Here is a 230,686-nt window from a genome sequence, read left to right as displayed (position 1 = left end):
GAAGTCGGCATGGTGAATTATCTCTGGCCGAGCCTGACCATTGTGTTTGCCATTTTGTTTAACGGGCAGAAATCGTCCCTTTGGGTGATCCCAGGTTTAGCCCTCTCTTTACTCGGTGTGTGCTGGGTATTGGGCGGCGAACAGGGGTTGCAGGTGAATGAGATTATCCGCAACGTTGTCTCCAGCCCCCTCAGCTATGCCCTTGCATTTGCCGGCGCGTTTATCTGGGCGGCGTACTGCACGGTAACCAGTAAATATGCCAAAGGACAAAACGGGATCACGCTCTTTGTGTTGCTTACCGCGCTGAGTTTGTGGGTTAAATATGCCCTGAGCGATCAACCGGACATGGTCTTCAGCGTGCCGGTAGTGGTGAAATTACTCATGTGCGGCGTCGCGCTAGGATTTGGCTATGCGTCGTGGAATATCGGTATTCTTCACGGTAACGTCACGGTGCTGGCGGCCGCGTCCTATTTTACGCCGGTATTATCTGCTGCGCTGGCGGCAGTGTTGCTAAACTCCCCGCTGTCGTTCTCTTTCTGGCAAGGCGCAATCATGGTCTCTGTCGGGTCCCTGCTGTGCTGGTATGCCACCCGGAAATAACGCTTTTCTGATGCCGGGGAAATTACAGTCCGGCAACAAAATTAACATAAATTTAAAATGCGATACCCATCAGACTCTTTAGCAAAATAATAGAAAGTGGTTTAGATTCTGTTTATAGTCTCTGTTATTCGTAAAGAGCGAATGTTGATAATTGACATAAACTGACACCCCGACGTAATTAGTAATGGCCAAACAATCACACAGGGGATTGCAAAAAATCAAATAATCCCTTTCCAAACATTTAATCAAAAGCCTCATATTAACCGAGCATTCCTCATGGCAAGCTATTGATATAAATATAAAATCACTGCAAACCACTCCAGTAAAGCTCGGAGATAGCGACTATTACCCTTCTGAAATAAAGCCGCTAATAATTATATCTCCCACAACCAATATGGCGTAAAAATACGCACCAATTGAATGAATTCCAGTCAATTCATTCATTCGGACTGAAATTTACCCGATCGCGATCACACTAATTGAAATTATCTTTAATATTTTGAAACTTATTATTGAAAGCAGGCTACAAGATTTTTAAAAATAGTCTGCCATTGACGAACAGCCTCGTTTAGAAATCGTTCGAAATGGTTCAGGAAATATCCAAGAAAATTATAAGGAATATTTAAGATGAAACTTAAATTAGTTGCAGTGGCGGTCACTTCCATGTTGGCAGCAGGCGTTGTAAACGCGGCTGAAGTTTTTAACAAAGACGGTAACAAGCTGGATCTGTACGGTAAAGTCACAGGTCTGCACTATTTCTCTGATGATACTGACAACGACGGTGATAAAACCTACGTTCGTCTGGGCTTCAAAGGCGAAACTCAGATCAACGACCAGATGACCGGTTACGGCCAGTGGGAATATGAGTTCAAGGGCAACCGCTCTGAATCCCAGGGTGCTGACGGTAACAAAACGCGTCTGGCGTTCGCAGGTCTGAAATTCAACGAATTCGGTTCCTTCGACTACGGCCGTAACTACGGCGTGGCGTACGACATCGGCGCATGGACTGACGTTCTGCCTGAGTTCGGTGGCGATACCTGGACCCAGACTGATGGCTTTATGACTGGCCGTACAACTGGCGTAGCGACTTACCGTAACACCGATTTCTTCGGTCTGGTTGACGGTCTGAACGTTGCCGCTCAGTACCAGGGTAAAAACGACCGTAACGACATCACCGAATCTAACGGTGACGGTTGGGGTCTCTCTTCTACCTATGAATTCGACGGCTTTGCTGCAGGTGCGACCTACGCGAAATCTGACCGTACTGACCGTCAGGTTCGTGCAGCAAGCAACCTGAACGCAGGTGGCGAGAACGCAGAAGTGTGGGCAGCTGGTCTGAAGTACGATGCGAACAACATCTACCTGGCAACCACCTACTCTGAAACCCGCAACATGACGGCTTTCGGTGACGGCCACGTTGCGAACAAAGCACAGAACTTCGAAGTTGTGGCTCAGTACCAGTTCGACTTCGGCCTGCGTCCATCCATCGCTTACCTGAAATCCAAAGGTAAAGACATCGGTTCTTACGGCGACCAGGATCTGGTGGAATACGTTGACGTTGGCGCGAGCTACTACTTCAACAAAAACATGTCCACCTATGTTGATTACAAAATCAACCTGCTGGACGACAATGCGTTCACCAAAGACGCTAAAATCGCTACCGACAATATCGTTGCTGTAGGTCTGACCTACCAGTTCTAAGATTTGTCACGCCAGAAAGCCAGCCCCTGCGGCTGGCTTTTTTTTGCCCCTCTGCCCGCTATCCTGATCGTTATCCCCTGGTTCCGGTATACTGCTTCTGTCGTCACTGTCCTAACGTCACAGCCTGAACAGGAAGCCCTCGATGATTACCACCCACGTTTTTATCGCCGTCAGTCTTGATGGCTACATTGCCCGCCAGGATGGCGATATCGGTTGGTTACTCCAGCGCGATGATCCAACGGAAGATCATGGTTATGAAGCGTTCATTGCCGACAAAGACTGGATTGTGATGGGCCGGGGAAGCTATGAGAAAGTACTGACCTTTGACCAATGGCCCTATAACCGCCCCGTGCTGGTGCTCTCCAGTCAGCTGGCTGACACCGAGGTGCCCGAGGCGCTGAAAGGTAAAGTGCAGTTCTCCCGCTGTCCCCCAAAGGAAGCGCTTGCTGAGCTGGCAGCGCAGAACGCACACCGCGTCTATATTGATGGCGGACAGGTGATCCAGTCGTTTCTGCGCGAAGGACTGGTGGCCGATATGGTGATCACTACCGTTCCTGTCCTGATCGGCTCAGGCAAGCCGCTGTTCGGCTCGCTGCCCCGGGATATCGATTTAACGCTTTTATCCACCCGCAGCTTCCCGTCGGGTCTGGTGCAGTCGCACTATCGGCTGACGCGATAACGATACCGCGCCACTGAAGCAGGAGTGAAAAGCCCGGAGGTGCAGCGCCTTCGGGCTTGCATTTACTGTTGCGGCGCGTTCGCCAGGCTAAACCAAATCCCCACCGCCAGCAGCAATAACATCCCACCGGCGCTGCCTAACGCTAAGCTGTGCGACGTGATAAACGCCGTTTTTGCCGCCTCAATGACGGTTTCACCGAGCGCCGGGCTGAGATCCTGCGCGACCTTCATCGCTTCGCCAATGGATGACGAGGCTTTTTCCGCCAGCGTTGAAGGTAAGCCCTGCGGCAGTTCAATCGACGCCGAGAAGCTGCGGGTCAGCAACAGACCAAATATCGCGATCCCCAGCCCCGCGCCCAGTTCGTAGGACATGGTTTCAATCGCCCCGGCAGCGGCGGCTTTCTCTTTCGGCGCCGCCGCCATGATTGCCGAGGTGGAGGCCAGCAGCGCACTCGCGGCACTGAAGCCAAGCAGCACCATCAGACACCACGCCTGCCACTGCTGCGTGCTGAAGTCGAGCATCGACAGGCCAATAAAGCTGACGGCGCTCAGCCCCATTCCGCCTGCCGCTACCATGCGCAGCCCCAGACGACCAACCAGTATCCCGGCAATCGGGCCGCTGAACCCGCTGGCGACCATCAGCGGCAGCATGAACATGCCCGCTTCAAACGGGGTAAAGCCATGCACAAACTGCAGCTCCTGGGCCATCAGCAATTCATACCCCACCAGGGCGATCATGGCGGTCATCGCCATCACCACCCCGCTTAAAATGATGCGATGGCAAAACAGGCGCATGTCGATCATCGGCACGCGGGCGCGAAGCTGAATACGCACGAAGATAAACAGCAATACCGCGCCGGTGAGCAGCGTACAGGCCACAAGCCACGGTGAAAGTACCCCTTTCAGCGCCGTTTTCGCGCTATAGACCAGCAGTAAAATGGCCACAATCAGCATGACGGCATGGCTGATATTGAGCGGCTGCTCAGGTCGCCCTTGCTGACGCGGAACATAGACCGCAACAAGTGACACCACCACCAGCACGATCGGCACGTTGATTAAAAAGACCGATCCCCAGTAAAAATGCTCCAGCAGCATGCCGCCGATCAGCGGACCAAACGCCGCCCCACCGGAGCCGACCGCGGCCCAGACGCCTAGTGCGATGTTGCGATCCCGCACGTTAACAAACAAGGTACGTATACCCGCAAGGGTTGCCGGTATGATCATTGCCGCGCCAATTGCCAGCGAGGCGCGTGCGGCGATCAGCCAGCCTGCAGAAGGGGCAAAGGCCGCCGCCAGCGATGACAGGCCAAACAGCGTGCTGCCGATCATCAGCAGCCGTTTAAAACCGATGCGGTCGCCCAGTGCCCCCATTGGCAGCACCATACCCGCCATCACCAGGGAGTAGATATCGATGATCCACAATAATTCGTTACCGCTGGCGCCCAGCGTCATGCTCAATGTCGGCGCCGCCACGTGCAGCACCGTCGCGTCAATCGCCACCGGGATATACACCAGCACGATAATCACTAACGCTAACCACTGACGAAACATAAATTTCCTTTTTATATAAAAATGGACACATGTCCAGGATGCGATCCTACGGAATGTTGAACACTTGTCCAGCTCTTTGTTACACTCGTTTCATTGCTATTTAAGAGTGAGAGAAAATGGGTTATCTGACCAGGGATGAAAGACGGGAAGAGATCTTACAGGCCGCCATGCGCGTGGCGCTGGCCGAAGGATTTACCGCCATGACGGTGCGCCGCATCGCGGCCGAAGCCGGTGTCGCAACCGGGCAAGTTCATCACCATTTCACCTCCGGCGGTGAGTTAAAATCGCTGGCCTTCGTCCGGCTGATCCGCGAACTGCTGGATGCGGATGGGCCCGGTGAACACGCCAGCTGGCGGGCGCGTTTGCATGCCATGCTCGGTAGCGATGATGGCAGGTTTGAACCCTACATTCGCCTCTGGCGTGAAGCGCAGATCCTGGCCACCCGCGACGTGGAAATCAAAGGCGCGTATGTGCTGACAATGGAGATGTGGCATCAGGAGACCGTTGCCCTCATTGAGGCTGGCAGGAATGCAGGCGTATTCCGTTCCGGAGACCCGGCAGAAAGTATTGCCTGGCGTTTAATTGGCCTGGTGTGTGGCCTTGACGGTCTGTATATATTAAACATGCCCGAAATGGATGACGCTGCGTTTAATAACCATCTTGATAAATTAATTTCTCTGGAGCTTTTTTAATACTCCGTTGTGAGTAATTCCATCACACCGTTACAATTAGTAACACATTAAGCGTTCCCCTGTTTCTATTCCAGACTCTGGGGTTCGCTTTTTTATCTATCCTTTCAGATGTATCTCAATACTTCCAATAAACTCCATAACAAATCTTCACATATCTGGCTGTTTTTACTTATTTTTATATCTTCATTTAGGTAAGCAAGAGGGCGATATGTCACAACAAAGTGAGAAGAATCATCACCATCTTTTAAGTAACTGGAAACCGGAAAATCCGCAATTCTGGGAGAATAAAGGCAAACATATCGCGCGAAGAAACCTATGGATCTCTGTGGCTTGCCTGCTATTAGCCTTTTGCGTGTGGATGTTATTTAGTGCCATTGCGGTTAATCTGAATAAGGTCGGATTTAATTTCACCACCGATCAGCTTTTTATGTTAACGGCATTACCTTCCCTCTCCGGCGCGATATTGCGGGTCCCCTACTCTTTTATGGTGCCAATATTTGGCGGACGTTACTGGACAGTATTGAGTACCGTCATCCTGATTATTCCCTGCGTCTGGCTGGGAATCGCCATTCAGAACACCGCGACGCCTTACTGGATTTTTATCGTGATTGCCCTGCTCTGCGGCTTTGCTGGCGCCAACTTTGCCTCCAGCATGGGCAACATCAGCTTCTTCTTCCCAAAATCCAGACAGGGCAGCGCCCTTGGGATCAATGGCGGACTGGGTAATCTGGGCGTCAGCGTGATGCAGTTGGTCGCGCCACTGGTCATTTTTCTGCCCATGTTCACCTTTCTGGGGGTGAACGATGTGCCCCAGGAGGACGGATCTTCCATGTGGCTGGCGAACGCAGCCTGGGTCTGGGCCCCGCTTCTCCTGCTGGCAACCATTGCGGCGTTTTTTGGCATGAACGACATCGCCAGTTCAAAAGCCTCTATCGCCAGCCAGCTTCCGGTGCTTAAGCGATTTCACCTCTGGCTGCTGAGCCTGCTCTATCTGGCAACCTTTGGCTCATTTATCGGGTTTTCGGCTGGTTTTGCCATGCTGTCAAAAACCCAGTTCCCGGACGTGAATATCCTTCATCTTGCCTTCTTTGGCCCCCTGATTGGTGCGCTGGCGCGTTCAGCGGGCGGGATGATCTCCGACAGGCTGGGCGGCGTGCGCGTCACGCTTATCAACTTTGTCTTTATGGCCATCTTTAGCGCCCTGATCTTTCTGACCCTGCCCGGCTCGGGCTCCGGCAGCTTTGTCGCGTTTTATCTGGTCTTTATGGGGCTGTTCCTCACCGCCGGACTGGGCAGCGGATCGACCTTCCAGATGATCGCCATTATTTTCCGCCAAATCACACTCGACCGGGTGAAAAAGCAAGGCGGCACCGACGAGCAGGCGCAGCATGAAGCCGTGACGGAGACCGCCGCCGCGCTGGGCTTTATCTCCGCCATCGGTGCCGTCGGCGGGTTCTTCATTCCCAAGGCCTTTGGCACCTCGCTGGCGATGACCGGGTCGCCGGTCGGCGCCATGAAAGTCTTCCTCGTCTTTTACATCGTCTGTGTGCTCGTCACCTGGCTGGTATACGGCCGTAAATCCTCACAAAAATAATAACTACCTCTTCGCCGGAGCGTGATGCAGCGCTTTCCGGCCATGCTATCGAAGCAGGAGAAATGTCATGAGCAAACTGTTGGATCGCTTTCGTTATTTCAAAACAAAAGGCGACAGCTTCGCCGATGGGCACGGGCAGGTCTATCACACCAACCGGGACTGGGAAGACAGCTACCGCCAGCGCTGGCAGTTCGACAAGATTGTGCGGTCTACCCACGGCGTGAACTGTACCGGCTCCTGCAGCTGGAAGATTTATGTCAAAAACGGCCTGGTGACATGGGAAACCCAGCAGACCGATTACCCCCGCACCCGCCCGGACCTGCCTAACCATGAGCCGCGCGGCTGCCCGCGTGGCGCGAGCTACTCCTGGTATCTGTACAGCGCCAACCGCCTCAAATATCCGCTGGTACGCCGCAGGCTGATTGAACTCTGGCGCGAGGCACTGGCGCAGCACAGCGACCCGGTACTCGCCTGGGATGCCATTCAAAATGATCCACAAAAAGCGCAGAGCTACAGACAGGCGCGCGGACGCGGCGGTTTTATCCGCTCGAACTGGAAAGAACTGAACCAGTTGATTGCCGCCGCCAACGTCTGGACCATCAAGCACTATGGTCCGGACCGCGTGGCCGGTTTCTCACCTATTCCGGCGATGTCGATGGTCTCTTACGCCGCCGGTACCCGCTATCTCTCTCTGCTCGGCGGTACCTGCCTGAGTTTCTATGACTGGTATTGCGACCTGCCTCCCGCCTCGCCCATGACCTGGGGCGAGCAGACCGACGTGCCGGAGTCCGCCGACTGGTACAACTCCAGCTATATCATCGCCTGGGGCTCTAACGTTCCCCAGACGCGCACCCCGGACGCCCACTTCTTTACCGAGGTACGTTATAAGGGGACCAAAACTGTCGCCATTACCCCGGACTTCTCTGAAGTTGCCAAACTGAGCGACCAGTGGCTCGCCCCCAAACAGGGGACTGACAGTGCACTGGCGATGGCCATGGGTCACGTGATCCTCAAAGAGTTCCATCTCGATAATCCCAGCGACTATTTCCTTAACTACTGCCGCCGCTATACCGATATGCCAATGCTGGTTCTGCTGGATGAACAGGCCGATGGCCGTCTGGTGCCGGGACGCATGCTGCGGGCGTCCGACCTTGTCGACGGGCTGGGCGAAACCAATAATCCGGAGTGGAAAACCGTCGCCTTTGATATTGCCGGTAATCTGGTGGTTCCTAACGGTTCCATTGGCTTCCGCTGGGGCGAAAAAGGCAAATGGAACCTGGAATCGCTGGCGGCGGGTCAGGAAACGGAGTTGACTCTTTCTCTGCTGATCACCCACGACAGCGTGGCGGATGTCGCCTTCCCCTACTTTGGCGGCAATGAGAATCCGCATTTTCGCAGCGTGAAGCAGGAGCCGGTGCTGACCCGCCGCGTGCCGAGCAGAACCCTGACGCTTGCCGATGGCAGCCAGAAACATGTGGTCAGCGTTTACGATCTTGTACTGGCGAACTATGGTCTCGACCGCGGCCTCGAAGACAGTAACGCGGCTGAAAGTTATGGTCAGATTAAAGCGTATACACCGGCCTGGGGCGAGCAGATCACCGGCGTACCGGCTCACCTGATCGAAAAGATTGCCCGTGAATTTGCTGACACGGCGCACAAGACGCACGGGCGTTCGATGATCATTCTCGGGGCCGGGGTAAACCACTGGTACCACATGGACATGAACTACCGTGGGATGATCAACATGCTGGTCTTCTGCGGCTGCGTAGGCCAAAGCGGTGGCGGCTGGTCGCACTACGTGGGCCAGGAGAAGCTGCGTCCGCAAACCGGATGGCTGCCACTGGCCTTCGCGCTGGACTGGAACCGCCCACCGCGGCAGATGAACAGTACCTCATTCTTTTACAACCACGCCAGCCAGTGGCGCTATGAGAAGCTGACGGCGCAGGAGTTGCTCTCCCCGCTGGCGGATGCATCCCGATTCACCGGACACCTGATCGACTTCAACGTCCGCGCCGAGCGTATGGGCTGGCTGCCGTCGGCGCCGCAGCTCAACCTCAACCCGCTGCACATCAAAGCCCGCGCAGAGGCAGCAGGCCTGTCTCCGCAGGAGTATACCGCTCAGGCGTTAAAATCGGGTGATATCCGCTTCGCCTGTGAGCAGCCTGACAGCGGAAAAAACCACCCGCGCAACCTGTTTGTCTGGCGCTCGAACCTGCTTGGATCCTCCGGTAAAGGCCACGAGTACATGCTCAAGTATTTGCTCGGTACCGAAAGCGGGATCCAGGGGGAAGATTTAGGCTCGACCGATGACGTCAAGCCTGAAGAGGTCGACTGGCAAACCAACGCCATTGAGGGCAAACTTGACCTGCTGGTGACGCTCGATTTCCGCATGTCCAGCACCTGCCTGTTCTCTGACATCGTCCTGCCGACCGCCACCTGGTATGAAAAGGACGACATGAATACCTCGGACATGCATCCGTTTATTCATCCGCTCTCTGCCGCCGTCGACCCGGCGTGGGAATCGCGTAGCGACTGGGAGATTTACAAAGGCATCGCCAAAGTCTTCTCTGACGTGTGCGTCGGCCATCTCGGTACGGAAACGGACCTCGTGTTGCAGCCTCTGCAGCATGACTCCCCGGCGGAACTGTCACAGCCGTTTGATATTCAGGACTGGCGCAAAGGCGAATGCGATCTGATCCCCGGCAAAACCGCACCGAACATCGCGGTCGTCGAGCGTAACTACCCCGAGACATGGGAACGCTTTACCTCCCTTGGCCCGCTGATGGATAAGCTCGGCAACGGCGGGAAAGGCATTTCGTGGAACACGCAAAGCGAGGTCGAGTTCCTCGGCAAGCTGAACTACGTCAAATCCGACGGTCCGGCGAAAGGCCGACCGCGTATTGAAACCGCCATTGACGCCTCTGAGGTGATCCTCGCTCTGGCACCGGAAACCAACGGTCAGGTGGCGGTGAAAGCCTGGGAAGCGCTCGGCGAACTGACCGGGCGCGATCACACCCATCTGGCGCTGAATAAAGAAGACGAGAAGATCCGCTTCCGCGATATTCAGGCGCAGCCGCGCAAAATCATCTCCAGCCCGACCTGGTCCGGTCTGGAAAGCGAGCACGTCTCCTATAACGCAGGTTATACCAACGTTCACGAGCTGATCCCGTGGCGCACCCTCTCCGGCCGTCAGCAGCTGTATCAGGATCACCCGTGGATGCGCGCCTTCGGCGAAAGTCTGGTGGCCTACCGTCCGCCGATTGATACCCGTAGCGTCAGCCATATGCGCGAGATCCCGCCGAACGGCTTCCCGGAAAAAGCGCTCAATTTCCTGACGCCACACCAGAAATGGGGCATCCACTCCACCTACAGTGAAAACCTGCTGATGCAGACCCTGTCGCGCGGCGGGCCGATTGTCTGGATCAGTGAAACCGATGCCAGAGAATTAGGTATCGAAGATAACGACTGGATTGAAGCCTTCAACGCCAATGGCGCCCTCACCGCCCGCGCGGTGGTGAGCCAGCGCGTGCCGCCGGGTATGACCATGATGTACCACGCCCAGGAGCGCATTCTTAACATTCCCGGTTCAGAGGTGACGGGACGCCGGGGCGGTATTCATAACTCAGTGACCCGCGTCTGCCCGAAACCGACGCACATGATTGGCGGTTACGCCCAGTTGGCATACAGCTTCAACTATTACGGCACCGTTGGCTCCAACCGCGACGAATTCATCATGATCCGCAAAATGAAAAACATTAACTGGCTGGATGGCGAAGGTCGGGATCAGGTACAGGAGACGAAAAAATGAAAATACGTTCACAGGTTGGCATGGTACTGAATCTCGATAAATGCATTGGCTGCCACACCTGCTCGGTCACCTGCAAAAACGTCTGGACCGGGCGTGAAGGGATGGAATATGCGTGGTTCAACAACGTCGAGACCAAACCGGGGATCGGCTACCCGAAAAACTGGGAAGACCAGGAGGAGTGGCAAGGTGGCTGGATCCGCGGTATTCACGGCAAACTCACGCCGCGTCTCGGCGGCAAAATGGGCGTACTATCGAAAATTTTCGCTAACCCTGTCCTGCCGCAGATTGACGATTACTATGAACCCTTTACCTTCGATTATCAGGATCTGCACCGCGCCCCGGAAGGCGATCACCTCCCTACTGCCCGCCCGCGCTCCCTGATTGACGGCAAGCGGATGGACAAAATCGTCTGGGGCCCCAACTGGGAGGAGTTGCTGGGCGGCGAGTTCGAAAAACGCGCCCGCGACCGCAACTTCCAGAAGATCCAGAAAGAGATGTACGGCCAGTTTGAAAACACCTTCATGATGTACCTGCCGCGTCTGTGCGAGCACTGTCTGAACCCAAGCTGCGTTGCCACCTGCCCGAGCGGGGCGATTTACAAACGCGAAGAGGACGGCATTGTGCTGATTGACCAGGACAAATGCCGCGGCTGGCGTTTGTGCATCAGTGGCTGCCCGTACAAAAAAATCTACTTTAACTGGAAGAGCGGCAAGTCAGAAAAATGCATATTCTGCTATCCGCGCATTGAATCCGGCCAGCCGACCGTCTGCTCGGAAACCTGCGTCGGGCGCATCCGCTATCTCGGCGTACTGTTGTATGACGCGGACCGCATTGAAGAGGCGGCCAGTACCGAACATGAAACCGATCTGTACGAGCGCCAGTGCGACGTGTTCCTGAATCCGCACGATCCGGCGGTCATTGAGGAAGCGCTGAAACAGGGTATTCCACAGAACGTAATCGATGCGGCCCAGCGCTCCCCGGTCTACAAAATGGCGATGGACTGGAAGCTGGCCCTGCCGCTGCACCCGGAATACCGCACTCTGCCGATGGTCTGGTACGTGCCGCCGCTGTCACCGATTCAGTCTTACGCTGACGCGGGCGGCCTGCCGATGAGCGATGGCGTCCTGCCTGCCGTAGAGAGCCTGCGCATTCCCGTGCAGTATCTGGCGAACATGCTTAGCGCGGGCGATACCGGCCCGGTGCTGCGCGCCCTGAAGCGCATGATGGCGATGCGACACTATAAACGCTCCCAGACCGTCGAAGGCGTGACCGATACCCGCGCCATCGAAGAGGTCGGCCTGACCGAAGCGCAGGTTGAAGAGATGTACCGCTATCTGGCCATCGCCAACTACGAGGATCGCTTCGTGATCCCCACCAGCCACCGTGAAATGGCGCGCGATGCCTTCCCGGAACGTAACGGATGTGGTTTCACCTTTGGCGACGGCTGCCACGGCTCTGACACTAAATTTAACCTCTTCAACAGCAGCCGGATTGATGCCATCAACATCACCGAGGTGCGCGAACATGGGGAGGGAGAGTAATGCAGATCCTCAAAATCATCGCGTTGCTGATTGAGTATCCCGATGAGACCCTGTGGGAAAATCGCGAAGAAGCGCTTTCGCTCATTGAGCAGGACGCACCCATGCTGCTGTCGTTTGCCCGCCAGCACCTGAGCGCCCTGCTGCTGGATAAACAGGCCGAGTGGTGTGAGGTGTTTGAGCGTGGCCGCGCGACCTCGCTGCTGCTGTTCGAGCACGTTCACGCTGAATCCCGCGATCGCGGTCAGGCGATGGTCGACCTCATGGGGCAGTATGAGAAAGCCGGGCTACAACTGGACTGCCGCGAGCTGCCGGACTACCTGCCGCTCTATCTGGAGTACCTCAGTATCGTTACGGACGGCGAGGCGCGCGAAGGATTGCAGAACGTCGCGCCGATCCTGGCGCTGATTGGCGGACGGTTGAAGCAGCGCGGCGTGGCCCATTATCAGCTGTTCGATGCCCTGCTGGTACTGGCGGGAACGCGGCTTTCCAGCGACAGCGTGGCGAAACAGGTGTCCGGTGAAAAACGGGATGATACCCGCCAGGCGCTGGATGCCGTCTGGGAAGAGGAACAGGTCAAGTTTATCGAAGACAACGCCACATCGTGCGACAGCTCGCCGATGCAGCACTATCAACGACGCTTTAGCCAGGACGTCGCCCCGCAGTACGTGGACGTCAGCGCCGGAGGCCCAAAATGACACATTACCTGAACGTCTTTTTCTATGACATTTATCCCTACATCTGCGCTACCGTTTTTTTCCTTGGCAGCTGGTTGCGCTACGACTACGGGCAATACACCTGGCGCGCCTCATCGAGCCAGATGCTCAGCAAACGCGGTATGAACTGGGCCTCTAACCTGTTTCATATCGGGATCCTGGGTATTTTCTTCGGGCACCTGTTCGGCATGCTCACCCCGCACTGGATGTATGCCTGGTTTTTACCCGTCGCGGTTAAGCAGCAGTTAGCCATGTTTGCAGGGGGGATTTGCGGCGTGCTGACGCTGATTGGCGGGTCCATGCTGCTATACCGTCGCCTGTTCAATCAGCGCGTGCGCGCCACGTCCACCACGCCGGATATCATTATCATGAGTATTTTGCTGATCCAGTGCATTCTGGGGCTGACCACTATCCCTTTTTCCGCCCAGTATCCTGACGGAAGCGAGATGATGAAGCTGGTCGGCTGGGCACAGGGAATTGTGACGTTTAAGGGCGGCTCATCGGAAATGCTGAGCGGCGTGGCCCCCATCTTCCGCGTTCATCTGGTGCTGGGGATGACGATCTTCCTCATCTTCCCGTTCACCCGTCTGGTACACGTATGGAGCGCGCCGTTTGAGTACTTTACCCGTCGGTACCAGGTGGTGAGATCGCGCCGTTGATTTTGTCGGGTGGCGGCTACGCCTTACCCGACCTACGTTATGCCCGGTATGGTGTAGCCGCCACCGGGCTTTAATGTCAAGTTACTGACCCTCCGGTTACCAGAGAGAGAATAAATAACAGCAACAGCACCGCGACGATCAATCCGAATGCAAGTAGCACAGCATGAAACGTTAGCGTTAGCCCTGAGAAAAGAAGCGCCCCGCAGATCCCCCAACGGCTCTCCTTGCACATCCCTCCGATGAACGAAAGTCCCAGTGCCACAACAGCGAGAATAATCCCGGCGATAAGAAGAATGCGGTCGATATCAACCGTCGTTTTTTCGGTTCGGGCGGCAGGACGCTCCCCCTTTAGCCCCGCAATTATCCCTTGTTTTACAGCCGAAACCTTCTCAGCAACCATAACTTCAAGCGCTGGCGGCTTTGGCGAAAACGGTCCGAATGAAAACTGGACAATTGAGAGAATGAGTGCAATTCCTCCCAGCAACATACCCAATGAACTGAATTTATTTCGTAATACGATTTCCATATCAACATACCTTCGAGTAATGCCGCCGCGTGGGCTGTAGGCCCGGTAAGGCGTAGCCGCCACCGGGCGATTAAGACTGAAGCATGCCGTTTTGCAGAAGAAAATTCCACCCCGGAATATCGTCTCATAATGGCCCAAAAGTATCGTTATTGGTTCGCCAGGTGACTCATACTGTGAGCAACTGTGCGGAATAATGGCTCCCGAACACAACACAGAAGGAGTTCGCGTGATGAAACCATTTTTTCGTACTGCATTGCTGATCGGCATGATGAGCACTTTTCCCACTTATGCTACCGCGCAGGAAACGACCAGCACGAATAGCAAAACCATTCGTGCAATGACAGGCGCAACGGCGACTTCGTCTTTATCCGCCTCACAAACGGCGTTAATCGTGGTGGATATCCAAAACGAATATTACGCAGGTAAAGATTTTCGTGGTCAGATGGTGATCCCTGATGGCGATAAGGTACTGAAGAACAGTCAAAAGCTGGTTAACTATGCCCATCAGAAAGGAATGCAGGTGTACTTCGTGCGTCATATAGCGCCAAAGGATAGCCCGCTGTTCGCCGAAGGGTCTGTCTATGCGCAATTCCATAAAGATCTGCAACCTTCTGCGCAAGACACTATTATCACCAAAGCGACCCCCAGTTCTTTTGTTGGCACCGATCTGGATGCGCAATTAAAGAAAAAAGGGATTAAAACCGTGATTGTGATTGGTCTGATGACGCACATGTGCATTTCGTCTACTGCACGTGACGCCGTACCGCTGGGTTACAGCGTGATTATTCCAGAAGATGCAACAGCAACACGCGATCTGGATGACGGTCAGGGTGGCGTGCTGGATCACAAAACACTGCAACGTGCGGCATTAGCCGGTGTTGCCGATGTATTCGCTGAGATAATGACCACTGAAGACGTTATAGCACTGCCAGTCACAAAATCAGACCGGACTTGAACCCTGTCGCCAGCCAGACTTCTATACTGGCTGGCACATGGAGACTGATATGACGTTGAAAATTGGTATCGTGGTATTTGATGGCATCATCCCTTTCCATCTTTCGGTGCCCTATGCTGTATTTGAAAAAGCGCTGACGCCGGAGGGCGAGCCCCTTTGCCAGCTTGTGGTATGCGCCACCACGCCCGGCGCGCTTAAAACCAATGCCGGATTTTCTATCGTTGTCGAGCGCGGGCTTGATGAGTTGGCCGGAATGGATATGGTGATCGTCCCAAGCTGGGACAGTCCCGAGCATGCCCCGGCCCCCGATCTCCTGCAGGCCCTGCAAAAAGCACATGCCGCGGGTTCGCGTGTTGTGGGTTTGTGTATGGGCGCGTTTGTCGTTGCCGCTGCCGGGCTACTTGAAAACCGCCCTGCGACGACGCACTGGCGCTGGGCATCTGACTTTCAGCGTCTCTATCCCTCTGTGCAGATGGATAAAGACGTGCTTTATATCGACAATGGTGACGTTGTCACTTCTGCGGGGACAGCGGCCAGTATCGACTGCTGTCTGCATCTGGTGCGTCAGGCCTGGGGCGCTGAAGTGGCAAACAGCGTGGCGCGGTTGCTGGTAGTACCGCCCCATCGCCAGGGTGGACAACGTCAATACGTAGAACTGCCGGTTCAGAACACGCGTCGTGGAGACAACTTCACCGACGCGCTGGCCTGGGCAACGGAAAACCTCCAGCTTGCGCTCACGCTGGACTGCGTGGCGGAAAAAGCCTGCATGAGCCGTCGCAGCTTTACCCGACGTTTTCAGCAAACCACCGGTGAGAGCTTTTCGCGCTGGCTGCTAAACCAGCGCATTATCGTCGCACAACGTTATCTCGAAAAAACCGACCAGCCTGTGGATGACATTGCCGAGCGTGTCGGGTTTCCCTCAACAACCTCCTTGCGCCGTCACTTTCACAAACTGCTTAACACCTCGCCTTCTCGCTATCGGCGCGAGTTTCGCGGCCGATAACGAGGCGGCTATTTTCCGTGAGTTTCAAAACCCGCCATCACCGCCGTCAACTCTGCCAGGGAAAAACCGTGCTTCGGATCGTCAACACCCAGCCCGAAGCGTTCCTGCATCAGCTGATACAGCGCCGCAGCATCGGGAAGATGGATCTGCTCCTCCACATGGCCCTTTTGCCAGTGGGTAAAGTTGAAGTTGGTCAGCGTCAGTTTGCCGCCATCAGGCAGATGGCGACACATCAGCAGATGATGGCGGAAATGGGACTGCGGCCAGTGCGCTGACCAGAAATTGCCCATGACGTAATCACTGAAATATTGTGTCGTCAGGTCAAAGTGATACATCGACTGCCAGTGTTCGTGGTGACGGAATTGTAGTACCCAGTCGTTCCCCTCGCTCAGCAGACGATACAGACCGTGCGGCGTCTCCTGCTCTTCGTTGGCAAGCAGACGAATCGGTGCCGTCAGCGTCTGGCCGCCAAACCCAACGTCGGCAATCCAGCGTTCGCCGTTAAGTTCGACGAGCAACAGGCGATGCGTGCGCGGCGGCATTTGCGGTGGATTCGCTAATACCACACGTCCCAGCACGCTGCGCACCGTAAACCCGACTTCGCGCAACACGCGCTCAAACAAGCCATTTTGTTCAAAGCAATACCCCCCGCGACGCGCCTTAACCAGTTTGTCGACAAGGCTTTGATCGTCGAGCTGTATTTCGCGCGGCAGAACGACATCAATATTTTCAAACGGGATCGCACAGTTGTGATGTAAATGCAGCGCGCGCAAGGTGTCGATATCAACAATAGCCGGTTGTTTCCAGCCGATGCGGGCGAAATAAGCAGTCAGAAATGGGGACATGCATCAGTTTCCTTTAACAGTGATGTTCTGTTTATAAACTAATTTTACGCGTCCACTTTGATTTCCGTGCTTTTTCGCCATACTCATCGTTATTGATGAGGAGACCTTATGAGCCACTTTCGTGCTGTTGAATTACGTCATGCCAGCCGTCTTTTAAACCATGGCCCCACCGTGCTTATCACCAGTCGGGATGAACCCCTGGACAGGCGTAATGTTATGGCTGCCGCGTGGTCGATGCCCGTTGAGTTTGAACCACCGCGTATCGCCATTGTGGTGGATAAAAGCACCTGGTCGCGTGAACTGATTGAACGCAGCGGGCAATTTGGCATTGTCATTCCCGGCGTGTCCGCCGCCAACTGGACCTACGCGGTGGGTAGCGTTAGCGGGCGCGACGAAGACAAATTCAACTGCTACGGCATCCCGGTGGTGAACGGTCCGGCACTCGGCCTGCCCGTCATTGAAGAGAAATGTCTGGCGTGGATGGAGTGCCGGTTATTACCCGTTACATCCGCGGCAGAAAAGTACGATACGCTGTTCGGGGAAGTGGTTTCAGCCGCCGCCGATGAACGCGCGTTTGTCGCCGGACGCTGGCAGTTTGACGGGGATAAGCTGAATACCCTGCACCATCTGGGAGCCGGGACGTTTGTGGCGAGTGGGAAAATGGTGAAGGCGCTGGATTGATAAACCCTCCCCCCATCGGGGAGAGGGTGAACGTATTACTTCGCACGCCGGGCAATAATCTCATCCGCCACATTGCGCGGTGCTTCCGCAAAATGGTGGAACTCCATCGTATAGGTCGCGCGGCCTTGCGACATCGAGCGCAGCGTGGTGGCGTATCCAAACATCTCTGCCAGCGGCACGTCAGCGCGGATAATCTGGCTGCCGTACTGCTCTTCCATGCCCTGCACCATGCCACGACGGGATGAGAGATCGCCCATGATATTACCGGCGTACTCTTCCGGCGTTTCCACCTCGACATGCATCACCGGCTCAAGGATCACCGGATCCGCTCTGCGAGCGCCCTCTTTAAACCCGAGGATCGCCGCCATGCGGAACGCCATTTCCGAGGAGTCGACGTCGTGATACGACCCAAAGGTCAGGGTCGCTTTTACATCGACAACCGGATACCCCGCCAGCACGCCGCTGTTCATGGCTTCGCGCAGCCCTTTTTCCACAGAGGGAATATACTCACGCGGCACCACGCCACCCTTCGTGGCATCTTCAAACTTGAAGCCACTGCCAGGCTCTAACGGCTCAAGGCTCAGCACCACATGCCCGTATTGCCCTTTACCGCCGGACTGCCGGACAAATTTGCCTTCGATATCTTTCACCGCTTTGCGCAGCGTCTCGCGGTAGGTCACCTGCGGACGGCCGATGTTCGCCTCGACGCCAAACTCACGCTTCATGCGATCGACTATAATCTCAAGATGTAACTCACCCATACCGGAGATAATCGTCTGGCCGGACTCTTCATCGGTATGCAGACGGAAAGACGGATCTTCCGCCGCCAGGCGTTGCAGGGCAATGCCCATTTTCTCCTGATCGCCCTTGGTTTTTGGCTCGATGGCAAGGGAGATCACCGGGTCCGGGAACTCCATTCGCTCAAGCGTGATGACCGCATTCGGATCGGTGAGCGTGTCCCCGGTGGTCACATCCTTCAGACCGACACAGGCCGCAATATCACCGGCGCGCAGCTCGTCCACCTCGTGACGATCGTTGGCATGCATCAGCACGATGCGTCCGATACGCTCTTTCTTGCCCTTCACCGGGTTATACACCGCGTCGCCTTTTCTCAACACGCCAGAGTAAACGCGAATAAAGGTCAACTGCCCGACGTACGGATCGCTCATCAGTTTGAACGCCAGCGCAGAAAACGGCTCTTCATCACTTGGATGACGCTCCGCATGCTGCCCTTTTTCGTCCACACCGTCGATGGCCGGTACATCCAGCGGGGATGGCATCAGCTCAATCACCGCATCGAGCATGCGCTGTACCCCTTTGTTTTTAAAGGCGCTGCCGCACAGCATCGGCTGGATTTCACCGGAGATGGTCCGAATACGCAGCCCTTTGATGATCTCAGCCTCGTCAAGGTCGCCCGTCTCCAGATATTTATCCATCAGCGCGTCGCTGGCTTCTGCTGCCGCAGAGACCATTTTTTCCCGCCACTCCTGCGCGGTGCTCAGCAATTCGTCCGGCACCGGCGCATAGTTAAACACCATGCCCTGCGTGGCATCATCCCACACAATGGTACGCATCTTGATGAGATCCACCACGCCGGTGAAATGCTCTTCCGCCCCCACAGGGATCACAATGGGCACCGGATTCGCCTTCAGGCGTTCCTGCATCATCCGCACGACGCGGAAGAAATCGGCACCCGGACGGTCCATTTTGTTGACGAACGCCAGGCGCGGCACATGATACTTATTCGCCTGACGCCAGACGGTCTCTGACTGCGGCTGCACGCCACCCACGGAGTCGTACACCATGACGGCACCGTCCAGCACGCGCATGGAGCGTTCCACCTCAATGGTGAAATCCACGTGCCCCGGGGTGTCGATGATATTGATCCGGTGCGGTTCAAACCCTCTGTCCATACCCGGCCAGAAGCAGCTGACGGCCGCGGAAGTAATGGTGATCCCGCGCTCTTGCTCCTGCGCCATCCAGTCGGTTGTTGCCGCGCCATCGTGTACTTCACCCAGCTTGTGGCTCATCCCGGTGTAAAACAGGATGCGTTCGGTGGTTGTCGTTTTACCGGCATCGATATGCGCGGAAATACCGATGTTGCGATAACGTTCGAGAGGGATGGGTCGGGGCATAATATTTCCTTAAGTCTGTAAGACTGAGTTGTGACGACCAGGATGGTCGCCTGTGTGTTCGTTTGCTATAATAGTCCTATTGTACGAGTATTATCGAACTATTTTTTCACGGTTGACCTATTGTTGATATAGCTCAATCTGAACGTTGACGCAGGAAAACGATGATCCCAAACCACCCTGAACCTGAACAAATACTGCTGGAAAATGTGCTGTTTGCCCTCGGCAACCCGCTCCGGCTGTCGATTATCCGCAGACTGGCCGATGGCAGCGAACTCAGCTGTAACGCGCTGCGCCCGGACGATGTGGTGAAATCGACAATGACCCACCACTGGCGCGTGCTGCGCGACAGCGGCGTTATCTGGCAACGCCCGCAGGGGCGGGAGAATATGATTTCATTGCGAAGAGACGATCTGGATGCCCGTTTTCCAGGGCTGATGGCAATTTTGCTGCGGGCTGAGTAGCCCTGCGGTTACATTAATATCCGTGGCAACGCTACGCTTTTTCCAGGCGATAGACCGGGATCTGCCGGCTGGTCTTCGTCAGGGTATCAAAGACCTCGGTCTCGGAGGTGACAATACTCATCCCTGTTTTGCGTAACCTTTGCACATCGGCCGCAATGCGCTGAATGCCAAACCAGAACAGCCCGTCAAGTGCCGTTACTGGCAGCCCGTTCTCCAGCGCTAACTTAAGGCGTTCGCGGGGGGCTTTGACCTGCTGGGCTATTTGCCGGTAAGGCACTTCGCTCCCACCCTCGCTATCAGTTCGCTGGATACGCGTCTTCAGGTGATAACTAAATTCGTCAGGGATCCCGTCCAGATTCATTTTAAGGCTATACACGCAGCCGAACCGCTTGCCATTGAACAGCACATTTTTCTGACTGAGTTGAAGTTCATTCCTGATGCCGTCAATCAACTGCGGGGCACGGGTGAGGAGTAGCCTGAAGGGCAGCTCGAAGCTGGTGACGTAATCCACATTAAGCAACGCCAGACGCAGCCGCTCCTCTGCACCAGACTGTTGCTCACGACACTCTTCCATCACCTCTGCCCACTGACGCGTCAAACGCTCCGGCTCGGCAGCCTCGGTAAAGAGATATTTTTCAATCTGATAATCAACTCTTCCGGTCATCGTGTGGTATCCCGTCGCTGTGGATGCGGTAATTCTATCCAGCACGGTGATATTTATAAAGGACTGAACCGCAACGGCGTGATGAAAATGTCGTTGCGATTCAGTCTCCTGACATTTCCGATCAGTGCGCCATCAACCAGCCCATCAGAATCGTGGCGAAAATCACTGTCGATGCGCCGCCAATACGGGTCGCAATCTGGGCAAACGGCATCAGCGACATGCGGTTCGACGCAGACAGAATCGCCACGTCCCCTGTCCCGCCCAGCCCGCTATGACAGCAGGTGACAATGGCCGCTTCCACCGGATACATATTCAGGCGCGACGCAATAAAATAGCCGCTCAGCGCCATTGCCATCACGATCGAACCACACACCACCACGTATCCCACGGAGAAGACCGCCACGACGCTCTCCAGCGGCACGTACAGCATGCCAAGGCCAATCATCAACGGCCAGACCAGCGCAGCGGAGACAAATTTATAGCAGCTGTGCGCCCCCTGCTCCATGGAGGCCGGGATCACCCTGAAGTATTTACACAGCACGGCGATGAGGATCATCAGCACCGGGCCGGGAATATGCACCAGCTTCTCAAACAGTCCGCCAACGATGAAAAACGCACACACCATCAGCAGCCCGCCACCCATCAGCTGGAAATCGGTTTGCTGTACGCTCTGGGCGCTGGCAAACAGGCTATTGTCATCTTTGCTGCGGGTTAACATGCCATTTCCCGACAGCGCAGGACGTTTTGTTCCGAGGCGTGCCAGCGTACCCGCACAGATAATCGCGAAGATATTCCCCACTACGGCGGCGGGTGCAAGCTGCGCCACATAGACGTCAGGTGTCTGGCCCAGTATGGCCGAATAGGCCAGCGACAGCGGTAAAATACCTTCTCCAATCCCGCCGCCGATAATCGGCACGATGATGAAAAAGAAGGTGTGGTACGGCGTATAGCCAAACAGCGAGCCGACAATTAACCCGCTCAGCACAGCCATCAGGGTGCCTACCACCAGTGGAACGAACATGCGGATCATCCCCTGGATCAGCAGCACGCGGTTCATCCCCAAAATGCTCCCCACTACCAGACAGGCGATGACGAAATAGAGCAAATTGGCCTCTTTCATCAACAGGTGAACCGTATCCAGGGTGTGTTTCTCGAATACGCCAAAGTAGACCAGCACCGAAGGCAGCATCAGGCACAATATTGCCGGGCCACCAATATCTTTCAGCACCGGGATCTGTCGGCCAATTTTGGCAAAGGCAAAACCGAGCGTCATGATCACCGCGAGTCCACCGATCATGTTTTTCGGCAGCAGCCCCGCCCACGCGGAGGTGGCCACAATGACCGCGATCCCGACAAACAGCATCAACGGGACCGCGCCGACTTCCGCATTGCTCAACCCAAAAGCAACACGTGAAGCGACTGGAGATGTGGTTACAGAATTATCTTTCATATAATCACCGGATTAGTAGGTTCGGATATAAATAAACATGAAAAAAATCGTAATTAGCCTGTATTTAATAAAGCTCTAATATTTAATAATATTCAAACAGCCATTTATAAAAATGGTTCATCGAGAAATTAGCATGGCGATTTCGCCGGAAATGTGAACAGCACGAGAATTTCTTTTTAAATAACTTAATTCATCTTTTCGTAACTAAAGTTTTTAATCGCCACATCGGTGTTTTGAAATTAATTAAACCAGAAAGACTGTGACCGTTATCACTACGCCTATGATTCTTAACCGCTAGATTAGCGCGAAACGACAGACATAAATAAACCTGCGCCTGCAACTGAACCTTATCCGATTATTGAAATTCAGGAGTCATTCATGCCTCGCAAAGAAGTACTGTATACCCCTTATAGCGGCGCTGTGTTACTGGAAAACCCGTTATTAAATAAAGGACTCGCATTTATTAAAGAAGAACGCGATAACTTTAATCTGCACGGTTTGTTGCCACACAACGTTGAAAGTATCGAGGAGCAAACCGAACGCGCCTGGGTACAATTCTGTCATTTTAAAAGCGATATTTCCCGCCACGTTTATCTGCGAAATATACAGGATACTAATGAGACTCTGTTTTACAACCTGCTGCGTTCGCACCTGAAAGAGACGTTACCCATTATCTATACTCCAACGGTAGGTGAAGCCTGCGAACACTTCTCGACAATTTATCGCCGCGCGCGGGGGCTCTTTATTTCATGGCCCAATCGTCATCGTATTGATGAGATGCTGCAGAGTTTCTCACGCAATGATATTCGCGTCATCGTTGTGACCGACGGGGAGCGCATTCTGGGACTCGGCGATCAGGGGATCGGCGGGATGGGAATACCCATTGGAAAACTCTCGTTATATACCGCCTGCGGTGGGATCCACCCGGCGTCTACCCTGCCGATTATGCTGGATGTCGGTACCAATAATCAGCAGCATCTGGACGATCCGATGTATATGGGCTGGCGTCATCCACGCATTAGCGATGATCAGTATGCGGAATTTATGGACATGTTTATCAGTACCGTGAAGCAGCGCTGGCCCAATGTATTGCTGCAGTTTGAGGATTTCGCGCAGAAAAACGCGACCAGACTTCTGCAGCGCTACCGCGACCAGCTGTGCTGTTTCAACGACGATATCCAGGGTACCGCCGCCGTGACCGCGGGCACGCTGATTGCTGCCGCCCATGCTGCCGGGACCCGTGTTCGCGATCAGCGCGTGGTCTTCCTGGGGAGCGGATCCGCCGGTTGCGGCATCGCCGAAAAAATCGTGGCGCTGATGGTGGATGACGGTCTGACCGAAGCCGAAGCCCGCAGTCGGGTCTTTATGGTCGATCGCTTTGGCCTGCTGACTGACGATATGACCAACCTCCTCGACTTCCAGAAAAACCTGCTCACGGCGCGCGAGGCGATCCGCGACTGGCAGGTTGAGTCGAACAATATTTCGCTGCTGGACGTGGTTAAAAACGCGCATCCGACGGTCATGATTGGGGTCTCAGGCCAGCCGGGCCTCTTCAGCGAAGAGATTGTAAAAGAGATGCATCGCCACTGCCCGCGTCCGGTGATTATGCCGCTTTCTAACCCCACATCACGTGCGGAGGCGCAACCGCAGGATCTCATTGCCTGGACACAGGGCGCCGCACTCGTCGCCACCGGCAGCCCGTTTGCTCCGGTGTTCTGGCAGGACGAACAGTACGATATTGCCCAGTGTAATAATGCCTATGTATTCCCCGGGCTGGGGCTGGGTATTCTGGCCTGCCATGCACGCCGGGTCACCGAGGAGATGCTGATGGCGGCAAGCCGCAGCCTGGCCGCACAGTCGCCGCTGGTGATGACTGAAAAAGGTGGGTTATTGCCGCCGGTGGATCATATAGAAACGGTGTCACGCCATATCGCGTTTGCCGTCGCCAGAGCGGCCATTGAGCAAGGTGTTGCGCCAGCCATGGAGGATGAGATGTTGCTGGCGCGGATTGAAGAGACCTGGTGGCAAGCGGATTATGCGCCGTACCGCCGGGCCGCGCTGTAGCCGTCAGCCTGCCCTCACGTTACGGTGAGGGCAGACTTTAGTGCTGAATGCCTGACTGTTCAGGCATGTCGCCTGTAGATACGGTTCTGTTGGAAATGACCACGCTTTTTTTGCGCGCATATCTGTCCGGCTGGCCTTCAGGACGGGTTTTGAAGCGTCGGTGCAACCACATATACTGCTCCGGCGCCATCAGCACCGCGCGCTCAATCGCCCTGTTCATCTGTGTGGCTACCGACGCTTTATCACCGCCCTGCAGCGTTTCGCCGATATCGCCAAGAATAATCAGTTCATAACCGCTGCCGTCTGCCTTTCTGCGTGGAACGAACGGGATCACCGCCGGTCTGGCGCTCTTCACCAGCATGTAACTTCCGGCAGTTGTCGCGGCGTCAGGAACCGCAAAGAACGGCACAAACACGCTGTTGGTTTTGCCGTAGTCGTGATCCGGGGCGTACCACAGAATATCATTCTGCTTCAGGGCGCGGATCATCCCCTTCAGGTCATAGCGATCCAGCATGGTTTTATTTGAGCGCAGACGGCCGCGCGTCTGCAGCCAGTCCAGCAGCGCATTATTGTTAGGGCGATAAACCCCGACACCCGGGTTGAGCATGCCAAATATTCTGGCACCCAGTTCCAGGGTAAGAAAATGCATACCGATAAGCACTACGCCATTTCCACGCGCCCGCGCCTCTTCCATATGCTCATACCCACTGACGCTAAAGCATTTGCGTACCCGCCAGTCTGGCCAGAACCAGGCCATCCCGGTTTCGATAACGCCCATACCAACCGATTCAAAATTACGCTGCAGTAAATGTTCGCGTTCAGCCTTTTTCATATCGGGAAAACAGAGCTCAAGGTTGCGGCGAGCGATGTCTACACGACGCGGTAGCAAACGCATGGCCAGACGCCCAAGGCCGTGTCCGATTCTCAATAAAAGGGGATACGGGAGCTGCACAATGCACCAGAGCGCTGCAATGCCTGTCCAGCTGAGCCAGTAACGAGGATGAAAAAAGGCGAGTGAAAACTGAGGTAATTTTGTCATCAGAAAATTATCCTGTACTTAATTTAACGCAACTGCTGTGCTTACCAGATGATTTCGTGAAAGTTTTAGGGAAGCAAAGTGTAACGGAAGTGTCACAGGATCGTATTGTCGATTTTTGCGAAAGGTCGCGAGAGGCGTAAATGCCGGGTAAGCAAAGCGGCTTCCCGGCTAAAATCTTACATTGAATAACCCGGCTTTTTAATCAGCGTATCCATCTGCGGGCCAATTTCGGTATCCCAGACCTGCGCTTTCCAGTCCTCAGGATTAACCTGGCTCAACGCGATCGATACTGAACTGTCTTTGCTGTTGAAATGACGAATTATCACCTCAGCAATATCCGCCGCCAGTGCGTTTTTTTGTTCGTCGTTCATATCCCGGGGAAAACTTTTGATATCTACATGTGGCATGTGCAGGCTTCCTGTTATGAATAAGGGTTCCACGTTATCAGATAATCGTATTTGCCTTTAACACCTTGTGCAGTTCAGGCAGCCCGCACACGATATCTGCAATGGCCGTCAATTTTGGCGTATTGGTTGCGAACCATTCGTGCCGTGGACCCCAGCTACGCGCCACCGCAATATAGACGTCAAGCAGCGTAAGTCGCTCACCCAGCGCAAACGGGGCAGCTTTGAGTTGGCTTTCGAACCATAAATAGAGGGATTTGCGGTATTCGATGCAGTTTTTCTGCAGCTGTTCCGGCGCATCCGGTACCCAGCGTTCGGGATAGTCTGCGTAAGTAAACGTCGGATAGACGTTCGCCACGAACCAGATCAGCAGACGCTGAAACTGCTGACGTTCTGCCTGCCCGACGGGCGGCGCCAGATCGGGACACCTGTCGAGCACCATCAGGCCGATGGCGGCCGTTTCGGTCATGATCGCGCCATTTTCCAGCGCCAGTGTAGGCACCTGACACAGCGGGTTAAGCTTTTGCAACAGTTCACGCTGAGGACCGGGCTGGTCAAACCCGTCCACGTTAATAAACTGGTAAGGAATGTCTGCCAGGGTCAGCATCACTTCACTGATTGCCGAGCCCCAGCCGGGTACGCCATAGAGTTTGATCATGTTGCCCTCTCAGGAGTGAAAATCCTAAGTGTAGAGCACAATTAATACGTGATCCCAGGCGGGTTAACCTCCGATTGTGCCACCGCTTCGCCCTGCTCCCCCCAGCGTGCCAGCACCTTCTGATACTCCCCGCGCGCGATCGCACCATCCAGTGCGGCCTGCAGGGCGTAGACCAGTTGATTGCCTTTTTTGGTGGTGGTGGCGACATACGCTTTTTTCGGGCCCAGCCCGACAACGCGCGTTTTGCCGGTCAGCGCGGCTTTATACGCCGCGACCGACTGCGGCCCGAAGAACACATCCGCCCGGCCGGACTGAATATAGAGATTGCCCGAGGCATCGTCCGTCAGGTACACCGGCAGCGCGGGTTCACGTCCGGCCTTTTTGTTCTCCTCGTTCCAGCCCAACAGGATGCGCTCCTGATTGGTGCCAGAGCCAACAATGACCTTTTTACCCGCAAGATCTTCAGGGCCCTTAATCGACTGCACCTGACTGGTGGATTTCACCGTAAACGCCAGCGAATCGACGCGATAGGTCGCAAAATCAAACTTCTCTTTGCGCTGTTCGGTCACCGCAATGTTTACCAGCGCTACGTCATAGCGCCCGGAGGTGATCCCCAGCGGCCAGTCTTCCCAGGCCGTAGGAACGAGCTTCAGTTTTAGCCCCAGGCTGCCCGCCAGCAGCCGGGCGATATCCGGGTCGCTGCCGATACGCGTCCGATTATCGCTGGCCAGCAGCGCCAGCGGCGGTGAATTAAGCGCGGAAATGGCCACCGTGAGCGTTCCCGGCTCAACAAATTTGTAATGAGCGGGGATCCTCGCCACCGCCTGCGGATCCACCGTCACCGGCAGCGGCTGCTCGTTGGCCTTTAAATCAATGCTGGCATGACTGGCGGCGGTAAAAGCCAGCCCCGCTAAAAGTCCATATTTCATCGGAACTCCTTACAGGACTCGGGAAAGGAACTGACGCGTTCGCGGGTGCGATGGCCGGTTCAGCACCTCGTCGCTGCTGCCTTGCTCCACAATTTTACCGTCGACCATAAACACCACCTGATCCGCCACTTCTCTGGCGAAGCCGATCTCATGGGTGACCACCACCAGCGTGGTGCCGGAACGGGCGAGTTTCTTGATGACATCCAGCACCTCGCCCACCAGCTCCGGGTCAAGCGCCGAGGTGGGTTCATCAAACAGCATGACCCGCGGACGCAGCGCCAGCGCGCGGGCAATGGCGATACGCTGCTGCTGCCCGCCGGAGAGATGGCGCGACCAGGCATCTGCTTTATCACGCAGCCCCACCACATCCAGCAGGCTGTATGCCCGCTCAACGGCCTCTTTTTTGCTCAGTTTTTTATGGGCGATGGGCGCTTCAATCAGGTTTTCCAGCACCGTGAGATGCGGGAAGAGGTTAAAGTTCTGGAACACATAACCGACATTGACGCGCTGTTTAAGGATCTCTTTCTCTTTTAACTCGTAGAGTTTGTCACCCCGACGGCGGTAGCCGATGTAATCCCCGTCAATCTGAATAAACCCTTCGTCAACGCGCTCCAGGTGGTTGATTGTGCGCAACAGGGTCGATTTACCAGAGCCGGACGGTCCGAGGATCACCGTGACGGAACCCGGTGGGATCTCAAGCGACACGTTATCGAGCGCTTTATGGCGACCAAAGAATTTACTGACGCCGGTAATGGAAATATGTCCTTCATGAGAGGCTTGCATGGACGGGCTCCTGTGCGGGCGTGGTGGTGACGGAACGGGAACGGGTACGGCTGAGGGTACGGTTCTGATTCACCGCCGAGCGACGTTCGCTGCGGGCCAGTCCCCGCTCAACACCATACTGGATAGCGGACAATACGGTGGTAATCACCAGGTACCAGGCGGCCCCCACCATCAGCAGCGGGATCACCTCCTGCGTGCGGTTGTAAATCATCTGGATGGTGTAGAACAGTTCCGGCATTGCCAGCACGTAGACCATCGCCGTGCCCTTCGCGAGACTGATGATTTCGTTAAACCCGGACGGCAGAATGGTGCGCAGCGCCTGCGGCAGAATGATCCGCACCGTACGACGCCAGGCCGGTAGCCCCAGCGCAGCGGCCGCTTCATACTGACCATGATCCACGCCGAGGAAGCCCCCGCGGATAATCTCCGCGGTATAGGCGCTCTGTACCAGCGTCAGCCCGACAACGGCAGTGGAAAATTGCCCCAGCACGTTGATGGTTTCAAAGCTGCCCCAGGTTATGCCGGTGAACGGCACCCCAAGGGAGAGCGTGTCGTAGAGATAGGAAAAGTTATAGAGGATGATCAGCACCACAATCAGCGGCAGCGAACGAAACAGCCAGATATAGCCCCAGGCCAGGCTGCTCAGCAGCCAGGATGAGGAGAGTCTCGCCAGCGCCAGCATACCGCCGAAAACCACGCTCAGCGCGGTGCCGATCAGTGTCAGCAGTAATGTCTGGCCAACGCCTTCAAGGATCACCGGGTCGAAGAACCAGCGGGCAAACACAGACCACTCCCAGCGCGGGTTAAAGGCGACGGACTGGATAACGACCGCCAGGACAAACAGCGCCACCACGGCACCGACGGCCCGCAGCGGATAACGCGCAGGGACCACTTTAATGGTTTCAACGTTGCTCATCATCGTTCCTCATGCGGTTTTACTTAACGCTTCGCGAACCAGCGTTTTGGTGAAACGCAGCCGGCCATCAAACGGGGGCTGGCTGTACTCTTCCGGATCGCGATGCAGATCGAACTGCGGCTGGTACCCCTGGCTGAGATAAAGTCGTACCGCTTCCGGCTGACGGAAACCGGTAGTGAGGTAGATCTGGCTGTAGCCGGCCAGCACCGCCCTGCGCTCCAGCTCCCGCACCACGCGCCCCGCAAGCCCCTGCTGACGCAGGGTTTTGTCCGTCCAGATGCGTTTGATTTCCGCGGTGCGTTCGTCGAAGGGTTTGTACGCACCGGTGGCGATAATTTTCCCGTCGCGCTCAAGGACGATAAACAGCCCCTGTGGCGCCAGATACCACTCGGTGAGCTCCACCTCAGCATCTTTCGAAAAATAGTCACCGTAGCGGGCAGCGTATTCACCGAACAGCCCATTGATGATGGGCTGAAGATCGGCATCTTCCGGCGAAACGTCACGAAATTGTTCGCTCATAGCGCCTCCTTAGTCACCCAGACCGGCAGGGTTCACTTCCGACAGCGGGATGCGTTCCACCCCTTCCCCCCAGCGGTTCAGCACTTTGTCGTAATCGCCGTTTTTGATCACGCCGTTCAGTGCGATCTGCACCGGTTCCACCAGCCCGCTGCCTTTTTTCAGCGTTACCGCGATATGCGCCGCCTTCGGCCAGCCGCCGTCTACGCTACCGACCAGTCTGGTTTTACCCGTCAGCGCGGCTTTCCACGCGCCAATCACGTTCGGACCAAAATACGCATCCGCACGCCCGGACTGGAGCGCCAGCGTTTGTGCCGCGTCATCTTTGGTGTAGATCGGGGTAAACGGTTTTAATCCCTTCTTCAGGTTTTCGGCGTTCCATGCCAGCAGGATGGCCTCCTGGTTAGTGCCAGAGCCCACGATAATCCGCAGCCCGGCAATGTCCTCCGCCTTCTGCAGCGATGTGATTGGGCTGGTTGATTTCACATAGAAACCGAGCGAATCCTTACGGTAGGTGGCGAAATCAAACTTCTCTTTGCGCGCTTTGGTCACGGTGATGTTGCTGATCGCCGCATCGTATTTCCCGGACGCCACCCCCAGCGGCCAGTCCTCCCAGGAGGTTGGCACCACGTTCAGCTCCAGTCCGAGGCTGTCGGCTACCAGACGGGCGACGTCAACTTCGCTTCCCAGTAGCGTTTTGTTGTCATCCGAGAAAACCGTCAGTGGCGGTTGATTGAGACCTGCCACCGCAACGGTAAATTTCCCCGGCACGGCAAAGCGATAATCTTTCGGCAACTGCGCGATAGCCTCGCTGTTTTTGGCGGTGTTGATCGGCGTTTTGTTGGCCTCAATGCTCACGCCGGTGCCGTTAATGTTCACATTCTCTGCCCAGGCGGCAGGGGTAAAGGCCAGCGCGAGCGCCAGAATAAGCGATGTTTTCTGCATAGCGGTGTTCTCTTTATTGTTGTGTGAACTGATTTTTGGGTTCGTCCAGGCCCAGGCTGTCGCGCAGTGTGGTTCCGGGGTAGTCAGTGCGAAACAGGCCGCGGGCCTGTAGCACCGGCACCACCTGGTCAACAAAGCGCGGGAAGGTATCTGGCGTCCCGCCCTGAATGATGAAGCCGTCGGCTGCATCGCCGTCGAACCATGCCTGCAGGCCGTCCGCCACCTGCTCCGGCGTGCCGGAAAAACGGGGGCGTGGCGAGGCCGCTTCCAGCGCAACCTGACGCAGCGTCAGCCGACGTTCACGGGCATTGCGCTTTATCTCATCCGTGGTACTGCGGAAGCTGTTTTTCCCCAGATCGCCGAGGTCCGGGAACGGCTCGTCGAGCGGATACTGGCTGAAATCGTGATGTTCGAAATAACGTCCGAGATAATTGAGCGCATCCTTAACCGACACCAGCGCCGCGGTGGTCTGGTACTGGTTTTCCACATCTTCGGCATCTTTTCCGACAATCACGCTCACGCCCTGGAAGATGTGCAAATCAGAAGCACGACGACCGTTATTTTTCAGCTGGAGCTTCACGTCGCGGTAGAACGCTTGTGCTTCTTCAAAGGTTTCATGGTGGGTGAAGATCGCATCGGCATGCTTCGCAGCCAGCTTTTTACCGTCGTCCGATGCGCCCGCCTGGAACACAATCGGACGCCCCTGCGGCGTGCGACCAATATTGAGCGGCCCGGCGACCTGGAAGAAATCACCGTGATGATCCAGGGTATGCAGTTTGGCGGGGTCAAAGAACTGACCACTCTCTTTGTTGCGCACAAAGGCATCGCCTTCCCACGAGTCCCACAGCCCTTTCACCACGTCGAGATACTCATCCGCAATGCGGTAGCGCAGCGCGTGCTCCGGGTGTTTTTCACGCGAGAAGTTCCTGGCCGACCCTTCCAGCGGAGAGGTCACGACGTTCCAGCCCGCACGGCCGTTGCTCAGGTGATCCAGGCTGGCAAACTGGCGCGCCACGGTAAAGGGTTCGCTGTAGGAGGTGGATAACGTGCCCACCAGACCCAGCCGCGAGGTAATGCTCGCCAGTGCAGAGAGCACCGTTAACGGCTCAAAACGGTTTAAAAAATGCGGGATCGATTTCTCATTAATGTAGAGGCCGTCGGCGACGAATAAAAAGTCGAGCTTGCCCTCCTCGGCTTTTAACGCCGTCGCTTTGACGAAATCAAAATTAATACTGGCATCGGCGACCGCCGCAGGATGGCGCCAGGCGGACATATTCCCGGATGCACCATGCAAAATGGTCCCCAGCCGCAATTGTCGGGTTGCAGACATATTCACCTCTTCTGAATTAAACGTGTTGCAGGGCTTTTTCCGCAAGCTGTGCAAAATAACGGGCAGCCGGCTCAATTAATGCTTCGTCCGGATTAAAGGCCGGGTGATGTAAACCATACGGGCTATTGCTGCCAATGCTGACAAACGCGCCGGGGATCTGCTGGAGATAGACCGCAAAATCCTCTCCGCCCATATGCAATTCAGCATGCTGGGTTTCATACCCCGCTTCCCGGGCGACCGAGGTGGCAAATTCCGCCCAGCGCTCGTCATTGACCAGCGCAGTCGGCCCGGCATACCAGGTGATATCAATCTGGGCACTGAAGGCGCTGGCGAATCCGGCAGCGATTTCACCGACGCGCGCTTTGACGTTCTGCTGAACTTCCACGCGATGTGTGCGCAGCGTCCCTTCCAGCTCAACGCTTTCCGGCAGGACGTTCCAGGTATTACCGCCCGCAATGCGCGTTACGCTCAGCACGACGGAGTCCAGCGTATTCACGTTGCGACTGGCGACGCTCTGCAGCGCGGTAATGAGCTGGCTTGCCAGCACAATCGCGTCGTTGCCTTCATGTGGCCGTGCGGCATGGGCCCCTTTGCCAGTAATGCGGATCACAAACCGATCGACGTTGGCATAGAACGGCCCGCCGCGGGTGGCAAACTCACCCACCGGCAACCCCGGCTCGTTGTGCATGCCGAAGATGGCGCTGACGTCACGTAACGCCCCGGCCCGCACCATGCTCTTCGCACCGCCAAAGTTCTCTTCGGCAGGCTGGAACAGGATCCGCACGCGACCGTTAAGCGACGCTTCACGCTCTTTCAGTTTTAATGCCGCCCCGAGGATCACGCTGGTGTGGATGTCATGACCGCAGGCGTGCATCACCCCCGCACGCTGTGAGCTAAACGCCACCCCGCTGCGCTCTTCGATCGGCAAGGCATCGATGTCCGCCCGCAGGGCAATCAGTTTGGTGCCGGTGCCAATTTCCGCGACCAGTCCGGTCGGCAGATCATAAGGCAGTGGTCTGATGCCGGCATTCGTCAGCCACTGGTGCAGACGGGCGGTTGTTTCCACTTCCTGGCCCGACAGCTCCGGGTTCTGGTGCAACTCACGGCGCCAGGCAATCAGTTGTTCGCCAAAACGCATACGGTGACCTCCTTGTTAAGTCGCGCCTGCGCCAGCAGACGCAGGGACTGCACGCGCGTGGCCCCCTCCGCAACCGGTGTGTCGATAATGAATTCGTCAATACCCCACTGGTGATGCAGAGCGTCCAGTTGTGCCAGTACCGACTCTGCGGTCCCGGCCACCAGCGACTGCGCGCGACGCGCAATACGTAGCGGCTCGCTGCCTGCCTGACGCGCTAACGCATAGGCTTGCTCTTCACTGGCCACCGTAACGCGCTGGCCGTTTGCCAGCTCCACGCCCCAGACTTCAACCTTTTGTGCCAGCGATTCCGCCTGAGCCTGAGAGTCCGCCACAATCACCTGCACCGCCACAATCACCTCCCGGACGCTGTGTTCACGCCAGGTGGTGATGACCTCACGCAGCAGGTCCGGATCGCCATTCAGGTGAGCGGCAAAGACAAAATGCCAGTTGAGTTTTGCGGCCAGCAGAGCACTTTCGACGCTGGCTCCCAGCAGGAATCCCTGTGCCGGGACCGGCGGCAGCGGCGTCGCGCGCACCGCCTCATCGACCGACTGATTTTCAGGGCGGATCCAGCTATCAAGCTGCGCCAGCTGTTCGGCAAAACTGCCCTTTTCCTGCTGATTCAGACCGAGTTGCAATGCGCGGGTGGAGAGCGGCAGACCGCCGGGTGCTTTTCCGACGCCCAGATCGACGCGCCCCGGAGCCAGGGCAGCCAGGAGATTGAAGTTTTCCGCGACTTTATAGGGGCTGTAGTGTTGCAGCATGACGCCGCCCGATCCCACGCGGATACGCGTTGTCTGCCCGAGGATCCAGGCAATCAACAACTCCGGCGAGGGGCTGGCCAGCTGCGGGGTGTTGTGGTGTTCGGCAATCCAGAAGCGGTGATAACCGAGATTTTCCGCCTGTTGCGCCAGCGCCAGGGTTCGCGCCAGCGCATCGGCGGCTGTTTCGTTTTCAGCGACGGGGCTTTTATCCAGAATGCTGATTCGCCAGGACATGTTGCGTTCTCGTTTGACTTAACATGTCGTCATTATTAAAGGCGTATTTCACCACTGAGAAACAATTAATTTACATTTGGTTTGCCAGAAATCAGATATATAAAACCACACTAAGAATAAGACTTTAGCGTAGAAATCAGCGTTTCCGCCTGACTGCGGCGGATAATACGGATAAAGCGTATATGCGCGTAGTCCGGATTTTGCAGATCGGCTTCGTAACGCCTGCGGTTGTTGCGCCAGGTTTTAATCGTCCAGATGATAATGGACTCTCTGCTGAAGAACGCGCGCCGGAAACTCTCTTTATTGCCCGTTCCAGGCCAGAGTTCGTGTTGATGCCAGGCCCGTTTGATTGCTCTGGTGACGGCCTGCCAGAGGGTGCGGGCAAACCCGCAATCTACCCACACCACAATGTCAACATTGCGCCATTTAACAGGTCGCGTGCGGTTATAGTTACCATCCAGCACCCAGTTCTGAGAAACGCTTAATGCATGCTCCAGTTTTTCCAGAAACGCATCATCTTCTGTGCCCTGCCAGTTCGGGCGCCAGTAAAGCCTGTCCATTTCAATATAAGGAATAGCCAGTTCATCAGCGATCCGTCTTGCCAGCGTGGTTTTTCCACTTCCGCTGGTGCCGATTACATTAATTCTCACCCTTAGCCTCGTTTTAGCTGCATAAAAACCAAACCGATCATAGCGTTTACCCTCCGCTTGTTCCACTGAGCAACTATTAAGCATATCTGATGATTAAAACAGCATGTCACTGACGGTTTTGTCTAAAAACTCACCACGATTCAGCGCGTTGTGATCCTCGTCTGCTCTGACCACACGATTTCCTTCGACGTGCATCACTTTCGGCACGGTTATATTTTGCGTCGCTTATCAATTGCAGGTAGGATGCCTCGCCATGTTTCGCCTTATCCATACGCAGAATGACTGGGAAGGCGACATGTGTTTGCGCAGAAGCAATCGTTTGTATTGCTCTCTGCCAGGCAGGACTATCACGATAATGGTTCAGACAGGCAAACAGGTAACTCAATGAAAACAAGCAATAAAAGCGCAGCCGATCATCATGCTGCTAAACGTCGCTGGTTAAACTCCCATGAAGAGGGCTACCACAAAGCGATGGGCAACCGTCAGGTCCAAATGATCGCCATCGGCGGCGCTATCGGTACAGGTCTGTTTTTAGGTGCTGGCGCACGTCTGCAAATGGCAGGCCCGGCTCTCGCCCTGGTCTATCTGGTGTGCGGGATCTTCTCCTTCTTCATTCTTCGTGCGCTGGGCGAGCTGGTGCTGCATCGCCCTTCCAGCGGCAGCTTTGTCTCTTACGCTCGCGAATTTCTTGGTGAAAAAGCCGCCTACGTTGCCGGCTGGATGTACTTCGTCAACTGGGCGATGACCGGTATCGTTGATATCACCGCCGTTGCGCTGTATATGCACTACTGGGGCGCGTTTGGCGATGTCCCGCAGTGGGTCTTTGCGCTGGGTGCCCTGGCGATTGTCGGTACCATGAATATGATCGGCGTGAAGTGGTTCGCCGAGATGGAGTTCTGGTTTGCGCTGGTAAAAGTGCTGGCGATTGTGATTTTCCTGGTGGTCGGTACCGTGTTCCTCGGCAGCGGTAAGCCGCTGGACGGCAATGCAACCGGCTTCCACCTGATAACCGATAACGGCGGCTTCTTCCCGCACGGTCTGCTGCCGGCGCTGGTTCTGGTGCAGGGCGTGGTGTTCGCTTTTGCCTCTATCGAGCTGGTGGGTACGGCGGCGGGCGAATGTAAAGATCCGCAGACCATGGTGCCTAAAGCCATTAACAGCGTGATCTGGCGTATCGGTCTGTTCTATGTCGGCTCTGTGGTGCTGCTGGTTCTGCTGCTGCCATGGAACGCCTATCAGGCGGGTCAGAGCCCGTTTGTGACTTTCTTCTCGAAGCTCGGCGTGCCATACGTGGGTAGTATCATGAACATCGTGGTGCTGACCGCGGCGCTCTCCAGCCTGAACTCCGGCTTATATTCCACAGGCCGTATCCTGCGCTCCATGTCGATGGGTGGCTCTGCGCCGAAGTTCATGTCGAAGATGAGCAAGCAGCAGGTGCCTTATGCCGGCATCCTGGCGACGCTGGTGGTCTACGTGTTTGGCGTGTTCCTGAACTATCTGGTACCGTCCCGCGTGTTCGAGATCGTACTGAACGTGGCCGCGCTGGGGATTATCGCTTCCTGGGCCTTTATCGTGGTCTGCCAGATGCGTCTGCGCAAAGCCATTAAAGAGGGCAAAGCGGCTGACGTGAGCTTCAAAATGCCAGGCGCACCGGTGACCTCGTGGCTCACCCTGCTGTTCCTGTTCAGCGTGCTGGTCCTGATGGCGTTCGATTACCCGAACGGCACCTATACCATCGCCACCATTCCGCTGCTGGCCGTTCTGCTGATTGCTGGCTGGTTTGGCGTGCGTAAGCGCGTATACGAAATTCACAGCACCGCGCCGGTTCATCATGAAGATGAAAAACACGACGGCCCGCTGGTGGAAGAAACCTCGCGTTAAGCGTGCAGTAAACATTAAAAAGGGAAGGCAAATGCCTTCCCTTTTTTTATGTCGGGTGGCGGCTTCGTCTTACCCGCCCTACGTTTTGCGCAGCGCCACCGGGCAATTCCCACATCAGAGCGTGATACGTACCACATCGTCAGGCTGGGTCGCTTCCTGCTGACGGGTGGATTTTTGTTTCACCGTTACGTACAGCGTTTTGCCATCAGCAGAGAGCGCCAGGCTGTTTGGATAGACCGGCGTGTCGAAGGTTTTCGTCACTTTATAGGTTTTGGTGTCAATCACGCTCACCTTTCCGGCTTCACGATGCGTTACGTACGCTTCGTTGCGCGCCGGGTTAAAGAGCACCGCCAGCGACTCTGGCGTCGCGATCTTCTCAATGACACTGCCATCTTTCAGGCTCACCACCAGCACTTCCGGCTGTTTTGAATCGGTCAGGAAGGCACGCTGTCCGGCGGTATCCAGACTCAGGTTCAGGTAGAAGTGCTCTTTCCCGTCATCCTGCACCTTTTTGCGGCTGATGATTTTGTTGCTGGCGGTGTCAATCGTTACCAGTTCACCGTCGGCGTTGGTGGTATAGAGTCGTTTCGCCTGCGCATCCAGCGCCAGGCCGGTGCCGTAGGTACCAGTATTCGCGATGGTATCCTTCAGCTTCAGCGTTGCGCTGTCTACTACCCAGATCACGCTCTCTTTACCGACCCCGGTAATGTACACGGTATGGTTGGCATCATCTGCCACCAGCTGGCGTGGCTGCAGTGGTTTGACGGTGTCGCTGCGTTTGCGGTCATCCAGAACCAGGCGCCCTTTCACCTCGCCGGTTTTGGCGTCAATGGCGGTCACGGCACCGTTGATGGTGTTACCCAACCACAGCGTCTGGGTGGCAGTGTCCAGGGTGGCGCCAAAGGGTTTCAGATCGTTATGAATGACCTGCGTTACGTCCAGAGTGACCGGGTCGAGGCGATACACAATACCGCCTTTATCTGTTTTACGGCTTTGTGACGTCGCAACCCACAGCGCATTCTCCTGCTGGCTCACCGCCATTTCATACGCGCCTTTCCCAACCGCTTTGCGCAACATCTCTTCGCCAGCCTGCACCTGGAAGGTGCCGGCAAGCAGTAAAGCGCTACACAGCAGTGAACGACGCAGACGTGGGGAGCACAGATGACGTAAAGACATAACAATTCCTTTTTCACTAGAGGGGGTGTACTGCTGACATCACTTCCGGCTGGCAACGTCATGGCATTGCCGTTTTTTAATGAGAATAGTAATCATTAATCGTGTAAAAGTGGAGTTTTTCTTTTCCGCTTCGCCTTTCCTTAACGCAATGTGCGGTTATAGTTTTCAAAACATTTACAAAAGATTTAACATACCTGTACATGTTCCATTTGGTACGTTTCTTATCCTTAACCGGTTTATTTCATGAAAATCATTTCTGCCCGTAAGGCAACCCTTCCACTGTTGCTGGCTCCTGTAATCTTCTCTCCCCTCACCGCGATGGGTGCGGATGAACAGACCATGATCGTCAGCGCCACGCCACAAACGGTATCGGAGCTGGATACCCCGGCGGCGGTCAGCGTCGTGAATGGCGATGATATGCGTCACGCCGCACCACGCATTAACCTCTCTGAATCTCTCGGTAGCGTCCCGGGCCTGCAAATTCAGAACCGTCAGAACTATGCCCAGGATCTGCAGCTGTCGATGCGTGGGTTCGGTGCCCGCTCTACCTTCGGTGTGCGCGGTATTCGAATGTACGTGGACGGGATCCCGGCGACCATGCCAGACGGCCAGGGCCAGACGTCTAACATCGATCTCTCCAGCGTGGAGAGCGTGGAAGTGCTGCGTGGCCCCTTCTCTGCCCTGTATGGCAATGCCTCCGGCGGCGTGATCAACATCAACACCCAGACCGGTCAACAGCCGCCAACCATTGAGGCCAGCAGCTACTATGGCAGTTACGGTACCTGGCGCTACGGGATGAAAGCCACCGGCGCGATGGGCGACGGCACACACGCGGGCGATGTGGATTACACCGTATCTACCACCCGCTTCACCACCAAAGGCTACCGTGATCACAGCGGTGCGCGGAAGAATCTCGCCAACGCCAAACTGGGCGTGCGCATTGACGATGCCAGCAAGCTGACGCTGATCTTTAACAGCGTGGACATGAAAGCCAACGATCCGGGCGGGCTGAATTATCAGGAGTGGCAGAATAACCCGCGCCAGTCGCCGCGTGGCGATCAGTACAATACACGCAAAACCATCAAGCAGACCCAGGCCGGGCTGCGCTATGACCGCCAGCTCAGTGCGCAGGACGATCTCAGCGTCATGATGTACGCCGGCGAGCGCGAAATGACCCAGTATCAGTCGATCCCTTATCAACCGCAGCTGCGCCCCTCCCACTCTGGCGGCGTGATTGATATGCAGCGCCACTATCAGGGCATCGATACCCGCTGGACGCACCGCGGCGAACTGCTGGTGCCGGTGACCTTTACCACCGGCCTGAACTACGAAAACATGAGCGAAGATCGTCGCGGGTATGAGAACTTCGTGATGAACAACGGCGTGCCGGATTACGGTGTAAAAGGCGACAAGCGCCGCAACGAACGTAACCTGATGTGGAACGTCGATCCTTACCTGCAAACCAGCTGGCAGTTAACGCAGAAACTCTCCGTGGATGCCGGGGTGCGTTACAGCTCCGTCTGGTTTGATTCCAACGATCACTACGTTACACCGGGCAACGGTGATGACAGCGGTGATGCGAGCTATCACAAGTGGCTTCCGGCCGGTTCGGTGAAATATGCGGTGACCGACGCGTGGAACCTTTACGCTGCGGCGGGTCGTGGATTTGAGACCCCAACCATCAATGAACTCTCCTATCGCGCGGACAACCAGGGCGGTCTGAACATTGGCCTGAAACCGTCCACCAATAACACCTATGAAGTGGGGAGCAAAACCCGCATCGGCAACGGCCTGCTGACCGCGGCCCTGTTCCGCACCGACACCGATGATGAAATTGTGGTGGATGCCAGCTCCGGCGGACGTACCAGCTACAAAAATGCCGGTAAAACCCGTCGTCAGGGGGTGGAAGTTTCCCTCGATCAGCAGTTTGCTGAAAACTGGAAGCTGAAAATGGCGTGGACATATCTGGACGCCACCTATCGCACCAACGTCTGCGGCGACGATAACTGTAACGGCAACCGCATGCCGGGTATTGCCCGCAATATGGGCTTTGCCTCGTTTGGCTGGCAACCCGAGGAAGGCTGGTATGCCGGGACTGACGTGCGCTACATGAGTGACATCATGGCCGATGACGAAAACACGGCGAAAGCCCCATCCTACACGGTCGTCGGGCTGAATACCGGGTATAAATTCAACTACGGCAACTGGGGCATGGATCTCTTTGGTCGCGTTGATAATCTGTTCGACAAAGAGTATGCCGGCTCGGTGATTGTTAACGAATCCAATGGACGTTATTACGAACCTGCTCCGGGTCGCAACTACGGTGTTGGCTTGTCGGTCTCTTATCGTTTCGAGTAGAAATAAAAGGGGTATTTAATTTCCCAGTTTTATATTTTTTAAAACGAAATAACCATCCTGATGGCGCAATGCCATCAGGATTTATTCATAGAACGAATATTTCAAATGAAGAATATTGACCCGCCGTTGAATAATTCCTCAGCTAAAATATTGCCGTTGTAATAGAGAATTAGCTTCATCGATCAGTTTTTCAATCGCTTTCTGGCTGCCCTCAACATCGCCTCTCTCCAGCGCGGACAGTAACTCCTCGTAATGATAAGACGACGCTTTAATGTCGTTAAGCTCCTGGTGCAGATAGTTAATACAAGGCCCAATGCGGATCCAGAGCTGCTCGATTAAGGCGCTCAGCGTCGGCATTTCCGCGTACTGATAAAGGGTAAAGCGAAACACGCGGTTAGCATGCAGTGCCTTCTGGACATTCCCGTTGCGCATCGCCTCATGAAAATCGTCCGACAACGTGCGCAATATCTCCAGCTTGCTCTGCGTCAAATGCTGGCAGGCGGCGGCTACCGCCATCGGCTCTAGCTGTTTTCTGATGGCCGTAATTTCGTTATAGCGCTCCAGCGTCACCTCTGGCACCAGAAATGCCTGCGCCGGTGTGGCCTGCAGCGCCCCTGACGATACCAGACGCAAAAGTGCCTCGCGAACCGGCGTGATACTGGTCCCTAATTTATCGGCAATTTCTTTGGTGATCAGTCGTGCGCCTGGTTTCAGCGAGCCTGTAATTAGCGCCCCTTTCAAACTGATCTCAACTTGCATGGTAAGGCTGATTCTCTGCGCTTTTTCTAAATGATCCAAATCAAGCATGTTCAATTCCTGTAGCTAAAACTTAATGCTATTTATTAACGTCAGTTTTTAATAAACGACGCTGGTCCGATATATCCTGTATCGTCATGCCTGGTGGTGGGAAGTGCATATAAACGTCAAAAAGTACAAACCGTATGTTTTTATCGCTCTTTGGCTCATCCGTGTGGAAGGCGCGAAGGCTGTGTAGGTTTAATTAAAGACAATATATCGTATCTTCACAAATAAATATGGCGGGAACCCCCGCCATAATGTTGTTTATTTATTGTCTGCCGCGACGCGAATCACGACTTTGCCGAAGTTTTTGCCTTCAAGAAGACCGATCAGCGCCTCCGGGGCGTTCTCCAGCCCGTCGATCACCTGCTCGCGATAGTGGATTTTACCCTCCTGCACCCAGCGCCCCATCTCTTGCTGGAACTCCTTGATGCGGTGCCCGTAATCCTGGCCGATGATAAAACCCTGCATACGAATGCGTTTTTTCAGGATGGTCCCCATTAACAGCGGCAAGCGATCCGGCCCCTCAGGCAGACCGGTCGCATTGTAGCCGCTCACCAGACCACATACCGGCACCCGCGCGGAGGTATTAAGCAGCGGGAGCACGGCGTCAAAGACCTTACCGCCAACGTTTTCATAATAGACATCGATACCATTCGGGCAGGCGTTCTGAAGCTGCGTGGCAAAATCATCGGCATGATGATCCAGACACTGGTCAAAGCCCAGCACCTCAACAGCATGACGGCATTTTTCTGCGCCACCGGCAACACCGATGACCCGACAGCCTTTGATTTTACCGATTTGCCCGACCGTTGCACCAACGGGGCCCGTTGCCGCTGCCACCACCAGCGTTTCACCCGCTTTCGGTTGACCAATATCCAGCAGCCCCATATAGGCGGTGAAGCCCGGCATCCCGAGAATACCCAGCGCCCAGGAAGGATGGGAGGGATTTTCGCCCAGTTTGACCAGACCACTGCCGTCAGAAAGGTCGTACTCCTGCCAGCCGCTGTATCCCAGCACCCATTCCCCTGCTTTAAAATCCGGATGACTGGACTGCTCAACGCGGCTGACCGTTCCGCCGACCATCACCGCACCAATCTCAACCGGTGGTGAATAGGATGGCGCATCGCTCATGCGGCCGCGCATGTACGGGTCAAGCGAAAGCCAGATCGTACGCAGCAGAACGTGTCCTGCCGCCGGTACCGGAACCGGCTGCTCTTCGAGACGAAAATTATCCGCGACCGGCGCGCCGTGTGGACGCGAAGCCAGTACCCAGCGACGATTTTGCGAAACAGATTGATTCATCAGAGACTCCTTATGGTACAGATGTCCATTGATCCTGGCTCATGATCCGCCTGAGCGCCTTAACATTACGAGCCAGACTGGTTAAGCCGAACCACCAGATAGATGCAGGGTTCATTGGTTTCGTTAATGAACCGACAGTCATTGGGCGGCCCGAGCTCCAGACAATCCCCGGCCTGCATTTCGTGGCGGGTGTCGCCTTCCTGAAAGATCAGCTCCCCGGACTGCAGCCAGATCAGCTGGCGGGCCAGCGCATAGGACGATGCGGGCATAGGCACATCGCTCCCCGCAGGCAGCTCAACCTGCACAAGGTCGATAGGCAGATCCGTACGCGGTGAGACATGGCGGCGGAGATAGTGGGTCTGCGGATCGCGCCAGACGGGCTGGTTCGCAAGACGCAGCAGTTTTCCCTCCTGCATCTCCGCTCTGGCTATCAAGGTTGACATGCTGATGCCGAACGCGCCGGACAAGCGTGCAAGCAGGGTTGCCGTCGGGCTACTGTCCCCACGCTCAATTTTGTGGATCATGGCCCGCGAGACGCCTGCCCGTTCGGCCAGTTCGCTCAGCGACCAACCGCGCGATTCGCGCTCAAGGCGAATTCTTGCGCTAATCCGTTGATTCATCGTGTCTGTTATGGTGTTCATGACGTCATACTATAGTGTATGAAAGGCATTTCAATGGGGTTTTGATAACAAAAAAATATGGGTTATGTCGTAGCCATCTGCCACAGCAGTTGTGTAATATCGTAGTAATAACGTAATAACATAGTAAACAACACATTCAGGGGTTCCATCATGATCGTTCGTCATGCCTGCAAAGAAGACTGCGCCGCTATTGGTGAAATTTACAACCACGCGGTGCTGCACACCGCCGCGATCTGGAACGATACCACGGTCGATACCGATAACCGTATCGCATGGTTTGAGGCCCGCACCCTCGCAGGTTATCCGGTGCTGGTAAGCGAAGAGAATGGCATTATCACCGGATACGCCTCCTTCGGTGACTGGCGCGCCTTTGACGGATTTCGTCATACGGTCGAGCACTCGGTGTATGTCCATCCGGATCACCAGGGCAAAGGCATTGGCCGCACGCTGATGAAGGCGTTGATTGTCGAAGCCCGTGACATCGGCAAGCATGTGATGGTGGCGGGGATTGAAGCGCAGAACCACGCCTCTATTCATCTTCATCAGACGCTTGGCTTTGTGACGACAGGTCAAATGCCGCAGGTGGGCACCAAATTTGGCCGCTGGCTGGACATAACCTTTATGCAGCTGCAGCTTGATGAGCGCAGCGATCCGGACGCGATTAAATGAATCAATCACTGACGCTGGCTTTTCTGGTGGCGGCGGGCATTGGTCTGGTGGTGCAAAATACCCTGATGGTGCGCATCACCCAGTCCTCCTCCACCATACTTATCGCCATGCTGCTGAACTCACTGGTTGGTATAGTGCTGTTTGTCAGCATTCTGCTGTTCAAACAGGGTCTTGCGGGGTTTAGCGAGCTGGCGTCAACGGTCCGCTGGTGGACGTTGATCCCGGGACTGTTGGGCTCCTTTTTTGTCTTTGCCAGTATCAGCGGTTACCAGAACGTTGGTGCGGCGACGACTATTGCGGTGCTGGTGGCAAGCCAGCTGATCGGCGGACTGATAATGGACGTGCTGAAAAGCCATGGCATCCCGCTGCGTGCGCTGATCGGCCCGGTGTGCGGTGCAGTGATGCTGGTGGTGGGCGCGTGGCTGGTGGCCCGACGTCAGTTTTAACCGCTACAGGATCGTGCCACCTTTAGTCAGCTGTTCGTGGCGCGCGTCCATCTCGTCTTTATGCTCCTTACCGTGGTGTGAAATCGCAGTACGCAGGCGCTGCTGCTGGGTATAGCGTTCTTCCCGGCTCAGCTCAGCGTCATCGCTCAGTTCAATAAGCAGTTCGTTCATGTGGGTTATCACACCCTCTTTAATCGCGGCATCCACACGGGTAATAACTTCGTTTAAATGTGACATTGTCACTCCTTGTCAGTTGCCGGGTGGCGGCTACGCCTTACCCGGCCTACCTGGGGTACTGTAGGCCCGGTAAGCGCAGCGCCACCGGGCACACGATCAGTTCAACTTCGCTTTTGAGAAATCACTGCCCATCAGGCTCACGCTGTAACCCGTGACGTTGCTGCGGGTGGCATAGAACGTTTTGCCGTTTGCCAGCGCAATCCACGGCGCCTGCTGGTAGAAAATCTCCTGCGCCTGGCTATACAGCTTCGCACGATCGGCCGGGTTGCTGGTCAGTTTGGCTTTCTGCACCAGGGCATCATAATCCTTATTACACCAGCGTGCCGCGTTGGAGCCGGTTTTGATGCTATTGCAGCCCAGCAGCACATCGGCAAAGTTATCCGGATCGCCGTTATCCGACATCCAGCCGAACAGCGCGGAGTCATGCTCGCCTTTACGCATCCCGGAAAGATACTCCCCCCACTCGTAAGAGACAATTTTGGCCTTCACGCCCACTTTTGCCCAGTCGCTCTGGATCATCTCAGCAATACGGCGGGAGTTCGGGTTGTACGGGCGCTGCACCGGCATTGACCACAGCGTGACCTCCGCGCCCTTCTCCAGTCCGGCCTGTTTCAGCAGGGCTTTCGCTTTTTCCGGATCGTAGCGGTAATCCTGCAGATCTTTATTAAAGCCCATCATATTTGGCGGAATTGGGGATTTCGCGACCGTACCGGAGCCCATAAAGACGGCGTTAACGATGGCCTTTTTGTCGGTGGCGTAGTTCAGCGCCTGGCGCACCAGCACGTTATCAAACGGCTTTTTCTCGGTATTGAACGCCAGATACCCCACGTTCAGCGCATCCACGGAGTGCAGCGTCAGGTCTTTGTTGTTCTTAATGACGTCAAACTGCACCGGTGATGGCGCAGGAATGATCTGGCACTCGTTGGTTTGCAGTTTCGCCAGACGGGTCTCCACATTTGGCGTGATGGAGAAGATCAGGTGTTTGGTCGGGACCGGGCCTTCCCAGTAGTTCGGGTTAGCCACATAGCGGATGAGAGAATCCACTTTGTACTGCTGGAGTACATAGGGGCCGGTACCGATCGGCCAGGTGTCGACGTTCTCAGGGGTTCCTTTTTTCAGCATCGCATCCGCGTATTCGGCAGACAAAATGGAGGCAAAATCCATCCCCCAGTCGGCCAGGAAAGCGGCGTTCGGTTCACTGAGGGTGAACTGAACATGATAATCATCGACCTTTTTAACGTCCTGGATCAGCTTATCGAGGCCGACGTCGTTAAAGTATTCGTAATTGCCCTGCGACACAGTGTGATACGGGTGTTTAGGGTCTTTCTGACGCATGACCGAGAAAATAACGTCATCGGCATTAAAGTCGCGCGTCGGTTTGAAGTATTTATTGCTATTGAATTTCACCCCTTTACGCAGCGTAAAGGTATAGGTCTTGCCGTCCGGTGAAATCGTCCAGGATTCCGCCAGAGACGGAACCGGGGTGTTTTTTACCGGGTCGAAATTGATCAGTCGGTTATAGAGTACCTGAGAGCTGGCGACGAATGACGGGCCTGAGCTGGCAATTTGCGGGTTGAACGACTCGGGGGACGCTTCAGAACAGTAAATAAGGGTGTCGTTGTTTGCCGCCCATGCGGCACCGGCTGGTAAAATAGCGCTCAGCGCAAGGGCGAGCAGTGTTTTCCCTGTAGACATGGTTATAACCCTGACAGTTTTATTATATAGGACAGTAATAACAGCACAGCCGCTATACGCTGGCAAATAACGAAACACTATCAGGTTATTCTAAAGCCGCGTTTTTCGCTGGTTTTACCACCAGTGCCGAAAAAGGTGATTTGTCTTAAGGTCCATTATCCGTCAAGCACAACCGTCACTTTCTATGCCACAAGAAATCGGCGCTTTTAGCGTCTCTTCCTCCGTTTGCTTGCTTCCTGGTTTCGTTAAAGTAACGGGGTGAAGAAGTATATGGGATCAAATCGTGGCAAAAACTCTTTTACGCAGCGGTAATCTGGATGATTTTCAGGCCGTTGGCGGCGGCGGACAAGCCGTTTTTGAATCAGCGTTGCAAATACGTGAAGCACTCCGGTTGCGCAAACAGCAGGCCATTGTTGACTGTCTGGCTATTCCACAGGTCAACGACGGCGCTGACCGCGTGGACTGGTACTCCCCGGTGGAAGGTAGCGTCACCAGCTGGAAAACGGCCAATGAAGATGACCGTTTTCGCGCCCTGCGCTATCTGGAAAACACCCTTGCCAGCGTCGAATCGCTGAGTAAGAAATGCCTCCAGTCGCCTAAAACCGCACAACAGCTCTTCGGCTCCTTGCTGTCGAAAGCCTTCCAGTTCCCGGGCGAAAACTTCCTCTATCTGGTTGACGGTAAACCGGTCATTGCGTTCTGGGGGTTTGTAAACCTGAATGAAAATGCACGCGATGATGTACTCGACTGCCTGCGCGAATCGCTGATCCCTGAGCCTGCGCCGGTGGTGATAGAGGATCCTGAACCAGAGCCAGAACCGACCCCGGCCGTCACCTTTGAACACGCAGACGAACCGCTGATCGCGCCGGCCACCGTTGTGCGCATTACGCCGGAAGATCTGTATGAGCCCGAGCCTGCACCAGTCGTTGCGCCACCTGTTGAAGAGCCGGCTCCTGCGCCAATTGTGAAAAAGCGTCGCCTACCGTTGTGGTCACTGCCGGTTGCCGCGGTCATTGTTGCCGCCATTGCCGCCCCGCTGCTGTGGTCAAAACAGGCGCCATCAATCGCGCCAGCGCCAGCCGCTACTCCGGCACCGCAACCCGTGGTAATTGCGCCAAAACCGATTAAAGCGGTTGAGCCGCTGGCGATGAACCTGCCGCTGCATCAGGCTGAGGTGGTAGAGAGTAAAGCGAAGGAACCCGATCCCGCTCCGGCGTCTGCTCCGGTAGTAATTGCCGCGATCCCGAAAGATGCCATGGTCATGGAGGCAAACCAGGTAAAAGCGGGCTCGACGCGTTTCCTGAACGGCACGTGGCGCGCCATCCTTGACGTAAAAGATCCGGTGACCGGCAAACCGCCGTCACTGCGCTATCAGATCCAGAACAATAAAGGCTTCGCCCGTGTCGTGCATGGCGATAATGTTGTCTGCCGCGTAGAGATCTTCTCCGGCCTGCACAGCACCGGTGAGCTGATGATTAAGAGCCGCGGTAATGCACGCTGCACAGACGGTTCCCGCTACCCGATGCCGGAAGTCTCCTGTAAAGCAGGCACCAGCGATGTCGCCGAATGTCGTGCTCGTTATGATGCAAACACCGTCGTTCCACTGACGTTTAAGAAAGCAGGTGCCTGATCCTATGCTGGTAAATCTTTGCGACTATAAACAGAGCGTCACGCTTATTGCCAACAGCGGTGTGCAGTTCCTCGATTTCGGCCTGACGCCACAGGACACCGCCAGCAACGGGCGCTTCGTGCGTAAAACCGCGAACGGCCCGCTTTTGCGTCTCGATTTCGACCTGGTTAACGGGCGTTACACCCTGCCCGGTACGGACGGCGGCCAGCCTGAAGTGGTCAAGCCTGAGACAACCATAGCGCTGCATCAGTCGCTGGCTGTGCTGGATGGCGTCTGGCTCCCGGTTCCGTTCCTGCGTTTCAACCCGCCGCGTACCTTTGTTGACGGCCCGGACAACTGGGCACGTGTTCAGGTCCGCAAGCTTGAGACGCCTGACACCGCAGGCAACACCCACCGCGTCACCCTCGCCCTCGACAGCCAGATTGCGGAGCATGCCACCTCCGCGCTGTCGCCGGTGGAAAACGACATTCTCAACGGGACCCGCTTCGCGCTGGCCTGGCGCGATGCCGAAGTGGAAAACTTCCTCGACCAGACGTGGATAGACGGCTGGCTGCGCGAAGCGTTCACGCAGTATGCCTCGGACGTTGAACACCGTTCAGAACGCGATCTGCAGCAGGCCATGCGCAGCTTTGAGTATCAGGCTCACTGGCTGAATGTGCTGACCATGCTCGGTGAACAGCTCACCGTGCCGGAAGTCAAATTTGTCACCCATACGCTCAGCACGCCTGCCATTCCGGTCGATTTGATCCTCGACGTGGGCAACACCCATACCTGCGGCGTGATTATTGAAGATCACGGTGACGCCAACGACGGTCTGCGCCAGACGGCCGAGTTGCAGGTGCGCTCGTTGAGCGAACCGCAGTTCCTCAATGAGCCGTTATTCACCAGCCGCCTGGAGTTCTCAGAAGCGCGTTTTGGCAAGCAACACTTTTCCGTTGAAAGCGGGCGCGAGGATGCCTTCGTCTGGCCTTCTATTGTCCGGGTTGGCGATGAGGCGCGTAAGCTGGCCATGCAGCGTCTGGGAACCGAAGGTAACAGCGGGATCTCCAGCCCGCGTCGCTACCTGTGGGATGAAACGCCAGTGGTGCAGGACTGGCGTTTCAGCCAGATGAACAGCAAAACCCAGCGCGAGCCGCTGGCGACCGCGTTCCCGCTGATGAACCTGATGAATGATGACGGCGAACCGCTGTTTACGCTGCCCCAGGACGAGCGTCTGCCGGTCTTCTCCCCGCAGTACAGCCGCAGCACCCTGATGACCCATATGCTGTGCGAGCTGCTGGCACAGGCGCTGGGCCAGATTAACAGCGTCGCTACGCGCCTGCGTCTGGGCTTCCCGGCGTCTCCGCGCCAGTTGCGCACGCTTATCCTTACTCTGCCTTCGGCGATGCCGAAGCAGGAGCGCGAGATCTTCCGCCGCCGCATGTTTGAAGCGATTGCCATCGTCTGGAAAGCGATGGGATGGCACCCGCAGGATGAAGACTTTGCCACCCGCAAGCAGCAGGATAAAAGCGTGGTGCCGGTGCCGGAGATTCAGATGGAGTGGGATGAAGCGAGCTGCGGGCAACTGGTTTGGCTCTACAACGAAGCGATCTCCCGTTTTGGTGGTCAGACGGAAGCCTTCTTCGCCTCCCTCGCCCGCCCGGATCGTGAACCTGAGCCTGATGTGCCGCCGGGCCGTTCACTGCGCGTGGCCTCTATCGACATCGGGGGTGGCACGACAGATATGGCGATCACCCACTATCAGCTGGATGACGGTTCCGGGAATAACGTCAAAATCACGCCACAACTTCTGTTCCGCGAAGGGTTCAAAGTGGCCGGTGACGACACCCTGCTGGATGTGATCCAGCGCTATGTGTTGCCAGCCCTGCAAACACAGCTGCAGAAATCCGGTATTGCGGACGCGTCTATGCTGATGGCGTCGCTGTTTGGTGACTCCGGTCGTATCGACACCCAGGCGGTATTGCGCCAGCAGACCGCACTTCAGCTCTTTATGCCGATCGGTCATGCGATCCTTGCCGCGTGGGAATCCAGTGACATTGACGATCCGCTGGCCGGTTTGCATGCCACCTTTGGCGATCTGCTGTCGCAGAAACCAACCCGCAACGTGATGAACTACCTGCAGCAGGCAGTCGACCATGCCCTGCCTGCCGGTTCTGAAGCCTTCGACCTGTTTGCCGTGCCGCTGCATGTGAATTTCCGCGAAATGCAGGATGCAATGCTGGCGGGTCAGTTCACGCTGGCCTCTCCGCTTCATGCGGTATGTGAAGCAATCTCCCATTACAGCTGCGATATTTTGCTGATCACCGGTCGCCCGGGCTGTCTGCCGGGCGTGCAGGCGCTGATCCGTCATCTGCAACCTGTGCCGGTCAATCGCATCGTATGGCTGGATAAATACCAGGTGCATGAGTGGTATCCGTTCAGCCAGCAGGGTCGCATCGGCAACCCGAAATCGACCGCCGCCGTGGGGGCCATGCTCTGCAGCCTGGCGCTCGATTTGCGTCTGCCGCGCTTTAACTTTAAGGCGGCCGATATTGGCGCCTATTCTACCGTACGCTATCTGGGCGTGCTGGATAACACCGTTAACACGCTGCGTGAGGAAAACGTCTGGTATCAGGATATCGACCTGGATAAGCCAGGCGCAAAACTCGATGCCCGCCTGCATTTCCCGCTACGTGGGAACGTCACGCTCGGCTTCCGCCAACTGGCGAACGCACGCTGGCCGGCGACGCCGCTGTATACCCTGAGTATCAACTCGGCGGAACTGGCCAAAGCGATTGCGGGTGACGGCGTGCTGAACGTGCGGCTTAAGCTCTGCGGAGGCAGCAAGCATGAAGGCCCGGAATCTTTCGCGCTGAGCGACGCCTGGCTGCAGGATGGAACCCCTGTTCCACCAGACGCCTTAACCTTCAAACTGAATACCCTGGCCGATCGCCGTCATAGCGGCAGCCACTACTGGATCGACAGCGGGAGTGTATATCTGAAATGAGTGCAACGATGACCACCACGCAGGCCTTAATCGGGTGGATTAACGAGACGCGCCTGCACGCCCCGGTGCTGGATAACGATGCCGACGCCCTGCTGGCCCGTATCAATGCGGCGCAGGCGCGTGAGCAAGCCATTGACCAGGCCCTGACCCGTCGGAGCAGCATTGGCCTGTATGGCCATTCCCAGAGCGCCAAAGCGCACCTGCTGTTGTCCCTGTGCGGCAACGGTAACGGGCGGCTGAACGTCACCCCCGGGCAACGCACGTTCGATTACTTCTCGCATATCAACCCCGGACACGCCCTGACCAACATGGCGCTGCGCTTCACCAGTGAAAGCGCGGCGGTGGTTGACGAGGCGTTCCCGCTACGTCTGAGCCTGGTGACCGAGGCCGAGCTGGTGCAGCTGTTTATCGCCCGTACCTCGTTGTCCCCGCAGTTCCGCGCCGTGGACAAGGCCGTCATTGAGACACGCCTTGAGAAGTTGCGCGGTCTGCGCCAGCCGCAGGGTGTGCCCGGCATAACGGCACAGGAAGTGGGTGCAATTGCCCGCTTCTGGCAAAGCACGGTACCTGCCGCCAGACAGCAAATTGATGATGTGCTGTGGCATCAGTTTGCGCAACTGGTGCCATCGCTTGATCTCACCACCCGGGCCAGCGTCTGGTCGCTCTTGTGGGGTGAGCAACAGGAACTGACCCAGCAGTGGTTAAAACTCGCCCATGTTCTGCACCAGACCAGCCACGCCAGCGAACTTGCCGCCCCGCTCAGCCTGCTGGTGGATAACTTTGGTCTGCCTGGAGAGGGCTTCCTGACCCATGGCACCTTTACCCTTCCGGACGCCCAGGAGACGCTTCTGCATCCCCTGAACAACGGCGAGATGCTGAATGCCATTAGCATTCCCGTCGATGTACTGGCATTCCTGACGCGTGAACTGGTACTGCCTGTCGAGAGCAGCGCGCTGGATAACGTCGATATTATTGATATCCCGGTCTTCGCAGACAACAGCGCCGATCCGCTAAGCCAGGCCAAATGTCAGTGGCTGCTGGAACACTATCGCCAGCAGCTGCAGCCAGATGTACTGGTGATCTGCAATGCGACCGCGCAGCATGACCAGACGGCAAAAAAAGCAAAGGTGCTGATGAACTGGGTCAAAGAGACGCAGCCTGCAGAGGAATCTGCCCTGCCGGGTCTGGTGTGGGCGATTACGCCTCACGACGCGCGTTTTACCACCCGGCAGAATCTCGATGAAGCGGTCCAGCATCTGCTCGGCCAGCCGGGACTGCGCTGGGGGACACTGCAGGCGCTGGATAGCCACAGCATGCAGCGCGTCATCGAGTGGCTGTCTCAGGCCACGTTACCTGCCCAGCGACAGAAACGTCTCAACACGCTGAAAACGGCACTGCGCCAGGAGCTGTCGGCTTTAATGCACAGCTATCTGGCACCTCTGGTGGAAGAGCCAGGCGCAAGACGTGCTCAGGCCGAAAATATGGTGCGCACACTGCAAAGCAGCGCCGCCCGTCACGGCGAGTTGCTCGAAGGTCTTTTGCCTCCGCTTAAAGCCTTCGAAACGCTTCTGGCCGTCCAGCAGCCGCGCGAGGAACAGGTCAACGGTCTGTTTACGAATAGCATTGATCTGTTTGCTGACAATGCACAGGAAAATACCAGTACATACCAGACAAAGGACAAAGCTCGCCTGGCGCATAAAGTGTGGCTGAACCATCTGCGCCAGTGGAGTCGCAATGACGCAGCGGCCACCCGCCTGGGGCTGGATCCAGCCGTGTTACAGCAAATTGCCGAGGTTCTGGTAGTCGCCAGCTACCGACTGAACCTGCCTCAACAGCTTCAGCGCATTGTCGAAACCGACAAGAGCAGCGCCGCACAGCTGCATGCGGTGATGGGTAATTTCGTTGGCTGGCTCGGTTACGACCAGACGCCTGTTGATGAACGTCCGGCAAGCCGCATCCGCAAAGGCCAGGCAATATTTGTCACGCCGGTGGTCAGCAGCGCAATGCCGCGCCTCACCCGCCTGGGAGAGCAACCGGTTCACGCCGCCACCGCCTATGTGTACGACTGGCTGGTCGCACTGTATAGCCGTGCGATTGAGAACATCGATTACCAGCATCCGCATGATGTTCAGCCTGACGCACGTCGGGCACTTCGGGCTTTAATCCTGTAGCAGCCTTTGTTGCCGGGTGGCGCTGCGCTTACCCGGCCAACATTCCGCAACGATAATCACGCCGCCATACACTCCGCTAACGTCTGCGCCAGTGCCGACGGGTTTTCCCACGACATGGAGTGCCCCGCAGCAGGGATGATTTTGACCTCAACGCCCTTCTGCTTCAGACGCTCCACATCGTCATCCGGCAAAGAGAGCTCGCCAAAAATCAACGTCACCGGGCAAGGCAGCGACAGGAATTGCGTTTCCCAGTCTGGCTCAACGCCCGCCACCAGGCTCGATGCGCCGCGCCAGACAGCATAAGGGGCATTACTTTGGAGGCACCCGGCCCACGCCGTTTTTTCTGCACGGAGCATGGCCTTATATCCCTGCTCCAGAAACTGCTGTTCCGTTTGTGCGGCAATCGAGCGGCTGAACATCCCACCCCCGGCATGAAAATTGGGTTCCGACACCATCAGCCCTTTAACACGCGGTACCAGCAACCCCGCCGCTTCAATGGCGATGCTTCCGCCCATGCTGTGACCGTACAGCCAGAAGGCATCGAGCTTCAGATGATCCATCAGTTCAGCAACAACACGGGCCTGATCGGTAGTTTTGTAGCTGTAGTGCTCAGGCTTATCGCTGTAACCGCTGCCGGGTAAATCGATGAGAATCGTTCTGCACCCGCCAAACTGAGGGTCACGAACGACGCGGGGATATTCATAGGAAGAGGCGCAGCCCAATCCATGGATGAAGACGACGGGATCGCCAGAGCCGGGCAAATCATGCCAGCGGACGGTGCAACCCGCATGTTGCGAGTAAAAACTGTTCATAAGCACTCCTTTCACGATGCACTGTGCATTTATACAGTTATCGTAGCAGGAATGCCATGTTCATCGTTTAAAAATGGAAGCGTGCTTCAGAAAAGCGAGACCAGCAGCGCAACGGGGAAGCTCATCGGCCAGGTCGACCCTACCAGAAACGCGCTGAGCAGGCGGATGCGTTTACGATCTTTAGACAGGAACCAGGTGATTAATGCGCAGATAGAAGCCATGATTGCGTAAAAAACCAACATCTTTTGATACAACGTCATTCTGTATTCCAGAGCCGAAAAAATAACCGCACGCAATATGCGTCATATGTTGATACAGATCAAGTTTTTTCGTTACAGAATAACCACTTAAAAATTAAGGCTAATAACAAATGAGTATATTGCGTTACAACTATTTCCTGACAAGGATCCGTCTTCGTAAACCATGCATGACAAGATCCAGGATCAAGGTTGCACTTTGGCTCTTTAATCCCTCTGGCTTCGATGCCCGTGGTTATCTCCGGGCAACAAAAAACCCCGCCTGAGCGAGGTTTGGCATCTTTTCAATGGTGAACTAAAAAGGGAGCATTGCGAGGATTTCAGTGTGCCAATTATGAAAGGCAGGTAGGTCATCTAATAACCAGAAGCCTAAACCAGGTACTGCAGCACTCATCATCATTTGAGCAATAACGTTAAACCAGCATTCAATAGGTTTAGTCTCTTTGTGTATATATTCCTTTCGCATCGTTCCCTTGAAGGTTTAAGTGTAGACACCTCGTCGCAAAAAGATAATCGACTGGCCAAGCATAAAGGGGCAGGTCAGAAAAATTGCACATATCGTGAACCAATATAGAAATCCCATTACCTGTCATTCCAGTTGCCGTTTTGGGCCATTATTACACATGTTTATCCAACTCCAGTCAGGATGGCATAATCATCGACCAGGCAGCTCTGCTGAGCACTCATTTTAACTTCAATGCCCCACAAGCAAGCGGCTGAAATATATTTTCATTACATTACAGCCACTTAGAAACATATTAGTGTTTTATCATCACATGCCGGACAACGGTATAATCCTCAAGCCCATATACCGACATATCTTTCCCGTAACCGGATAACTTCATGCCGCCGTGTGGCATTTCGCTTACCAGCATAAAATGGGTATTCACCCAGGTGCAGCCATATTGCAGACGCGCGCTGAGCCGGTGAGCGCGCCCCACATCCCGGGTCCAGACGGACGAGGCCAGGCCATATTGTGAATCGTTAGCCCAGGCCAGCACCTGTTCTTCGTCGTCAAATTCAGTGACGCTCACCACCGGGCCAAAGACTTCACGTTGCACAATGGCATCTTCCTGTTTTGCCCCGGCCAGAAGGGTTGGCTGGAAGTAGTAACCGGCCCCCTCTTTTTTACTGCCGCCCGTCACCACGCGGATATGGCTGAGCGCTTTGGCCTCCTCCACAGCCTGACAGACGCGCGACAGATGCGCTTCAGAACTCAGTGGCCCCAGCTCGGTAGAGGCCTCTTCCGGCGCCCCCATCTTCAGGCTTGCCACCGCTGCGCCCAGCTTTTCCACCAGCGCAGCATAGACCCCCTTCTGGGCATAAATCCGGCAGGCCGCCGTACAGTCCTGCCCGGCATTGTAGAAACCAAACGTCCGCACGCCCTCGACGACCGCATCCAGATCGGCGTCATCAAAGACGATAACCGGTGCCTTGCCGCCCAGCTCCATGTGGGTACGTTTTATCGAGGATGCCGTATGGCCGATGATGTGCTCCCCGGTTGCAATTGAGCCGGTGAGTGACACCATGCGCACTTTCTCATGCCCGGTCAGCGGATCGCCTACCGTTTTTCCGCGCCCGAACAACACGTTCAGCACGCCAGCCGGGAAAATATCCTTCGCCAGTTCGGCCAGTTTTAAGGCGGTCAGCGGCGTAATCTCAGAGGGCTTGATCACCACGCAGTTCCCGGCGGCCAGCGCAGGTGCCAGCTTCCACGCCGCCATCATCAGCGGGTAGTTCCAGGGGGCGATGGAAGCGACAACCCCGACCGGATCGCGGCGGATCATCGAAGTATGCCCGTCCAGATACTCACCCGCCGCCAGTCCGTTCAGGCAGCGGGCAGCGCCAGCAAAGAACCGAAACACATCGACTACCGCGGGGATCTCATCCCCCAGCGCGCAGTGCAGTGGCTTACCGCAGTTCAGGGATTCGAGTCTGGCAAACTCGTCGGCATGCGCTTCAATAACGTCAGCCAATTTCAGCAGGCATTCGGCACGCGTTTTTGGCGTGGTTTGCCCCCACTGTGCAAACGCCCGATCGGCTGCCTGCACGGCCGCGTCGACCTGCGCGGCTGACGCTTCAGCAATCTCCAGCAGAACCTCTCCGGTGGCAGGGTTATAGACCGGCTGTTTTTCCCCCTCGCCGCTCACCAGTACACCATTAATCAGCAGTCGTTTTTGCATAGCATTGTCCCGTTGAAATCAATGTTATTTCCCGCTCCCGGCGCTGTTCTCGCCGTCGCGGGTTAGCCACCAGGCTCCCAGAATGGGGAAGGTTGTCACCAGCATCACCAGCAGTGCGACCACGTTGGTGACCGGCACGTCGCGCGGACGTCCGAGCTGATTAAGCAACCACAGCGGTAACGTGCGCTCGTGTCCCGCGGTAAAGGTTGTGACGATAATTTCGTCAAACGACAGAGCAAACGCCAGCATGCCCCCGGCCAGCAGTGCCGACCCAAGATTGGGCAGGACCACGTAACGGAAGGTTTGCCAGCCATCGGCCCCTAAATCCATCGACGCTTCAACCAGGCTCCAGGAGGTGCGTCGGAACCGGGCAATCACATTGTTAAACACCACCACCACGCAGAACGTGGCGTGCCCGACAACGATGGTAAAAAAACCAGGCTCCAGGTTGATGGTTTTGAAAGCAGTCAGCAATGCCAGACCGGTGATGATGCCCGGCAGCGCTATCGGTAACAGCAGCAACAGCGAAATGGCGTTTTTGCCAAAAAACGCGCTACGCCACAGCGCCGCTGCAGCAAGCGTGCCAAGTACCAGGGCAATAGCCGTCGCTAACGCCGCAATTTGAAGTGACAACGTCACGGAATCAATAATGTCGCCACGCCCCGCCGCCACGCTAAACCACTTCAACGTCAGCCCCTGCGGCGGGAAGCTGAAGGCCGCGTCCTCTGTATTAAAGGCGTAGACGGCAATAATCAGCAGGGGAAAATGGAGGAAGATCACCCCGCCCCAGGCTGCCACTTTAAGGAACAACGGTGCGCGTTCAGAGTGCATCGAATGCTCCCAGACGTTTCACGAACGCCAGATAAAGCGAGATAAGCACAATCGGCACCAGGGTGAAGGCGGCGGCCATGGGCATATTGCCGATGGCGCCTTGTTGGGCATAGACCATATTGCCAATGAAATAGCCCGGCGGCCCTACCAGCTGTGGCACGATAAAATCCCCCAGCGTCAGAGAGAAGGTAAATATCGAGCCCGCCGCGATACCTGGGATCGCCAGAGGCAGAACAACATAACGAAAGGTCTGACGCGGACGCGCGCCGAGATCGGCAGAGGCCTGCAACAACGAGGCAGGCAGCCGTTCCAGCGACGCCTGCACGGGCAGGATCATAAACGGCAGCCAGATGTAGACAAAGACCAGAAACCGCCCCAGCCCGGAGGTCGATAACGTGTTCCCGCCAATCGCCGGGAGCGTCAGAACAGAGACCAGAATAGCCTCCAGCCCCAGATGGGTGAGAAACCACTGCGCCACGCCATCTTTCGCCAGCAGCAGCGTCCACGCGTACGCTTTGACGATATAGCTCGCCCACATCGGCAGCATAACGGCAATATAGAAGAACGCTTTCCATTTGCCGCTGGTGTAACGCGCCATGTACCAGGCCATCGGGAAGGCCAGAATGGCACTGGCGAGGGTGACCGCAATCGCCATCACCAGCGTACGGATAATAATGTCGTAGTTTGCCGGGTTAAAAAGTGCCTGAATGTTCGCCAGCGTCAGGTCCGGCGTAACCGACATAGTGAAGTCATCAAAGGTATAAAAGCCCTGCCACAGCAGCGTGAGGAGCGATCCCAGATAGACGATGCCAAACCACATCAGTGGTGCCAGCAGAAGCAGGAATATCCCGAGCGACGGTTTGCGCCAGAAGTTCGCAGTAATGCGGCTTAGGGTACCGCGTGGTGCGGGAGGATGTAAGACGCTCATCGCCATTTCACCCTTCCTCATGCAGGCGGATCATGGCGTCGCGCGACCATGACGCCAGCACCGCCTGCCCCGGCTCAACGCCGGTTTGCAGTGTGGCCGCGCTGAGATTGGCCTGGCTCACCAGCAGTTTTGCCCCGCCGGCAAGTTTAAGCTCCAGGCGCGTTGCCGCCCCCTGATACTGGACAGCCTGCACCACGCCTTCAACCTGAACCTCACCGCTCTCATTGAGCCGGATATGTTCCGGTCGTAGCGAATAAGCGCCCTCCATGCCGCACACTTTTTGCGCCAGTGCCGGATCGAAAACGTTCGAGGTGCCGACAAAACTGGCCACGAACGGCGTACGCGGGCGCATGTATAGCTCACGCGGGGTATCCACCTGCTCAATGCGTCCGTTGTTGAAAACGGCGACCCGGTCGGACATTGACAGGGCTTCCCCCTGATCGTGGGTCACAAAAATAAAGGTGATCCCAAGTGCCTGTTGAAGTTTTTTCAGCTCGACCTGCATCTGTTCACGCAGTTTCAGATCGAGCGCGCCCAGCGGTTCATCCAGCAACAGCACGCGGGGTTCATTGACCAGCGCACGCGCAATGGCAACACGCTGACGCTGGCCTCCAGAAAGCTGCGACGGCTTGCGTGCAATGGCAAAGCTCAGCCCGACTTTTTCCAGCGCCTCCTGCGCCAGTGCATGGCGTTTTTTCTTGTCGATGCCTTTGACCATAAGCCCGTAAGCGACGTTATCGAGAATCGACATATGCGGAAACAGTGCGTAATCCTGGAACACGGTATTGACGTCTCGCTCCCATGGGGGAAGCTCACTCGCTTCTTTACCGAAGATTGTGATCGCCCCGCCGGAGAGTTGTTCAAAACCGGCGATCAGCCGCAGGCAGGTGGTTTTGCCGGAGCCCGACGGCCCCAGCATGGAGAAAAACTCCCCGTCACGAATGGCAATGCTCACCCCATCCACCGCCCGTACGTCGCCGTACAGACGGGAAACGTCATTAAACTCAACCGCGTACGTCATGTTCTGCTCCCGGATGATTAACGGCCACCCATGATGGCGATGTAATCCTGCGTCCAGCGGCTGTATGGCACATATTTGCCGCCTTCGGCAATCGGGGTTTTCCAGAACTTGATTTTGTCAAAGGCGTCGTAACCGTTGGTTTCACAGCCTTTCTCACCCAGCAGCGTACTGGCCTTACACCCTTGCGCCACCACCGGCAGAGAGCCAAACCACGCCGCCAGATCGCCCTGCACTTTTGGCGTCAGCGACCAGTTCATCCATTTGTAAGCACACATCGGGTGTTTTGCCTGAGCGTGAAGCATAGTGGTGTCTGCCCAGCCCGTGACGCCCTCTTTCGGGAAGACGGTCGCGATCGGCTGGTTCTCGGCTTTCAGGGCATTCGCCTGATATGGCCAGGCGCTGGACGCCACCACGCCTTCATTCTTAAAGTCGCTCATCTGTACGGTGGTATCATGCCAGTAGCGGTGGATCAGGGCGTGCTGATCGCGTAGCACTTTCAGAACCGCAGCGTACTGTTCTTCCGTCAGCTGGTAGGGGTCGTTAATACCCAACTGGGGTTGAGTGGCCTTCACAAACAGCGCCGCATCGGCAATGTAAATCGGACCGTCATAGGCCTGCACGCGGCCCTGGTTGGTTTTACCGTCCGGTAAGTCTTGTTTTACAAAGACCACGCTCCAGCTGTCCGGCGGTGTCGGGAAGGTTTTGGTGTTGTACATCAGCAGGTTTGGCCCCCACTGATACGGCGTGCCGTAGACGTTGCCGCCCACGTTAAACCACTCACCTTTAACGAGGCGCGGGTCGAGGGTTTTCCAGTTGGGGATGAGTTCCGGGTTAATCGGCTGAACGCGTTTGCCCATAATCAGACGGAGCGACGCATCTCCGGATGCGGTGACCAGGTCATACCCGCCTTTCGCCATCAGGCTCACCATCTCGTCCGACGTGGCGGCGGTTTTGACGTTTACCGCACAGCCAGTCTCTTTTTCAAACTGGGTCACCCAGTCATAGTTTTTATCCGTTTGTCCCCGCTCGATGTAACCCGGCCAGGCAATAATATCCAGCCGACCTTCTCCGTCGCCAATCGCTTTCGGTGGCTCGGCGGCTTGCGCGGTCATTATGACCATACCAAGCGCACACAGGCTGCTGCGGGCAAATTTTTTGCTCATAAACATTACTCCAGTCGCAATGAAAATTTAGCGGCAGCCGTGCCGTAAAAATATCTCCCTCATTAAACGTAGACCGCGCAAATGCCCCGCACCGTGCGGCTTAAGGAAATTTCATCAAGGTGTGACCGAGGGCGCATTCCCCGTTAACTGGATTATAGACAAGGGGTTAGGCGTGAGAGGTGGTATGCAGATTTCGTATGATGCGACGCGGCAAAATGGTCGCCGCGGCGGCAAAAAGATAAGCAATGATTATTTAGCGAGAGGCCGGAATCGTTATTTCAACATGCTGCTGATTAATTTCCCTAACTGAATAACGGCCTGCTCTTCCCGCTCTCCCCATGCCCAGGAGGTATTAAAACGGAAAAAAGGTGTCCAGACATCCGAGGTGGAAAACATCTTGCCTGGGGCAATACTGATGTGATGGCGTAACGCCTGTTCGCTTAACAGTCCTGCATCCAGCTGTGCCGGAAGTTCCAGCCACAAAAAGTAGCCGCTGTCGTTATGATGGATTTTGACGCCCGGCGGCATATGGCGCAAAAGTGACTGCCACGCCTGCTGTTTACGCTCGGCCAGCGTGCGTCGCAGGCGGCGCAGATGGGCGTCGTAGCGTTTGGTCGCCAGGTAATCTACCAGCGCCAGCTGCATGGGGGAGCTGGTTGAGAGTGTGCTCATCAGCTGTAACTGTTGAATGCGTCGCGCATGTTTACCCGCCGCTACCCAGCCGATGCGAAAACCGGCCACCAGACATTTCGAAAACGAGGAGCAGTGCAGTGTCATGTCCTGACGATCCCATGCTTTCGCCGGGAGCGGCTTTTCACGCCCAAAATAGAGCTCGCTGTAGACATCATCTTCAATCAGCGTGACGTTGTGCTTCGTCAACAGCGCGACGAGCTGCGCTTTTTTTTCCGCACTGAGCGTAAAGCCAAGCGGATTTTGACTGTTGGTCATTATCCAGCAGGCCTTGACCGGGTAGTCATTCAGCGCCTGTTCAAGCGCATTAAGATCGATTCCCTCGCGCACGTCCGTCGCAATCGACAGGGCCTTCAGTTTCAGGCGTTCCAGCGCCTGCAACGCGCCGTAGAAACAGGGGTTTTCAACGATCACCCAGTCCCCCGGCTCGGTTACTGCCTGCAGACTCAGATTCAACGCTTCGAGCGCGCCTGCGGTGATCACGATCTCCTCCGGTGAGATGTTCATCCCCTGCTGTGCATAGCGGCGGGCAATGGCGTGGCGCAAATCGACGTTACCCGGCGGCAGGTTCTCAATCACGCTCATCGCCGTCGCGGTTTTGCTGACGTTCGCCAGCGAGCGGTTGAGTTGCTGAAGCGGGAAAAGACGCGGGTCGGGAAAGGCGGAAGCGAAAGGAACAACCGACGGATCGCGGCTGGCCTGCAGAACGTCGAAGATATAGGTGTTGATGTCCACCGCTTCGTCGCGCATGACCTGTGCAGGCGGCGCTGGCTGCTGTGCGGTCGGGCGCGAGGCAACGTAATAGCCCGACTGCGGTCTGGCGACAATGCGCCCCTGGCTTTCCAGCATCTGATACGCGTGGCCCACGGTCATAAAACTCATGCCGCTGCTCGCCACCTGCTCTCGCAGAGAAGGCAGCTTATCGCCCGGCAACCATACGCCAAGCTCAATCTGCGAGATAATTTGTTGCGCCAGACGCTGGTATTTTTTCATCAGATTCTCCTTATTGCCGACAGTGTATATCAGCAGGAGAAAAAGAGAAGATTTTGCTAACTGTTATGGTTTGCGGAATTAATTACTTACGGTACTCGGTCACATGATTTTGTGCGAAACGAGCCGCGGCCAGATGGTCGAGCGTAATCATTGGCGATTTGCAAAAGATGCATTTTGCGCCGAAAGGATTTTTCTCAGACACATCAAAGGCTGAAGTACGGTACTGCGAGCCATGACAGCATGGGCAGCGAAAATGGATATAAGAAGTCATAGGATTCTCCTGTAAACGTAAAAACGTAAATTACTCATGAGCCGATCAGGCGATAATGGTTTGAAACAAAACTAATCGGAAAGTAGATAAAGACCCAAGAGAGGCTGCGGAGAGGCACAACGTGATGAGAACTGCTTTATAAAACTACGTCAGATATTTATTTGGACTCAAAACCAGAAGACCATTAACGCACGGTGCTGACGACAAAGCAAGCGGTTTAATGCGTAAAATTCATAAAAAGAATATTCTTATGCCTGAAAGACGAGGTATATCAGATGGCTAAAGCGTGCGTTTTTAGCCAACTGTTATGGTTAAATTTCGCTTTTCTGCGTCTGATAGACTGAATTGCGCCTCTGTACCATAACAGCACACCGTTTGACATTGAGGCTGTGCATGTTTGGTTTAGATGCTTTTCATCTTGCACGGATACAGTTTGCTTTTACCGTATCCTTCCACATTATTTTCCCGGCAATCACTATCGGCCTGGCAAGCTATCTTGCTGTGCTTGAAGGGCTGTGGCTGAAAACAAAAAATCCGGTCTGGCGCTCGCTGTACCACTTCTGGTCCAAGATTTTTGCCGTTAACTTTGGCATGGGCGTGGTCTCCGGGCTGGTGATGGCGTATCAGTTTGGTACCAACTGGAGCGGGTTTTCGCAGTTTGCGGGCAGCATTACCGGCCCGCTTCTGACCTATGAAGTGCTGACCGCCTTCTTCCTCGAAGCCGGATTCCTCGGCGTGATGCTGTTCGGCTGGAATAAAGTTGGGCCTGGTCTGCACTTCTTCGCCACCTGTATGGTGGCGCTGGGGACGATTATATCCACCTTCTGGATCCTCTCTTCCAACAGCTGGATGCAGACCCCACAGGGCTACGAGATCGTCAACGGGCAGGTCGTCCCGGTAGACTGGTTTGCCGTGGTCTTTAACCCCTCCTTCCCTTACCGGCTGCTGCATATGTCGATAGCCGCCTTCCTCAGTAGCGCCCTGTTTGTTGGCGCGTCAGCGGCATGGCATCTGCTGCGCGGGAACAATACGCCCGCGATTCGCGCCATGTTCTCCATGGCGCTGTGGATGACCCTGATTGTGGCGCCCATCCAGGCAATGGTCGGTGATATGCACGGGCTGAATACGTTAAAGCATCAGCCTGCCAAAATCGCCGCTATTGAGGGACACTGGGAGAACCCACCGGGGGAACCTACCCCACTGCTGCTGTTTGGCTGGCCGGATATGGAACAGGAGCGTACCCGCTTTGGGCTGGAGATCCCCGCTCTCGGCAGCCTTATCCTGACGCACAGTCTGGAAAAACAGGTTCCTGCACTCAAGGAGTTCCCGAAGGAAGATCGTCCAAATTCCACCATTGTCTTCTGGTCATTCCGCATTATGGCGGGCTTAGGCATGCTGATGCTGCTGCTTGGCGTGGTGGCGCTCTGGTTGCGCTATAAAAAGCGTGTTTACGCCTCGCGCCCCTTCCTGTGGTTCGCCCTGCTGATGGGGCCTTCAGGGCTGATCGCCATTCTGGCCGGGTGGGTAACCACCGAAGTGGGCCGCCAGCCGTGGGTGGTCTATGGGCTTCAACGCACCCGGGATGCGGTTTCCGCTCATGGCGATCTGCATATGAGCGTCAGTTTGCTGGCTTTCTTCGTCGTTTACACCTCCGTCTTCGGCGTCGGTTACAGCTATATGGTGCGCCTGATTAAAAAAGGGCCTCAGCCTCACGAATCGTTCGCCACCGAGGCCGATGGACGTCCGGCACGCCCGCTGTCGGCAGTTACCACAGTCAATAAGGAGCAACCATAATGGGTATCGATCTTTCCATTATCTGGTTTGTCATCATCGTCTTCGCGACGCTGATGTATATCGTGATGGACGGTTTTGATCTGGGGATCGGTATTCTATTCCCGGCAACACAAAACCTGGACGATCGCGATGTGATGGTCAACAGCGTCGCGCCGGTCTGGGACGGGAATGAAACCTGGCTGGTGCTGGGTGGCGCGGCCCTCTTCGGTGCCTTTCCGCTGGCCTATGCGGTGATTATCGATGCCCTCACCATTCCGCTGACATTAATGCTGATCGGTCTTATTTTCCGTGGCGTGGCGTTTGAGTTTCGTTTCAAAGCAACGCCAGCGCACCGTCCGTTCTGGGATAAGGCCTTTATTGGCGGTTCGATTATGGCGACGTTTACCCAGGGCGTGACGGTAGGTGCCGTCATAAACGGTTTTACCGTTACCGGGCGAGCCTATACCGGCGGTCCCTTTGACTGGTTTACCGCGTTTAACCTGTTCTGCGGCGCGGGTCTGGTCGTGGCCTATGCGCTGCTGGGCGCCACCTGGCTGGTGATGAAAAGTGAAAATGCCCTGCAACAGCGGATGCGCGAGGTTTCAAAAACGTTGTTAATCGTGCTGCTGGCGTTTATCGCGGCAATCAGTCTCTGGACGCCACTGGCTCAACCGGCTATCGCCGCGCGCTGGTTTTCGCTGCCAAATCTGTTTTACCTGTTGCCTGTCCCGGCTCTGGTCGTTCTGCTGAGCCTTTATCAGTGGCGCTGTCTGAATAATCCGCAAAGCCATAACCGGCCGTTTATCCTGACGCTGGGGCTTATTTTTCTCGGCTTTAGCGGGCTTGGGATTAGCATCTGGCCGCATATTATTCCACCGTCTGTCACCCTGTGGCAGGCGGCCGCGCCGACACAAAGTCAGGGCTTTATGCTGGTAGGTGCGTTGTTGATCATTCCCGTTATTCTGGTCTACACCTTCTGGAGTTACTACGTATTTCGCGGAAAAGTACAGCATGGGGAGGGTTATCACTGATGCAACAGCCTGTCTGGAAACGATTGCTGTGGCTGGCCATTATCTGGGGCGGCAGCGTACTGGCGCTGGCGGCTGTCAGTATGTTCTTCCGCATGCTGATGACGGCCGCCGGTTTTAAATCTCACTGATCTTATCCCGGGCAACCACTGTGTTGCCCGGTCTCCTTCCCGCACTTTCAGATAAACCCCATTAACGCATGCCAGCGTATCGTTACACTGGTAAATGATTCACGGTATTTATAGTTCGAGAAGAAAAATGAAAAAGCTCATTGCGTTAAGCGTTATCAGTCTTGTCCTCACCGGCTGCGTTAATCCGGGTAAAGCGTCCGTTCAGCCGGAGCAGCTTAAGAACCACCGCTTTGTGCTGGAAAATGTGGACGGGAAAGCCGTGAAGGCCACAGCAACGCAACCTGAGATCGCGTTTAGCGCGCTGCCTGATATCAGCCTGGTTAATAACATCAGCATTTCCGGCGTGATGTGTAATCGCTTCAACGGACAGGGAAAATTGTCCGAAGGGGAACTTAAGGTTAAAGGGCTGGCCATGACGCGCAAACTCTGTACCGAGCCGCAGTTGAACGAACTGGATCAGGCCATCGGCGACATGCTGCGCAAAGGGGCGCAGGTCGACCTGACTGAAGACCAGTTAACGCTGGCGACAGCCGACAAAACGCTGATGTTTAAACGTGCTGAATAATCAGTAGTTACCGCAGGATCCTACGGCAAGCGACTGTTCACTGCAGCGTTTGCCATTTGGCAAGGCGCACATCCCAATCGCAGAGCCATCGAGCTGGCGGGCAACCGACAGTGAGCCACCAATCATCGCACAGTTAGCTTGTCCTGAACTGGACATCGCGGCTTTCATTCCCGGCGTCACGTGTGCTGCCGTTGCCTGCTGGACAGGTTCGTTGCTACAGGCCGATAACAATAACGCGGCACACCCTACCCAAAACGCTGAACGCATGCTCTCTCCCCCATTAATAATGCGAAACCTATGCATAATAGGCATCACATCCCGTGTCGTCGAGAGCGGAAGTGCGTATTTATGCGCTGCTGAAACAATTTCTCGCAATTTTTTTGGATATTGTTGAACCTGAAGCTGTTGGCAGTATATTACTGCTTTGCTCTTTGGGATTGCGTTAACAGGCTGGTTCATAAGGATAATAATCAAAGCCGATTTACAATAAGTCGTTTTGCGTAGCCGTACTCGCGCTGTGTTCTTTTCATGCCCGGGCTGAGCAGTGCTCACCCGAAAGCGTAAACACAAATAAAACCAATAATTTCATCCTACTGCAACAGCAAATTAATGGAGCAATACCTAAAACGATTGAGACCAGGATTGAGAGTCCGGACGGTTACATCCGTACAACAATAAATGCGAGTTACAACCGCTGTGGCGAACTTCTTGGCGGCAGCATGCTGGAGGTAAAAACAGCAACCTATCCTCAATCTGTTCTTGTGATTACCAGTGCGATAAAACCCAGTAAAGCGGATTACGGCTGGCGCATCCTTGTCGATGGCAAAGGCATCGGAACGGACAAGCGCAACCAAAAATCGACACTGTTATTCCGTCATAATGTTGAAGGTATGTATTTGCTAAACAAAAAAGGGATTATCAGTAAAGCAGTTAACCGCGGCATCATTACTGCCACAACGCCGGGGGAGAAAGATCGAACCAGCATGGGCACCATTCTGTATACCCTCAATACAACAGGGGCTCTTACCCGTTCAGAAAACAAAAGTAACCTGGCGATTGAGAATTACCGCACGGAGTACGAGTACGACACGCATCATCGCCTGACAAAAAGGTACACACCTAACGTCGTGGATGAGTATGTTTACGATGATGCAGGTCGCCAGCTGACCTGGACGAACACCGAGACCTATTACACTATCGAAAAAACGGTGAATACCTGTAAGGAATGGGACACTAACGGGGAATGTATCCAGGCGGATATCGACATCACTATCTCCTCACCAGATAACGACAAAGGCAAGGCTTTCGAGTACAAACATAAAGCAGCCATGACAGCGACTTATGAATACTGGAACTGAATTATTTAAGATTTAGAAGGGTTTTTCGCCAAAAGTTTGATCTACTCATTGATGGTGAGAATACCGAGGACACAAATGCGAAAATCGCAAAATCCGACCTTTGCTAAAATAAGGGAATAATATTCAGGGTCTGACCAGGTTTACGGACCCCTCTTTTTTTGCGCAATGTAAGGGTGTTGTCCTATGCAAACTATTGACGGTAATGGTGCAGTCGCGTCAGTCGCGTTTCGCACCAGCGAAGTTATCGCCATCTACCCGATTACGCCGAGCTCTACGATGGCCGAACAGGCAGATGCCTGGGCAGGAAACGGGTTAAAAAATGTCTGGGGCGATGTCCCGAGAGTCGTCGAAATGCAGTCCGAAGCGGGTGCGATTGCCGCGGTGCATGGTGCGCTGCAGACGGGAGCGCTCTCCACGTCGTTCACCTCCTCGCAGGGATTGCTGCTGATGATCCCGACGCTGTACAAACTGGCCGGTCAACTTACGCCGTTTGTCCTGCACGTTGCGGCACGTACCGTTGCTACCCACGCGCTCTCCATTTTTGGCGATCACTCCGACGTGATGGCCGTGCGTCAGACCGGCTGCGCCATGCTGTGCGCCAGCAGTGTTCAGGAGGCCCAGGATTTCGCGTTAATTTCCCATATCGCGACGCTGAAAAGCCGCGTGCCGTTTATTCACTTCTTCGACGGTTTCCGCACCTCTCACGAAATCAACAAAATCGTGCCGCTGGCAGACGACACCCTTCTCTCGCTTCTGCCGCAGGCGGACATCGATGCCCATCGTGCCCGCGCACTCAACCCGGAACATCCGGTGATCCGCGGGACATCGGCAAACCCGGATACTTACTTCCAGTCCCGCGAAGCGACGAACCCGTGGTACAACGCAGTGTACGACCATGTGGAACAGGCGATGAACGATTTCGCCGCCGCTACCGGGCGTAAATATAAACCATTTGAATACTACGGCCATCCACAGGCGGAACGCGTGATTGTGCTGATGGGTTCAGCCATTGGCACCTGTGAAGAAGTCGTGGATGAACTGCTGACGCGCGGCGAGAAAGTTGGGGTGTTGAAAGTTCGCCTCTACCGCCCGTTCTCTGCGCAACATCTGCTCTCTGCGCTGCCGGAGAGCGCACGTAGCGTAGCCGTACTCGATCGTACCAAAGAGCCAGGCGCACACGCAGAACCGCTGTATCTGGACGTCATGACCGCGCTGGCGGAAGCCTTCAATAACGGCGAACGCGAAACGCTGCCGCGTGTTATTGGCGGACGTTATGGTTTGTCGTCCAAAGAGTTCGGTCCGGATTGCGTGCTGGCAGTGTTCAATGAGCTGAGTGAAACCAAACCGAAGCCTCGCTTTACGGTCGGTATTTATGATGATGTCACCAATCTCTCACTGGCCTTGCCGGAAAACACCCTGCCCTCCGGCGCGAAACTCGAAGCGCTGTTCTACGGTCTGGGCAGTGACGGCAGCGTTTCGGCAACCAAGAACAACATCAAAATCATCGGGAACTCCACACCGTGGTATGCGCAGGGCTACTTCGTCTATGACTCCAAGAAAGCCGGCGGACTGACCGTGTCCCATCTGCGCGTCAGCGAACACCCTATCCGCTCCGCGTATCTTATTTCACAGGCTGATTTTGTCGGCTGTCACCAGCTGCAGTTTATCGATAAATACCAGATGGCCGAACGTCTCAAACCCGGCGGTATTTTCCTGCTCAACACACCGTACAGTGCGGATGAGGTCTGGGCGCGCCTGCCGCAGGAAGTGCAGGCGGTGCTTAATCAGAAAAAAGCGCGGCTTTTTGTCATTAACGCGGCGAAGATTGCCCGCGAATGTGGTCTTGCCGCGCGCATTAACACCGTCATGCAGATGGCGTTCTTCCACCTGACTAATATTCTGCCGGGCGACAGCGCCTTCATGGAACTGCAGGGTGCGATCGCCAAAAGCTACAGCAGCAAAGGTCAGGAGTTGGTTGAACGCAACTGGCAGGCACTGGCGCTGGCGCGCGAGTCTCTGTCTGAAGTGCCACTCCAGCCGGTAAATGCCAGCAGCCCGAACCGTCCTCCGGTGGTTTCGGATGCGGCTCCAGATTTTGTTAAAACCGTAACGGCGGCCATGCTGGCGGGGCTGGGCGATGCCCTTCCCGTCTCCGCCCTGCCGCCGGATGGCACCTGGCCGATGGGCACCACCCGCTGGGAAAAACGCAATATCGCCGAAGAGATCCCCATCTGGAAGGAAGAGCTGTGTACCCAGTGCAATCACTGTGTTGCAGCCTGCCCACACTCAGCCATCCGTGCCAAAGTTGTTTCCCCTGACGCCATGGAATCGGCCCCGGCCAGCCTGCACTCGCTGGATGTGAAATCCCGCGATATGCGCGGACAGAAATACGTTCTGCAGGTCGCACCGGAAGATTGCACCGGCTGTAATCTCTGCGTCGAGGTCTGCCCGGCCAAAGACCGGCAGAATCCGGATATCAAAGCCATCAATATGATGTCGCGCCTGGAACACGTGGAAGAAGAGAAAGTGAATTATGACTTCTTCCTGAACCTGCCGGAAATCGACCGTAGCAAGCTGGAACGTATTGATATCCGTACTTCACAGCTCATCACCCCGCTGTTCGAATACTCCGGCGCCTGCTCCGGCTGCGGTGAAACACCGTACATTAAACTGCTGACGCAGCTGTACGGTGACCGGATGCTGATCGCCAACGCGACCGGCTGTTCGTCTATCTATGGCGGTAACCTGCCGTCCACACCTTATACCACCGATGCCAACGGCCGCGGTCCGGCATGGGCAAACTCGCTGTTTGAGGATAACGCCGAATTTGGTCTTGGCTTCCGCTTAACGGTGGATCAGCACCGCGCGCGCGTGATGCGCCTGCTGGACCAGTTTGCCGATAATATCCCTGCCGAACTGAACACTGCGCTGCACGCTGAAGCCACGCCAGAGGTGCGTCGCGAGCAGGTTACGGCGCTTCGCAACGCCCTTCAGGGCGTTGACGGTGCAGAGCAACTGGTGACTGACGCTGATGCGCTGGTTGAGAAATCAATCTGGCTGATTGGCGGCGATGGCTGGGCATACGACATTGGCTTTGGCGGGCTGGATCATGTGTTGAGCCTGACCGAGAACGTGAACATCCTGGTGCTGGATACCCAGTGTTATTCCAATACCGGCGGACAGGCGTCAAAAGCCACGCCGCTCGGGGCCGTAACGAAATTTGGTGAACACGGCAAACGCAAGGCGCGTAAAGACCTTGGTGTCAGCATGATGATGTATGGACACGTCTACGTTGCGCAAATCTCACTCGGCGCGCAACTTAACCAGACGGTGAAAGCGATTCAGGAGGCGGAAGCTTATCCGGGACCATCGCTTATCATCGCCTACAGCCCTTGCGAAGAGCATGGTTACGATCTGGCGCTCAGCCACGACCAGATGCGACAGTTGACCGCGACGGGCTTCTGGCCGCTTTATCGCTTTGACCCGCGCCGGGCAGAGGAAGGTAAACTGCCGCTGGCGCTCGATTCACGGCCACCGTCAGATGCCCTGGCGGAGACACTGCTGCAGGAGCAGCGCTTCCGTCGCCTCAATGCGCAACAGCCAGAGGTGGCTGAGCAACTGTGGAAGGATGCGGCCGCCGATCTGCAAAAACGGTATGACTTCCTGGCGCAAATGGCCGGGAAAGCGGAAAAAACCGCCCGCGAATAATTCCCTTGCCCGGCTTGTCCGGGCATTTTTTTGCCATAAAAAAAGCCCGGCATTTTAACACCGGGCCAGTCCAGATAATCCCTTTAAATGAATAAATGACATTCACGAGAATTATGGATAATAATCTTAAAGGCATATAACGACGCAGACATTACCTGATTTACAGCGTGATTAATAATTTTAATTTATTATATTTTTCGTTAAAGCATTCACCAGACAAATTAACATTTCCACGGAACGATCTCCTTTAGATTTTACTCACTTAGTAACAATTATAATTTATTACTCTTTCCGTGGAGTGATCTAGCATGTGACAACTTTCCGCAACGGAAAGTTCAACAGGTAATTAAATAAAAACAACCGCAAAGGAATATCATAATGCAAAGAAAAGTACTGGCCCTGATGATTCCGGCTCTGTTAATGGCTGGCGCTGCGCATGCAGCAGAGATTTATAATAAGGATGGCAATAAATTAGATCTGTACGGAAAAGTAGATGGTTTGCACTACTTCTCTGATGACACGTCTAAAGACGGCGATCAAACCTATATGCGTCTCGGTTTCAAGGGCGAAACCCAGATCAACGATATGATGACCGGCTACGCACAGTGGGAATACAACATTCAGGCAAATAACACTGAAGGGTCTGATAACCAGTCCTGGACACGTCTGGCCTTTGCCGGTGTAAAAGTCGGTGACTACGGTTCCTTTGACTACGGCCGTAACTATGGTGTCCTGTACGACGTGGAAGGATGGACCGATATGCTGCCGGAGTTCGGCGGCGACTCTTACACCTATGCCGATAACTTTATGACCGGCCGTGCCAATGGCGTAGCAACCTACCGCAACACCGATTTCTATGGTCTGGTGCCGGGCCTGAACTTTGCTCTGCAGTATCAGGGTAATAACGAAGATGCCAGCAATAACCAGGAAGGGACCAATAATGGTCGCGACACGCGTCATGAGAACGGTGACGGCTTCGGTATTTCTACCACCTATGATTTCGGTATGGGAATTTCAGCGGGGGCGGCCTATACCTCTTCCGACCGTACCAACGATCAGGTGAGAAATACCACGGCGGGCGGGGATAAAGCAGATGCCTGGACCGCGGGTCTGAAATATGACGCCAACAATATCTATCTGGCGGCCATGTATTCTGAAACCCGCAATATGACCCCTTACGGCGACAATGAAAGCGCCGTGGCGAATAAAACCCAGAACTTTGAAGTTACCGCACAATACCAGTTCGATTTTGGTCTGCGTCCGGCAATTTCCTACCTGCAGTCGAAAGGTAAAGACCTGGGTAACGGTCAGGGCGATCAGGATCTGGTTAAATATGCTGACGTTGGCGCCACCTATTACTTCAACAAAAATATGTCCACCTATGTGGATTATAAAATCAACCTGCTGGATGAAGATGACAGCTTCTACAAAAACAACGGTATTGGTACCGATGATGTCGTCGCATTAGGCCTGGTTTACCAGTTCTGATGGTCTGAGCCCGTAGCATCATGCGGGCTCATTTTTTTTTGATGTTAGTCGCACAACAGCACGCTATCGCGAGATTGTTGAGGGTAAGTTGAAAGAATGCGGGTTAGACTGCGCAGATATCCCTCTCCTCATTAAGGATAACTGTGTTGTTTGGTCGTGTATCCCTTGCCCTACTGGCGCTTTTAGCATGTTTGTGGATGGCGTTAATTTTCGATTTCCGCGATATTGTTGGGCATCTCGGCACGTTGCTAAATCACCTCGACAGGCATTAAGAGTGAGCTTCTGAAACAAAAAGCCACCAGCAGTGCCGGTGGCCATAGTACCCTTCGTGAACATTATTTTTTCACGGGCTGAGGCTTTTTATCCCCAGATTCAGGCGCCTCACGCGGGTCGTCTTTTTCAACACTAAGCATAATGTCTCCTCTTTACGATACCCACTTCCCACTATAGCCAGCGTTATCACAAAGTGGCCAGGCGGCTAGGACGCTTCCGTTGACGTGCGTTTGCGAAAAGAGAGATAGCCAAAGACGCCGCTGTCACCATCTGCAGGATGATTGACCCCATCCATCACCGTCACCTCGGGAAAATCGAACGGGGAGACATTTTCAAAACAGGCAACATTCACGCCATATTCATTGGGATTGGAACGCCGCTGATGGAAGGTATAAATCCCGCAGACCGAACAGAAGAAATGCCGGGCCGTACCGGTGTTAAAGCGGTACTCCGTAAGCTTATCCTCGCCTTTGGTGACGGTAATACCGGTTAACGGCGCAGAGACCACAACCGCCCCTCTCATCCGACAAAAAGAACAGCTGCAGCGCCGGGCGGTATTTAACCCATCGGTCAACGTAACGGTGAATGCCACTGCGCCACAATGGCACCGTGCATGACGAATATCAGCCATCTTTTAAACCCCTTTTTTCACCAGCTCAGCGGCCTTGACGAACACCTCATCCTCCACGCCGTCACCCTTTTGCCTGCCGAGCCTCAGCAGTTCATCGACAATACTGTTGCGATCGATCGGTATCTGCGCTGAAACCAGCCCAATAACGGCGGCACCAATCGCCAGCCCAACTAACCCGGTTTGTTCATCTTTGTTCTTCATGTTCATGCTCCTGATACCACAAACAAGCGTAGCAGGATTTTAAAAACGCGGTGTCAGACCGTATTTCGGCGATTTGATATTTGCGGCCCAAATCTTGATATCGTTTTGCAGCAGAAGGGTGAAATCTGAATTCAGATGCGTCACCAGGGCATTGACGCTGTTTGCATCGACCACTGAAAAATGTTCAATTCTGTTCGACCCAACCTGAACACAGTAATATCTGGCGGGCAGCACTTTACCATTCACATTAAGCGGCAGCGTATTTTCTCCGCATTGCCCTTCTGTGATATAGGAAACCACCAGATTAGCGGATTTTTTCCCGGGCTGAGATACGCTCACCATTACCGGAAAACCTTCCGACGTCTGCGTCATGTCATAAAGAACGGCATTTTTTATATACCAGGTATTATATTCCCGTTCCTGAAACGTCGACCAGCCAGGCGATGAATAAAACATCAGCGCTGCCAGCGTAATGAATTTTATTTTCATGAGATGCTGTCGTCCTTGTTGTTGCACGTATTATTCAGAACGGACAAAAAACAGCAACCCACCAGGATTTGGCCTACTACTATTGGCAGTGATGATGCTCACTAGCGAACAATAAAACCAAAATGATACAGCGCTACCGTGGCTACGATGCTCACGACGACAGTCAGTAAAAACCAGGTTTTGAACGGCTGCTTTTGCGTTTTATGGCGAAAAATCTGTTGGCCCATAATGGCGCCAGGCCATCCGCCCACAATGCCGAAGACCAGTAAGGTCACTTCCGGTATCCTGCGCATTCCTTTTCGTGCTGCCATTTTATCGGCGCCGTAAATAACCATTGTCAGCACGTTGATGAGCAGGAACCATATGGCTACGGGCCAGGCGGACAACAGACTGCAGAACGCAGCACAGATCAGTATAAAAAAACAAAATTGATTCAATGTCATAGCGCCTGCCTCAGGATCATAAACGTATTTCGAGAAGGCATTATACGTTATCTTTCGCATGAATCAGGTGTAGATTGTTTTTACTATGTACAATTAGAAATAGCCACACTGTATATACGTGCTCCAGTTAAAAGTCTGACAATCTGCAGCATTTTCAACCTTGCGCACGTGAAACACTTCTCCTGCCGTATCTTTAATACATACTTCTTTCATTGACGTAAAAAGATGAAGATACAAGACACAACCTGCCAGGAAGCACCCAACTAAAAGACATGCTTTTAAAATAGCGATCACCGTTTCCCTCCTGCTTTGTTCGGGGAAAACAGCTTAATAGTATGAAGATGAATAAACGCTCAACACAGCGCAATTAAAGTGGCCATTCGTGCAGGCCACGCTAAAATTCCATGTCAGCATCACATGGGCAGGAATTAATAACGCCTGGTCGTGGTGACCGGTGCTCTGTCTGTCCAGTCGGGACGTTCACCAGCCATGATCGCCCGTTGCTGAGACGGTGTTACAGATTGCGTTATATCAGGCATTGGCTTATAGACCGGTTTTTCCGGCGGAGTGATAACCACATCAGAACTACACCCTGAGCACAATAAAATCATAAAACCAAAAGAACTTAACTTAAACACTTTCAACCCTTCCTGTGGGATATCATCTTAAGGGAACCGTTCGCCAGTGATTGTCTAATCCGGGCCGCCAGCACGTCAGTAAAGTCGCATGCGAGCTTCAAATTCCCATACGCTGAAACGCAAGATAATAAGCAGCGATACACGTTAAATCAATACTAATGCGAATGAAGAGCAACGTGAAATAGCCATAAAGTATTACATCTATAAAACAGACGGGTTTCAAATAGAAGCACAAGATTAAACGCCACATATACGGATACACTGTGGCCGTTTATTGCCTCTTTTATGCATAAAATGGAAATACCCTTTCGTTGATGAAGCGTTGCAATTCACTGTTGTTAAATAATGTTGTATTAAAACGATTGTAACTATAAAGTTAATTAGAGGTTAATATGAAGGGTGGTATTTTTGCATTTTTGGCATTAGGTGTCGCGTTAGCAATAACAGGGTGCTCAAGTGATTATGTCATATCGACCAAAGATGGACATATGATGACCACACATGGAAAACCAGAGCGAGATAAAGACACCGGTTTAATTTCATACAAAGATGCAGATGGCAGCATTCATCAGATTCATCAATCGGATGTGAAAGAGATTGTAGAGAAGTAACCGCCTGATCTCTCCTTCCGTTTTACAGGCTCCGCCATTGTACTGAGCGGAGCTTGCCTGCCCTTACCCGCCTTATGTCGACCACGTCTCGCTGATGGCGAACAGAAAGCCGATTACGCTTTACCGCAAGTCGGCACAAGATCCTTCATCGCTGTAAAACGTGCTGGTATTCGCCGCCGGAATCCGTACCATACGCGACATACTTTTGCCCGCTGGCATTGACTGCCGGCGTTAACCCATCTTTCATAGCCAGACAGTTGCGGCATAGAATGCGTGGAAAATGAATGGCGAACAGGTGCTGATGCTTAACGATTAGCCGGCACGCTGGAAACTTTTGCCCCTGCTGGCTCCGAAGGTAGCAATAAATGCAAGACAATCAATCAAATACAAAGAAAGAACAGTACAACCTGAACAAGCTGCAGAAGCGGCTGCGCCGTAATGTGGGCGAAGCCATTGCAGACTTCAATATGATTGAAGAAGGCGACCGGATCATGGTTTGCCTGTCAGGGGGGAAAGACAGCTACACCATGCTGGAGATCCTGCGTAATCTTCAACAGAGCGCGCCGGTGAAATTCTCCCTGGTAGCCGTAAACCTTGACCAGAAACAGCCGGGTTTCCCTGAGCATATTCTGCCGGAATATCTCGATAAACTGGGCGTTGAGTACAAAATCGTCGAAGAAAATACCTACGGTATCGTAAAAGAGAAGATCCCGGAGGGCAAAACCACCTGCTCTCTCTGCTCTCGTCTGCGCCGTGGCATTCTGTACCGTACTGCGACAGAGCTGGGTGCGACAAAAATTGCGCTCGGTCATCACCGCGACGATATCCTGCAAACGCTGTTCCTGAACATGTTCTACGGCGGGAAGATGAAAGGCATGCCGCCTAAGCTGATGAGCGATGACGGCAAACACATTGTCATCCGCCCTCTCGCCTATTGCCGCGAGAAGGACATTGAACGCTTCTCCCAGGCGAAAGCTTTCCCGATTATTCCATGCAACCTGTGTGGCTCTCAGCCAAACCTGCAGCGCCAGGTCATTGGTGACATGCTGCGTGACTGGGATAAACGTTATCCAGGACGCATCGAAACCATGTTCAGCGCCATGCAGAACGTGGTGCCTTCACACCTTGCGGATGTTGAGCTGTTCGACTTCAAAGGCATCAACCATGATTCAGAGGTGGTGAATGGCGGCGATTTGGCGTTTGATCGGGAAGAGATCCCAATGCAGCCTGCGGGCTGGCAGCCGGAAGAGGATGATAATCAGTTTGACGAGCTGCGCCTGAACGTACTTGAAGTGAAATAATCCTGTCGCGTCTCAGAGTCCGTCTGAGACGCGTTTTTTCTGCCGCTTATTTCAGCAATCTGACCCGGCAGGTTTTGCCTTTAATTTTACCGTTTTGCAGCTGCTTCCAGGCCTTATGCGCAACCGCCTGGCAGATTGCCACATAGACATGTGCCGGATGAACGGTAATCTTGCCGATATCGGCGCCATCCAGCCCCATGTCCCCTGTCAGCGCGCCTAGCACGTCACCCGGGCGCATCTTGGCTTTTTTGCCGCCATCAATACACAGCGTCGCCATTTCGGCTTCGAGTGGCACAACGCGAACGTTCCCCGGGGTGTTCACCCAGTTAAGCTTTATCTGCAGCATTTCAGACAAGATATTGGCGCGCTGCGCCTCTTCCGGCGCGCAGAAGCTAATGGCAAGCCCGCTGTTTCCCGCGCGTGCAGTACGCCCAATGCGGTGAACGTGTACTTCTGGATCCCAGGCCAGCTCGTAGTTAACAACCAGCTCCAGCGATTTAATGTCCAGCCCACGTGCGGCGACATCGGTCGCGACCAGTACACGGGCGCTGCCGTTGGCGAAGCGAACCAGCGTCTGGTCACGATCGCGCTGTTCCAGATCGCCATGCAATGACAGCGCGCTTTGCCCGGCGGCATTCAGGGCATCACACACTGCCTGGCAATCTTTTTTGGTGTTACAAAACACCACGCAGGAGGCGGGCTGGTGCTGGCTCAGCAATTTCTGCAGAAGCGGGATTTTGCCCTGCTGCGAGGTTTCAAAGAACTGCTGCTCGATGGCAGGCAGCGCATCCACGCTGTCGATTTCAATCGTGAGCGGATTTTTTTGTACACGACCGCTGATCGCAGCGATGGCCTCAGGCCAGGTCGCAGAAAATAACAATGTCTGACGATCTTCCGGTGCGAAGCGGATCACCTCGTCGATCGCGTCGCTGAAGCCCATATCCAGCATACGGTCCGCTTCATCCATCACCAGCGTTTGCAGGGCATCCAGTGAAACGGTGCCTTTTTGCAGATGATCCAGCAGACGGCCAGGTGTCGCGACAATAATATGAGGCGCATGCTGGAGCGAATCACGCTGCGCCCCGAACGGCTGTCCGCCGCAGAGGGTTAAGATCTTGGTGTTGGGCAGGAAGCGCGCCAGACGACGCAACTCACCCGCGACCTGGTCGGCCAGTTCGCGGGTCGGGCACAGAACCAGAGACTGGGTCTGGAACAGAGTGGCATCAATATGCTGTAACAGCCCAAGACCGAACGCTGCCGTTTTCCCACTGCCGGTTTTTGCCTGTACGCGAACATCGCGCCCCTCAAGAATGGCGGGTAATGCGGCCGCCTGAACAGGCGTCATCGTGAGGTATCCCAACTCGTTGAGGTTATCGAGTTGGGCGGCAGGCAGAACATTCAGGGTAGAAAAAGCGGTCACAATAGTCTCTCGTGGTCATCTTTGCAGTCAGATGGCGCGTATCCTCGCAGATCTCGGGGTTCGATGCGACAATTTAATCGGTTCTTCATCGGGCGGCGGGTCGGGCATAGGCTGCGGACGAGGAATGGGATCGGGCATCGGCGTTGGGTCGGTCGGGACCGGATCGGACTGCCGTGAATGCAGCAGTTGCAGCGCGAGTAGATGGTTCATCTTTCCCTCCAGTTTTTTGGATTGACCCTTTTAGGGTAGACCCTGAGAAACGGGAGGCAAAAAAAAGCCGACTATTAAAGTCGGCGTCGTACGAATCAATTGTGCTATGCAGTAATTCAAAAAAGGAAGTAAGACAATATGGAGCGCAACGCCCATCGCTTGACGTTGCATTCACCTGCGGGAGTAATATTGCACCTTACGCGGCCTGGGTTTATTGACTTCGCTCAATTAAAAGAGCGTTTTGAACCGCGTATAAGGTGTAAAAAGCGTAAATTTACAACCATTTACTACGATGCAACCACCATGCAACACCGCCAATCAAAACAGCTAACATGACGCAAAACGCAGTAAAACCGTAACGATAAGCCCCTCCGGGGATACCGCCCAGGTTTACGCCAAACAGTCCGGTCAGGAAGGTGCTGGGTAAAAAGACCATTGCCATCAGCGACATCGTGTAGGTTCTTCTGGCCAGCGACTCCTGCATCACCTGGGCGATCTCATCCGCCATCACCGCCGTTCTGGCGATACAGGAATCAATTTCATCCAGCCCGCGCCCAAGCCTGTCCGCAATATCCTGCATCCTGCGACGCTGATCGTCGTTCATCCAGCTGAAGCGTTCGCTGGCGAGGCGGGCATACACATCGCGTTGTGGCGTCATATAGCGGCGCATCACGATCAGCTGTTTGCGCAGTAACGCCAGGAAGCCGCGCGGCGGTATTTGCTGATCGAGCAGGTTATCTTCCAGGTCGATAATTTTGTCGTGCAGCTCTTCAATAAACTCACTCGCATGATCGGTGAGCGCATCGCAGACATCCACCAGCCAGCTACCGCAATCAGTCGGCCCGGTGCCCTCTTTCAGATCGTTCACCACGTCATCCAGCGCCAGCACTTTACGCTGACGAGTGGAGACAATAAGACCGTCATCCATATAGACCCGCATCGCCACCAGCTGATCCGGACGCTCATCCGTGCTGCCGTTAATACAGCGAAGGGTGATCAACGTACCGTCCCCCATCCGGCTCACGCGTGGCCGCAGGCTTTCACCCGCCAGCGCGTCGCGTACGTTGTTCGGCAACAGTGGGGTTGATGCCAGCCAGTCAGCGCTGTCCGGATGGGTATAGTTCAGGTGTAGCCAGCAGGGATGCGCGTGATCAATCTCATCGTTGTCTTCCAGCGGCCTGGCACCGCCATTACCGTCGAACACCCACGCAAACACTGCGTCAGGAACGTTCAGTTCAGACCCTTTTATGCTCTCCACAACGCCTCCACCTTTTAGCTTTTCGTTGTCAGTCTAGCTTTCGGCAGAGGTTACGCAACCACTATGTTCCGCATGGCGCTGAAATCGCTCGGGAATTGTACGGCTAACGGCGGTGCCATCTCACACAGAATGTCCTTGTCGCTGCGCGAACGACAGGGGAACACCCGGTGCCGACAACGAACCGTCAGAGGGGGCTCTCCCGTCGAGCCGGAAGTTGCGTGTCCGGGACTGCAATTCGATAACCTGATTACGCAGCACGTCGGAAGATCCGTTAAGTTCCTCCGCCATAGCCACATTGCTTTGCGTGACCCTTTCCAGCTCTGATAATGCCAGCGTGATCTGCGAAATCCCTTTCTCCTGCTCGGATGTCGAGCTGGAAATTTCATCCATCAGACGGCTGACATTGCTGGATCCGGCCACTATCTCACGCATATTTTTTTCCGCTTCTGACACCACCGTTACGCCCTGCGTCACGTTATTACTCGTGACTTCAATCAGCGTTTTGATGTTCTTCGCCGCGTCCGCGCTGCGGTGAGCCAGATTTCGTACCTCCTCTGCAACTACAGAGAATCCTTTTCCGTGGTCTCCCGCCCTTGCTGCCTCAACGGCTGCGTTAAGCGCCAGGATATTGGTCTGGAAGGCAATGCCGTCGATCATCGAGATAATCTCCGTCATTTGCTGCGCGCATTCGGTGATCGATTGCATATTGTGAGCAACCTGCCCCATCAGTTCTCCGCCTTTGCGTGCCTGAAGGGTGGCCTCATTGGCCTGTTCACTGGCCAGCCGGGTGTTATCGGCATTATTTCTGGTGCTTGCCGCCATCTGCTCCATGCTGGCCGCGGTTTGCACCAGCGAGGCAGACTGCTGCTCCGTTTTCACAGAAAGTTGCGCGCTGCGTGAGGAGAGTTGATCCGATAAGGTCATGGCGGTGTGTGACGATGCCCTGATTTCCCGGACCAGTGTCGCAATATTGCTCGAGAGGCTATTAATCCCAGGGATTAAACGCCCTGCACAGTTGTTACCAAACTCCGGTATCGTCACGCCAAGATTCCCCGAGGTCACTTCTTCAATACTTTTTTTCACAGTATTGATCGGTGTCACAAGATATTTGGTCATGTAGGCCCAGAGTAAAAAAAGAGCAATCATATTTATTACATTGAGCGTAATAAAGAGCGGCGACGCGCCCGAAAAAAGAACCACGACAGCTGCGTTTATCAAAAAAAGAGACAAAAGGAAATAGACAATGAAGGTTCTGACACTAATATTTCTTAGCATAATCATTCCCACAACTTTATATTTTTGGTCGGCATTAAGGGTTATAGCATCCACAATGACGTTTGTCCTCACGAATACCGATGGTTTGTTGTTTCGTGGTTAGCAACCTGCAATTTAACTTAAGTAAGATAAAAACAGTGTATTGCAGGAAATATTGTGTCATGAATGCTGTGATACTGGTCTAAGACGAACTTAAGCGATACCATCTCCATCAGCGAAACGTGATAACCTCCCGCATATTTAAGGAGCTTTGCTGCAATTATTAGCCCTTGTTTAGCTGTGCTTAACAGGTTAATACTGAGAATATATTTTATATTGCATGCAGTTTGAGATTTAAATAGGGCTGGTCATTTTACGAGTCCCCTAACTAATAGTGTTTGAACGCGCATGCTCGTTGCCAATAAAGATGTGCCCGGCAGGCGAAGTCAGTAACCCTCTTTGATGCGGGATTGCATAATGCTCAATGTATCGTGGGACCCAGTGTTAATAGCCATCTCTTATCTCGTGGCCTTTATCGCCTCGTTTTTGGCTCTGGACAGTGCAGGAAAAATCCCCCTCTCCGGTCGCAAGGCGGCAATGTTCTGGCGTATTGCCGGAGGGGTTACGCTGGGCATCGGGATCTGGTCGATGCATTTTATCGGCATGTTAGCGATGCAAATGCCCATGATCATGAGCTATCACCTCTGGTTAACCCTTGCCTCCCTGGGCGTCGCGGTGGTGGCGTCTACGCTGGCAATGAATATTGCCGTGACGGGCGCTCGTCTTTCTCCCTTTAGGCTGATCCTCTCCACCTTAATTCTGAGTGCAGGAGTCGTGTCGATGCACTATACCGGCATGGCCGCGCTGATGCTGGATAGCCCCATCATCTGGGATCAACGTACCGTCGGCTTATCCATATTGATTGCCATAATGGCCTCCGGAGCCGCAATCTGGTTGGCCTTCCACCTGCGGCATCAGCGAAAAGGGATCTTCATCAATCGCATTCTCGCCGCTTTAGTCCTTGGGGCTGCCATCTGCGCCATGCACTACACCGGAATGCGTGCCGCTCAGTTTGGTGACATGACACATACCCTTCCCGGCGGGATCAGCGAACTGGGATTATCTATCTGGGTTTCAGTAACAACGCTGAGCCTGCTCGGCATCATGTTGATTATCTCGCTTATTGATTCACACTGGCGCACCAGTCGGTTAACGGAAAATCTGCAACAGCTTAATCGCCAGCTCGAGCTCCAGGCGCGATTTGACGCCCTCACCGGCCTGGCTAACCGCCACCAGATGGATCTCCGGATGCAGGATTGCCTGCGCAGTGCGCTGCTCAGTAATAAGCAATTTGCCGTAGTTTTCCTCGACGTTGATCACTTCAGACAGGTTAATGACACCTGGGGGCATAATGTCGGCGATGAGTTGTTAATCACCATTGCACAGCGCATCACGGCGAGGCTGACCCGAGAGATGACCCTGGCAAGACTGGGAGGCGATGCCTTTATCCTGCTGGTTCCTGAATGTGATGACGATAAACTCCAGACCCTGCTCCCCACGCTGCTCGAAGACTTGCGCCGCCCTCTTTCCCTGTGCGGGCATACACTGAGCACCACACTCAGTGCAGGCGTCAGCCGCTATCCTCAGGATGGTGAAACGCTGCACGAATTAAAATTAAAAGCGGATGCCGCAATGCATTACGTGAAGAAGGCGGGCCGAAACGACTGGGCGGTCTACCGGACAGAGATGTCGACGGCGATCCCGGCCAACCCCGGTTTTCTGCAGGAGCTCACCCAGGCGCTCGAGCGCGATCAGTTTGAACTGTGGTATCAACCTACCTGGCATGCTGAAGAGAAGACAATCCATGGCTTTGAGGCGCTTCTGCGCTGGCGACATCCCGAACAAGGCGTGCTGCTGCCGAATCTGTTTTTACCTTCGCTGGAACAGACAGGATTAATTATCCCTGTGGGTAACTGGGCGATTGAAGCGGCATGCCGACAGCTGCATTTCTGGACTGAACAAGGTTTTGCCCATTGGACGCTCTCCTTTAACCTGTCTCCTGTGCAGTTTGAACAGCCGGATATCTTTCAGATCGTATCGTCCATGTTGCAAAAATATAATCTGTCGCCTTCCCGACTCATTCTCGAGGTCACGGAGAGCACTGCCCTTAAAAATCTTGACCGCAGTATCGAATTACTGAGTGCATTCAACCAGGCCGGGATCACCGTCTCTATTGATGATTTTGGCACCGGTTATTCTAATCTGCTCATGCTCAGCGTGCTTCCGGCAAAAGAGCTCAAAATCGACAAAAGCTTTGTAACGTCAATGCTGGAAAATGAAAAAAGCCGCAAGCTGGTGGAGACCATTATCAATATTGCCCGGACAATGGAGATGTATGTTGTTGCTGAAGGGATCGAAACGGAAGAGCAACGGGCGGTGTTAACGGAGCTGGGGTGTGACTATTTGCAAGGGTTCCTGTTCTCCAGACCTTTACCTGCCGAACAGGTTCCGTGGTTGCTGCTGCAGATTAATTCAGAGAAACAGATTATACCCATTGGTAAAATTCATACGGAATCCGCTTTTATTTCACAAAAAAATCATGCCTCACAGGGTTAACAGGAGTATGGTTCAAAGGGTTAACAGGAGTATGGTTCAAAGGGGTCAACGCGAGTCGATTCTGTCGTGATCGTCAGGCATATTGTGCCGATATACAGGAATTCCTTATGTCGCAAAATACTTTTGATGCACTGAATTTCATTAAAACGCCTGTGTGGCTGATCTCCCCCGTTTCCGGCCATATTATTTTCGCGAACACGGCCGCGGCTCACGTGATGGGGGATAAAACACTGGATGACCTGCGCAAAGGCCCCTTCTCAGCAAATGCGCAAGCCGTGCTGTCAATGTATATTCCTGAGCTCAAAACGGATCAGGAAATTGTCGAAATCTGGACAATCTGGCGCGACGGACATGAAACCGCGTTGAGCTGTCGTCTTTCGCTGACCTACCACCCGCCGTACGGCGACATGATCGTTTTTGAAGGGATTTCGCATCCGGTGCCGACAGGGCTTAAAGCCAGTCGCTCCGCCACTTATCAGCGCAAAAAACAGGGGTTTTACGCCCGTTTTTTTCTGACGAACAGCGCACCGATGTTATTGATCGACCCCGCCCGTGATGGACAAATAGTCGATGCCAATCTGGCAGCGCTTAACTTTTACGGCTACTCGCATGATGAGATGTGCAACAAGCATACCTGGGAAATCAACACGCTGGGGCGGGATGTTATTCCGGTAATGAGTGAAATCGCCGCCCTGCCGGGTGGGCATAAGCCGCTCAACTTTGTGCACCGTCTTGCCGATGGCTCAACCCGCCATGTTCAGACCTATGCCGGGCCGATAGAGATATACGGTGATAAGCTGATGTTGTGCATTATTCATGACATCACCGAGCAAAAACGGCTGGAGCTTGAGTTGGAACATGCCGCACTACGGGACGCCATGACGGGCCTGCTCAACCGACGTCAGTTCTATATTATCGCTGAGCAAACGAATCTCACTCACCTTCCCGTACAGCAGCAATTCAGTTTGCTGCTGGTCGATACCGATCATTTTAAGAATATCAACGACGTTTTTGGTCATCTGAAGGGGGATGAAGTGCTCATCTCGCTTTCGCGTACGCTGGAAGCCTGTAGCCGGAAAGAGGATTTTGTGTTTCGCTGGGGGGGCGAGGAGTTCGTCATTCTGCTGCCGCGCACGTCGCTCGACACCGCCATGCAAATCGCGGAAACGATCCGCGCCGCGGTTGCCCGCATCACGATCCCAGGCCTGCCGCGTTTTACGGTAAGCATTGGCGTGGCGCGACACAACCAGGATGAGAGTATCGACGATCTCTTTAAACGGGTGGATGACGCGCTTTATCGCGCCAAGAATGACGGCCGCAATAAAGTCCTGGCGGCGTGAAACTGGTGTATCGGATAAAGCCCCGCTACAATGCCGGTCTTGATTGAAAACAACAATGGGTGGGTAATGTCTGCAATGGGAAGAACAGAAATAATCCTCACCATAATTATTTTAATGCTTATTATTTTCGGATTGTGGTTTATCTTTAGCGGCGAGATCTGGTTAGTGGCGGAATATATTGAAAACAGCATTTATCCCACTTTCGACGCGCTGTAACGCACGTTTAATCCGTTGTTTCACCTACCGGAATTATCAGGTATCGGTCTTGTTAACAGACGCGTAAGATACGCGCCGTTATCCTCCATTACGTTGGTAACGAATTGCTAAATCACTTGCTTATTTTGCCCGTGCTCTGACGGGCTTTTTTATTTCCGACATTTGCGCTACACCAGGTTATATCGAAAACATCGTTATCCATTAAAGAGAGAAAATGATGAGCAAGAAGATCCTGATGCTGGTGGGCGACTACGCCGAAGATTATGAAACGATGGTTCCTTTTCAGGCCTTACAGATGATTGGCCACCAGGTTGACGCGGTCTGCCCCGACAAAGCGAAAGGTGACTATGTCATGACGGCGATCCATGACTTCGACGGAGCCCAGACGTATAGCGAAAAACCCGGCCACCGTTTTACCCTCAATGCCGATTTTTCTTCCGTCAACGAGCATGACTATGATGCCCTGCTCATCCCCGGAGGCAGAGCGCCTGAATACCTGCGGTTAAATGCTGACGTGCTGAAGCTGGTACAGGCATTTGACGCCGCGCGCAAACCCATTGCGGCCGTATGTCATGGCCCACAATTGCTGGCAGCCGCCGGGATCCTGAAAGGGCGAACCTGTAGCGCCTACCCGGCCTGCGCGCCTGAAGTGCGACTCAGCGGCGGCGAGTACGCCGATATCGGCATCGATCAGGCTCACGTTGACGGTAACCTGGTCACCGCGCCGGCCTGGCCTGCGCATCCGCAGTGGCTGGCGAAATTTGCGAAGTTATTGGAATAGGCTTGCAAGGCAACCAGCTCTTTACATACGCTCTTCAAGCCAGACGATCGACCGCAACAAAAAAGCGTTCTTCCGTCAAAAGAGCGCGTTCTTTAATGCTCTGAAACTCGCGCCGGATAAACCAGCCCGCTTCCGGCGCCATGCTCAGGTAAAACACCTCACGAAAGGCCGGAGCTTCAACACGCATTCTTACACAACCCGTTTCTCCTGCACGGAAGAGCTGTTCTGGCACGATACTGACACTACGCTCGCCATGCTGCAGAAGGATAGTCGCTATCTCATAGCGGCAAATCCCGCTGCTCAGGCTATAACCTAATGTGCTCAGATCGTGAAGATACTGACGTGATAACGTGACTACAATGCTGGTGCCCGCAAACCATTCAATGATTTGCTGCGCCAGCTCCTCTACACGCTGGCAGAATTCAACGATTTCAGCCTCAACTGAGCTGTTACCTGACGTTATGTTCTTGTTACTCTGTTGCACTTTTTTAAAGAAACGTTCTCTGGCTGACACGTTGTTGCCTCTGTTCATTTTCACACGGTTAAACCTGGATCCGCGCCCCCTGCGCTGACCGGCCATATTTATCTTCCCGGATGCTTCCTTGCCTTCTTAAACGAGGGACCGTTTGTAGCTATTCCGCCGTTTTTTGTTTCATCAGGGCATAACGGGCAATCAACTGCTGCAGATGCTGTTCTGTCTCGCTCTGCTGCGCAGCAGGCCACGGCTGGTTTTCAGGCAGTTCTGCCAGCTGCCGCAATTGTTCCTCTGCAGGCACGGCACTGTTAAATGCCTGCATCATGGTAAATACCGCTGATTTCAGCTCGCTGACCGTCATGTACTTACCCCGCTGTTCATCAAGTGCGTTAAGCCGGTTCGCCAGTTGTTTCAATTGGGTCATTCCCTGATGCCAGCCAGTCAGATATGGCTGCGGAAGAGCTGCAACGTTAACCTGCTGCTGCCACTGTTGCGCCAGCGGTTTCGCCTCTTGCGGCCAAAGGATCAGCGCCTGCTGCACCAGGCTATCGCCGTAGCGCCATGCCCAGTCAGGTTTCAGTTCCCTAAGCTGTGCGAGCCGATTTTGCGTCTTGCTAATCCCTGCCACGGGTGATGGTGACGCTTGTCGCAGCACCTGCAACTGCGCTTTGGATAATTCGTCAGGTAAAGGCGCCAGAGTGGCATCGAGCTGCGTTTGAGCCCGGTCTGGCGTATGCATCGTCTGCCATCCCCATGCCACCGAACTGGCAATCACCAGCATGGTCGCCACTCCGGCGGCAAATGGCTTCCAGGGCTTCACCGGAGGCGGCGCGGTCATCACCTGCCTGTGTGGCTGCGCGACATACACCCACCTGACGTGTTCTGCCGGGGCCGTAAAGCTGGCCGGGAGAACAGCACCGCCCGCCTCCTGCCCGCCGTCGCTGTTTTCCAGCCGTACCGCCGCGTTATGGACCTGGGTTCGCAGGGCATCGAGCTGGCTGGCATGCCTCAGTTCAAGACGCTGCAATATGTCGCCCAGTGCGTTCAGGTGCTCTTCTGTCTGGTACAACTGGCTGAGATCGGTACAGGTCAGCGTCAGGGTGCGCATCGTCTGTTGTAACCGTCTGCTGAGGGCGCTAAGAATGTCCATACGCGCATGCACAGGCTGTGGCCAGATATTGCCCCACTGGCGGGAGAGGAGCGCGTCCAGTAGTGCCAGTCCTTCGTTCATGCCGTACAGACCGGCCAGATGCGTGCGGACGAGCGTATACCAGGCCGCGGTCTGCAGTTCCACCCCGTTGTGCTCAAACAGCGACAGACAGAGCTTTTCTGCCTGCGACCAGTTGATGTCCGGTCGCGCCGGGTGGGTCAGTTTGTTCATTTCGTCACGCAGGGCGGCGTAATCCGCAAGCGTGCGCGGGTCGCCGCCGGTTTTGAGGTGGCGTTCGGATTGTGTCGTCATGATGGTTTCAGCGTGAATAAAAATCAGAGTGCGGCGCGGGTATCAAGGTACTGCTGCTGTTTCAGGTGGCGGATTAACACCCTGCCCTCCGGCATAAATTCCGTACCGTAACGGACCAGACCGATGCCCTTCAGCTCCGCGTCGATGGCGTAGCGCAGTTCGCCGGGAATAGCCTGTTCAAGCAAAACCACATCGATTCTCTTAAGCCGGGGCTCGTACTTAAGCAATACAGACGATAAGATCCCCATCAGTTCATGGGTCGTACCCGGCATCCCCTGCAGAATTTTGGTCATATCCGGCAGACCATAGTCCGGCAGGTGCGCCAGCGTACCGGCACGGCAATTGAGCACGCGCTGCATGTTATCAAGTACGGATAAAATCACCTGGTTCTGCTCACTGACCTGGTGCAGGCTCAGACCACCGGAAAAATTACCAGTCAGCATTTCATACAGCGATGGTGTGTTATGTCCCTGTGGCATCAGTCATCCTTTCGCGGTTGTAATGTCAGATGGTTATTCCCGGCTTCAAGAATGCGCGGTTTATCCGGATCGAGATCTTCACGTCTGAGCACCTGTTTCCAGGTGTTGTTAACCATATCCGGATGGCGGAACAGCCCGGCCACCGCGACAAACTGCGCGCCTTCTTCCATCGGCATATCAAGGCTCACATCCCCGCCCGGCTTCACCACCACGTCACGGCTGGTCAGAAGGTCCGCTTTAAGAATGGTCTCCCCGTCCTTCAGCAGCTGCTGATAGACCGTTTTGTCGAAGATCTTGCGGTCTTTCAGTTGATACACGCGGACTACCACGGGCTCAGACAGCGAGTTACTTTCGCGGGAATCGGTGTTCAACGCTTCACGGGCGGTGAAATCCAGATGCAGTACCTTAATTTTTTTATAAAACACGGCGTTAAATGCCGATTTAGTGCCATCAGTGATACCCTGCGTCATCCCGCAGCCCGTGAGGCTGAACGCCAGCAGTGCAGGCAGCCAGCACGCGGGTTTAATCAAACTTGTACGTAACACGTCGGTTTCCTTGTTGTGGTGTTGCAGGTTGCAGGCCGGTGTAATAGCCCAGTTCCGTCGTAAAGGTTTGCGGGATATCATCTGCAAACGCTCCCTCCTCCGCCCCCAGTACGCCATTCATGCCGAGCCAGAAAGATCCTTCACCGAGCGGTGGCACGGCCAGCAGGCGGGTCAGGGTTGTCAGGGTGATTTTTGCCTTAAAACGCCAGCCAAGGTAGACACGCAACATCACCAGGAAGTCCTGATACAGCAGACCGTCCGGTTTCCAGCCCTGTGATTCCTGTTCGTTATCGGTGGACAGTGCGATCAGCAGCTGGCTGCTGGCATCCATCGCTTCATCTCCAAGTGGCGTGTTGCCATCCAGTAGAAAATCGTCATCACCGTAAAAACCCAGTGGCTGACTGACCTCCACCGGACGCAGGCAGTACGGGCTGACCGTCACGGTGGTATCCGGTGCCAGCAGGCTCACCAGGGCCTGTATCCCCTCCTGGGTTTTCCCCGGTTGCTGAAGTACACCCAGCAGAGCCAGAAAACGGGATACCGGTGTGGCAATGTGGTTCGCGGTGCCGGGAATACCCAGCCCCACCAGGCCCAGCAGCGACTGCGAAATGCTGTCGGTCCCGCCGGGCTCAAAGGTGGCCGGGTAAGAGTACTTACGCCAGATGCGGTAAAACTGCGTCAGGATGCGGTGGCTGAAGATATCCAGAAACCCCTGCAGCGCGTCATGTCCTTCACGGCGCTGAGTGATGTCATCAAGATACGCCGTCGGCAGGGGGGAATCGACACCGTACATTCCCATGAAGGTCGCTCGAATAACCGGAGGCGTGTTGTCATCGTCTTCGTCATATTCGACACACTTCAGTTCACCGGCCGGGAACCCCATCCCCGGATGCGGTGCAAAGCGTACCGGATCATCTGCGGGATGACTGGTTGAGCCCATCAGTGGCCTGCCCGGATGACGTTTCTCCAGCAACTGACAGAAACGATAAAAATTCATGCGGTGCAGATCGGCTTCCAGCCGCGGGGTCAGCCGGGAATGCGGCGATTGTGCTTCTCTTCCCATTCCAGGCGCTCTCCTGTCGGTTGCAGAATGATAATCAGGCGGTTAAACAGATAAATGTCGGTATACAGCGCGAAGAAACGGCTCAGCATCTCACCAAACAGACAGATGTCGCCGCGCCCGGCAAAGCCGTGGCTGTCCAGCGTCACCTCAATCTGCACGCCACGAACCAGATAGCCCTGCTCAAAGCGCGCGGTTTCACGGTGTTTCACGTCGAGGATGGCTTCCAGGCGGCGGCGGTTCATCTCGCTGTCGGTCCATTCATACAGCGCCAGGGTCCCGCGCAGCACATCGGCGTTATCCATCATCGACAGAAACCCGCTGCCGAGGTGACTCAGCACGCGCCAGTGAAAACGGTCCTGCGCCGGTGGATAACAGGGCAGCGTTGGTGCACACAGATTGCGCACAGCAATATTAGCCGAAGTCGTTTTCATCACCGTATCAAGTACAGTACTCTGCAGCGCACGCCGTGGCAGCTGGCCGTTGGTACCGGTGAGCGTCAGCGACAGACTCTCATCTTCCGGCACCGTATGGTTATCAAACGCTTCACCGCCGAGGATGAGCCAGGTGTTATGCAAACCGGATGGCCCCCGGCGCACGCGGGTGTGGTAGTAATATTCCGGGGCTTCATGACGCATCATTCCGCCTTTGTGACGGAAGCTCGAAAACGGCACGTAGGTATGCAGGCTCGATGACATCACCGAATCCACGGTGTATATCTCGGTATGGCCATCCTGCACACGCATCGGGCGCAGCATATATTCGGTTTGTAAGGAGTTAAGCGTCAGTGGGTCAGATTCCAGCGGAAACAGGTTAATCACCGGCACGCAGTTCAGGCGCAGATGCTTTTCGGTAAAGCTGAAATCGTGCTCCCAGCGTTCTGCCAGCACCACATCGATTTCAAACCAGGGGAGTTCAGCCGGAAAGGCCACGCTCTCCAGTCCGCGCAGCCCCGTAAACATGAATTTCTCGCGAAAGGTGAAATACTCCAACAGCAACTGGTAACCGCTGAAACTGCTGTCCCCCTTCGGCCACAGTCTGTCATCATCACCAAACCCCAGTGCGGTGAAATACCCGTCCAGCGGTCTTCTGTCCGTGTCACCCGGCATCCGCAGCCAGAGGCGCGCAGTGTTCATGGTAAAGGCTTCATGCATGGCGCAGGCCAGTGGTGCGTCAGCATTGAAATAGAACGGGATCTGGCTGAGATCGACACAACTCCAGTCAGCCAGATGGCTGCAGCTGAAGCGCAGGCTGATGACCGAACGCCCGTCCGGATCAGTCGACAGGCGGGCATGCTCCAGTGCCAGTGGCTGTAGGGTTATCTCTTGAGTTGTGGTGTAGCGACAGCGTGTGCCTTTTTCACCGATCGGTCGCGAGTTTACTTCGAAGCCTTTGTCAATACGCATCGGTTCTTTCATCTCACGCCAGTCGGGGGTGAACTCCACCACCGACATCGAGGGAATAGTGCGCAGGTAATGCGGCCACAGCAGGCTGACCAGCCCTTCGGTCAGTTCAGGCAGATCGTCATCAAGCTTCTCGCGAAGACGCCCCATGAGGAAGGCAAAGCCTTCAAACAGACGTTCCACGTACGGGTCGCGCGCGCCCGCTTTATCAAGATTGAGCATTGCTGCCTGTTCAGGGTGAGCACGGGCAAATTCTTCGCCCGCTTCCAGCAGGTAGCGCATTTCGGCGTCGTAATAACGCAGGGTTAAGTCGTCCATATATTTATATTAATTTCTTATCATTTATTAAACACTGGAAATTTTAACTTTAAACATACATTTCCAAGAAAACAGGGCATGTATCAATATTTGTACTTGAATGCCTTTATTTTTTTAAAACACAAATCACCAGGATCATTCTCCAGAATCTCATTATTAAATCCATCGTTTACTTTGATCGACACAGAACACGCACCTGCTGTTGAGGAAAGAATGAAATTCTGACCCCCACCACCAGTTGAATTATATTCATATTGACCACCGATTCTCCAACCAATATCGATTACTGCGTCTCTTCTAATCAGAGATATAAATGAAGCAGTAAATTCACTTATCTCACCTGGAGCTATGATTTTAGGTTTTGACCTTACAATTCGCTCAACTTCTTCAGGTTCGGGTTCGACGTCATAGATACTCTCACCAGCATATATGAAAAGAGGTTTGTTAGTATTATTTGTAATCGTAACGAAAGGTCGTATCGGGAATATGTGAACAATAAGCACCAACAACCCCGAAAAGAATACAATGTAACCCAGAAGTTTTTTCTTTTTCATAATCATTCCTCAATTTTATCTGGATTATCTGTATTCCAGCACCAGTGTTTTTCCTTTGAGTGAGGTAGTAGCACATCAGGTGTTTGATCGAGCGCATCAAGTATATTAATCACAGTTAAACTGTCTGCATATTTCCCGTGTTGATGGAACAGAGCAAAACCGATTTTCATGCTCGTAACGTCGTCCACCGTATCGTCACCAATCGCTCCAGGCGTCATATTTTGTTCCCAGGTAGAACCTTTTAAGAGCAATGATTCTGAAAAGCCGACACTAAGGCCAACATAGCCATAATGTATGTTTGACCAAGCATCATAAAAATAATCATGCTGTTTGAACTTGTGGTAATAAGACCTTGACGGTTTCCCTTTTCTGGGTAATGGTCGCGCAACTGCAACCGACGAAAATCTGTCGCGAATTTTCGGTTTGTGATCCCAGGTAGAGCCCGTTTTTACGGTCTCATACCAGACAGCCATTGCAGCAGGTAAATCAGGTTTTGGATATTGAGCCAGCTTTGCGTAGAAAGGGAGCTTATTCCACTCGTCACGCCTTTGGTTTAACGTATCCTCGTCGATTAAATATCTTATTGTGTCTGCAGTCTGGCTTCTGACATTCGTCTTAATTTCTTTGAGTATATAGTCAGCAACCTTTATCGCACCATCAGTATGCTGACAATGCGGCTTACTCTTAAGATCCGACGACTGCCCGGTAGTCGTGACTGCTGGAGTAGTTGCCGGTGAAGTTGCAAGCGAAGATGCCGATGAAGTTGCTGTAGCTGTAGCTGCCGTTGTCTCCCCTGCAGAATTAGCGCTCCCTCCACTCTTCTCATATGTATCATCCATCATCGACGGAATAAACTTCGCCTTACACGGACAGGAGCTGTAGCTGTCGAGTGTTCCGGCCATTCGCCTTCCGTGAATGATATCGTTATCAATGCCACCGGCTACCTTGTAAAGCCCTACAAATTTACCACAGGTCACGCCGTCCTGCTCCCTGGCAACAGGTTTACCAAACAGTGTGTGATCTTCTGCGCCCGTGATAATTCTTCCGCCGCAGGTCGTTTTGTCACCTTGCACCAGATAAAAACCTTTTGCTGGCATATGTTTTTCCTTATTTGCTGAATTCAGTCCTGGTTACCCGCAAAGCACCGCACTGCCTGCCGGGTCAAGCGCAATCAGACCAGCCAGAAGCTGGTCCATCTCCGGCTGAAGCCGTGACTTATCGGCTTCACTGCGTGTGGCTTTTATGCGCAGCAGTCGGAAGCGGCGTGATTTCACTTCAAACAACAGCGCCGGCGTCCACTGCGCGAGGGTGATGGACTGTGCGGCATTGTCGAGCTCACCCAGTAAATGCAGGGCCAGTTCATTTTTACCTTTCTGCTCTGCCACACGGGCCATCAGCAGACGCAGCAACCATCTGTCTTTGGTGTCGGTCCCCGGGCGCGTCTGCAGCCAGTGGAGTGTGGCATCCAGTCCTTCGCTGTCTGCTTTCTCCAGTGCTTCAGGTTCAAGCGCCAGAATATCGTTATCACCCGTACTGATAGCGCTGACAGGTTCATCCCGCCAGCCGGACATATCGTCCAGCACGCTCTGGTTTATCCAGTTCAGCGTGACCTCATCGGCAAACGGTGTCCCGTCGTTAAAGGCCAGGGTTTCAAGCCCGGTAAGACGGCGCAGCAGCCCTTTCAGGTCGGCAGTGATGATGTCGGCCAGCACATCCTGCCCCGACTTCATCAGGGCCTGATGGGTATACCACTGCAAATCCAGCCAGAGATGATTGGCACCGCGCGAGAAGGTATTGTCCGCCTGATCCAGTATTTCCAGCCAGCTCTGTTGCAGATAGAGTCGCTTGAGCATCGCCCGCTGGTCAGCTCGCGGCGGCTCGATGCGCGTTTTCCCGTCAGCATCCGGTGCCGGAATAGCACTCAGCGTGTCATGACGCAGGCTTTTCATCAGCCGGTGCGCCGCAAGCCAGCCACCGGGTTGCTCACGCAGGTACCCCGTCAGGGTGCGAGCCTGAGCCAATAAGTCCTGACCCGAGGTGATGCGGCTCAGCACTGGCGCGCCCTGTTCTGTTGTGTGAGATGGCTGCTGACTACGTGTCTGATTGCTTGCGTTCTGCGGTACAACGGCATCCACGCCCCCGCCTTTCATCAGACGGGACTCAAGAGCGCTGTACAGGGCATTCAGCTCCGCCCGTGATGCTTCAGGCTCTGTCTCCAGGCTGTCAGCAATGAGCAGTAGCGCCCCGGCGGTACGCTGTGCATCCTCGCGTACGACCTCCGGGTACAGTGACAAACTGTCCAGTACACGGGTACCGCCGAGCCATTCCAGCGCGGCCTTGCGGCTGCGGTCCCGCCGGGGGTGAAGCTGCATGCCGTAGCGCTGCAGTAATCCTGCCACCAGTTCAAGCCCTTCGGCGAAGCCAGCTTCGCCATCCTGGTGCAGGCGCGCCCAGCAGTAATAAGTCGCAACCCGGATATCTTTTGCCGTGGTGGTCATCAGTTTTTCGGCAAGCGTGCAAATCAGCCCGGTATCGATGCCGGAAAGCTTATTGACCTCCTCGCGAATGCGCTGGAAATCATCGTCATATCCCGGGTCTTCTCCCGTCGGACAGGTCACGCTGACCGGAGCAAGCCAGCGCAGCCAGCGTTCCGTACGAGTCTGCGCCTGCTGTCGCAACAGGGTTTCATCCGCCTGACAGGCGGCAACCAGATTCTGCAAAATATCCATTATTCCGTTCCGTCCATATCACTGCTTTCCGTACCGTCCATCAGCGCCTGCGCCGTGGCCGCGCTGTCGACGCTAAATATCTGATCCGGCAGTGTAAAGCCGCGCAGTGCCAGTAACGCCAGCGGCCCGCTGCCCAGCTGTGAACGCAGCACCCACTGCAGGGTACGGCCATCCGGCGCGGTGAAACTCATCACCCACTGACTGCGATCAAGCTGCGCACACTTGCCCTGGTCCAGCCAGCGAATAAAGCCCCAGGTCCCGCTGTAATCCCCGAACAGACGCGCACCGGCGTTGACCGTGGTCCAGGTCAGCATGGTTCCCGGCTTGTACGTGTCTCCCGGCCAGCGGAAGGACTGCCAGTCAGCCATCTGGTTGAAGTAGTGCAGCTTTTGTCCATCAACAGTCAGTTGCGTCTCCACCACCTGCGGTACCGGACGCGCCTGCAGTTCGAAGCTGATACCCTGGCTGCCGTCGGTAAACAAAATGTCCGACAGCTGACTCAACTGATTAATCGCCCGCAGGAAGGCCGGGTTAAAACTCAGCCCCTGGCTGTTGACTTTATCCGGCACCCACTGGCTGCCCTCCTTGTGCAGAACACCACCGAGCTCTGTCGTCAGGAAGCGTTCAATACGTCCGCTGTCCTTACGCACAAATTCAGCCAACATCGGCAGGGAGGCATCACTTTTACTCGCGGCAAACGGGAAACGTCCGTCAAATGCGGTGTGCCAGTTCGCCACCACAGAGCGGCTCCACTTGTCATTGAGGCTCGCCGCCGACGGCTGAAGCACGGTTTCCCAGGCCTGGGTCAGCGGCTGCACAAACATCGTGCTGCCAAAACCACTCCACTCTTCGCCAAGACTTGCAGAAATGAGGCTGCCGTATTGCTGGGTGTCGGTCAGGTCCACGCTTTTGCCCTGGAATACGGTCTGCGCCAGGGTCTGCATCATCGCCTGCGGGTCAGAGGCGCTGGCCACCTGTTGCAGGCGCAGACGCACGCGGGTGATACGGGTCAGGTACGTCTGCAGGCTCAGGGAGTTATCAGCCGACATGACGTTGCTGCCCTTGTTTTTACCCAGAAGCTGAAGCAACGGTCCAAAGGTGTCATCCAGCGGCCCCTGCGGTCCTGACGCAGACTGATCAATCGCAGGCTTATCTTTTCCACCTACGAGATCTTTAGCCGATTTGATGATGGAGTCCGAAAGAGCTTCGCGCTGCTGTCCGGTCTGTCCCTGCCAGGCGAGGGTATTCATCAAGGCGATCAGCGGTGACTGGCGGACATCACTCATCAGCGTCAGCTGGTCGGTGACATCCGCTATGTTGTTCGCCGGATTAAGTTGCAGGCTGTTGAGGAAGCTCAGCCAGCTGCCAGCAAAGTCAGTGAAGTAGCGTTGTGTCAGACGCGCTTTCAGTGCTTCCGGCGACAGGTCTGAGGAGACGGCTTTCCGGCTGTCGCTCAGTACCCAGTCGATTTCATCCCGGCGGGAATTTGCGGCCTTTTCGATAGCCTGCTGAATCCCCCCCTCCCAGGCCTGACGGGTGAACATTCCCGGTACCACCTCATCGGTGGTAAACAGGCGACGGGCATCGGTACCGCCGGTCATGTCCTCCAGAGACACATCGGCAAAGTTACGGCGCACGGATTTGAGCATGTTCTCGTACAGCGTGCTTTCCGCGTTGCGTCGTCCTATCTGCTGCAGCAGCACCTGGCGGCCCTGGCTGACCAGCTGCACATCCGGCGTGATTTTCCACTGTGGCTGCGCTGGCAGTTCGGATATATAGAAAGCCCACAAATCCGGTGACAGGCTTTGCCACAGGCCTGCTGAGATACCCATTCGCGTCGGCTGCACGGTTTTCATGGTCTGTGCGTAGAATACGCCATCAGCTTTATCCGGACGAGCCATCATCAGCCAGGCTTTCAGCTGGTCATAGCCCGGTTTCGCCAGTCGTGCCCGCTGGTCACTGTTGGGGGCAGAATTTGCCAGCGCGCTGAGCTTCTGCTTAAGCGCCTCATTTGCCGGGTCGCGTATCAGGCGGTTGTTTGCCACGCCGTACCAGGGCAGCATCGCATCAAGCAGCTGCTGATTATGGTCGAGGCCGAAGCGCTGATACCAGGGCGCGCCGTCCTGGATACGGTGCTGCAGGCGGCCGGCATCATTGCGCAGGGTATGCAGGGCCGTCAGCTGGTAATCCGATACGGAAGGGTGCTCCACCAGGGCATGCGCCTGCTGCGCAACAGAGACTATCTGTGACCGGTTAACCGCGAACGACAGCAGCGTTCCCGCCCCCCAGAGACCGATAATGGCCATCAGCGTCCAGGCAAGCGTCTGCTCCCACGCCATACCGACACGGCGGCCACGCACTCGGGGGCAGTCGTCAACGATACCCTGCCAGGTTGCCGGCAGGGTCAGTGCATGACGCTGTGACCCCGGAATATACTGCTCAGCGTCGGCTGTGCTCGCTGACGTACCAGCAGTTTTCTTCTCCGGCAGGCTGAACATCAGCCCCCGCAGGGGAACGCGCTGCCGGGAGGCAGCCAACCATGGCACCAGTTGCTCAGTCCAGCGGACGATACCACCGTCCTGGAGATGCTGGCCCAGGCGCAACAGGAAGTCGTGGCGGTTGTTTTCCGAGACCTGACTCATCCCCTGCGTCCGCAGCGCCGGCAGCATCCGCTCCAGTTGGCGGATCACGTCGCCTTCTTTTGCGCGGAGAGGCAAGCTTGCGCCTACCGCCTGCTCAGGACGCGTATCCTGCGACCAGTTGCTGTCACACAACTGCCACAGCCAGACCGGGGCGGAATAGCGCAGCAGTTCGCTGATTTTTTCCAGCCCGCGTAAATCGTTGTCGCTGATTTGCGGGGTCAGCTTAAGCGACTGCGGTAGTACACGGATAATCCCGTCCAGCGGGCGTCCGCGTCGCAGCTTGCGCAGCGCGATGTATTTTTCGCGGTCAGGCTCCGATGCCAGGCCGCCGCCGTAAATCAGCACGGTGCGGTTACCTTCAAGCCACTGCTGCTGTTGCAGGCCAGGTACCAGTTGTTCGATTGCCGCCTCATCGCCAGTGATTAACAGCAGACGGGTTTTGCTGCGCCAGTAAAGACTTATACGGGAGCGGAAATGCGCCCGAATCCTGTCACACATGACCACCGCAGGGTGAACAGGGTCGTTATCATTTTCCCGTTTCTTTTTCTCATCATCACCACTGGCATTGGCGACAAGCGCATCAAACTCCTTTTTACCGGCACTGAGAGCAGCCCACAGGTGCACAACCAGCATGATAAATGTGCATCCTGAAATACATCCGCCAGCGATAAGCCAGTAAGTTTGCTGCTGACTACCGTACTGAATCCCGGCAATATCCGGATGCTTCCAGACCATGAACGTCATAGCGGCTAACAACAAAAAGAAAATCAATGTGACAGCAAGGTAGCGGCCTTCCGTAGACTTCGGTGCAAAAGCAAAAGGTAGCTTCACGGATCCATCTCCTGTCGGGAAGCAATCGGGGTAATCAGTGTGCTCCACAGCACATTCTGTGTCGTATCGCCACAGATAATCATCTGTGGTGACTGTGTTTGTCGGGCGATTTCAGTGGCGGCTGCGATGGCCAGCCAGGGGGCTGCGGCTCCGGCATGCCCCATGGATATATCGAGTGAAATAACGGAGTCGTTCGCTACAGACTGCGCAGGATGCGCATTCTGGCACGCGATCACTTCTGCGCGTTGCTCACCCGTCATCCCGGCAAGCCATAAATTTTTAACGATATTTTCTTTGAGCGGGACGTTCCAGGCGGCCATGTTCATTCCCTCGCTCAGTTCCCCTGGAGGGGAAGCATCTGGCCGGTGTAACAACGCGAGAGGTTCGAGTGCCTCCTGTGTCAGGCGGTTGCCAAGAAGCAGCGCTACACCGGCCTCAGCTGTGTTGTCAGAATCGGCCGGATTAAACTGGAGCCCCACAATTAATAACATTGCTTTATCTTTAATACATACGTTCAGCCAGCGGTCAATTATGCTGAGTCCACTCCCTTCACCATATTCAACAGGATGGGTAATATTATTTTTTTGCCAGGCCTCGTCCCAGTAATGGCGAATACTCTCAAGGGGCAGAGATGTTGTTATATCAAAAACAACAATCAGTGGGACTTTGTCAGGGAGTTGTGCAAAAGGAATGTCAGCAATCAACTGGGAAAAAATATTAGTTATCACGAATTTTGACGAGTCCTGCGGGCTAGATGAAATTTGGCTCATTCTGGTACTTTCATTACCATCCCGGTCGACCTGTGAAACAATAATGCTATCGTTTTTTTGCATGGCAATAGCTATATCTTTCTGTGCAACAGATGAGTGGCCGGTAATAAAAGTTGCATTCAGCACCTGCAGCGCACGTCGAGCCTTACGGGTTTCTCGAAGAATCCACTGTTCTCGCTGTTTGTCAAAAGCATTTGCTTTGCTATCCCGCAATGCCCAAAGAAGAAAACAACAAGCAAACAGAATACTCCACAAAGAAATAGGTAAACCTAAAGCCAATTTCCAAAAGTACAGATTTCCGACATAACGCCCAAATATACGCATTAAGATAACACTGATAGAAAGCATAACAACCAGAGCAACAAACCAACGAGAAAATCTCAGAGGTTCAGGTCTGGGATAGCGTTCTGGCAAATATTTAAGTGTATATGACATTCATTTTCTCATATTACAGAATAGCTAAACTGGCTTGAAATGAAAATGAGGTGAAGATTAGACCCATTGCATTACCACCCCATTAAAACCCACATTTAAATAAATGAACGCTCGTTTAATAAAGAGTAATTGCGTTAATTTATTTTTGTTGTTGAAATAGCCTTCCATTTTTTCAACATGTAATTTAACAGAGGTATATCGTTTTTTAGATTATGATCTGGAATTGGAGGGTTTTCACCACCATAACCCTCGTTTGCAACAATGATGTGCTCTTCCCCTCTTAAAGCATGCTTCACTCCATTTTTATACGCAAAGTATTTTACAGTTACTGGATCTATCCCACCAATACATCCAATTTTATAAGCAAATAAAACTGTCCCTTCACCATCGGTGAAACTATTGTTTACTTCAATTGATTCTTTTATCACATTCAGATTAATGTCTACATCACAGTTATTAACATAATCATTTAGTACCCAATCAACCTTTCTCTTCGTCACCTGTTTTACAGATAGATGCTCTCCCGTGTTATTTTTATTGATTTCCTTTTCTATCACCAGAAAATGTTCGCCAGAATCGTCGTTCCACTTTGCATTGGAAATAAGATCCTTAGCAAAAGTAGAGTTCATTGGATAAATAAGTAACATACAACTTATCCTAATAATCAGGAAAGGTGTCAAATAATGATTTATCAACAATACATCTCCCTTTATAACGAGATGCTTACTTCAATACTCACAAGCTATTTTCCCAGCATGAATTTATTTGCAGCTTTGCAAGCTAAAGTTCCGTCAGGAAGAGTATCAAATAAAGAGGTGTAATTATACAGAACTATTTTTCCATTAACTTTCTTAAATTCAATAAAATATCCATACGCACCATCATCATCACATTTTTTTCTCATGTACTCTGGTAGCGCAAAAGATATATTCCATACACACACTTTTTCTTTTGGGTAAACTGCCGAGGTGTTAACAGGATACTTTGTTTTTTTGTCAACACCCCAGCCATAGTAAACCTCAGATACATTAACAAGTGTACTGTATTCATTTTTGATCAATAAATCACTTTCAATATAATGCCTTACTTCTTGTAAAGACATTTCAATCAGCAACTTTTTATTGTTTTCCTTAAATATCTCTCTTAAAGAATTTATATTTGCATTATCCATACACTCTTCTGCCAGTACGCAGGAACTGTAACCAAGGAACACCGCTAAAACAAAATAACACTCCATGTTGCCTCCCTTATTTATTACCTCGTTCTTTCATCCTCATTCGAGGGTAGATTGACTCTAAGGCTTTCACGCAACTCTGCAATATTAGACATCGTAGTTTCCCTCATATCTGAACTTATTATTTTTTGTGCATAAGGGTAATATGACTTAGGTATAAAGAATCCAATCAGTTCATAATTTAAACGCCCATTTATATAAAATTGATATAATGGATTTATTGTAACACTATTTCCTTGATTTCCGCCAAGCACACCTATTTAACCATCTTCAAAAAGACAGTATATAAAAGCAACATGCCCTGTCCAGGAGCCTTTTTTCTGCAAAACAACTATTGCACCATATATAGGCTCAGATATATTTATGAAATTTTTGTTTTTTTTGAAGGATTGAGAACTGGCGCTACCCTACCTGCATATTCCGACCAAAACCAACCGTTGATGCTATATTAATGCCAGTCTTCTTATGGTAGTTTATTCCACCATCTCCTTCCTTTACACGCTTCCATTTCCATCGAGTATCTCCTTCCTCGAATGCAACTGTCATCCATGGAGCCTCTCTCTGTTCATTGGGGAGTAACGCAATTGGATTTCCGCCCCCCCCCCAACCGATTCCAGTATTTTTTACTGGTGCTTACCTATCTATTTTGTTGTGGTTTTTTATTCACTGATTTTGAGGCTGGAGGATTAACTGCTGGTTCTTCAGACTAATCAGTAGTATTGCTACCACTTTTGCTTACAGAAATTGATTATCAAGGGTGCAATTCATTAGGAAATTATATATTATACTACCGAGCAATACGTGTCCAACCCAGTAAGCATTTTAAATTCTCTTCCTCGAAATTTGTGAACATCTAAGTCTCCGCTGTTACCCTATTATCCAGCTATACGCACCAGCAATACGCCCACATTTGGAGTTATATTTAATACCAGAATAGTATTCATCAACTTCATCCTGAACACTGCCATACCAATGGCCAAGCTCTGTATTTTTATTTTTCTTAGATTCAGGAATTAATTTGCCACCAATAGTTATATCAATATTTACACCATTTTTCTTCACTGTCTTTTTTTACCTGTTACTAACTAACTCCCTAGATCGACAATAAATAACCAGACCCAACAACTCCTTAACCTAAAAACAGGCCAACTCTATTACTAGCGTTAACATTATACTTATTTAACATAATATTTAAAAATCAATTTACTTTGCGCATTGCTCGAAATCTTTCTTATCTAAGGCTAGATTTTTTAGGCCTTCCATAGTAATTTTATTTGCTGCTAGCTTTACACTTGCCTCTTGAGAGAAGCAAAAATTACCATTTGTATAAAAGTAAACCTCTTCTGTTTTCTCCGGAGTATCACCTTCAGATTTGTATAAAGTATCAGTCACAAACCATTTAATATCTTTACTACCTTTAATAATCCACAATTTTTCCATGCCGAGACATTGTTCAGAATCTTCCGCATATCCTGAATTATATTTCCTGTCCGGTATAAGATATTGGGCATTAAAGTTAAGTACTACATTGCACCGGCTATAAGGCTCATCTTTCCCTGGTACACCCTCGCGGTTAAAAACAAAAGGATATGCATACTCAACACCTAATTTCATAAAAATATAATAAGGAGGAAACCCAACATCTGGAGCATTAACCTTGTATACTTGAGATAAGCCGTAAGGCTCCCCTTCTTTAAAAGTATAGTTTTTTACTGCAGCTGATACATCCGCAGCATTCGCAAGCACACCTGGTGAATAAAAATTAATCACACCAGCTAAGCTCAGCAATATAATTGCATTTTTCATAATCACTCCAGAACTCATTCACACTGTTTTGTATAATCAACTGTAATTTTTACCGTATTTCTTCCTTTTTGCACATTTATTATCTCCTTAGAATCTGTATTTACAGCATCATTTAAATAGTAGAATGCAAATCGTGTATAAGCCTGTCTTTCAAAATACCCATACCCTCCACCATTAACAAGAACAGAACATTTGCCGATTGTATCTGATGTAATACCATTATCCGGAACTCGATTTATATTAATTTCGTGACTATGATGTTTTGAAACCCAATAAAAACCTGCACTATCAGTTGCACAGAATGAATCTTCTGCAATAATTTTAGGATCGTAGCGTGGGTGCCATTTTTTTAAGAGATCATCATCAATAACAGTATGCTTTTCACGGGTTTTCTTATCTACAACTGTTTTTCTGGGGTCAGCCCAATAATGTTCACTTACATTTGTTATTCGGTCATCATCGTAAACATATTCAGAGGATTCATCAGGTAGTTTTTCTACAGTTCTAAATTTTCTATAATCATCAAAATTTTGAGGCCAAGTTAACTGCATGAAACCTCTACCATAAAATGGCTGATAATACTCAGCTGCAGGGGATACAAATTTACCTTTACTATTTTTTTGTCCCTTCCCGCCTTCAGTCATTGTCCTGAGCATGCCAGTTTCAATATAAATCTGTCCTAAAAATGCAGAACGTCTAAGCGGAGATATTATATTGTACTTATTACATGCATTGTTAAAATCTTTCACATATTTTTCCCATCGACCAAAAGAAGTAGCCCATGGAACTGTCACATTAACAGGCTTGCTGGGGTAGCCTTCGTAATATTTTCTTGGAATCATGGAGGAAAGTTCTTCATGACTAAGCCAGCCGCATCTTCTTAAATGCTTGATAAATTCGGTGGAATTGAAGTGCCACAGCCTGCCACTACTGAATGCTCCGGAATCAAAGCACAACGCTTCTGCATGAGCTTTAAATTTTGCATAATCTGCTTCCGTCATCGGAGCACGCTTATCATCTCCCGTTTTCAGCCATGAAAAACGGGTGTCGATCGTACTTTTTTCCCATTCGAACGGGAAATGACAGATTAACTTTCCACACTGATTATTGTACTCACCGTCCTCCTGCAGCTTCCTGATTATGGCCGAGCTACACTGACTATTACTGTCAGCATCGTCATCGACCAGCTGCCAGCCCGTCCAGTGAGGAAAATCAGCGTCACTGAACTTTTTGATGTTCGCGTCAGCGAGATTAACCATCCCTTTGCCACCCGGGTAATTCACGGTCATCCATAATGGCGCATCTGCCGGTGCCAGCGTTTCGTGCTCCGTATTGATCACCCGGCCAAAACGAAGCAGTTCAAACCCCGCGCTGGGGCTTTCCATATAATTCCGCATCGCGGTTTTATAAAGATTATATTCGTAGTCTTCACCGTCAGCATTCACCAGAGGGTCGCCCAGCAGATCATACTTCCCGTCAGTCTGTGTATTTTTCTGGCGGGTCACCATCGTGCAGCTGCCTTGTGCCAGAGTCATACTGACATACAGCGGCGCACTGCTGGTATACAACTCCGAAAGACCGGTTATGGAAGTACTGTTATCTGCGGGAGCCTTGTCATAAAACTTCGTTCCGGCCGGAAGATAAAAGTGAATATCGCCGTAAACTGCATCGGTTCGGCCATCTTTCGACACATCCAGTTCACGGGTCGTTCTGCCCGCCAGCTTGCTGATATTGTCGTCATCACAAAAAATCTGGAAATGGAATTCATTCTGACCACTGCACATTCCTGAAGAGCCCAGGGGGGCTTTACGGTATATTTTTGCATCCTGTTTGATTTCTGCCTCCAGAAATTTCATATGCATATACAGTGAATAGAATACGACCTTCCCGTCTTCTCCGCTTCCTATCTCCGTTTCATGCTTCAGCAACACATAACCGTCATCTGTCGGTCCGCGATAATTGAGTGGTTCTGCATCTTTAGACGACGATGGCTGGCGGAACGAAACCACCACGCCATCAGCAATTGCCCGTATTTTTTCAGGAGAATTTCCTTCGTCTGTATGTGTAATATGAGCACCCCCATGCCAGGATTCTGCTCCGTTCAACGGGAACCCCTGGTCTGTATTTACCGGCATCATTGCGCCAGTCCAGTCGGCATCAGTCTGGGATGCAGTTCTGTTTCTCAGAAACGGTGGGCTGATAATCATGTTATGACTCCGTGTCAGGAAAAAAGGAAATAACTGGCTGGCGCTGTTGCTTCCGGACCAGCAGGACCAGCACCCGGGACATCTTCATCTTTGTCTGTTTTTTCTTGCTGGTTGTTACCGGAGCTGGCAGGCTCTGCTACTACCGGAGCAACACTCGGAAAATCTTCTGGTTTATTTGCCTTCTGCTGACGATCATAAAATCCTGCCCGTGTCCGGTAATCCCCGAGCGTCGCCGCCTCAATCGCATTCGCATCCAGCGTGATATAGCTCCCGCCGCCGTTCAGCGTGATCTTCTTCTTCGCAAGGATCTGGATTTCATCTTCCGTGCTGACGATGCTGATTGCTTTTCGTGCCAGCAATTCCATCAGATCGTTCTGTGCCTGTACCTGCACCGCCCCCTGGTTCGCGATGAGCCTGATCCCCAGTTTGCGCACAAACACGCTCAGGGCATTGCCCACCCCAATGAACAGATTTTTCACCACGCTGATGTCCGCATTTTTACCGGCCGTGGCAATCAGGTTCTGCCCGGCCGATACCTGCAGGTGTTGTCCGCTGGTCAGTGCCATACCGTCCGGTGCGCTCATCAACAGCACCGATTTTTTGAGATCTGTCAGCTGCTGTTCCAGCAGGGTGATTTGCGCCTGAAGATCGGCCGGGTTCGCGGTCGCCTTCTGCGCATCACCGGAGATGGCTGTCATCTGCTCCCGGGCATCGCCGAGATTGCTGACCGCCGGCTGCATCTCCAGCACCTGGCCCTGCGCCCTGGCCTGGCCGTCAGCACTGATAAAAATCCCTTTCTGCGCCCGGATGGCGCCCCAGCTGTCCGTCCTGAGCTCAAACCCCTCGCCGCGCTGCTGTTTTTCGCTGTCGACCAGGTGGCCGAGATTCAGCTGGCTCTTGCCGCCGTATTCCGTGCTGACCTTGATATGCTCTTTCCCGCGCTCGTCGTCGAGGCGGATTTTGTTGTTCGCCGGGGTGCGCAGGACGTTACGTTTGTAGTTGCGGATGGTGACGTGGTCACCGTGCGCCGAGTCGTGCAGCACGCCGGCAATGTACGGCCGGTCCGGGTTGCCGTCTTCAAAACCAATCGCCACCTCGGTACCCGCCAGCAGCGGCAGGTGCAGGCCGTACGTGTCGCCGGCATACGGGCGGGACTGACGGACCCACAGGCTCTCGAATCCGGTCTCCCAGTTGTCCCGGTCAAACAGCATGTTGACGCGGTAGCGGCCGTCCTTATCGATATGCCCGTAGGTGTCATTTTCGGTGGTACTGGTGACGCGGGCCGGTAAGGTGCCGGCCATCACCGGACGGCTGCCTGGCGCCGGGCGGAAACAAAAATCAGGGCTGTCCGGGATACCGTCAAACCTGACGCCAAAATCTTCATCACGCCGGGCATGGCTGTGCATCGCCGTGACAACCACGCCCTGCGCAAACACCTCGGCCACTTCGTACCCACCGGTGACTTTCACTACCTGCCCCGGAGAGAGCACCGGGCAGCTGGTGAAAGCCCTGGTCTTCGTCTGGCCATTCAGGTAGCGCTCGTGACGAATGCGGGCGTAAAACGCCCCGGACTCCGGCGCCGGGTTGCGGTCATACGCGCTGCCGGGTGTCAGGTAGTTATCGGCCCAGTGATAGGCCTCACCACAGGTGGTGGTATCCCCGCCGGTCGCATCCACCAGGGTATTCATGTCTTCCGTGGCCTGACGGTAGTTGTAGTCGCGGGTGCTGACCGCCTTCTGCACCACGTTATGGTGGCTCTTCATTTCCCACACCGAGTCCACACCCTGTGAGTGCTGCCCGGACGGCGGCACCGACGGCAGCGTCAGGCCTTTCTCATACCCCTGCTGGCTGTCGTAAAACTCCACCACGTCGATGTTCAGCCGCGTGTCGGTGGTGAAGCGGAACCAGATACCGACTTCACCCAGCAGGCGGGTGATAAAGTGCAGGTCGTTCTCACCGTACTGCATCACCTGCTCACGGCGTGGATACTCTCTGGTGAGCGAAAACAGGAAATCCTGGCCGCGCATGCCGTGGCGCTCGCGCAGGATTTTCTCCACAATCTGCGGGACGGACATGTCCTGGTAAATGGCGTTCTGGTGCGAGCGGTCAAGCAGTGCCAGACGCGGCTCAAGCGTTACCGCGTAGCGGGTTTCATCTTTTGAGGTGCCCAGGCGCTCAAGCCCGCTCACCATCCCCTGTATCACCCGCACGGGCTGCTGGATTTTGATGCCGTAACCCTGGTCAACCGGAGCCTGCAGCGTCAGGGAAGCCGCTTTCATCAGCATCATCTCTTTGCTGATGGCATGGTCCGCGCTGGTGAATTCAATACGGTAGCGGAAGGGTTTGCTCAGGGCTTCATCGCCCTCAAACGCCAGCACATCAAGCCCTGCGTCACAGCCCTTCACCGAAAGCAGGTGATGGCTGTGGCTGAATCTCAGCGGGGGATTACTGCTCATGCGTGCACTCCTTCTGTGCAGTCAAACTCCAGTCCGATCCCCGCCTCCTCACTCCAGTTCAGGGTCAGGTGCTGTGGCTTTTGCCCCGCCGCCTTATGCGTCAGCAACTGCTGGCTCAGCACCGGTAAAATCTGCTGGTTCAGCAGGCTGTCAACGTTGCGCGCCCCGGTGTCCGGCAGCAGGCAGGCGGCGGTCAGGGCGTCATACAGGCTCTCGTCAATCTGCGTGGTCAGGTCGTAGTGTCGGTTCAGGCGCTTACTGACCTGTGCGAGCTTCATCTCCACGATGGTACGCATGGCTTCCTGCGTGAGCGGACGGTAAATCACCGTCTGGAAACGGGCGAGTAAGGCTGGCTGGAAGTGGTCACGCAGGATTGGGCGCAGCAGTTCGTGCAGGTCACCTTCGGTGGCCTCCGGCTGTTCATCCAGCAGTTGCATGATGTGGTCGCTGCCGAGGTTCGAGGTCATCAGAATTACCGTGTTACGGAAGTCGATTTCACGCCCCTCGCCGTCGCGCATAAAGCCGCGGTCAAAGACCTGATAGAACAGGTTCATCACGTCACGGTGGGCCTTTTCCACCTCGTCCAGCAGCACCACGCTGTACGGGCGCTTGCGCACCGCCTCAGTCAGAATACCGCCCTGACCGTAACCGACGTAGCCCGGCGGGGAACCCTTGAGCTGGGACACGGTGTGCGGCTCCTGGTATTCGGAGAGGTTGATGGTAATCAGCGACTTTTCGCCGCCATAAAGCGCATCGGCGAGTGTGAGCGCAGTTTCGGTTTTCCCTGTACCGCTCGGCCCCGCCAGCAGGAAGACGCCCTGCGGCCCGTTCTCCGGCGTCAGGCCGGCTCTGGATGCACGCAGGCGCTGTGCCACGGCGCTCAGCGCCGCGTCCTGGCCCACCACGCGTTTACCGAGGTGCTCTTCGAGGCGTAACAGTTCCGTCTGCTCATCCTTCATTAATGAGGAGAGCGGCACACCGGTCCAGTCGGCAATCACGGTGGCGACAGTACTCGCGTCCACATCCAGCCCCAGCAGCGGGTTACCCTGCTGGACTTCACTCAGTTGCTGTTGCAGGCCGGCAATCTCCGCCTGACGGGAAAGGTCCGCACGGCAGGCGAGCAGTTCTTCCGTGATTTTCAGCTCCTGGCCGTACTGCGCTTCCCGTTCGTCGAGCTCCAGAATAATGCTGACTTCATCCTGTTCGATGGCCGCCAGACGTTCACCGTGGGTGAGGTTACCCACCGCGATATCTTCCAGTAACGCCTGCTTTTCCATCGCCAGTGCCGTGAGCTGCGCCTTCATCCGGGTCAGCGTCTCCGGCACGGTGTCGAGGCTCATACGTACGCGGGCCGAGGCGGTATCCAGCAGGTCAACCGCCTTGTCCGGCAACTGACGGCCGGTCAGGTAACGACGGGAAAGGGTCACCGCCGCCCTGACCGCCTCATCGGTAATGTGCACCCCGTGGTGCTGCGCGTAGCGGGATTTCAGCCCCCGCAGCATCAGGCAGGCGGTGTCGTCGTCCGGCTCGTCCACCTTCACCATCTGGAAACGCCGCTCCAGTGCCGCGTCGCGCTCAAAATACTGCTTGTATTCGCTCCAGGTGGTGGCCGCGATGGTCCGCAGTTCGCCGCGGGCGAGCGCCGGTTTCAGCAGGTTGGCCGCATCCGCGCCGCCCGCCTGGTTGCCTGCGCCGATAATGGTATGCGCTTCGTCGATGAACAGCAGCACCGGGGACGGAGACTGCTGTACCGCATCAATGACGTTTTTCAGGCGCTGTTCAAACTCCCCCTTCACGCCTGCCCCCGCCTGTAACAGACCGAGGTCCAGCGTGCGCAGGCTCACCGTTTTCAGGGTTTCCGGTACATTCCCTTCGGCGATGCGCAGCGCCAGCCCTTCGACCAGCGCGGTTTTCCCCACGCCCGGCTCCCCCACCAGAATCGGGTTGTTCTTGCGACGCCGCGAGAGAATGTCCACCATCTGGCGGATTTCCGTATCACGGCCGAAAACCGGGTCAATTTTGCCCTCACGCGCGTTAGCGGTGACATCAAGGGTGAATTTATCCAGTGCATTCTGTAACGCAGGTGACAGTTCGCCCTCTTTCACCTCACTGCCGGACAGCGGCACGCTGCCGCCCTGCGCCAGTTCTTCTTCCTGTTGTACCTCTTCGCGCTCATCTGACTGTGCATCCAGCAGCGGTCGCAGACGCTCAAGCTGGCTCACCCCCAGCGTCAGCAGCGGCCATAAACCGTCGCAGCGTACCAGGTTCTGCCTGTCCACCAGCGCCATCAGCAGGTGCTGGCTGCGGATCTGCGCTTCGCCTGCCAGCGAGGCGCGCAGCCACGCGTCCTGCATCAGGGTCTGAGTGCTGTCCGAAAGCTGCGGGCGGCTGCGCACTGAACGGGGCAGCTTCTCCAGAAAATTCAGCAAATCCTGCCATATCCCGTCCATATCCCATTCATAACGGCGGGCCAGCACGGTGAGATCGCCTTCACCCTGCTCCAGCAGCTTCAGCAGCCAGTGCTCGGGCAGGATTTCCGCATGGGCGCGGGTCTGGCACAGGGAGGCCGCGCCTTCCATCGCAAGGGCGCAGTAGGGGTTCAGACGACGTAACAGGCTGGCTGGATTTTCCATGAGACTCTCTCTTTATCAGTTCCGGACACGCTACCGCCCGTCGCTTTTCCTGGTATTCAGGAACCCAAAGCGCATAAGGTCGGGCAGGCAGATTGTGTTTTTCTTTGCTGAACGTCCGCGGTTACAGGCGTTCAGCAAAAACGGCGGACGGGAAAACCCGTCCGCACAAGACTCAGGCGGTGGCGCGTTCGTTCCAGGAATCGGAATGAATGATGTTGCCGTCCTTGTAGGTCCAGGTGATTTTTTCGTAGCGCAGCTCAATCTGCTCCAGATGGTTGTGCTTCTCGAAAGACGGATCCTTGATGTCATGCATCACCGGATTCACCTTCACGACCTTCACATTTTCCAGTCTGGTGTTGAAGTACTCCACTTCCTGGCCGGCATCGTTGATTTTGTACCACTTGAACTCAGCCGATTTCAGGGTCTGGCCGGTGGTCACCGCCTTGTACAGATACGGGCTGGAGGAGTCGATCTCCTTGGTGAACAGGAACGGCGTGTGGATACGGGTGCCGGTCAGCTTGCCGGTGTTGTTGTCGGTCGGGATGTACAGGTTGTGTTCCTGAGCCACCACTTCGATGCTGCCTTCACGATCCTGAACGTCCACGGAACCTTTGATGTCCGCGCCGCCATCGTCCTTCAGCCACAGATAAACAGGAATTGCCATGTTAATTACTCCATTTCATTTTTTGAGACGCCATCATCCTGCGATGGCGCGGGTGTGTTGCCCGGCAGCTGACAGGCATTCGCCTGCGGCACCAGACTGATTTCGACACGGCGGTTCAGCGCCCGGCCTTCCGCCGTGTCGTTGGTGGCGACAGGACGGCTTTCGCCGTAGCCCTGCACCGCAAAGCAGCTCTCCGGCACATCGCCGGTGTCGCGCATCCAGTTGCGCACAGACTCCGCACGCTTAAGCGACAGCACCTGGTTGGACGGGTCATCGCCCGTGCTGTCGGTATGACCCGCTATCACAATCAGCCAGCCGGGCTTCGCCTTAATGCCCACCAGCGAATTCACCAGCAGCTTCGTGGTGCCGGGTTTCAGCGCCCATTTGCCGGTGTCGAACAGCGACATGCTGTCGAGGCGGATGATTTTCGGCGCGACCTTTTCCACAGGCTTCGGTGGAGGAGGTGGTGGCACATACGAGCGGATCGCTTCCAGCACCGGTATTCGCAGACGTCCCCCCCGATAAAGCCCCAGGCCCAGCCGGGCCGGTACACCATTCCGTGCATGCTCATCCAGCAGCGCCGCATCCTCGCGCAGCACCTGTACGGCGCTGGCTTTAGGACCGTAATCATCCATGGCGATGCTGTTGTAACGGACAATATCGAAGCTCACGCGTTGCAGCAGCTGGCGGTTGTTCCAGCCACTGCTGAGCAGTGCAGCAATGGCCGCTAGCGTGAAAATCCCGAGCGCACAACGCCAGGTTCGCTCACGCGGTGTCAGGCCCCGCCCTTCCGGCAGTAATGGCAGAATAAAATCCGGGAACAGGGAGATGACCGTACTGTCCGTTCCCACTGGCTGCCAGCCAGACACCTGCTGCATCGCGGTGTGACGGGAAAGCCACGTCGTCCAGGCCGATGTGGCCAGGCTTCCGGCCAGGATCGGCCCCATTCCCCACAGCACCGCAACAGGTGCAATGACCGGCACATCGGGGTTCTCATCCATAAAGACTGCCTGGACATGCTGACGGAACCAGTTCATCAGACTATTCATCAGCACCTGTTGCTGAACCGCAGGCGTTCCGCCGGAGGTAACCCATTCAGCAACAGAACCCGGGGCTGAAGATTCACGCCAGACCCTCACCCGTTCTCCCGGGAAAACCGCCTGCCAGAACATGTCATTCGTCATCGCGCTGCCGACCTGACCATTCAGTACCAGCGGCACAGAGTGACCGGTTGCTTTACGCAGTTGGCTGATGTGCCAGCGCAGGGTCAGCAGTCGACTGGTCAGGGCTTCGCTGTCAGGGTGCTGCTGCGGGCAGACGCTGATCATCACCGAAAGCTGACGTCCCCAGTCAGGACGTAACCACAGTATCTGACGGGCGGCCTGCGCCAGATCATGATGATCCTCCACGCGGATCCAGCATCCCTGCGTGACAGTGAGTACCGGTGACGAATGCGGCCAGGCCAGAGGCAGATCGCCACAAACCAGCACTACGGGCTGACGGTAAGTAGCGTCAGGCAGGTCCTCCAGGCGCAGGGTGACATCATGCTGTTCACGGCGACTGGCGACAGTCCAGAACGCCACGATAAGCCCCAGTACCACCAACAGAATGAGCACAGAAACCCACCTGGATACAGGCAGAAAACTCAGGCAGACCACGGCACTCAGCAGGACGGCCCACAACGCCAGCCCGCGCCGTTGTGCAGGACTCATTTCACGGCCCCCGGCAACAGGGTTAGCAGCAACTGATCCAGCCAGCGATCCAGTCCCCACCAGAGTGCAGCGACCACTATCACACTCAGACCAATACGTACGGGCCATGACGCCAGCCAGCCGCCCATGATTCCCCGCCCGGTATGACTTTCCGCCAGTACGGGGTAGGACTGTGGATAGCTGAACGGTGTGACATATTCACTGAGTGCGTTGACAAGCTTCTGGCGCTCCGGGTCATTCAATGAGCGGTAACTGCCGAGAAAACCCAGCATCATGACCCGCTGGAAGCAGGTCACGACGACATGGTCAGGCGCTGGTTCACGCAGCACATCGCGCATCCGATCGCACAGTGTGTCGCCGGCGTCCATAGTGCCGAGGAAGTGCCCCTGCAGGGGAATGTCATACCACTGCACACAGGCGTCATCTTCCACACCACGACCTTTCACCGCCTCATCGAGCAGGGCGCACTGTGCGGTAAGAATATGCTGACAGCTGGCTTCATCGAGTTCGCTCGCTTTCAGCTCACGCTGCACACGTTCGACATCAGCAATACAGCGCTCCCACAGCGTGCGCCCTTCGCCCTCCTGAAACGTCGGACCGTGACGCAGGCTGATCACCTGAAGCCAGGTGTCCTGCAGCAGGGCATCAATATCAATGGCCGCGGCAGTGCCGCGTTTACGTTCACTCATGTTCTCAACACCGCAAAGAGTTCAAGTTCAGGCTCGCCGAGCATGCCCGGAACGTAAAACATGCAGGTACCGCCCTGAAGCATTTCAGTGGCCTGAGGATGAGAGACATCAAGACTGAAATACTGATTTTCCAGACGTAACGGAATGGCTGCCGGTACATGGCGCAGCGGCGTCAGAGGCACGCCGACCCGCGATGAATTGACGATACTTCTGACATGATCGGGGTTGCCGATCTTGCACTGGCGCGGGAACTGCTCCTGCAGTTGTGCCACCGGTACCGTTGAACGCACCGAGAGGTAGTAATCAGCCCCTTCACGCAGACGTGGGTCATGCAGACGGGCCTGCCAGAAGTGAAGCCGGGCATCATGCTCAAGCTCAATCGCTACCACCCGCGACGGTAGGCTGGCTTCCAACAGGTCACCCAGTAAATCAAACAGCGGCGGGAATACGTTATTTTGTTGCTCGTGCTGCCAGACCGGGATCGCACTCACCTGATGCTCCAGCGAGAAAGTCAGCAGACTGCCCGCCAGGCGTGCCAGTTCCGGATACAGACGCTCCGGCGGGCTTTGCGGGTGGCGCTGAAACTGTCCGAGCACGGGTTCAGCGCTGTTCAGGGCATTGAGCAGCCAGAACAGGGACACATCCGCCACGGCAAAATCGGCCATCCGCTCATTACTTTCCCGGCGCATGGCCATCAGCCGACTCAGGCGTACACGTAGCTGGCTCATCAGCTGTTCCAGCTGGGTCATCAGCCAGCGACTGCCCTGCAGAGCCAGCAGTGGCGGAAGAAACGTCTCATCCAGTAACCATGCCCCCTGCGAATCCTGCTGCAGGCGGGCAACCGGGCAGGTCAGATAATCGCTGTTGTCCTGACAGGCAAACCGCAGCGTCAACTCAGGTTTCATCACCGCAATCTGGCGGGTGTCGTCCCCATAAGCGTTGCGGATATCCCGCCAGCGCTGGCGATAGCGAACAGGGCGTTCGGCCACCGCATCGGGTGTAAGACAGTTGCCGCCATTCGCCCGCAGCAGCGGGAGGGCCAGCACCACCACCGCATCCTGTGATCCACTCTCAAGCGCCAGCACCGGCGGCAAATCGTCAGCATTATCAGTGTCGATAAGCGTCCCGTCAGGGAAACGAATGTGCAGATGACGAGCCTGCAGGCGGCCCAGTTTCAGTGCATCCGGTTCGAAAGTGGCATCAATCACTCCCCAGGGATGGGAGAGACCTAACCGGGCGATGCATTCCGCAGACCAGGCCGCATACGCGGCCTGTTGCTGGAAGTGTTGGGGAGAGACCATCTGGCCCCTGCCCCATAACGGTTGTTCCGTTTTCATTGGCTTCCTGCCTAAACTTACGCTTTCGCTTTCGGCATCTGGCTCACCAGCGACAGGTTCACGTCCATGCCTTCCACCTGGAAGTGCGGCACCGCGAACAGCTTCACGCGGAAGAAGCCCGGGTTGTCCTCGATATCTTCCACCACCACCTTCGCGTCGCGCAGCGGGTGCGAGGCCTGCAGTTCGTCGCCCGGATCGGTCATTTCGGTCACCAGACTGCGTACCCAGGTATTGAGTTCCAGCTCCAGCAGACGGCGATCTTTGGTGGTGCCGATGTTCTCGCGCTGAATCAGCTTCAGGTAATGCGCGATGCGCGACAGCAGGAAGATATACGGCAGACGGGCGTTGATGCGGCTGTTGGCGGTGGCATCGGCGGTGTCGTACAGCGCCGGTTTCTGCGCCGAGTTCGCCGAGAAGAAGCAGGCGTAATCACGGTTCTTGTAGTACGACAGCGGTATAAAGCCCAGGTTAGCGAATTCAAATTCGCGGGTTTCCGGGATCATCACCTCTGACGGGATCTTCACCTGGTTGCCGGTACCCAGATCGTACAGGTGGATCGGCAGGTCTTTCACGGCCCCACCAGCCTGCGGGCCACGAATTTGCACGCACCAGCCGTTGTTGATGAAGCTCTTCACCATGTTGGAGGCGAAGGAGAAAGAGGCGCTTGTCCACAGGTATTTTTCGTGGTCCGGACCTTTCACCTGCTCAACGTAGTTGAAACTGCGCACCGGCACCGTGTCCGGACCATAAGGCAGACGCCCCAGCACGCGCGGCATCACCAGGCCAATATAACGGGCATCGTCGGTGTCGCGGAACGATTTCCATTTGATGTATTCGGCACGGTCGAAGTAGTTACCGATGTCCTTAATCGCGGCTACCTCTTCCATCGATTCCTTGAGGAAGAATTTCGGCCCGACGGCACCGATAAACGGCATATGCGCGGCGGCAGAGACTTTCGAGATATTGCGCAACAGCGCCACGTCCTGCGGACTTGCGTCAAATTCGTACGCTGAAATAACCGAGCCAATCGGCTCGCCGCCCGGGGTGTCGTATTCAGCGGTATAGGTGTGCCAGTACAGGCCGCTCTGGATAAGTTCCGGCGCATCTTCGAAGTCCTGGCGCAGATCCTCTTTTGACACATCCAGAATTTCCGTTTTCACGTTCTGGCGGTAGTCGGTGTTGTCCACCAGCTGCTTCAGGCCGCGCCACAGGGATTCTACTTTCTGGAATTCTGCATGATGCATCACCGCATCCAGCTGGCGGCTGATTTGGAAATCCAGCTCCGCGATATGGTGGTCAATCAGGGTTTTATCGAGTTTTTCCACAGGCTGGCCGGATTTGCGGATGCAGTCCATAAATACCTGCATCGCGGCCGTCAGGCGCTCACCTGCCGGAGCATCAGACAGTGCAGCATCGTCCAGAAACGCATTGATATCGCCCAGGCTTGTGGCCGGGGTCAGGTTGATTTTGTCGAACAGGGAGGCGTAGACGCTCTCTTTTTCCAGCACAGTGGTCTGCCCCTGCGCGGAGCCATTTTCAGTATTAACAGACATCAGCATTCTCTCGTTTAATCCATTAAAAGACGCGCCCGTTTTTATTTCGGGGCCAGGGCACTCATTTCGTTACGTAATTCCTGAGACAGCGCCGGGTCCTTAAGAATTTTCTCGAGCTCTTTTCTGAAAGTGGCGTTATCCAGCAGATTGGACTTGAGGTCACGTAATAAATTACGCATCGCCAGCATGGCACGAAGTTGGGGAATTTGTCGGGCCACCTGTTCGGGTTCAAAATCTTTCATATCTGAAAAGCGCAGCGTTACATTCTCTTCCGTACGCTCACCCGCCAGCGTATTCGGAACCGTCATGTTGACCTCCGGGTTAAATTCCGAAAGTACACTGTTTAGGTTATTTTTGTTGACGTTAATTTTCTTTCTTTCAGATAATGGTCGGCTCTCTTTACCGTTACTGAAATCACCGACAGCGAGTAATTTAAGGGGTAATTCAACTTTCTTCTGCGCCCCTCCGGTATGCAATGCAAGTTTTAAATTAATGCGTGCCTTAGGCACCTCGTTCTGGAACGTATCAGCCATAGCAGTCCCTTTCCTTAAGGAATGTTTGTTGAAGTTAACGACGTTTCTGAATAAATCGATATTAGAACAAAACTCTGCAATAGATCAACTACCTGGAACCAAAGCCCAAATTAAGACATTCCTTAAGAACTTTACTCTATTTAGTTAAAATATGGTTTGCAGCGTGCCTTTTCATAAAGAAATATCAACCACAACGCCGAAAATAGTCAGTATAAGTGGCTATTTCTGTGAAAAAAATGAAGATCCATATCCAAACAAAGCAACGTCATTGATTTAAATCAATACGAGAGAAAATATCTACAGCGCCACCTAATAATATGACCCGCATCAATATTTACACGCTTCCGCAAGAGGCGACACCCATTAAAAAGTCCAATAATGGACAGTTTTTTTACGAGATGGAATATATTCAAAATATGAATATTTCTCTTAATTTAAAAAAACAGAGCAATACCCAGCGCTGTAACACACAGTATCAATGCAGCGCCGTCTTCACGATCGACAAAGAACAGAAAAGCGCTGGCACGTGATATCGGGCCAGCGCAGTATCAGGAGGGGAAATAAATTAGCGGACTCTCGTTTTTCAGTGCTTCACAATATACATCGTACGGCTGTACGCCACGTCTTCAGGGTTATTGATCGGATATCCCTTCACCCAGGGTTTAATCAGACGTCCGTTGGTATACTGGTAGATCGGCGCAATTGGCGCTTTTTCCGTGAGGATCTTCTCCGCCCGGTTGTAATCCGCATTACGGGCTTCCGCGGTGGTTTCAAGCGTCGCCTGATTGATGATCTTATCGTAGGCCGGGTCGTTGAAGCGGGAGATATTGCCGCTGTGGGTGGACGTCAGCAGCGACAGGAAGGTCGATGGCTCGTTGTAGTCCCCGACCCAGGACGCACGGATCACATCAAAATTCCCTGTGTTTCGGCTATCGATATAGGTTTTCCACTCCTGGTTTTGCAGTTTGACGTCTACACCCAGGTTCTTCTTCCACATCGACGCCACCGCAATCGCGATTTTCTGATGGTTCTCTGACGTGTTATACAACAGGGTCAGCTTCAGTGGACGCTGAGGACCATACCCCGCCGCCTGCAGCAAGGTTTTGGCCTGTGCGTTTAGCTCCTGCTGCGACATCTGCTCAAACAGTGATGTCTCTGGCGTGAAACCTGCCGTCACATCAGGCGTGAAATGCCAGGCGGGTTTTTCTCCCGTACCTAACACTTTCTCCGCCATAATCCGGCGATCGATGGTCATACTCAGCGCCAGACGCACGCGGGAATCGGCTGTCGGACCCTTTTGCGTGTTAAATGCATAGTAATACGTTCCCAGCTGCGGCGGTGTGTAAACCTGTCCGGGAATATCCTTGAGTAACTTCTGATACAGGTTTTTCGGGAACGACTCGGTGATATCAATATCCCCTGCCAGATAGCGTTTGGTGGCGGAAGACTCCTGGTTGATCGGAATAAACGTCACTTTTTGAAGAACAGTTTTCGCGTTATCCCAGTAGTGGGTATTCGGCACAACGACCAGCTTCTCATTCACCACACGATCTTTCAGCACGTAGGCCCCATTGCCCACCAGGGATCCCGGACGCGTCCACTCTTTACCGCTTTCGACGTTCCCTTTCTGAACCGGATAGAACGCGAAGTTTGCCGTCAGGTTGCTGAACCACGGCAGCGGTTTATCGAGCTGAACGCGTAACGTTCTGGCATCCACCGCCGTGACTCCCAGCGTATCGGGCGCGGCTTTGCCATCAATAATCGACTGAGCGTTGTTAATGCCTGCCAGAGCAGCAAACCAGGCAAACGGCGAGGTGGTTTTCGGGTCAACCAGACGCTGCCAGCTGTAGACAAAATCCTGCGCCGTGACCGGCGTACCGTCAGACCATTTCGCATCATCACGTAAGGTAAATGTCCAGATGCGGTTATCGTTACTCTGCCAGCGCGTCGCCACGCCCGGTGTCAGCTCCCCTTTCTCATTTTGATTGACCAGGCCTTCAAACAGATCGCGAATCACCTGAATCTCGGGTAACCCCACGGCTTTGGCCGGGTCAAGAGATGCGGGTTCGTCTTTGATGTGTCTGACCAGCTCCTGTTTTTGTGCCAGTACCGTGCCCTTTGGCACATCAGCAGCGTAAGAATATGACGATAGCCCGCAAAGGCACAGCGCAGTAAAAAGCAGCGAAACAGGATGCTTCATGAGATCCCCTTTTAAAATCGGTAATACGCGGATGCGTAATTATTTGTTTCGAAACAGCGTAATGCAAATACCTTATGCCGAAAAGTTGATATCAGGCAATGTTCGCCCTTCGATGAAACTATTTGATTAAACGCGAGTTTTGCACAACACTGCCAGTAAGCTCTTCTTTATCAGGATTTCCTATGGCAGTTACCCGACCAAGAACGGAACGTGGCGCTTTCCCGCCAGGCACCGAACATTATGGCCACTCTTTCTTAGGTGCCCCGCTGATCTGGTTTCCCGCACCGGATGCCGATCGTCATAGCGGCCTGATTATTGCGGGAACGCACGGCGATGAGAACTCCTCGATTGTCACCCTCTCCTGCGCGTTACGCACCCTTGCACCGACACTACGCCGGCATCATGTGATCCTGACCGTCAACCCGGATGGCTGTCAGCTTGGGCTGAGGGCGAATGCGAGAGGGATAGACTTAAACCGCAACTTCCCGGCGGCCAACTGGCGTGAGGGTGAAACGGTCTACCGCTGGAATAGCTCGGCTGAAGAGCGTGACGTGGTGTTACTGACGGGAGAAAAACCCGGCTCAGAGCCAGAAACACAAGCGCTCTGTCAGTTAATCCACAAGATCCACCCCGCATGGGTTGTCTCATTTCACGATCCGCTGGCCTGTATTGAAGATCCCCGTCACTCCGCGCTGGGACAGTGGCTTGCCGATGCCTTTGCCCTGCCTCTGGTCAGCAGCGTCGGCTATGAAACACCGGGGTCATTTGGTAGCTGGTGCGCCGATCTGGATTTGCACTGCATCACCGCGGAATTCCCCCCGATATCTTCCGACGAAGCCAGCGAAAAATACCTGAAAGCGATGGTAGATCTTCTGCGCTGGCAGCCTCAGAGATGAAGCACTCCGCTGGTGAAAGTGAGTGCTGGCGAAACGTCAACCGCCAGCCACGTCGGGCCATCGAGATCGGCAAAACTGACCTGATTGACCAACGGTAGCGCCGCATTAATCGCCCGGGAAGTACAGAGCATGCACCCCAGCATTAACGAAAATCCCTGCGCCTGCGCCTCGGAAGCCAGCGCCAGCGCCTCGGTCAGCCCCCCCGTTTTATCGAGCTTGATATTGACCATTTCATAGCAGCCCGCTAAGCCGTCGAGGCTGTCGCGGGTATGACAGCTTTCATCAGCGCAGATGGGCAGTGGGTGGATAAAGTTCTTCAGCGCCGCATCATCCTGCGCCGGAAGGGGTTGCTCCAGCATGGCGACCCCCAGATCGGCCAGCAGCTGGCAGCGCGCGGCCAGCCCTTCCGGATGCCATGACTCGTTGGCATCCACAATCAGAGTAGCCTCCGGTACCGCCGCGCGAATGGCGACCATGCGTTCACTGATCAAGCGATCGTCGAGTTTCACCTTCAACAGCGTGGCGCCAGCCTCAAAGAGCGCTTTTGCACTGGCAGCCATCTGCTCCGGCTCGCCAATCACCACGGTTTGCGCGGTAATGACTTCCTGAGGGAGCGTCACGCCGACAAACGCAGGTAAGGATGTCTGCTGCTTCGCCGCCTCCAGGCTCCACAGCGCGCAGTCAATCGCGTTACGCGCCGCGCCGGCAGGCAAACGCTGCTGTAACGCCTCACGCGTTAACCCGGTTTGCAACTCAGGCACCAGGGTCATAATTTGCGCCATCACCGAGGCCAGGCTTTCTCCATAGCGAGGATAAGGCGTGCATTCGCCAACACCTTTAACCCCCTCTTCTTCTATTTCAACCACTACCACGCTTGCTTCACTTCTGCTGCCACGGGAGATGACAAACGGGGTGTGCAATGGCCAGGCTTCTTCATAGACCTTAACGCTTCTCATCACTGACTCCTTGCGGCCCGGTAAGGCGAAAAATTGGTTTGCCGTGTTATCCGCTGATGGCATACACTAGCCTCGACGTTAACTATATGTAAACAGGAAGATATCTATGTCACAACTCGTTCATTTCCAGGGCAACCCGGTTGCTGTAGCAGGTTCCATTCCGCAGGCTGGCAGCAAAGCGCAGGCTTTTACTCTGGTGGCTAAAGATCTGTCTGACGTCACACTGGGCCAGTTTGCTGGCAAACGCAAAGTACTGAACATTTTCCCAAGCATTGATACCGGCGTGTGCGCCGCATCCGTGCGTAAATTCAACCAGCTGGCGACTGAAATGGACAACACCGTGGTGCTGTGCGTTTCAGCTGACCTGCCATTTGCGCAGTCCCGCTTCTGCGGTGCAGAAGGTCTGAGCAACGTCATCACCCTCTCCACTCTGCGCAGCCCGGATTTCCTTGAGAAATACGGTGTAGGCATTGCTGAAGGCCCATTGAAAGGCCTGGCGGCGCGTGCCGTGCTGGTGATCGATGAAAACGATAACGTCGTGTTCAGCGAACTGGTCAACGAAATCACCACTGAACCTGATTACACTGCTGCGCTGGACGCGCTGAAAGCCTGATCATTAGCAGGCATTCTATAAAGCTTAGCAATGTAATGAAATAAAAGGTTTATTTAAGAGTACACCTTACTTTCCAAACCTCGCCGATGCGGGGTTTTTTATTACCCGCGCAGCTGAATCGTTAAAGCTGCATTGGGATAACCTCACGCTTTTTTATGAAATAAATGTGCAAACACTCGCCATAAACGAGATCATTCACACACAATAAAGGTTAAAAAAACGCAACTTCTCCACCAGTGAAGCCCATCACATTTCCCTCCCCGACTAAACATTAGATTTGCTTACGAAATAAAAAATCGTTTCAGCAAAAGGGATAGAACATGAAGATAAAACTGGCGTTTACGGTCCTTGCGGTACTGATCTCTGGACATGCTGCAGCTAAAACCTGGGTGCTGACAAGCGCTGAAAGCAGCATGGAGAAAGGAAACTGGAAAATTTCCAGCAATGAGCTGAAATTTCAGGGTCAGCCTTTCAGCATCGAACAAAAAGTCCTGCATGGCGGTAAGCAGGAAGGCAGCAAGGTAATCGTTATCAGCAGTAAAAACGGCCTGACAATCACCCTTAGCCCGACGCGCGGGATGAATCTGCTGCATGTCGAGGGTTTTGGCACCCAAATGGGATGGTCCTCTCCGGTGAAAGAGGTCGTGAATCCGGCCTTTATCAATCTGGAAAGTCGAAACGGTCTTGGCTGGCTGGAAGGTTTCAACGAGATGATGGTTCGCTGTGGCTATGAATGGACAGGCCACCCGGTCACGGCAGACGGCCAGATTTATACCCTGCACGGCAAGGCGGGAAATACGCCAGCGTCGCAGGTGGAAGTGGAGGTTGCAGATGCCGCACCACATGAAATCCGCATTCGCGGTTTAATTAAAGAGAGCACGTTTAAAAAAGCGGATTTGCAGACCATGACCGAACTGCGCTACGTGCCGGGCAGCAACCAGTTCAGCCTGCATGATGTTCTGACCAACCATGCTGATTATCCTCATGATTATCAGATTATCTACCACAGCAACTTTGGTACGCCAATCCTCGAAGAAGGTGCCCGTTTCCTTGCACCTGCAGCCAGTATTGGTCCTTTCAATGATTATGCTAAAGCGGGTCTGGATAACTGGCAAACCTACGCCGGCCCCACTCAGGGCTTTGATGAAATGGTCTTCAATATCAAACCGCTCGCGGATAATAACCATGAGACCCTGGCAGCCGTGATCAATAAGGCGGGAGACAAAGGCGCGTCAATTCAGTTCGACACGCGGCAGTTGCCTGTCCTGACCTTATGGAAAAATACCGACACGCTTAAACAGGGTTATGTCACGGGTATTGAGCCGGGAACCAGCTACGCCTATCCTGTCACCATTGAACGCGAGCAGAAACGCGTTAAGCAGTTACAACCTGGCGCCAGCACGCAATTCGACCTGACCTATACCCTGCTTCACAGCAAGGAACAGGTGAAAGAGGTTGAACAGAAAATTGCGGGGATTCAGGGCGAAACAAAAGTCGAGGTAGATACCACGCCTCTGGCGAAAGAGTAAGTGCGAAAAAAAGCCTCTTTACAGAGGCTTTTATCGTTATTCGTCACCCTTCTTGTGGTTGAGTCCATATTCGCGAAGCTTATTCGCAATCGCGGTATGGGATACGCCCAGGCGTTTTGCCAGCTTACGCGTGCTTGGGTAGCTGCGATACAGCTGAGTCAGCACGGAGCGCTCGAAACGGCTCGTAATATCATCCAGCGAGCCTTCCATCGCCTCTTCGCCCACCGATACCGTTCCGGCATCGTAATCCGGTAACAGGATATCCTGCGGTCGCAGCTCGTACCCTTCCAGTTGCGTCAGCGCCCGATAGACGGCATTTTTCAACTGACGAATATTACCCGGCCAGCCGTAGCGCGTCAGCACCGTCCCCAGATCGGCTGACAGTTTCGGACGCGGTACACCCTGCTCGTCGGCAAAGCGCGCCACAAACAGCTCTGTCAGTGGAATGATATCTTGCGGACAATCGCGCAGCGGCGGAATGTTTAGCGTCAACACGTTCAGTCGATAGTAGAGATCTTCGCGGAACATCCCTTTCTGTACCAGCTCAACGAGGTTTTTCTGGGTGGCACAAATCACGCGCACATCCACATGAACTTCATGATCCTCACCGACCCGACGGAACGTACCATCGTTCAGGAAGCGCAGCAGTTTGGCCTGCATGCGTGGCGACATTTCGCCTATCTCGTCCAGCAGTACAGAGCCGCCGTTAGCCTGCTCGAAGAAGCCTTTCTTGCCTTCCGGGGCGTGGCCAAACAACTCGCTCTCGACGGCATCCTCTGGAATAGAGGCACAGTTCAGCGCCAGATACGGTTTTGCGGCGCGCGGGCTGGCCAGATGTACGGCGTGGGCCAGCAGATCCTTTCCGGTCCCGGTATCGCCGGTAATCAGCAGCGGCGCGGTCAAACTGGCAAGCTTACGGGCCTGATCAACTACATGACGCATTTTCGGGCTGACGGCAATGATCTGGCTGAACGCCCCCACATCCTGACTGGAGAGATTTTGCAGCTGACGGCCCATCCGCACGGTCGAGCGCAGCATGATCACGGCACCGGTCAGTACGCGGGCGTCATTCTCCCCTTTCAGATACACCGGCGTAATCTCCATAAGGAAATTCTGCCCGTTGATCACCACATGCTCGCTGTGCGTATTTTGCGGGTTACTGTCCAGCCAGCGCTGGAAGTTAAACCCCGGGATCAGCTGCGCGGCGTGGTGGTGACTGAGCTTGTCCTGGCTCTGGGCGAACAGCTGGCAGCTCGCATGGTTTACCCGCTCGACTTTGCTTTTCAGATCCAGTGACAGGAAAGGCTCCGGCATGGCTTCCAGCAAGGCGCTCAACGCGAGATGTTCACGTTCAGACGGCATCCAGGGGATAGTGCGGACATCCGTAACGCCAGCGATACGGCGTATTTCAGCCATCAGGCTGCTGAACGTATTAAATTCAATTTCGGCAAAATTGAGGTAAATTCGCCCGACAGGATCGATCTCAATGCCACGTAAATCAATGCTACGTAAAACAAGGAGATCGAGTAACTCGCGGGTCAGACCGAGACGGTCTTCACAGAAGACTTCAAGACGCATGGGAAATTCACCGTTTTAAGCCAATAACCTTAAAATGATATGTCAGAACACGGTGATGCGGAAGATGGCTGTCAAGAAAGATTGACAGCCAGCACGATAAGTAAACAAACCGGTTACTGAACCGGTTTTTTATTGAGCGTCTCTTTGAGCTGCCCAATCAATTCACGGCGGAAATCCCCCAGGCGCGGTTTATCTCCGTCGATCCACGGCAGTGGTCGGCAGACTTCCATCGCCTTAATGCCCAGACGTGCGGTTAACAACCCTGCCCCAATTCCCTGCGCGGCACGCGCTGAGAGACGAGCCGCCAGATCCTGAGACATCCAGTCCATGCCGACTTCGCGCACCAACTCACTGGCACCGGCAAAGGCGATATTCAGCAACACCAGCTTAAACAGCCGCAGTCGGCTGTAGTAGCCAAGCTCAATACCATAAAGACTGGCGATACGGTTTATCAGCCGCAGGTTACGCCAGGCGATGAACGCCATATCCACCAAAGCCAGCGGGCTGACCGCGATCATCAGCGTTGATTCCGCGGCAGAGCGGCTAATCTCGCGTCGCGCCTGAGCATCCAGTACAGGCTGCACCATGTGGGAGTAAAGCGTCACGACTTCCCGGTCATTTTGGGTTTCATGAATAGCGGCATACCAGCGCTGCAGCGCCGGGTGTGACTGGTCTATCCCGGCCTGCGCCGCCAGCTTTTCGCAGAATGCGCGGCCTTTTCCGGTACCGTGGCTGTGCAGCAGATCGCGAGCTTCATCCCGCTCATGCGCTCGCTGTCGCAGACGCCACAGCCGACGCCATTCAGTCACAACGGACCCGACGCCCGCTCCCACGATCAGGGCCCCTGCGGCACAACCGCCCAGCGCCACCCAGTCCTGAGTTTGCCAGGCGTTGATACCCCACTGCATCCCCTGCCCAACCACGCTCACGCCAAACAGCGCCAGCCCGGCCGCGACCATCTTACGCCACAGGCTGCGTTTCGGACGTAAAGCAGCCTCAACGACTGCTTCCGCCTGGCCTTCCTCGACGGACGGCTCGTCTGTTAGCGCCGGGGCGAAATGTTCCGCCTGCGTGCCGCTGAACGTCTGCGCCGCTTTGAAGGCCTCCTGCTGCGCCTGCTCAAGCGTCCCGGTAAAATCAATCCGGGGTTTTAACGGTTCCGTCATCGCAATTTATCTCCAATCAAAAACTCCAGCGCCGCATCCAGACGAATGTGCGGTAACGGCTGATCGACGGTCATAACCTGTGGGCGGAAGGCTTCAAACTGGAAGCCCTGGCTCTGCCAGAATGCCTGCCCCGGCAGACGCGCGGGCACTTCGCCGGGATATACGGTCAGCGGTTCGCCGTCGCTAAGGCGATTCCCGCGCAAGGCCGGGATTTTCTCGCCGTTGAGGTCAATCAACCCACTTTGCGTCGCCTGCACGGAAGCCAGCCCGAGGCAATCCATGCTGATCCCTTCGAACGCCGCATTTTGCCAGGCGTCCTGCACCAGTTGCTGTAACAGCGACACCATGTTGGCATGCTGATCAACCGTTACGTGATCGGCCTTGGTGGCCGCAAACAGCAGTTTGTCGATCACCGGAGAAAAGAGGCGGCGAAACAGCGTACGCTGTCCGTAGTGAAAACTTTGCATCAGTTGCGTCAGCGCCAGGCGCATATCGTTGAAAGCCTGCGGCCCGCTGTTGAGCGGTTGCAGGCAGTCCACCAGCACAATCTGACGATCGAAACGTAAAAAGTGGTTTTTATAAAAACCTTTCACCACTTTTTCACAGTAGTAGTTGTAGCGCTCGCGCAGCATCCCGGCGTTGGTGTGCTTATCTGCCTGCGCCAGTTTTGCCTCTCCGACGCCATCCACGTCGGGCCACGGGAAGAACTGCAACGCAGGCGCACCCGCCAGGTCGCCCGGCAAAACAAACCGTCCCGGCTGGATGAAGTGCAGCCCTTCCTGTTTGCACTGATGCAGATAATCCGTCCAGGCTTCGGCAATCGCCGCCAGGCGGTTCTCATCTGCGGGCGCCAGCGGATCTAATCCTGCGCATAACTGTCGCCATTTTGCCGACCACTCCGCGCGGTGACCCTGTAACAAACCGGTCATTTGTCGCGACCAGCTGAGATAATCCTGCGCCAGCATGGGTAAATCGAGCAGCCATTCGCCCGGATAATCAACAATCTCGAGGTACAGCGTGGAGGTATCTTTAAAGTGGCGCATCAACGATTCATTGGAACGAAAACGCAGCGCGAGGCGGATTTCGCTCACCCCGCGCGTGGGCGTCGGCCAGGCGGGTGGGTCGCCGTACAGCTGTGCCAGCCCTTCATCGTAGGTAAAACGCGGGATACCGAAATCGCGCTGGGGAACACGCTTAACGCCCAGCAGACGCTCTTCCCGCACCGCGCTGAGCAGCGGCAGGCGTGCCCCGGCGTGCAGGTTCAGCAACTGGTTAACCATCGCCGTGATAAACGCCGTTTTGCCACTGCGGCTAAGCCCGGTGACCGCCAGGCGCAAATGGCGATCGACGCCGCGGTTCACCAGAGAATTGAGTTCGTTTTTAAGTCGCTTCATCGCCGTCCTTCGTTGCTGGAAGCCTGGAATGACTTGCTTCAGAATACAATAAATGGGGGCAGATCGTTGATTATCAATTCATAATTATTGCCATTGTCGTTTTTTCTCCAGTAAGATGAACGACATTGCCGTCCCGGAGTGAGTAAGGTGTATGTCACCCACCATCTATGATATTGCGCGCGTTGCTGGCGTTTCAAAATCAACCGTGTCCAGAGTGTTGAATAAACAAACCAATATTTCTCCTGAAGCACGGGAGAAAGTGCTAAAAGCGATTGAAGAATTAAATTATCAACCCAATAAACTTGCCCGCGCCCTGACCTCTTCTGGCTTTGACGCCATTATGGTGATATCTACCCGCTCAACGAAAACCACCGCCGGTAATCCTTTTTTCTCTGATGTTCTGCACGCCATAACCGCAAAAGCAGAAGAGGAAGGGTTTGATGTTATTTTGCAAACGTCAAAGAGCAGTGAAGATGACCTGCTCAAATGCGAAAGCAAAATAAAGCAGAAAATGATTAAAGGGGTCATTATGCTGAGTTCGCCAGCAAATGAAGCCTTTTTCTCGCGACTTGATGCCTACGGCGTCCCGGTTGTTGTCATCGGGAAAGTGGAAGGTGATTTTCAGAATATTTATTCCGTCGACACCGACAATTTTCATGACAGCGCGATGCTGACCGACACGTTTATTCAAAACGGCCGCAAAAAAATTGCCTGCCTGCACGCCCCTCTCGATTATCACGTTTCTATTGATCGTCTTGCAGGTTATAAAGCCAGTCTGGAAAAGCATAATATTACTGTTAATCCGGACTGGATCATTGACGGCGGATATACCCATGAGAGCGCACTTTCAGCGGCCATTAAGTTGTTGTCTTCTTCCACCCCGCCGGATGCGGTATTCGCCACCGACAGCATGAAATTGCTGAGTCTTTATCGCGCTGCGGATGAATTAAATTTGATGCTACCTGAGCAGGTTGCCGTGGCGGGTTACAGCGACCCGATGCTCTCCCTGATTCTGACGCCTGCGCCAGCTGGATTTGATATTCCCACCCGCAAGCTGGGCGAAGAGAGCTGCGACCTGCTTTTCAGGCGTATCTCCGGTAAACCCGCCCCGCATAAGGTGCTGATTGAGACCCACTTTTCGTTCGCTGATTCTCTTCGCTAAAACCAGGGGCAGACAGCCCCTGGTGAATAGCCGATCAGAAGGCGTAATTCACGCCCACGCCTGCATAATGGAAACGATCGTTTTCGCTTTCGTCATGGTTTTCCCATTCATAGGCATACTCCAGCGTCATTGAAAGGCCGTTACTGAAATCGTAGGCATAGAGCAGTCCCAGTCGGTTAAAATCATGCCCTTCACGCTCAGGATCGTCTCGCCAGTCCCAGTTTGACCAGCGGTCGAGCCCCAGGCGGGTATACGGCGTCAGCGTGGTGTTACCTAATGAAATGGGTAAATAGGCGCGGATCTCCTGCGTTGAAAACTCACCGTTATTACGTGAACTATCCATATTAAAACCACGCTCTAAATAGTAATTCACTTTTGCCGCGAAGGTTTCATTAATGGTCCAGGTAAAGCCCGTTTCTGTTTCAACACGACTGTCGGCATAACCCGTTTTTTCCAGGTCGTTCGCAAACTGATACATGGCAAACCAGCCGCCGAAACGCCAGTCATCGCTTAACTTAATATCCCAGTCTGGTTGTATTTTGTAGCGCTGCATATTGGCGCTACCGTCTTTCGCGCCGTGTTCATCTTTGAAATGATAACCGTAATTACGGAAACCGCCGGTCAGGCCGAGGGTAAAATCATCGGTTCCAATAAAACGATAGCGCAGCTCGAATTCGGGACGATCAAAATAGGTCCCGCGGGTCATACTGCTGTAATCAACGGGACCTTCCTGATACATGGCAAGGGAAATCGTCCACGCATCCCATGTGGCGTTAAACCACACGGAGGGTTCATATAATCCGTCTTTATCATCCCCCTGACCTTCGACGTTTTCAATTTCATACATGGCACCTATATTAAAATTCCAGTGTGGTGCCGGTTCTGAGGCGTGTGCGTAGCTAACCCCTGCGCATAGAATAAGCGCAGCACTTCTTAGTAGAGTACTCATTAAAATATTCCTTTATAATGGACAAACAAAAAAACCGGAAATTAATATTCCCGGCGAACATTTTTATTATCTGATTGCCGCTTCTGTTTCCGCGTCAAAAAAATGACACTTATTCATATCGAACTGAATGCCGATATTATCCCCTGCAGCATAATCAGTGGCAGCCCCTGCCCGGACGACCAGTTCGTGGCCCCCGACGGTGGCATACAGCATAAATTCAGCGCCGGTCAGTTCGGCAACGCTGATTTTGGCGGCAATCGCCTCACCGCTGGCTTGCGAGGTGAAAATATCCTCCGGTCGGATGCCAAAGACCACGGCTTTACGTTGATATCCCTGAGCGTTAAGTACCGAGAGCCTGTCTTCGGGGATTTCCAGGCGCAGCGTTTCCGTCACGAAGTAGCGTTCATTGATCGCCCCCCGAATAAAGTTCATTGCTGGCGAACCAATGAAACCTGCCACAAACATATTTGCCGGTTCGTTATAGACCTGCTTCGGTGCGCCCACCTGCTGAATGTATCCATCTTTGAGAATCACAATGCGGGTCGCCATCGTCATGGCTTCGGTCTGATCGTGCGTCACATAAATCATGGTGGTATTCAGCTTTTGATGCAGCTTGCTGATTTCGGCACGCATTTGAACACGCAGTTTGGCGTCAAGGTTTGAAAGCGGTTCATCCATCAGGAATACCCCCGCTTCACGCACAATCGCCCTGCCTAACGCCACGCGCTGGCGTTGGCCACCAGACAACGCGCCGGGCTTACGCGTGAGGTACTCACGCAGGCCCAGGATCTGAGCGGCCCAGTTAACCCGCTCTTCAATGACGGCGGGCGCGATTTTCTGCATCTTCAGCCCGAAAGCCATGTTGTCGTACACCGTCATGTGGGGATAGAGCGCATAGTTCTGAAAAACCATCGCGATATCACGAGACTTAGCCGGGACATCATTCATACAGACACCGTCAATCACCAGCTCACCGGCGCTGATCTCTTCCAGCCCGGCGATCATGCGCAGCGTCGTCGATTTACCGCAGCCCGATGGCCCGACGAAAACGATAAATTCTTTATCCTCAATGTCGAGGTTAAAATCTTTGACCACATGAACCTGGTTGTCATAGATCTTCTGGACGTGTTTAAGCGAAAGTTGCGCCATTCTTAATTCCTTATCAGTACCGTCCGGGAAGCCCAGAAATCGGTCAGGCATTTCCAGGTCAGCTCCCGCGTTGAATGAAGTTGAAGTCCCGCATGGTTGAGGCCTGCCCCTATTCCCACCGACAACATCCCTGCGGCGTTGATCGCCTCAACGCCGGAGGCAGCATCCTCAATCCCGATAGCCTCTTCCGGGCGGACGTTAAGACCCGTGCAGGCGGCAAGGAAGATTTCCGGGTCCGGTTTGGAGCGGGCAATGCAGGACGCATCGGCACAGAAATCAAACGCCCAGTGGATCCCCAACGCGTGCAAAATACCGGGAGCGTTGAGTGAAACAGACGCCAGCCCAATTTTGACGTTTGCCGCGCGGATATCGGACAACACGTCACGAATGCCCGGAAGCAGTGACGCCTGCGTAAGCGAAGCCAGCGACCGGACATAGAGATCGTTCTTTTTCCCCGCAAGCGCCAGGCGCTGCTTTTCGTCGAACGCGTCTTCTTTGCCACCGTGACGCAGGATCCGCTGCAGGGAATCCATGCGGCTGATTCCCTTCAGCCCTTCGTTGAAGCTCTCATCAATGGTGATCCCAATCTCCATCGCCACCGCACGCCAGGCCAGAAAATGCAGGTGTGCGGTGTCGGTGATCACGCCATCCAGATCGAATACAACAGCTTTAAGCTCCATCCCTTCCCTCCGTGGTAGCGGTCCCAGTAACAGACGTTAGAAAATCCTTGCAGGACAAGACCTGCCGTCCCGAAAGCTGAAGGGTTTTACCCCAGAGCGTTAGCGTGACGGGAGCAGAACTGGTCACCGTAAGTGCCTCTTTCGTAACGATGAAGTGCAGCTGCGCATTCTGCCAACGCAGCGGAAACGCCAGCCTTTGCCAGTGCGCAGGCATCCTGGATGCCAGATGTAACTCCCCGTCGACGATCTGCAGACCGGCAAATCCCTGAATAACACCTGACCAGATCGCGCCCGTTGCGGCAGCATGAATACCGTCATCACTGCTGTGCGGATCGTCGCCCAGATCGATGGCAATGCCATCACGCCAGAAGGCGTAAGCCCCTTCTGTATCACCACAACGCGCTTTCACAATCCCGTGAATGGCTTTGCTCAGGGACGAGTCATGAATAGTGCGCGGCTCATAGAATGCCAGGTTGGCCGCGCACTGCTGCGGCGTAAAGCGTTCCGGCAACAGGTAGTTAAGCATTACCACGTCGGCCTGTTTAAGGATTTGCATCTCGTTCACTTCGGCGCGCGAATAATCCAGCAGTATGGTCTGCTTACCCGCTTTTGCTTTATAGCGGCTCAGATCGATAGCGGGTTTGGACATAAAGGTGTCGTCCTGCGGTATGACCCCGTCGGTGTTTGCCTCAGGCAGCCATAAGCGCGCCAGGAACCGTTCCGCGTTTTGCGTAAATCGCCCGTCTTCACGCGCAAACATCGACATAAACCGGCAGGCACTGGCGACATTGTGCCAGGCCAGATAGTTGGTATACGCGTTGTTGTTCACGTGCTCCGTGTACTCATCCGGCCCAATTACGTCATGGATCTCCAGACGGTCGCCAACTTCCGTCGCGCGTCCCATCCAGAACGACGCGGTTTCCATCAGCAGCGCCAGGCCTTCATTGCGCATAAAGGCGTCATCGTGTGTTGCCTGCCAGTAGGCGACAACCGCCCACGCAATATCCGCCACGATATGATGTTCAGCCAGCGCGGAGGCCACTTTCTGACGAACGCCCGTGCGGATGTTGATCGCCGCGAATTCCGGCGTCTCTTCCTGACCGCTCGCGGCACTCTCCCAGGGGAACAGGGCGCCAGGCCAGCCGTTACGACGCGCTTTTTCCCGTGCCCCCGGCAGGTTAAGCCAGCGGTAGCGCAGCAGACGACGGGCAACCTCGGGTCGGGTAAAGAGATGGAAAGGCAGCAGGAAAATTTCGGTATCCCAGAAGACGTGGCCTTTATAGCCCTCCCCGGTCAGGCCTTTAGCCGCAATACTGCTCCGTTCATCATGGGCAGGCGTCATGGCCGTGAGATGCCAGACCGCGTAATCCAGCGCCAGCTGATCCTGATGCTCCGTCGACGTGACGTCCACCCGGCAGTCATGCCAGACCTTTTTCCAGGCACACGCAGAGCGTTCGAGTAACGCAGCATATCCTCTAGTGGCACAGACCTTGAACTCAGACAGCGCATTGCGGGCAAAGGTGTCCTGGGAAAGCGCTTTATTGCTGCGATGCGTCACCCAGACCAGTTTCTCAAGCGTGACAGTGTCACCCTGAGCAACCTTCACGGCGTGATGAACCGTGATACGCCGGTTTTTCGCGGTAAAGCAGCTGTCGCTGGTGGTTGAGAGACGACAGCATGCCGATATCACCACATCCGCAGCGCGATCCTGCGTTTCATACACGCCCTGCATGTAGTGCTGGTCAAAGACTCTTACCGAGATTTCATCCAGATGCTGACGGCCGCTGTTGGTTTGCGTCGCATCAATCCCCGTGCTCAGCATAACGTCTGATGAGGCATCCAGCGGAGTGACGGAGAGCTGCATTGCCACCAACGGCAGTTGATCCAGTGAGACAAAACGGCGGCTTTCCACACGGTAGCGCTTTTCGTCTGGCGAGCGCCACACTACGCGACGACGCAGTTCGCCATTGGCAAAATCCAGCTCCCGCTGCCAGTCAATAATCTCCCCTGACAGCAAGGTGAAATTGATGCCGTCCAGTTCGATATCCATGCCGGTGATGTCAGGCACGTTGATCAGCTCGTTGGTCTCATTACGACCAGCACGATGATAAAGCCCGGCAAGATACATTCCCCGGGTCTGCTGCGTGTAGTTTTCCTCATGCGTCGCACGTATGCCCATATAGCCGTTGCCGCAGGCCATGATTGACGCGTATTTATTGAGGCTGTGAGGGCTAAAACCCGGATCGTTTAATACAGACAGGTTCAGCATAACGTTACGCTTTCCCCTTTTTCTGCCGCCTCGTACAGTGCGGCGACCAGTTGCTGGATCACCAGCCCTTGTTCGGCATCGGCAATCATTACCGGCTCTCCCATGACGTGACGGACAAACGCATCCATGCTGCGTAAATGCCGCCGATCGTCTGCCTCTTCGCGCAAGGTGAGCGTCTGCAACATACCGCCCTCATCGTTGTAGATATGAGCCGGGAACAGCGTTGCCCCGGCTTTGTCACCGCAAAAGGCGACATTCATGATGGACTGCTCACGGATATTGAGCGCAAAGGAGGTATCCAGACGCAGAATGCCGCCATTGCAGAATTCAATCGTGCCAAACAGAGCATCCTCAACGGTAAACTGCGCAGGATCCCACTCCCCAAACTGGCCGCTGTTTTTCCGGGTACCCAGTTTTTGAAAGCTGTGCGCCGTCACCCGTTTTACCGCCGGGAAACCCAGCACATACATCGCGGCATCAAGCATATGAATGCCAATATCAATCAGCGGTCCCCCGCCCTGCAGTGCTTTGTTGGTGAATACACCCCAGCCGGGTACACCGCAGCGGCGTAACGCCTGTGCCGTGGTAAAGTAGATCTCCCCCAACGTCCCGTTTATTACCGCCTCGCGCAGCAGTTGCGTATCACGTGCAAAGCGGTGGTGAAAATCATAGGCCAGCACCTTTCCCGCCGTTCGGGCCGCAATCCGCATTAGCTCAGCCTCTTGTGGTGTCATGGCCGGGGGTTTTTCGCACATAACATGGCAACCGGCTTCCAGGGCTGCCATCACATGTTCAAAATGAAAGCGATTGGGCGAACAGACGCTCACCACATCCGGTTTGACCGCCTGCAGCATTTCATTCACGTCCTGCCATGCCGAAGGAATAGCGTGGCGTTCAGCAAACGCCTGAGCCTGTTCAAGGTGGCTGTCCATGACAGCCACCATCTGAACATCGCTGCGCGTGGAATAATACGAGGCATGTACGTTGTCCGCGACCTGCCCGGCACCAATAATGGCGACACGCAGAGGCGAAGGTGTTAAAGCACTCATCACGCTGGTCATCCTTAGCATTCACGCAGATAAGTGAGTGAGTCCTGATAGGCCTGCGCAGGATCGTCAGCGCGGACGCGGCACTCGTAGACTACGTAGCCCTGATAACGATCGGCACGCAACTGGTCGAACAGAGCGGCAAAATCAAGAGAGCCGCTTCCCGGCTGATAACGATGGTTATCGGCAATATGTACATGGCCAAGCAGGTCGCGGTTTTGGTGCAGCGCTTCCGTCAGCGAGTCTTCTTCAATGTTCATATGGTAGAAATCGCCAATAATCTGCACATGTTTCAGCCCATTCTCTTCGATGTAACGACGTGCATCCGCGAGGGTGTTGATCATGTGATCCTGATAGCGGTTCAGCGGCTCCAGGTAAACGGTGGTGCCGGTACGCGCCGCCACCTCATCCAGCCAGCGCAGCGAGGCGCTCACCGCCTTGCGGTCTCCTTCAAGGCTACGCGGCGACGTCATCGGCGGCAGGCGGAAGGTAAACATCCCCCAGGCGGCAGGAACCACGATTCCTTTTCCGCCTACCTCTGCTAACGCTTCAAGGATGCGTTCGATCTGCGTTAATCCGTTCAGGCGACGCTCTTCGATAAAGTCACCAATCCAGCCATCGTACCCGCCGCAGGCGGTGGTGACCGGCAGCCCTGTGGCGTGAATGGCCGCTTTAACCTCATCGAGGTTTTCCACCAGCAGCTTGCCGTCGATTTCGTACCCGTCAAAGCCCATGGCTTTGATGTACTGGAATTTTGCCAGGATATCAGCCGGGAAAAAGGCCTGGTTTTGCGTTGCGATTTTCATTTTCATGCTCTCCTTAGCTCAGAACGTGACGCCCATTTTGATACTCAATTCAGGATGCTGATCGACATAGGTCATGTAGCTCTCAGCGCTGGTGGTAAACGTTACGACCGGGTCGATTAAATCTTCGCAATTGAGATAACCGTTCATCAGCAATTCCCAGCAGGTCTCTTCAATACGCTTACGGTTCCAGCGTGGGTAATCAGGATTTGGCTCACTGCAGGCGCGGGAGAAGACAATTTTCGCGTTATTGAAATGCGCTTCGCGGCCGAGGTTAAAGCCTTCCGCGAACGGTTTCGCAAAGGCCACGTATGAGATGGTGCCGCCGTAAGCGAGTCCGCGCAGCGCAGACTGCAGCGCATCAGCAAAGCCACTGGTTTCGATAATCACATCCGCGCCCTGCCTGCCGGTCAGTTTTTTGATTTCCAGACCCACATCCGTGCCAATCGGATCCAGACAGTGGTCTGCCCCATGGCGACGGGCGATGTCGCATCGGTGCGCGATAGGGTCGACACCAATAACGATTGACGCACCGGCTTTCTTTGCCAGCTGGATGGCTATCTGACCAATCGCGCCAAGCCCAACGACGACGACGAAATCCCCTACCCGCACATTGGCGTCACGTACGCCGCTCATTGCGAATTGTGCCGGGTCGTAGCAGACCGCATTTTTCCAGGAGGCGCCCTGAGGCATTTTGCGCAGTTTGTAGTTGTTGACGGCATTCACAATGACCGTCTCCTGCAGCGGTCCATAACAGCAAACGCGGTCTCCGACACGGTATTCCGTTACGTCAGCGCCACACTCAATGATGTCCCCGACAATCATGTTCCCGAGCTGGAATGTGCCAAACTCGATCCCGCGAGCGGCCCCCTCTTCACGCGGCGTAAACAGCTGCCAGTCAGGGTTAAACTCTTCGTCGATAAACGGACTCGCCGCCCTGAAATCCACCACTTCGGTGCCGTGTTTCGGTGCGCCAAAGCGGGCGCGAATTTTCACTTCATGAACGGCAACGGGACGGTCTTCATATTCGACCAGCGCTGCCACACGCGGCGCTGTCGCAACTAACTTCTTCATGACTCACTCCTTGTTAAAATTGGCCGCCTCAGCCCTTAACGCCACCGGCGGTCAAACCACTTTTAATAAAACGTTCAGACAGCGCATACATGATGACCACCGGCAGTGCCGTCACCAGCGACGCCGCCATCATGCGGCCCCAGATGTAATCTGGCGTACTGAAAAGCGTGTTCAGCCCTACCGGCAAGGTGAAGTTGCTGGCGCTGGACAGGAAAATGGAGGCAAACAGATAGTCGTTCCACGCCACCATAAAGCAGTAGACAAAGACCGACACCAGGCCCGAAATCGCCAACGGAACGGTGATGCGAAAGATGATTTGCAGGCGGTTAAGGCCATCCATCATCGCGGCTTCTTCTATTTCGTCCGGGATGGTGTCGAAATAGCTGCGCAGCATAAATACCGCCGTGGGTAACGTCTGAGTCACCATGGTGATAATCAGCGCCAGTTCGGTGTCATAGATGCCGAGCGCGGTGATGATTTTGAACAGCGGCACCACCAGTAGAATCCCTGAGAACATGTAGACGGTGTAGAAACTAGCGTTGATCGTCGTGCGCCCTTTAAAACGCAGTTTGGATAAGGCGTAAGCCCCCAGCGTGCCGAGAAACACCGCAACGATCGACGAAGTCAGTGACACCACCATGCTGTTACGGAAGTAATCCACAAACGGGAAAATCAGCGGGTTAAAGATGTCGATGTAATGCTGTAACGTCCATTCCTGCGGCAAAATGGTCGGATGCAGCGATATCGCCTCTCTGGCGCTTTTAAAGGAGGTCATCAGCATCACGAAAAACGGGAACAGCGTGATAATCAGGAACGCCGCGAGCCCCAGATAAAAGCCAATACGTCCCAGTATGCGTTTATTTGTTGCCATTGAGGTTTACCCTTTTTCTGGTCAGCAGAATGACGGCGAAAATGATCACAAACAGCACCACTGAGATAGCCGCAGCTTTACCCAAATCGTTAAAGGCAAAGGCCGTTTTGTAGAGATAGACGCCCAAAATATCGACCTTAGTGGTCAGCAGATACACGTCCGCAAACATGTAGAACATCCAGATGGTTCGCAGCGTGATGACCGTGGCCAGCACCGGCATAATCGCGGGCAGCGTGACGATACGAAAACGTTGCCAGCCATTCGCGCCATCCATTTCTGCGGCTTCGTATAACGATTTATCAATCGTTTGTAAGATCGCGAGAAACGAGATAAACGCATACGGGAAGTAGCGCCAGATGGCGAACAGCACCACCAGCACAAAGCTGCTGCCGGGGTTGTCGAACCATAGCGGCGCCTGGTCATACAGATGCAGCAGGTCTACGCCCAGGTAGTTCACAATGCCGTAGCCGTTGTTGAACATGTACTTCCAGGCAAACACCAGTGAAATAGAGGGCGTGACGTAGGACAAAATCACCAGCGAACGCGCCGTTTTACGCAGCCGAAACTCCCGGTTAAAAAAGATGGCGACAACCAATCCCAACGCTGTGCTACCCATAACGACCAGTGTCGTATACCAGAAGGTCATCCACAGGGAGTGCCAGAACGCTGCATCACTCAAAATACGGATGTAGTTATCCAGCCCAACAAACACCGCGCTAATGCGCGGGTTGAGCGGCAAGCGTAAGAAACTGATTTCAATGTTGGAAATCATTGGCCAGGCCACAAGGCCCCCCAGCAAAATCAGGCTGGGGGCCAACAGCAGCATGGCGAAAGGCATATCTGAACGACCAGAAAACAACGTCTTCATAATTTCCTTCCGCAGAAGCGCTCCTATCGTTGTGAAACCAGGTCAGTCAGGCGTTTCTGGCTGTTGCTTAACGTGGTGTTGAGGTCTTGCTGACCTACCGTCACGTTATGCACCATCGAACTGATGATGCCGGAACCTGTCACGTCGCCCATGCGGGTAAAGTTTTTGTCGCCCACGGCCCCAAATACCTGCACGTTCGGGAACTGTGCGATCAGCTCATAAGGCAGTTGACCAAAGGCTTTGATGACCTCGTTGTTTTTCCAGCTCTCGGTATCCACCACCAGTTTGTTCACCGGTAACGCCGCCCCCGGAGACATCATGACCCAGTCCGACGCGTTTTGAGCCTGCTCCATCCAGGTCACAAATTTTTCGGCGGCTTTGGTTTCTTCTTCAGTCTGGCCGGTCGTGATCGTCAGCGACGTCACCATGCCGTAAACGGCAGACGATTTTTCCGTTGGGACCACGAAGCCCAGGTTGGCAGGATCCCCTTCTTTAAACACGGCAGGCAGAATGTAGGTGGAGTAAACCGCCATTGGCGCGGAACCGTTCATGAACGCGTCTTTGATCTCCATGACATCGTTCGAGCCAGGCATCGTGTTCTTCGCCAGCTCTTTATAAAACGCCAGTGCGTTTGACATGGCCGGCGTATCAATCTGGATGTTGCCCTGCGCGTCGAAGACATTGGCTCCACCTGAGAGCGCAAACTGGGAGAACGCCTGCTCGGTCATGACACTTTCAGCAGTAGGAAGCGCAATACCGTAGTGTTTCTTAGCCGGGTCGTTGAGCATCTGACTGGCTTTCAGCAGCTGTTGCCAGTTATGCGGCTCTTTAATACCCGCCGCGGCGAGAACATCTTTGTGGTACCAGACACCTGACAGCCAGGCGCTAATTGGCACACCCGTCCACGCGGTGCCGTCTTCCGTGCGAACAACACGCAGAATGCCCTCGTAGAAGGTGTTTTCACCAACCGCTTTAATGGCTTCGCCAATGGCCTTGCGATCCAGTAACTGCTCCTTATCCATCACTTTTGCATAGTCATGGCTGACCTCAATCACTTCCGGCAGAGCGCCGGTTCGGGCCAGGGTTATCACCTTGGTGTTGTATGCGTCCTCTTCGACCGGTACCTGTTTCACCGTGATGGACGGATTCTCTTTCTCGAATTTCTCAATCAGTTTCGTAATGACGGCCTGGCGCTCCTGTTCAACCGATGAATGCATAAACTCGATGGTCACAGAAGATTGTGTGTCGTCCTTGCAGCCTGATAACAGGGCGCACGAAACCAGTGCTGAAATCAGCACAATTCTCGGCATTTTCATTGTTAAGGTCCTTTTTTAGTTTTCTTTAATCCACATAACCTGCCATGGATTTAGGGTCAACGTCGTATCGTTAATATTGATCCCGGTTATTAAATCTTTTCCTGACTGACTATTTGAAGGGAGGTGTTGAATATCATTACTGAAATTAAAGAGTGCTGTAATTCGCTCGCCGTTATCGGCAATGCGAACTATTTTAAAAACATGTTCACCTGAGGTTTCGAAGAATGCCTCACTGTCTGGATGGAATGCTTTCTCTTGTCGTCGTAATGCTATTAATGCGCTTAACTGGCAATAAACCTTATTACGCAGGCCGTTTTTATCTTCAAGCTCGCCGTCAATTTCTCCGGCACAGTATTTCTTACGGTTTATTGCCCTGTTATACCCTAACCGCTCCACCCCATTGTAATCATTGCGGGAGCCAATGATGCTCTGAATATAGATTGCAGGCACACCCGGAAAACTCAACAGTACGGCATGAGCCAATATAAAACGGGCTATGCGCAGACTATCCTCACAGTCCTGATAACTTAATGCATCGAGGTAAGTCACATTGATTTCATACGGGCTGCGCGTTCCGTCAGGGTTATTTTTCCAGTTAACCAGCGCGCCTTCCTGCTGGAGTGTTTCTACCAGCGACAGAATTTCCGATTCCGGTAAAATTCCGCGTAACGGATTAAGTCCAATCCCGTCGTGCGAAGCCAAAAAGTTAAACCAGGTGGTTTGCTTTGACGGCAGTTCCAGCGATGAGGCCCATTGACAAAGTGCCCGGACATCCTGACGATGAACGGCATGCAGAACCAGCGGTGGTAACGAGAACTGATACACCATCTGCGCTTCATTCTTGCCGTCACCAAAGTAAGAAACGTTGTCGTTATGCGGGACATTGGTCTCAGTGATAATCACCGTACCCGGTGCCACAGCGTCCGTAATGGCGCGGAAGAGCTGAATCAAACGGTGCGTTTGTTCAAGATGGATGCAGCGTGTTCCGGGGATCTTCCACATAAAACCGACTGCATCAAGGCGGATATAGCGCGCCCCTTCTACCAGGTAATGGAGAAGCACATCCACCATCGCGATCAACACCTGAGGAGAGGCAAAATTGAGGTCAACCTGGTCATCGCTGAAGGTCGTCCACAGATACCGGACGCTGCCATCATCAAGTGTAAAAGGTGTCAGGAGAGGCAATGCGCGAGGCCGTGTCACAGCAGATAAATCGGTTTGCGGATCCACGGAAATAAAGAAATCTTCATAGCCCGGTTTTTGCGCAAGATAATGAGCGAACCATTGGCTTTTCGCTGACATATGGTTGCAAACAAAATCGAACATTAAACTGGCATACTGCTTTAATTCAGCAACGTCTTGCCATGTTCCCGTTTCAGGCGCAACGTCATGGTAATCGATAACGGAAAAACCATCATCAGAGGACCACGGGTAAAAAGGTAAAAGATGCACATGAGAAAATGAACGAGAAAGCCATTTGTTATAAAAACGGGTAAAAACAGGCAGCGCATTCCCCCCTTCATTGTAAAACTGATCGGCATAGGTAATCAGGACGACATCTTTTTCATCCCAACCGGATTTACGCTTTTCACTAATAACGTTAGCAGCACTGGAGATTTTCTCTGACAAACTTTCCAGTTGCATCTCAGAAAACGAATCACCGTAAACAAGACTAATTAAACTTTTAATTTTCGCGTTCACTTTATTTCCCATGGTAGCGGTCCCACGAAAGGCAATCTACTCCCATGAAAAATATCTGTCAACGGACCTGAGCGCATAAAAACGCGATCTCAACGCGGCGCTACGCAGTAATGTGAGCTGCCGCAAAGAAAGGAGAGAAACGAAGAAAATGCACAGAAATGACGTCAGCCTTTCTCTCAAAAAAGAAAGGCTGACGCACACAAGAGGATCAGGAGAGGTATCGGCGTGAAACGCGTTTTGCCAGTTTTTGCAACAGCGGCTCCAGCGCCAAGGCCAGCAGCATTCTCACCGGCTTACGGGCAACAGATTTTATTGCCCAGCCAGCCACCCCTGCCGGGCCATAGCGTAATGCCGTCAGCAGGACCAGTTTACCTGCGATTTTCAGGCCGGGTTTTACCTTCTGACCGGCCTGTTGCCAGTTTTTATTCATTAAAGCTCTCTCTTAAAGCTGACGAAAACGACTTCTCAGCGTAAAGGTGTCAGATGTCACGTAGCGTTCCATTTCGCGAAGGCGCCTTTCACCTGCGGCCAGTTCAGCATCCACCTGGTTGAGAATATCGCCACTACGTGGTGCCCCTTCTGCAGCCAGTTCGCCTTCCGGCATAGGATCAAGCACAAACGACAGAACGATGTATGCCACCAGCGTGATAAACGCCAGACCGAAGAAAATCGATAACACCGTTACCACGCGCACCAGCTTAACGGGTACATCCAGATAGTGGGCAAGCCCCGCACAGACGCCGCGAACCATGCCCTGCTGTGGGATCCGCCACAATTTTTTATTCAAATTCAGTCCAGACATTAACGCTCCCTCCAGTTCGGATGTTCCGCATCCAGGATATCTTCCAGCGCCTGAATGCGTTCACGCATCTTATTCGCCTGATCGGACAGCTGAACCAGACGTTGTTGCTCACTCTGGGAAAGCGAGTCCCGTGAAGAACGGTTGCTGTAGTGCAGCCATAACCAGATCGGCAGAACAAACAGCACGAAAATGGTCAGGGGAATAGCCAGAAAAAGCGCGCTCATGTGTACTCCTTGTCGTACGATGCGTGGCGGCACGCTCAGGTGCCGCATAAATTATTATTGATTGTCCTGCTTCATTTTGGCTTTCAGGGCCGCCAGCTGCTCGCTGATTTCATCGTCGGCTTTCAGGTCGGCGAACTGCTGATCGAGCGATTTTTGCTTGCCGATGCTGTGGCTTTCCGCTTCCGCTTCCATCTGATCGATACGACGTTCAAAGGACTCAAAACGCGCCATTGCTTCATCAAGCTTGCCGCTGTCCAGCTGACGGCGTACATCGCGGGAAGAGTTTGCCGCCTGGTGACGCAGTGTCAATGCCTGCTGACGCGCACGGGTTTCGCTCAGCTTGTTCTCAAGCTCGCCAATCTCTTTCTTCATACGGGTGAGCGTGTCGTCCACCAGCGTCACTTCATGTTCCAGCGCGGTGACCATGTCCGCCAGTTTCTGTTTCTCAATCAGTGCGGCACGGGCCAGATCTTCTTTATCTTTACGCAGCGCCAGTTCGGCTTTTTCCTGCCATTCGTTAAGCTGGGCGGTAGCCTGCTCAATACGGCGGGTTAACTGCTTTTTCTCCGCCAGCGCACGGGCGGAGGTAGAGCGAACTTCAACCAGCGTATCTTCCATTTCCTGAATCATCAGACGCACCAGCTTCTGCGGATCCTCCGCTTTTTCAAGCAGCGAGTTGATGTTGGCGTTCACGATGTCGGCAAAACGAGAAAAAATACCCATAATTCAATCCTCACATTTCTGTTATCGGGCGGTGCCCTGCTGTACAGACAATACAATTCTCATGCCAACTTTTTATCTTATTGATTTTATTAAATGTGATTGATTTTCACCCACCATGGAACTAAGCTCACCTGGTGAATCTCGCTAAAGAGTGGTTAATTTCATCATGGCTGGATATAAAGACAATTTACTCGGTGAAGCCAACAGCTTTCTCGAAGTCCTGGAGCAGGTTTCGCGCCTCGCCCCGCTCAATAAACCGGTGTTGATTATCGGTGAACGCGGTACGGGTAAGGAGCTGATTGCCAACCGACTCCACTATCTGTCCGGGCGCTGGGATGGCCCGTTCATTTCACTCAACTGTGCCGCGCTGAATGAAAACCTTCTCGATACTGAGCTGTTTGGGCATGAAGCGGGCGCGTTTACCGGCGCGCAAAAACGCCATCCGGGTCGTTTTGAGCGCGCCGATGGTGGCACGTTGTTCCTCGACGAACTGGCCACCGCGCCAATGCTGGTCCAGGAAAAATTACTGCGCGTCATTGAGTACGGCGAACTGGAACGCGTCGGCGGCAGTCAGCCGCTGCAGGTCAACGTTCGTCTTGTCTGTGCGACGAATGCCAACCTGCCGGAAATGGTGGCGGAGGATAAATTTCGCGCCGACCTGCTTGACCGCCTTGCTTTTGATGTCGTCCAGCTTCCGCCGCTGCGTGAGCGGCGCAGTGACATCATGCTGCTGGCAGAACAGTTTGCCATTCAGATGTGCCGTGAGCTCGGCCTGCCGCTTTTCCCGGGGTTTAGCGATAATGCCCAGGAGACGCTGCTCAATTATCCCTGGCCGGGAAATATTCGTGAACTGAAGAACGTCGTCGAACGCTCTGTCTACCGTCACGGCAGCAGTGACACGGAACTGGATAACATTATTCTCGATCCTTTTCAGCGTAACGCGCCCTCTGTTACCGCGCCGGCGAGCCCGGACGATGTGCCTTCACTCCCTGTTGATTTGCGTCAGTTCCAGCATAAGCAGGAACAACAGCTGCTGGAGCAGAGCCTGAAGTTAGCGAAATATAATCAGAAAGGGGCGGCTGAACTGCTGGGGCTGACCTACCACCAGTTAAGGGCATTGCTCAAAAAGCATCAGATGCGCTGACTGTCAGGGCTGTGTTGGCAGAGACGTTCAGAAGTAACGTATCCCCGCGAGGGTCCCGCGGGGATAAGACTTATGCTACCGCAATATGCATCTGCGAAAGCATATCGTTATTAACACCGACCAGCGTGACGCTGCTGTCGCCCCAGGTGAGTAACGCATTATCACCGTCAAACGACAGATGGTTGAGATAGCTGTCATTATCGGCAATGTTCTGGTTAGCCATAAAGATCAGGCTGTCGCTAGCGGAGAGGTTATAGACCGTGTCATGACCAAAATCACCATAGAAGAGAAGCGTATTTTCGCTGCCGTTGAGGTGAATGGCGTCATCGGCATACCCGGAAACCACATTGTTATTGTTACCGTTTACGCTGATCTCACTGTCGTTGGCTCCTGAATAGAACCAGCTGTCATTACTGGCGGTCGAGATAGTAAAGCTGTTCTCCGTATCGGCGTAATAGCTTTTCGCATACGCGATGGAGCCACTATCACCTTCTAACCCATAATCTGTAACCTGCCATGTCGCATTCTGGTTAATGTTAATACCAAACAGACTGAATAATGTGTGGTCAGCATTAACGTAATGGATATCTTCCGCCCGGGTAATATCCCCGGTGGAATACTTAAAGTACAGCGTTCCTTCTGCATCGTGACTAAAATTGAAATCGGCGATATTACATTCCGTTACGTAGGTGTTGGTCCCTGCGCCACCATAAATAACATTGTAGCCACTGTGATCTTTAAAACTGTCATCTCCCCCGCCACCGCAGAGATAATCGTTACCCTTCCCGCCTTGCAATAAATCGTTCGTTTCGGTACCAATAATAAATGTCGACCCCACATGCGTTACGGATTTATTGAGATCCGAAACCCAGGTCGTCGAACGGTAGGCTTCAGAAAGATTAGAAACAATAATGTTGGAGTTTTGATGGGTGAAATCATAGATTTCAGAATCCATAATTCGTAATGCACCGTCCGTATAGCCCTGACCGGAGTGCCCGGCCCATGACGCCATATTCGCAATCGAAAAGAACTTACAATCGCTGGTCAGGCCAGCATAGTAATCATTAAAGGAGACGATGTTATTGGTGCAGGTTTCAAGCGGCGTGTCGTGGTTAAAGAAACTGTCCAGCGTCAGGCTATGACCCGTTAACACACGAAACACCGGATCGTTCTCATAACCGATATTAAGCACTTTATCGTCGGCCAGGTTCTGGGTCGGGGAGGCAAATGCGACGTAGCTCGCGTCCTCAAAGAAACCACCCCACTGGCCCTGTGCGGACAGAGTTGCCATGCTATTCACGGCCAGTCCGCCAAGACTATGTCCGGTAATGATGATGTCATTCCCGGTCAGGCCATTTGCCGTGGCAAACGCGGCCACCGAACTCATGAGGTTTTTATACGCGTTGAGAACATAGTTATCCGCATAGCCGTCGACCAGTGCCGACAATACGTCGCTGACGGTATCCATCGCGGTATTGATGGTATGCTGAAGTGAAGGCGCGCTGGCGTAAGTGCCCGTCCCCCAGAAGCTAATGCCTATATTGACCAGCTTGCCATTGGCGTCATATTTTCCCATAACGTTGCATTCGGCGCTGGTTTCAAGAAGACTTTCGCCATAAAAAGCACCATAGGGATTAGTACAGCCGCTGTAGTTAAGCGTTGTCCCGTCTAATACTTTCCAGCCATTTTCTTCTGTATAGGTATAATCAGCATACGTGGCTGCACCAAAATTGATACTTTCAATGGTCAGTGCATCCTTAATAAGCTGCGTGTTTTTCTCGCCCTGATAATCGAATACAGGCATAGTCGTCCCTCTGTTTATTATCAACAATCATTGAGCAAAATACGAATCAAGTAACATAACGTTATCATTGTTTATTTCGCCCGTCTGCGCGAGCAAACTGACCCATGCCTTAATGACAGCATGTTTTTCTGCAGTAAGCTCAACTTTGGTTTTATAGAAAGATTGTTCTGCATTTAATAAATCGATATTCATGCGCTGACCTGCCTGAATGCTTTTTTTCGTCGCTTCAATTTGTCGCCTGGCGGCCTCCACCGCGGAAGCATAGGCAGCCAGGCGCTCTGACGCATGGAGGCATTTATTTAAGGATTTTTTAATTTCGCTGTAGGTCGCCAGCCGCTGTGCATCATGAAGATATTTTGCCTGCTCATAGCGGGCCGCCGCCTGACGAATGGAGGCGGAAACGCCGCCCCCGGAGAACAGATCCATGCTGACGCGCAAACCTATGCTGTCGGTACGATATTTCTGGTGAATGGTATTGTCGTTGCTTGAGTCGTTCTCCGAATGCATCGCGTAAAGCTGTACCCGGGGAAGCGCACCAGCGCGGCTGCGTTCAATTTCATAGCGTTTTTCTTCCACGCTATGTCCGGCAGAAAGGATATCGGGATTATGCGCGGCCGCCTTTTGTTCCCAGTATCGATAGTCTTTTGATGCCAGCGGCAGCTTAAGCGGCTTTTCACCGAGTATCGGCAGCGCTGCCGTCTGCGAAAGATCCATGCCCACGATCGCCGATAGCGCAACGTTAGCCGTATCCAGCGTATCGCGCGCCTCCACCTCATCCGCAATCGCCAGACTGAGCGCAGAGGCGGTCTCTGTGACATCCGTTACTGCGCCCTCACCGGCCTCAAACTGTCGCTGAGCCTGCTTTTTCTGTTCTTCCAGCCCCTGACGATGCAGAGTCGCAAGCTGGAGCCGCTGATGCGCCTCGGTAAGATCCAGCCAGGCGGTAATGAAACGGTCTTGCAGATCAATCAGACTGCTTCGGTAGCGTTCATCTGACTGCATTTTTTTGATGATGCCGATGCGATATCCCGCGTAGGCATCATAATCAAACAGCGGCTGAACAACGGTAACCGATCCCGAATAACTGTCATATTGTTGATGCTGCACCACCTCAGAACGCTCCCCCAACAAATTTGTCTGCTGGTACTGCTGCCGTTGCCAGTTACGCGGTGCACGCTGATAACTAACGCTGACTTTTGGCAGTAACCCGGCGCGACCAATGGGGATGTACTCTTCTCCGGCAAGCTGATCCTTCACGGCAGCGCGGTACTGCGGATCGTTGTCCAGCGCCATGAACCAGCCCTGGGTCAGTGTCAGCGCAGCTGCTGAAAAGGACGTCATCAGCGCGAGCAGATACACAACAGGTATTAATTTTGCGGTAAACATCATTACTCCTCGATGAACGACCGCGACGCACGATCCATGATGGGTTTCAACAGATAGCTCAACAGCGAGCGCTCTCCGGCTTTTATAAAGACCTCTACTGGCATGCCCGGTTTAATATCCTCACGTTCCAGTTTTTTCATGCCCTCCGGCGTAACGGCGATCTGAATCTTGTAGTACGGCTGCTGAGTCGTGGGATCGGTCTGGCGATCCGCGGACACCAGCGCTACCCGGGCCGGGATTTTCGGTGTGCTTTGCTGGTTGAAGGCGGTGAACATCAGAGTGACGGGCATACCCTTATGGACTTTATCGATCAGGGCGACGTCAATCTGTGAGTCGATAATCAGGGGAGATGTCTGTGGGACAATTTCCAACAGCTGCTCTCCGGCACTCACCACCGCGCTATCGCTCACAAGCGCGAGGTTCATCACCACACCGTCCTGCGGTGCGACGACGCGGGTCAGGGAGAGATCGACATCAGAGAGCGTCAGCTGTTTTTTACTCTCGCTGACCTGCAGGCGAAGCTGGTCAATTTGCGTTTCTATATCTTTCCGGTTGTCAACCAAACGCTGTTGCATGCCGCGTTCGAGCTGCGCTATTTGATTACCTAACTCCACTATTTTACTGCGGGTTTCGCCCACCTCGCCCGCCAGAGACGCCGATTGCACCTGGATATCGAGGAAGCGGTTACGAGGGAAATAGCCCTCTTCCATCAGTGGCTTCAGGTCTCTGAGTTGACGATTTAACAACGCAAGCCCTTGCGCTTTCGTCTCGCAGGTTCTGGCAAGCGAATCGCGCTGACGTGCCAGCCCAGCGATGGCCTGAGCATCGTTTTCCTGAGCATTTTTTAGCGCTTCCTGCCGGGCATGCATAAGCTGGCGTTGCTGAACCACAATGGGCTCGATCGCATCCCGCAGGGCTTCGTCTTCTGTCTCAGGGGGTAAGGTCAGCGTTTGCATGCCCGCCAGCTCAGACTGCAGGCGGTTTTCAGCAATGAGCGACGTCAGATAATGCTGGCGCGCAGCGGAGAGTTGGGCGAGCGTCGATTGCTGGCTGAGCAGCACCAGCAGGTCGCCTTTATGTACCGTCTGTCCCTCTTTGACGGCGATGCTTGTCACCACACCGCCTGTGGGTGCCTGTACGGCCTTACGGTAGCCGTCCACCACCACGGTTCCGGTGGAAACAACACCTTTATCCAGCGGCGCCAGTGCCGCCCAGAGCAAGAAAGATCCCAGCCCTGCCAGCAACACTACCCAGCCCAGGCGGACAAACGGAACGACGTCAACAAGGGGCGTCTTCTGCGCATCGCTATTATGCATGGGCTTTTCCTTGTTCAGCAGGGACGCTGTTTGTCTTATTTACCGGGCGGGCTGATTGCTGTAAGAGTTGTGCCGTTGGGCCATAAAGCTTGGTTTTTCCGCCTTCCAGGACGAGCAGATGGCTGGTCAGCGGCAATATTCCCGGACGATGAGAAATGATGACAACGCTTTTTTTCTGCTGCCGGAGCTGCCGGATAACCTGCTGCAAAGCCTGCTCACCCGATTCATCGAGGTGAGCGTTGGGCTCATCAAGGATCACCAGTGCCGGATTGCCGTACAGCGCCCGGGCCAGGCCAATGCGCTGTTTTTGCCCACCCGACAGGGCCATGCCCTGCTCGCCGGTCAGGGTGTTATACCCGTCAGGCATACGCAAAATCATGTCGTGGATCCCGGCCATCTTTGCCGTGGCGATCAGTTGTGTTGAATCAATCTCACCAAACTGGGCAATATTCTCAGCGAGGGTTCCCGTGAAAAGCGTAACGTCCTGCGGCAAGTAGCCGATTCCGGGACCCGGCTTCTGCTTCTGCCACTGATAAATATCCGCCCCATCCAGCCTGACATCCCCCTCTCCGGCAGGCCAGACACCGCACAACACTCTGGCGAGACAGGATTTCCCCGATGCGCTGGCTCCCACAATTCCCAGCACCTCACCCGGGTTTACCCGCAGAGTGATGTTTTGCAATATGGGCTGCCGGGGGTTTACCGGGGGGAAAACGGTGACATTTTCCACCGTGAGCACACCCTGCGCAGCCGGCAGGCGAATGCTCTCCTGCGCCGGGGGAAAGTCTCCCGTCAGACGAACCACGCGTTCCCATGCCAGACGAGCTGACCGGTAGCCTTTCGCCACGCTGATGAGTTGTTCCACCGGTGAAAGCGCTCTTCCGAGCAAAATCGACCCCGCGATCATCATGCCCGGCGAGATGTCCCCCAGGATCGCCAGCCAGCAACCCAGCCCCAGCATGAGGGACTGAAGCGCCATACGTACGGTTTTGGTGACGGCAGACATCAATACAGCGCGTTCACTGGCCGCACTCTGGCAGTAAAGGAACTGAAGATGCCCACGCCACCAGCGCGCCTTAACGTTGTCAGTCATCCCCAGGGCATGCAGCGTCTCGGCAGATTGTAAGGTGCTGTTAGCCTGGTGATTTGAGATCAAGGCATACCCCCCGGCTTCATTCAAAAGCTGACGCGTCGTTTTTTCGTTGATAAACGCCAGGGCCAGCAGCAGACATGCGCCTGAAAGCGAGAACACCCCGAGCCAGGTGTTAAAAAGGAAAATAACGCCGAGATACACGGGAAACCAAATGGAATCAAAAACCGCAAATAACGCCGGGCCGGTAACAAACTGGCGTATAACGGTGAGGTCGCTGATAGCCTGCCCGGCATTCGGGCTGTGCTTAACGAGATTACTTTCACATGCAGCGGTATAGAGTGCAGGCGAAAGCGCATTATCAAATTGATTACCCAATCGGATGATAACGATGCCACGCGCGTAATCAAGGAGTGCCATGACGGCAAACATAAATAACACCAGCAGCGTCAACATAAAAAGCGTTGTGGTATTCCCGGATGACAGCGCGCGATCGTAAACCTGCAACATATAAATAGATGGCGCCAGCATCAGTATATTTATGACCGATGAGAAAAACGCAATCGTCACGAATATGCGTGTGCGAACGCGTGCAAAATTCTTAATTAGCCCCAAAGGTTCAATCACCCCTAACCCTCTGATGTTTTGGTCAATTCTCATGCCATGAGAAAGACGCGAGACGTTCATGATGAAAAAGATTTAACAATAAATATAAAAAAGCAGACAACCAGGTGCAGTGCCGATCGGTATGCCCCAACAGAAAACTGTAATTTTCTTAGATGTTATGACGATTCATTTTATTCTTTTTTCCTTTCGCCCTGCCAAATTGCAGAATCAGAGGATCAGTATATAAATCAACGTTACTCGCAACGCAACCATTAATTAAAAAAGAATACGTTTAGTGAATATTTCTTATTGTAATGCATCGCCTCAATAATAATTCACGCTATCGCATCCTGCTTGCACAAGATAAACAGCGCGCACTTTATTATGGGGTTTTATTGCCCACTCAATATCGCATCGCGAGGTAACGGGAAGATGTCTGCCGTGAGTTCCATCAGCCAATCACGCACGCAGTTGCTAACCGCATACGGTCTGTCGGGGCGAATCCTTCGTTTATCGCGAGTCAGACAGGGCATGAAAATGCTAAGATGGTTAATGAGGTATATTCAAAGTGGAGAGTCGGTATGAACGCCGATCAGGTTGGTATGCTGAATGAGCGACTGCAAGCGCTACTGCCCCCAGGATGCCCTCAGGGATAAACGACACTGGATAATTTCGTTTAATATTAGTAAGATAGCCACTTAACATACAATACCTTAAAAATTATGCGTCTGGTTTTATCGTCCTTTTTTGCACTCAGTCTGTTCAGTAGCCAGGCCTTCGCTGCACCCGAGCCGGCTGAGCAGCCTGATATTCGTGACAGCGGCTTCGTCTACTGCGTCAGCGGCCAGGTTGATACCTTCAACCCGCAGAAAGCGGGCAGCGGCCTGATTGTGGATACCCTTGCCGCTCAGCTTTATGATCGTCTGCTTGATGTTGATCCGTACACCTACCGTCTGGTTCCTGAACTGGCGGAAAGCTGGGAAGTGCTGGACAACGGCGCAACCTACCGTTTCCGTCTGCGTGATGACGTTGCGTTTCAGCATACGCCGTGGTTTACCCCTACGCGCAAACTGAATGCAGACGATGTGGTCTTTACGTTCCAGCGGATCTTCAACCGCAATCATCCGTGGCATAACGTCAACGGGGGGAATTTCCCCTATTTCGACAGCCTGCAGTTTGCCGACACCGTTAAAAGCGTGCGTAAACTGGATAACCGGACGGTCGAATTTTCTCTGACGCGCCCGGATGCCTCTTTCCTCTGGCATCTGGCCACCCACTATGCGTCCGTCATGTCTGCTGAGTATGCGGCAAACCTGAACAAGCAGGATCGTCAGGAGCTGCTTGACCGCCAGCCAGTGGGCACCGGTCCGTTCCAGCTGGCCGAATACCGCGCCGGGCAATACATTCGTCTGCAGCGCCATGAGCACTTCTGGCGCGGCACGCCGCTGATGCCGCAGGTAGTGGTCGACCTGGGTTCTGGCGGAACGGGAAGACTGTCGAAACTGCTGACCGGCGAATGCGACGTGCTGGCCTGGCCTGCCGCCAGTCAGCTCACCATTTTACGTGACGATCCGCGCCTGCGTCTGACGCTGCGCCCGGGCATGAACATTGCCTACCTCGCCTTTAACACCGATAAGCCGCCGCTGAATAACCCGGCCGTCCGTCACGCGCTGGCGCTGGCCATTAACAACCAGCGTCTGATGCAGTCGATTTATTACGGCACCGCGGAAACCGCTGCCTCTATTTTACCGCGCGCTTCGTGGGCGTATGACGGTGAAGCCAAAATCACCGAATACAATCCCGCAAAAGCGCGCGAACAGCTTAAAGCCCTGGGGGCTGAAAACCTGACGCTGCAACTTTGGGTGCCGACCAGCTCCCAGGCCTGGAACCCAAGCCCACTGAAAACCGCCGAGCTGCTACAGGCAGATATGGCGCAGGTAGGGGTAAAAGTAATCATCGTACCGGTTGAGGGGCGTTTCCAGGAAGCGCGCCTGATGGATATGAACCATGACCTCACGCTGACGGGCTGGGCGACTGACAGTAACGACCCGGACAGTTTCTTCCGTCCGTTACTGAGCTGCGCGGCAATAAACTCGCAGACCAACTACGCTCACTGGTGTAACCGTGAGTTCGACGCCGTACTGCAAAAAGCACTGGCATCACAACAGCTCTCGTCACGCATTGATGCCTATGATGAAGCGCAAAAGATCCTGGCTCAGGATCTGCCCGTGCTGCCGCTGGCCTCATCCCTGCGTCTGCAGGCCTATCGTTACGATATTAAAGGCCTGGTGTTGAGCCCGTTCGGCAACGCCTCCTTCGCCGGGGTTGCCCGCGAAAAAGAACAAGAGGTGAAAAAACCATGATTATTTTTACCTTGCGTCGACTCCTGTTGCTGCTGGTGACCCTCTTTTTACTGACCTTTGTTGGCTTCAGTCTGAGCTATTTTACGCCACACGCCCCGCTTCAGGGGTCGTCGCTGTGGGATGCCTGGCTGTTCTGGTTTAACGGCCTGCTGCACTGGGATTTTGGCGTCTCCAGTATCAACGGACAGCTTATCTCTGAGCAGTTGAAGGAGGTTTTTCCGGCCACGATGGAGCTCTGTATTCTGGCCTTCGGCTTTGCCCTGATGGTCGGTATTCCGGTAGGCATGCTGGCGGGGATTTATCGCAACAAATGGCAGGATAAATTTATCAGCGCCCTCGCCCTGCTCGGTTTTTCTATCCCGGTCTTCTGGCTGGCGCTGTTACTGACGATGTTCTTCTCGCTGACGATGGGCTGGCTGCCGGTATCGGGCCGCTTTGATCTGCTTTACACGGTTAAATCGGTAACCGGATTTGCCATTATAGATGCATGGCTGTCTGACTCCGTCTGGCGTCATGAAATGATCGTCAGCGCCCTGCGTCATATGGTATTGCCGGTGCTGACACTTGCGGTGGCACCCACCACAGAAGTCATCCGTCTGATGCGTCTGAGCACCATGGACGTGTTTGATCAGAACTATGTCAAAGCGGCTGCCACGCGGGGACTCTCTCGCCTGACGATCCTGCGTCGTCATGTCCTGCACAACGCGCTCCCTCCTGTCATCCCGCGTCTTGGGCTGCAGTTTTCGACCATGCTGACTCTGGCGATGATCACCGAGATGGTCTTTAGCTGGCCGGGTCTTGGACGTTGGCTGATTAACGCTATTCGTCAGCAGGATTACGCTGCCATATCGGCCGGCGTGATGGTGATTGGTTCGCTGGTGATTATTGTTAACGTGATTTCCGATATTTTGGGTGCAATGGCCAACCCGTTGAAGCATAAGGAATGGTATGCCTTACGATAGCGGCTATAAGACTGCATAGCTTTTCATTTAAAATCAATGTGATAGTTAATAAATCCGCTATCGATTTTGAGTTTTAATACGCAAATTTGTACACATTGTTTTTTTTGCTCCAACAGTCTCAATCGAAACATGGGCTGTTGGAGCTACGATTCCCCCCTCTTCGTTTCTTCTATACTTTCAGTTTGACGACTGGAGGTAATCATGTGCGGACGTTTTGCACAAGCTCAAACCCGTGAAGAGTATCTGGCTTACCTAGCCGACGGAGCTGATCGTGACATTGCCTATGAACCTGAACCTATTGGTCGGTACAACGTGGCTCCCGGTACTAAAGTCCTGCTGTTGAGCGAACGAGACGAGCAGTTGCACCTCGATCCTGTTTTCTGGGGTTACGCGCCCGGGTGGTGGGATAAACCGCCACTTATTAATGCGCGTGTCGAAACCGCTGCAACCAGCAGGATGTTTAAGCCCCTCTGGCAGCATGGCCGTGCGATCTGCTTCGCCGATGGATGGTTCGAATGGAAAAAGGAAGGCGACAAGAAACAGCCCTACTTTATTCACCGGGCAGATGGCCAGCCCATTTTCATGGCAGCGATTGGCAGCACGCCATTCGAGCGCGGCGACGAAGCCGAAGGTTTTCTCATCGTAACGTCTGCGGCTGATAAAGGTCTAGTCGACATTCATGACCGCCGGCCACTGGTTCTGTCGCCAGAAGCAGCGCGCGAGTGGATGCGCCAAGATGTTGATGGGAAAGAAGCTGAAGAGATTGTTGGCGACGGTGCTGTTCCCGCAGACAAGTTTATCTGGCATGCTGTGACACGTGCTGTGGGTAATGTGAAGAATCAGGGGCCGGATCTAATCAAAATATCCGAATAAAGAATCAGATTCGATTCTCTTTGAGTGTGAGTTGAAAGATACTATATTTAATTATTTAATATTTGTATTGAAAACAATTAATATCAATGAACATGTAATCAGACTTGATACTCTTACATCAATTAGCTAACTATGCAATGAGTCTAAAGTTTTGGGCAGACCTGCCGATAAATATTATCTAATCAATTCTGAGGGTAAAACATGTTAAGAGCAATTACAGAGTTAGAAGAAAAAACCGCCTCATTGTTAGTCGTAGCCGGAGAGAGTGCTGCTTGGGAGTACTCTGCTTCATTGGTATGTCCTGAAGGACCGCTACTTGAATTCAGCACAGAAATGCTAGATTACCAAGCCAATCCATCTTCAACATTACGGTACTTAATCGATAATTTACCTGAGAATGTTTTACATCATAATCACCTCAGCGGAGAGTCTCTAAGCTCTGGTGATTGGCGAGGAGCATCCGTATACTTCAATGAGATCTTCGCTCATTGCAATGATGGCACTATATATTATGGAAAAGTATTAAACAAAGAAATGGATTTACCTTCACTGTTTAGAAAAATAGAAACAAAAGCACAAAATTGTCTTTTTAAATATACACAACGCCCTGACATTGATGACTTCTTTAGAAAGGAAATAATTAATAGAGCTTTTAAAATCAAAGGGTATGTTGAATATGAATATTCATGGGGAGGGAAAAACACACCTCATCAAAAAATTACCGCATTGAACCTTTCTAAAATTAAAAGCATAGGTCAACTGGGAGTAACATATAATGGATTAATTGACAATGCAGCCACTGACTTATCAAAAATGCAATGGTGACATTTTTCAGCTAAAATTTTAGATGAATGATAGTTATATCTATTTTGGGCATTTAGAGTATGTAGGTATTCAAATACTTATCGAATTCTAAGAAGATCTGAATACCTAGTAGTATACCGCGGTGAAAGCATTTCACGCTTCATCTGCCACTGCTGCTGTATGCCCTGGCCGGCAAAGTAAAGCGTTCCCTTTCCATCCTTCGCGTTCAGGTGATCGAGCACTTCCATCAATCTTTCGCTACCAGCTCGCGGCGCGTTCTCATCGAAAAGGTTCAGCTGCGCCACGCCTTGGCTGAAGAAATCACCCAGCATAATGCCGGCTTTCTGGTACCGGTGACCATCCTTCCAGATCTTGTCCAGGCATTTTACCGCGGCGTTGATAATGTCTCGGGAATCCTGTGTAGGGGTGAGAAGCATCATTGACGCACTGTTACCGTAATACGGTTCGTTAAGCGCAAATGGAGAGGTTTTCACGAACGCCGAGATAAAGCGGCAATACTGGTGCTCACCACGAAGCTTTTCGGCACCACGTGCCGCATAACTACAAATAGCCTGCCGCATCTGTTCGTACTCGGTGACGCGTTCGCCAAATGACCGGCTGCATACGATTTCCTGCTTTGCTGGCGCAAACTCTTCCAGCTCAAGACAAGGCTCGCCGCGCAACTCCCGGACAGTTCGCTCCAGCACGACATTGAAGTGTTTGCGAATAATCCATGTGCTTTGTTCTGAGAGGTCCAGAGCGGTTTTGATACCCATCGCGTTGAGCTTTTTGCTAATGCGTCGGCCGACGCCCCAGACGTCTTCGACTGGAACTAGGGCAAGCAGTCGCCGCTGGCGGTCGATGTTCGATAAATCAACTACCCCACCAGTCTGCCGCTGCCATTTTTTTGCCGCGTGGTTAGCAAGTTTGGCAAGGGTTTTGGTTTGAGCAATGCCAACACCAACCGTCAAGTGCGTACGCTTCAGAACCGTAGCGCGGATCTCTTTGCCGAACTCCGTCAGGTCCCGGCAATTACGCACACCTGTCAGGTCGCAAAAAGCTTCATCGATGCTGTAAATTTCGACGCGAGGGCTCATTTCCTCGAGCGTAGCCATTACCCGGTTCGACATATCAGCATACAGCTCATAGTTGCTGCTGAAGCAAACAACCCCAGCGCGCCGGAATAAATCCTTTTGCTTAAAGAACGGCTCTCCCATGGTAATTCCAGCCGCCTTGGCCTCGGCGCTGCGTGCGATTACGCAGCCGTCATTGTTGGAGAGAACGACAACCGGCCGCCCTTTTAGGTCCGGCCTGAATACAGTCTCGCATGATGCGTAGAACGAATTCACATCACAGAGCGCAAACATGTTCAGCTCGCCGATTTAACGATGAAAGTCACGACGCCGAAAACGTCCAGCGTATCTTCGCTGCCTACAACAATCGGACTGTAGGCGCTATTCATTGGGATGAGTTGGACTGTCGGGCGTAGCTGCAGGCGTTTAACAGTAAATTCCCCTTCTACCGCGGCGATGACAATGTCACCGTGCTCAGCTGTGCGCGAGCTGTCCACTACCAGCAGATCACCGTCGCTTATTCCCGCCTCAATCATTGAGTCGCCAGCGGCCTTAACGAAATATGTTGAGCTCGGGTGGGAAACCAGTAACTCATTGAGATCGATACGCTGTTCAACATAATCAGCCGCAGGGCTTGGGAAACCACACTGCACTAAATCACTGAAAAGCGGGAGAGCGATAATTTCTCGCAGTTCTGCAGGCCTGATAAATTCCATGTTGCACACCTCAAATACTGTTTTTATATACAGTAGTTTTATTTGTAAGTGACCGCAAGATCCGGGCTCAACTGTCACTGCTTAAAGCTTCGCCGTTTCGTTTCTAAGTTTCTATGTCGCTTCGAATTATGAGTTTTGTAAATTTTATGCCCGTAACCCTTTGTGCGCAGATTTAAGCCGCTTTTGAAACGGGGAATTTTTTATACAGTGTGCATACAGCTACATCGTAGATGATCGCCACCTGCTTCCTGTCCACGCCGTTCGCAATCAGTCGGCCCGCCTGGTCCCATTGTTCCTGGGTAAGTTTCGGACGCCTGCCGCCGATTCGCCCTTTCTCCCGAGCTGCGGCTAACCCAGCGCGAGTGCGCTCCACTATCAACTCCCTCTCCATCTCGGCCAGGGCAGACATGATGTGGAAAATGAAACGCCCCATTGGGCTGGAAGTATCGATGCTGTCCGTAAGACTTTTGAAGTGGATGCCGCGCTGCCGTAGTTCGTCGACCAGCAGTACCAAGTTCCGCATGCTTCGCCCAAGGCGATCAAGCTTCCACACCACCAGCGTATCTCCCTCTTTCAGCGTCTTAAGAAGCTTTTTCAGTGCTGGCCGGTTCGCCACTGTTCCGCTCATTTTTTCTTCGAAAATTTGCTCACATCCTGCGCGTTCGAGCGCTTGTCGCTGAAGATCCGTATTTTGGTCATTTGTTGACACCCTTACATAGCCAATTTGCATATTTTTCACCCAATTATTTCTGCAAAAAAATCAGGTGAAGTTATCGGCCAGGCCGCTCAAGAGCAATCTATAAAACGTCGGTTTGGGAAATAGCGCTTTATTGGATGCTCAAAGTTCCTGGGGTGATTCCGGTCAAAAGAAAGTTCTAACTGTGGGGGCTTTTGGTCTGGGGCGTGAAATTACTGAATCAGTTCCACTTAATACTATGAGCGAGTCCTACCCCTCATCGTTTATATGGTCAGTAGAGGACGCCAGCTACATGGGGGTCTCAGGAAGTCAGAGCATTACCTCAATCGTAATAGCTCGTGGAGGTAGACCAACTCGCATTCATCAAATCTACACGTTAGGGCGGACTTTCTTCAGTTACCGAACACCTACAGGGTGGCTGTATCAGGAAGCCTACACAACGGGGAACACCACTAAGGCGAGCGATGGCACGCTAAAAGCGGCCTCACCAGTTGCCCGCATAGTAACGAGTCGCGATGCATGCCAGCGCGCTGACGTAGCCGAAGATGGTTTCTCCTGGTGCGGCTGCGGGACAGCAAACGCAGAGGCGGAGGGCATAACCCTTTCTCGCCTTGAGGCGGGCGTTTACCTGCTGCTTGACCTCAATCCTCTGATGCTCGATGCGCTGGCGGCAATCAAAGCGCTGGCTGTCCGCGTCAGCGCCTTAGAGGAAGTGATCAACGTTGCGGCTCCTGGCTCATCCGCTGGTTAATAGGAATCGTCAGGCATATCAAGGCGAACATCGATCCAGCTGTTCGCCGGTACGTCCATCGGTTCACCTTTGGTTTTAATGATCTCACCTTCACCGCTCAGGATGTATTTTTGCTTGAAAAGACGGATTGTCAGGCCACCGCTTTCCGTCTGCTCAGCTTCAACCACGCCAAGTTCTCCCATGCCACCAGGGTCCATCGGTGGCAGTAGCTGCCATCCCTCTGAAGCCAGTCCTGCTGAACCTATCAGCAGGTAAACGCCCGCCTCAAGGCGAGAAAGGGTTATGCCCTCCGCCTCTGCGTTTGCTGTCCCGCAGCCGCACCAGGAGAAACCATCTTCGGCTACGTCAGCGCGCTGGCATGCATCGCGACTCGTTACTATGCGGGCAACTGGTGAGGCCGCTTTTAGCGTGCCATCGCTCGCCTTAGTGGTGTTCCCCGTTGTGTAGGCTTCCTGATACAGCCACCCTGTAGGTGTTCGGTAACTGAAGAAAGTCCGCCCTAACGTGTAGATTTGATGAATGCGAGTTGGTCTACCTCCACGAGCTATTACGATTGAGGTAATGCTCTGACTTCCTGAGACCCCCATGTAGCTGGCGTCCTCTACTGACCATATAAACGATGAGGGGTAGGACTCGCTCATAGTATTAAGTGGAACTGATTCAGTAATTTCACGCCCCAGACCAAAAGCCCCCACAGTTAGAACTTTCTTTTGACCGGAATCACCCCAGGAACTTTGAGCATCCAATAAAGCGCTATTTCCCAAACCGAGGTTTGTGCGAACGTCTGCAGCGTTCGTTGCACCGGTCCCGCCCTGGTCAATCGGGAGAGCACCGTTGGGCCCTTTCTGCGCCAACTTACCGATGCCGGGGATAGTCACGGGGGTGCCGTTAATGGTTACCGTTATGCTCTGGTTTGCTGAGGTAGTAGCGAACGTCTCCCATGCGCCAATATTCTCGTCATACTCTTTAATGAGCTGAGACATGGCCTGCGCCAGCCCATCGACCGAGATATTGTCTGATACCAGAATGCCGTACTTCTGGCCGCTCAGCGCCGGTGATGCAGCAGGCGTTACCGTCATTGATGTAGCGCTGTTCACGGATGAAATCTGGAACATCTGGACCGGGTTAGACATGACAATAATCGTCTGGCCAGCGCGGACCTGGCTGGCGGGTGCTGTCCAGTTAGTTCCGGTGCCGGTTGCGGTATTTCCGTTAATGGCTATGGTGCCAGTGTTATAAAGCATATTTTCTCCAGGCAATAAAAAACCCCGCCGGAGCGAGGTTTATTTTGAAACAGAATGAGTTAATGGCAGGTGGTGCTGGTGAATGTGTTGGCGCTAACCCAGGTCCAGTTAAAGGGATAACCGGCGCGGTACTGGGTCTGATTGTTTTGTTTACGCACTCCGTAAATCTGGACGCTGTTTTCCTGCCCGCCGATAAGGGCGGTACCGGAACACACGGGTTGCTGTTTCTCAATAACGCCAGCGCAACCGGAGAGCAAAACCGCCACCGCCAGGCAAAGAATCATGTTTTTCATAGTGGTTATATCCCAGGGCATTCACAAGGTTACACAATAACAATATGAATCAACGGGATATAATTGATTTGGTAGATCAATTATTAGAAATTGATCGCTGAAAACGATCAATCGTAGTTGGCGCAATTGATGGCCATGATGACGTTTCTCATGTTTGAGTACGCGACGTTTTGCAGCCCTCCGGAGGGGGTTGTTTGCGGTCTGGCGTAAATTCGGGTGTTACTTCCCTCAAGTTTCGCCATGCTTTTGTAAATTGCCACATATGGCTGCGGTTGCCCTCCCGCTGAAACTACCCCTGTGATCAGACCGAGCATAACAGGCATGCAAGCCCACTTCCCCGCCCGGGTTGTGTTGATGTTGTAGCCTGAGCTTGCATCTACTCCGGCAGTACCTATGGTAACGACATCGCCGAGCGTGCGCGTCTCGTGGGTTAAAATCAGGGTCCCCGATGCATCCCACACGGCCATCCCGTAATCTGGCTTTGTCTGGGGGAAAATTGTGAAAAAATAAACGTACGCTGTGCCGGTTGCATTAGGTCTCAGAAAATCAATCGTGATGGTGTTACCGCTTACAGTCTGGGTGATTTCCACCTCGACCGTGCAATGAACGAAGGCCACAACGGGCTGACCTGAGGGAAAGGTGTGCGTCACCTTTGTATTGAAACCCGATGTTCCCTGCAGTGCCGCTGTCTTTCGCGCCTGTAATGCAATTGGCGAGCTGTTCGCGGTAACCCATACCTCACCGCTCGTCGTCGTCAGTAAACCGCCGTACTGCGCCATTTATGCCCTCTCGATCTGGAAAATGAGAAAAGCTGCAACTGCGGGTTCAGTCCCTGCGGAATAGTCGGTATCCCCTACTGAGGACACCGTTGCAGTACCACCAGAGATGGAGATCTTCCTCCTTCCCGTTCCCCACTTATCATCGTTCATGACCTGAAAGTAGGTCAGTTTGCAACCCGGTGGAAGGTCAACGGAAAAAGAACCTGTTTTCTGGTTAACGGCCAGCTGCAGAAAGCCACAAACGCTGACTGGCTTAATTCCATAGTTGTTAACCTTGCCTGATGCGTCCCATGTTTGAACACCGTATTCCGCCATCGTATCTCCTGAAAAAAAGAGGCCCCGTGAGAGGCCTCCAGTCACCATGTACCAGTGATTCTCCCGATCTGCACCCTCAACACATTGTTCGCGTCCTTAACGCTGATGGTCTGATTGGTTTGCTTCATGGCCCCCTCGCCCGCGGTTGAACCGTAGTTCTCAAGCGTGCCCGTTCTAAAGTTTATGGACAGGCCAGCCTGGTTCTGAACGTAGTTTACCGAGCTGATTGTTTCAGCAAGCTTCGCTCGTGTAATAGTGGCATCACCTATTACCGTATCCCTGATAATTACCTGCCCGTTTTGAATCACGAACGGAAGCGTAACGGTCGCGCCGGCCTGGTGAGTAACAGCGAAGCGGTCAGCCAGGAAGATAACCTGTGACTGCATCCCGGATGGCGTATTCTCAACGCCGATCCCCATACCTGCGGCGTAATACTGCCCGTTACTGGAGACACCAACTTTGATGTTGTACATTGCTTTGAGGTCACCATTTACGTTCGCGATGGCCTGAGCGTTTGTTGTAATGGCTGAGGTATGCCCGTTCACCGTCGCCGTTATGCCGTTTATCTGAGTGGCCGTAGCCTGCTGATAGTCGGAGAACGTCTGATTCAGGCTGTTGATGGATGCCTTGTTGCCGTTGACGTCCGTCTGCAGGCTCAGCAACGAGCGCGCCGTTGCCTCCCTGTCGTTGACAATCACCTCATCAATACGGTCCAGATTCGCGCTGTTGCCGGCGACCGATGCAGACAGGGTTTTACGCGCAGCCACCTGTGCCAGCCCGTTCTGGATAATGGCAATGGCTGAGTTCTTAACCCCGCCCGTCATGCCTTCCATAGAAACACTGATGCTGTCAATTCGCTGGCCCAGCGCGGTATCAGCCGTCGCAACGGTCTGCTCAAGCTCTGAGAGGGAAGACGACACTTCACCGACCGTACTCGAAAGCTCATTAACGCTGGTCTGAACCTTCCCGACGTCCTGAGCATTTTTGGCGATATCCTTCGCCTGCTGCTCCAGTTCGTCGTTGGCCTGTTTGATGTCGTCAGCCATACCAGCAATTTTTTCGTTGCTGTCCACCGCGTTCTCGATCAGGTCTTTGAACGTATCCGAGTCTTTAATCTCCTCCAGGATCACATCGGTGATGTCGGACACATCGATACTGGCCTGACCGCGCGCCCATTCTGTGTAACCTGATTCGTTGCCGCTGCGGTCCACCAACTGCGCGCGGTACCAGAAAATCTGCCCAACCTTAAGGCCCATCTGCTGATATTTGCGCTGCGGGTAAGGCACATCGGCCAGCAGCATCGCATCGTCTTCGGTACCGGTCAGGCTGTACTGAATTTCCGTCTTCAGCGTGTCGTCGGTATTCGCGGGGAATCCCCAGTTCAACTCGATACCGAATACCACGTTTTCAGAAGCGATGAAGCCAACCGGCTTCGGTGGGTTGCCCACTTTACCCGCCAGCGTTTTCTCTTCTGAATAGCCCCATCCGGATGAAATTTCTGCGGCATTGATTGCGCGCACGCGCACAAGGTAGCGCCCGGCATAAATCCCGGGGACGTCGAATGACGTGGTGGAGCTGCGCGGCACGTTAACCCAGTTCCCGTCGTTGCGGCGCCATTGCGCTTCATAGGCGATAGCGTTCTGCGCCTGGTCCCAGCTCACGCGCATCGTTTCGACGCTGATATTTTGCTGCACCACAGAAAACGAGCTGATCACGATGTTCGCAGGCGGCGACTGGTTGCCCGGCGGGATCACGCTCACCGGCCGCTGGTCAATGATTGCTCCGGTATCAATGCGATCGAATTTATCCGGATCGTGATTTGCACCGACGATTGTGAACGTGCCGTCGTTATTATCAGTTACCGTAATAACGCGATACTGCTGTGCGTAGAGCTCATCAGACTCAATGACCCATACGGCCTCAGCCACAGGCGTTTCACTGTAAGCCGTCGTAACGGTCACCTTATTGCCCTTAATCGACTGAATGGTGCGTGACTGTGAAACACCCGAGGGAAGATTGACAATCATCCTGTCGGCTGCCGAAGCATCCGGCGCCCTGTCCAGCGTCAGCACGCGACCATTCACCGCAGAGATACGGCCCCCCAGGTCGCGCCCCGAGAGATTTCGGTCCGCGACCGCAATTACATAGCCGGGCTGTGGAATGTTGCCGTCTTCCCCTACATTGAAAGTAACAACGCGATCTTTGTTGTTGGTGAGGATCCCCCATCGCCCTTTCCGATTCGCCTCCGACTGACGGGTACAACCGATCGCAGTTATCTCAAGTTGATTAAACCCATAACGCGCAACCAGATCCTGCTCAAAAACAGGCTCCATCGCATCAGAATAAGCGTTATCAGGATCAGACCAGGACACCAGCGCATTGGTGTAACGGTTCTTTATGGTGCTGCTGGAATAGGTAAAGCGCCCATCAATAACGTTCGCATGCGTGTATGTAAAATCAACATCTCTCGGCATGTCCGCCAGCGCCACAATCTGGTCGTCACCCCAGTAGGTCATCCCGCGGAAGATTGCAGCAAAATCACGCAGGACCGTATAAGCGTCGTTGCGTTCCTGAATGTACACGTTGCAGGTATAACGTGGTTCGGTACCACTTCCGCCTTTGCCGTCCGGTACCATTTGATCGCAATACTGTGCAACCTGGTAGAGCGTCCATTTATCTATGTTGGCCGTTGTAAGACGATCCCCAAGTCCGAAACGGTCGCTAACCACCAGGTCGTAGAAAATCCAGGCAGGGTTATCGGTCCAGGCCCATTTAAATGTCCCAGCCCACGTACCGCTATAAGTGCGGGTTTCGGGGTCGTAAGTATCCGGTACGCGGATAACGCGGCCGCGGGGCTCGCAGGAGATCTGCGGGATAGAGCCGTTAAACTGGCTGGAATCGAATTCGATATAAAGCAGCGCTGTGTTTGGATAGCGTAATTTGGCGTCAATTACCTCGGTGAAGCTCTGCAGCATCATCGTGTCGCCGATCTTCGCACTGTTGGCATCAGACGTAATCTTACGGAGTCGGATTGTCCAGGTGCTGCCAGCCTGAGGTAAATCAATACGGTGGCTGCGCTCGTAACCTGACGTCGTTTTGCCGGTCACGCTGGTATTGAGTACCGTCTGCCATGTGCCGCCGTCCGTCTGCAGGTCAATCGCATAATTAACCGAGTAACCGACCAGATCGCCGTCGTCCTCCTGCTTGAAAAGCGAAGGCCATTTCAGGCGCAGGCGAACCGCTGAAAGCTGCGTATTGGTAAACGTGCGCGTCCACGCTGTAGCGCTCGATACCTCAGTTCCGACGTTGATTTCGTTTTCGGTACCGGGTATGCCCTGAATATATTTTTGCGCCTGAGTTCCCGCGCGAAATTCCCACGTAACGCCGCTGAAGTTTTGAGAGCCGTCAGCATTCTCCAGAGCCGTTCCGTCCAGGTAGATATCTTTTGCCGTCAACTGCCCTGCAAATTCCCCCTCTCCTAGTGCAACGAGGATTTTTGCCTTTGCTACAGATTGCAGATCATCAGGCTGTTCTGTAGGGGTTCGGGAACTTGAGCTGCCGCCCTTGCGGCCTTTTATAGCGATTGCAGTTGCCATATTTTGTCCATAAAAAAAGCCACCCGGAGGTGGCCATAATCAGAACGATGTTGAATTAAACATTATTTGATTAGCAAACCAAAATAGTACTGTTCATCGAAAATGCGGAGAAAGCGAATTGCACAATTACGAACGTACTCTAATTGTTTCGAGCGAGGAATGTCACCGTGTCGCTGATAGTTCAGGTAATAATATCCAACCTCATATTCATAATTATTGATAAAATCATCATGCAATGCGCTCCAGTACGTCATTACTCTATTTAAAAGGCCATTTGGCAAGTCATACCACTGAACAAAAGTTCTAGTTAATTCACTCCAGACATCACCCTCAAGTTCAGAATAGGCGAGCTTTTTGAATGTTAGCCGTAGTGAAAATATTAACGCTACTCGTTCAGTTGGCATCACCTCTCCAATTTCTTCAACGTAGCCATCAAAATAGCGAAACACCTCATCTTTTGAGATTTCCTTATCTAATCCCAAAGATGCCAAAATCAAAAGATTTGAAGACTCAACGCCGGCAGCAATCTGTTTTTCAGCCCAGTTTGTGAACGCCCTCCTGTCCAAACCAGGCTCGTTTAATTTTCTTATTCCAAGCAAATCTTGAAAGTCTATTGCATAACCATCCATAAGCATTTCCAGTCATATAATGCGTTCTTTCAAGAAGATACACTTAGCTTGGCACTATAGCTACTGCTGATCGTCAACATAAATACCAGCTGAAATGATCGCACCACCAATGCGGCGCTTACCGTACAAGAGTGGTACCGGATTTCCTTGGGCTGTCGTATTGGTTACTCCACCAAAGGCATAACTGGCTTTGTTGTCCGCTGATTGTTTGCTAGCGAGACCGGTAGTCTGTGGAGAAAGCATCTGGACTACGCCGCCGATCGCCATTGATGCCCCAATCCCCGCCACAGCTCCCCATCCACCAGCGAAAGCGGTACCACCAATCCCGATCGCGGCCCCTCCCGTGACGAACGCAGCAACAGCAACAAGGGCAACCCCGAGGATTGTCTGAAACACCCCGGCTCGCTTACTGCCGATGATCACCGGCGCGATGCGGATTTCCTCTGTGCTCCTGTCCATACTGAGCTCATCGTTTAAGAGGTTTCGTTTCCCGCTGAATACCGCATAAGTTAAACCTCGTTGCTTACTGGTATTCAGGAAACGCTCAAAACCCGGCACGATAACGCTCAGGGCGCGGATGGCCTCTTTAGGTGAAGCTACTGATAAACGATATTCACGCCCGAAGGTGGCGCCTAGTACGCCGTACAATCGAATTGTGCGGACCGGCTCAACATTGAGTAATGCAGCCATTTTTCCCCCATAAAAACTGCCACAGGCGGTTATCAGAAACAGTCTTTAAAGCGCAGTATTTTCATTGTGCGCTCACGCCAGTAACCGCCATAAGGTACGCGCTGGCTCAGATGCCCATAAAGGTGATGCAGTAGCATGTTGCCTTCCAGCAGAATCCCCGCATGATTCCACTTATCAGCCTGAACCTGCATGATCACCATATCGCCAGGTTTTGGCGGCCCGTCGAACTCACGGAATCCGCACTCATACCAGCAATCCTGATAGAAGTTGTCCGGATAGTCGTTTTCCCACCAGGGATAATCGACCCGGTAATCGTGAAGCTCTATCCCGTGCGTTTGCCGGTAATAGCTCATCACCAGACCCCAGCAGTCGAAGTGACCAAGCACAAACGGGCGCTCCAGCAGCGGCAGTTCACCACGCGGCTGGATGGTCCGTAAATCCCCCTCCGGCCAGCTCACGATATGCCAGGGTAAAAGGGTTGCATCGCATTGCGCTTTATCCAGCTCGCTCGGTTTCGTCGTGGCATTCGGGTGACTGTGAGCGATGGCGATCACCTTCCCCCAGTCTTCTGCAACTGCATAGTCTTCGGGGCAAAGTACAAAATTGTCCTCCGGCGCAGCGGCAAGATTCCGGCACGGGAAATAACGTTCAACACGGCTTTTCTGCGCCACCACGCCGCAACACTCGCGAGGATACTCAGCTGCAGCATGAGCCATAATCGCATCGATGGTTTTCTGACGCATATCAGCTCCTGATCAAAGACGTGCCCGGGAACCCACCGAACGGCAGTTCGTTGCCGTCTCCATGCCGGAGCTTACAGGCCGTAAGCGTGCCGTTGCATTCGTCCAGAGAGGGGTCACTCACCGGGTTGTTGTTTTTATCGAAATAGCGGGTTCCGGCATAGTCGCAGCCGTCGCCGGTGCGATATTTATTCCGGATACACCAGGTACACAGAGAATGAAGTTGACGTGTGGGGATCATTTTTCCCTGTAACGACATCGGGCTATCGAGTACGAATTCGATACTCTCGCCCGGAATTTCGCTGGCTTTGCTATCAATGTAAAAAACTCGTTTTCTGACCTGTTGCGGATCGGCTGTTGCGTTACCTGCAGGGAAGTTCTTCGCATCGAGATAGTGCGAATAGGTGTCATGGATAGTGACTTTCGCCTGTAGCATATCGTCATAGGCAAGGCACAGCGCTGTAATCTTGCTTTCGATATCTGCAACCGTCAGCGTTGGCTGGGCGCTGTTGCCTTCTGTGGATGCTTCAAGCCCTTCAATTTGATACGGCCAGGCGGCATATTCTTCCCCCTGCCACCAGATGCTTTTCGCCTTCAGCTTTGATTCATCACCACCAGCAGCGGCGATTTCTTCTTCCGTGTGCGGGAGGTTGTACGCGTGAAATCGCAGTACATCATCCACGCCGAACGTAGAGCCATCAACTTCGATAAGCCGGACTTTATTGCCGGGCTCAAGGCTTTGATAGTCTGCTGTGATCATGGTGCGTACGCCTGTTTGAATGTTGCGGAAATAGTCAGAACGTTGCTGGATAAGGGCTGTGACTTGATTGATTCGGCCTCGATACGATACAGCCCTGTTTCGCCAACTGGAGATGTCCAGATGAATGATTTGGTGACGTGAGAACGAAAGAACTTCAGGGCCTGAAGCATGTCCGCTTTTTTCCCAGTGAGTGTTACAGGCCAAGACTGCTTTTCAGGATTAATGCCTTCCCCGGCGATCTGCTCATAGCCGTCTCCAAAGGTTGCAGAGCGCGTTTTAAGGCTGAACGATCCTTCCATTCCCGCCTGTATCTGTGTTCGCCACGTGAATGTTTCGATTGTCATGCTTTCTCCAAGCATAAAAAAACCGCCTGAGCGGGTTATCGTGATTTGGAAGCATTCCAGATGAGCCCTCCAGGCCTCAATTGCTTCGCAATACCTTCGCGCACTGACTGATCAATAGTTTGCTTAAAGGCTCGGGACATCGCATCACTACCAGCGTTTGTTTGCTGTTGCGGATTCTGGTTCTGCACAACAACAGACGTTTGGACCGTCACATTCCCTGAACCAGCAGCCTGTAATCCGTACATCGGTGCGTTTCCGACGTAGCCGCCGTTTGCATACCCCTGAGCGCTCCGCATAAGCGTGTAGAGATTACCGACACCCAGCGCACTGGTAGCCTTCTTGGTGAATACGAATTCACCGCCATGAACCACACCTTTTGGCTGATATTTTCCTCCATCCCCGGTATAGCCAACAGCGCCGCCATTAGCGTACTCAGGAATAAAGCCGCCAGACCATGCCTGTATTCCAAAGAAATTACCTATTGCCGTGCCACCAAAGGCTGACTTCATTCCATTAACCAGAGCCAGTTGCGTCAGCATCTGGGCGATGCCCTTCAGGAAAGTAGACAGGAAATCAGAGAAGTTAGATTTACCAGTAGTAAAAAAGTCAGTGAGCGTGCTGGCCATCCCGGTGAACGTATTGCTGGTAATCGTCTGAACCTGCGAGTAAACATCGGTCGCGCTGTCTTCAAATTCAGCCCAGCCCTTTTTCGCGCCAGTCAGCCAGTCTCCACGTAACCTGTCCTCTGCCTCATAGTAATCATTCGCCGCTTTGAGCTGCTTCTGATAACCCTCGTCGTCAAGCGAACCGCCAGCATTCTTCCAGCCAGCGGCAAGCTGACTCTTTGCCAGCTCACGTTGTGCCTGACGGTCACTCATCCCTGCACCGTTCACTAATGCAGCCTGCTTCTCTGCCATCTGCGTGACGTATTTCTGCGAGGTATCCATTCGCTTGTTCAGCTGTTCCTGTGCGGTAATCTGATCACCTAACAGGGCTTTCTGCCGTGCCAACTGAAGCACCTGGTCTTTACTCGCCAGCAGGGATTGTTCCTGCTTTGTCAGTAAACGTGAACGCGACGCCTCCTCCAGCACCTGAAATTTCGCTTCAGTCGTCCACAGATCTTTGCGCTGCTGGCTGATAGTGTCGTTCAGCCCTTTATGCTGCTGCAGTGCGCGTAACTGTGCCTGAAGCGCCAGCAATTCGGCCTGGGCAGCATCCGTGCTGCGATCTCCAGCCGATAAAGTGCCCTGCTTTCCGGTTTTGGTCTTTTTGCCAAAAGCAGCGACTCCTTCCCGATCCTTCTGGGTGGTTGCGGTACTTATCTTTCTGGTCGTATCGAGGTATTTACCTGCACTGATATCAGCCGCATCCCAGTCTTTTTTCAGCTGAGAGACGCTGTCACCATATGCGCCGGCCATTTGTTCGTTGTAGTCCTGCCATCCCTGCAAAGTATCTGTTTTCGCCCAGTCGGGAACGAGATTAATCGCGGCAGCGATAGAGGAAGAAATAATCTGGTTCAGCTTCTGAAAAACGATCGCAACGCTGTAATAAATTGCGTTGAATTCCTTCAGTGTGTTTGATGCCAGTTCAGCTACCCATTGACCGATACTCTGCATGGCCTCAGACGCCCAGCCCTTGATATCCAGCCACAGGCGACCAAACGGCGTCAGCGAGTCGTAAGCCTGCTCCCCACGTTTTGCCATCGTATCGCCAAACAGGTCCATAGCCTGCGTAACGGCCGCGGTCTGGTCCTTTTGCTTGATCAGATCGTCAACATGCTTAAGTTGTGAAACGGTCAGGAAATTATATTGTTCGTTGAGACTCTGCAGCGCTTTAACAGGGTCTTTTTCGATGTCCTTATAGGCTTTGGTGATGTCCTGCGCCGAGACTATACCGGTCTGAACCGCCAACGCCGTGGAGCCCGCTGCTTTTTCAAGTTGCTGCTGTGTCAGCGATCCCATGCCAACCAGCTCAGTCATCAGACCCTGAACGGTTCCTACAGTAGCTCCAGTAGAGGCAGCAATAGACTGGGAGGAAGCCATGATCTGGAGCGCTGACGTGCCGGCAATGTTGCCAGTCCTGATAATGGCCTTGTTGATTTCGTCGTAGGCGGTGAAGTAGTCCGATCCCGCTTTGGCCGCAATCAGTACAGCACCGGCCAGGCCACCAATTGCGACTCGGGCAGGGGTCACCATCGACAACATCGCTTTCAGCGCATTGCCTACACCGCCAAACGAATCACGGAGCTGACCGCCCTGCTGAATGGCAACCATATAAACAGGCATACCGGAAGCCAGTGAGGTCACAATGTCGGTAATTTGCATCGGGAGATAACGCATAGCATTGCGGTATTGCCCCGCGCTGATAGCCCCAGACTTCCACGCTTCCTCCTGCTCTTTCAGCTTTGCGATCATTGGTGCAGCACGATCGGATACGCCGAGTTGGGCAGCTTTTAGCTCTAACAGTTCTGCGCGCGTTTTTCCGATTGCTGTGACCTGCTCCTCCAGCGAATCGATAAAGGTTTTGCCCGCCGCAGCTGCACGCTGCGCTGCCTGAGCCTGTTCAATGCGAGCCCGCCCCTCTGCGGTTTCAGACTCCATTACCTGTGCCAGTTTTGCCCGCGTCGTCTCAAGCACGCTGTTGTAACGAGTAAAGTCCTCGTCTCCCACCAGCCCTTTACCGCGAAACTTCGCCAGGCTCTCCTGGATAGTGTCCAGTTCATCCAGTGCCTTGTTTACCGGGCTGATTTTATTCAGCAGGTTCTGCAGTTCCTGACGCTGCTGCTTCAGGCTTTCGCTGTTTTTCTTCTGGTTATCGATACCGGTGCGGAACGTGCTGTTCAGGTCATCCGCTTTGCCTGCCGCGGCGGACGCGGTCTCCTGAAAGCGATCCAGTGCCTGGTTACCGCGCTCCAGCTCAGTGGTATTTACGCGCAGGGAAATCGTGGCGATATCGTTACTCATTCCGCCCTCTCTTTATGCATAACTTTTAGTGCGGCGCTCTCCATGATTCGGATGTCCGAAAGTGCGGTTGCCTCGTCCTCGACGTGGTGCAGGCGCATTACCCAGGGCAGCACGTTGTAATCAAGCCCTGATGCACCACCCATGCCCGTGCGCCACTGCGTACTGACAGCCTGAAACACCAGGAATGAAGGCCATACATCTGGCCAGACGTCGATGTATTGATCGTCGTAGTCATCCGGCGAAAGCCCATAGGGCGCCAGGTCTGCCGCTGTGGGTTCAGGCGTATAGAATGCAGAGGCAACCGCTATCAGTTTTTTTCGCGCTGCCCCATCAGTTCGCGATAGTAGGTTTCAGGGATAGCCTTCATTGCAGCCGGATAGTTTTCCAGCAGCACCGAAAGATTTTCCGCGTTGAATGTATCGGGGAGTGCCCAGCCAGAAATAATTTCCATCAGAAAATCAGTGGCGGTTTTGCCTTCCAGTTTTTCCAGATCAGCCAGCTCTTTGAGTGGCTTATGATTAAACGTGAAGGTCAGCACGCCATCCTCATCGCCGGCGCGCGGGATCGATACGTTGGCCTTAAAAGTTGGTTTGGGATGAAGGGTGAATTTAGTCGCCATCGTTGCCTCTTAGTGAAAAAAGCCTCCATGGCGGAGGCTCAGGTTGTCGTTATGCCTGACTTATGCCGGGGCGCCTGTGATTTTGTAGAACGTCATCGCTGGCGATTGCAGGTTCAGCACGACGCTTACCGTTTCGACCTCGTTCACCGCCGTGGTCGGCGTGTCGTCAAAAGATGCCGTGGCCGCCCAGTAACGGTTCTCCTTCGCCTTCGGCACGTACATATACGCAGCCACAGTCTCTTCGTCTTCGTCCAGCTGGCGCAGCAGCGGATAAACCGGGAGAGTTGAGTCGTGAGCAATCGAGTAAGTCTGAGAGACAGCGGATTTATAGGTATTCAGGTTGCGCTGGCGATCATCGCTGAGGAACTGAATCTGCGTGGTGTTCTGATCACCACCAGATTTCGATACCTCAGTGATTTGTGGCAGCTCGGTCCATTCTTCAATTTTGCGAATAGAGCCGGAACCGCCACCAGCCGCGTATTTGTTTTTGTTGGTGGTGTTGATGTTGCGAAGAGTTACAGCATTCTCCGCAATCGCATCGATTTTCGCGATAACGTTATCAATACCCGACCAGTTGCAGTTCACGTGAACGATATCGCCGACCGCTATATCGTCTGCGGCGCTAACTGTGATCACCGCGTGCTCAGCATTCGTCGCGCCGGTGAAAGTAATAGCCGGGCCGTAGCCCGATGCCAGATAGACATGAGCGCCGTTAGGCAATGCAAAGCCCATAATGGTTACTCCTTTAGAAACGGGAAAACCGGCTCAAGGCCGGTCAGTTGTGGGACATCACAGAGGGAATCAGTTGGTAATGTCTGCCCGATAATTCAGGCTGACAGGAACGGAGTAGGACACAGGTGTAGGGACGCCGCGGAATATGCCAGGCGCGCTGCTAATCCAGCAGGTAAAATCTTTGCCTGCAATTTCCAGCCCCTCGGGGAACAATTCCGCTACTCTGCCAGCCAGGGCAACGACGGAGGTACGGCCGGAGCCGGCTGGCGCCACGACATTAATCTGGTACACGCCAGAATAAATCCGGCAGCGCAAGCCGAGATCGATTGTTCGCGGCGTAACGGGCATATCGTGAACGGCCAGGTACATCTCGTTTGCAGGAGGTGTGAACGGCACGTTCTCCCATGCAACCGAAATGCCCTCGGCATCGGCCCAGGCACCCAGTCTGGCGGCCAGTGCAGATGCAATATCAGGAATCACTTAGTCACCTCCCTGACAGCTTCCTCAAAGAAGCGTTGAAACTCAGCTGCAGTTATGCGGACCATCCCTCCCGGAGCCTGTGTGGAATGCCCCATTTCAAGCGGGTAGGCATAGGGCACGTTGTTGCAGAAATAAATGGCCTTCATCCCGACTTTGAAGAGCGACAGCGTGTAGTTACCGGCCGCTTTTGTCAGGTCGCCGGTCTTGTCTATTCGCCCTGTTTCATCAGTTGTCGGAGCATCAAACGATATCTGCCAGTTACCGCGAAAGCGTCCGCCCGTATACCCCGGCGGTGCTTTGATATCCATCCCATCCACCACCCGGGCTTTTTTCTTCAGTCTCCCGGTTTTGGTCAGGTTATCGGGATTGGCCCGCTGCGCCTCGTTGTGGTCGTAAACAGCGCGATTATAGGAAACGGCTGTCTGGTTAACTTCCCACAACTCCGGGTTGCCCACTGGGGACATCACCACCAGCTGGTTAAGAATTTTGATTCCGACGGCGCGCACCACTGCTTCCTGATTCGTTTTCGCCTTATTAACGAACGCCGTGATTTCAGCCATGAACGCCGCGTTCTCGCCCATGTTATGCCCTCAGTTGCGCTTTGTAGCAAAGCACCAGTGCAGCAGGTTTTGCCGGGTTCGGTTTGACAACACGGTAGGCTGTGCCATCAATATCAACAACATCGCCGATTTTAATTTCCTGCTCTGCCGTAAAAACGATCTGCACATCGCCGTTAACGATGACCGTTCCATCAATTTCGCCTGGCGCGTATTCAGTCTTCACGCCCACAGCAGTAAAACGTACCGCTTCAGTTTTATGCTCAACGCCACCAATAACCGTTATCGAACCTTTACGGGTGACGTTGTACGCCACGCCGTTCTGCCTGAGCATGCGCGTCGTTCTGGCCTGCATACGTTGGTAATCAATCGCCATATCAGGCCCTCTCTGCAAATGCATTGATGGCGTAACCACGACCACCAGCGAGGTCGCCCAGCAGCGCCATAACGGCAGGATAGGAAGGGGTGAAGACTTCACCATCGGCGACCGCATAGGTCATGGTTACGGCGCCTTCGACACGTTCGGTTTTAACCGCGGCCTCACGAACGCTTGAAAGCAGATCGCCCTCAATCGCCTCGATAGCCAGCATGCATTGTGCGGAGGTAACCTGTCGCGGCACTTGGTCGGGTGGGAAATCATGACCATCCAGAATGATATTCGCCCGTGGCCAGGCCAGCGGCTGTCGAGGGTCTGCTTTTGAGCCAACCCAGTCCAGCCCCTCCAGGTAATCCATCGCCTTAATCAACAAAGGAGTGAGTTTGTCAGGTAGTTCAATGCCGCGTATTGCCGCAAACGAGGCAAGATCCTCTTCACTGGCGTAGCTGTTGGCATCAGAAGAGGTGATATCGGTATTGATCATCGAATAATCCTGTTTATGGGGCTTTCGCCCCATTCGTTATTCTCCGGCAGGCGCAGTAAAGGTGATCAAATCAGTGGTTTTCGCCACACCTTCAACCGTGCCGGTTACCGTGAAGGTGCCAGCAACGTCTGATGTGAGTTTCACCGTTGCACCACCAGCAGAGCCTGTTTGAGAACTGGCCGTGCTGAGCGTGCCGCCCGTTGAACTCCATGCAACAGTTTTACCGGAAACACCTGCGCCGTTTAGCGTGTACTTCAGGGAAATGGTGACCGCATCGGCGCTGTCAGCGGTTGCGGAGGTTTTATCCGCTGACAGCGTTACTCCCCCGCCGCGGATCCCAGCTTAATCAGCACGCCAGCCGTAGATTTGTTGCTGGTGAAGTGCTTCTTCCAATTACCTGCAGTTCCGATTTTGGTCAGGTCTGGGTTATCGCCTTTGGAGGTATCCCAGCTGTAACCCAGCAGGTCGACATTCACCACGCCTTCAGCGCGGTATCCGATAGCCAGGTTTTCCTGGTCGTTGATGTCGTAGGAACGGAAGCCCGGCGCCTGAGACTCGGTGACGGTAACCGCTCCGGCCACCAGCCCAAGGATCGCATCAGCATCCATAGTGTCGGTAACCAGTACAGGTTTACCCAGCGTGCCCGGCTGCCCGCCGTAAACCACAACGCCTGCTTCTTCGTAGATTTTGTTGGCAATCGCCTCATCCACGATGTCGAAGTAAGTGGCGGAGTGCATAACGAAGAGCACCACACGGTTGAACTTATCGCCGTATTTGCGCAGGCCGCGCGTCAGAGTCTTTTTACCGTCAGTCTCAATGTCGGCGGTTACGACCATGTCGGCGTTAGCGCCAATCGCCGCAGTCAGCGCTTTCAGGCCATATTTCACGTAGCCTTCCAGCGTCGCGTCAGCCACATCAGTGCCGATTACTTCGGAGAACTCGTCAACCGAGCGGCCACGGCGTTTGAATGCTTCTTCAGTCGTTTCGTATGGACCGTATTTCCACGGCGCTTTAACGGAGACGGCTTCACCTGCGCCAATCTTCTTACCCGTCACTTTTTCGGTGGAGTTAACATCACGCGATTCGATCGAGCCGCCCACCTTGTAGAAGGCACGTTTGCGGAAATCACCTTCAATAAGCTCGTTATCCAGCAGAATCGCCCCGTTGGAAGAGGCATTAAAGATTGCCAGGTTATCCTGTCGGCGCTCAAGGAAAGCGGTCTGAGCCAGGTCGTCATAAATAATCAGGTCGGTATTAACAGTCGTCATTCGGGAAACGCCTTATTTCGGAAGTTTGAGGAAGGCCTGCTGGCCATGCTTGCGGATGTAGTCCGCTTTGTCGCTAGCGCTCATTTCGGAACGTTTCAGGCTGCCACCGCCGTTTGGTTTGTGTCCGCCCGCGCCGGTGCCTTCTGCGCGTGGGAACAGATGCGGAGCCGTCTCCTTAAGAGACTCAGCCCACTCAAGCGGGCTTAGTGGAGTTTTGCCGTCTTTACCGAACAGAACATCGCCATTTGCATCAACTGCTACGGCCTCGCCTTCGTCGTTGAGCTGGAATGTGCCTTTGGCACGCAGAATCAGATCGTCGGATGCTTCCGGCAGCGCGCCAGCTTTTGAGGCTGCTGCACGGATTGCATCGCCCAGAACCCGGTCCCGGAATTTGTTGGAGAACGCTTCGGCTTTGTCAGCGCGTTCATTTGCGGCTTTAATCTGCTTATCAACGTCAGCACGCAGACGCTCGGTGCGCTTATCGAGCACCTCATCAATTTTCCCGGCGGCAATCAGCTTTGCCTCTTCGTCGTCGGAAAAACGCTGGAGGATCCCACGTACAGCATCAGGATCGATACCATCGAAGCGCGACAGGGTTTCTTTTTGCTGCTTGATGGTGCCCAGCAGCTCAGAGTTTTTCGATTTCAGGCCTGTAACTTCGCTGGTCACACGCTCATCTATCAGCTTCTGGATTTCTGGCGTGATTTCGATACCACCGCCACCGCCGCCCTCACCGCCGCTTTCAGGTGCGTAATATTTCAGAAGCATGTTTCGAATTAACATAATTTCCCCTCGGGATTTTGCCGGGCCTCGCCCATAAAAAAGCCCCGGCGGATGCCAGGGCGTGGAGTAAGATGTGATTGTTAGTTGTCTGTGCCTGAGAGCTGCTTCAGACGTTCCAGGCTGATCCATTCGCCTTTGTCAGTGAACATATCAGCCAGGTCGATTTCACCCGCGCGGAACAAACGGCCACGCTCGGCACCCAGAACCTGATCCTGGCGTTGTGCCGGCTGGCGCGCGAGCCATTCCAGATATGATGTTTTCCCCGGTACCTGTCCATCCATGCTGGCCCGACTCCCCTCGTCCATATCGTCGATATCGATGCCGAGTTCGCGCCACGACTTGAGGATCAGGGTTTCGGTAGAACGACAGCAAAAATGAATTTTCCCGGGTCCCTGCAGGTAAGGCACCTTATGCCCGACCGGTTTGTTATCCAGGGTGTAGCGCAGCAGATCACGAATAATGCAGTCGTGACTGGTTTTATTGTCCAGCGTGGACAGCCACTGTTTACCTTTCACGATGTCGCTGTTGGCACTGGTGAAGCTGTTGCGTGCTGTGGCAGCCAGATGATTCACGGCTGTTTTAGCGATGCTGGCGGCGTTTGCCCTGCTCATCTGCAGCGCCCCGTCGCGATAGTCTTTGTTGGCGTGGCCACGAACATTGCGCGCGATAGTTTCTACCGTGTCGCCAGCAAGATACCCCCTGCGGACGGCGTTCACGATACGCGCCAGCCTGTCCGATTCCAGATTCTCCGCCCACTCACTCAGCAGCCGCCCCTGAAAGGGTTGCGCCATCGCCGCGGCATACACCATATCGGCGGTGATGCCCTGCAACGGATAGTGAGACAGGACCTGTGATGGCAGAAGGGAATCGAACAGGTTCAGCTGATAACTGGCTTCGTTCTTTGCCAGCGCCACCAGCTCACTCTCGAACCCTGCCTGCATGGACGCTACGGCTTGATGGTTAAGCTCACGCACGCTGCCCAATAAACTCTGCAGGCGATTAACTGTGAAGCTCTCCGGCGGCAATCTATCCAGCGCATCCAGTAGCCGCGCCGAAAGGTCCGCGTCCGTCTCGTTAAGCAACTTGACCATCCGGTTTGCCACGCCAGTGGCGTAGCGGCTTAACCAGACGGAATGTGCGATCGATTCATCACGCAGGCTTTCGTTAATGGTGGGCATATCAGCCTCCCGTCAACGTTGGTGCCTGATTGCGAAGCGCATCAATAACCTCGTCCGGACTGTCGGCCGGGTCAATGAGATCGAGCTTCTGCAGCGCGCGAATCATATCGCTATCGCGCAGCGCACCGGACTGCCAGGCATTGACGATTGCCGTCACCATGCCCGACTCGGCAACCTTAGCTATGAATTCCTGATTGATGGTGTAACTCGTCGTTTCGCCCTTGATGCCGAGGTATTTCGCACACCAGCCAAGCGCCAGCGTATAGGCCTCAGAAACGTTTGAAACGCAGATACCGAGCACAGAGGTTGATGATGTTTGCTCACCGCTAGCCTGCGTCGCCGTCTTAGCCGTGGCGTTCTGCTCAATCAGCCGGGCGCCAAGCTGCACCATATAATCGCGTTTGCTGTCCATGGCCTCTTTAGCCAGCATGTTCGGCTGTGCCTGGGCATAACCAAACGAGCCCTCCTTGGGAAGCAAAAGCGGTGATCGGGAACCAATTTTCACGCCTTTCTTCTCGAGGTGATCGCGCCAGCCGGTATCGAGCCCAGTCATGTACGGCTGCACCTGGCCACAGAACCACACGCTGTCCTCATAGTCAGCACTGTTACGATAATGACCGTGGTTTATCTCCACCAGCGCAGCGAGCGGTGAATCATCGATAGTGGGATCGTTGTTCTGAGCACCGACAAAGGTGAACGGGATTTCGTCCCAGTAGTCCTTTCCTTTCGGGTTAGGGTGGTACTCACTGTCAACTGTGTAGGTTCCACTTGCAGTGCCACCAGCCCGGCGCCATACGCGGCATATGAACTGCCCTTCTTCCAGCGCCAGTTCGCGGTACTGGACTTCATCCTTGTAAGCGTAACCATCCGGCTCTTCTACGCATTCGCGCAGAACCACCAGCACCAGCTGATCGCGTCCGTTAATACGCTTTGTTCTCCAGTTGATGATGTTCTCTGCCGGATAGCGGAGGATGATCGCCTCATCGGAGGCTTCAGCGTAATCGACGTAAATGCCCTCTCGCGCAACCTCCAGCACGTTCTCGGTCACCAGTTGCGACTGCTGATAGATGCTGGTACCGGCCCCGTCAGCATTGTCCAACAGGTATTTCAGCTTTTCAGGGCCGTTAAACGTGGGGTCCTTGCGATATGCCATCCCAAGCATGCCGATCTTCGTATTGCCGGCAATGGCATAGAACACAGCGCGGCTCAGATAGTCCTCATTACGCTTTTTATTGCGTAATGATTTATCGGTTGGGTCGAGATACGGCAGATACTTATTACCTGCCGCTTTTACGGCCTCGGCCCCTTTGCAAAAGTCCCTGTATTTCCGCCAGGCAGCAGAAGCCGCCCGGTGTTCTGGTCGAACCCAGGTGATGTCGTCGTTTGCCATATCAGAAAGTGGTGTCCATGGTGATTGAGTATGCCGGCTTCACAATAGGGTAATCCTTCACGATGAAGTACCCACCAGCATCATTGGGGTGATCGTTATCCGCTGATTTATCCGGTTCGCCATTTGCCGCCCAGATTTGCTGCTCGAGGCTCTCGGTATAAACCGGGCAGTTCTGGACGTTGACCAGATAGCGGCGTTCGCCGTTGGCGTTACAGAACATGGCGTTCATCGAGTTGATACGGTCCTTAACCGGCGGGTTGACATCATCAACAATGACGCTGAATCCGGCTTCGTTGAGCTGGGCGATATCGGTCTTACTGGCGTTCTGGGATTTCCGAGAGTCCCCTGACGCATCCGGATAGATGTAAATCTCCCGGCTCTTCACGTAGCGACCATTCTCGTAGCGCCAGAATTCTTCCTGAATGCGCTTAATCATCGCCGGCGTGTCGTAGACCTTCATCAGTTCACGAACCGCGCGCGGCAAGCCGTTACGCTTTACGTGAACAATCGCGGCCATTTTTCCCACGTTGAAGTCCATACCAATGAACAGCGGATCTCCATCCTGAATCTCGTCAGAACAGTTATTCAGCTTGCGGTTGAAGGTGTGGTAAATGGTCCCGCTGTTAAGGTTTGTGAATTTCCCACGCAGATAGGCCTGAATCAGCTCGTCAGGATAAGAACTCAGCAGCGATGGGATGTAATCAGGCGGTAGATTCTTCGCATTGTCGAACGTGCTGGCCTGAATCAGTCCATACAGTGCGGCAAGCTCTGGTTTTTCACGCACCGCCTTCACGAACTGCTGGTAGACAAACTTGAAGCCTTCCGGCGTGGTCGTTACATCGATGCCGTTACGTAGCCCATCAACCTTGTAACGCATACGAGCGATGATTTTTCGCCAGGCCTGTTGTGCTTTGGCTGCCGCCATGACGTCCAGCTCATCCACCATCGCATTACCGATTTTGAAACCAACTATCGAGCCGGGTTTCTCCATCGAGCGACAGATTGTGGTACCGCGGAACCGTCGCCCCTCGTAGAAGTGAACCTCTTTGTTCCCCTCGTTGATTTTGACGTTCAAGCCCCAGTCAAAGGCAACCTCTTCAATCGTCGGGTAGAAGATGTCACGAATCTGCGGGTACGTCGGCGCGAAATAACCCTGGTTGATTTTAGGGTGCTCCCACATCCCCTTACAGATGCCACCACAACCCACCCACGTCTTACCAGAACCGAACCCGGCAACATAGGCTTTGAATTTGTGCTGCATCGCAAGGAAGCGCGCCTGAGGAATGTTAAGTGTCGGGCTGATCCCCATCGTCTGCCCTCGCATCCACTACGTTGATATTGATCTGCACTGGGGTAGGTTCGTCATCATCACCATCACCCGCCAGCTCCTTGCGGAGTTTCTCAACCTCAAGCTGCCGGCGTTCGATTTCAATCTGCTGCAGTCGCTGCGCAAACTCGCTATCGGCCAGGCCAAGTCGCTTCATTACCGCTTCGTACATTCGCTCACGGCTGATGGCTGTAATCTCGATGCCATTCTTCCCCAGCTTGAGGCCGGAATAAGCCAGAGCAGCGTCAGGGGGAAGTTTCCTGGTATCAGCGAAATAAGGCTGGCCTATGCCATCGCCGTTGCAGCGCGGGCATTCTGGGTTTGGTTCTCGGTTGTGGTCGTAACCATAGCCGCCAGTATCCTGCGGCAGCCTAGCACCTTCCCTACCCTCGACTTTTGCCGTTTCCTCATCAAACTCAACTGCATCGCGCCACTGGTAGTGGTGACCGAAGCCCCAGCAGTAACGACACGCGCCGCGGCGATACTGTGAAAGCTTGTTTGCATCGAAAGTTGCGAGCTGCCACATCTGCGCAAGAACTTCATCAGCACTGCCAAGCGTGCGCGCAATGGAGGCTTTCTGCTGCCGCGCAATGGCCTGGGCAACGTTAGGATTCGTTATGAGCTGACGACCGTAGTTTGGGTCACTATAACCAGCACGTGCAGCGGCAGCGGTGGCGTTGTTGTCCTTCAGGTACTCCGCGACAAATAAGCGCTGCTGAGCAGTAAGTCCATCATCATCCACCAGTTCATTTGCGCTTTTGTCTTTCTGCGCAGTGCGCATTTTTTTCTGCGCAGGTTTTTGCGCAGTTTGCGCAGAAGGTTTTTTGATATATCGACGGGCGGTAGCGTAGTTCAGTCCCTGCGCTTCACACCATTCCTTTGGTGATACGCCGGTTGCGGCATGTTCGGACAGGAACCGTTGCTGGAGCTCGCCCCAGTCCGGTTTTGCCATTATTAACCCCATGAAAAGCCGCACGATGGCAGCTACTGTCTGAATATCAGGGTATTTCTTCAGGATAACCTTAGTTAAGGTAATCATTCAGCCCGTCAGCGGTGGGACACTGGCGCTAAGAAATAGGGGGAATGGCTGACTTACCTCTGATTAAGGTGAAACTATGCAAAAAGATTTTAAATTCGAAATGAAAGCAGATGCCTCTACGCCTAATGTAACAGCACAGGAATTGATGGCTATCAAAAGCGCTCTAGGCTTCATCCTCGCAAAACTCCCATCTGACGCCCAATCAGATGTAATTCAAAATTTGATTAATATCCCCGACCCGAAAACTAAAGATTTGGCTACTCTCTTAAATCAATTTAGAAATCTGCATTCTCCTGATTGATTTTTATACTGTAGACAACAGTTAATCTCCCACGGTCCGAACCTTGTTTTTTATTGGGCCGTGGTTTTGTTTTACCGAGTTGCTTGAACTGTAATGCATGCTTTTTTTTCATAAAGATACTTACATCATTTTCGTTTTGCATTTCCACCAGACGTGACATCTGTCGATGCCATCGTTTTAAACACGTTATGGTTCAGAGGAATTGTTACCAGACTGTCACCAGATGACTGTGCGACAACTCCGAGTAATGTTTCATGTCAAAGCAGTTGCACACCATCAGGCACTACCATCCTTCTGAGGGCATCTCAACGAAATCCATACCTGATAACGTCGTCCTTCAGCACGTCGGCCACTGAGATACCAGTTTCAGCTCTCCGTTCGAAGTCAGGGTGTCGAGCACGTCCATCTGGTCTATCTCAACGAGACGATTCAGGACGTATGTCGCATTTACACCAACCAGATCATTGCGTTGCGCTTTAAGTTCGGCAATTCTGAATCGGATGTCAGGTTTTGACAGGTTTTCGGACGCGGTGCGGTTTGGTGTCTTTACGCTGTACCCCGCCCGAATAGCCGCTTGCGTGGCATTTAAATAGATGAGGCACTCGCGACAGAACATTTCTTGTTTGTCGGTGAGTACCATGTTTTCCAAGGAGTGAATGTGAAACTATATGATTTCTGCTTTAGCACTTATGAGAACGACGAGCGCTGGCTCAACAATGGATTTTCTTGTAAACGACAAAGTATTGTTACCATGCTGAATACTATTTACAGGTCACTCACATCAGGAGTTAAGAATCCTCAAGGACTTCCAAAGATAGGGCAACTGCTTGATATGGAATTATCAGCGTCTGGGGAATTTAGAGCGTCTTACCTTCCTGACCTTGTTGCAGTAGCCTTTGATGTTATGACAGAAATCAACAGAAATCCGCTACTTTGGGGTTCTATTGCCGATAGTGAAAACCAAGCAAAACACACTTTCGTAGTTCTTTTCCATGGTCCTCATGGTGAGGTTATCCAAAACAATCAAGGCGCAGCAAATGGGGAACGATACGAAAAAGTAAAGGCTCAACTTATTAATGATATCGACGCATCTTACAACCATCTAAATTTTTGAGAATCGTAATCTGCATGTGCGCGAGAGTAGGCTAGTGAACAACTCTCGCGCTCCCCTGCCGACAACTATTATCCTTCTGATACCCATTCTTCAGGTACCTTATTGCGACCAAAACAATCAAATCCGCCAATTTGAGCATCGCTGAGAGGTTTGGCGGGTATATTAATGCCATTATCAAGCCCACCAGCAGATGAGCTTTGTAATAGCTATTGTGAGCCTCGGAATTCCTCTATCTTCCTGATACTGGCCTTATCGATGTTGCATTGGCCCAGCGCCGACAGCAGACTGACATTCAGATCCAGACTGGCCCCGTAGGTCAGCGGTTCGGGAATAGCTGGCTGTTGCGTCTCAGTAGTCAGGTTTGCTGGCAGCGGCATCGCCGGCACCTGCACGTAAACTGTCCGCGTATTCCCGCAGCCGGTTAGCAGCTGCAACAGGCACAGGCAGACGAGCGCAATCATCATCCGCAACAGCCACTTTGATATCTGCTTGGGCTCTCTGTGACTCCAGTGCGATCTCGTTTTTAGCATTCTGGTTGGCCTCTGAAATGGCGTTGATGATGTTCACAGTCTGTATAATATTGGCGGTGACGATATTTGCTGATTCAGCCTGCTGCTCTGCGGTATCTGCACGCGCCTTTTCGCGGCTGGCTTCGTCGCTGTAATACCAGGCTGACCAGCACGCTCCACCAAACAGGCAAAAGATGAATACTGCGATCGCAATGAGGTAACGAAGTCTCATCAGAACACTCCCGGCGTTGATGAATGAATTCCGGGGTTAAGCGGTCCTACTTCATCGTTAAGCCTCAGTGGCTTTTGCTGCCACTCACAGACCGCGCGCTCAATCTCACGTCGGGTAACCAAGCCTTTCCACTGCTGACCACCAGCATAGGTCCAGCGCTGCAGCTCTTTGCAGGCACCAGCAACGTCACCGGTATTCAGCTTTCGCAGAAGAGTGGATTTGCTGAATGCGCCATAACCAACGTTGTAGGTGAATGAATAGAGCGCAGCGCGGGTGGTTTCGGGGATGAAAACCTTTATCAGTGGGTCGATGGCAGCTGCCACCTTACTCAGGTCGGACTGCAGCAGCGCATCACACTCCCGATCGGTGTAGCGATGTCCACGGCGAACGTCGGCGCCGGTGTGCCCATCGCATACAGTCCAGACGCCGACAACATCTTGATAGGCGTAATAGCGCCGCCCTTCCAGCCCATCCGCATTACCCAGCATGACAGCTGCAATAGTGATTGCACCGGATCCTCCAACAATGGCGCCCACCAGCTTATTTCTGAGTGTCGGGTTCATCTCGGCTCCTGCTGCGGCGGTTGTCTTCGCGGATTTTGAAATAGAGATTCGTCAGATACGTCAGTACAGCGATGATGATGCCCACCAGCACGCCGATAGCGTTCCACTGCTCGGGACTGTAGGCATTCAGCATGCCGTTTAGGATGCTACCGGCTGAAGCGCCATAGGCTGCACCGGTGGTTAGTTTGTCCATGCGATACATACTCTCACCTCGCGTAGTTAGCGGGTGCTGTGTGTTTGAAAGGGGTCAGTCCGTCGGGACGATTTGACAAGAAGGCGTGTCGATGATGGTTCCTTGAGCCTGAAATTAAAAAGCCAGCGACAGGCTGGCAATGTGAGGGTAAGGCAATGAACAGGATATTATTAGAACCAAGCGACCTAGAAGCTAGCTAAACAGATGGCATTTGTGTAAAACGATGACATCAATCAGCAGGTGTTCATCGTGAAATACATTCGGTTAATTTTAAGGCTCATAACAGTATCACTTTATGTGTTTCTGGTTGTTTTTGGCTCTGGATTTGTAGGTTCGAGTACAGCCAATGCAATTAATCTTGAAACACTTAACCTAAATTACTCATTAATCGCAAAGGACTCGGCGGTATACGCACTCTGCGCAACTGGTGCGACATTGGTTGTTCCACCAGTCCTATATTTAATCCAGCATTATGTCTGGCCAGTGTTGAAGTTTATAGGCTTAAAGATTCGCTACTTCTTCCATGGATACTAAAAGCCTCGCACAGTAACGAGGCTTCACTTAATTTTTATCCTGTTACAGCTTTGGCTCTTCAATACGTTCGCTTAGCACTTCGACCTCTCCATTGTTGGCGAGATCATCTCCACGAGTCACATACCATGCGCCGTAGATAGTTTCACCCGACTCTAAATCGTCGATTTTTTCGTGCACGTAGTAAGCGATCTGCCTGCTACCATTGTACTGAATCCAGTAATAGCCTTCTCTCATCATTCCCCCCTCTCCGATATAGAAAGTATAAGAGGCAATGAATAGTGATGGTTTTAGAAATTCTTAAATCGCTATTAAGCAAAAAGCCCCACGGGGTTAACCGCAGGGCTTTAAACGAAGGCAATAACCCATCGTTAGAGAAAAATTACCACAGATTCGGGAAATGTAAATAGCTCACGATAAAATAACGCCCTATTTTGTTATTTGCTTGAGCTGCGCATCAGCCCACGCCTCTTCGATATCAAACTTGGTGATGAGCTGATTGTAGAAAGGCTTAACAGACTTCTTCCAGGTATCGAGGCTGATTGCATCAGTTATCTGACACACCGCTGCATATGCCTCTGTCGATGGGATTCGCTCATAACCTCGGCCACTGCAGCGCTTGCAATCAGCCAGAACCGGAACGCCCTGCTGCTCTGTAAGAGCCTGATTAATGGCTTTCCCGCGTCCATGGCAATCTTTACAGGCACAACTTACAACCTTCTTGCCCTTACACTGAGGGCAGAGAACGCGCGCTACCTCCCTGATCTCTCTTCGCACCTCATACTCAGAAGGACGTATATTTTCGACGCCCATATTCAGGGACATCTTCACGAATTTCTTCTCTTTTGCAGGAGTGTGAGACTTCATGCTGTAGACCTCAGCATCAATAAACCCTTCCCCATTGCAGCCATCGCATTGCTTCGCGCTGGCGGCGCTGCGGGAATAGTCCTCGAACGCGAAGGTGGCCAACTGATGCATCACCAGTGGCTTAACCCCGGCATCCAGTTTGCGCAGCGCAGCAACCCTATCGCACTTGGTCAGCGCGTACTGGGCCAGTAACTCAATCGCCCTCTCCCGATCGTTATTGCTGATACCCATCTTTCCGAGAAAAGCGCTGTAACCCAAGGCTGCCCGCTCCTGCGTCATGCCCATAGCGGCCATGATATCCGTTCCGCTTAATGAGTCTGACGCCGTAGCGCGCGGAGAGTCGCTAATCATTGTCGATTTGGCGAAGTGATATTTGAGGGTATTTTCAAGATTCATGCGGTCTCCAGCTCGGTAATGGTGAGTTCTAATTTCCCGCCCTTAACGACAGGCATTTTCACAACGCGATAGTCGACAACCTGGCAGTCATCCAGCCAGAATCCCGCCTTGGTTAAAGCGTCGAATGCAGCTTTCTGCAGGTTATCCAGATCGCGGCGCCGGCGGTCGGGCATGTGACATTCAATTCGGATTTTGAGTGGTGCGGCCGTCCGGATATTAAGGCGGGCGCTTCGAATGACACTTGCGACCGCATAACGGTAAGCGACGCCATCAGCGCTGATGTGAGTGCGCCCGCGGTTGTGCCGGTAATACCGGTTATTGCTCGGCGGCCAGGGCAAAGTGATTTGATATGTCTTCACGTTCACCCCCACATCCGGTTTCGCCAGCGGCTATCCGGGCGCGCTGGTGTATTTGATGTTGGAAGGAATGCACTGACAGTCCATGTCACGTAATCCTGGTTTAGGCTGCGTTCAACTCGCACGCCGCGCGCTTTGTAACGCTTAACCAGTTCGTCGGCCTGTTCGGTGCTGCAGTCGGTATGATGGAACCAGGTCTTCTTCATCCCCATCACCCCGCGAAGCCAAGCAGCTGCGCGGCGACACTTTCGGCCTCATCACGGCTGCGGAATGAACGGGACAGGACCCAGCGCCAGAGGACATCGAGCGCAGCTTTATAGAGCTGCTGAAACTCGAGTTCGTCCATGTTGGCAAACGAGATGCTACGAGGATGCTTTTTGAGTGTGCCGTCAGGCAGCTGAATGGCATCAAAGTGCCCTGCTTCGACGATCACCCAAGAGCGGTAAGCGTCAAAGGATTTGCACAGGCTAATGCCATTTGTGACCCGGCGGTATGCAACCTGCTCAAGATAATGCTCAGCAGCATCGATCAGCGCGCCCTCATTGCCGGCATAAGAAGCCAGGAACTTGGCGTAGCCAGTAATCAGCTTCCTCTCGTTACTCGAGATAGCCCCGCCGGTTGGTTCCCAGTATTCAAAACCGAGATTGAGAAGCGCGAAAAAGCGTCGGTGGAATGCCGGGTTACGTACACGCTTGAACTCGGCAACAAGAACATCGCCGAGCCGGGTTTTGGATTGCAGGATATCGCTGGTCTCGGGCGTAGCCGGGATCAGTATTCCTGAATGGTGTTTGATAAGTTGTAATTCTAGCGCCATGGTTCTCTCCGTGGCGCATCAGGTATAGGTTGTTCAGGCCTATGAAAGAATAATATCAGACGGTGGTGTAATCCGGTACCCAAGCCGTTTTGCAAATTGCATAAACTCGTTGAGAGTGAAGATTTCTTCCTCGTCGAGTAACGGTCGTAATGAAACTATTCCATTTACTCGATAAACCAGATATCTCCCTTCCGCCGGGAAACTATAGATAACTGCTTTATCGGCCCTTCTGACCACGTCGTACCATTGATCATCTGCATTAAAGGCATCTGCACTACACACTATTTCTTCCCCCAGAGCGACTTATTGACGCGGTAAACAGTAATCGGGAACAGCCAGGGGAACGCAAACAGCGATACTCTTTGAAACTGCTCCAGTGAAATTCACGCGATTAATAAAACCACTCGTCGGCGCTTTCCCAGGTCTCCTGCACGATTTGCTCAACCTCTTTCTTGTCGCCCCCGAAAACACTCAGACCATCATTGCTGGCACGCTTGATCGTTAGCTGACAATTATCAAACTGCTTGCTGAGCCTTTTGAGCAGTTCTGACTCTAGTGCAGGTATAGCTCCATTAGGAAGTTTCTTCATGCGATCAATGGCTAACTCGATTTTCATTTTTCCCTCCGCAATGAACACCTGTATGCATATACAGTATATTTATAAACGTATCTTACGGATTTTGCAACGATTAAAGAGTGTTAGAAGGATGGAGCGCTTCCAAGCTTGCAGGTATCGGTTTTAAGAACGATTTGGGACAGATCTCAGATTTGGTGGTCTACACAATAGTTATGTTGAATAGATTTCAGAGGAGTTTAGTGCAGTTTCACTACTAAATTGTGGTTTCGATATGAGATTTATAAAATGAAAATTCGTAAAGGCTATTATGGAGCTTGCTGTTACTAAGCAACAAATTTGTCAGCAAGCTCTAAAACGACATGAAACATTACCAATGCGTAACGTAATCCAACCGGTTATCGAAATTTACTGAGATGCAGGCACTTTATCATCCTGATGGAAAGCCTCGATCCCGACTTTCTGACCATAAGAAAGTTCAAGTGTGTTACCATCAGGATCAGCGAAGAAGACATAATAACCTACCGGTTCGCCTGCCTGAACCGGTTCTTTTCGCAAGATGCCTTCCATTCTAGCCATCGCTACCTTATTGTCGATTTCTTCAATGCTTGAACAAGCTACTCCCAAGTGACCGAAATTACCTAGAGGGGTGTCAGTCACAGCATCAACCTGGACAAGGACAAGTGCAAAAGGGCGAGTTCGGTCACTTAACCACGCGACTTTACGTACCTCCGGAAGATCAGGCTCTCGCCTGTGTACGATTTCCATGCCAGCATAACGGCTATAGAAATCAATACTTTTTTCCAAATTTCTAACAACAAACGCAACGTGCGTAAAACCTACATCAATATCTTTCATTAGGCTAATCCTTTGACTATCTCCAGAGTCGCCATCTTAAAAACTCAAGTTAACTTGAGGTCAAGAGCCTTTCAATCTATGCTTTTGCTGGATTTCTTACACGTATTGTTCAATGCCGTTCAGGGTTGCGGCGTATGCTAACTCCAGCTAAATGAAGATTTAGCCTGCTACGCAAAGAAGAAAGAACTCAGTTGAGATGCGGTAAACGGAGCAGGCTTAAATAGTTGGTCTCATTTTCGCTCGCACATCCCCATACCCTCCTACCAGCTTTCATCCAATCATATTTGGCTTTTAAAGCTCAGCTGGTATCGAGCAGTCAGCGATACTTGCGCAGCAAACGTGCCGCGCATATACAGTGCTGGCTTACCTTTTATCAAACGTGCTCACGCCTGCATACCCTTCCCCCTTGCGATGTTAATTCTGTCAATGCATTCCCTTAATGCTTTGACTTGCTCAGGGGTAAGTTCAGATTCATCGATTGTGGCCAGAAGAGCGTTGAGGGAGCGCTCAATATCGTTTTTAGTCAACCGTAAACAGATAACCTTAACCCAACGTGGCGAGAACTTGCTGAGGCCGATTGCTCTTGTGATACGTAGTTTCATGAGATGCCTCTTAACCGCCAGTGGTGGCGATTTCAAACTCGCTTATAACACACGTAGAAAAAACTTATGTGATTATTACGCCATAGAAATTTCTAAGGGTCGTTTCGCTTGAGGACAATCAGACTTTCAGTAAACATCTAAGTTGGTTTTCCAGCATGTCACACAAGCGCCTCGTCATTACCCGAAGCGGCTTATCACGTGAAGGTAGTTTTTACGGTCATACACAGGCTGGGATGTCAGCTTTGTGCCAGAAGCGGACGGTGGACGCCGCGCTATGCGGCAATTTTGGACCAAAGCTGAAAAATTGCCTGACAGCAGCGCTTTAGTATACGAATCCCGATCAAAAGAAAATGGTCACTCAAATCTTTGCTCCCGCCGGTTGTACTCTTCGGCCTCACTCGCTCTACTCTCTCTAATAGACCTATTTAGAAGAGAAAGCTTGGTCTTAGCCATCTCTCGCACCTCAGGAGAGATATGATTTAATAGGACTTCGAATGCCTCCAAACGAACTTCAAGAATATCGGCAAGTGATCCTGACCACCCACTAGGAAAAGTCTTTGAGTAAATAGTTTCAACTATCGCGGCTTTGTTATCTGCGGCATCCAAAAGTGATGTAATATGATGACTGAGAATTACTTTCTTTGGATTGTCTAGTGGCTGTGATTCCTTGTCTAAGGATGTGTATGCCGAAACGGCACCTGCAACTTTATAAATCCTATCTTGATATCCATTACACCATTTAAGCAAGCGCTCTATCGGCGCTAAGTTTAATGGCGAGCTACTACGATTAATCCTATCTTGGAAAAGCAAATAAATAAGTTGTTCACTATTCTCACTATTTATTAACACTCTATCCAATACAAATTCTGGATAAGTTTTCACTAGATAGGATATGATAGTCTCTAATTCAAAGCTATATAAGCGATACGTCTCTACGCCATTGCAAAGCAAGTTAATAATATCGCGAACTTCATTCTCCGCTGCTGGCTCTGATAAACACTCTGCAACAACACGGTCCATTCCATGGAGATGTCGCCTACTAATCTCATCCCTGTGCATTGATAACAGTTTCAAAATGGCCTGCCTTCCAACAGATCGTAGGTTATCGCTAGGACTGTTGCCACCCTTTTCAGTAAAGAATCGCATGCTCAAAATTTCAATAGTTGAAAATATCCCATCGGCCAAATCATTAAGTGCGGCAAGTAATTCTGATAAATTATCATCAGAAATGGATTCATGAACTCGACCGTAACTTATCTGTTGAAACCTCCGTGCTTCCAGTTCACCTGTCTTCGCCAGCTCAATAAGCTTTTTTGTTCCCCATGGGGCTATCGGCGTTGCAGACAAAATATCAACAAAATACTGTTTAAGCTCCGGCACATCTAATACAGACTCTTGGAGCTTCCGAGACAAGCCAGGGTCACCGGCATGAACGCCAACAATAAAACCGCAAAAGAGAATAGGTTGTACGACTTCTAACTCTTGCTTTTGCATTAGACGGACAAGCATCTCAAAGGTTAAACCTTGGTTTGATGATCCTTTGGCCAATCCTTTGCCGAATGACCAAAGCGCATCAATACGTTTTTCCCATAACCTTGGTGCCAATCTTTCAAGGTAGTCAGGTTCAGATGACGCAAGCTCACCTAGTTCTTCGATCTTCTGATGAATTTTTTCAGAATTTTCTGTGTAATCCCCACCTAATACTTCTATGTGATCCCAGGTGTTAGTCAGGGCATATGCCTCGATTTCGAAATAGAGATCAGCCGGTGCGGTTAAATGTTCGAGTGCTTCAATCCTTTTTAATATTTCGGGAACGTGTTTCTTCCCGTTGTAATGGATTGTCCGCTTAACGGCCATCCATATATCTGGCCATTTACCGCCAGCACCATATTTCAGCACTATGTTTTCGAGAATTTCAAAGCAGCCTGCATAGCTCCATAATGCAACAAAGTGGTTAGCTAGTATCGCCTTTGCCCAATTGCATAGTGGAGCATTGCCAGAATCTAAAAACGGTACTAACAGCTCAATATAGCCTACGTACCAGTTTAATATATCTTCATTCGTTGTCGGTTCCCACCCAAAGTCCCTGCTACGAGCGCCAAAATCAAATCCTCCAAATGAGCTCCAGTGAGAAACCTGAAATGCAGACCGAAGAATATCCTGCGCAATTTCAAGCTGTCTCAAGCTGCCGGAATTTAACATCCTATTGACAAAGCAATGTCTTCGCGCTGGTGTAGCCTGGGTTCCAGAAAGGTATAATGAAAAAAGGCTCGCCAATTGACGAGCGATACTATTATTGTTCTCCCCAGATTGTTCAGTTTCCGCAAAGCGAAGAATTAACCCGGCAGAACGGTCGAAGTACTGATCATCATATGCTATTTTTCTAAGCAATCTAACGAGCGTAGAAAAATTCTGATTATCTCGTGAGCAGAAATCTCGAGCTTCCGAAGCATTCTCTATAGCGGTTAACACTACTTCTGGAAACACTGGTGCGATGTGAGTTAGTGCCGTAAGCATCTCAGCATCGCATTGTGCAATGTTATGAAATGGCCCATCAATGTTCATCCATGTATGGGCGAGATATCTAGCAGGTTCAAAGTCATGCAGATATCCTAGTCGATGGGCACATGACTTGAATAAACGAAAATTATCAGCCTTTAATAACTCAGCATTAATTTTATCAGGATCGATATTCTGAAGTGCTCGTCGTGCGAGACGGTTAGCTATTGCATGCGGAAGCACTGCTCGCCAGTTTCCCCGCTTTTGCGATAGCTGCCTTCGCAATAGCTCTGCATGATTGCGATTCAACCTGTCACGTTCAAATCCGCCAATTCTAGAAAGAGCGCTCAATTCATCATTGTACTCTTTCGGGGAAATATTGAACGAATAAACCAAGGATAGGATCTCTGCGCTTTCAAGCAAGCTTTCGGTTGTACCTTTTCTTTGATTGAAGAGCCTCTGGAACAAGTCCTCATCAGAAAAATTTGTCAAGGTTTCATCTGGACCCACTCGACTCGCCAATGCAATCGCAACACGTGCATTCCCTCCGGAAAACTCTGCAACTTTATCGGAATTAACACGCCCTAGAGACTGAAACCTCTTTTGGATAAGTTTAGATACGGTCTGTTCACTTGATGGTTCAATATGTATTACTTCTGTTTCTTCTGGGCGGTCATCCGAAATATCATATTCGATAGTGAGAAGACTCAACTTTGCTTGATTTGACGAAACCTGTTTTTGAAGTTTTCTATGAACATCTGGTGGGCAGTTATCCAATACCAAATAGCTTGAAAAATCATTAGCTATCAAGTATGAGACAAGCTCTGATGCTGTTGGAGTTAATTCATCACCAAGATCCGCATATATTACATTCGTTTTCGGTAGCGAGTTATCGCATACATCACTTTCAAAGAGAGCCTGAGCAAAGCGTGTTTTTCCAACTCCTGATAGACCAGTTATTCTTACAGCCGAGCCAGATCTTTTTAATCTTTCACGCACAAGCCTGATTCCATCCGAAATCGTTGAAGGCTCTTTGTGGTTTGAGTTCATATCAATGACACATGGGTGTTCGTCAAGCAAAAACTCATCATCTTTATCGACTGGGGTGGAAGCCCATCTCCCAAACGGTCGCCATCCGGATAATGGCTTGCCTAGTCTAGAGCGGACCCACAAGGCAACCTCGGGAAATTGTCTCAACCATGCGCTTAGCCGATCCCTACCATAAAAGTCAAGGAGAAGCTCTTCGCTATCTGGTAAACCTTCGAGCGCAGATTTCATTCCTAGAAGGCGTTCTGATAGCATTTTGTCAGAACAATCATCTTTGCCACTAACAATTATATAAGCCCCTTTTTTTTCTAAGAGATCAGCTATAACAGTTTTTAGCTTCCCTTTATCAAGCATTTCATTTTTGCAAGCCGCCTTACTCATACTGTTTTTCTTCACTTGAAAGCCAGTATTTTCACGACTTATAAAGCCCGGCTTTAGTAAAGGAATAGCATCGACAACTCGAACATCGAGACCGCCGTCAGCAGCTTCCTGAGCTCCCCCCCATAGAACACAAGATGGCTGTAGTTCTTGACGAATCAATTCCGCTTCACACAACCTAGCGACCAACTCTCTTAGATCAGCATCATTGAGATTGGAAATATCAGAAGGTTCAAGTTCAAAAAATATCATTAGGTTTCAAAAGTCCTTATATTGCCAATTGATATCGGTGAACTGCTCCCCTTTGATTCACACAAAATGCAGTTAGCAATGCTCACTCTTCGCTTGCAGCGGAACTAGTGACCTTGATTTCTGCCTTTCCATGCCAGTGGCAGACGTTGCTAAAAGCGTAGTGTGATAAGTTGAAGGGCGCAGGTCACGCCAAAACGCGACTTAAGAATAATCTACGCCAATACTAACTGTGTTCTCAACTGAAGAATAACAAGTTTATCAATATAAGATCTCTTTTAGGGAATACGAGCGATTTACCTGTTATCTGACACCGGAAAAATACCGACTGATGCAGTATTTGCCGGGATCTCATAAGGTGAATGGTTCGTTTTGCAGGGATGCTTACACTGCCACGGCAGGGTTAATCAAGGGGTAGCACGTCACTGGATCTATAAATATCCCTGTCATTCTTGCTTAATACAGCCCAACGTGATTTAAATAAGCAGTACCAGCTATGCCTTGACTGCGAGGCTAACTGTGTACTTCCGCTATTAGCTCATAGCAGACCATTTCATTTCTATGCCCTCCCTTCCGCCTTCATCCGCTCATATTTAGCTTTCAAAAGCTCAGCAGGTGTCGGCCCCTTTGGCGATACTGGCGCCGCCAGCGCTCTACGTACAGGCGGAATCGGCTGCCCGGCCAGCACCCGCTTTTCCCACATATCAAGAATGTCGCTGGCTTCACGCTCTAGTTCTTTGTGGCTCAACTGGCCATCAGTTCCCCGGCGCCGCAGTTCCAGACAGATGTGGTAATAAACCGGCTCAGGCCACGGATACTGCTCACTGCTCGGGTACCGAAACACCAGTTTGCGCCACTTCCAGTATTCAGCCATTACGTCAGCGGCGGTGATCCCCAGCACGCTGCGCCCTTCCCTGCACCACTTGATGAATTGGCCAGGCGATGGCAAGAATGGACGCTCCTGGCGACGCACCACACGCATGCCGGCTTCGACCTGCTCCATGGTTGTGATCCCGTTTTCTTTGAAGGCCAGCACCCACTGCCGGCGGATCTCGTTTACTTCTTCCTGGCTTCGATTAACCAGGCTTGCCGGGAACGCGGCCGCCAGCTGTACGAACAGCCCGTTGATAATCTGAGCCACCTGCTGCGTTTGTTCGCGTTCGGTGTACTGCTCAGGCATGTTGTGCGCTACCCGGCGAGCCTGTTCCCGGTCAAAATCGCGAATGCTCTCTGCGAGGTTTTTCATTCCAGCACCCCGTCAATCCAGTCGGTGTTATGCAGGTCAATGCCGCCCCGGGATGGCTTTGCCGTTCCGGTTGCACGCAGCCGCTTGGTGGTGAGCTGATCCCACTGCTTTCGCAGACTCGAGGGGCTCAAGATGTTGTCTTTCCAGAACTCGTCCCGGTTGGCCCACTGGAACAGGTCACAGATTTCGTAGTGAGTACGCTTGTCTTGGATACGCATCAGCCTGATGGTGTTTGCCCATTCAGCCCAGTTTGGTTCGGATAGCGATGCGTTGACGGTGAGAAGCCTGTCGTAAATCCAGCGTGCGGCCTTGAGGTCGTCAGCGGATCCCCATGATTTACCTGCCGGGGTGTATATCCCGGCGGCAGCTTCTGGATGGCGTGAGAGAAACTTTTGAGTTTTCTGGTTTCGGGATTCGTCAGAATTCCGAGACGAGGATATTTTAATATTGTTCTTGTTATAGTCTTGGGTGTCTACCGTTTCCGGGAAGGTTTTTCCCGTTTTCGGTAACACTTTTCCCGATTTCGGGAAGACTTTTCCCGTTTTCGGTTTGTCTAAAATCCAGTCGGAAAGGTCAGTATTTATACCGACCGTTTTCATCACGCCCTGTTTCTGACTGAAGATAATTTTGCGTTCTGCGAGCGATTTGAGCGCATCCGAAACGTGGGAATCACTTAGCCCTGTAAGCTCAGCGATCACCGTGTTCGTAACGCGGTCCTGTTTCTTGTTCCAGCCGTAGGTAAGCCAGATCACCGCCTCAAAACACTGCCACTCCCGGCCTGACATTCTCAGACGAGGCTTGAGCTGTTGGATCTCGTTAGCGACCTTGGTATACCCGTTCGACAGGTCGGCCATACGACCTCCCGGTTGTTCGGTTCTGTGGGGGAAATTGATAATTTCAGCTGTGTTTGACATACTTAGCTCCGCAATTACACTCCGTTTTTGCACCTGAAAGCCGTTGGTGTTCGAGCACCGCGGCTTTCGCCTTTTCTGAAGTCTTCATATCGCCCCCAGCATGGTTGTGACCATCGCCAGCAGCGGCGCAGTAAGGTCCGGATCAATACGGAACATTTCGAAAATCCCCTCGCCTAACTCCTTCAGCTTTTCCTTCTTCGGTGCATCGAGCATCAGAGCTTGTTTCGCCTCACTCACCTCTTTCTCCAGCCTGGCCATCCGGTAGGCAAACGAGTCGTTTTTAACGACGCGGTCGCGGTATCGAAGCGGTAAGACAGACATGATCACGGGCACCAGCTGTTCGACGTTCTTTCGGTAAGATGCGGAGTCTTCTTTGTTGTCGAGCCAGCGGAACAACTTCACGTTCCAGACATCGGCCTGTCCTGAGAAGTCCACGCCATTAAGCTGAAATTCTTCTGCCGCCTCTTGGATTTGAAGCGCAACAGCTACGCGCCCTTCTGCTGCCGCCCAAGCTCGGACCGCAGAGCAAATATCTCGATGATCAATATCCTGATACGCCGATTCGCTTTGATGACATGCGAATATCAGTGGGTTAGAAGAAGCTCTGCTACTCTGTTGATAAGAAACAGTCTGCATTGTTAAGGCTCCTCTTTAGGTAAACCATCAGTGGGGTTTGGGTAGAGATCTGGGCGCAGCTCGTGCGGAGTTACGCCGGTCAGGTTGAAGATTGAAAAAATGTAATTTGGTGGGACGATTCCATGGTCACGATTTTTCCAATGACTAACGGACATACTCGTCACACCCAGTGCCAGGCTGAGCTTTCTGGCAGAGCCAGCGGCTTTTATTGCTTTATTGAGTGCGGACATGTGCTTCTCCTGCTTATTGACAGCGAAAGTAAACCACAGATTTATGCACCTTGCAAATCCCTGATTTATTGCGTGTGTAAACCAAATATTTACAATGACCCTATGAGAAAAGTAGAACCCAACCTAGTTCTGGTAGAACGCCTTACTGAGATCACTGATCGCGGCGTTACCAAAGCAGACATGGCACGAATAGCTGGAGTCACCCCTCAGGCCGTAAACGGCTGGTTCAAAAAGGGGGTGATTAGTAAGAAATCAGCACTGGCCATAGCAGATGCTGTTGGAATTTCTGTCGCCTGGCTGCTCGGTGAGGATGTCGGCGAGAAAAACGGGCTTAAGCCGGACGAACAACGTCTGCTGGAGCTTTACCGCCAGCTGCCAGTAGAAGAGCAACAGAACATGCTCCGCGTATTTGCGATTCGTCTTAAAGAATTAGACGAGCTGTATGAGAAGTACATGAAAGGTCGGATTCGGTCGCAAGAGGATTAAAGTTTTCTGGTCAGCGCATAGTTGGTAGCTTCAAAGATTCCATAATCATTGTTCCTATTTAGGTCAAGTTAAATATAACTGGGTAATTGTAATGAAAGATAGCAGACAGAAAATAGTTCATTATAAAAAGGCAGTCATCCCAAACGGGGCATCCTCATTGCAAAGTATTTTACTTGAAATCATAGGAGATGGTGGTTCCGCTGAAAATGTTATGCTTCGCCAAGAAAAAATCTCTCCCGCAGATGATAATTCTGGAATAAGATTCTTAAATAAAAGCAACACATATAAGACTATTCTATTTGGTCAGCTAGTTCTTTTCGAGAAAGATAAAAGTCAATCTCTATTAGAAATAAATGACAATGTTAGATTTTATGACATAAACTCAATAACTTCGAATGACATTATTATTGATGGGGATAATGCACAAGATAAAAAAAGAGAGTTTGTCGACTCTATTTTATATTTTGGCGTTTTAGGTAACCATGTGATAATTGTTCAGTCAACATCCCTTCGCGCCCGAGAATTTGAGTCTCATCTTAACTGGCTTATAAACAGCTTTACTGATATAAATGACTTTGTCTTACTCCTGCAAGATAAGCCATCAGAAGCAACTATGCAAAAGATGGAAAAGTCACCTGCTAAAAGCATTAGAATCGGAGGCTTACCGATAACTTCTGAAGCAAAAAAAGATGACGCATTTTACAAACCAAAAGCCACAGGCTCGGTTAAAACGATCAAGTACAGACCTTCTGGTAAGGGCGGTTCGTTGCTTAAAGCCTTTTTGGGCGATAACTGGGCGGACGATATCAATTTGAAGGATTCCTTAGATGATGCAAATCTTCAAGTAAGTCTTGAAATTACATATTTCAGAAAAACCAACGATGGCGGTCAAGCTGTTATTGACAGTATCGCTACATCACTAAGGCATGTAGATGAGGATGATTACAGCATAAAACTTCAAGGTGGCGGGGAAATTACTGGTAAAGAGATTAAACTTTCAGGCAATATTAGTGTCGAATATAATAATGGCATTATCGATGAGAATGATTTATTCTTAAAGATGCACAAATGGCTGTTCTCCAAGCTTGAGGCGGGAGAGCTTAATATAAAGTAAAAAGATGAATAAGGAGGATAATAATGAAATCTAAAACCATCCACCTTGTTCTTGTGTTTGCTTCCTTTTTTATTGGCTATTTTATAATCAAAAAGTCACTCAGCTTTATTGCTGAAGGTGTTATTATTGCGGCACCATGGGCTGTAGTGGGTTTGATGCAGTTGCCCTTATCGTATTGCATACAGGCAATCTTTAAAACAAACGAAGTTAATGATCACTCTTCGTTAACCCCCTCGGAGTTGCGAAGGCTTTCACCTCTGGTTAAATCCAAAAGGCGACTAATGGTCTTCCTTTTGGCATTCTATGTTTTCTCGACACTATTTGTGGTGTTAGGCCTGATGGTTAGCGCAGGAAATCAAGAGTTATTATACCAGGTGCTTAAAGTATCAGGGGGCTTACTCTTCGTCTCGTTCTATACGAGTATTTTTGTTCATAACATTATGATTGAGCTTCAGAGTTTCAAGGCAATTCTTAATAGAAGAGACTCGAATAAGAAAGAAAGAGAATCCTTTCTTGATAAACTGAAATGACCCGGCCACCGAGCCGGTTTTTTATACCCCTATACTCACCAGCTCCGCCGCCTTCTCAAACACCTCTTCCTGTACGCCATCTTACTTCTGCCTCCCTAACCTCACCTGTTCATCGATAATGCCCGCCCGGTTGATAGGTTTTGGTGCTGATACCAGGCTAATCACCACCACGCCGATCACCAATCCATTCAACCCAGTTTGCTAGTCATTGTTCTTCATCGTTCTGCTCCATTGTGCCCTCAAAAAGATCTGCACCGACTGTGGTACATGCTTTATGCCTGCTCTTCACTCCGATCCCGGCATTTTAGCAGGGATTTTTTAGTCTGCATTCCGGCAGTAACCTCACAAAACCCAGCCATATAAACTATCGATGTACATTCAACATCAACTCATAATTGACATAAATATAAACCAGTGATTTAATAACTATCACCAGGACGCACTACGAACCACCAAGGCAGGACGCCCACGAAGTAGCCGCCGACGGCATACGAATAGTCGGATGAGGTGGAGAGATTAACGCGCATCAGGTGTAAACGTTCCGCTGGCCGGCGATAAGGCATAAGAAAAGCGCCCAGCAGGACGCTTCGCTCTTTAAAAATCTGGGTATCCCTGAATGTTAGCTAATCCAGCTGGCATCAAGAGTGTAGTTAGAGGTATTCATCGAGTAAGAGGCATTACAATTATGGCAAATAGATTGGTGAAAATAGCATCTGGCATGAGCGTTATAGTACGGCTCTCCAGTAGGCTGAAGTATCGATACTATTCTCTTTGTAAAACACTGTGGGCAAAGATGCACTGTTACCTTCTTTTCACCCACAATCTGCTCCTTCGAATACACAAACGTACCAGATTCAAGTTGATTGAAAACATAACCTTCAGTCTGGGATTGAAAATCTTCGTACTCTGCAATTTTTGCTTTGAGAAGCATTGCTTCTTCTTCACGTTGACGGATCACATCACCGAGAGAGAAGCACTCCGCCTGAAGTGTAATTAACCTGTTCTGAAGTTCAATCGTGGCAGCTTTAACTTCCGCATCAGTTTTTGCGTCGTTGATGACTTTGGCTAAACCTGCGGTCTCTTTTATGGCGGCCATGGCAGCTGATAGTTCGGCAATCACTACGAATACTCTTCTTGTTGCTGGGGATATCCAGATTAAACGAATCCTTGTTGTTGGGGAATAGCAGGATCCACCGAGCCTGATGTGGTCAAAAGACAGGCATTACAAGGAGATCAAAGTGACTGATTACGCACGTAAGCCATCACGGCAACAGGCAGTAAAGCTGAACTTCTTCGAGGTGATTCTTCGCCGCCTGTGCTACCTACTGGCGCAAAAGGGGAATCCAGATGTGTAACTCAACGAAATGCGGGTACTGCGGCAAGCCGGTTGAACTGGAGGAAGTAGTCAAAAGTACCCTTCTCTTTCGCAACGGCGCGCAGATGACGCGCAAAGAAAAAGAATACTGCTCTGAACGTTGTGCTTCGTACGACCAGATGGCCCACGAAAGCTAACGTAAAAGCCGCGCAAGGCGGCCCGTACGTCCGGTGCTCCCGACCAAAGTTACACCGGAAAACTACTTAAAAAACCAAAGTTCACCCAATGGGCGCTATCTCTGGCCCGGGGATCTTACATCCAAAAAAGAGGATCTCACATGGAATTTTTCTATGTAGTTAAGGCTACGCAGAAATCTGGCAAAGAAGACGCAGTGATTTGGTTCACTGCGAAATCAGAAGCCCGTGCCAACCTACAGCTCGATGTTGAGCTGGAAGATGCTGGTATTGAAACCGGACGCGGTAAGGATTACGCCAAACCGGTTCGCACCGATTTCCCTGTTTACAACGATCTGCCTGAAGAAAGCACAGTGGATTACACCTGGTGCAAACGCTACGAACTGCAGGACGATGGACGCACGTGGCTGCCAAAGGCTGGTACTGAGTCGACTGGTGCCATGGACAACACTGCCGAACCGGAAACGACCGTTAATGTCGAAACTACCGTCGAAAGTATCCCTCTTGAAAACCGCACTCCAGCGGTACGTTTTGCCTTCCACCTGACCAGCGACAAATATCAGACGCACATCAGCAAAGAACAGCAGCTGGCTGCCAGCGAAATGTCACTGGATGAAGGCAACACCTATCTCCAGAACCTGCTGCTGGCGAAGAACGACACCCCTGAAGTTGCAGAACTCAGCCTGAACGCTGAGTGGAAATTGGTTCAGGCAATTAAGCAGGTATTCGCGCCAGATGAAGAGCACGAAATAAAGCTGCTTACTGCTTTCATCGCTGACTGGTTGAGAGTAGATGCCGGCGACCGCAATGAGTTAGTGAGAGAGTGGAGAAGCGGAAAGCTTACTCTTCTCAAATCAGAAAGCACCAGCATCGAAGACGTTGCAACTGTTCAGGACCCAGAACCTGATAACGGAATCCAGATTGATGAGAATGATGACGAAACCACACGTTATCCAGTCGTACGTATGCCCTTCCGCAAGCAGCTACTCGCCCAGTTCACCGGTGAAGAACTGCGCCACCACTTAACCCGCGAAGAATACGAAGGTATCAGCGCGCTGGAGATGGACACTGACAACAGCTATGTCCAGAACCTGCTGCTGGCGGCAGAAAACTGCGAAGAGGTGAAGGGTTACGATACCAAAGATCTGTGGCGCTATACCGACGCCATTCGCAAAGTGTTCAGCCAGGAGAAGCGTCACGAACTCGCTTTGGTTCTCCGATTCACCAGGATCTGGGCGGCGACTGATTATATTGACCGCGGCATTCTCGTTCGCGAGTGGGCAGCCGGTAATCGCATTAGTAATGTTCAGCGCACCGATTCTGGAACCAATTCCGACGGTGGCTATGTAACGGATCGCGGCGAAGGTGCGCATCACACTCTGGATACCCTCGATCTTGAGATCGCATGCGCCCTACTGCCTATGGACTTCCACCACTTCGAAATTCCTTCGAGCGTGTTACGACGCGCCAAAGAAATTGTGGCCAAGAAAGAAGAGCCATGGAAGTCATGGAGCACAATCTTACGCAATCAACCAGGCGTACTGGCGGTGAACCGTGCGGCAATCTTCAATCTTATCCGCATCGCGCCAGAAAACATCCACCACACGCCAGCGGCTCATCTTGAGTTTGTGAATAAAACCATGACGGCTGAATTTAACTCTGCTGTGGAGCTACTGCCGCTGCCTACTCCTGTAGTTGAGACTGAAGCCCCAGCTGAACAACCGCAGGTTGAAAATCTCGGCAGCGGCGTGTTCTCCATCGATGGTCTGATGGTTGGAAATACCGCCCCGGTCATCGATATCCCCTCAAATGAAGTCGAAAAAACGGAAAACACAGCGGAGACCACCAGCGATGTGCAGATGGAAAAGACTCAGCCAGAGAAAGTCGAAAATACTGATCCGGTACAACCAGGCGAAGGCACTGATGCAGCTGATACGCAAGCAGTTACCGTAGAGCAGGAAGAACAGAAAGCAGAACCGGTAATTGAATTCCCGGCTTACTTCGAGCCTGGCCGATACGAAGGCCTACCGAATGACGTTTATCACGCTGCAAATGGTATTAGCTCAACCCAGGTGAAAGATGCCCGTGTCAGCCTGATGTATTTCAACGCACGCCATGTAGCTAAAACTATCCCGCGCACAGCATCCAAAGTGCTGGACATGGGAAACCTAGTGCACGCCCTTGCATTGCAGCCGGAAAACCTCGAAGCAGAGTTCAGCGTAGAACCTGAGATCCCGGAGGGTGCTTTCACAACCACCGCAACTCTGCGCGAGTTCATCGATGCGTTCAACGCCAGCCTACCGGCGCTGCTAAGCGCTGACGAGATTAAAGCGTTGCTTGAACAACATAACGCATCCCTTCCCACTCAAGTGCCGCTTGGCGCGAGCCTGGAAGAAACGGCTCAAAGCTATATGGTTCTCCCAGCTGAATACCAGCGTATTGAAGAAGGCCAGAAGCAGACAGCAACGGCAATGAAGGCGTGCATTAAAGAGTACAACGCTACCCTGCCGCCGCAGGTGAAAACCAGCGGTAGCCGCGACGCGCTGCTCGAACAATTAGCGATCATCAATCCTGATTTGGTGGCACAGGAAGCGCAGAAACCGACGCCGTTGAAAGTGTCCGGCACCAAAGCAGACATGATCCAGGCAGTTAAGTCGGTTAAGCCCGATGCCATATTCGCCGACGAACTGCTGGATGCCTGGCGCGACAACCCTGGCGAAAAAATACTGGTTACCCGCCAGCAACTGGCCACAGCGCGGGCAATTCAGTCTGCGCTCCTGGCGCACCCGACCGCTGGCATGCTGCTGACACATCCAAGCCGTGCCGTTGAAGTGAGCTACTTCGGCTTTGACGAGGAAACGGGCCTAGAAGTTCGTGTACGTCCTGACCTTGAGATCGACCTGGACGGCGTGCGCATCGGTGCTGACCTGAAAACTATCAGCATGTGGAACGTCAAGCAGGAAAGCCTGCGCGCCCGGCTGCACCGGGAAATCATTGACCGGGACTACCACCTCAGCGCGGCTATGTATTGCGAGACCGCGGCTCTGGACCAGTTCTTCTGGATTTTCGTCAACAAAGACGAGAACTACCACTGGATCGCCATCATCGAGGCATCCGCAGACCTGCTGGAACTGGGCATGCTCGAGTACCGCAAAATGATGCGCGCCATCGCAACCGGCTTCGACACCGGAGAATGGCCAGCGCCGATCATCGATGATTACACCGATGAACTGAACGACTTTGACATGCGCCGCCTTGAAGCGCTGCGCACTCAGGCTTAAGGGGGATTTATGAATAACACTAACGTTACCGTTGCTGACCAGAACACCGTTATTAACTCCAACGTGGCTCTGTTCGATTCCCAGTATCTGAACGCCATCAGCACGTTCGCGCAAATTATGGCGCAGGGCACCGCCACCGTTCCTAAACACCTGCAGGGCAATCAGGCCGACTGCATGGCTGTAGCGATGCAAGCGGCACAGTGGCAGATGAATCCCTTTGCCGTGGCGCAGAAGACGCACCTGATTAACGGTGTGCTCGGGTATGAAGCGCAACTCGTTAATGCCGTCATTTCACGCAGCGGCGTGCTGGCCAGCCGGTTTGAATATGAATGGTATGGGCCATGGGAAAAGGTCGTTGGAAAATTCCATATCCGCAAAGGCGACAAAGGCGAGTACCGCGTCCCGGGCTGGACCCTGGCTGACGAAGCCGGAATCGGCATCATCATCCGCGCAACGCTTAAAGGTGAAGATCAGCCGAGAGAACTTGATTTGCTGCTGGCTCAGGCCCGTACCCGAAATTCTACTCTCTGGGCTGACGACCCACGTCAGCAACTTGCGTACCTGGCCGTCAAACGCTGGGCGAGACTGTTCTGCCCGGATGTGATTCTGGGTGTATATACCCCGGATGAACTCGATGATCGCCGTGAAGAACGAGAGGTAAATCCGGCACCGGCGCAGCACGTAAGCCTTGCAGATATTTCAGGTGATAACGTCACCCCGACTCAAACAGCTCAGGAATCAGCTCAAAACATCGATGCACTTGCTGATGATTTCCGCGACCGCATCGAGGCGGCCCAGGATGTCGATAGTGCAAAAGCTCTACGCGCAGATATCGAAACCGTCAAAGCAACGCTAGGTTCCGCCCTGTTTACCGAGCTTAAGAACAAAGCAGTGAAGCGCTACTACCTGGTTGATGCTCGCAATAAGGTGGAAGCGGCGATCAACTCCCTGCCATCTCCGGATGAACCCGACGCGGCAGAACGCTTTGGCGAAGCTGAACGCGTGCTGGCATCTTCAAAGCGTCACCTGGGCGATGAACTGCATGAGCAGTTCAGCATCACCCTGGCGGATATGAAACCGGAATACGTGAACTAACGAGATTGGGAGGGGAAACCCTCCCTCAAGGAGAAGAAATGCGACTGATTAATCGCAGTAAGCAATCCCCTTTGGCTCGCCAGGCATGTGATGCCGCTCTCGCGAAGCACGTCGAAACTTACGGTGAATTCTCCAGACAGAAAACCAAGACCACATACACCGTAGTGGTTGATGGAATAAAGGTAACAGTGGAAGTCGTTAACCGCCGGGCCAGCTACGTTGCGACAGCCATGAATGGTGCCCGCAGGCTGCGCAATCTGCCGGGACAATGCAACTGAGAGGTGCAATATGAATGAAACAACTTATACGAATGTTGATATCTTGATCACCAGTGAAGTTTTATCAAGATACAAAATTTCGCGGAGCACGCTGTACTTTTGGAGCACCCCTTCCAGAATGCCGGCATATTTTTCACAACCATTTCCGAAGCCGAAGATAAATGGAAGCCCGAAGCGCTGGAGACTTTCAGACCTCCTGGAGTGGGAAGAAAAAGTGGGCATCAAACCAGAGGATGACCAACCAGTTTCTCCAAATGGTTCTGCCATACCGCAAGCCAATGGCGCTGATCATCAATGTAGTCATGCAGGTTATACCTCGCCATGACACCTGCCATATGATGGCCAAGCAGTTTCTCAACAACATGTGGCGGCGCACCTAATTCAGAAAGTCGCGTCGCCACGGTTCGTCGAAGGTCATGGAGGGACCACGGCTTCATTCCTGTCTTGGAGATTATTTGGGCAGAAAATAACGCAACGTTAGGCTGAAGAGGCGGCCTGTCATCCTCTGGCCCCTTATAGCGTGACAACGTAACTACATGCTTTGACATTGATGTTACTTTATGCGATTTCATTAGCTTTATAACAGCATCCGGCAACGCTCTCCTGACGGATTTACCTGTTTTATAATCACTTGCTGGAATGGTCCATGTTTGGTCCATAAAATCGAACCATTCCCACTTTGCCGTTCTTATTTCCGTACTCCTACAACCGGTCAGAATGAGAAATTTCATGATCAGCTGTTGTCGTTCTTTCATCTCAGGCAAAGCATTCCAGACAGTTTTGATCTCCTCGTCGCTCAATCTTCGGTCTTTAACTGCCGCGGTGAGCCCCACATCAGATCGCCTGAGACTCTCAATTGGGTTTAGGTTGATTATTCCTCTGTTAGAGCAGAAACGAAAAACACGCTGCATCAACCCTAACATTTGCCCTGTAACCACCCTTCTTCCCATACCGTCGAACAGGCTAAGCCAATGCGCCTTTGTGGTCTGATCTACGATCATATTCCCCAGCACAGGATTGATATGGTTGTTGAAGTCCCGGCGGTTCACGTGGATTTTTACCAGGCCTTCAGGAACGCAGTAATGCTTTTCCCAGTAATCAAAGGCTTCTTTTACGGTAATCGCATCAGTTCTTTTCTGTTTCTCCAGTACGGTCTGTCGTCTCGGATCGAACCCCTCTTTAAGCCAGATTCTGAACTGCTGTCTACGCTCTCGCGCCTGAGCTAATGATATGGTCGGATAATCGCCGATCGTCAATTGAGCCGCTTTTCCGTTCCATCTGTAGCGGTAAAAGAATGTTATACTGCCGGATGTAGACAATCTGACATTCAAGCCGTGAGCGTCTGAAATGACCTCGATTTTGTCTCTCTTTTTGCCAAGAGCTTTTCTCAGTTTTGTATCGGTTAGCAATGTGTACACTCCGGGAAAAGATATACACAATAGTGTACACATTTTGCGTAAATTGATAACCTTCAAATTAATGCGCGATATACAAAAATAAAGCACTTAGAGTAGGCAAGATGTTGATAATGGCGGAATTTTTCAAAAGACATAAAGCATGACAAACAAACTTAAAACGGATTCATATGCCCTACGATAGCGTATACAGTGAAAAGCGCACGCCCGGTGCGCTACGTACCGTGTGGCGTAAATTCTATGGTGACACCACGGCAATGATTGGCCTGTACGGCTGTGCCGGGCTGGTATTGCTTTGCGTGTTTGGATCGTGGTTTGCCCCCTATGGTATCGACCAGCAGTTCCTCGGCTATCAGTTGTTACCTCCCTCGTGGTCGCGCTATGGGGAGGTTTCCTTCTTCCTGGGCACCGACGATCTGGGTCGTGATGTGCTGAGCCGCTTGCTGAGCGGCGCCGCCCCGACGGTGGGTGGTGCGTTTGTGGTGACGCTTGCCGCCACAGTCTGCGGCCTTGCGCTGGGCATTTTTGCCGGCTCGACACACGGTCTGCGCTCGGCGGTGCTGAACCACATTCTGGACACCCTGCTCTCTATCCCGTCGTTGCTGCTGGCAATTATCGTGGTGGCCTTTGCCGGGCCGCACCTTTCGCATGCCATGTTCGCCGTCTGGCTGGCTATTCTGCCGCGTATTGTTCGTTCTGTTTACAGCATGGTGCATGACGAGCTGGAAAAAGAGTATGTCGTTGCCGCCCGTCTGGACGGCGCTACCACGCTCAATATTCTGTGGTTTGCCGTCCTGCCAAATATCGCGGCCGGCCTGGTCACCGAGATCACCCGCGCCCTGTCGATGGCGATTCTGGATATCGCCGCGCTGGGTTTCCTCGATTTGGGTGCGCAACTGCCGTCACCGGAATGGGGCGCGATGCTGGGCGATGCGCTGGAGCTTATCTACGTTGCCCCCTGGACGGTCATGTTACCGGGTGCGGCCATCATGGTCAGCGTGTTGCTGATTAACCTGCTGGGCGACGGTATTCGCCGCGCAATTAATGCGGGGGTGCAATAATGCCGCTTCTTGATATCCGCAACCTCACCATCGAGTTTAAAACCGGTGAAGGCTGGGTTAAGGCCGTCGACCGTATCAGTATTACCCTTGCAGAAGGCGAAATACGCGGGCTGGTCGGTGAATCCGGCTCAGGGAAAAGCCTCATCGCCAAAGCCATTTGCGGCGTGGCGAAGGACAACTGGCGCGTCACCGCCGACCGAATGCGTTTTGATGATATTGACCTGCTGCGCCTCTCCCCACGCGAGCGTCGTAAGCTGGTGGGTCATAACGTCTCAATGATTTTCCAGGAGCCACAATCCTGTCTTGATCCATCCGAGCGTGTCGGCAAGCAGCTGATGCAGAACATTCCCGGCTGGACCTATAAAGGCCGCTGGTGGCAGCGTTTCGGCTGGCGAAAACGCCGCGCCATTGAGCTGCTTCATCGCGTCGGGATCAAAGATCACAAAGACGCGATGCGCAGTTTCCCCTACGAACTCACCGACGGTGAATGCCAGAAAGTGATGATTGCCATCGCGCTGGCCAATCAGCCACGTCTGTTGATTGCGGATGAGCCTACAAATGCAATGGAGCCCACCACGCAGGCACAGATATTCCGCCTGCTGACGCGGCTGAATCAGAATAACAACACCACCATTTTGCTGATCAGCCATGACCTGCAAATGCTCAGCAAATGGGCGGACAAAATTGATGTGATGTACTGTGGGCAAACGGTGGAAACCGCCCCCAGTGAAGATCTGGTCACCACGCCGCACCACCCTTATACGCAGGCGCTGATTCGTGCAATCCCGGATTTTGGCAGCGCCATGCCGCACAAGAGCCGTCTGAACACGCTGCCCGGTGCGATCCCGCTGCTGGAGTCATTGCCGATAGGCTGTCGTCTTGGGCCACGCTGCCCGTATGCACAGCGTAAGTGTATTGAAACGCCGCGTCTGACGGGGGCGAAAAACCACCTTTACGCCTGTCATTTCCCGCTGAACATGGAGAGAGAGTGAAATGGTCGAAACCTTACTGGAAGTGCGCAACCTGAGTAAGACCTTTCGCTATCGCACCGGGCTGTTCCACCGCCAGACCGTGGAGGCCGTGAAGCCGCTGAGCTTTACGCTGCGCGAAAAACAGACCCTGGCGATCATTGGCGAGAATGGTTCCGGCAAATCCACGCTGGCAAAAATGCTGGCGGGCATGGTCGAGCCAAGCGGCGGTGAAGTGCTGATTGACGATCATCCGCTGGCATTCGGCGATTACTCCTTCCGCAGCCAGCGCATCCGCATGATCTTCCAGGATCCCTCCACCTCGCTTAATCCGCGCCAGCGCATTTCGCAGATCCTGGATTTCCCGCTGCGGCTGAATACCGATCTGGAGCCTGACGCTCGCCGTAAACGTATTTTTGAAACCCTGCGTATGGTTGGGCTGCTGCCCGATCACGAGAGTTACTATCCGCATATGCTGGCCCCGGGTCAGAAGCAGCGTCTTGGCCTGGCGCGTGCCCTGATTTTGCGCCCGAAAGTGATTATTGCTGACGAAGCCCTCGCCTCTCTGGATATGTCGATGCGTTCGCAGTTAATTAACCTGATGCTGGAGTTGCAGGAAAAACAGGGGATCGCTTATATCTACGTCACGCAACATCTTGGCATGATGAAACATATCAGCGACCAGGTGATGGTCATGCACCAGGGTGAGGTCGTCGAGCGCGGCAGCACGGCGGATGTGCTGGCTTCCCCACTCCACGATTTAACAAAACGCCTGATTGCCGGACATTTTGGTGAAGCGCTAACTGCTGATGCATGGAGAAAGGATCGGTAACCGCCCGTCAGGTGTCTCCCGCGACAGCGAATATTTCGACTCAGAACTTCAAAGGATTAAACAGGACGTTTAATCCTTTTATTTTGCGTTGCACATCGCCATCCGCTTTATAAGCGGCTCTCCATTTCTCCTCCATACTCCAGGCAATAAAAATCAATCCTTCCCCTTCAGAATATGAAGATATTTCGGAGGAAAGAATGAACAAAATCACATATTATTTAAAAAACCTGGAGTATCTGCTCAGGAAGTGTCGGTCTTATTTAATATCAGACATTAACTTTCATCTGTCCCGTCTCAAAGAAATTCACGGCGACACATTTGATATAAAATCCCCTGCTACCCTGAACGAAAAAATTTGTCATCGACTGGTCTATGACCATAATTCACACTATACGCTGCTGGCTGATAAACTGGCGGTGAGGGAATATGTGCTATCGAGAACGCAACGACTAAACGTAGTGCCATTGATTGGCGTATACCGTCGCGTTGAGCACATTGACCTGACGAAACTGCCGAATAAATTTGTATTAAAATGCAACCATGACAGTGGAAGTGCGGTCATATGCACAAACAAAGCAGAGTTTGACCTCAAAAAAACGCAAAACAAACTCCGGCTGGCATTAAAGAGAAATTTATATTACACCACAAGGGAATGGCAATATAAAAACATCCTTCCTGTTATTCTGTGCGAGCAGTACATCGACCTGTTTAATAACACCGACAAAAGCACAACCTCAGAGATGTTAAGGATCCATTGTTTTCATGGCATCGCGCAGTTCGTGGAAGCGGATTTTACCGATGAAAGCGGCAATGGATTTATCAACGTTTACGATCGGCACTGGCAATTGCAGCCTTTCCAGATGGAATATCCTAACACCCCGCAGGTCATCCCCAGACCTGCGTCTTATCAGGAGGCAGTGCTGGCGGCGCAAGACCTGGCCCAGGGGATTGATTATTGCCGTGTCGATCTCATGCTCACGCAGGATGAAATCTATTTTAGTGAAATAACGTTAAGCCCGAAACGAGGCAAACTTACCATCACGCCCCCCGAATGGGACGCCAGGTTGGGCGAAATGTGGCAAATGACGCCTGTCACAAACAGGCTCATTTGAGTCATGCCGCAACCGGCCAGGTTAATTTGAATAGCGAGTGGTTTCGCTTCGTCAGAACATAGGTAACATCGCCACCGTGCGCAAGCATGATGGCTTTTACCACCGACAACCCTAAACCACAGCCTTCAGGATTCAGTTGTCTGGCCCCTTTGTCGCGCTGAAAGGGCTGGAAGAGAAAATCATGAAATTCCCGGGGTATGCCTGGCCCCTCATCCTGAATCAGGATGTAATTTTCTTTACAATACACCCCGTTTTTTATGATGAGTTTACGTGATGTCGAGTAATGCAGCGCATTGTCAAATAACACGGTCAAACATTGATTAATACGTAGCGGATCGCAGATACACCGCTGTGTTTTAAGTTCGGTATGAATATCATATTGCTTACGCTTAAACTCAGGCCTGAAGGTCTCAAGTGCTGTTTCCAGGGTGTCCTTAAGATCGATTTCGCTCTTGCATAACGTATAACCCGCACCGCCGTCCGAGCTGACAACACGGAGATCCTCTATCAGGCGAGCCAGACCTTCGGTTTGCTTTAGCAGGTTATTGAATAAAGCCGGATCTGGCGCAAACACTCCGTCGACGAGACCCTGAAGCCGCCCACGTAAAATCGTGACGGGTGTTCTCAGCTCATGCGCAATCGCTGCATTCCAGGATTTGCGCTGAATATCCAGCGTTTGCAATTTTTCAGCCATTTCGTTGAAGTCGTTGACGAGATGATTTATCTCGCCAAGCTGTGAACTCGCGCACCAGGCCCGGGCATCCAAATCGCCCTGAGAAATGCGTTTCAGGCTGGAGGCTACCGCGTTCAAAGGCGTCAGAATTCGTGATGACAGTTTTACGGTCAAAAAGAGAGAGATCATCAAACTGATTGTCGAGACCGTTACGAGCCACAACCAGTCCCACATCGTCATATTCTCTTCGCTGCCAGCGGCGGTACCTCCCGGGAGGTAATCCAGCACGAAGCTGTAAAACAGCCAGGAGCCCAGAATAGCGATGGCAATAATAATCAATGCCAGCGTAACCATATAGGTTAAGATTTGGCGGCTCAGAACAGATTCTTTACTCATTTCTTGTCACCCAGCCGGTAACCCATCCCTCTTATGCTTTCAGGCACACCATGAAGACCAGCAAGTTCCAGTTTTTTGCGCAGCTTACTCATGTGGCTGTCCACCGTTCTGTCTAAGGTATCGCCCTCCGGCAGACAGGCGTTAAGTAACTCTTCGCGGGAGCATACCTTTCTCGGGTTCCTGACCAGATAGGTCAGCAGTTTAAATTCTGTGGTGGTCAATACAGGACATACCACCTCCTCCCCAACCGTGACTTCAATATAGAAATCATCCGGGTAGACCGTAATAAAGGATGTCCGGAGCGGCATTGCTGCAACCTGTTGAACGTAGGCCTTCGTTCTGCGCAGTACGGCTTCCACTCTCGCGACAACTTCAGAGGGATTGAATGGCTTTATGACGTAATCGTCAGCGCCCAGCCGCAACCCCATCAGCTTATCCACATCCTGATCGAGGGCGGTGACCATAATGACGGGCACCGTACTCTCCCGGCGCAGCGTGGTAAGGACGCTCCAGCCATCAAATACCGGCAACTGGATGTCCAGCAAAATGAGATCCGGTTTATGCAGACGCGTCATGTTAATCGCCTGCGCACCATCTGTTGCCCTTAAGGTTTTCATTCCTGCCCGCTGCAGGTAGCTCATCAGTATATCGGCGATTTCATCTTCATCTTCGGCGACAAGAATTAAATTATTTTGGTACATTTTCTCTCCACAGGTACGGGAAGGCGTCTCTTTTATGTTGCGAAATCATGCTAAGCGCCATTTTATAAAAAGCTCAGACCCACGCATGACAAAAAAGTGCCGTTGTGTTGTGACTTTTTTATAAGCATTCCTGCAAAAAACAAAACCCTTGATGTTATTACCTCCACACTTTCTCCACATTTCGGATATAAACACTCCATATAAACAGTTGAATCTTTTTATTCAGAAAAAAAGCGACCAAAGAGAATAAACCATTGAACTTCTCGTATGTGGCTCGGTCTATCAATTGCTTTCATTAATACCCAAAGACACTCAAAATGAATATTAATAGATATGTCTCACCTGCTAACGTTGGCACGTCATGTTTGTTTCTTATTGTATCGTGGGGATTATTGCATCTTTGGATGATCCTGATACATGAAGTCGATGAAAAAGTGGCGGCAACCTTTATCTCCTCACCTGTTATTTATGGTTGTATCGCAGCAACATCGTTTTTTCTTGCGATTCAACATAAAGGAGGCGGATTGTCGGAACTCCTTGTCATGGCCCTGTGCCTGGCATTGATTTTTATCTACCTGATCTTCATTTTCAGTATTTTGTTAAACATCGCACCTGATATCGCCGATCTGGTGTTTTACTGCGAATGTTTTCTCATTATATTTTTTGTTGGCTCACCCATTTATCTCATGTTAAGGATGATTTAAGTTTACTGTCTCCATATAACCTCCACAAATTGCACATCAGTACTAAACATGCGCTGTATAAAGTAACGGTTAATGGATAAATTCCTGACGGAATTCCCCTGCTCTCTGGCATTAATAACTCGAAAAATATGATCCTTAAAAATACTCATCGTCCTCCGGTCGTCTCCGGGGTTGTTGGCTCGCTCAAGGCACTTGCCGTGCGGCACCGCAAGAAGCTGTTTATTACCTTCTTTCTGGTTATTGCCGAAAATGTGACCTTTTTACTCTATCCCGTACTTGCGGGGATTGCGATAAATGCCATTCTCGCCGGGGATACCGTGAGCGCTGCACTGTATGGGCTAATGGTCCTGTTTATCTGGTGCATTGGTGCCGCAAGGCGCAGCGTGGACACGCGCACCTTTGCACGAATTTACGCCGGGCTTGCGGTCTCTGTTGTGCTGGCTCAGCGAAAATACCAGCTTAATCATTCGACAATCGCGGCGAGAGTTACCTTGTCGCGTGAGTTCGTGGATTTCTTTGAAATGCATCTGCCCATGCTCATTACCTCGATGAGTTCGCTTTTTGGTGCAGCCATTATGCTGCTGATCATTGAATTCTGGGCTGGCATCGTCTGCGCCATCGTCGTCTTGATCCTGATGGGATTTGTTTCCGGTTTCACCCATAAGAATGAATTGCTGTTCAGACGCCTCAATAACCGCCTTGAGAAAGAGGTCGATTATGTACATAAAGCGGGCTCTGCGACCCTCAAACGTCATTATTCTACGCTTGCACACTTGCGTATTGCGCTCTCTGACCGCGAAGCGTGGGGATATTTACTGATTGGCTCGCTGATCGCCCTGCTTTTTACGCTGACCATCATCCTGATGACCCACACAACGGGGATTACCGCCGGTCACATTTATTCCGTGATGACGTACATGTGGATGTTCGCGACAAGCCTGGATGACGCCCCGCAACTGCTGGAGAAATTTTCACAACTCAGAGACATCGGCAAGCGGGTATCGACCAGTGATGAGACATCGCACACCTGATGCGTTTTACTGTGAGTTGACTGGAAGTAATCTTTATGCCGCAATTTTTTATTGATCGTCCTGTTTTCGCCTGGGTCGTGGCGCTTTTTATTGTGTTGACAGGGGTATTGTCGATTCCCCGGCTACCGGTGGCGCAGTATCCGGCTGTTGCGCCGCCAGGCATTATTATTACTGTCTCGTATCCCGGCGCCAGTCCTGATGTGATGAATACGTCGGTCGTTTCCCTTATCGAGCGTGAAATATCCGGCGTGGATAATTTGCTCTATTTTGAATCATCGAGTGACACCACCGGCTCAGCCTCGATTACGGTGACCTTTAAACCAGGCACCGATATCAAACTGGCGCAGATGGATCTCCAGAATCAGATAAAGATTGTCGAGCCGCGCCTACCTCAGTCGGTCCGGCAAAACGGCATTAACGTCGAGGCGGCAAACGCCGGTTTTCTGATGATGGTGGGGTTAAAGTCCACCTCCGGGACATTTCAGGAAGCGGATTTGAGCGATTATTTTGCCAGAAATATCAGCGATGAACTTCGCCGCGTGCCGGGGGTTGGCAAAGTCCAGCTTTTTGGTGGTGAGAAAGCGCTACGTATCTGGCTCGATCCGATGAAGCTTCATAGCTATGGGCTGTCGGTAAGCGATGTGCTTACCGCGGTCAGCCAGCAGAACACCATTGTTTCCCCCGGCAGAACGGGCGATGAACCGGCAACAGAAGGCCAGGGAGTGACTTATCCGATTACGGTTAAAGGACAACTTTCTTCGGTCGAGGCATTTCGCCATATTACCCTTAAATCCGATACCTCAGGGGCCCGCCTGCAGTTGTCGGACGTTGCCCGCATTGAGTCCGGCCTACAAAGCTATGCGTACGGTATTCGCGAAAACGGCGTTCCGGCGACGGCAGCCGCAATCCAACTGTCGCCGGGCGCGAATGCCATCAGTACCGCCTCAGGGGTGCGGGCACGCATTGATGAACTGTCTCACGTGCTTCCGGAGGGAATGACCTTCACGGTGCCTTTTGATACGGCGCCCTTCGTAAAGCTTTCAATTATGAAAGTGGTTCAGACATTTGTTGAAGCGATGGTACTGGTGTTCCTGGTCATGCTGCTTTTTCTGCACAAGATACGCTGCACGCTTATTCCGGCAATTGTCGCCCCCGTGGCGCTGCTGGGCACCTTTACAATAATGCTGCTCAGCGGCTATTCCATCAATATTCTGACCATGTTCGGGATGGTGCTGGCTATCGGTATTATCGTTGATGATGCCATCGTCGTTGTCGAAAACGTCGAAAGGCTGATGGAAGAAAAAAAGCTTTCCCCACGCGAAGCAACGCGGCAGGCCATGCATGAAATCACTCCTGCCATAGCGGGTATCACGCTGGTGCTTACGGCGGTGTTTATCCCGATGGGCTTTGCGCAGGGTTCGGTGGGGATCATCTATCGACAATTCTGTATTTCAATGGCCATTTCCATTTTATTATCGGCATTCCTCGCGCTGACGCTGACCCCCGCGCTTTGTGCCACGTTACTCAAGCCCCACGCGGCGAACAAGAGAGGTGCCGGAAGATTTGCAACCTGGTTTAACACCCATTTCCATGCCCTCACGGCAGTGTATGCGTCCAGCCTGGGCGCGGTGCTAAAAAAAACGGGGCGCATGCTGCTGCTGTATGTTGCCCTTTGCGCTGCCCTGTTTATGGGGTTGTCTTCTTTGCCATCCTCATTTTTGCCGGATGAAGATCAGGGCTACTTCATGTCATCCCTGCAACTGCCTTCTGACGCGACCATGCAGCGTACCCTTAAAGTGGTTGAAAAATTTGAAGAGGAAATTGCATCGCGACAGGCGATTGAAAGCAACATCATGATCCTGGGCTTTGGCTTTTCGGGTTCCGGCCCTAACTCGGCCATGGCCTTTACCACGCTTAAGGACTGGAAAAATCGACAAGGGATCACCGCCCAGGGGGAAGCAGACGCTATCCAGTCCCGCATGGCTGGCGTTTCTGATGCCGTCACAATGAGCTTACTTCCTCCGGCTATTTCGGATATGGGGACCTCATCCGGATTCACTTACTACTTGCAGGACAGAGCGGGTCTGGGATATCAGGCCTTAAAAAATGCCGCCGATGAGTTTGTTCAGCATGCAAATCAGCGCCCTGAACTGAATGATGTCTACATTGATGGCCTGCCTGAGGGAACCAGCCTTGCACTGCAGATTGACCGGGAAAAAGCAGAGGCCATGGGCGTCTCGTTTGATGAAATTAATCAAACTCTGTCTGTCACCATGGGCTCCAGTTACGTTAATGACTACACCCATAACGGTCGCGTTCGACAGGTCATTGTACAGGCCGATGCGCCATACCGTATGCAACCTGAACAATTGTTAACCTTATCGGTAAAAAACCGGACAGGTCAGATGGTGCCGGTATCTACGTTTGCAACACTGTCATGGAACGTTGCGCCTCAGCAGTTGAACCGATACCAGGGATATCCTGCGATACGGATTACGGGAAGTGCTGCCTCGGGTGAGTCCAGCGGTACGGCAATGAAAATCGTGGAAACGCTGGCAAAGGAGCTGCCTGCGGGTATCGCAGGCGACTGGGCCGGGAGTTCACTGCAGGAGAAAGCGTCTGAGTCACAGCTTCCTGGCCTGATTGTGCTGTCAATCCTCGTGGTATTTATGGTTCTCGCCGCCCTTTACGAGAGCTGGTCGATTCCCTTCGCGGTCATGCTGGTCGTTCCACTGGGTCTTATTGGCGCGGTTGCAGCCGTATCCATTGCAGGTATGACTAATGATGTTTTCTTCAAGGTCGGTCTGATCACCCTGATTGGGCTTTCCGCCAAGAACGCCATTCTGATTGTCGAGTTTGCAAGACAGCTTCAGCGGGAGGGGCAAACAACCGTCGCGGCAACACTCCAGGCCGCCAGTCGGCGCTTGCGCCCCATTTTAATGACCTCGTTAGCCTTTACGCTAGGCGTTGTCCCGCTAATGCTGGCCACCGGGGCGAGTGACAGCACGCAGCATGCCATCGGCACCGGCGTATTCGGCGGCATGATTAGCGGTACGCTTCTCGCCATCTTCTTCGTACCGGTTTTCTTTATTGTCGTCGCGCGTTTCATTGAGCGCGCCAGGAAAAGGTGAAACGCTTTGCAGGATCACGCTTCCACGCTGGTTGGATGAGGCGAAGCTTAACCCGGGTGATATACTGGACGAATGGCGAAATTTTAAGACCTGCGTCACCCGTGTCTGCCCCTTTCGGGACCCCGTTCATGGGCAATGCGCGAGAAATAGCGTGACACAAGGGGCAGTGAGTGGGCTATAATTTCGAGCTGATTTCGAATAATTTTGAAATACTGCCTGTAACGCTATGATTTACAAGGCAAAAAACAAGCAATGAATATAAGGATTAAAGCTATGGGTTTTCTTTCCGGTAAGCGCATTCTGGTAACCGGCGTTGCCAGCAAACTGTCCATCGCATACGGCATCGCACAGGCTATGCATCGCGAAGGCGCTGAGCTGGCGTTCACCTACCAGAACGACAAGCTGAAAGGCCGTGTTGAAGAGTTTGCCGCGCAGCTGGGTTCCAGCATCGTTCTGGAATGTGACGTTGCACAAGATGAAAGCATCGATGGCATGTTTGCTGAACTGGCAAAAACGTGGGACAAATTCGACGGTTTCGTTCACTCCATCGGCTTCGCACCTGGCGACCAGCTGGACGGCGACTACGTTAACGCGGTTACCCGTGATGGCTTCAAAATCGCGCATGACATCAGCTCCTACAGCTTCGTTGCGATGGCGAAATCTTGCCGCGCCATGCTGAACCCGGGCTCCGCCCTGCTGACGCTGTCCTACCTGGGCGCAGAGCGTGCTATCCCTAACTACAACGTTATGGGTCTGGCTAAAGCGTCTCTGGAAGCAAACGTCCGCTACATGGCGAACGCAATGGGCCCTGAAGGTGTGCGCGTTAACGCCATCTCTGCAGGTCCAATCCGCACCCTGGCCGCTTCTGGCATCAAAGATTTCCGTAAAATGCTTGCACACTGCGAAGCGGTTACGCCGATTCGTCGCACCGTTACCATTGAAGATGTGGGTAACTCTGCAGCATTCCTGTGCTCTGATCTTTCCGCGGGTATCTCCGGCGAAGTGGTTCACGTTGATGGCGGCTTCAACATCGCTGCAATGAACGAGCTGGAAATTAAATAAGTTTGTGACTCTCTTCCCGCCCGGGAAGAGAGTTTTTCTCTCCCCGCCGCCTCTCGTTATTCCGTTCTGCTATTTGTTATCACCTAACAATATTTTTCCCCTCATCCGCCTTACGCCAGGATATTGATCGCCATTTTGAGATCAAGGAACGCCCATGGAACAACGCCGTTTTTCCGGCAAAGGCCACTGGTACCACGAAACCCAGTCAAACCACGCGCAGACGGATGTCCTGCCCCTGGTGCCCGAAGCCGCTAACGTCGACGATCGTTTTTTGCTCGATTTAGCCTTACCTGATGAGATTGTCGCCGCCAGTTCTGGCTGGCTAACCCCTGCCAGAGCCTTATGTCATCTGCTGTTCCCTCTCGATATCCCCGTCAACCGCCTGCACACATTAAGTGCTTATGACAGGCTGAGCACCGCGCTGACGGTCGCGCAGGCCTGTGGGGTTCAGAGGCTCTGTAATCATTACGCCGCCCTTCTCGCCCCACTTCCCGGCCCGGACTCGTCACGTGAAAGTAACCGCCGTCTGGCACAAATCACGCAATATGCCCGCCAGCTTGCCAGCTCACCGGATGTTATTGATGATAAAGCGCAGAACCAGCTCGATGAGGTGGGCCTGACAACGTATGACATCGTGCTCATCAGCCAGATTATTGGCTTCATCGGTTTTCAGGCCCGCGTAGTCGCGGTGTTTCAGGCGCTACTGGGGCACCCCGTACGCTGGCTGCCAGGACATCATATTCAACCGCACACACTGCCCGTCAGGCCCGGCGCCTGGATCGCTCTCCTGCCTGTGGTGGAACTGCGCTATGCCAGTGCGCATCAACTCGAGTCCCTTTCACGCTGGCAAGCCGAGCCTGCCCTTCAGGCGCTAACGCCTGTGCTGTGCCATGAACCCATGCTGCTCGATCTGATGGGGGAAATCCTGAATCATTGCCGTGAAGAAGCCTGGGTAACCTCGCCGGCGCTCTCGGCGGCCGTGGAGTTGTTAACACGTTCTCCGGACCGTTTCAGTGCAGCACAGTTTAACCCGCTCACGGAGGAAGGACTTCCCGCTGACCGGGCGATTGCGCTGCTTACGCGAAGCGCGTTTGATGGCTGGCTTGAGCGCCTGAAAGTCGCGCTTGGCAAAGCGGAATAACCATACTATTTACCCAAAGACCGCTTGCTGTGGCAGTGAGAATCGCGTAAAACTGTCAGCCGCTCAATGGCTACGAAAATAGAACATTATGTTTCAGGACAACCCGCTGCTAGCGCAGCTTAAACAGCAACTGCATTCCCAGACGCCGCGTGCAGAAGGGGTCGTAAAAGCCACGGAAAAAGGCTTTGGTTTCCTTGAAGTCGACGCGCAGAAAAGCTACTTCATTCCGCCACCGCAGATGAAGAAAGTGATGCACGGTGACCGCGTCATGGCTGTCATTCATGCTGAAAAAGAACGTGAATCTGCCGAGCCGGAAGAACTGATCGAGCCGTTCCTGACCCGTTTTGTGGGCAAGGTGCAGAGAAAAGACGACCGTCTCTCTATCGTGCCAGATCATCCCCTGCTGAAAGACGCCATTCCATGCCGTGCCGCTCGCGGCGTTGAGCATGATTTCAAAGAAGGTGACTGGGCCGTGGCGGAAATGCGCCGTCATCCTCTGAAAGGCGATCGTGGGTTCTATGCGGAACTGACCCAGTTCATTACCTTCGGCGACGACCATTTCGTGCCGTGGTGGGTTACGCTTGCGCGCCATAATCTTGAAAAAGAAGCCCCGAACGGCGTAGCCACCGAGATGCAGGATGAAGGGCTGGAGCGTAGGGATCTGACCGCACTGGAGTTTGTCACTATCGACAGCGCCAGTACGCAAGATATGGATGATGCGCTGTATGCTGAAGAGCGCGGCGATGGCAAACTGCTGTTAACCGTCGCCATTGCCGATCCTACCGCCTGGATTGCCGAAGGCAGTAAGCTGGACGATATCGCGAAAGTCCGTGCGTTCACTAACTACCTGCCTGGCTTTAACATCCCGATGTTACCGCGTGAACTCTCCGACGATCTCTGCTCGCTGCGTCCGAATGAAGTGCGTCCGGTTCTCGCCTGCCGCATGACCATTGCTGCGGACGGCACGATTGAAGACGATATCGAATTCTTCGCTGCCACCATTGAATCAAAAGCCAAGCTGGCTTATGACGACGTTTCTGACTGGCTGGAAAATACCGGCACCTGGAAACCGGAGTCAGACGCCATTGCTGCACAGATTCGTCTGCTGCACCGCATCTGTCTGAACCGCAGTGAATGGCGTCAAACCCATGCGCTGGTATTCAAAGATCGTCCGGACTATCGCTTTGTTCTGGGTGAAAAAGGCGAAGTGCTGGATATCGTGGCCGAGCCGCGCCGTATTGCAAATCGCATCGTCGAAGAGGCGATGATCTCCGCCAACATTTGTGCCGCACGCGTGCTGCGCGACAAGCTGGGCTTCGGTATTTATAACGTCCATACCGGCTTTGATCCGGCCAATACCGAAGCGCTGGCCGCCCTGCTGAAGAATCATGACGTGCATGTTGACCCGGAAGAGGTGCTGACCTTGCAGGGCTTCTGCAAGCTGCGTCGCGAGCTGGACGCACAGCCTTCTGGTTTCCTCGACAGCCGTATTCGTCGGTTCCAGTCCTTTGCTGAAATCAGCACAGAGCCTGGCCCGCACTTCGGCCTCGGTCTGGATGCCTACGCGACCTGGACATCTCCAATTCGTAAGTACGGCGATATGGTTAACCACCGCCTGCTCAAAGCGATCATCAAGGGCGAATCCATTGCACGTCCTCAGGATGACACGACCCTGCAGATGGCAGATCGTCGACGCCTGAACCGCATGGCGGAACGTGACGTGGGTGACTGGTTGTATGCCCGCTTCCTGCAGGATAAAGCCGGTACAGAGACTCGCTTCGCCGCAGAAATCATTGATATCAGCCGTGGGGGTATGCGTGTGCGTCTGGTGGATAACGGGGCGGTTGCCTTTATCCCTGCACCGTTCCTGCATGCCGTTCGCGACGAACTGGTCTGTAGCCAGGAAAATGGTACTGTGCAAATCAAAGGTGAAACGGTTTACAAGGTCACGGACGTGATTGACGTCACTATCGCCGAAGTCCGCATGGAAACCCGCAGTATTATCGCGCGCCCTGCCGCCTGATAAGCTATTCAATTGTCGGCCCTTTCCTTACAGGGCGGGCCGACATTTTTTTCTCCCACGCCGCTCTGCAAAATCATCATTTTTTCTTACTATTTTCAGTCTTCTTCCGCCCAATTTCGCCATAATTATCTACAGTAAAAGAGTGCCGTTATATCCGGTTACGTGAATTTTTATTGGCTGAGTATCCTTTTTTACCTGACTCGTTTTATTATAAGAAAACCGGGAAAAAACAATAAGTTCACATCGGTTCAGCCGTGGTCTCACTTCGGAAAAGCCGATCGCAAATGAATAAATTGTGCGCTAACAGGCAGCTTCAGGAGAAAACATGATGGACGATTTGGAGCAGAATTTGCTGTTTCGTTACATGGGAACTCACAGCCCCTGGTGGCGACTGACAGCGGACAGCAATGCTCTGCACCTTGCCACCAGCGAAAATGCCGATGTGACTCAGGTGGTGGCGCTGGATGATGAACAGGCCGAACTTATCCGCCAGTTAACCGTCATTACGTCCAGCATCTCAATGACGCTCTCGTTGTATGGCGAAGATGTGCCTGTTCACCTTGTCGGACGCAAAATAACCCGTAATGAATGGGCCGGTACCGCCTCTGCGTGGAACGATACGCCTTCCGTGGCCCGCGACCTGGCTCAGGGCCTGTCCTTTGCTGAGCAGGTCGTCTCCGAAGCCAACTCCGTTATCGTCATTCTCGATCAGAATGGCAACATTCAGCGATTTAACCGCCTGAGCGAAGAGTACACCGGTCTCAAAGAACAAGAAGTTATCGGCCAGAATGTGTTTAAGTTGTTTATGAGCCGCAGTGAAGCCGCAGCCTCAAAGCGCAACATTACCGGTTTCTTTCGCAACGGCAGTTCTTACGAAGTCGAACGCTGGATCAAAACGCGAAAAGGACAACGCTTGTTTCTGTTCAGAAACAAATTTGTCCACAGTGGCAGCGGTAAAAATGAAATTTTTCTTATCTGTTCCGGCACCGATATTACGGAAGAGCGCCGCGCCCAGGAGCGCCTGCGGGTGCTGGCCAACACCGATACCATCACCGGCTTGCCGAACCGTAATGCGATCCACGAACTGATTTCAGACGCCATCGACAACCGTGGTGAGACGCAGGTTGGCGTGGTATATCTCGATCTCGATAACTTCAAAAAAGTGAACGATGCCTACGGGCATATGTTTGGCGATCAGCTCCTGCAGGCGGTTGCGCTGGCCATTCTGAGCTGTCTGGATGAAGGCCAGGTACTGGCGCGACTCGGCGGCGATGAATTTATTGTCATGGCCACCCATACCTCTCAGGGTTCTCTGGAAGCGATGGCATCACGCATTCTGACCCGTCTGCGCCAGCCGTTCAGAATTGGTCTGATTGAAATTTACACGGGCTGCTCATTAGGGATCGCCCTCGCCCCGCAGCACGGCAACGATCGGGAAAGCGTCATCCGCAATGCCGATACCGCTATGTACACCGCCAAAGAGAACGGCCGGGGCAAGTTCTGCGTCTTCTCACCGGAAATGAACCAGCGCGTGTTTGAATATCTCTGGCTGGATACCAACCTGCGTAAAGCACTGGATAACGATCAACTGCTGATCCACTATCAGCCCAAAGTCACCTGGCGCGGCGAAGTCAGAAGCCTGGAAGCGCTGGTGCGCTGGCAATCCCCAGAACGCGGATTAATTCCTCCGCTGGAATTTATCTCGTATGCTGAGGAGTCAGGGCTGATTGTGCCGCTTGGCCGCTGGGTCATGCTTGACGTGGTTCGTCAGGTGGCCAAATGGCGCGATAAGGGCATTAATCTGCGTGTGGCAGTGAACGTCTCGGCTCGTCAACTGGCCGACCAAACCATTTTTAGTGATTTAAAACAGGCCCTGAAGGATCTGGATTTTGAATACTGCCCTATCGACGTGGAGTTGACAGAAAGCTGTCTCATTGAAAACGAAGAGCTGGCGTTGTCAGTGATCAAACAGTTCAGCCAGCTTGGCGCACAAATTCATCTGGACGATTTTGGGACCGGTTACTCGTCGTTGTCCCAACTGGCACGATTCCCAATCGATGCAATCAAGCTTGATCAGTCATTTGTCCGGGATATTCATAAACAGTCCATTTCCCAGTCGCTGGTGCGGGCCATTGTCGCGGTGGCGCAGGCACTGAACTTACAGGTCATTGCTGAAGGTGTGGAGAGCGCAAAAGAAGACGCCTTTCTGACTAAGAACGGCGTCAACGAACGGCAGGGTTTTCTCTTTGCTAAGCCCATGCCCGCTGCCGCATTCGAGCGATGGCTAAAGCGATATCAGTCGCGTAAACAGCGTTAACTGGCTTTGCGTAATCCCGCCGCATGGTGGCGGTTTTGCAGCATCACCAGACGCTCCATATAGGCGATATCTTTTGGCTCAAGGCAGAATGCCGCATCGACCCAATCTTCCGTGATGTCCATCAGCTCACTGCGGGGCAACTGCAGCACGCGTGTACGGGCGCGTAACATCGCCCTTACGCCGTTCAACTTCGGCCGCAGCGTGTCGATGAACGTTCTGACAGAGACGTAGCTTTGTCCAGGTTCGAACAGCACATCCACTAAACCGTGCTGTTCATACCACTCTGCCGTATGAGACTCCCCTTTATAGATGAGTTCCTCTGCCAGTTTCATGCCTGAACGGCGTGCGACCAGCGAGTATCCCCCCATGCCGGGGAAAAGATTGAAGGCGATCTCAGGGAAGCCTAAACGGGCATCGCGCTGGGACAGCACGAAGTGGTGCGCCAGCGCGGCCTCAAATCCGCCCCCTAACGCACTGCCTTCAACCATCGCCAGCGTGATAGCCCCCGTATCAAAACCCCGTGACGCCGCATGGACACAATCAACGCAGGCACGAGCATAGGCCCGTAACGCTTCGCGACGTCCATTCTGGATGCATTCTACGAAGAACTGTAAATCACCTCCCGTATTGTACATCTCGGGCACCAGCGAACCGGTTACCCAAAAATCGACCGCAAACCCGGACTGGCGAACCAGCCATGAGAGGTTCATGATCTCCTCAATTAACGCATGGTTGAAACAGGGTCGTGGCTGCGCCCGCAACATCATCCAGACTGTGCGGCGCTCCTCTTCGTAATACCCTGACAACTGAGTGAAACGTTCAGTATCGGTAAACAGTGTGCAGGTAGTCTGATTGATAACTGTCATAGTCTAATTCCTCATATAAAAAAGCGCCTTGCGCGCAGTTTTAGACTAATCCACTCATTCATCACGCTGCATGCGGGGGAATAAATTTATTACTTTCATTTATGTAATTTAGTTATTGCATTTTTTCCCTTCTCTTTTGAATCCATTTTCTGCATCATTGAAAATATTAACTTTTCGTACCCGGGATGAGATTATGTCTAACATTGATGCGCAGGCCGTAGCCCAACGAATTGATACCGTGCTGGATATACTGGTGGCGGGCGATTATCACTCTGCGATCCGTAACCTTGAGATCCTGAAGTCTGAACTTCTTGCTCAGAATGGCGCCGAAACTGCACCAGAAAACAGACAGCCAAAAGCCCCGTGGGAAGTTTAACCCCACCCTTTCCGCCCTCGTTTCGCTTTATTAAATGGATGCTATGAATTCCCGACAACAAATCATTCTGCAGATGGTCATCGATCAGGGACGCGTAAGCGTCGTCGATCTCGCTAAAACGACAGGCGTTTCTGAAGTCACCATCCGTCAGGATCTGAATCTGCTGGAAAAACAGAGCTACCTGCGTCGTGCGCATGGGTATGCGGTCCCGCTGGACAGCGAGGACGTTGAAACCCGCATGATGAACAACTATGCCCTCAAACGTGAACTGGCTGAGTTTGCCGCGTCCTTAGTGAACAATGGCGAAACGGTCTTTATTGAGAACGGCAGTAGTAACGCCCTGCTGGCCCGCACCCTGGCCGATCAAAAAGACATCACCATCATAACCGTGAGTAGCTATATCGCTCACTTGCTGAAGGAGACACGCTGTGAGGTCATCCTGCTGGGCGGCATCTACCAGAAAAAAAGTGAGAGCATGGTAGGCCCACTGACGCGTCAGTATGTTCAGCAGGTGCATTTTAGTAAGGCCTTCATCGGTATTGACGGCTGGCAGCCAGAAACCGGCTTTACCGGGCGGGATATGATGCGTTCAGACGTAGTGAATGCGGTGCTGGAAAAAGAGTGTGAAGCTATCGTGCTGACCGACAGCTCAAAATTTGGCGCGGTCCATCCCTATACGATGGGACCAATTTCCCGATTCAGTCGCGTAATTACCGATGACCGGCTGAGCGACGCACACCGGAATAAACTCGAAGAAGACGGCCTTATCGTCGATATTATTAAAAAACCCGCATGATGCCAGGTGCGCCTGAAATTCAGGCGCACCTGAAACGCTCTCTGAGATGATTCCTAACCTCCCTTTAAGAGTTTTTACCTGTTTAACCTGCCCTAAAGTCGTAAAATTAATGTTAGCGATATAACAGGAAGTGACTATCACTTGCGTGATTACGTAACACCTGCGCGACCAGCTTTCACGGAGAACAGAATTTAAGTATTCAGCTAGTCTATACTTAAAACGTAGATCTTTCCGTGAATCGATAATTCAGGAGAAAGTATTATGACCTTAACCAGCAAAAAATTAGCCGCCGCTGTTCTGGCAATCACTGTAGCGATGTCCCTGAGCGCATGCTCTAACTGGTCTAAACGTGACCGTAACACCGCCATTGGCGCCGGTGCTGGTGCAATCGGTGGTGCAGTATTAACAGATGGTAGTACGCTGGGTACATTAGGTGGTGCTGCTGTTGGTGGTATTATCGGTCACCAGGTAGGCAAATAATTATTATACGCCCTGACGGGCTTAGCGTTATTTAACGCATTTCAGGTCTGACTTACGCACGTATAAAACAAGAGCCACGGTAATTACCGTGGCTCATTTATTTTAACCGCCCGCCAGTTTCACTTTCATCCCTTTGGCTTCAAGATGCGATTTAATGACATCGCGTTTATCACCCTGGATTTCGATTATGCCGTCTTTTACGGCACCGCCGCAGCCACATTTCTTTTTCAGTTCAGCCGCCAGCTTTGCCAGCTCTGCGTCATCCAGATCAATACCCGAGATAAGACATACGCCCTTTCCTTTACGACCGCTGGTCTGGCGCTGGATGCGAACAATCCCATCGCCTTTCGGGCGCTCCGCTTTCGCTTTCGGTTCGTCAATACGTCCGGTTTCGGTTGAATAGACCAGACGACTGTTGGAGTCCGTCATTACGCCCCCTTTTTCAGTGATGCATTGATAGCCTTAAGCGTCTCTGCCGGATTGGCAGATTGGGTCACCGGACGGCCAATGACCATGTAATCCACGCCTGCCGCCAGCGCCTGCTCAGGGGTCATAATACGGCGCTGATCGCCAGCCTCACTGCCCGCAGGACGGATACCCGGCGTGACCAGTTTGAAATTCTGGCCCAGTTCCGTTTTGAAACGCACCGCTTCCTGCGCAGAACAGACGACACCATCCAGACCGCAATTCTGGGTCAGACGGGCAAGGCGTTCTGCGTGATCGGCAGGTGACAACGTCACACCCAGGTCGCGTAAGTCGTTTTCGTCCATGCTCGTCAGTACCGTTACCGCAATCAGCAATGGTGCATCCTTACCAAACGGCAGAAGCGCTTCACGCGCGGCTGTCATCATTCTCGCCCCACCCGATGCATGCACGTTGACCATCCATACACCCAACTCGGCGGCGGCGGCAACGGCGTGTGCCGTGGTGTTAGGGATATCATGGAATTTGAGGTCGAGAAAAACGTCAAAACCGCGTTGTTGCAGATCGCGCACGATTTGCGGTCCAAATAACGTGAACATCTCTTTGCCCACTTTCAGACGGCAGTCGCGAGGATCGATACCGTCGACAAAAGCCAGAGCGGCGTCACGCTTATTATAATCGAGAGCAACAACAACAGGAGAATCAGTAACTACGCGGGAAGTGGAGGAAGTAACAGACGTCATGACCAGCCCTTTTCGTCTATGGGCGCGCAGTGGCGCGGAACAGATAAACGGCGTGCATTCTACCTGTCAGCGCCACAAATTGACAGGACCGTTTTACTTCCTGCCCGGCTGGCAAACCGCACGGTGCTGAGCAGGTTTGTAAAAGCGATAAGTATGTTGTAACTAAAGTGAGGGGTTTTAAAAAATCACTGCCCATCGAGACCGCGAATGGGCTTGATGGTTGACCAGGCCCGGCATGAAGGACAGTGCCAGTAAAGCGTATAGGCGGTGAAACCACACTTCTGACAGCGGTAGCGCGGTTTGCTGCGCACCTGTTCGCCAACCATGTCACGCAGCACCATCAGGCTCTCTTTGGCGCGCCCTTCTTCTGCGTCGTTCAGGTGGTAATCCATCAGCTTGTGGAAAACCCGCATTGTAGGGTGACGCTGTAGCTGACGCGTTATATAAACCTGTGCCGTGTCGCTGCCCTCATGTTGCTCAACCACGTCGGAAAGCATCAACTCTGCGGTGGCCCCGGTGTTCTCTTCCACACAGCGACGCAGGAACGCAACCCATTCATCCTGTTTATCCAGTTGCTGATAACAGGTCTGCAGCATTTCAAGGGTTTCACTGACCAGCTCTTTGTCCTGATCAATGACGCGCAGCAGGCTTTCAACGGCTTTGGCATAGTCGCCACTCGCCATAAAGACGCGCCCCATCATGATGGAAATACGCGCGCTGTTGCGATCTGCGGCGGCCCCTTTTTTCAACAACGTCATGGCTTTATCCATGTCGTCGTTCCCCATCTGCTGCAGAGCCAGTTCGCAGTAAAAATGGGCTATCTCAACGCGCTGTTTGTCTTTACCCAGCTTCACCAGACGTTCAGCGGTATCAATGGCTTTCTGCCAGTCGCTGGTGGCCTGGTAAATCTGCAATAACTGCTGTAGCGCGCCAATGCGGAAATCTGTTTCGTCCACCAGCTGCGAGAACATGTCTTCGGCACGGTCATACAACCCTGCCGCCATGTAATCACGTCCCAGCTGTTGTACTGCCAGCAGACGCTGATCGTAGGTCAACGAGGCGCTTTCCATGAGGGTTTGGTGAATGCGAATGGCGCGGTCAACTTCGCCGCGCGAGCGGAACAGGTTGCCCAGGGTCAGGTGTGCTTCAACGGTCCCGGTGTCCTCTTTTAACATGTCGAGGAACAGATCAACCGCTTTGTCCTGCTGATTGCTCAGGAGGAAGTTCACCCCCGCAACGTAGTCGCGGGAGAGTCGGTTCGCCTCATCCTGTTTTGTTTGTTGCGCACTTCTGCGGCCCATATACCAGCCATAGGCAGCGGCTACAGGCAAAAGCAGAAACAACAACTCCAGCATATTCGATTATTCCTTGACGACCGGCACACCAGAGCTTTCCGGAATGTCGGACGCAGGCGCAATTTGATGTTCGAGGCGTTTAATTTTACGTTCCGCACGCGCAAGTGAAACACGCACTTTTAACCAGAACAGGCCACATACCAGCCAGCCAATGGCGAAGCCGGCTGCGAACAAGACCGCCAGCAGGCTTGAAACACGATACTCGCCCTGCGCCAGCAGATAGTTAAACGTTACCTGTTGATCGTTTTGTGCACCCAATGTGACTGAAATGACAAAAATCGCCAATACCAGTAAGAAAATGAGTAAATATTTCACATTACTTCCCGTTATGTGGTTCAAGCGAATAAAGTGTGTTCAACTCACCGCAATCAGCCTTATAAACTACCATTTTAGCGACGGGCGCGAAACGGAAAAAGTGACGCGCCAGTCATGGATTTATGAGCAAAATGCGCAAAATCAACCATCAGACGCCGCTGTGCTCCCTTTCGGCGATCTCTTCTCTCTCTTCCGGCGGCGGCGTTAACGGACCGCAGAGCCGTTCAGCAAGCCAGGTTGCCAGGGTCACCAGCAGCCATGAAATGAGCGTCGCCACCACTAAATCACGTGGCCAGTGCATGCCCAGCAGTAAACGGCTGCCCATCACTCCCGTCGCCCAGACCAGCAAAATGGCGATAGTCACCGTACGACGCCGCGGCCACAGCAGCCCGACACCCAGAAGTGCCCAACTGGCGGCAAACATGGTGTGTCCGGATGGAAACGCAAAGCCGGTCTCTTTTTGCCAGTGCTTACGTAAGAATTTCGGGATATCCTGCTGTTCCGCAAGCTGTTCTTTCACCAGCGCACCACGATCTTTACGTTTTAAATTGTAGAACTCATTCACCGGAACATGATGCGTTTTTTCCAGCCAGACCACAAAAGGACGCGGTTCCTGGACATGATCTTTCACCCAGGATTTCACCCCCTGGCCTACCAGAATCGCCCCACCGAGGATAGCAAAGAGCACCAGCGCTGCGCGTAGACGAAAGCGCAGGCACCACAAAAACCAGGCGCAAAGCAATACATGAGTAATGATGCCCCAGGGTTGGGTAACGGTCTCTGTTGTCCAGTATAAGATTTTCAGCCACATGGCGTTTTGCCCGGGCTGCCACATCCAGCCTGATACCCATACGGCCAGTGGCATAATCAGTAATAGGGCTGCACCTGCTGCCGTTCGTCTGGCGATTGAAAGCATGTCTTCTCCTTTTTCGCTAAGCATCACAATCATAACTGAAATTCATCCGATGGGTGGATATGTCGGATCGTGCGTTTAACGTTCGTATAGCATGGCAGCCATTAGGCGAACTCGCTGAGCTTGTGGCAAAATGAACGGATACAGAAAGCAAAAACAGGCGAAAGACACGAAAGGTGTCAGCCTACTCTGGAGAATCACATGCAGCTTAAACGTGTGGCAGAAGCCAAACTGCCAACCCCATGGGGCGATTTCCTGATGGTGGGATTTGAAGAACTGGCTACCGGACAAGATCACGTCGCCCTGGTGTATGGCGACATTTCAGGGCAGACCCCGGTACTGTCTCGCGTTCATTCGGAATGTTTGACCGGCGATGCGTTGTTCAGCCTGCGCTGTGATTGCGGTTTCCAGCTGGAAGCAGCACTCTCTCATATTGCCGAAGAAGGCCGTGGCGTGCTGCTTTATCACCGCCAGGAAGGGCGTAATATTGGCCTGCTGAATAAAATCCGCGCCTACGCACTGCAGGATCAGGGTTACGATACGGTGGAAGCGAATCACCAGCTTGGCTTTGCCGCCGATGAGCGTGATTTCACGCTGTGTGCGGATATGTTCAAGCTGCTGGGCGTGGATGAAGTGCGACTGCTGACCAATAACCCGAAAAAGGTCGAAATTCTGACCGAGGCGGGGATCAATATCGTTGAGCGTGTACCGCTTATCGTGGGACGTAACCCGAAAAACGCGCACTACCTCGATACCAAAGCCGCCAAAATGGGGCATCTGCTGAGCGAGTGATCGCGAAATGCCCGGCCACGCGCTCGCGTACCGGGCTGGTTTCATCAATCCAGCATCTTACGAATCACGTAATGTAAAATGCCGTCGTTCTGGTAATAGGTAAGCTCTGTTGCCGTATCAATGCGGCACCCGCATTCGAGCACCTCTGTTTTACCGTCTGCACGCGTTAATTTTACTGGCACCGTTTTACCCGGTTGCAAGGTTTGCAGGCCGCTGATGTCAATCTGCTCTTCCCCGGTGAGGCCCAACGTTTTGCGGGTGACGCCCTGCGGGAACTCAAGCGGCAGGATCCCCATCCCAATCAGGTTTGAACGGTGAATACGTTCAAACGATTCGGCAATGACAACGCGAACGCCAAGCAGACGCGGGCCTTTCGCCGCCCAGTCACGGCTGGAGCCGGAACCGTATTCTTTACCGGCAATCACCGCCAGCGGCGTGCCTTCATGCTGGTATTTGACGGCCGCGTCATAAATTGAGATCACTTCACTGCCCGGCAAATGACGCGTCATGCCCCCTTCCACTCCCGGCACCATTTCATTGCGGATACGGATATTGGCAAACGTGCCGCGCATCATCACTTCATGGTTACCACGACGTGAGCCGTAGGAGTTGAAATCCCGGCGCTCCACGCCCCGGCTCTGCAGATAACGGCCAGCGGGACTGTCGGCTTTGATGCTTCCTGCAGGCGAGATGTGGTCCGTGGTGACGGAGTCTCCCAGCATCGCCAGAATGCGCGCGCCGTGAATATCTTTCAGCGGCGCAGGTTCAGCGAGCATCTCATCGAAGAACGGCGACAGGCGGATATAGGTCGAATCATCCTGCCAGTCGTAGGTGTCTGAACCCACGACGTCGATGGCCTTCCATTCCGGCGTACCTTCAAACACCTCCGCATACTCTTTGCGGAACATTTCGGTAGAAACTTTCTCTACGGCCAATGCAATTTCCCGGGCAGACGGCCAGATATCCTTCAGATAGACTGGATCATTCTTGCGATCGTGGCCAATCGGATCGGTGACCAGGTTGATATTCATATTCCCGGCCAGAGCGTATGCCACAACCAGCGGTGGAGACGCCAGCCAGTTGGTCTTGACCAGCGGATGAATTCGACCTTCAAAGTTACGGTTACCGGAAAGGACGGCCCCGACGGTGAGATCGCCCTGCTTGATGGCCATTTCAATCGGTTCAGGTAGCGGGCCAGAGTTACCTATGCAGGTGGTACAGCCGTACCCTACCAGGTTAAAGCCCAGTTCATCCAGATACGGTGTTAATTTGGCCTGAGCCAGGTAATCTGAAACCACTTTGGAGCCCGGCGCCAGAGAGGCTTTTACCCACGGCTGCGGTTTCAGCCCCAGCTCTACCGCTTTCTTCGCCAGGAGACCGGCCGCCATCAGTACGCTGGGGTTCGACGTGTTTGTACAGGAGGTGATGGCTGCAATGACAACCGCACCATCCGGAAGCTGATACTGATGTCCGTTCATGACATAATCGA

At 53.0% G+C, this 230,686-nt stretch carries 212 protein-coding genes and 4 pseudogenes (2 of these 216 running past the window's edge); 70 read left to right on the top strand and 146 right to left on the bottom strand.

Annotation, left to right across the window (positions count from 1 at the left end):
* From yddG to NQ842_RS12200, 3 genes are all read left to right on the top strand, one after another.
* Positions 1-600 carry the 3' portion of an aromatic amino acid DMT transporter YddG gene (gene yddG / locus NQ842_RS12210; protein WP_063425843.1) on the top strand. Its footprint begins 279 nt before the window's first position, so the window shows 600 of its 879 coding nt (coding positions 280-879); its start codon lies beyond the left edge, outside the window; it ends in the stop codon at positions 598-600.
* Between the two features lie 627 nt (positions 601-1,227).
* Entirely contained in the window at positions 1,228-2,301 is a 1,074-nt protein-coding gene (ompC, locus tag NQ842_RS12205; protein ID WP_014832023.1) for a porin OmpC, read from the top strand.
* A gap of 142 nt (positions 2,302-2,443) precedes the next feature.
* Positions 2,444-2,980: a dihydrofolate reductase family protein gene (locus NQ842_RS12200; protein ID WP_050860640.1), complete on the top strand. Its 537-nt coding sequence runs from the start codon at positions 2,444-2,446 to the stop codon at positions 2,978-2,980.
* Between the two features lie 62 nt (positions 2,981-3,042).
* On the opposite strand, the gene NQ842_RS12195 is transcribed toward NQ842_RS12200, so the two are convergent.
* Positions 3,043-4,530, bottom strand: coding sequence for an MFS transporter (locus NQ842_RS12195; protein ID WP_196372344.1), 1,488 nt, complete (start codon positions 4,528-4,530; stop codon positions 3,043-3,045).
* Positions 4,531-4,646: 116 nt separating this feature from the next.
* Here NQ842_RS12195 and NQ842_RS12190 point away from each other — a divergent pair, with 116 nt between their 5' ends.
* The 6 genes from NQ842_RS12190 to narI all read left to right on the top strand — a co-directional run bounded on the left by NQ842_RS12190 (position 4,647) and on the right by narI (position 13,537).
* Positions 4,647-5,222, top strand: a complete 576-nt coding sequence (locus tag NQ842_RS12190; RefSeq protein WP_014832026.1) for a TetR family transcriptional regulator — start codon at positions 4,647-4,649, stop codon at positions 5,220-5,222.
* Between the two features lie 208 nt (positions 5,223-5,430).
* Positions 5,431-6,816 carry a NarK family nitrate/nitrite MFS transporter gene (locus NQ842_RS12185; protein ID WP_257255873.1) on the top strand — a complete coding sequence of 462 codons (1,386 nt, stop codon included), beginning with the start codon at positions 5,431-5,433 and terminating at the stop codon, positions 6,814-6,816.
* A 67-nt stretch (positions 6,817-6,883) separates the two neighbouring features.
* On the top strand, positions 6,884-10,624 hold the full coding sequence (locus NQ842_RS12180; protein ID WP_257255872.1) for a nitrate reductase subunit alpha: 3,741 nt from the start codon (positions 6,884-6,886) through the stop codon (positions 10,622-10,624).
* Positions 10,621-12,165 (top strand): nitrate reductase subunit beta, encoded by a 1,545-nt coding sequence (narH, locus tag NQ842_RS12175; RefSeq protein WP_047361791.1) that lies wholly within the window; start codon positions 10,621-10,623, stop codon positions 12,163-12,165. The genes NQ842_RS12180 and narH overlap by 4 nt, the downstream gene beginning before the upstream one ends.
* Positions 12,165-12,860 carry a nitrate reductase molybdenum cofactor assembly chaperone gene (gene narW, locus NQ842_RS12170; protein WP_257255871.1) on the top strand — a complete coding sequence of 232 codons (696 nt, stop codon included), beginning with the start codon at positions 12,165-12,167 and terminating at the stop codon, positions 12,858-12,860. The genes narH and narW overlap by 1 nt, the downstream gene beginning before the upstream one ends.
* Positions 12,857-13,537 carry a respiratory nitrate reductase subunit gamma gene (gene narI, locus NQ842_RS12165; protein ID WP_257255870.1) on the top strand — a complete coding sequence of 227 codons (681 nt, stop codon included), beginning with the start codon at positions 12,857-12,859 and terminating at the stop codon, positions 13,535-13,537. The genes narW and narI overlap by 4 nt, the downstream gene beginning before the upstream one ends.
* Positions 13,538-13,613: 76 nt before the next feature.
* Here the strand turns inward: narI and NQ842_RS12160 are convergent, their stop codons facing one another.
* A complete protein-coding gene (locus tag NQ842_RS12160; RefSeq protein WP_257255869.1) occupies positions 13,614-14,063 on the bottom strand; it encodes an SUR7/PalI family protein in 450 nt (149 codons plus the stop codon).
* A gap of 229 nt (positions 14,064-14,292) precedes the next feature.
* Between NQ842_RS12160 and NQ842_RS12155 the strand changes: the two genes are divergently transcribed.
* Both NQ842_RS12155 and NQ842_RS12150 read left to right on the top strand, forming a co-directional pair.
* Complete coding sequence (locus NQ842_RS12155; RefSeq protein WP_257256930.1) at positions 14,293-15,018, top strand: cysteine hydrolase family protein; 726 nt, start codon at positions 14,293-14,295, stop codon at positions 15,016-15,018.
* Between the two features lie 49 nt (positions 15,019-15,067).
* The gene (locus NQ842_RS12150) at positions 15,068-16,021 is read left to right on the top strand and encodes a GlxA family transcriptional regulator (protein WP_118282755.1); all 954 of its coding nucleotides are present in this window, start codon (positions 15,068-15,070) and stop codon (positions 16,019-16,021) included.
* 8 nt (positions 16,022-16,029) lie between these two features.
* Here the strand turns inward: NQ842_RS12150 and nhoA are convergent, their stop codons facing one another.
* Positions 16,030-16,866: an N-hydroxyarylamine O-acetyltransferase gene (gene nhoA, locus NQ842_RS12145; protein WP_063426989.1), complete on the bottom strand. Its 837-nt coding sequence runs from the start codon at positions 16,864-16,866 to the stop codon at positions 16,030-16,032.
* Positions 16,867-16,974: 108 nt separating this feature from the next.
* On the opposite strand from nhoA, the gene NQ842_RS12140 reads away from it, so the two are divergent.
* Positions 16,975-17,547, top strand: a complete 573-nt coding sequence (locus tag NQ842_RS12140; RefSeq protein WP_257255868.1) for a flavin reductase family protein — start codon at positions 16,975-16,977, stop codon at positions 17,545-17,547.
* A 35-nt stretch (positions 17,548-17,582) separates the two neighbouring features.
* Here the strand turns inward: NQ842_RS12140 and fusA are convergent, their stop codons facing one another.
* On the bottom strand, positions 17,583-19,682 hold the full coding sequence (gene fusA / locus NQ842_RS12135; RefSeq protein WP_040022647.1) for an elongation factor G: 2,100 nt from the start codon (positions 19,680-19,682) through the stop codon (positions 17,583-17,585).
* Between the two features lie 161 nt (positions 19,683-19,843).
* Here fusA and NQ842_RS12130 point away from each other — a divergent pair, with 161 nt between their 5' ends.
* A complete protein-coding gene (locus NQ842_RS12130) occupies positions 19,844-20,143 on the top strand; it encodes a helix-turn-helix transcriptional regulator (RefSeq protein ID WP_013096507.1) in 300 nt (99 codons plus the stop codon).
* A gap of 31 nt (positions 20,144-20,174) precedes the next feature.
* Here NQ842_RS12130 and NQ842_RS12125 read toward each other — a convergent pair whose 3' ends face one another.
* On the bottom strand, positions 20,175-20,807 hold the full coding sequence (locus tag NQ842_RS12125) for a helix-turn-helix domain-containing protein (protein ID WP_257255867.1): 633 nt from the start codon (positions 20,805-20,807) through the stop codon (positions 20,175-20,177).
* 121 nt (positions 20,808-20,928) lie between these two features.
* Positions 20,929-22,257 carry a 2-hydroxycarboxylate transporter family protein gene (locus tag NQ842_RS12120; RefSeq protein ID WP_043951634.1) on the bottom strand — a complete coding sequence of 443 codons (1,329 nt, stop codon included), beginning with the start codon at positions 22,255-22,257 and terminating at the stop codon, positions 20,929-20,931.
* Between the two features lie 378 nt (positions 22,258-22,635).
* Between NQ842_RS12120 and NQ842_RS12115 the strand changes: the two genes are divergently transcribed.
* Complete coding sequence (locus NQ842_RS12115; RefSeq protein WP_257255866.1) at positions 22,636-24,321, top strand: NAD-dependent malic enzyme; 1,686 nt, start codon at positions 22,636-22,638, stop codon at positions 24,319-24,321.
* A gap of 37 nt (positions 24,322-24,358) precedes the next feature.
* On the opposite strand, the gene NQ842_RS12110 is transcribed toward NQ842_RS12115, so the two are convergent.
* From NQ842_RS12110 to NQ842_RS12060, 11 genes and pseudogenes are all read right to left on the bottom strand, one after another.
* Complete coding sequence (locus NQ842_RS12110; RefSeq protein WP_257255865.1) at positions 24,359-25,360, bottom strand: Kdo(2)-lipid IV(A) acyltransferase; 1,002 nt, start codon at positions 25,358-25,360, stop codon at positions 24,359-24,361.
* A gap of 176 nt (positions 25,361-25,536) precedes the next feature.
* Positions 25,537-25,767: a tautomerase PptA gene (gene pptA, locus NQ842_RS12105; RefSeq protein ID WP_014832055.1), complete on the bottom strand. Its 231-nt coding sequence runs from the start codon at positions 25,765-25,767 to the stop codon at positions 25,537-25,539.
* Between the two features lie 37 nt (positions 25,768-25,804).
* Positions 25,805-26,422 (bottom strand): glutathione S-transferase family protein, encoded by a 618-nt coding sequence (locus tag NQ842_RS12100; RefSeq protein ID WP_257255864.1) that lies wholly within the window; start codon positions 26,420-26,422, stop codon positions 25,805-25,807.
* A gap of 41 nt (positions 26,423-26,463) precedes the next feature.
* Complete coding sequence (locus NQ842_RS12095) at positions 26,464-27,351, bottom strand: ABC transporter substrate-binding protein (protein ID WP_063426998.1); 888 nt, start codon at positions 27,349-27,351, stop codon at positions 26,464-26,466.
* A 9-nt stretch (positions 27,352-27,360) separates the two neighbouring features.
* On the bottom strand, positions 27,361-28,134 hold the full coding sequence (locus NQ842_RS12090; protein WP_014832058.1) for an amino acid ABC transporter ATP-binding protein: 774 nt from the start codon (positions 28,132-28,134) through the stop codon (positions 27,361-27,363).
* On the bottom strand, positions 28,118-29,050 hold the full coding sequence (locus NQ842_RS12085) for an amino acid ABC transporter permease (protein WP_014832059.1): 933 nt from the start codon (positions 29,048-29,050) through the stop codon (positions 28,118-28,120). The genes NQ842_RS12090 and NQ842_RS12085 overlap by 17 nt, the downstream gene beginning before the upstream one ends.
* 9 nt (positions 29,051-29,059) lie before the next feature.
* Positions 29,060-29,569 carry a GNAT family N-acetyltransferase gene (locus tag NQ842_RS12080; RefSeq protein WP_046889587.1) on the bottom strand — a complete coding sequence of 170 codons (510 nt, stop codon included), beginning with the start codon at positions 29,567-29,569 and terminating at the stop codon, positions 29,060-29,062.
* A gap of 9 nt (positions 29,570-29,578) precedes the next feature.
* Positions 29,579-31,841, bottom strand: a pseudogene (locus NQ842_RS12075) (NtaA/DmoA family FMN-dependent monooxygenase).
* Between the two features lie 16 nt (positions 31,842-31,857).
* Positions 31,858-32,979, bottom strand: a complete 1,122-nt coding sequence (locus tag NQ842_RS12070; protein ID WP_047361750.1) for an amidohydrolase — start codon at positions 32,977-32,979, stop codon at positions 31,858-31,860.
* Positions 32,958-33,977, bottom strand: a complete 1,020-nt coding sequence (locus NQ842_RS12065) for an MsnO8 family LLM class oxidoreductase (RefSeq protein ID WP_257255863.1) — start codon at positions 33,975-33,977, stop codon at positions 32,958-32,960. The genes NQ842_RS12070 and NQ842_RS12065 overlap by 22 nt, the downstream gene beginning before the upstream one ends.
* Before the next feature lie 110 nt (positions 33,978-34,087).
* Positions 34,088-34,627 carry an AAA family ATPase gene (locus tag NQ842_RS12060; protein WP_257255862.1) on the bottom strand — a complete coding sequence of 180 codons (540 nt, stop codon included), beginning with the start codon at positions 34,625-34,627 and terminating at the stop codon, positions 34,088-34,090.
* A 384-nt stretch (positions 34,628-35,011) separates the two neighbouring features.
* Here NQ842_RS12060 and ansP point away from each other — a divergent pair, with 384 nt between their 5' ends.
* A complete protein-coding gene (gene ansP / locus NQ842_RS12055) occupies positions 35,012-36,508 on the top strand; it encodes an L-asparagine permease (protein ID WP_014832066.1) in 1,497 nt (498 codons plus the stop codon).
* Positions 36,509-36,622: 114 nt separating this feature from the next.
* Here ansP and NQ842_RS12050 read toward each other — a convergent pair whose 3' ends face one another.
* Entirely contained in the window at positions 36,623-37,684 is a 1,062-nt protein-coding gene (locus tag NQ842_RS12050) for a YncE family protein (protein WP_047361748.1), read from the bottom strand.
* Between the two features lie 243 nt (positions 37,685-37,927).
* Between NQ842_RS12050 and pqqU the strand changes: the two genes are divergently transcribed.
* Positions 37,928-40,042: a TonB-dependent receptor PqqU gene (gene pqqU, locus NQ842_RS12045; RefSeq protein WP_050860618.1), complete on the top strand. Its 2,115-nt coding sequence runs from the start codon at positions 37,928-37,930 to the stop codon at positions 40,040-40,042.
* A gap of 138 nt (positions 40,043-40,180) precedes the next feature.
* On the opposite strand, the gene NQ842_RS12040 is transcribed toward pqqU, so the two are convergent.
* The 3 genes from NQ842_RS12040 to NQ842_RS12030 form a co-directional block, all read right to left on the bottom strand.
* A complete protein-coding gene (locus NQ842_RS12040; RefSeq protein WP_014832069.1) occupies positions 40,181-40,849 on the bottom strand; it encodes a GntR family transcriptional regulator in 669 nt (222 codons plus the stop codon).
* Positions 40,850-41,104: 255 nt separating this feature from the next.
* Positions 41,105-42,145, bottom strand: coding sequence for an NADP-dependent oxidoreductase (locus NQ842_RS12035; protein ID WP_118282764.1), 1,041 nt, complete (start codon positions 42,143-42,145; stop codon positions 41,105-41,107).
* 65 nt (positions 42,146-42,210) lie between these two features.
* A complete protein-coding gene (locus NQ842_RS12030; protein WP_014832071.1) occupies positions 42,211-42,786 on the bottom strand; it encodes a helix-turn-helix domain-containing protein in 576 nt (191 codons plus the stop codon).
* Positions 42,787-42,936: 150 nt separating this feature from the next.
* Between NQ842_RS12030 and NQ842_RS12025 the strand changes: the two genes are divergently transcribed.
* Together NQ842_RS12025 and NQ842_RS12020 are read left to right on the top strand one after the other, a co-directional pair.
* Entirely contained in the window at positions 42,937-43,455 is a 519-nt protein-coding gene (locus tag NQ842_RS12025; RefSeq protein WP_257255861.1) for a GNAT family N-acetyltransferase, read from the top strand.
* Complete coding sequence (locus NQ842_RS12020) at positions 43,452-43,901, top strand: DMT family transporter (protein ID WP_014832073.1); 450 nt, start codon at positions 43,452-43,454, stop codon at positions 43,899-43,901. Before NQ842_RS12025 ends, NQ842_RS12020 begins: the two co-directional genes overlap by 4 nt.
* A gap of 3 nt (positions 43,902-43,904) precedes the next feature.
* Here NQ842_RS12020 and NQ842_RS12015 read toward each other — a convergent pair whose 3' ends face one another.
* Together NQ842_RS12015 and NQ842_RS12010 are read right to left on the bottom strand one after the other, a co-directional pair.
* Positions 43,905-44,138, bottom strand: coding sequence for a YdcY family protein (locus NQ842_RS12015; protein ID WP_046887820.1), 234 nt, complete (start codon positions 44,136-44,138; stop codon positions 43,905-43,907).
* Between the two features lie 96 nt (positions 44,139-44,234).
* Positions 44,235-45,833, bottom strand: a complete 1,599-nt coding sequence (locus tag NQ842_RS12010; protein WP_083021383.1) for an ABC transporter substrate-binding protein — start codon at positions 45,831-45,833, stop codon at positions 44,235-44,237.
* Between the two features lie 283 nt (positions 45,834-46,116).
* Between NQ842_RS12010 and NQ842_RS12005 the strand changes: the two genes are divergently transcribed.
* Genes NQ842_RS12005 through NQ842_RS11995 form a run of 3 tightly spaced genes read left to right on the top strand, consistent with a single transcriptional unit; the run spans position 46,117 to position 52,620 of the window.
* Entirely contained in the window at positions 46,117-47,463 is a 1,347-nt protein-coding gene (locus NQ842_RS12005; protein WP_257255860.1) for an SrfA family protein, read from the top strand.
* Positions 47,464-47,467: 4 nt separating this feature from the next.
* The gene (locus tag NQ842_RS12000; RefSeq protein WP_257255859.1) at positions 47,468-50,449 is read left to right on the top strand and encodes a virulence factor SrfB; all 2,982 of its coding nucleotides are present in this window, start codon (positions 47,468-47,470) and stop codon (positions 50,447-50,449) included.
* Entirely contained in the window at positions 50,446-52,620 is a 2,175-nt protein-coding gene (locus NQ842_RS11995; RefSeq protein ID WP_257255858.1) for a virulence factor SrfC family protein, read from the top strand. Before NQ842_RS12000 ends, NQ842_RS11995 begins: the two co-directional genes overlap by 4 nt.
* Positions 52,621-52,676: 56 nt before the next feature.
* Here the strand turns inward: NQ842_RS11995 and NQ842_RS11990 are convergent, their stop codons facing one another.
* The 9 genes from NQ842_RS11990 to NQ842_RS11950 form a co-directional block, all read right to left on the bottom strand.
* Positions 52,677-53,432, bottom strand: a complete 756-nt coding sequence (locus NQ842_RS11990; protein ID WP_125365757.1) for an alpha/beta fold hydrolase — start codon at positions 53,430-53,432, stop codon at positions 52,677-52,679.
* 86 nt (positions 53,433-53,518) lie between these two features.
* On the bottom strand, positions 53,519-53,692 hold the full coding sequence (locus tag NQ842_RS11985; RefSeq protein WP_013096478.1) for a GhoT/OrtT family toxin: 174 nt from the start codon (positions 53,690-53,692) through the stop codon (positions 53,519-53,521).
* Positions 53,693-54,447: 755 nt separating this feature from the next.
* A complete protein-coding gene (gene patD / locus NQ842_RS11980) occupies positions 54,448-55,872 on the bottom strand; it encodes an aminobutyraldehyde dehydrogenase (RefSeq protein ID WP_014832080.1) in 1,425 nt (474 codons plus the stop codon).
* A 24-nt stretch (positions 55,873-55,896) separates the two neighbouring features.
* Positions 55,897-56,703, bottom strand: coding sequence for an ABC transporter permease (locus NQ842_RS11975; protein WP_014832081.1), 807 nt, complete (start codon positions 56,701-56,703; stop codon positions 55,897-55,899).
* A complete protein-coding gene (locus tag NQ842_RS11970) occupies positions 56,693-57,637 on the bottom strand; it encodes an ABC transporter permease (RefSeq protein WP_257255857.1) in 945 nt (314 codons plus the stop codon). Before NQ842_RS11970 ends, NQ842_RS11975 begins: the two co-directional genes overlap by 11 nt.
* A 1-nt stretch (position 57,638) precedes the next feature.
* On the bottom strand, positions 57,639-58,652 hold the full coding sequence (locus NQ842_RS11965; protein ID WP_046887812.1) for an ABC transporter ATP-binding protein: 1,014 nt from the start codon (positions 58,650-58,652) through the stop codon (positions 57,639-57,641).
* Positions 58,653-58,669: 17 nt separating this feature from the next.
* Positions 58,670-59,815: a putative ABC transporter substrate-binding protein YdcS gene (gene ydcS, locus NQ842_RS11960; RefSeq protein WP_046887811.1), complete on the bottom strand. Its 1,146-nt coding sequence runs from the start codon at positions 59,813-59,815 to the stop codon at positions 58,670-58,672.
* Positions 59,816-60,088: 273 nt separating this feature from the next.
* Positions 60,089-61,498: a PLP-dependent aminotransferase family protein gene (locus NQ842_RS11955; protein ID WP_125366574.1), complete on the bottom strand. Its 1,410-nt coding sequence runs from the start codon at positions 61,496-61,498 to the stop codon at positions 60,089-60,091.
* An 82-nt stretch (positions 61,499-61,580) separates the two neighbouring features.
* Entirely contained in the window at positions 61,581-61,769 is a 189-nt protein-coding gene (locus NQ842_RS11950) for a hypothetical protein (protein WP_046887809.1), read from the bottom strand.
* 393 nt (positions 61,770-62,162) lie between these two features.
* Between NQ842_RS11950 and NQ842_RS11945 the strand changes: the two genes are divergently transcribed.
* From NQ842_RS11945 to hslJ, 4 genes are all read left to right on the top strand, one after another.
* Positions 62,163-63,563, top strand: coding sequence for a cytochrome ubiquinol oxidase subunit I (locus tag NQ842_RS11945; RefSeq protein WP_014832086.1), 1,401 nt, complete (start codon positions 62,163-62,165; stop codon positions 63,561-63,563).
* Entirely contained in the window at positions 63,563-64,573 is a 1,011-nt protein-coding gene (cydB, locus tag NQ842_RS11940; RefSeq protein ID WP_257255856.1) for a cytochrome d ubiquinol oxidase subunit II, read from the top strand. Before NQ842_RS11945 ends, cydB begins: the two co-directional genes overlap by 1 nt.
* Positions 64,573-64,701: a DUF2474 domain-containing protein gene (locus tag NQ842_RS11935; protein ID WP_013096467.1), complete on the top strand. Its 129-nt coding sequence runs from the start codon at positions 64,573-64,575 to the stop codon at positions 64,699-64,701. The genes cydB and NQ842_RS11935 overlap by 1 nt, the downstream gene beginning before the upstream one ends.
* A 127-nt stretch (positions 64,702-64,828) precedes the next feature.
* Positions 64,829-65,266, top strand: coding sequence for a heat shock protein HslJ (gene hslJ / locus NQ842_RS11930; protein ID WP_046887807.1), 438 nt, complete (start codon positions 64,829-64,831; stop codon positions 65,264-65,266).
* Here the strand turns inward: hslJ and NQ842_RS11925 are convergent, their stop codons facing one another.
* Positions 65,267-65,533, bottom strand: a complete 267-nt coding sequence (locus NQ842_RS11925; protein ID WP_014832089.1) for a DUF333 domain-containing protein — start codon at positions 65,531-65,533, stop codon at positions 65,267-65,269.
* Positions 65,534-65,985: 452 nt separating this feature from the next.
* Here NQ842_RS11925 and NQ842_RS11920 point away from each other — a divergent pair, with 452 nt between their 5' ends.
* The 3 genes from NQ842_RS11920 to ompC (NQ842_RS11910) all read left to right on the top strand — a co-directional run bounded on the left by NQ842_RS11920 (position 65,986) and on the right by ompC (NQ842_RS11910) (position 71,820).
* A complete protein-coding gene (locus NQ842_RS11920; protein ID WP_257255855.1) occupies positions 65,986-66,624 on the top strand; it encodes a hypothetical protein in 639 nt (212 codons plus the stop codon).
* A gap of 183 nt (positions 66,625-66,807) precedes the next feature.
* Positions 66,808-70,332 (top strand): pyruvate:ferredoxin (flavodoxin) oxidoreductase, encoded by a 3,525-nt coding sequence (gene nifJ / locus NQ842_RS11915; RefSeq protein ID WP_083021392.1) that lies wholly within the window; start codon positions 66,808-66,810, stop codon positions 70,330-70,332.
* Between the two features lie 378 nt (positions 70,333-70,710).
* Positions 70,711-71,820, top strand: a complete 1,110-nt coding sequence (ompC, locus tag NQ842_RS11910) for a porin OmpC (protein WP_013096462.1) — start codon at positions 70,711-70,713, stop codon at positions 71,818-71,820.
* A 335-nt stretch (positions 71,821-72,155) separates the two neighbouring features.
* Here ompC (NQ842_RS11910) and NQ842_RS11905 read toward each other — a convergent pair whose 3' ends face one another.
* From NQ842_RS11905 to NQ842_RS11885, 5 genes are all read right to left on the bottom strand, one after another.
* Positions 72,156-72,233, bottom strand: a complete 78-nt coding sequence (locus NQ842_RS11905) for a hypothetical protein (protein WP_223232805.1) — start codon at positions 72,231-72,233, stop codon at positions 72,156-72,158.
* Positions 72,234-72,298: 65 nt separating this feature from the next.
* Entirely contained in the window at positions 72,299-72,724 is a 426-nt protein-coding gene (locus NQ842_RS11900; RefSeq protein ID WP_043951636.1) for a GFA family protein, read from the bottom strand.
* Between the two features lie 3 nt (positions 72,725-72,727).
* Positions 72,728-72,925 (bottom strand): hypothetical protein, encoded by a 198-nt coding sequence (locus tag NQ842_RS11895; RefSeq protein WP_257255854.1) that lies wholly within the window; start codon positions 72,923-72,925, stop codon positions 72,728-72,730.
* Positions 72,926-72,964: 39 nt separating this feature from the next.
* The gene (locus tag NQ842_RS11890) at positions 72,965-73,414 is read right to left on the bottom strand and encodes a hypothetical protein (protein ID WP_050860548.1); all 450 of its coding nucleotides are present in this window, start codon (positions 73,412-73,414) and stop codon (positions 72,965-72,967) included.
* Positions 73,415-73,515: 101 nt separating this feature from the next.
* Positions 73,516-73,857, bottom strand: coding sequence for a DUF1294 domain-containing protein (locus tag NQ842_RS11885; RefSeq protein ID WP_014832096.1), 342 nt, complete (start codon positions 73,855-73,857; stop codon positions 73,516-73,518).
* 1,030 nt (positions 73,858-74,887) lie between these two features.
* On the opposite strand from NQ842_RS11885, the gene NQ842_RS11880 reads away from it, so the two are divergent.
* The 3 genes and pseudogenes from NQ842_RS11880 (at position 74,888) to ttcA (ending at position 76,407) form a co-directional block, all read left to right on the top strand.
* Entirely contained in the window at positions 74,888-75,106 is a 219-nt protein-coding gene (locus NQ842_RS11880; protein ID WP_032618552.1) for a YgdI/YgdR family lipoprotein, read from the top strand.
* Between the two features lie 81 nt (positions 75,107-75,187).
* Positions 75,188-75,422: pseudogene (locus tag NQ842_RS11875) on the top strand (site-specific integrase); the annotation flags it as partial.
* A 49-nt stretch (positions 75,423-75,471) separates the two neighbouring features.
* On the top strand, positions 75,472-76,407 hold the full coding sequence (ttcA, locus tag NQ842_RS11870; protein ID WP_013096454.1) for a tRNA 2-thiocytidine(32) synthetase TtcA: 936 nt from the start codon (positions 75,472-75,474) through the stop codon (positions 76,405-76,407).
* A gap of 46 nt (positions 76,408-76,453) precedes the next feature.
* Here the strand turns inward: ttcA and dbpA are convergent, their stop codons facing one another.
* The 4 genes from dbpA to NQ842_RS11850 all read right to left on the bottom strand — a co-directional run bounded on the left by dbpA (position 76,454) and on the right by NQ842_RS11850 (position 80,570).
* The gene (gene dbpA / locus NQ842_RS11865) at positions 76,454-77,827 is read right to left on the bottom strand and encodes an ATP-dependent RNA helicase DbpA (protein ID WP_083021393.1); all 1,374 of its coding nucleotides are present in this window, start codon (positions 77,825-77,827) and stop codon (positions 76,454-76,456) included.
* 27 nt (positions 77,828-77,854) lie between these two features.
* Positions 77,855-78,019, bottom strand: coding sequence for a hypothetical protein (locus NQ842_RS23410; protein ID WP_312024034.1), 165 nt, complete (start codon positions 78,017-78,019; stop codon positions 77,855-77,857).
* Positions 78,020-78,311: 292 nt separating this feature from the next.
* Positions 78,312-79,295 carry a zinc transporter ZntB gene (zntB, locus tag NQ842_RS11855; protein WP_014832099.1) on the bottom strand — a complete coding sequence of 328 codons (984 nt, stop codon included), beginning with the start codon at positions 79,293-79,295 and terminating at the stop codon, positions 78,312-78,314.
* A 120-nt stretch (positions 79,296-79,415) separates the two neighbouring features.
* Entirely contained in the window at positions 79,416-80,570 is a 1,155-nt protein-coding gene (locus NQ842_RS11850) for a methyl-accepting chemotaxis protein (protein WP_248041601.1), read from the bottom strand.
* Positions 80,571-81,026: 456 nt separating this feature from the next.
* Between NQ842_RS11850 and NQ842_RS11845 the strand changes: the two genes are divergently transcribed.
* The 4 genes from NQ842_RS11845 to NQ842_RS11830 all read left to right on the top strand — a co-directional run bounded on the left by NQ842_RS11845 (position 81,027) and on the right by NQ842_RS11830 (position 85,502).
* Positions 81,027-83,165 carry a bifunctional diguanylate cyclase/phosphodiesterase gene (locus tag NQ842_RS11845; RefSeq protein ID WP_046887800.1) on the top strand — a complete coding sequence of 713 codons (2,139 nt, stop codon included), beginning with the start codon at positions 81,027-81,029 and terminating at the stop codon, positions 83,163-83,165.
* A gap of 107 nt (positions 83,166-83,272) precedes the next feature.
* Positions 83,273-84,505, top strand: a complete 1,233-nt coding sequence (locus tag NQ842_RS11840; RefSeq protein WP_046887799.1) for a sensor domain-containing diguanylate cyclase — start codon at positions 83,273-83,275, stop codon at positions 84,503-84,505.
* 30 nt (positions 84,506-84,535) lie between these two features.
* Complete coding sequence (locus NQ842_RS11835) at positions 84,536-84,721, top strand: Ecr family regulatory small membrane protein (RefSeq protein WP_014832103.1); 186 nt, start codon at positions 84,536-84,538, stop codon at positions 84,719-84,721.
* A 217-nt stretch (positions 84,722-84,938) separates the two neighbouring features.
* A complete protein-coding gene (locus NQ842_RS11830; protein ID WP_063411570.1) occupies positions 84,939-85,502 on the top strand; it encodes a DJ-1/PfpI family protein in 564 nt (187 codons plus the stop codon).
* A gap of 34 nt (positions 85,503-85,536) precedes the next feature.
* Here the strand turns inward: NQ842_RS11830 and NQ842_RS11825 are convergent, their stop codons facing one another.
* The 25 genes from NQ842_RS11825 to NQ842_RS11705 all read right to left on the bottom strand — a co-directional run bounded on the left by NQ842_RS11825 (position 85,537) and on the right by NQ842_RS11705 (position 118,229).
* Positions 85,537-86,016 carry a hypothetical protein gene (locus NQ842_RS11825; RefSeq protein ID WP_257256929.1) on the bottom strand — a complete coding sequence of 160 codons (480 nt, stop codon included), beginning with the start codon at positions 86,014-86,016 and terminating at the stop codon, positions 85,537-85,539.
* A gap of 118 nt (positions 86,017-86,134) precedes the next feature.
* The gene (locus NQ842_RS11820; protein ID WP_257255853.1) at positions 86,135-87,439 is read right to left on the bottom strand and encodes a VasL domain-containing protein; all 1,305 of its coding nucleotides are present in this window, start codon (positions 87,437-87,439) and stop codon (positions 86,135-86,137) included.
* A 23-nt stretch (positions 87,440-87,462) separates the two neighbouring features.
* The gene (gene tssE / locus NQ842_RS11815; protein WP_038419559.1) at positions 87,463-87,918 is read right to left on the bottom strand and encodes a type VI secretion system baseplate subunit TssE; all 456 of its coding nucleotides are present in this window, start codon (positions 87,916-87,918) and stop codon (positions 87,463-87,465) included.
* The gene (tssJ, locus tag NQ842_RS11810) at positions 87,918-88,463 is read right to left on the bottom strand and encodes a type VI secretion system lipoprotein TssJ (RefSeq protein ID WP_257255852.1); all 546 of its coding nucleotides are present in this window, start codon (positions 88,461-88,463) and stop codon (positions 87,918-87,920) included. Before tssJ ends, tssE begins: the two co-directional genes overlap by 1 nt.
* Complete coding sequence (tssG, locus tag NQ842_RS11805) at positions 88,441-89,526, bottom strand: type VI secretion system baseplate subunit TssG (protein WP_013096442.1); 1,086 nt, start codon at positions 89,524-89,526, stop codon at positions 88,441-88,443. The genes tssJ and tssG overlap by 23 nt, the downstream gene beginning before the upstream one ends.
* Positions 89,490-91,244 (bottom strand): type VI secretion system baseplate subunit TssF, encoded by a 1,755-nt coding sequence (tssF, locus tag NQ842_RS11800; protein WP_257255851.1) that lies wholly within the window; start codon positions 91,242-91,244, stop codon positions 89,490-89,492. Before tssF ends, tssG begins: the two co-directional genes overlap by 37 nt.
* Positions 91,245-91,327: 83 nt before the next feature.
* Entirely contained in the window at positions 91,328-91,798 is a 471-nt protein-coding gene (locus NQ842_RS11795; RefSeq protein ID WP_257255850.1) for a hypothetical protein, read from the bottom strand.
* A 2-nt stretch (positions 91,799-91,800) separates the two neighbouring features.
* On the bottom strand, positions 91,801-92,895 hold the full coding sequence (locus NQ842_RS11790) for a polymorphic toxin type 44 domain-containing protein (protein WP_257255849.1): 1,095 nt from the start codon (positions 92,893-92,895) through the stop codon (positions 91,801-91,803).
* Positions 92,896-92,928: 33 nt separating this feature from the next.
* Positions 92,929-94,527, bottom strand: a complete 1,599-nt coding sequence (gene tssA, locus NQ842_RS11785) for a type VI secretion system protein TssA (RefSeq protein WP_257255848.1) — start codon at positions 94,525-94,527, stop codon at positions 92,929-92,931.
* A complete protein-coding gene (locus NQ842_RS11780; RefSeq protein ID WP_257255847.1) occupies positions 94,527-98,000 on the bottom strand; it encodes an ImcF-related family protein in 3,474 nt (1,157 codons plus the stop codon). Before NQ842_RS11780 ends, tssA begins: the two co-directional genes overlap by 1 nt.
* Complete coding sequence (locus NQ842_RS11775) at positions 97,997-99,205, bottom strand: hypothetical protein (protein WP_257255846.1); 1,209 nt, start codon at positions 99,203-99,205, stop codon at positions 97,997-97,999. Before NQ842_RS11775 ends, NQ842_RS11780 begins: the two co-directional genes overlap by 4 nt.
* A 134-nt stretch (positions 99,206-99,339) precedes the next feature.
* A complete protein-coding gene (locus NQ842_RS11770) occupies positions 99,340-99,852 on the bottom strand; it encodes a M949_RS01915 family surface polysaccharide biosynthesis protein (protein ID WP_083021404.1) in 513 nt (170 codons plus the stop codon).
* 95 nt (positions 99,853-99,947) lie between these two features.
* Positions 99,948-100,376 carry a hypothetical protein gene (locus NQ842_RS11765; RefSeq protein WP_044159353.1) on the bottom strand — a complete coding sequence of 143 codons (429 nt, stop codon included), beginning with the start codon at positions 100,374-100,376 and terminating at the stop codon, positions 99,948-99,950.
* Positions 100,377-101,306: 930 nt separating this feature from the next.
* Entirely contained in the window at positions 101,307-101,501 is a 195-nt protein-coding gene (locus NQ842_RS11760) for a hypothetical protein (RefSeq protein WP_257255845.1), read from the bottom strand.
* Between the two features lie 141 nt (positions 101,502-101,642).
* Positions 101,643-102,245 (bottom strand): hypothetical protein, encoded by a 603-nt coding sequence (locus NQ842_RS11755; RefSeq protein ID WP_083021405.1) that lies wholly within the window; start codon positions 102,243-102,245, stop codon positions 101,643-101,645.
* Positions 102,246-102,259: 14 nt separating this feature from the next.
* Positions 102,260-104,452, bottom strand: a complete 2,193-nt coding sequence (locus NQ842_RS11750) for a M23 family metallopeptidase (RefSeq protein WP_257256897.1) — start codon at positions 104,450-104,452, stop codon at positions 102,260-102,262.
* Between the two features lie 14 nt (positions 104,453-104,466).
* Positions 104,467-106,908: a type VI secretion system Vgr family protein gene (locus tag NQ842_RS11745; RefSeq protein WP_257256896.1), complete on the bottom strand. Its 2,442-nt coding sequence runs from the start codon at positions 106,906-106,908 to the stop codon at positions 104,467-104,469.
* Positions 106,905-109,541: a type VI secretion system ATPase TssH gene (tssH, locus tag NQ842_RS11740; RefSeq protein ID WP_257256895.1), complete on the bottom strand. Its 2,637-nt coding sequence runs from the start codon at positions 109,539-109,541 to the stop codon at positions 106,905-106,907. The genes NQ842_RS11745 and tssH overlap by 4 nt, the downstream gene beginning before the upstream one ends.
* Positions 109,542-109,713: 172 nt before the next feature.
* Positions 109,714-110,205, bottom strand: coding sequence for a type VI secretion system effector Hcp (gene hcp / locus NQ842_RS11735; protein ID WP_038985100.1), 492 nt, complete (start codon positions 110,203-110,205; stop codon positions 109,714-109,716).
* 5 nt (positions 110,206-110,210) lie between these two features.
* Positions 110,211-111,917 (bottom strand): OmpA family protein, encoded by a 1,707-nt coding sequence (locus NQ842_RS11730; RefSeq protein ID WP_257256894.1) that lies wholly within the window; start codon positions 111,915-111,917, stop codon positions 110,211-110,213.
* On the bottom strand, positions 111,914-112,606 hold the full coding sequence (gene tssL / locus NQ842_RS11725; protein WP_257256893.1) for a type VI secretion system protein TssL, short form: 693 nt from the start codon (positions 112,604-112,606) through the stop codon (positions 111,914-111,916). Before tssL ends, NQ842_RS11730 begins: the two co-directional genes overlap by 4 nt.
* Positions 112,603-113,943 carry a type VI secretion system baseplate subunit TssK gene (tssK, locus tag NQ842_RS11720; protein WP_257256892.1) on the bottom strand — a complete coding sequence of 447 codons (1,341 nt, stop codon included), beginning with the start codon at positions 113,941-113,943 and terminating at the stop codon, positions 112,603-112,605. The genes tssL and tssK overlap by 4 nt, the downstream gene beginning before the upstream one ends.
* 17 nt (positions 113,944-113,960) lie before the next feature.
* The gene (gene tssC / locus NQ842_RS11715) at positions 113,961-115,496 is read right to left on the bottom strand and encodes a type VI secretion system contractile sheath large subunit (protein WP_045903418.1); all 1,536 of its coding nucleotides are present in this window, start codon (positions 115,494-115,496) and stop codon (positions 113,961-113,963) included.
* Positions 115,497-115,537: 41 nt separating this feature from the next.
* Complete coding sequence (gene tssB, locus NQ842_RS11710; RefSeq protein WP_014832106.1) at positions 115,538-116,029, bottom strand: type VI secretion system contractile sheath small subunit; 492 nt, start codon at positions 116,027-116,029, stop codon at positions 115,538-115,540.
* Between the two features lie 583 nt (positions 116,030-116,612).
* A complete protein-coding gene (locus tag NQ842_RS11705; protein ID WP_257256891.1) occupies positions 116,613-118,229 on the bottom strand; it encodes an ABC transporter substrate-binding protein in 1,617 nt (538 codons plus the stop codon).
* 182 nt (positions 118,230-118,411) lie between these two features.
* Between NQ842_RS11705 and mpaA the strand changes: the two genes are divergently transcribed.
* Positions 118,412-119,125: a murein tripeptide amidase MpaA gene (gene mpaA, locus NQ842_RS11700; RefSeq protein ID WP_096927920.1), complete on the top strand. Its 714-nt coding sequence runs from the start codon at positions 118,412-118,414 to the stop codon at positions 119,123-119,125.
* Here mpaA and ycjG read toward each other — a convergent pair.
* Positions 119,116-120,081: an L-Ala-D/L-Glu epimerase gene (gene ycjG, locus NQ842_RS11695; RefSeq protein ID WP_046887793.1), complete on the bottom strand. Its 966-nt coding sequence runs from the start codon at positions 120,079-120,081 to the stop codon at positions 119,116-119,118. The two genes, mpaA and ycjG, sit on opposite strands and share 10 nt — an antisense overlap.
* A gap of 106 nt (positions 120,082-120,187) precedes the next feature.
* Between ycjG and tpx the strand changes: the two genes are divergently transcribed.
* Together tpx and NQ842_RS11685 are read left to right on the top strand one after the other, a co-directional pair.
* A complete protein-coding gene (gene tpx / locus NQ842_RS11690) occupies positions 120,188-120,694 on the top strand; it encodes a thiol peroxidase (RefSeq protein ID WP_014832121.1) in 507 nt (168 codons plus the stop codon).
* Between the two features lie 320 nt (positions 120,695-121,014).
* Entirely contained in the window at positions 121,015-122,223 is a 1,209-nt protein-coding gene (locus NQ842_RS11685; RefSeq protein WP_047361686.1) for an aldose 1-epimerase family protein, read from the top strand.
* A gap of 36 nt (positions 122,224-122,259) precedes the next feature.
* Here the strand turns inward: NQ842_RS11685 and tyrR are convergent, their stop codons facing one another.
* The 3 genes from tyrR to NQ842_RS11670 all read right to left on the bottom strand — a co-directional run bounded on the left by tyrR (position 122,260) and on the right by NQ842_RS11670 (position 126,361).
* Positions 122,260-123,801 (bottom strand): transcriptional regulator TyrR, encoded by a 1,542-nt coding sequence (gene tyrR, locus NQ842_RS11680; RefSeq protein ID WP_014832123.1) that lies wholly within the window; start codon positions 123,799-123,801, stop codon positions 122,260-122,262.
* 113 nt (positions 123,802-123,914) lie between these two features.
* Entirely contained in the window at positions 123,915-124,967 is a 1,053-nt protein-coding gene (locus NQ842_RS11675; RefSeq protein ID WP_194516200.1) for a YcjF family protein, read from the bottom strand.
* Positions 124,964-126,361: a YcjX family protein gene (locus NQ842_RS11670; protein ID WP_013096419.1), complete on the bottom strand. Its 1,398-nt coding sequence runs from the start codon at positions 126,359-126,361 to the stop codon at positions 124,964-124,966. Before NQ842_RS11670 ends, NQ842_RS11675 begins: the two co-directional genes overlap by 4 nt.
* A gap of 151 nt (positions 126,362-126,512) precedes the next feature.
* On the opposite strand from NQ842_RS11670, the gene NQ842_RS11665 reads away from it, so the two are divergent.
* On the top strand, positions 126,513-127,523 hold the full coding sequence (locus NQ842_RS11665; protein WP_257256890.1) for a LacI family DNA-binding transcriptional regulator: 1,011 nt from the start codon (positions 126,513-126,515) through the stop codon (positions 127,521-127,523).
* A gap of 34 nt (positions 127,524-127,557) precedes the next feature.
* On the opposite strand, the gene NQ842_RS11660 is transcribed toward NQ842_RS11665, so the two are convergent.
* The 15 genes from NQ842_RS11660 to pspA all read right to left on the bottom strand — a co-directional run bounded on the left by NQ842_RS11660 (position 127,558) and on the right by pspA (position 141,998).
* Positions 127,558-128,472, bottom strand: a complete 915-nt coding sequence (locus NQ842_RS11660) for an OmpG family monomeric porin (protein WP_257256889.1) — start codon at positions 128,470-128,472, stop codon at positions 127,558-127,560.
* A gap of 66 nt (positions 128,473-128,538) precedes the next feature.
* Positions 128,539-129,621 (bottom strand): ABC transporter ATP-binding protein, encoded by a 1,083-nt coding sequence (locus tag NQ842_RS11655; RefSeq protein WP_047361681.1) that lies wholly within the window; start codon positions 129,619-129,621, stop codon positions 128,539-128,541.
* Between the two features lie 2 nt (positions 129,622-129,623).
* On the bottom strand, positions 129,624-130,301 hold the full coding sequence (gene pgmB, locus NQ842_RS11650; protein WP_257256888.1) for a beta-phosphoglucomutase: 678 nt from the start codon (positions 130,299-130,301) through the stop codon (positions 129,624-129,626).
* Entirely contained in the window at positions 130,291-132,570 is a 2,280-nt protein-coding gene (locus NQ842_RS11645) for a glycoside hydrolase family 65 protein (protein ID WP_257256887.1), read from the bottom strand. Before NQ842_RS11645 ends, pgmB begins: the two co-directional genes overlap by 11 nt.
* On the bottom strand, positions 132,564-133,622 hold the full coding sequence (locus NQ842_RS11640; protein WP_257256886.1) for a Gfo/Idh/MocA family protein: 1,059 nt from the start codon (positions 133,620-133,622) through the stop codon (positions 132,564-132,566). Before NQ842_RS11640 ends, NQ842_RS11645 begins: the two co-directional genes overlap by 7 nt.
* An 11-nt stretch (positions 133,623-133,633) precedes the next feature.
* Positions 133,634-134,422, bottom strand: coding sequence for a sugar phosphate isomerase/epimerase (locus NQ842_RS11635; RefSeq protein WP_203462337.1), 789 nt, complete (start codon positions 134,420-134,422; stop codon positions 133,634-133,636).
* A gap of 18 nt (positions 134,423-134,440) precedes the next feature.
* Complete coding sequence (locus tag NQ842_RS11630; protein WP_257256885.1) at positions 134,441-135,493, bottom strand: zinc-binding alcohol dehydrogenase; 1,053 nt, start codon at positions 135,491-135,493, stop codon at positions 134,441-134,443.
* A gap of 28 nt (positions 135,494-135,521) precedes the next feature.
* Positions 135,522-136,364 carry a carbohydrate ABC transporter permease gene (locus tag NQ842_RS11625; RefSeq protein WP_047361675.1) on the bottom strand — a complete coding sequence of 281 codons (843 nt, stop codon included), beginning with the start codon at positions 136,362-136,364 and terminating at the stop codon, positions 135,522-135,524.
* Entirely contained in the window at positions 136,351-137,232 is an 882-nt protein-coding gene (locus NQ842_RS11620) for a carbohydrate ABC transporter permease (RefSeq protein ID WP_257256884.1), read from the bottom strand. Before NQ842_RS11620 ends, NQ842_RS11625 begins: the two co-directional genes overlap by 14 nt.
* A 23-nt stretch (positions 137,233-137,255) precedes the next feature.
* Positions 137,256-138,548: an ABC transporter substrate-binding protein gene (locus tag NQ842_RS11615; protein ID WP_257256883.1), complete on the bottom strand. Its 1,293-nt coding sequence runs from the start codon at positions 138,546-138,548 to the stop codon at positions 137,256-137,258.
* 15 nt (positions 138,549-138,563) lie between these two features.
* On the bottom strand, positions 138,564-140,261 hold the full coding sequence (locus tag NQ842_RS11610; RefSeq protein WP_257256882.1) for an alpha-amylase family glycosyl hydrolase: 1,698 nt from the start codon (positions 140,259-140,261) through the stop codon (positions 138,564-138,566).
* Positions 140,262-140,457: 196 nt separating this feature from the next.
* A complete protein-coding gene (gene pspD, locus NQ842_RS11605) occupies positions 140,458-140,679 on the bottom strand; it encodes a phage shock protein PspD (RefSeq protein ID WP_063411542.1) in 222 nt (73 codons plus the stop codon).
* A 12-nt stretch (positions 140,680-140,691) separates the two neighbouring features.
* Entirely contained in the window at positions 140,692-141,051 is a 360-nt protein-coding gene (pspC, locus tag NQ842_RS11600; protein WP_014832138.1) for an envelope stress response membrane protein PspC, read from the bottom strand.
* Positions 141,051-141,275 (bottom strand): envelope stress response membrane protein PspB, encoded by a 225-nt coding sequence (pspB, locus tag NQ842_RS11595; RefSeq protein WP_046887778.1) that lies wholly within the window; start codon positions 141,273-141,275, stop codon positions 141,051-141,053. Before pspB ends, pspC begins: the two co-directional genes overlap by 1 nt.
* A 54-nt stretch (positions 141,276-141,329) precedes the next feature.
* Positions 141,330-141,998, bottom strand: coding sequence for a phage shock protein PspA (pspA, locus tag NQ842_RS11590; RefSeq protein WP_013096403.1), 669 nt, complete (start codon positions 141,996-141,998; stop codon positions 141,330-141,332).
* Between the two features lie 166 nt (positions 141,999-142,164).
* Between pspA and pspF the strand changes: the two genes are divergently transcribed.
* Complete coding sequence (gene pspF, locus NQ842_RS11585; RefSeq protein ID WP_125366422.1) at positions 142,165-143,142, top strand: phage shock protein operon transcriptional activator; 978 nt, start codon at positions 142,165-142,167, stop codon at positions 143,140-143,142.
* A 70-nt stretch (positions 143,143-143,212) separates the two neighbouring features.
* Here the strand turns inward: pspF and NQ842_RS11580 are convergent, their stop codons facing one another.
* From NQ842_RS11580 to NQ842_RS11565, 4 genes are read right to left on the bottom strand one after another with little or no spacing between them, the layout of a single operon-like run.
* Positions 143,213-144,946 (bottom strand): lipase, encoded by a 1,734-nt coding sequence (locus NQ842_RS11580; RefSeq protein ID WP_118282809.1) that lies wholly within the window; start codon positions 144,944-144,946, stop codon positions 143,213-143,215.
* A 27-nt stretch (positions 144,947-144,973) separates the two neighbouring features.
* A complete protein-coding gene (locus NQ842_RS11575) occupies positions 144,974-146,335 on the bottom strand; it encodes a TolC family outer membrane protein (protein ID WP_257256881.1) in 1,362 nt (453 codons plus the stop codon).
* On the bottom strand, positions 146,335-147,648 hold the full coding sequence (locus tag NQ842_RS11570) for an HlyD family type I secretion periplasmic adaptor subunit (RefSeq protein WP_257256880.1): 1,314 nt from the start codon (positions 147,646-147,648) through the stop codon (positions 146,335-146,337). Before NQ842_RS11570 ends, NQ842_RS11575 begins: the two co-directional genes overlap by 1 nt.
* The gene (locus tag NQ842_RS11565; protein WP_257256879.1) at positions 147,641-149,398 is read right to left on the bottom strand and encodes a type I secretion system permease/ATPase; all 1,758 of its coding nucleotides are present in this window, start codon (positions 149,396-149,398) and stop codon (positions 147,641-147,643) included. The genes NQ842_RS11570 and NQ842_RS11565 overlap by 8 nt, the downstream gene beginning before the upstream one ends.
* 668 nt (positions 149,399-150,066) lie before the next feature.
* Here NQ842_RS11565 and sapA point away from each other — a divergent pair.
* From sapA to NQ842_RS11540, 4 genes are all read left to right on the top strand, one after another.
* Positions 150,067-151,707, top strand: a complete 1,641-nt coding sequence (sapA, locus tag NQ842_RS11555; protein WP_257256877.1) for an ABC transporter substrate-binding protein SapA — start codon at positions 150,067-150,069, stop codon at positions 151,705-151,707.
* Positions 151,704-152,669, top strand: a complete 966-nt coding sequence (gene sapB / locus NQ842_RS11550) for a putrescine export ABC transporter permease SapB (protein WP_014832146.1) — start codon at positions 151,704-151,706, stop codon at positions 152,667-152,669. Before sapA ends, sapB begins: the two co-directional genes overlap by 4 nt.
* Before the next feature lie 201 nt (positions 152,670-152,870).
* Positions 152,871-153,542 (top strand): SOS response-associated peptidase, encoded by a 672-nt coding sequence (locus NQ842_RS11545; protein WP_257256875.1) that lies wholly within the window; start codon positions 152,871-152,873, stop codon positions 153,540-153,542.
* Between the two features lie 201 nt (positions 153,543-153,743).
* The gene (locus tag NQ842_RS11540) at positions 153,744-154,367 is read left to right on the top strand and encodes a hypothetical protein (RefSeq protein ID WP_154316681.1); all 624 of its coding nucleotides are present in this window, start codon (positions 153,744-153,746) and stop codon (positions 154,365-154,367) included.
* Positions 154,368-154,444: 77 nt separating this feature from the next.
* On the opposite strand, the gene NQ842_RS11535 is transcribed toward NQ842_RS11540, so the two are convergent.
* The 3 genes from NQ842_RS11535 to NQ842_RS11525 all read right to left on the bottom strand — a co-directional run bounded on the left by NQ842_RS11535 (position 154,445) and on the right by NQ842_RS11525 (position 156,865).
* On the bottom strand, positions 154,445-155,713 hold the full coding sequence (locus NQ842_RS11535; protein WP_257256874.1) for a Y-family DNA polymerase: 1,269 nt from the start codon (positions 155,711-155,713) through the stop codon (positions 154,445-154,447).
* 2 nt (positions 155,714-155,715) lie between these two features.
* Entirely contained in the window at positions 155,716-156,135 is a 420-nt protein-coding gene (locus NQ842_RS11530; RefSeq protein ID WP_149896738.1) for a translesion error-prone DNA polymerase V autoproteolytic subunit, read from the bottom strand.
* Between the two features lie 172 nt (positions 156,136-156,307).
* Positions 156,308-156,865: a recombinase family protein gene (locus NQ842_RS11525; protein WP_149896741.1), complete on the bottom strand. Its 558-nt coding sequence runs from the start codon at positions 156,863-156,865 to the stop codon at positions 156,308-156,310.
* A gap of 259 nt (positions 156,866-157,124) precedes the next feature.
* Here NQ842_RS11525 and NQ842_RS11520 point away from each other — a divergent pair, with 259 nt between their 5' ends.
* On the top strand, positions 157,125-157,583 hold the full coding sequence (locus tag NQ842_RS11520) for a hypothetical protein (protein WP_257256873.1): 459 nt from the start codon (positions 157,125-157,127) through the stop codon (positions 157,581-157,583).
* Here NQ842_RS11520 and NQ842_RS11515 read toward each other — a convergent pair.
* From NQ842_RS11515 to NQ842_RS11395, 25 genes are all read right to left on the bottom strand, one after another.
* Positions 157,580-158,827 carry a phage tail protein gene (locus NQ842_RS11515; RefSeq protein ID WP_257256872.1) on the bottom strand — a complete coding sequence of 416 codons (1,248 nt, stop codon included), beginning with the start codon at positions 158,825-158,827 and terminating at the stop codon, positions 157,580-157,582. The genes NQ842_RS11520 and NQ842_RS11515 overlap by 4 nt on opposite strands.
* 59 nt (positions 158,828-158,886) lie before the next feature.
* Positions 158,887-159,120, bottom strand: coding sequence for a cor protein (locus tag NQ842_RS11510; protein WP_040022277.1), 234 nt, complete (start codon positions 159,118-159,120; stop codon positions 158,887-158,889).
* A gap of 107 nt (positions 159,121-159,227) precedes the next feature.
* Positions 159,228-159,899, bottom strand: coding sequence for a hypothetical protein (locus NQ842_RS11505; RefSeq protein ID WP_257256871.1), 672 nt, complete (start codon positions 159,897-159,899; stop codon positions 159,228-159,230).
* Positions 159,900-160,214 (bottom strand): hypothetical protein, encoded by a 315-nt coding sequence (locus NQ842_RS11500; RefSeq protein WP_150317813.1) that lies wholly within the window; start codon positions 160,212-160,214, stop codon positions 159,900-159,902.
* Between the two features lie 41 nt (positions 160,215-160,255).
* A complete protein-coding gene (locus NQ842_RS11495) occupies positions 160,256-163,810 on the bottom strand; it encodes a host specificity protein J (protein ID WP_257256870.1) in 3,555 nt (1,184 codons plus the stop codon).
* A 62-nt stretch (positions 163,811-163,872) separates the two neighbouring features.
* Complete coding sequence (locus NQ842_RS11490) at positions 163,873-164,439, bottom strand: hypothetical protein (protein WP_062729455.1); 567 nt, start codon at positions 164,437-164,439, stop codon at positions 163,873-163,875.
* A 60-nt stretch (positions 164,440-164,499) separates the two neighbouring features.
* Entirely contained in the window at positions 164,500-165,129 is a 630-nt protein-coding gene (locus NQ842_RS11485; protein ID WP_062729454.1) for a tail assembly protein, read from the bottom strand.
* A 32-nt stretch (positions 165,130-165,161) separates the two neighbouring features.
* Positions 165,162-165,872 carry a C40 family peptidase gene (locus NQ842_RS11480; protein ID WP_257256869.1) on the bottom strand — a complete coding sequence of 237 codons (711 nt, stop codon included), beginning with the start codon at positions 165,870-165,872 and terminating at the stop codon, positions 165,162-165,164.
* A 1-nt stretch (position 165,873) separates the two neighbouring features.
* Positions 165,874-166,629 carry a phage minor tail protein L gene (locus tag NQ842_RS11475; RefSeq protein ID WP_126801058.1) on the bottom strand — a complete coding sequence of 252 codons (756 nt, stop codon included), beginning with the start codon at positions 166,627-166,629 and terminating at the stop codon, positions 165,874-165,876.
* Complete coding sequence (locus tag NQ842_RS11470; protein WP_047361644.1) at positions 166,626-166,973, bottom strand: phage tail protein; 348 nt, start codon at positions 166,971-166,973, stop codon at positions 166,626-166,628. The genes NQ842_RS11475 and NQ842_RS11470 overlap by 4 nt, the downstream gene beginning before the upstream one ends.
* 35 nt (positions 166,974-167,008) lie before the next feature.
* Positions 167,009-169,936: a phage tail tape measure protein gene (locus tag NQ842_RS11465; RefSeq protein WP_257256868.1), complete on the bottom strand. Its 2,928-nt coding sequence runs from the start codon at positions 169,934-169,936 to the stop codon at positions 167,009-167,011.
* Positions 169,933-170,151, bottom strand: coding sequence for a DUF1799 domain-containing protein (locus NQ842_RS11460; RefSeq protein WP_029882046.1), 219 nt, complete (start codon positions 170,149-170,151; stop codon positions 169,933-169,935). Before NQ842_RS11460 ends, NQ842_RS11465 begins: the two co-directional genes overlap by 4 nt.
* Positions 170,152-170,243: 92 nt before the next feature.
* Positions 170,244-170,555, bottom strand: a complete 312-nt coding sequence (locus NQ842_RS11455) for a phage tail assembly chaperone (RefSeq protein ID WP_094084361.1) — start codon at positions 170,553-170,555, stop codon at positions 170,244-170,246.
* A 60-nt stretch (positions 170,556-170,615) separates the two neighbouring features.
* A complete protein-coding gene (locus NQ842_RS11450) occupies positions 170,616-171,287 on the bottom strand; it encodes a phage tail protein (protein ID WP_047352246.1) in 672 nt (223 codons plus the stop codon).
* A 69-nt stretch (positions 171,288-171,356) separates the two neighbouring features.
* On the bottom strand, positions 171,357-171,767 hold the full coding sequence (locus tag NQ842_RS11445) for a DUF4128 domain-containing protein (RefSeq protein WP_257256867.1): 411 nt from the start codon (positions 171,765-171,767) through the stop codon (positions 171,357-171,359).
* Positions 171,764-172,348, bottom strand: a complete 585-nt coding sequence (locus tag NQ842_RS11440; protein WP_257256866.1) for a hypothetical protein — start codon at positions 172,346-172,348, stop codon at positions 171,764-171,766. Before NQ842_RS11440 ends, NQ842_RS11445 begins: the two co-directional genes overlap by 4 nt.
* 1 nt (position 172,349) lies before the next feature.
* Entirely contained in the window at positions 172,350-172,700 is a 351-nt protein-coding gene (locus NQ842_RS11435) for a hypothetical protein (RefSeq protein WP_257256865.1), read from the bottom strand.
* 1 nt (position 172,701) lies between these two features.
* Positions 172,702-173,184 (bottom strand): DnaT-like ssDNA-binding protein, encoded by a 483-nt coding sequence (locus NQ842_RS11430; protein ID WP_047352249.1) that lies wholly within the window; start codon positions 173,182-173,184, stop codon positions 172,702-172,704.
* Positions 173,185-173,220: 36 nt separating this feature from the next.
* Positions 173,221-173,448, bottom strand: a complete 228-nt coding sequence (locus tag NQ842_RS11425) for an Ig-like domain-containing protein (protein WP_373371734.1) — start codon at positions 173,446-173,448, stop codon at positions 173,221-173,223.
* Between the two features lie 53 nt (positions 173,449-173,501).
* On the bottom strand, positions 173,502-174,452 hold the full coding sequence (locus tag NQ842_RS11420; RefSeq protein WP_047361634.1) for a major capsid protein: 951 nt from the start codon (positions 174,450-174,452) through the stop codon (positions 173,502-173,504).
* A gap of 12 nt (positions 174,453-174,464) precedes the next feature.
* The gene (locus tag NQ842_RS11415; RefSeq protein ID WP_064791007.1) at positions 174,465-175,235 is read right to left on the bottom strand and encodes a hypothetical protein; all 771 of its coding nucleotides are present in this window, start codon (positions 175,233-175,235) and stop codon (positions 174,465-174,467) included.
* A gap of 80 nt (positions 175,236-175,315) precedes the next feature.
* Positions 175,316-176,413, bottom strand: a complete 1,098-nt coding sequence (locus NQ842_RS11410) for a phage minor head protein (protein ID WP_257256864.1) — start codon at positions 176,411-176,413, stop codon at positions 175,316-175,318.
* A gap of 1 nt (position 176,414) precedes the next feature.
* The gene (locus NQ842_RS11405; RefSeq protein WP_257256863.1) at positions 176,415-177,803 is read right to left on the bottom strand and encodes a DUF4055 domain-containing protein; all 1,389 of its coding nucleotides are present in this window, start codon (positions 177,801-177,803) and stop codon (positions 176,415-176,417) included.
* A 1-nt stretch (position 177,804) separates the two neighbouring features.
* On the bottom strand, positions 177,805-179,112 hold the full coding sequence (locus NQ842_RS11400; protein WP_257256862.1) for a terminase large subunit: 1,308 nt from the start codon (positions 179,110-179,112) through the stop codon (positions 177,805-177,807).
* Complete coding sequence (locus tag NQ842_RS11395; protein WP_257256928.1) at positions 179,090-180,082, bottom strand: terminase small subunit; 993 nt, start codon at positions 180,080-180,082, stop codon at positions 179,090-179,092. Before NQ842_RS11395 ends, NQ842_RS11400 begins: the two co-directional genes overlap by 23 nt.
* 163 nt (positions 180,083-180,245) lie before the next feature.
* On the opposite strand from NQ842_RS11395, the gene NQ842_RS11390 reads away from it, so the two are divergent.
* Entirely contained in the window at positions 180,246-180,470 is a 225-nt protein-coding gene (locus NQ842_RS11390) for a hypothetical protein (RefSeq protein ID WP_257256861.1), read from the top strand.
* A 340-nt stretch (positions 180,471-180,810) separates the two neighbouring features.
* Here the strand turns inward: NQ842_RS11390 and NQ842_RS11385 are convergent.
* Positions 180,811-181,110, bottom strand: a pseudogene (locus NQ842_RS11385) (terminase small subunit); the annotation flags it as partial.
* An 18-nt stretch (positions 181,111-181,128) separates the two neighbouring features.
* Here NQ842_RS11385 and NQ842_RS11380 point away from each other — a divergent pair.
* On the top strand, positions 181,129-181,584 hold the full coding sequence (locus tag NQ842_RS11380; protein ID WP_257256860.1) for a hypothetical protein: 456 nt from the start codon (positions 181,129-181,131) through the stop codon (positions 181,582-181,584).
* Positions 181,585-181,790: 206 nt separating this feature from the next.
* On the opposite strand, the gene NQ842_RS11375 is transcribed toward NQ842_RS11380, so the two are convergent.
* The 16 genes from NQ842_RS11375 to NQ842_RS11295 form a co-directional block, all read right to left on the bottom strand.
* Positions 181,791-182,114, bottom strand: a complete 324-nt coding sequence (locus NQ842_RS11375; RefSeq protein ID WP_373371723.1) for an Rz1 lytic protein — start codon at positions 182,112-182,114, stop codon at positions 181,791-181,793.
* 210 nt (positions 182,115-182,324) lie between these two features.
* Positions 182,325-182,888: a lysozyme gene (locus NQ842_RS11365; protein WP_257256857.1), complete on the bottom strand. Its 564-nt coding sequence runs from the start codon at positions 182,886-182,888 to the stop codon at positions 182,325-182,327.
* A complete protein-coding gene (locus NQ842_RS11360) occupies positions 182,866-183,090 on the bottom strand; it encodes a class II holin family protein (protein ID WP_046092045.1) in 225 nt (74 codons plus the stop codon). The genes NQ842_RS11365 and NQ842_RS11360 overlap by 23 nt, the downstream gene beginning before the upstream one ends.
* Positions 183,091-183,657: 567 nt before the next feature.
* Positions 183,658-183,849 (bottom strand): hypothetical protein, encoded by a 192-nt coding sequence (locus NQ842_RS11355; protein ID WP_020882503.1) that lies wholly within the window; start codon positions 183,847-183,849, stop codon positions 183,658-183,660.
* 192 nt (positions 183,850-184,041) lie between these two features.
* Positions 184,042-184,875: an antitermination protein gene (locus NQ842_RS11350; RefSeq protein WP_257256856.1), complete on the bottom strand. Its 834-nt coding sequence runs from the start codon at positions 184,873-184,875 to the stop codon at positions 184,042-184,044.
* Positions 184,872-185,234 carry a crossover junction endodeoxyribonuclease RusA gene (gene rusA / locus NQ842_RS11345; RefSeq protein ID WP_134211361.1) on the bottom strand — a complete coding sequence of 121 codons (363 nt, stop codon included), beginning with the start codon at positions 185,232-185,234 and terminating at the stop codon, positions 184,872-184,874. Before rusA ends, NQ842_RS11350 begins: the two co-directional genes overlap by 4 nt.
* 2 nt (positions 185,235-185,236) lie before the next feature.
* Positions 185,237-185,443, bottom strand: a complete 207-nt coding sequence (locus NQ842_RS11340) for a hypothetical protein (RefSeq protein WP_063149571.1) — start codon at positions 185,441-185,443, stop codon at positions 185,237-185,239.
* Positions 185,443-186,045, bottom strand: a complete 603-nt coding sequence (locus NQ842_RS11335; RefSeq protein WP_257256855.1) for a DUF1367 family protein — start codon at positions 186,043-186,045, stop codon at positions 185,443-185,445. Before NQ842_RS11335 ends, NQ842_RS11340 begins: the two co-directional genes overlap by 1 nt.
* Positions 186,046-186,436: 391 nt before the next feature.
* The gene (locus NQ842_RS11330; protein ID WP_257256854.1) at positions 186,437-186,661 is read right to left on the bottom strand and encodes a DinI family protein; all 225 of its coding nucleotides are present in this window, start codon (positions 186,659-186,661) and stop codon (positions 186,437-186,439) included.
* Positions 186,662-187,027: 366 nt separating this feature from the next.
* Entirely contained in the window at positions 187,028-187,477 is a 450-nt protein-coding gene (locus NQ842_RS11325) for a VOC family protein (protein ID WP_257256853.1), read from the bottom strand.
* 383 nt (positions 187,478-187,860) lie between these two features.
* Positions 187,861-188,079, bottom strand: a complete 219-nt coding sequence (locus NQ842_RS11320) for a hypothetical protein (protein ID WP_014832178.1) — start codon at positions 188,077-188,079, stop codon at positions 187,861-187,863.
* 354 nt (positions 188,080-188,433) lie between these two features.
* Positions 188,434-192,255 carry a hypothetical protein gene (locus tag NQ842_RS11315; protein WP_257256852.1) on the bottom strand — a complete coding sequence of 1,274 codons (3,822 nt, stop codon included), beginning with the start codon at positions 192,253-192,255 and terminating at the stop codon, positions 188,434-188,436.
* A 556-nt stretch (positions 192,256-192,811) separates the two neighbouring features.
* Positions 192,812-193,498: a replication protein P gene (locus NQ842_RS11310; RefSeq protein WP_257256851.1), complete on the bottom strand. Its 687-nt coding sequence runs from the start codon at positions 193,496-193,498 to the stop codon at positions 192,812-192,814.
* The gene (locus NQ842_RS11305; protein ID WP_257256850.1) at positions 193,495-194,412 is read right to left on the bottom strand and encodes a replication protein; all 918 of its coding nucleotides are present in this window, start codon (positions 194,410-194,412) and stop codon (positions 193,495-193,497) included. The genes NQ842_RS11310 and NQ842_RS11305 overlap by 4 nt, the downstream gene beginning before the upstream one ends.
* A gap of 84 nt (positions 194,413-194,496) precedes the next feature.
* The gene (locus NQ842_RS11300; RefSeq protein WP_257256849.1) at positions 194,497-195,048 is read right to left on the bottom strand and encodes a toxin YdaT domain-containing protein; all 552 of its coding nucleotides are present in this window, start codon (positions 195,046-195,048) and stop codon (positions 194,497-194,499) included.
* A gap of 2 nt (positions 195,049-195,050) precedes the next feature.
* A complete protein-coding gene (locus NQ842_RS11295) occupies positions 195,051-195,278 on the bottom strand; it encodes a YdaS family helix-turn-helix protein (protein WP_181616719.1) in 228 nt (75 codons plus the stop codon).
* A gap of 102 nt (positions 195,279-195,380) precedes the next feature.
* Here NQ842_RS11295 and NQ842_RS11290 point away from each other — a divergent pair, with 102 nt between their 5' ends.
* From NQ842_RS11290 to NQ842_RS11280, 3 genes are all read left to right on the top strand, one after another.
* Positions 195,381-195,764: a helix-turn-helix domain-containing protein gene (locus NQ842_RS11290; protein ID WP_257256848.1), complete on the top strand. Its 384-nt coding sequence runs from the start codon at positions 195,381-195,383 to the stop codon at positions 195,762-195,764.
* Between the two features lie 91 nt (positions 195,765-195,855).
* On the top strand, positions 195,856-196,878 hold the full coding sequence (locus tag NQ842_RS11285) for a hypothetical protein (RefSeq protein ID WP_181616721.1): 1,023 nt from the start codon (positions 195,856-195,858) through the stop codon (positions 196,876-196,878).
* Between the two features lie 23 nt (positions 196,879-196,901).
* Positions 196,902-197,408 carry a hypothetical protein gene (locus NQ842_RS11280; RefSeq protein ID WP_257256847.1) on the top strand — a complete coding sequence of 169 codons (507 nt, stop codon included), beginning with the start codon at positions 196,902-196,904 and terminating at the stop codon, positions 197,406-197,408.
* 619 nt (positions 197,409-198,027) lie between these two features.
* On the opposite strand, the gene NQ842_RS11275 is transcribed toward NQ842_RS11280, so the two are convergent.
* Positions 198,028-198,528, bottom strand: coding sequence for a hypothetical protein (locus tag NQ842_RS11275; protein WP_073961562.1), 501 nt, complete (start codon positions 198,526-198,528; stop codon positions 198,028-198,030).
* Between the two features lie 124 nt (positions 198,529-198,652).
* On the opposite strand from NQ842_RS11275, the pseudogene NQ842_RS23405 reads away from it, so the two are divergent.
* The 5 genes and pseudogenes from NQ842_RS23405 to NQ842_RS11255 form a co-directional block, all read left to right on the top strand.
* Positions 198,653-198,763: pseudogene (locus tag NQ842_RS23405) on the top strand (hypothetical protein); the annotation flags it as partial.
* Complete coding sequence (locus NQ842_RS11270) at positions 198,756-198,920, top strand: YdaE family protein (RefSeq protein ID WP_185812863.1); 165 nt, start codon at positions 198,756-198,758, stop codon at positions 198,918-198,920. The pseudogene NQ842_RS23405 and the gene NQ842_RS11270, both read left to right, overlap by 8 nt.
* Before the next feature lie 140 nt (positions 198,921-199,060).
* Positions 199,061-202,198, top strand: a complete 3,138-nt coding sequence (locus tag NQ842_RS11265) for a RecE family exodeoxyribonuclease (RefSeq protein ID WP_257256846.1) — start codon at positions 199,061-199,063, stop codon at positions 202,196-202,198.
* 9 nt (positions 202,199-202,207) lie between these two features.
* Positions 202,208-203,293 (top strand): RecT family recombinase, encoded by a 1,086-nt coding sequence (locus tag NQ842_RS11260; RefSeq protein WP_257256845.1) that lies wholly within the window; start codon positions 202,208-202,210, stop codon positions 203,291-203,293.
* Positions 203,294-203,331: 38 nt separating this feature from the next.
* Positions 203,332-203,571 (top strand): DUF4060 family protein, encoded by a 240-nt coding sequence (locus NQ842_RS11255; protein ID WP_257256844.1) that lies wholly within the window; start codon positions 203,332-203,334, stop codon positions 203,569-203,571.
* 221 nt (positions 203,572-203,792) lie between these two features.
* On the opposite strand, the gene NQ842_RS11250 is transcribed toward NQ842_RS11255, so the two are convergent.
* Positions 203,793-205,022 carry a site-specific integrase gene (locus NQ842_RS11250; protein ID WP_257256926.1) on the bottom strand — a complete coding sequence of 410 codons (1,230 nt, stop codon included), beginning with the start codon at positions 205,020-205,022 and terminating at the stop codon, positions 203,793-203,795.
* A gap of 134 nt (positions 205,023-205,156) precedes the next feature.
* Between NQ842_RS11250 and sapC the strand changes: the two genes are divergently transcribed.
* The 4 genes from sapC to NQ842_RS11230 all read left to right on the top strand — a co-directional run bounded on the left by sapC (position 205,157) and on the right by NQ842_RS11230 (position 208,959).
* On the top strand, positions 205,157-206,047 hold the full coding sequence (sapC, locus tag NQ842_RS11245) for a putrescine export ABC transporter permease SapC (protein WP_014832199.1): 891 nt from the start codon (positions 205,157-205,159) through the stop codon (positions 206,045-206,047).
* A complete protein-coding gene (sapD, locus tag NQ842_RS11240; RefSeq protein ID WP_014832200.1) occupies positions 206,047-207,039 on the top strand; it encodes a peptide ABC transporter ATP-binding protein SapD in 993 nt (330 codons plus the stop codon). The genes sapC and sapD overlap by 1 nt, the downstream gene beginning before the upstream one ends.
* Position 207,040: 1 nt before the next feature.
* Positions 207,041-207,847, top strand: coding sequence for a putrescine export ABC transporter ATP-binding protein SapF (sapF, locus tag NQ842_RS11235; RefSeq protein ID WP_014832201.1), 807 nt, complete (start codon positions 207,041-207,043; stop codon positions 207,845-207,847).
* A 197-nt stretch (positions 207,848-208,044) separates the two neighbouring features.
* Positions 208,045-208,959 (top strand): ATP-grasp fold amidoligase family protein, encoded by a 915-nt coding sequence (locus NQ842_RS11230; RefSeq protein WP_219279154.1) that lies wholly within the window; start codon positions 208,045-208,047, stop codon positions 208,957-208,959.
* A 1-nt stretch (position 208,960) separates the two neighbouring features.
* Here the strand turns inward: NQ842_RS11230 and NQ842_RS11225 are convergent, their stop codons facing one another.
* Entirely contained in the window at positions 208,961-210,028 is a 1,068-nt protein-coding gene (locus NQ842_RS11225) for an ATP-binding protein (RefSeq protein ID WP_125366074.1), read from the bottom strand.
* The gene (locus tag NQ842_RS11220) at positions 210,025-210,729 is read right to left on the bottom strand and encodes a response regulator (protein WP_219279155.1); all 705 of its coding nucleotides are present in this window, start codon (positions 210,727-210,729) and stop codon (positions 210,025-210,027) included. The genes NQ842_RS11225 and NQ842_RS11220 overlap by 4 nt, the downstream gene beginning before the upstream one ends.
* 317 nt (positions 210,730-211,046) lie before the next feature.
* Between NQ842_RS11220 and NQ842_RS11215 the strand changes: the two genes are divergently transcribed.
* The 7 genes from NQ842_RS11215 to pdeR all read left to right on the top strand — a co-directional run bounded on the left by NQ842_RS11215 (position 211,047) and on the right by pdeR (position 222,138).
* Positions 211,047-211,433, top strand: coding sequence for a transporter (locus NQ842_RS11215; protein WP_219279156.1), 387 nt, complete (start codon positions 211,047-211,049; stop codon positions 211,431-211,433).
* A 128-nt stretch (positions 211,434-211,561) separates the two neighbouring features.
* Entirely contained in the window at positions 211,562-212,464 is a 903-nt protein-coding gene (locus tag NQ842_RS11210; RefSeq protein ID WP_219279157.1) for an ABC transporter six-transmembrane domain-containing protein, read from the top strand.
* A 35-nt stretch (positions 212,465-212,499) separates the two neighbouring features.
* A complete protein-coding gene (locus tag NQ842_RS11205) occupies positions 212,500-215,595 on the top strand; it encodes a multidrug efflux RND transporter permease subunit (RefSeq protein WP_257256843.1) in 3,096 nt (1,031 codons plus the stop codon).
* Between the two features lie 273 nt (positions 215,596-215,868).
* Entirely contained in the window at positions 215,869-216,657 is a 789-nt protein-coding gene (gene fabI, locus NQ842_RS11200) for an enoyl-ACP reductase FabI (RefSeq protein WP_014832208.1), read from the top strand.
* A 154-nt stretch (positions 216,658-216,811) separates the two neighbouring features.
* Positions 216,812-217,798, top strand: a complete 987-nt coding sequence (locus tag NQ842_RS11195; protein ID WP_257256842.1) for a CMD domain-containing protein — start codon at positions 216,812-216,814, stop codon at positions 217,796-217,798.
* 88 nt (positions 217,799-217,886) lie between these two features.
* Positions 217,887-219,821: an exoribonuclease II gene (locus NQ842_RS11190; protein WP_257256841.1), complete on the top strand. Its 1,935-nt coding sequence runs from the start codon at positions 217,887-217,889 to the stop codon at positions 219,819-219,821.
* Positions 219,822-220,146: 325 nt separating this feature from the next.
* A complete protein-coding gene (pdeR, locus tag NQ842_RS11185; RefSeq protein WP_014832211.1) occupies positions 220,147-222,138 on the top strand; it encodes a cyclic di-GMP phosphodiesterase in 1,992 nt (663 codons plus the stop codon).
* Here the strand turns inward: pdeR and NQ842_RS11180 are convergent.
* A complete protein-coding gene (locus tag NQ842_RS11180) occupies positions 222,135-223,004 on the bottom strand; it encodes a crotonase/enoyl-CoA hydratase family protein (protein ID WP_014832212.1) in 870 nt (289 codons plus the stop codon). The two genes, pdeR and NQ842_RS11180, sit on opposite strands and share 4 nt — an antisense overlap.
* Before the next feature lie 193 nt (positions 223,005-223,197).
* Here NQ842_RS11180 and NQ842_RS11175 point away from each other — a divergent pair, with 193 nt between their 5' ends.
* From NQ842_RS11175 to osmB, 3 genes are all read left to right on the top strand, one after another.
* Positions 223,198-223,380, top strand: coding sequence for a hypothetical protein (locus NQ842_RS11175; RefSeq protein ID WP_014832213.1), 183 nt, complete (start codon positions 223,198-223,200; stop codon positions 223,378-223,380).
* 43 nt (positions 223,381-223,423) lie between these two features.
* Entirely contained in the window at positions 223,424-224,176 is a 753-nt protein-coding gene (locus NQ842_RS11170) for a DNA-binding transcriptional regulator YciT (protein ID WP_014832214.1), read from the top strand.
* A 261-nt stretch (positions 224,177-224,437) separates the two neighbouring features.
* The gene (osmB, locus tag NQ842_RS11165) at positions 224,438-224,656 is read left to right on the top strand and encodes an osmotically-inducible lipoprotein OsmB (RefSeq protein WP_014832215.1); all 219 of its coding nucleotides are present in this window, start codon (positions 224,438-224,440) and stop codon (positions 224,654-224,656) included.
* 102 nt (positions 224,657-224,758) lie between these two features.
* Here osmB and yciH read toward each other — a convergent pair whose 3' ends face one another.
* From yciH to pgpB, 5 genes are all read right to left on the bottom strand, one after another.
* Positions 224,759-225,085, bottom strand: coding sequence for a stress response translation initiation inhibitor YciH (gene yciH, locus NQ842_RS11160; RefSeq protein ID WP_014832216.1), 327 nt, complete (start codon positions 225,083-225,085; stop codon positions 224,759-224,761).
* On the bottom strand, positions 225,085-225,822 hold the full coding sequence (gene pyrF, locus NQ842_RS11155) for an orotidine-5'-phosphate decarboxylase (protein WP_014832217.1): 738 nt from the start codon (positions 225,820-225,822) through the stop codon (positions 225,085-225,087). Before pyrF ends, yciH begins: the two co-directional genes overlap by 1 nt.
* A 185-nt stretch (positions 225,823-226,007) precedes the next feature.
* Entirely contained in the window at positions 226,008-227,177 is a 1,170-nt protein-coding gene (gene lapB, locus NQ842_RS11150; protein ID WP_014832218.1) for a lipopolysaccharide assembly protein LapB, read from the bottom strand.
* Positions 227,178-227,183: 6 nt separating this feature from the next.
* Positions 227,184-227,492 (bottom strand): LapA family protein, encoded by a 309-nt coding sequence (locus NQ842_RS11145; protein ID WP_013096374.1) that lies wholly within the window; start codon positions 227,490-227,492, stop codon positions 227,184-227,186.
* A 148-nt stretch (positions 227,493-227,640) separates the two neighbouring features.
* On the bottom strand, positions 227,641-228,408 hold the full coding sequence (pgpB, locus tag NQ842_RS11140) for a phosphatidylglycerophosphatase B (RefSeq protein ID WP_014832219.1): 768 nt from the start codon (positions 228,406-228,408) through the stop codon (positions 227,641-227,643).
* A gap of 198 nt (positions 228,409-228,606) precedes the next feature.
* Between pgpB and ribA the strand changes: the two genes are divergently transcribed.
* The gene (ribA, locus tag NQ842_RS11135; protein WP_013096372.1) at positions 228,607-229,197 is read left to right on the top strand and encodes a GTP cyclohydrolase II; all 591 of its coding nucleotides are present in this window, start codon (positions 228,607-228,609) and stop codon (positions 229,195-229,197) included.
* A gap of 44 nt (positions 229,198-229,241) precedes the next feature.
* On the opposite strand, the gene acnA is transcribed toward ribA, so the two are convergent.
* On the bottom strand, positions 229,242-230,686 hold the 3' portion of the coding sequence (acnA, locus tag NQ842_RS11130; RefSeq protein ID WP_257256840.1) for an aconitate hydratase AcnA. Its footprint extends 1,231 nt past the window's final position; 1,445 of the gene's 2,676 nt are visible here — the last part of the coding sequence; its start codon lies off the right edge, out of view — the gene reads right to left on this strand; it ends in the stop codon at positions 229,242-229,244.

It is taken from the genome of Enterobacter cloacae complex sp. R_G8, assembly GCF_024599795.1.
GTDB lineage: Bacteria > Pseudomonadota > Gammaproteobacteria > Enterobacterales > Enterobacteriaceae > Enterobacter > Enterobacter dissolvens.
This window is presented reverse-complemented; position numbering and strand designations above follow the sequence as displayed.

Bases quoted from the DNA above. Each gene is read 5' to 3' on its own strand.
- NQ842_RS11975 (WP_014832081.1), bottom strand. From the start codon at position 56,703: ATGCACTCTGAACGCGCACCGTTGTTCCTTAAAGTGGCAGCCTGGGGC.
- tyrR (WP_014832123.1), bottom strand. From the start codon at position 123,801: ATGCGTCTTGAAGTCTTCTGTGAAGACCGTCTCGGTCTGACCCGCGAG.
- NQ842_RS11465 (WP_257256868.1), bottom strand. From the start codon at position 169,936: ATGAGTAACGATATCGCCACGATTTCCCTGCGCGTAAATACCACTGAG.
- NQ842_RS11450 (WP_047352246.1), bottom strand. From the start codon at position 171,287: ATGGGCTTTGCATTGCCTAACGGCGCTCATGTCTATCTGGCATCGGGC.
- NQ842_RS12200 (WP_050860640.1), top strand. From the start codon at position 2,444: ATGATTACCACCCACGTTTTTATCGCCGTCAGTCTTGATGGCTACATT.
- NQ842_RS11435 (WP_257256865.1), bottom strand. From the start codon at position 172,700: ATGGCGATTGATTACCAACGTATGCAGGCCAGAACGACGCGCATGCTC.
- NQ842_RS11315 (WP_257256852.1), bottom strand. From the start codon at position 192,255: ATGATATTTTTTGAACTTGAACCTTCTGATATTTCCAATCTCAATGAT.
- NQ842_RS11625 (WP_047361675.1), bottom strand. From the start codon at position 136,364: ATGGCAACAAATAAACGCATACTGGGACGTATTGGCTTTTATCTGGGG.
- ydcS (WP_046887811.1), bottom strand. From the start codon at position 59,815: ATGAGCAAAAAATTTGCCCGCAGCAGCCTGTGTGCGCTTGGTATGGTC.
- NQ842_RS11220 (WP_219279155.1), bottom strand. From the start codon at position 210,729: ATGTACCAAAATAATTTAATTCTTGTCGCCGAAGATGAAGATGAAATC.
- pyrF (WP_014832217.1), bottom strand. From the start codon at position 225,822: ATGACGTCTGTTACTTCCTCCACTTCCCGCGTAGTTACTGATTCTCCT.
- NQ842_RS11830 (WP_063411570.1), top strand. From the start codon at position 84,939: ATGAGCAAGAAGATCCTGATGCTGGTGGGCGACTACGCCGAAGATTAT.
- NQ842_RS11970 (WP_257255857.1), bottom strand. From the start codon at position 57,637: ATGGCGATGAGCGTCTTACATCCTCCCGCACCACGCGGTACCCTAAGC.
- NQ842_RS12015 (WP_046887820.1), bottom strand. From the start codon at position 44,138: ATGTCACATTTAAACGAAGTTATTACCCGTGTGGATGCCGCGATTAAA.
- sapF (WP_014832201.1), top strand. From the start codon at position 207,041: ATGGTCGAAACCTTACTGGAAGTGCGCAACCTGAGTAAGACCTTTCGC.
- tssA (WP_257255848.1), bottom strand. From the start codon at position 94,527: ATGGATATTTTGCAGAATCTGGTTGCCGCCTGTCAGGCGGATGAAACC.
- NQ842_RS12035 (WP_118282764.1), bottom strand. From the start codon at position 42,145: ATGAATCAATCTGTTTCGCAAAATCGTCGCTGGGTACTGGCTTCGCGT.
- NQ842_RS11935 (WP_013096467.1), top strand. From the start codon at position 64,573: ATGCAACAGCCTGTCTGGAAACGATTGCTGTGGCTGGCCATTATCTGG.
- NQ842_RS12100 (WP_257255864.1), bottom strand. From the start codon at position 26,422: ATGATCAAACTCTATGGCGTACCCGGCTGGGGCTCGGCAATCAGTGAA.
- NQ842_RS11610 (WP_257256882.1), bottom strand. From the start codon at position 140,261: ATGGGAAATAAAGTGAACGCGAAAATTAAAAGTTTAATTAGTCTTGTT.
- NQ842_RS11480 (WP_257256869.1), bottom strand. From the start codon at position 165,872: ATGCGTCAGAAAACCATCGATGCGATTATGGCTCATGCTGCAGCTGAG.
- NQ842_RS11365 (WP_257256857.1), bottom strand. From the start codon at position 182,888: ATGAACCCGACACTCAGAAATAAGCTGGTGGGCGCCATTGTTGGAGGA.
- cydB (WP_257255856.1), top strand. From the start codon at position 63,563: ATGGGTATCGATCTTTCCATTATCTGGTTTGTCATCATCGTCTTCGCG.
- NQ842_RS11925 (WP_014832089.1), bottom strand. From the start codon at position 65,533: ATGCGTTCAGCGTTTTGGGTAGGGTGTGCCGCGTTATTGTTATCGGCC.
- NQ842_RS11845 (WP_046887800.1), top strand. From the start codon at position 81,027: ATGCTCAATGTATCGTGGGACCCAGTGTTAATAGCCATCTCTTATCTC.
- pdeR (WP_014832211.1), top strand. From the start codon at position 220,147: ATGATGGACGATTTGGAGCAGAATTTGCTGTTTCGTTACATGGGAACT.
- NQ842_RS11440 (WP_257256866.1), bottom strand. From the start codon at position 172,348: ATGGGCGAGAACGCGGCGTTCATGGCTGAAATCACGGCGTTCGTTAAT.
- tpx (WP_014832121.1), top strand. From the start codon at position 120,188: ATGTCACAACTCGTTCATTTCCAGGGCAACCCGGTTGCTGTAGCAGGT.
- NQ842_RS12160 (WP_257255869.1), bottom strand. From the start codon at position 14,063: ATGGAAATCGTATTACGAAATAAATTCAGTTCATTGGGTATGTTGCTG.
- sapB (WP_014832146.1), top strand. From the start codon at position 151,704: ATGATTATTTTTACCTTGCGTCGACTCCTGTTGCTGCTGGTGACCCTC.
- NQ842_RS11990 (WP_125365757.1), bottom strand. From the start codon at position 53,432: ATGAACAGTTTTTACTCGCAACATGCGGGTTGCACCGTCCGCTGGCAT.
- NQ842_RS11500 (WP_150317813.1), bottom strand. From the start codon at position 160,214: ATGGCGGAATACGGTGTTCAAACATGGGACGCATCAGGCAAGGTTAAC.
- NQ842_RS12130 (WP_013096507.1), top strand. From the start codon at position 19,844: ATGATCCCAAACCACCCTGAACCTGAACAAATACTGCTGGAAAATGTG.
- NQ842_RS11410 (WP_257256864.1), bottom strand. From the start codon at position 176,413: ATGCCCACCATTAACGAAAGCCTGCGTGATGAATCGATCGCACATTCC.
- NQ842_RS12140 (WP_257255868.1), top strand. From the start codon at position 16,975: ATGAGCCACTTTCGTGCTGTTGAATTACGTCATGCCAGCCGTCTTTTA.
- NQ842_RS12195 (WP_196372344.1), bottom strand. From the start codon at position 4,530: ATGTTTCGTCAGTGGTTAGCGTTAGTGATTATCGTGCTGGTGTATATC.
- yciH (WP_014832216.1), bottom strand. From the start codon at position 225,085: ATGACGGACTCCAACAGTCGTCTGGTCTATTCAACCGAAACCGGACGT.
- NQ842_RS12020 (WP_014832073.1), top strand. From the start codon at position 43,452: ATGAATCAATCACTGACGCTGGCTTTTCTGGTGGCGGCGGGCATTGGT.
- NQ842_RS11290 (WP_257256848.1), top strand. From the start codon at position 195,381: ATGAGAAAAGTAGAACCCAACCTAGTTCTGGTAGAACGCCTTACTGAG.
- NQ842_RS11655 (WP_047361681.1), bottom strand. From the start codon at position 129,621: ATGGCGCAACTTTCGCTTAAACACGTCCAGAAGATCTATGACAACCAG.
- NQ842_RS11950 (WP_046887809.1), bottom strand. From the start codon at position 61,769: ATGACTTCTTATATCCATTTTCGCTGCCCATGCTGTCATGGCTCGCAG.
- NQ842_RS11660 (WP_257256889.1), bottom strand. From the start codon at position 128,472: ATGAGTACTCTACTAAGAAGTGCTGCGCTTATTCTATGCGCAGGGGTT.
- pspF (WP_125366422.1), top strand. From the start codon at position 142,165: ATGGCTGGATATAAAGACAATTTACTCGGTGAAGCCAACAGCTTTCTC.
- NQ842_RS11415 (WP_064791007.1), bottom strand. From the start codon at position 175,235: ATGTTAATTCGAAACATGCTTCTGAAATATTACGCACCTGAAAGCGGC.
- NQ842_RS11665 (WP_257256890.1), top strand. From the start codon at position 126,513: ATGTCACCCACCATCTATGATATTGCGCGCGTTGCTGGCGTTTCAAAA.
- tssH (WP_257256895.1), bottom strand. From the start codon at position 109,541: ATGGAAAATCCAGCCAGCCTGTTACGTCGTCTGAACCCCTACTGCGCC.
- NQ842_RS12070 (WP_047361750.1), bottom strand. From the start codon at position 32,979: ATGCGTTTTGGCGAACAACTGATTGCCTGGCGCCGTGAGTTGCACCAG.
- NQ842_RS12050 (WP_047361748.1), bottom strand. From the start codon at position 37,684: ATGTCTTTACGTCATCTGTGCTCCCCACGTCTGCGTCGTTCACTGCTG.
- tssK (WP_257256892.1), bottom strand. From the start codon at position 113,943: ATGAAAACGGAACAACCGTTATGGGGCAGGGGCCAGATGGTCTCTCCC.
- NQ842_RS11885 (WP_014832096.1), bottom strand. From the start codon at position 73,857: ATGACATTGAATCAATTTTGTTTTTTTATACTGATCTGTGCTGCGTTC.
- mpaA (WP_096927920.1), top strand. From the start codon at position 118,412: ATGGCAGTTACCCGACCAAGAACGGAACGTGGCGCTTTCCCGCCAGGC.
- hslJ (WP_046887807.1), top strand. From the start codon at position 64,829: ATGAAAAAGCTCATTGCGTTAAGCGTTATCAGTCTTGTCCTCACCGGC.
- NQ842_RS11335 (WP_257256855.1), bottom strand. From the start codon at position 186,045: ATGGCGCTAGAATTACAACTTATCAAACACCATTCAGGAATACTGATC.
- NQ842_RS11770 (WP_083021404.1), bottom strand. From the start codon at position 99,852: ATGTTACTTATTTATCCAATGAACTCTACTTTTGCTAAGGATCTTATT.
- NQ842_RS11775 (WP_257255846.1), bottom strand. From the start codon at position 99,205: ATGTCATATACACTTAAATATTTGCCAGAACGCTATCCCAGACCTGAA.
- sapC (WP_014832199.1), top strand. From the start codon at position 205,157: ATGCCCTACGATAGCGTATACAGTGAAAAGCGCACGCCCGGTGCGCTA.
- NQ842_RS11390 (WP_257256861.1), top strand. From the start codon at position 180,246: ATGCAAAAAGATTTTAAATTCGAAATGAAAGCAGATGCCTCTACGCCT.
- nifJ (WP_083021392.1), top strand. From the start codon at position 66,808: ATGCAAACTATTGACGGTAATGGTGCAGTCGCGTCAGTCGCGTTTCGC.
- fusA (WP_040022647.1), bottom strand. From the start codon at position 19,682: ATGCCCCGACCCATCCCTCTCGAACGTTATCGCAACATCGGTATTTCC.
- narI (WP_257255870.1), top strand. From the start codon at position 12,857: ATGACACATTACCTGAACGTCTTTTTCTATGACATTTATCCCTACATC.
- NQ842_RS11790 (WP_257255849.1), bottom strand. From the start codon at position 92,895: ATGCCAGCAAAAGGTTTTTATCTGGTGCAAGGTGACAAAACGACCTGC.
- patD (WP_014832080.1), bottom strand. From the start codon at position 55,872: ATGCAAAAACGACTGCTGATTAATGGTGTACTGGTGAGCGGCGAGGGG.
- NQ842_RS11880 (WP_032618552.1), top strand. From the start codon at position 74,888: ATGAAGGGTGGTATTTTTGCATTTTTGGCATTAGGTGTCGCGTTAGCA.
- NQ842_RS11540 (WP_154316681.1), top strand. From the start codon at position 153,744: ATGTTAAGAGCAATTACAGAGTTAGAAGAAAAAACCGCCTCATTGTTA.
- NQ842_RS11310 (WP_257256851.1), bottom strand. From the start codon at position 193,498: ATGAAAAACCTCGCAGAGAGCATTCGCGATTTTGACCGGGAACAGGCT.
- pgmB (WP_257256888.1), bottom strand. From the start codon at position 130,301: ATGGAGCTTAAAGCTGTTGTATTCGATCTGGATGGCGTGATCACCGAC.
- tssE (WP_038419559.1), bottom strand. From the start codon at position 87,918: ATGCCACAGGGACATAACACACCATCGCTGTATGAAATGCTGACTGGT.
- NQ842_RS11945 (WP_014832086.1), top strand. From the start codon at position 62,163: ATGTTTGGTTTAGATGCTTTTCATCTTGCACGGATACAGTTTGCTTTT.
- pspB (WP_046887778.1), bottom strand. From the start codon at position 141,275: ATGAGCGCGCTTTTTCTGGCTATTCCCCTGACCATTTTCGTGCTGTTT.
- NQ842_RS11750 (WP_257256897.1), bottom strand. From the start codon at position 104,452: ATGATTATCAGCCCACCGTTTCTGAGAAACAGAACTGCATCCCAGACT.
- pspD (WP_063411542.1), bottom strand. From the start codon at position 140,679: ATGAATAAAAACTGGCAACAGGCCGGTCAGAAGGTAAAACCCGGCCTG.
- NQ842_RS11565 (WP_257256879.1), bottom strand. From the start codon at position 149,398: ATGAGAATTGACCAAAACATCAGAGGGTTAGGGGTGATTGAACCTTTG.
- NQ842_RS11745 (WP_257256896.1), bottom strand. From the start codon at position 106,908: ATGAGCAGTAATCCCCCGCTGAGATTCAGCCACAGCCATCACCTGCTT.
- pqqU (WP_050860618.1), top strand. From the start codon at position 37,928: ATGAAAATCATTTCTGCCCGTAAGGCAACCCTTCCACTGTTGCTGGCT.
- NQ842_RS11360 (WP_046092045.1), bottom strand. From the start codon at position 183,090: ATGTATCGCATGGACAAACTAACCACCGGTGCAGCCTATGGCGCTTCA.
- pgpB (WP_014832219.1), bottom strand. From the start codon at position 228,408: ATGCTTTCAATCGCCAGACGAACGGCAGCAGGTGCAGCCCTATTACTG.
- NQ842_RS12040 (WP_014832069.1), bottom strand. From the start codon at position 40,849: ATGCTTGATTTGGATCATTTAGAAAAAGCGCAGAGAATCAGCCTTACC.
- NQ842_RS11685 (WP_047361686.1), top strand. From the start codon at position 121,015: ATGAAGATAAAACTGGCGTTTACGGTCCTTGCGGTACTGATCTCTGGA.
- ompC (WP_014832023.1), top strand. From the start codon at position 1,228: ATGAAACTTAAATTAGTTGCAGTGGCGGTCACTTCCATGTTGGCAGCA.
- NQ842_RS12030 (WP_014832071.1), bottom strand. From the start codon at position 42,786: ATGAACACCATAACAGACACGATGAATCAACGGATTAGCGCAAGAATT.
- NQ842_RS11205 (WP_257256843.1), top strand. From the start codon at position 212,500: ATGCCGCAATTTTTTATTGATCGTCCTGTTTTCGCCTGGGTCGTGGCG.
- NQ842_RS11645 (WP_257256887.1), bottom strand. From the start codon at position 132,570: ATGCTGAACCTGTCTGTATTAAACGATCCGGGTTTTAGCCCTCACAGC.
- NQ842_RS11255 (WP_257256844.1), top strand. From the start codon at position 203,332: ATGCGACTGATTAATCGCAGTAAGCAATCCCCTTTGGCTCGCCAGGCA.
- NQ842_RS11300 (WP_257256849.1), bottom strand. From the start codon at position 195,048: ATGCAGACTGTTTCTTATCAACAGAGTAGCAGAGCTTCTTCTAACCCA.
- NQ842_RS11615 (WP_257256883.1), bottom strand. From the start codon at position 138,548: ATGAAAATGCCGAGAATTGTGCTGATTTCAGCACTGGTTTCGTGCGCC.
- NQ842_RS11530 (WP_149896738.1), bottom strand. From the start codon at position 156,135: ATGGAATTTATCAGGCCTGCAGAACTGCGAGAAATTATCGCTCTCCCG.
- NQ842_RS11175 (WP_014832213.1), top strand. From the start codon at position 223,198: ATGTCTAACATTGATGCGCAGGCCGTAGCCCAACGAATTGATACCGTG.
- ompC (WP_013096462.1), top strand. From the start codon at position 70,711: ATGCAAAGAAAAGTACTGGCCCTGATGATTCCGGCTCTGTTAATGGCT.
- NQ842_RS11835 (WP_014832103.1), top strand. From the start codon at position 84,536: ATGCCGGTCTTGATTGAAAACAACAATGGGTGGGTAATGTCTGCAATG.
- NQ842_RS11350 (WP_257256856.1), bottom strand. From the start codon at position 184,875: ATGAATCTTGAAAATACCCTCAAATATCACTTCGCCAAATCGACAATG.
- NQ842_RS11670 (WP_013096419.1), bottom strand. From the start codon at position 126,361: ATGAAGCGACTTAAAAACGAACTCAATTCTCTGGTGAACCGCGGCGTC.
- NQ842_RS11675 (WP_194516200.1), bottom strand. From the start codon at position 124,967: ATGACGGAACCGTTAAAACCCCGGATTGATTTTACCGGGACGCTTGAG.
- NQ842_RS11965 (WP_046887812.1), bottom strand. From the start codon at position 58,652: ATGACGTACGCGGTTGAGTTTAATGACGTTTCCCGTCTGTACGGCGAC.
- NQ842_RS11575 (WP_257256881.1), bottom strand. From the start codon at position 146,335: ATGATGTTTACCGCAAAATTAATACCTGTTGTGTATCTGCTCGCGCTG.
- NQ842_RS11520 (WP_257256873.1), top strand. From the start codon at position 157,125: ATGGGGGTCTCAGGAAGTCAGAGCATTACCTCAATCGTAATAGCTCGT.
- NQ842_RS11420 (WP_047361634.1), bottom strand. From the start codon at position 174,452: ATGACGACTGTTAATACCGACCTGATTATTTATGACGACCTGGCTCAG.
- NQ842_RS11405 (WP_257256863.1), bottom strand. From the start codon at position 177,803: ATGGCAAACGACGACATCACCTGGGTTCGACCAGAACACCGGGCGGCT.
- NQ842_RS11515 (WP_257256872.1), bottom strand. From the start codon at position 158,827: ATGCTTTATAACACTGGCACCATAGCCATTAACGGAAATACCGCAACC.
- NQ842_RS11525 (WP_149896741.1), bottom strand. From the start codon at position 156,865: ATGCAAATTGGCTATGTAAGGGTGTCAACAAATGACCAAAATACGGAT.
- NQ842_RS11430 (WP_047352249.1), bottom strand. From the start codon at position 173,184: ATGATCAATACCGATATCACCTCTTCTGATGCCAACAGCTACGCCAGT.
- NQ842_RS11635 (WP_203462337.1), bottom strand. From the start codon at position 134,422: ATGAAAATCGCAACGCAAAACCAGGCCTTTTTCCCGGCTGATATCCTG.
- NQ842_RS11230 (WP_219279154.1), top strand. From the start codon at position 208,045: ATGAACAAAATCACATATTATTTAAAAAACCTGGAGTATCTGCTCAGG.
- NQ842_RS11270 (WP_185812863.1), top strand. From the start codon at position 198,756: ATGTGTAACTCAACGAAATGCGGGTACTGCGGCAAGCCGGTTGAACTG.
- NQ842_RS11705 (WP_257256891.1), bottom strand. From the start codon at position 118,229: ATGAAGCATCCTGTTTCGCTGCTTTTTACTGCGCTGTGCCTTTGCGGG.
- NQ842_RS11475 (WP_126801058.1), bottom strand. From the start codon at position 166,629: ATGATCACAGCAGACTATCAAAGCCTTGAGCCCGGCAATAAAGTCCGG.
- NQ842_RS12155 (WP_257256930.1), top strand. From the start codon at position 14,293: ATGAAACCATTTTTTCGTACTGCATTGCTGATCGGCATGATGAGCACT.
- NQ842_RS11755 (WP_083021405.1), bottom strand. From the start codon at position 102,245: ATGAAAAATGCAATTATATTGCTGAGCTTAGCTGGTGTGATTAATTTT.
- NQ842_RS12150 (WP_118282755.1), top strand. From the start codon at position 15,068: ATGACGTTGAAAATTGGTATCGTGGTATTTGATGGCATCATCCCTTTC.
- NQ842_RS11505 (WP_257256871.1), bottom strand. From the start codon at position 159,899: ATGGCGCAGTACGGCGGTTTACTGACGACGACGAGCGGTGAGGTATGG.
- NQ842_RS11840 (WP_046887799.1), top strand. From the start codon at position 83,273: ATGTCGCAAAATACTTTTGATGCACTGAATTTCATTAAAACGCCTGTG.
- NQ842_RS11260 (WP_257256845.1), top strand. From the start codon at position 202,208: ATGAATAACACTAACGTTACCGTTGCTGACCAGAACACCGTTATTAAC.
- NQ842_RS12085 (WP_014832059.1), bottom strand. From the start codon at position 29,050: ATGAGCAACGTTGAAACCATTAAAGTGGTCCCTGCGCGTTATCCGCTG.
- ycjG (WP_046887793.1), bottom strand. From the start codon at position 120,081: ATGAGAAGCGTTAAGGTCTATGAAGAAGCCTGGCCATTGCACACCCCG.
- narH (WP_047361791.1), top strand. From the start codon at position 10,621: ATGAAAATACGTTCACAGGTTGGCATGGTACTGAATCTCGATAAATGC.
- ttcA (WP_013096454.1), top strand. From the start codon at position 75,472: ATGCAAGACAATCAATCAAATACAAAGAAAGAACAGTACAACCTGAAC.
- NQ842_RS11250 (WP_257256926.1), bottom strand. From the start codon at position 205,022: ATGTGTACACTATTGTGTATATCTTTTCCCGGAGTGTACACATTGCTA.
- NQ842_RS12190 (WP_014832026.1), top strand. From the start codon at position 4,647: ATGGGTTATCTGACCAGGGATGAAAGACGGGAAGAGATCTTACAGGCC.
- NQ842_RS11355 (WP_020882503.1), bottom strand. From the start codon at position 183,849: ATGAGAGAAGGCTATTACTGGATTCAGTACAATGGTAGCAGGCAGATC.
- NQ842_RS11535 (WP_257256874.1), bottom strand. From the start codon at position 155,713: ATGTTTGCGCTCTGTGATGTGAATTCGTTCTACGCATCATGCGAGACT.
- pptA (WP_014832055.1), bottom strand. From the start codon at position 25,767: ATGCCACATGTAGATATCAAAAGTTTTCCCCGGGATATGAACGACGAA.
- ribA (WP_013096372.1), top strand. From the start codon at position 228,607: ATGCAGCTTAAACGTGTGGCAGAAGCCAAACTGCCAACCCCATGGGGC.
- pspC (WP_014832138.1), bottom strand. From the start codon at position 141,051: ATGTCTGGACTGAATTTGAATAAAAAATTGTGGCGGATCCCACAGCAG.
- narW (WP_257255871.1), top strand. From the start codon at position 12,165: ATGCAGATCCTCAAAATCATCGCGTTGCTGATTGAGTATCCCGATGAG.
- NQ842_RS11215 (WP_219279156.1), top strand. From the start codon at position 211,047: ATGAATATTAATAGATATGTCTCACCTGCTAACGTTGGCACGTCATGT.
- NQ842_RS12090 (WP_014832058.1), bottom strand. From the start codon at position 28,134: ATGCAAGCCTCTCATGAAGGACATATTTCCATTACCGGCGTCAGTAAA.
- NQ842_RS11985 (WP_013096478.1), bottom strand. From the start codon at position 53,692: ATGACGTTGTATCAAAAGATGTTGGTTTTTTACGCAATCATGGCTTCT.
- NQ842_RS11765 (WP_044159353.1), bottom strand. From the start codon at position 100,376: ATGGATAATGCAAATATAAATTCTTTAAGAGAGATATTTAAGGAAAAC.
- NQ842_RS11490 (WP_062729455.1), bottom strand. From the start codon at position 164,439: ATGGATGGTTATGCAATAGACTTTCAAGATTTGCTTGGAATAAGAAAA.
- NQ842_RS11190 (WP_257256841.1), top strand. From the start codon at position 217,887: ATGTTTCAGGACAACCCGCTGCTAGCGCAGCTTAAACAGCAACTGCAT.
- NQ842_RS11955 (WP_125366574.1), bottom strand. From the start codon at position 61,498: ATGAAAAAATACCAGCGTCTGGCGCAACAAATTATCTCGCAGATTGAG.
- NQ842_RS11895 (WP_257255854.1), bottom strand. From the start codon at position 72,925: ATGAAGAACAAAGATGAACAAACCGGGTTAGTTGGGCTGGCGATTGGT.
- NQ842_RS11340 (WP_063149571.1), bottom strand. From the start codon at position 185,443: ATGGGGATGAAGAAGACCTGGTTCCATCATACCGACTGCAGCACCGAA.
- sapA (WP_257256877.1), top strand. From the start codon at position 150,067: ATGCGTCTGGTTTTATCGTCCTTTTTTGCACTCAGTCTGTTCAGTAGC.
- NQ842_RS11280 (WP_257256847.1), top strand. From the start codon at position 196,902: ATGAAATCTAAAACCATCCACCTTGTTCTTGTGTTTGCTTCCTTTTTT.
- NQ842_RS11495 (WP_257256870.1), bottom strand. From the start codon at position 163,810: ATGGCAACTGCAATCGCTATAAAAGGCCGCAAGGGCGGCAGCTCAAGT.
- NQ842_RS11730 (WP_257256894.1), bottom strand. From the start codon at position 111,917: ATGAGTCCTGCACAACGGCGCGGGCTGGCGTTGTGGGCCGTCCTGCTG.
- NQ842_RS11795 (WP_257255850.1), bottom strand. From the start codon at position 91,798: ATGAAAAAGAAAAAACTTCTGGGTTACATTGTATTCTTTTCGGGGTTG.
- NQ842_RS11225 (WP_125366074.1), bottom strand. From the start codon at position 210,028: ATGAGTAAAGAATCTGTTCTGAGCCGCCAAATCTTAACCTATATGGTT.
- NQ842_RS11285 (WP_181616721.1), top strand. From the start codon at position 195,856: ATGAAAGATAGCAGACAGAAAATAGTTCATTATAAAAAGGCAGTCATC.
- NQ842_RS11510 (WP_040022277.1), bottom strand. From the start codon at position 159,120: ATGAAAAACATGATTCTTTGCCTGGCGGTGGCGGTTTTGCTCTCCGGT.
- nhoA (WP_063426989.1), bottom strand. From the start codon at position 16,866: ATGTCCCCATTTCTGACTGCTTATTTCGCCCGCATCGGCTGGAAACAA.
- NQ842_RS12185 (WP_257255873.1), top strand. From the start codon at position 5,431: ATGTCACAACAAAGTGAGAAGAATCATCACCATCTTTTAAGTAACTGG.
- fabI (WP_014832208.1), top strand. From the start codon at position 215,869: ATGGGTTTTCTTTCCGGTAAGCGCATTCTGGTAACCGGCGTTGCCAGC.
- NQ842_RS11620 (WP_257256884.1), bottom strand. From the start codon at position 137,232: ATGAAGACGTTGTTTTCTGGTCGTTCAGATATGCCTTTCGCCATGCTG.
- NQ842_RS11455 (WP_094084361.1), bottom strand. From the start codon at position 170,555: ATGGCGACTAAATTCACCCTTCATCCCAAACCAACTTTTAAGGCCAAC.
- NQ842_RS11485 (WP_062729454.1), bottom strand. From the start codon at position 165,129: ATGGCTGCATTACTCAATGTTGAGCCGGTCCGCACAATTCGATTGTAC.
- NQ842_RS11995 (WP_257255858.1), top strand. From the start codon at position 50,446: ATGAGTGCAACGATGACCACCACGCAGGCCTTAATCGGGTGGATTAAC.
- NQ842_RS11265 (WP_257256846.1), top strand. From the start codon at position 199,061: ATGGAATTTTTCTATGTAGTTAAGGCTACGCAGAAATCTGGCAAAGAA.
- NQ842_RS11820 (WP_257255853.1), bottom strand. From the start codon at position 87,439: ATGACGACACAATCCGAACGCCACCTCAAAACCGGCGGCGACCCGCGC.
- NQ842_RS12125 (WP_257255867.1), bottom strand. From the start codon at position 20,807: ATGACCGGAAGAGTTGATTATCAGATTGAAAAATATCTCTTTACCGAG.
- NQ842_RS11400 (WP_257256862.1), bottom strand. From the start codon at position 179,112: ATGGGGATCAGCCCGACACTTAACATTCCTCAGGCGCGCTTCCTTGCG.
- NQ842_RS12095 (WP_063426998.1), bottom strand. From the start codon at position 27,351: ATGAAATATGGACTTTTAGCGGGGCTGGCTTTTACCGCCGCCAGTCAT.
- NQ842_RS11395 (WP_257256928.1), bottom strand. From the start codon at position 180,082: ATGGCAAAACCGGACTGGGGCGAGCTCCAGCAACGGTTCCTGTCCGAA.
- NQ842_RS12065 (WP_257255863.1), bottom strand. From the start codon at position 33,977: ATGTCCTGGCGAATCAGCATTCTGGATAAAAGCCCCGTCGCTGAAAAC.
- NQ842_RS11850 (WP_248041601.1), bottom strand. From the start codon at position 80,570: ATGCTAAGAAATATTAGTGTCAGAACCTTCATTGTCTATTTCCTTTTG.
- ansP (WP_014832066.1), top strand. From the start codon at position 35,012: ATGAAAACAAGCAATAAAAGCGCAGCCGATCATCATGCTGCTAAACGT.
- NQ842_RS12010 (WP_083021383.1), bottom strand. From the start codon at position 45,833: ATGTCTACAGGGAAAACACTGCTCGCCCTTGCGCTGAGCGCTATTTTA.
- pspA (WP_013096403.1), bottom strand. From the start codon at position 141,998: ATGGGTATTTTTTCTCGTTTTGCCGACATCGTGAACGCCAACATCAAC.
- NQ842_RS11630 (WP_257256885.1), bottom strand. From the start codon at position 135,493: ATGAAGAAGTTAGTTGCGACAGCGCCGCGTGTGGCAGCGCTGGTCGAA.
- NQ842_RS11570 (WP_257256880.1), bottom strand. From the start codon at position 147,648: ATGCATAATAGCGATGCGCAGAAGACGCCCCTTGTTGACGTCGTTCCG.
- tssG (WP_013096442.1), bottom strand. From the start codon at position 89,526: ATGGGAAGAGAAGCACAATCGCCGCATTCCCGGCTGACCCCGCGGCTG.
- tssC (WP_045903418.1), bottom strand. From the start codon at position 115,496: ATGTCTGTTAATACTGAAAATGGCTCCGCGCAGGGGCAGACCACTGTG.
- NQ842_RS11920 (WP_257255855.1), top strand. From the start codon at position 65,986: ATGCTGGAGGTAAAAACAGCAACCTATCCTCAATCTGTTCTTGTGATT.
- sapD (WP_014832200.1), top strand. From the start codon at position 206,047: ATGCCGCTTCTTGATATCCGCAACCTCACCATCGAGTTTAAAACCGGT.
- NQ842_RS12000 (WP_257255859.1), top strand. From the start codon at position 47,468: ATGCTGGTAAATCTTTGCGACTATAAACAGAGCGTCACGCTTATTGCC.
- NQ842_RS11375 (WP_373371723.1), bottom strand. From the start codon at position 182,114: ATGCTAAAAACGAGATCGCACTGGAGTCACAGAGAGCCCAAGCAGATA.
- NQ842_RS12120 (WP_043951634.1), bottom strand. From the start codon at position 22,257: ATGAAAGATAATTCTGTAACCACATCTCCAGTCGCTTCACGTGTTGCT.
- NQ842_RS11195 (WP_257256842.1), top strand. From the start codon at position 216,812: ATGGAACAACGCCGTTTTTCCGGCAAAGGCCACTGGTACCACGAAACC.
- NQ842_RS11545 (WP_257256875.1), top strand. From the start codon at position 152,871: ATGTGCGGACGTTTTGCACAAGCTCAAACCCGTGAAGAGTATCTGGCT.
- hcp (WP_038985100.1), bottom strand. From the start codon at position 110,205: ATGGCAATTCCTGTTTATCTGTGGCTGAAGGACGATGGCGGCGCGGAC.
- tssB (WP_014832106.1), bottom strand. From the start codon at position 116,029: ATGGCTGATACGTTCCAGAACGAGGTGCCTAAGGCACGCATTAATTTA.
- NQ842_RS11580 (WP_118282809.1), bottom strand. From the start codon at position 144,946: ATGCCTGTATTCGATTATCAGGGCGAGAAAAACACGCAGCTTATTAAG.
- lapB (WP_014832218.1), bottom strand. From the start codon at position 227,177: ATGCTGGAGTTGTTGTTTCTGCTTTTGCCTGTAGCCGCTGCCTATGGC.
- tssF (WP_257255851.1), bottom strand. From the start codon at position 91,244: ATGGACGACTTAACCCTGCGTTATTACGACGCCGAAATGCGCTACCTG.
- NQ842_RS11320 (WP_014832178.1), bottom strand. From the start codon at position 188,079: ATGAAACTACGTATCACAAGAGCAATCGGCCTCAGCAAGTTCTCGCCA.
- NQ842_RS12115 (WP_257255866.1), top strand. From the start codon at position 22,636: ATGCCTCGCAAAGAAGTACTGTATACCCCTTATAGCGGCGCTGTGTTA.
- NQ842_RS11305 (WP_257256850.1), bottom strand. From the start codon at position 194,412: ATGTCAAACACAGCTGAAATTATCAATTTCCCCCACAGAACCGAACAA.
- NQ842_RS11900 (WP_043951636.1), bottom strand. From the start codon at position 72,724: ATGGCTGATATTCGTCATGCACGGTGCCATTGTGGCGCAGTGGCATTC.
- NQ842_RS11180 (WP_014832212.1), bottom strand. From the start codon at position 223,004: ATGACAGTTATCAATCAGACTACCTGCACACTGTTTACCGATACTGAA.
- NQ842_RS12025 (WP_257255861.1), top strand. From the start codon at position 42,937: ATGATCGTTCGTCATGCCTGCAAAGAAGACTGCGCCGCTATTGGTGAA.
- NQ842_RS12080 (WP_046889587.1), bottom strand. From the start codon at position 29,569: ATGAGCGAACAATTTCGTGACGTTTCGCCGGAAGATGCCGATCTTCAG.
- tssL (WP_257256893.1), bottom strand. From the start codon at position 112,606: ATGAGTGAACGTAAACGCGGCACTGCCGCGGCCATTGATATTGATGCC.
- osmB (WP_014832215.1), top strand. From the start codon at position 224,438: ATGACCTTAACCAGCAAAAAATTAGCCGCCGCTGTTCTGGCAATCACT.
- NQ842_RS11905 (WP_223232805.1), bottom strand. From the start codon at position 72,233: ATGCTTAGTGTTGAAAAAGACGACCCGCGTGAGGCGCCTGAATCTGGG.
- NQ842_RS12180 (WP_257255872.1), top strand. From the start codon at position 6,884: ATGAGCAAACTGTTGGATCGCTTTCGTTATTTCAAAACAAAAGGCGAC.
- NQ842_RS11890 (WP_050860548.1), bottom strand. From the start codon at position 73,414: ATGAAAATAAAATTCATTACGCTGGCAGCGCTGATGTTTTATTCATCG.
- NQ842_RS11295 (WP_181616719.1), bottom strand. From the start codon at position 195,278: ATGTCCGCACTCAATAAAGCAATAAAAGCCGCTGGCTCTGCCAGAAAG.
- NQ842_RS11170 (WP_014832214.1), top strand. From the start codon at position 223,424: ATGAATTCCCGACAACAAATCATTCTGCAGATGGTCATCGATCAGGGA.
- NQ842_RS11210 (WP_219279157.1), top strand. From the start codon at position 211,562: ATGATCCTTAAAAATACTCATCGTCCTCCGGTCGTCTCCGGGGTTGTT.
- NQ842_RS11330 (WP_257256854.1), bottom strand. From the start codon at position 186,661: ATGAAAATCGAGTTAGCCATTGATCGCATGAAGAAACTTCCTAATGGA.
- NQ842_RS11325 (WP_257256853.1), bottom strand. From the start codon at position 187,477: ATGAAAGATATTGATGTAGGTTTTACGCACGTTGCGTTTGTTGTTAGA.
- NQ842_RS12110 (WP_257255865.1), bottom strand. From the start codon at position 25,360: ATGACAAAATTACCTCAGTTTTCACTCGCCTTTTTTCATCCTCGTTAC.
- NQ842_RS11470 (WP_047361644.1), bottom strand. From the start codon at position 166,973: ATGACAATCGAAACATTCACGTGGCGAACACAGATACAGGCGGGAATG.